197 protein-coding genes, 2 tRNA genes and 5 pseudogenes are annotated in these 230,686 nt (G+C 42.1%); 87 read left to right on the top strand and 117 right to left on the bottom strand.

Annotated elements, in window-relative coordinates; all coding sequences use genetic code 11:
- Positions 1–303: 303 nt before the first annotated feature.
- Complete coding sequence (locus tag V7K97_RS19990; protein WP_334802742.1) at positions 304–657, bottom strand: hypothetical protein; 354 nt, start codon at positions 655–657, stop codon at positions 304–306.
- A 953-nt stretch (positions 658–1,610) separates the two neighbouring features.
- On the opposite strand from V7K97_RS19990, the gene V7K97_RS19995 reads away from it, so the two are divergent.
- The gene (locus V7K97_RS19995) at positions 1,611–2,516 is read left to right on the top strand and encodes a cation diffusion facilitator family transporter (RefSeq protein ID WP_334802743.1); all 906 of its coding nucleotides are present in this window, start codon (positions 1,611–1,613) and stop codon (positions 2,514–2,516) included.
- A 356-nt stretch (positions 2,517–2,872) separates the two neighbouring features.
- On the opposite strand, the gene V7K97_RS20000 is transcribed toward V7K97_RS19995, so the two are convergent.
- The 4 genes from V7K97_RS20000 to cbiD form a co-directional block, all read right to left on the bottom strand.
- On the bottom strand, positions 2,873–3,703 hold the full coding sequence (locus V7K97_RS20000; protein ID WP_334802744.1) for a class I SAM-dependent methyltransferase: 831 nt from the start codon (positions 3,701–3,703) through the stop codon (positions 2,873–2,875).
- Positions 3,704–3,873: 170 nt separating this feature from the next.
- Positions 3,874–4,278, bottom strand: a complete 405-nt coding sequence (locus tag V7K97_RS20005; RefSeq protein WP_334802745.1) for a response regulator — start codon at positions 4,276–4,278, stop codon at positions 3,874–3,876.
- Positions 4,279–4,829: 551 nt separating this feature from the next.
- Positions 4,830–6,452: a glutamine-hydrolyzing GMP synthase gene (gene guaA, locus V7K97_RS20010; protein ID WP_334802746.1), complete on the bottom strand. Its 1,623-nt coding sequence runs from the start codon at positions 6,450–6,452 to the stop codon at positions 4,830–4,832.
- A gap of 228 nt (positions 6,453–6,680) precedes the next feature.
- The gene (cbiD, locus tag V7K97_RS20015) at positions 6,681–7,793 is read right to left on the bottom strand and encodes a cobalt-precorrin-5B (C(1))-methyltransferase CbiD (protein ID WP_334802747.1); all 1,113 of its coding nucleotides are present in this window, start codon (positions 7,791–7,793) and stop codon (positions 6,681–6,683) included.
- A gap of 278 nt (positions 7,794–8,071) precedes the next feature.
- Here cbiD and V7K97_RS32130 point away from each other — a divergent pair, with 278 nt between their 5' ends.
- Both V7K97_RS32130 and V7K97_RS20020 read left to right on the top strand, forming a co-directional pair.
- Positions 8,072–8,209 carry a DUF6888 family protein gene (locus V7K97_RS32130; protein ID WP_442936879.1) on the top strand — a complete coding sequence of 46 codons (138 nt, stop codon included), beginning with the start codon at positions 8,072–8,074 and terminating at the stop codon, positions 8,207–8,209.
- On the top strand, positions 8,206–8,379 hold the full coding sequence (locus tag V7K97_RS20020; RefSeq protein ID WP_334780900.1) for a DUF6887 family protein: 174 nt from the start codon (positions 8,206–8,208) through the stop codon (positions 8,377–8,379). Before V7K97_RS32130 ends, V7K97_RS20020 begins: the two co-directional genes overlap by 4 nt.
- A gap of 471 nt (positions 8,380–8,850) precedes the next feature.
- Here the strand turns inward: V7K97_RS20020 and V7K97_RS20025 are convergent, their stop codons facing one another.
- The 9 genes from V7K97_RS20025 to V7K97_RS20065 form a co-directional block, all read right to left on the bottom strand.
- Positions 8,851–9,096 carry a hypothetical protein gene (locus tag V7K97_RS20025; protein ID WP_334802748.1) on the bottom strand — a complete coding sequence of 82 codons (246 nt, stop codon included), beginning with the start codon at positions 9,094–9,096 and terminating at the stop codon, positions 8,851–8,853.
- On the bottom strand, positions 9,077–9,355 hold the full coding sequence (locus tag V7K97_RS20030; RefSeq protein WP_334802749.1) for a BrnT family toxin: 279 nt from the start codon (positions 9,353–9,355) through the stop codon (positions 9,077–9,079). Before V7K97_RS20030 ends, V7K97_RS20025 begins: the two co-directional genes overlap by 20 nt.
- 193 nt (positions 9,356–9,548) lie before the next feature.
- Positions 9,549–9,848, bottom strand: a complete 300-nt coding sequence (locus V7K97_RS20035) for a DUF705 domain-containing protein (protein WP_334802750.1) — start codon at positions 9,846–9,848, stop codon at positions 9,549–9,551.
- Positions 9,849–10,001: 153 nt separating this feature from the next.
- Complete coding sequence (locus V7K97_RS20040) at positions 10,002–10,223, bottom strand: DUF433 domain-containing protein (protein ID WP_334802751.1); 222 nt, start codon at positions 10,221–10,223, stop codon at positions 10,002–10,004.
- Between the two features lie 2 nt (positions 10,224–10,225).
- Entirely contained in the window at positions 10,226–10,669 is a 444-nt protein-coding gene (locus V7K97_RS20045) for a GNAT family N-acetyltransferase (RefSeq protein WP_334802752.1), read from the bottom strand.
- Between the two features lie 29 nt (positions 10,670–10,698).
- A complete protein-coding gene (locus tag V7K97_RS20050; protein WP_334802753.1) occupies positions 10,699–10,995 on the bottom strand; it encodes a DUF7734 family protein in 297 nt (98 codons plus the stop codon).
- Between the two features lie 37 nt (positions 10,996–11,032).
- On the bottom strand, positions 11,033–11,629 hold the full coding sequence (locus V7K97_RS20055) for a DUF3177 family protein (protein ID WP_334802754.1): 597 nt from the start codon (positions 11,627–11,629) through the stop codon (positions 11,033–11,035).
- Positions 11,630–11,857: 228 nt separating this feature from the next.
- A complete protein-coding gene (locus tag V7K97_RS20060; RefSeq protein ID WP_334802755.1) occupies positions 11,858–13,156 on the bottom strand; it encodes an RNA-guided endonuclease InsQ/TnpB family protein in 1,299 nt (432 codons plus the stop codon).
- A gap of 210 nt (positions 13,157–13,366) precedes the next feature.
- A complete protein-coding gene (locus V7K97_RS20065; protein ID WP_334802756.1) occupies positions 13,367–13,612 on the bottom strand; it encodes a Calvin cycle protein CP12 in 246 nt (81 codons plus the stop codon).
- A gap of 532 nt (positions 13,613–14,144) precedes the next feature.
- On the opposite strand from V7K97_RS20065, the gene V7K97_RS20070 reads away from it, so the two are divergent.
- Positions 14,145–15,380, top strand: coding sequence for an FIST signal transduction protein (locus V7K97_RS20070; RefSeq protein ID WP_334802757.1), 1,236 nt, complete (start codon positions 14,145–14,147; stop codon positions 15,378–15,380).
- 43 nt (positions 15,381–15,423) lie between these two features.
- Here V7K97_RS20070 and V7K97_RS20075 read toward each other — a convergent pair whose 3' ends face one another.
- The 3 genes from V7K97_RS20075 to V7K97_RS20085 all read right to left on the bottom strand — a co-directional run bounded on the left by V7K97_RS20075 (position 15,424) and on the right by V7K97_RS20085 (position 17,543).
- The gene (locus V7K97_RS20075; protein ID WP_334802759.1) at positions 15,424–16,551 is read right to left on the bottom strand and encodes a metallophosphoesterase family protein; all 1,128 of its coding nucleotides are present in this window, start codon (positions 16,549–16,551) and stop codon (positions 15,424–15,426) included.
- A gap of 288 nt (positions 16,552–16,839) precedes the next feature.
- Positions 16,840–17,214, bottom strand: coding sequence for a hypothetical protein (locus tag V7K97_RS20080; protein ID WP_334802761.1), 375 nt, complete (start codon positions 17,212–17,214; stop codon positions 16,840–16,842).
- On the bottom strand, positions 17,211–17,543 hold the full coding sequence (locus V7K97_RS20085; RefSeq protein WP_334802762.1) for a DUF5674 family protein: 333 nt from the start codon (positions 17,541–17,543) through the stop codon (positions 17,211–17,213). The genes V7K97_RS20080 and V7K97_RS20085 overlap by 4 nt, the downstream gene beginning before the upstream one ends.
- 92 nt (positions 17,544–17,635) lie before the next feature.
- On the opposite strand from V7K97_RS20085, the gene V7K97_RS20090 reads away from it, so the two are divergent.
- Positions 17,636–18,508, top strand: coding sequence for an S-methyl-5'-thioadenosine phosphorylase (locus tag V7K97_RS20090; protein WP_334802763.1), 873 nt, complete (start codon positions 17,636–17,638; stop codon positions 18,506–18,508).
- Between the two features lie 164 nt (positions 18,509–18,672).
- Here V7K97_RS20090 and V7K97_RS20095 read toward each other — a convergent pair whose 3' ends face one another.
- The 9 genes from V7K97_RS20095 to typA all read right to left on the bottom strand — a co-directional run bounded on the left by V7K97_RS20095 (position 18,673) and on the right by typA (position 24,984).
- Positions 18,673–19,101 (bottom strand): Uma2 family endonuclease, encoded by a 429-nt coding sequence (locus tag V7K97_RS20095; RefSeq protein WP_334802764.1) that lies wholly within the window; start codon positions 19,099–19,101, stop codon positions 18,673–18,675.
- Between the two features lie 148 nt (positions 19,102–19,249).
- Positions 19,250–19,516, bottom strand: a complete 267-nt coding sequence (locus tag V7K97_RS20100) for a ribbon-helix-helix domain-containing protein (RefSeq protein ID WP_334802765.1) — start codon at positions 19,514–19,516, stop codon at positions 19,250–19,252.
- A 249-nt stretch (positions 19,517–19,765) separates the two neighbouring features.
- Complete coding sequence (locus V7K97_RS20105) at positions 19,766–20,008, bottom strand: YgiT-type zinc finger protein (protein WP_334802766.1); 243 nt, start codon at positions 20,006–20,008, stop codon at positions 19,766–19,768.
- A 373-nt stretch (positions 20,009–20,381) separates the two neighbouring features.
- Positions 20,382–20,645 (bottom strand): type II toxin-antitoxin system Phd/YefM family antitoxin, encoded by a 264-nt coding sequence (locus V7K97_RS20110; RefSeq protein ID WP_196521428.1) that lies wholly within the window; start codon positions 20,643–20,645, stop codon positions 20,382–20,384.
- 90 nt (positions 20,646–20,735) lie between these two features.
- Positions 20,736–20,960, bottom strand: coding sequence for a YgiT-type zinc finger protein (locus V7K97_RS20115; protein ID WP_334802768.1), 225 nt, complete (start codon positions 20,958–20,960; stop codon positions 20,736–20,738).
- A 2-nt stretch (positions 20,961–20,962) separates the two neighbouring features.
- A complete protein-coding gene (locus V7K97_RS20120; protein ID WP_334802769.1) occupies positions 20,963–21,364 on the bottom strand; it encodes a hypothetical protein in 402 nt (133 codons plus the stop codon).
- Complete coding sequence (locus V7K97_RS20125; RefSeq protein WP_334802770.1) at positions 21,361–22,326, bottom strand: DNA-methyltransferase; 966 nt, start codon at positions 22,324–22,326, stop codon at positions 21,361–21,363. The genes V7K97_RS20120 and V7K97_RS20125 overlap by 4 nt, the downstream gene beginning before the upstream one ends.
- A gap of 78 nt (positions 22,327–22,404) precedes the next feature.
- Positions 22,405–22,839 carry a YfbM family protein gene (locus V7K97_RS20130; RefSeq protein WP_334802771.1) on the bottom strand — a complete coding sequence of 145 codons (435 nt, stop codon included), beginning with the start codon at positions 22,837–22,839 and terminating at the stop codon, positions 22,405–22,407.
- A gap of 354 nt (positions 22,840–23,193) precedes the next feature.
- Entirely contained in the window at positions 23,194–24,984 is a 1,791-nt protein-coding gene (gene typA, locus V7K97_RS20135) for a translational GTPase TypA (protein WP_334802772.1), read from the bottom strand.
- A 418-nt stretch (positions 24,985–25,402) separates the two neighbouring features.
- Between typA and V7K97_RS20140 the strand changes: the two genes are divergently transcribed.
- The 3 genes from V7K97_RS20140 (at position 25,403) to V7K97_RS20150 (ending at position 27,905) form a co-directional block, all read left to right on the top strand.
- Positions 25,403–25,927 (top strand): Panacea domain-containing protein, encoded by a 525-nt coding sequence (locus tag V7K97_RS20140; RefSeq protein WP_334802773.1) that lies wholly within the window; start codon positions 25,403–25,405, stop codon positions 25,925–25,927.
- A 34-nt stretch (positions 25,928–25,961) separates the two neighbouring features.
- Positions 25,962–26,339: a hypothetical protein gene (locus tag V7K97_RS20145; RefSeq protein ID WP_334802774.1), complete on the top strand. Its 378-nt coding sequence runs from the start codon at positions 25,962–25,964 to the stop codon at positions 26,337–26,339.
- Between the two features lie 513 nt (positions 26,340–26,852).
- Positions 26,853–27,905 carry a hemerythrin domain-containing protein gene (locus V7K97_RS20150; protein WP_334802775.1) on the top strand — a complete coding sequence of 351 codons (1,053 nt, stop codon included), beginning with the start codon at positions 26,853–26,855 and terminating at the stop codon, positions 27,903–27,905.
- 81 nt (positions 27,906–27,986) lie between these two features.
- On the opposite strand, the gene V7K97_RS20155 is transcribed toward V7K97_RS20150, so the two are convergent.
- The 6 genes from V7K97_RS20155 to V7K97_RS20180 all read right to left on the bottom strand — a co-directional run bounded on the left by V7K97_RS20155 (position 27,987) and on the right by V7K97_RS20180 (position 33,634).
- Positions 27,987–29,171 carry a M20 family metallopeptidase gene (locus tag V7K97_RS20155; protein ID WP_334802776.1) on the bottom strand — a complete coding sequence of 395 codons (1,185 nt, stop codon included), beginning with the start codon at positions 29,169–29,171 and terminating at the stop codon, positions 27,987–27,989.
- A 275-nt stretch (positions 29,172–29,446) separates the two neighbouring features.
- Positions 29,447–30,010, bottom strand: coding sequence for a pentapeptide repeat-containing protein (locus V7K97_RS20160; RefSeq protein ID WP_334802778.1), 564 nt, complete (start codon positions 30,008–30,010; stop codon positions 29,447–29,449).
- A gap of 418 nt (positions 30,011–30,428) precedes the next feature.
- A complete protein-coding gene (locus tag V7K97_RS20165) occupies positions 30,429–32,189 on the bottom strand; it encodes a serine/threonine protein kinase (protein WP_334802779.1) in 1,761 nt (586 codons plus the stop codon).
- 124 nt (positions 32,190–32,313) lie between these two features.
- A complete protein-coding gene (gene rpsU, locus V7K97_RS20170; protein WP_012407716.1) occupies positions 32,314–32,502 on the bottom strand; it encodes a 30S ribosomal protein S21 in 189 nt (62 codons plus the stop codon).
- Positions 32,503–32,691: 189 nt separating this feature from the next.
- Positions 32,692–33,015, bottom strand: a complete 324-nt coding sequence (locus V7K97_RS20175; RefSeq protein WP_334802780.1) for an RNA recognition motif domain-containing protein — start codon at positions 33,013–33,015, stop codon at positions 32,692–32,694.
- A 457-nt stretch (positions 33,016–33,472) separates the two neighbouring features.
- Complete coding sequence (locus tag V7K97_RS20180; protein ID WP_334802781.1) at positions 33,473–33,634, bottom strand: hypothetical protein; 162 nt, start codon at positions 33,632–33,634, stop codon at positions 33,473–33,475.
- 70 nt (positions 33,635–33,704) lie between these two features.
- Between V7K97_RS20180 and V7K97_RS20185 the strand changes: the two genes are divergently transcribed.
- From V7K97_RS20185 to V7K97_RS20205, 5 genes are read left to right on the top strand one after another with little or no spacing between them, the layout of a single operon-like run.
- Positions 33,705–34,331, top strand: a complete 627-nt coding sequence (locus tag V7K97_RS20185) for a class I SAM-dependent methyltransferase (protein ID WP_334802782.1) — start codon at positions 33,705–33,707, stop codon at positions 34,329–34,331.
- Positions 34,292–35,176, top strand: a complete 885-nt coding sequence (gene phnC, locus V7K97_RS20190) for a phosphonate ABC transporter ATP-binding protein (protein WP_334802783.1) — start codon at positions 34,292–34,294, stop codon at positions 35,174–35,176. The genes V7K97_RS20185 and phnC overlap by 40 nt, the downstream gene beginning before the upstream one ends.
- Positions 35,177–35,211: 35 nt before the next feature.
- Positions 35,212–36,147: a phosphate/phosphite/phosphonate ABC transporter substrate-binding protein gene (gene phnD / locus V7K97_RS20195; protein WP_334802784.1), complete on the top strand. Its 936-nt coding sequence runs from the start codon at positions 35,212–35,214 to the stop codon at positions 36,145–36,147.
- Positions 36,148–36,177: 30 nt separating this feature from the next.
- Positions 36,178–36,990 (top strand): phosphonate ABC transporter, permease protein PhnE, encoded by an 813-nt coding sequence (phnE, locus tag V7K97_RS20200; protein ID WP_334802785.1) that lies wholly within the window; start codon positions 36,178–36,180, stop codon positions 36,988–36,990.
- Between the two features lie 10 nt (positions 36,991–37,000).
- Positions 37,001–37,993 carry a phosphonate dehydrogenase gene (locus V7K97_RS20205; protein WP_334802786.1) on the top strand — a complete coding sequence of 331 codons (993 nt, stop codon included), beginning with the start codon at positions 37,001–37,003 and terminating at the stop codon, positions 37,991–37,993.
- Positions 37,994–38,000: 7 nt separating this feature from the next.
- Here V7K97_RS20205 and V7K97_RS20210 read toward each other — a convergent pair whose 3' ends face one another.
- Positions 38,001–40,082, bottom strand: a complete 2,082-nt coding sequence (locus V7K97_RS20210; protein WP_334802787.1) for a HEAT repeat domain-containing protein — start codon at positions 40,080–40,082, stop codon at positions 38,001–38,003.
- Positions 40,083–40,453: 371 nt separating this feature from the next.
- Here V7K97_RS20210 and V7K97_RS20215 point away from each other — a divergent pair, with 371 nt between their 5' ends.
- The gene (locus V7K97_RS20215) at positions 40,454–41,248 is read left to right on the top strand and encodes a Uma2 family endonuclease (protein WP_334802788.1); all 795 of its coding nucleotides are present in this window, start codon (positions 40,454–40,456) and stop codon (positions 41,246–41,248) included.
- Between the two features lie 139 nt (positions 41,249–41,387).
- Positions 41,388–42,242 carry an HIT family protein gene (locus tag V7K97_RS20220; RefSeq protein ID WP_334802789.1) on the top strand — a complete coding sequence of 285 codons (855 nt, stop codon included), beginning with the start codon at positions 41,388–41,390 and terminating at the stop codon, positions 42,240–42,242.
- A 108-nt stretch (positions 42,243–42,350) separates the two neighbouring features.
- Here V7K97_RS20220 and V7K97_RS20225 read toward each other — a convergent pair whose 3' ends face one another.
- Both V7K97_RS20225 and V7K97_RS20230 read right to left on the bottom strand, forming a co-directional pair.
- Positions 42,351–43,175: a Uma2 family endonuclease gene (locus V7K97_RS20225; RefSeq protein ID WP_334802790.1), complete on the bottom strand. Its 825-nt coding sequence runs from the start codon at positions 43,173–43,175 to the stop codon at positions 42,351–42,353.
- Between the two features lie 88 nt (positions 43,176–43,263).
- Positions 43,264–43,833, bottom strand: a complete 570-nt coding sequence (locus tag V7K97_RS20230; protein ID WP_334802791.1) for a ferric reductase-like transmembrane domain-containing protein — start codon at positions 43,831–43,833, stop codon at positions 43,264–43,266.
- Positions 43,834–44,306: 473 nt separating this feature from the next.
- Between V7K97_RS20230 and serA the strand changes: the two genes are divergently transcribed.
- A complete protein-coding gene (gene serA / locus V7K97_RS20235) occupies positions 44,307–45,887 on the top strand; it encodes a phosphoglycerate dehydrogenase (protein ID WP_334802792.1) in 1,581 nt (526 codons plus the stop codon).
- Between the two features lie 76 nt (positions 45,888–45,963).
- A complete protein-coding gene (prmA, locus tag V7K97_RS20240) occupies positions 45,964–46,884 on the top strand; it encodes a 50S ribosomal protein L11 methyltransferase (protein WP_334802793.1) in 921 nt (306 codons plus the stop codon).
- 888 nt (positions 46,885–47,772) lie between these two features.
- On the opposite strand, the gene V7K97_RS20245 is transcribed toward prmA, so the two are convergent.
- The 11 genes from V7K97_RS20245 to V7K97_RS20295 form a co-directional block, all read right to left on the bottom strand.
- Complete coding sequence (locus tag V7K97_RS20245) at positions 47,773–48,972, bottom strand: DUF4159 domain-containing protein (protein ID WP_334802794.1); 1,200 nt, start codon at positions 48,970–48,972, stop codon at positions 47,773–47,775.
- A 145-nt stretch (positions 48,973–49,117) separates the two neighbouring features.
- Positions 49,118–50,146 carry a phage tail protein gene (locus V7K97_RS20250; protein WP_334802795.1) on the bottom strand — a complete coding sequence of 343 codons (1,029 nt, stop codon included), beginning with the start codon at positions 50,144–50,146 and terminating at the stop codon, positions 49,118–49,120.
- 174 nt (positions 50,147–50,320) lie between these two features.
- Entirely contained in the window at positions 50,321–52,522 is a 2,202-nt protein-coding gene (locus tag V7K97_RS20255; protein WP_334802796.1) for a putative baseplate assembly protein, read from the bottom strand.
- A complete protein-coding gene (locus V7K97_RS20260) occupies positions 52,519–52,932 on the bottom strand; it encodes a GPW/gp25 family protein (protein ID WP_334802797.1) in 414 nt (137 codons plus the stop codon). Before V7K97_RS20260 ends, V7K97_RS20255 begins: the two co-directional genes overlap by 4 nt.
- Before the next feature lie 404 nt (positions 52,933–53,336).
- Positions 53,337–53,834: a PAAR domain-containing protein gene (locus tag V7K97_RS20265; protein ID WP_334802798.1), complete on the bottom strand. Its 498-nt coding sequence runs from the start codon at positions 53,832–53,834 to the stop codon at positions 53,337–53,339.
- 44 nt (positions 53,835–53,878) lie between these two features.
- Positions 53,879–55,609, bottom strand: a complete 1,731-nt coding sequence (locus tag V7K97_RS20270) for a VgrG-related protein (protein ID WP_334802799.1) — start codon at positions 55,607–55,609, stop codon at positions 53,879–53,881.
- A 104-nt stretch (positions 55,610–55,713) separates the two neighbouring features.
- Positions 55,714–56,256, bottom strand: a complete 543-nt coding sequence (locus V7K97_RS20275) for a CIS tube protein (RefSeq protein ID WP_334802800.1) — start codon at positions 56,254–56,256, stop codon at positions 55,714–55,716.
- A gap of 39 nt (positions 56,257–56,295) precedes the next feature.
- Positions 56,296–59,751 carry a hypothetical protein gene (locus tag V7K97_RS20280; protein WP_334802801.1) on the bottom strand — a complete coding sequence of 1,152 codons (3,456 nt, stop codon included), beginning with the start codon at positions 59,749–59,751 and terminating at the stop codon, positions 56,296–56,298.
- 23 nt (positions 59,752–59,774) lie between these two features.
- Positions 59,775–60,290: a phage tail protein gene (locus V7K97_RS20285; protein ID WP_334802802.1), complete on the bottom strand. Its 516-nt coding sequence runs from the start codon at positions 60,288–60,290 to the stop codon at positions 59,775–59,777.
- On the bottom strand, positions 60,290–60,529 hold the full coding sequence (locus V7K97_RS20290; RefSeq protein ID WP_334802803.1) for a hypothetical protein: 240 nt from the start codon (positions 60,527–60,529) through the stop codon (positions 60,290–60,292). The genes V7K97_RS20285 and V7K97_RS20290 overlap by 1 nt, the downstream gene beginning before the upstream one ends.
- A gap of 48 nt (positions 60,530–60,577) precedes the next feature.
- Positions 60,578–60,748 (bottom strand): hypothetical protein, encoded by a 171-nt coding sequence (locus V7K97_RS20295; protein ID WP_334802804.1) that lies wholly within the window; start codon positions 60,746–60,748, stop codon positions 60,578–60,580.
- Between the two features lie 7 nt (positions 60,749–60,755).
- Between V7K97_RS20295 and V7K97_RS20300 the strand changes: the two genes are divergently transcribed.
- The 3 genes from V7K97_RS20300 to V7K97_RS20310 all read left to right on the top strand — a co-directional run bounded on the left by V7K97_RS20300 (position 60,756) and on the right by V7K97_RS20310 (position 62,908).
- A complete protein-coding gene (locus V7K97_RS20300; protein WP_334802806.1) occupies positions 60,756–60,974 on the top strand; it encodes a hypothetical protein in 219 nt (72 codons plus the stop codon).
- Positions 60,962–61,363 carry a type II toxin-antitoxin system VapC family toxin gene (locus tag V7K97_RS20305; RefSeq protein WP_334802807.1) on the top strand — a complete coding sequence of 134 codons (402 nt, stop codon included), beginning with the start codon at positions 60,962–60,964 and terminating at the stop codon, positions 61,361–61,363. The genes V7K97_RS20300 and V7K97_RS20305 overlap by 13 nt, the downstream gene beginning before the upstream one ends.
- Positions 61,364–61,705: 342 nt before the next feature.
- Positions 61,706–62,908, top strand: a complete 1,203-nt coding sequence (locus tag V7K97_RS20310) for an eCIS core domain-containing protein (RefSeq protein WP_334802808.1) — start codon at positions 61,706–61,708, stop codon at positions 62,906–62,908.
- A gap of 546 nt (positions 62,909–63,454) precedes the next feature.
- Here V7K97_RS20310 and V7K97_RS20315 read toward each other — a convergent pair.
- Both V7K97_RS20315 and V7K97_RS20320 read right to left on the bottom strand, forming a co-directional pair.
- On the bottom strand, positions 63,455–63,790 hold the full coding sequence (locus tag V7K97_RS20315; RefSeq protein WP_334802809.1) for a XisI protein: 336 nt from the start codon (positions 63,788–63,790) through the stop codon (positions 63,455–63,457).
- Positions 63,778–64,194, bottom strand: coding sequence for a XisH family protein (locus V7K97_RS20320; RefSeq protein ID WP_334802810.1), 417 nt, complete (start codon positions 64,192–64,194; stop codon positions 63,778–63,780). Before V7K97_RS20320 ends, V7K97_RS20315 begins: the two co-directional genes overlap by 13 nt.
- Before the next feature lie 306 nt (positions 64,195–64,500).
- Between V7K97_RS20320 and V7K97_RS20325 the strand changes: the two genes are divergently transcribed.
- The 7 genes from V7K97_RS20325 to V7K97_RS20355 all read left to right on the top strand — a co-directional run bounded on the left by V7K97_RS20325 (position 64,501) and on the right by V7K97_RS20355 (position 73,808).
- Positions 64,501–64,740: a BrnT family toxin gene (locus V7K97_RS20325; protein ID WP_334802979.1), complete on the top strand. Its 240-nt coding sequence runs from the start codon at positions 64,501–64,503 to the stop codon at positions 64,738–64,740.
- Positions 64,727–65,023, top strand: a complete 297-nt coding sequence (locus V7K97_RS20330) for a hypothetical protein (RefSeq protein ID WP_334802811.1) — start codon at positions 64,727–64,729, stop codon at positions 65,021–65,023. The genes V7K97_RS20325 and V7K97_RS20330 overlap by 14 nt, the downstream gene beginning before the upstream one ends.
- A gap of 263 nt (positions 65,024–65,286) precedes the next feature.
- The gene (locus V7K97_RS20335) at positions 65,287–70,917 is read left to right on the top strand and encodes an eCIS core domain-containing protein (RefSeq protein ID WP_334802812.1); all 5,631 of its coding nucleotides are present in this window, start codon (positions 65,287–65,289) and stop codon (positions 70,915–70,917) included.
- A gap of 41 nt (positions 70,918–70,958) precedes the next feature.
- Positions 70,959–71,561 carry an SMI1/KNR4 family protein gene (locus tag V7K97_RS20340; RefSeq protein WP_334802813.1) on the top strand — a complete coding sequence of 201 codons (603 nt, stop codon included), beginning with the start codon at positions 70,959–70,961 and terminating at the stop codon, positions 71,559–71,561.
- A 33-nt stretch (positions 71,562–71,594) separates the two neighbouring features.
- A complete protein-coding gene (locus V7K97_RS20345; protein WP_334802814.1) occupies positions 71,595–71,993 on the top strand; it encodes a hypothetical protein in 399 nt (132 codons plus the stop codon).
- A 16-nt stretch (positions 71,994–72,009) separates the two neighbouring features.
- Positions 72,010–72,606: a HEAT repeat domain-containing protein gene (locus V7K97_RS20350; RefSeq protein ID WP_334802815.1), complete on the top strand. Its 597-nt coding sequence runs from the start codon at positions 72,010–72,012 to the stop codon at positions 72,604–72,606.
- Between the two features lie 62 nt (positions 72,607–72,668).
- The gene (locus V7K97_RS20355) at positions 72,669–73,808 is read left to right on the top strand and encodes a YbjN domain-containing protein (protein WP_334802816.1); all 1,140 of its coding nucleotides are present in this window, start codon (positions 72,669–72,671) and stop codon (positions 73,806–73,808) included.
- A gap of 77 nt (positions 73,809–73,885) precedes the next feature.
- Here V7K97_RS20355 and V7K97_RS20360 read toward each other — a convergent pair whose 3' ends face one another.
- The 8 genes from V7K97_RS20360 to V7K97_RS20395 form a co-directional block, all read right to left on the bottom strand.
- On the bottom strand, positions 73,886–74,062 hold the full coding sequence (locus tag V7K97_RS20360) for a hypothetical protein (protein ID WP_334802817.1): 177 nt from the start codon (positions 74,060–74,062) through the stop codon (positions 73,886–73,888).
- A 54-nt stretch (positions 74,063–74,116) separates the two neighbouring features.
- Positions 74,117–74,272, bottom strand: a complete 156-nt coding sequence (locus tag V7K97_RS20365) for a hypothetical protein (RefSeq protein ID WP_334802818.1) — start codon at positions 74,270–74,272, stop codon at positions 74,117–74,119.
- 240 nt (positions 74,273–74,512) lie between these two features.
- Positions 74,513–75,775 (bottom strand): glycoside hydrolase family 10 protein, encoded by a 1,263-nt coding sequence (locus V7K97_RS20370; RefSeq protein ID WP_334802819.1) that lies wholly within the window; start codon positions 75,773–75,775, stop codon positions 74,513–74,515.
- Between the two features lie 606 nt (positions 75,776–76,381).
- A complete protein-coding gene (acsF, locus tag V7K97_RS20375) occupies positions 76,382–77,437 on the bottom strand; it encodes a magnesium-protoporphyrin IX monomethyl ester (oxidative) cyclase (RefSeq protein WP_334802820.1) in 1,056 nt (351 codons plus the stop codon).
- Positions 77,438–77,727: 290 nt separating this feature from the next.
- Positions 77,728–77,801: transfer RNA gene (locus tag V7K97_RS20380), tRNA-Pro, on the bottom strand.
- Between the two features lie 51 nt (positions 77,802–77,852).
- The gene (locus tag V7K97_RS20385; RefSeq protein ID WP_334802821.1) at positions 77,853–78,218 is read right to left on the bottom strand and encodes a DUF1818 family protein; all 366 of its coding nucleotides are present in this window, start codon (positions 78,216–78,218) and stop codon (positions 77,853–77,855) included.
- Positions 78,219–78,299: 81 nt separating this feature from the next.
- Positions 78,300–78,845, bottom strand: coding sequence for a hypothetical protein (locus V7K97_RS20390; protein ID WP_334802980.1), 546 nt, complete (start codon positions 78,843–78,845; stop codon positions 78,300–78,302).
- 329 nt (positions 78,846–79,174) lie between these two features.
- Positions 79,175–79,411 (bottom strand): DNA-directed RNA polymerase subunit omega, encoded by a 237-nt coding sequence (locus tag V7K97_RS20395; RefSeq protein ID WP_179064685.1) that lies wholly within the window; start codon positions 79,409–79,411, stop codon positions 79,175–79,177.
- Positions 79,412–79,561: 150 nt separating this feature from the next.
- Between V7K97_RS20395 and V7K97_RS20400 the strand changes: the two genes are divergently transcribed.
- Positions 79,562–79,981 carry a fasciclin domain-containing protein gene (locus V7K97_RS20400; RefSeq protein ID WP_334802823.1) on the top strand — a complete coding sequence of 140 codons (420 nt, stop codon included), beginning with the start codon at positions 79,562–79,564 and terminating at the stop codon, positions 79,979–79,981.
- Positions 79,982–80,089: 108 nt separating this feature from the next.
- Here the strand turns inward: V7K97_RS20400 and V7K97_RS20405 are convergent, their stop codons facing one another.
- The gene (locus tag V7K97_RS20405) at positions 80,090–81,556 is read right to left on the bottom strand and encodes a glycoside hydrolase family 13 protein (RefSeq protein ID WP_334802824.1); all 1,467 of its coding nucleotides are present in this window, start codon (positions 81,554–81,556) and stop codon (positions 80,090–80,092) included.
- A 517-nt stretch (positions 81,557–82,073) separates the two neighbouring features.
- Here V7K97_RS20405 and V7K97_RS20410 point away from each other — a divergent pair.
- From V7K97_RS20410 to V7K97_RS20425, 4 genes are all read left to right on the top strand, one after another.
- Positions 82,074–83,801 (top strand): S8 family serine peptidase, encoded by a 1,728-nt coding sequence (locus tag V7K97_RS20410; RefSeq protein WP_334802825.1) that lies wholly within the window; start codon positions 82,074–82,076, stop codon positions 83,799–83,801.
- 219 nt (positions 83,802–84,020) lie between these two features.
- Positions 84,021–84,422, top strand: a complete 402-nt coding sequence (locus V7K97_RS20415; protein WP_334802826.1) for a fasciclin domain-containing protein — start codon at positions 84,021–84,023, stop codon at positions 84,420–84,422.
- A 205-nt stretch (positions 84,423–84,627) separates the two neighbouring features.
- The gene (locus tag V7K97_RS20420) at positions 84,628–84,957 is read left to right on the top strand and encodes a hypothetical protein (protein WP_334802827.1); all 330 of its coding nucleotides are present in this window, start codon (positions 84,628–84,630) and stop codon (positions 84,955–84,957) included.
- Between the two features lie 112 nt (positions 84,958–85,069).
- The gene (locus V7K97_RS20425; protein WP_334802828.1) at positions 85,070–85,315 is read left to right on the top strand and encodes a zinc ribbon domain-containing protein; all 246 of its coding nucleotides are present in this window, start codon (positions 85,070–85,072) and stop codon (positions 85,313–85,315) included.
- Between the two features lie 84 nt (positions 85,316–85,399).
- Here V7K97_RS20425 and V7K97_RS20430 read toward each other — a convergent pair whose 3' ends face one another.
- On the bottom strand, positions 85,400–86,755 hold the full coding sequence (locus tag V7K97_RS20430; RefSeq protein WP_334802829.1) for a UDP-N-acetylmuramoyl-tripeptide--D-alanyl-D-alanine ligase: 1,356 nt from the start codon (positions 86,753–86,755) through the stop codon (positions 85,400–85,402).
- 432 nt (positions 86,756–87,187) lie between these two features.
- Between V7K97_RS20430 and V7K97_RS20435 the strand changes: the two genes are divergently transcribed.
- On the top strand, positions 87,188–87,499 hold the full coding sequence (locus tag V7K97_RS20435; protein WP_334802830.1) for a zinc ribbon domain-containing protein: 312 nt from the start codon (positions 87,188–87,190) through the stop codon (positions 87,497–87,499).
- Positions 87,500–87,652: 153 nt separating this feature from the next.
- Here V7K97_RS20435 and V7K97_RS20440 read toward each other — a convergent pair whose 3' ends face one another.
- The 5 genes from V7K97_RS20440 to V7K97_RS20460 form a co-directional block, all read right to left on the bottom strand.
- Entirely contained in the window at positions 87,653–88,099 is a 447-nt protein-coding gene (locus V7K97_RS20440; protein WP_334802831.1) for a tellurite resistance TerB family protein, read from the bottom strand.
- A 177-nt stretch (positions 88,100–88,276) separates the two neighbouring features.
- Entirely contained in the window at positions 88,277–88,414 is a 138-nt protein-coding gene (locus V7K97_RS20445; RefSeq protein WP_334802832.1) for a hypothetical protein, read from the bottom strand.
- Positions 88,415–88,926: 512 nt separating this feature from the next.
- Complete coding sequence (locus tag V7K97_RS20450; RefSeq protein WP_334802981.1) at positions 88,927–89,847, bottom strand: histone deacetylase family protein; 921 nt, start codon at positions 89,845–89,847, stop codon at positions 88,927–88,929.
- A gap of 826 nt (positions 89,848–90,673) precedes the next feature.
- Positions 90,674–91,432, bottom strand: coding sequence for an isoprenyl transferase (locus V7K97_RS20455; protein ID WP_334802834.1), 759 nt, complete (start codon positions 91,430–91,432; stop codon positions 90,674–90,676).
- 179 nt (positions 91,433–91,611) lie between these two features.
- A complete protein-coding gene (locus tag V7K97_RS20460; protein ID WP_334802835.1) occupies positions 91,612–92,550 on the bottom strand; it encodes a ferritin-like domain-containing protein in 939 nt (312 codons plus the stop codon).
- Positions 92,551–93,455: 905 nt separating this feature from the next.
- On the opposite strand from V7K97_RS20460, the gene V7K97_RS20465 reads away from it, so the two are divergent.
- Positions 93,456–95,897: a tetratricopeptide repeat protein gene (locus tag V7K97_RS20465; RefSeq protein ID WP_334802836.1), complete on the top strand. Its 2,442-nt coding sequence runs from the start codon at positions 93,456–93,458 to the stop codon at positions 95,895–95,897.
- Here the strand turns inward: V7K97_RS20465 and V7K97_RS20470 are convergent.
- Complete coding sequence (locus V7K97_RS20470; protein WP_334802837.1) at positions 95,853–97,844, bottom strand: ATP-binding protein; 1,992 nt, start codon at positions 97,842–97,844, stop codon at positions 95,853–95,855. The genes V7K97_RS20465 and V7K97_RS20470 overlap by 45 nt on opposite strands.
- On the bottom strand, positions 97,841–99,115 hold the full coding sequence (locus V7K97_RS20475) for a DUF4255 domain-containing protein (RefSeq protein ID WP_334802838.1): 1,275 nt from the start codon (positions 99,113–99,115) through the stop codon (positions 97,841–97,843). The genes V7K97_RS20470 and V7K97_RS20475 overlap by 4 nt, the downstream gene beginning before the upstream one ends.
- Before the next feature lie 572 nt (positions 99,116–99,687).
- On the opposite strand from V7K97_RS20475, the gene V7K97_RS20480 reads away from it, so the two are divergent.
- Positions 99,688–101,589 (top strand): protein kinase domain-containing protein, encoded by a 1,902-nt coding sequence (locus V7K97_RS20480; protein WP_334802839.1) that lies wholly within the window; start codon positions 99,688–99,690, stop codon positions 101,587–101,589.
- A 32-nt stretch (positions 101,590–101,621) separates the two neighbouring features.
- On the opposite strand, the gene V7K97_RS20485 is transcribed toward V7K97_RS20480, so the two are convergent.
- Complete coding sequence (locus V7K97_RS20485) at positions 101,622–103,223, bottom strand: peptide ligase PGM1-related protein (protein ID WP_334802840.1); 1,602 nt, start codon at positions 103,221–103,223, stop codon at positions 101,622–101,624.
- Positions 103,224–103,456: 233 nt separating this feature from the next.
- Here V7K97_RS20485 and V7K97_RS20490 point away from each other — a divergent pair.
- The 3 genes and pseudogenes from V7K97_RS20490 to V7K97_RS20500 form a co-directional block, all read left to right on the top strand.
- Positions 103,457–103,574 (top strand): annotated as a pseudogene (locus tag V7K97_RS20490) (NAD(P)-dependent oxidoreductase); the annotation flags it as partial.
- 103 nt (positions 103,575–103,677) lie between these two features.
- Positions 103,678–103,770, top strand: a pseudogene (locus V7K97_RS20495) (NAD(P)-dependent oxidoreductase); the annotation flags it as partial.
- Positions 103,771–103,974: 204 nt separating this feature from the next.
- Positions 103,975–104,232, top strand: a complete 258-nt coding sequence (locus V7K97_RS20500) for a hypothetical protein (RefSeq protein WP_334802841.1) — start codon at positions 103,975–103,977, stop codon at positions 104,230–104,232.
- An 18-nt stretch (positions 104,233–104,250) separates the two neighbouring features.
- Here the strand turns inward: V7K97_RS20500 and V7K97_RS20505 are convergent, their stop codons facing one another.
- Positions 104,251–104,448: a hypothetical protein gene (locus V7K97_RS20505; protein WP_334802842.1), complete on the bottom strand. Its 198-nt coding sequence runs from the start codon at positions 104,446–104,448 to the stop codon at positions 104,251–104,253.
- Positions 104,449–105,449: 1,001 nt separating this feature from the next.
- Here V7K97_RS20505 and V7K97_RS20510 point away from each other — a divergent pair.
- Entirely contained in the window at positions 105,450–108,494 is a 3,045-nt protein-coding gene (locus tag V7K97_RS20510; RefSeq protein ID WP_334802843.1) for a PA14 domain-containing protein, read from the top strand.
- 573 nt (positions 108,495–109,067) lie between these two features.
- Here the strand turns inward: V7K97_RS20510 and V7K97_RS20515 are convergent.
- The 4 genes from V7K97_RS20515 to V7K97_RS20530 form a co-directional block, all read right to left on the bottom strand.
- Entirely contained in the window at positions 109,068–109,259 is a 192-nt protein-coding gene (locus V7K97_RS20515; RefSeq protein WP_334802844.1) for a hypothetical protein, read from the bottom strand.
- Between the two features lie 69 nt (positions 109,260–109,328).
- Positions 109,329–110,879, bottom strand: coding sequence for a mercuric reductase (locus tag V7K97_RS20520; RefSeq protein WP_334802845.1), 1,551 nt, complete (start codon positions 110,877–110,879; stop codon positions 109,329–109,331).
- A 420-nt stretch (positions 110,880–111,299) separates the two neighbouring features.
- A complete protein-coding gene (locus tag V7K97_RS20525) occupies positions 111,300–111,614 on the bottom strand; it encodes a YkvA family protein (RefSeq protein WP_334802846.1) in 315 nt (104 codons plus the stop codon).
- Between the two features lie 418 nt (positions 111,615–112,032).
- Positions 112,033–112,215, bottom strand: a complete 183-nt coding sequence (locus V7K97_RS20530) for an STAS-like domain-containing protein (protein ID WP_334802847.1) — start codon at positions 112,213–112,215, stop codon at positions 112,033–112,035.
- Between the two features lie 312 nt (positions 112,216–112,527).
- Between V7K97_RS20530 and V7K97_RS20535 the strand changes: the two genes are divergently transcribed.
- Genes V7K97_RS20535 through V7K97_RS20545 form a run of 3 tightly spaced genes read left to right on the top strand, consistent with a single transcriptional unit; the run spans position 112,528 to position 114,202 of the window.
- Positions 112,528–113,202, top strand: coding sequence for a hypothetical protein (locus V7K97_RS20535; protein ID WP_334802848.1), 675 nt, complete (start codon positions 112,528–112,530; stop codon positions 113,200–113,202).
- A gap of 16 nt (positions 113,203–113,218) precedes the next feature.
- On the top strand, positions 113,219–113,842 hold the full coding sequence (locus V7K97_RS20540) for a hypothetical protein (protein WP_334802849.1): 624 nt from the start codon (positions 113,219–113,221) through the stop codon (positions 113,840–113,842).
- Positions 113,843–113,845: 3 nt separating this feature from the next.
- Positions 113,846–114,202, top strand: coding sequence for a hypothetical protein (locus V7K97_RS20545; protein ID WP_334802850.1), 357 nt, complete (start codon positions 113,846–113,848; stop codon positions 114,200–114,202).
- Between the two features lie 264 nt (positions 114,203–114,466).
- Here the strand turns inward: V7K97_RS20545 and V7K97_RS20550 are convergent, their stop codons facing one another.
- Both V7K97_RS20550 and V7K97_RS20555 read right to left on the bottom strand, forming a co-directional pair.
- Complete coding sequence (locus V7K97_RS20550) at positions 114,467–114,709, bottom strand: hypothetical protein (RefSeq protein WP_334802851.1); 243 nt, start codon at positions 114,707–114,709, stop codon at positions 114,467–114,469.
- 207 nt (positions 114,710–114,916) lie between these two features.
- Positions 114,917–114,990 (bottom strand) — tRNA-Pro (locus V7K97_RS20555).
- Between the two features lie 137 nt (positions 114,991–115,127).
- Between V7K97_RS20555 and lipA the strand changes: the two genes are divergently transcribed.
- The 4 genes from lipA to V7K97_RS20575 all read left to right on the top strand — a co-directional run bounded on the left by lipA (position 115,128) and on the right by V7K97_RS20575 (position 119,797).
- Positions 115,128–116,006 carry a lipoyl synthase gene (gene lipA, locus V7K97_RS20560; protein WP_334802852.1) on the top strand — a complete coding sequence of 293 codons (879 nt, stop codon included), beginning with the start codon at positions 115,128–115,130 and terminating at the stop codon, positions 116,004–116,006.
- 58 nt (positions 116,007–116,064) lie between these two features.
- The gene (locus tag V7K97_RS20565; protein WP_334802853.1) at positions 116,065–116,994 is read left to right on the top strand and encodes an NAD(P)H-dependent glycerol-3-phosphate dehydrogenase; all 930 of its coding nucleotides are present in this window, start codon (positions 116,065–116,067) and stop codon (positions 116,992–116,994) included.
- A 689-nt stretch (positions 116,995–117,683) separates the two neighbouring features.
- Entirely contained in the window at positions 117,684–118,934 is a 1,251-nt protein-coding gene (sigC, locus tag V7K97_RS20570) for an RNA polymerase sigma factor SigC (protein WP_334802854.1), read from the top strand.
- A gap of 407 nt (positions 118,935–119,341) precedes the next feature.
- Positions 119,342–119,797 (top strand): Fur family transcriptional regulator, encoded by a 456-nt coding sequence (locus V7K97_RS20575; protein ID WP_334802855.1) that lies wholly within the window; start codon positions 119,342–119,344, stop codon positions 119,795–119,797.
- 130 nt (positions 119,798–119,927) lie between these two features.
- On the opposite strand, the gene V7K97_RS20580 is transcribed toward V7K97_RS20575, so the two are convergent.
- Entirely contained in the window at positions 119,928–121,067 is a 1,140-nt protein-coding gene (locus V7K97_RS20580) for a peptidoglycan-binding domain-containing protein (RefSeq protein ID WP_334802856.1), read from the bottom strand.
- A gap of 9 nt (positions 121,068–121,076) precedes the next feature.
- On the bottom strand, positions 121,077–124,994 hold the full coding sequence (gene cobN, locus V7K97_RS20585) for a cobaltochelatase subunit CobN (RefSeq protein WP_334802857.1): 3,918 nt from the start codon (positions 124,992–124,994) through the stop codon (positions 121,077–121,079).
- Positions 124,995–125,088: 94 nt separating this feature from the next.
- Between cobN and V7K97_RS20590 the strand changes: the two genes are divergently transcribed.
- Complete coding sequence (locus tag V7K97_RS20590; RefSeq protein WP_334802858.1) at positions 125,089–127,122, top strand: GAF domain-containing sensor histidine kinase; 2,034 nt, start codon at positions 125,089–125,091, stop codon at positions 127,120–127,122.
- Between the two features lie 380 nt (positions 127,123–127,502).
- Here V7K97_RS20590 and V7K97_RS20595 read toward each other — a convergent pair whose 3' ends face one another.
- Both V7K97_RS20595 and V7K97_RS20600 read right to left on the bottom strand, forming a co-directional pair.
- Complete coding sequence (locus V7K97_RS20595) at positions 127,503–128,336, bottom strand: ATP-grasp domain-containing protein (RefSeq protein WP_334802859.1); 834 nt, start codon at positions 128,334–128,336, stop codon at positions 127,503–127,505.
- Between the two features lie 37 nt (positions 128,337–128,373).
- Positions 128,374–129,234: a hypothetical protein gene (locus tag V7K97_RS20600; protein WP_334802860.1), complete on the bottom strand. Its 861-nt coding sequence runs from the start codon at positions 129,232–129,234 to the stop codon at positions 128,374–128,376.
- Positions 129,235–129,368: 134 nt separating this feature from the next.
- Between V7K97_RS20600 and V7K97_RS20605 the strand changes: the two genes are divergently transcribed.
- From V7K97_RS20605 to V7K97_RS20630, 6 genes are all read left to right on the top strand, one after another.
- Entirely contained in the window at positions 129,369–130,286 is a 918-nt protein-coding gene (locus tag V7K97_RS20605) for a metallophosphoesterase family protein (protein WP_334802861.1), read from the top strand.
- Between the two features lie 106 nt (positions 130,287–130,392).
- Complete coding sequence (locus V7K97_RS20610) at positions 130,393–131,013, top strand: Uma2 family endonuclease (RefSeq protein ID WP_334802862.1); 621 nt, start codon at positions 130,393–130,395, stop codon at positions 131,011–131,013.
- A gap of 84 nt (positions 131,014–131,097) precedes the next feature.
- Positions 131,098–131,277 (top strand): hypothetical protein, encoded by a 180-nt coding sequence (locus V7K97_RS20615; RefSeq protein WP_334802863.1) that lies wholly within the window; start codon positions 131,098–131,100, stop codon positions 131,275–131,277.
- A 5-nt stretch (positions 131,278–131,282) separates the two neighbouring features.
- Positions 131,283–132,536: an AAA family ATPase gene (locus V7K97_RS20620; protein WP_334802864.1), complete on the top strand. Its 1,254-nt coding sequence runs from the start codon at positions 131,283–131,285 to the stop codon at positions 132,534–132,536.
- Entirely contained in the window at positions 132,533–133,168 is a 636-nt protein-coding gene (locus tag V7K97_RS20625; protein WP_334802865.1) for a retron system putative HNH endonuclease, read from the top strand. Before V7K97_RS20620 ends, V7K97_RS20625 begins: the two co-directional genes overlap by 4 nt.
- A gap of 74 nt (positions 133,169–133,242) precedes the next feature.
- On the top strand, positions 133,243–133,536 hold the full coding sequence (locus tag V7K97_RS20630) for an antibiotic biosynthesis monooxygenase family protein (protein ID WP_292842315.1): 294 nt from the start codon (positions 133,243–133,245) through the stop codon (positions 133,534–133,536).
- Between the two features lie 49 nt (positions 133,537–133,585).
- Here the strand turns inward: V7K97_RS20630 and pcrA are convergent, their stop codons facing one another.
- Both pcrA and V7K97_RS20640 read right to left on the bottom strand, forming a co-directional pair.
- Complete coding sequence (gene pcrA, locus V7K97_RS20635; RefSeq protein WP_334802866.1) at positions 133,586–135,910, bottom strand: DNA helicase PcrA; 2,325 nt, start codon at positions 135,908–135,910, stop codon at positions 133,586–133,588.
- A gap of 177 nt (positions 135,911–136,087) precedes the next feature.
- Positions 136,088–136,414 (bottom strand): acyl carrier protein, encoded by a 327-nt coding sequence (locus V7K97_RS20640; RefSeq protein ID WP_334802867.1) that lies wholly within the window; start codon positions 136,412–136,414, stop codon positions 136,088–136,090.
- Positions 136,415–137,015: 601 nt separating this feature from the next.
- Here V7K97_RS20640 and V7K97_RS20645 point away from each other — a divergent pair.
- The 3 genes from V7K97_RS20645 to V7K97_RS20655 are packed head-to-tail and all read left to right on the top strand — an operon-like array spanning position 137,016 to position 139,030.
- The gene (locus V7K97_RS20645; protein WP_334802868.1) at positions 137,016–137,984 is read left to right on the top strand and encodes a sodium-dependent bicarbonate transport family permease; all 969 of its coding nucleotides are present in this window, start codon (positions 137,016–137,018) and stop codon (positions 137,982–137,984) included.
- Between the two features lie 4 nt (positions 137,985–137,988).
- Positions 137,989–138,300 (top strand): P-II family nitrogen regulator, encoded by a 312-nt coding sequence (locus V7K97_RS20650; RefSeq protein WP_334705285.1) that lies wholly within the window; start codon positions 137,989–137,991, stop codon positions 138,298–138,300.
- A 16-nt stretch (positions 138,301–138,316) separates the two neighbouring features.
- Positions 138,317–139,030: a carbonic anhydrase gene (locus tag V7K97_RS20655; protein ID WP_334802869.1), complete on the top strand. Its 714-nt coding sequence runs from the start codon at positions 138,317–138,319 to the stop codon at positions 139,028–139,030.
- Positions 139,031–139,192: 162 nt separating this feature from the next.
- On the opposite strand, the gene V7K97_RS20660 is transcribed toward V7K97_RS20655, so the two are convergent.
- Positions 139,193–140,917 carry a sensor histidine kinase gene (locus tag V7K97_RS20660; protein WP_334802870.1) on the bottom strand — a complete coding sequence of 575 codons (1,725 nt, stop codon included), beginning with the start codon at positions 140,915–140,917 and terminating at the stop codon, positions 139,193–139,195.
- A 952-nt stretch (positions 140,918–141,869) separates the two neighbouring features.
- Here V7K97_RS20660 and V7K97_RS20665 point away from each other — a divergent pair.
- Entirely contained in the window at positions 141,870–142,307 is a 438-nt protein-coding gene (locus V7K97_RS20665; RefSeq protein WP_334802871.1) for a CAAD domain-containing protein, read from the top strand.
- A 339-nt stretch (positions 142,308–142,646) separates the two neighbouring features.
- On the opposite strand, the gene V7K97_RS20670 is transcribed toward V7K97_RS20665, so the two are convergent.
- Positions 142,647–143,753 (bottom strand): S-layer homology domain-containing protein, encoded by a 1,107-nt coding sequence (locus V7K97_RS20670; RefSeq protein WP_334802872.1) that lies wholly within the window; start codon positions 143,751–143,753, stop codon positions 142,647–142,649.
- A gap of 713 nt (positions 143,754–144,466) precedes the next feature.
- On the opposite strand from V7K97_RS20670, the gene V7K97_RS20675 reads away from it, so the two are divergent.
- Entirely contained in the window at positions 144,467–145,825 is a 1,359-nt protein-coding gene (locus tag V7K97_RS20675; protein WP_334802873.1) for a sensor histidine kinase, read from the top strand.
- 25 nt (positions 145,826–145,850) lie between these two features.
- Here the strand turns inward: V7K97_RS20675 and V7K97_RS20680 are convergent, their stop codons facing one another.
- From V7K97_RS20680 to V7K97_RS20690, 3 genes are all read right to left on the bottom strand, one after another.
- The gene (locus V7K97_RS20680) at positions 145,851–146,930 is read right to left on the bottom strand and encodes a sensor histidine kinase (RefSeq protein ID WP_334802874.1); all 1,080 of its coding nucleotides are present in this window, start codon (positions 146,928–146,930) and stop codon (positions 145,851–145,853) included.
- 7 nt (positions 146,931–146,937) lie between these two features.
- Positions 146,938–148,095: an FIST signal transduction protein gene (locus tag V7K97_RS20685; RefSeq protein WP_334802875.1), complete on the bottom strand. Its 1,158-nt coding sequence runs from the start codon at positions 148,093–148,095 to the stop codon at positions 146,938–146,940.
- A gap of 280 nt (positions 148,096–148,375) precedes the next feature.
- The gene (locus V7K97_RS20690) at positions 148,376–149,893 is read right to left on the bottom strand and encodes a glycosyl hydrolase family 57 (RefSeq protein WP_334802982.1); all 1,518 of its coding nucleotides are present in this window, start codon (positions 149,891–149,893) and stop codon (positions 148,376–148,378) included.
- Positions 149,894–150,263: 370 nt separating this feature from the next.
- Here V7K97_RS20690 and V7K97_RS20695 point away from each other — a divergent pair, with 370 nt between their 5' ends.
- Positions 150,264–151,859, top strand: coding sequence for a S8 family serine peptidase (locus tag V7K97_RS20695; RefSeq protein WP_334802876.1), 1,596 nt, complete (start codon positions 150,264–150,266; stop codon positions 151,857–151,859).
- 328 nt (positions 151,860–152,187) lie between these two features.
- Here the strand turns inward: V7K97_RS20695 and V7K97_RS20700 are convergent, their stop codons facing one another.
- Both V7K97_RS20700 and V7K97_RS20705 read right to left on the bottom strand, forming a co-directional pair.
- Positions 152,188–153,060 carry an SDR family NAD(P)-dependent oxidoreductase gene (locus tag V7K97_RS20700; protein ID WP_334802877.1) on the bottom strand — a complete coding sequence of 291 codons (873 nt, stop codon included), beginning with the start codon at positions 153,058–153,060 and terminating at the stop codon, positions 152,188–152,190.
- A gap of 1,055 nt (positions 153,061–154,115) precedes the next feature.
- A complete protein-coding gene (locus V7K97_RS20705) occupies positions 154,116–155,798 on the bottom strand; it encodes an alpha/beta hydrolase (protein WP_334802878.1) in 1,683 nt (560 codons plus the stop codon).
- A 345-nt stretch (positions 155,799–156,143) separates the two neighbouring features.
- On the opposite strand from V7K97_RS20705, the gene V7K97_RS20710 reads away from it, so the two are divergent.
- Positions 156,144–156,338, top strand: coding sequence for a hypothetical protein (locus V7K97_RS20710; protein WP_334802879.1), 195 nt, complete (start codon positions 156,144–156,146; stop codon positions 156,336–156,338).
- A 20-nt stretch (positions 156,339–156,358) separates the two neighbouring features.
- Here V7K97_RS20710 and V7K97_RS20715 read toward each other — a convergent pair whose 3' ends face one another.
- The 4 genes from V7K97_RS20715 to V7K97_RS20730 form a co-directional block, all read right to left on the bottom strand.
- Positions 156,359–157,273 carry an ion channel gene (locus V7K97_RS20715; RefSeq protein ID WP_334802880.1) on the bottom strand — a complete coding sequence of 305 codons (915 nt, stop codon included), beginning with the start codon at positions 157,271–157,273 and terminating at the stop codon, positions 156,359–156,361.
- Positions 157,274–157,442: 169 nt separating this feature from the next.
- Positions 157,443–158,297 (bottom strand): YsnF/AvaK domain-containing protein, encoded by an 855-nt coding sequence (locus V7K97_RS20720; protein WP_334802881.1) that lies wholly within the window; start codon positions 158,295–158,297, stop codon positions 157,443–157,445.
- Between the two features lie 411 nt (positions 158,298–158,708).
- Positions 158,709–159,614: a DUF2382 domain-containing protein gene (locus tag V7K97_RS20725; RefSeq protein WP_334802882.1), complete on the bottom strand. Its 906-nt coding sequence runs from the start codon at positions 159,612–159,614 to the stop codon at positions 158,709–158,711.
- A 301-nt stretch (positions 159,615–159,915) separates the two neighbouring features.
- Positions 159,916–160,758, bottom strand: a complete 843-nt coding sequence (locus V7K97_RS20730) for a DUF2382 domain-containing protein (RefSeq protein WP_334802883.1) — start codon at positions 160,756–160,758, stop codon at positions 159,916–159,918.
- A gap of 616 nt (positions 160,759–161,374) precedes the next feature.
- Here V7K97_RS20730 and V7K97_RS20735 point away from each other — a divergent pair.
- Positions 161,375–162,109, top strand: coding sequence for a DUF1995 family protein (locus V7K97_RS20735; RefSeq protein ID WP_334802884.1), 735 nt, complete (start codon positions 161,375–161,377; stop codon positions 162,107–162,109).
- Here V7K97_RS20735 and V7K97_RS20740 read toward each other — a convergent pair.
- The gene (locus V7K97_RS20740; RefSeq protein WP_334802885.1) at positions 162,106–162,351 is read right to left on the bottom strand and encodes an element excision factor XisI family protein; all 246 of its coding nucleotides are present in this window, start codon (positions 162,349–162,351) and stop codon (positions 162,106–162,108) included. The genes V7K97_RS20735 and V7K97_RS20740 overlap by 4 nt on opposite strands.
- Positions 162,352–162,445: 94 nt before the next feature.
- Positions 162,446–165,463 (bottom strand): zinc-dependent metalloprotease, encoded by a 3,018-nt coding sequence (locus tag V7K97_RS20745; protein ID WP_334802886.1) that lies wholly within the window; start codon positions 165,461–165,463, stop codon positions 162,446–162,448.
- A gap of 634 nt (positions 165,464–166,097) precedes the next feature.
- Here V7K97_RS20745 and V7K97_RS20750 point away from each other — a divergent pair.
- From V7K97_RS20750 to V7K97_RS20760, 3 genes are all read left to right on the top strand, one after another.
- Complete coding sequence (locus tag V7K97_RS20750) at positions 166,098–167,867, top strand: pentapeptide repeat-containing protein (protein ID WP_334802887.1); 1,770 nt, start codon at positions 166,098–166,100, stop codon at positions 167,865–167,867.
- 383 nt (positions 167,868–168,250) lie between these two features.
- The gene (locus V7K97_RS20755) at positions 168,251–169,321 is read left to right on the top strand and encodes an LOG family protein (protein ID WP_334802888.1); all 1,071 of its coding nucleotides are present in this window, start codon (positions 168,251–168,253) and stop codon (positions 169,319–169,321) included.
- A gap of 676 nt (positions 169,322–169,997) precedes the next feature.
- Entirely contained in the window at positions 169,998–170,510 is a 513-nt protein-coding gene (locus tag V7K97_RS20760; protein WP_334802889.1) for a hypothetical protein, read from the top strand.
- Between the two features lie 175 nt (positions 170,511–170,685).
- Here the strand turns inward: V7K97_RS20760 and V7K97_RS20765 are convergent, their stop codons facing one another.
- Positions 170,686–171,267 carry a thioredoxin family protein gene (locus V7K97_RS20765; protein ID WP_334802890.1) on the bottom strand — a complete coding sequence of 194 codons (582 nt, stop codon included), beginning with the start codon at positions 171,265–171,267 and terminating at the stop codon, positions 170,686–170,688.
- Positions 171,268–171,403: 136 nt separating this feature from the next.
- The gene (locus V7K97_RS20770) at positions 171,404–171,619 is read right to left on the bottom strand and encodes a chlorophyll a/b-binding protein (protein ID WP_334802891.1); all 216 of its coding nucleotides are present in this window, start codon (positions 171,617–171,619) and stop codon (positions 171,404–171,406) included.
- A 435-nt stretch (positions 171,620–172,054) separates the two neighbouring features.
- Here V7K97_RS20770 and V7K97_RS20775 point away from each other — a divergent pair, with 435 nt between their 5' ends.
- The 4 genes from V7K97_RS20775 (at position 172,055) to V7K97_RS20790 (ending at position 175,625) form a co-directional block, all read left to right on the top strand.
- On the top strand, positions 172,055–173,548 hold the full coding sequence (locus V7K97_RS20775; protein WP_334802892.1) for a thymidylate synthase: 1,494 nt from the start codon (positions 172,055–172,057) through the stop codon (positions 173,546–173,548).
- A gap of 133 nt (positions 173,549–173,681) precedes the next feature.
- Positions 173,682–174,116 (top strand): XRE family transcriptional regulator, encoded by a 435-nt coding sequence (locus tag V7K97_RS20780; RefSeq protein WP_334802983.1) that lies wholly within the window; start codon positions 173,682–173,684, stop codon positions 174,114–174,116.
- A 48-nt stretch (positions 174,117–174,164) separates the two neighbouring features.
- Complete coding sequence (locus V7K97_RS20785; protein WP_334802893.1) at positions 174,165–174,734, top strand: deoxycytidylate deaminase; 570 nt, start codon at positions 174,165–174,167, stop codon at positions 174,732–174,734.
- 474 nt (positions 174,735–175,208) lie between these two features.
- On the top strand, positions 175,209–175,625 hold the full coding sequence (locus V7K97_RS20790) for a hypothetical protein (protein WP_334802894.1): 417 nt from the start codon (positions 175,209–175,211) through the stop codon (positions 175,623–175,625).
- Here the strand turns inward: V7K97_RS20790 and V7K97_RS20795 are convergent.
- Positions 175,620–176,315 carry a restriction endonuclease subunit S gene (locus V7K97_RS20795; protein ID WP_334802895.1) on the bottom strand — a complete coding sequence of 232 codons (696 nt, stop codon included), beginning with the start codon at positions 176,313–176,315 and terminating at the stop codon, positions 175,620–175,622. The two genes, V7K97_RS20790 and V7K97_RS20795, sit on opposite strands and share 6 nt — an antisense overlap.
- The gene (locus V7K97_RS20800) at positions 176,315–178,069 is read right to left on the bottom strand and encodes an HsdM family class I SAM-dependent methyltransferase (protein WP_334802896.1); all 1,755 of its coding nucleotides are present in this window, start codon (positions 178,067–178,069) and stop codon (positions 176,315–176,317) included. Before V7K97_RS20800 ends, V7K97_RS20795 begins: the two co-directional genes overlap by 1 nt.
- Positions 178,070–178,451: 382 nt before the next feature.
- On the opposite strand from V7K97_RS20800, the gene V7K97_RS20805 reads away from it, so the two are divergent.
- The 4 genes from V7K97_RS20805 (at position 178,452) to V7K97_RS20820 (ending at position 185,345) form a co-directional block, all read left to right on the top strand.
- Positions 178,452–181,307 carry a DUF3131 domain-containing protein gene (locus V7K97_RS20805; RefSeq protein ID WP_334802897.1) on the top strand — a complete coding sequence of 952 codons (2,856 nt, stop codon included), beginning with the start codon at positions 178,452–178,454 and terminating at the stop codon, positions 181,305–181,307.
- 243 nt (positions 181,308–181,550) lie between these two features.
- On the top strand, positions 181,551–183,521 hold the full coding sequence (locus tag V7K97_RS20810) for a glycosyltransferase family 2 protein (RefSeq protein ID WP_334802898.1): 1,971 nt from the start codon (positions 181,551–181,553) through the stop codon (positions 183,519–183,521).
- A gap of 409 nt (positions 183,522–183,930) precedes the next feature.
- Positions 183,931–184,644 (top strand): PIG-L deacetylase family protein, encoded by a 714-nt coding sequence (locus V7K97_RS20815; protein WP_334802899.1) that lies wholly within the window; start codon positions 183,931–183,933, stop codon positions 184,642–184,644.
- Positions 184,645–185,018: 374 nt separating this feature from the next.
- Positions 185,019–185,345: an STAS domain-containing protein gene (locus V7K97_RS20820; protein WP_334802900.1), complete on the top strand. Its 327-nt coding sequence runs from the start codon at positions 185,019–185,021 to the stop codon at positions 185,343–185,345.
- 775 nt (positions 185,346–186,120) lie between these two features.
- Here the strand turns inward: V7K97_RS20820 and V7K97_RS20825 are convergent.
- Positions 186,121–187,311 carry a SpoIIE family protein phosphatase gene (locus V7K97_RS20825; protein ID WP_334802901.1) on the bottom strand — a complete coding sequence of 397 codons (1,191 nt, stop codon included), beginning with the start codon at positions 187,309–187,311 and terminating at the stop codon, positions 186,121–186,123.
- A 151-nt stretch (positions 187,312–187,462) separates the two neighbouring features.
- Between V7K97_RS20825 and V7K97_RS20830 the strand changes: the two genes are divergently transcribed.
- On the top strand, positions 187,463–187,879 hold the full coding sequence (locus tag V7K97_RS20830) for an ATP-binding protein (protein ID WP_334802902.1): 417 nt from the start codon (positions 187,463–187,465) through the stop codon (positions 187,877–187,879).
- A 46-nt stretch (positions 187,880–187,925) separates the two neighbouring features.
- Here V7K97_RS20830 and V7K97_RS32135 read toward each other — a convergent pair.
- The 8 genes and pseudogenes from V7K97_RS32135 to V7K97_RS20865 form a co-directional block, all read right to left on the bottom strand.
- Positions 187,926–189,197, bottom strand: a pseudogene (locus tag V7K97_RS32135) (ATP-binding protein); the annotation flags it as partial.
- 153 nt (positions 189,198–189,350) lie between these two features.
- Positions 189,351–190,484: pseudogene (locus tag V7K97_RS32140) on the bottom strand (histidine kinase dimerization/phospho-acceptor domain-containing protein); the annotation flags it as partial.
- A gap of 4 nt (positions 190,485–190,488) precedes the next feature.
- Entirely contained in the window at positions 190,489–191,013 is a 525-nt protein-coding gene (locus V7K97_RS20840) for a Rab family GTPase (RefSeq protein ID WP_334802904.1), read from the bottom strand.
- A gap of 56 nt (positions 191,014–191,069) precedes the next feature.
- Positions 191,070–193,259: an OmpA family protein gene (locus tag V7K97_RS20845; protein ID WP_334802905.1), complete on the bottom strand. Its 2,190-nt coding sequence runs from the start codon at positions 193,257–193,259 to the stop codon at positions 191,070–191,072.
- Positions 193,260–193,458: 199 nt separating this feature from the next.
- Complete coding sequence (locus V7K97_RS20850; RefSeq protein WP_334802906.1) at positions 193,459–194,100, bottom strand: hypothetical protein; 642 nt, start codon at positions 194,098–194,100, stop codon at positions 193,459–193,461.
- Between the two features lie 553 nt (positions 194,101–194,653).
- Positions 194,654–199,342: a response regulator gene (locus tag V7K97_RS20855; protein WP_334802907.1), complete on the bottom strand. Its 4,689-nt coding sequence runs from the start codon at positions 199,340–199,342 to the stop codon at positions 194,654–194,656.
- 96 nt (positions 199,343–199,438) lie between these two features.
- Entirely contained in the window at positions 199,439–200,830 is a 1,392-nt protein-coding gene (locus V7K97_RS20860; protein ID WP_334802908.1) for a hypothetical protein, read from the bottom strand.
- A 3-nt stretch (positions 200,831–200,833) separates the two neighbouring features.
- Positions 200,834–200,980 carry a hypothetical protein gene (locus V7K97_RS20865; protein WP_334802909.1) on the bottom strand — a complete coding sequence of 49 codons (147 nt, stop codon included), beginning with the start codon at positions 200,978–200,980 and terminating at the stop codon, positions 200,834–200,836.
- Positions 200,981–201,074: 94 nt separating this feature from the next.
- Between V7K97_RS20865 and V7K97_RS20870 the strand changes: the two genes are divergently transcribed.
- On the top strand, positions 201,075–201,266 hold the full coding sequence (locus V7K97_RS20870) for a hypothetical protein (protein ID WP_334802910.1): 192 nt from the start codon (positions 201,075–201,077) through the stop codon (positions 201,264–201,266).
- Positions 201,267–201,280: 14 nt separating this feature from the next.
- Here the strand turns inward: V7K97_RS20870 and V7K97_RS20875 are convergent, their stop codons facing one another.
- The 4 genes from V7K97_RS20875 to V7K97_RS20890 all read right to left on the bottom strand — a co-directional run bounded on the left by V7K97_RS20875 (position 201,281) and on the right by V7K97_RS20890 (position 203,519).
- A complete protein-coding gene (locus V7K97_RS20875; RefSeq protein WP_334802911.1) occupies positions 201,281–201,838 on the bottom strand; it encodes a peroxiredoxin in 558 nt (185 codons plus the stop codon).
- A gap of 57 nt (positions 201,839–201,895) precedes the next feature.
- Positions 201,896–202,138, bottom strand: coding sequence for a regulatory protein SipA (gene sipA, locus V7K97_RS20880; RefSeq protein WP_334802912.1), 243 nt, complete (start codon positions 202,136–202,138; stop codon positions 201,896–201,898).
- Positions 202,139–202,415: 277 nt separating this feature from the next.
- The gene (locus V7K97_RS20885) at positions 202,416–202,937 is read right to left on the bottom strand and encodes a Coq4 family protein (RefSeq protein ID WP_334802913.1); all 522 of its coding nucleotides are present in this window, start codon (positions 202,935–202,937) and stop codon (positions 202,416–202,418) included.
- Positions 202,938–203,009: 72 nt separating this feature from the next.
- Complete coding sequence (locus V7K97_RS20890; protein WP_334802914.1) at positions 203,010–203,519, bottom strand: P pilus assembly/Cpx signaling pathway, periplasmic inhibitor/zinc-resistance associated protein; 510 nt, start codon at positions 203,517–203,519, stop codon at positions 203,010–203,012.
- 421 nt (positions 203,520–203,940) lie between these two features.
- On the opposite strand from V7K97_RS20890, the gene V7K97_RS20895 reads away from it, so the two are divergent.
- From V7K97_RS20895 to V7K97_RS20905, 3 genes and pseudogenes are all read left to right on the top strand, one after another.
- Positions 203,941–205,206 (top strand): sensor histidine kinase, encoded by a 1,266-nt coding sequence (locus tag V7K97_RS20895; RefSeq protein ID WP_334802915.1) that lies wholly within the window; start codon positions 203,941–203,943, stop codon positions 205,204–205,206.
- Entirely contained in the window at positions 205,206–205,868 is a 663-nt protein-coding gene (locus V7K97_RS20900; protein ID WP_334802984.1) for a response regulator transcription factor, read from the top strand. The genes V7K97_RS20895 and V7K97_RS20900 overlap by 1 nt, the downstream gene beginning before the upstream one ends.
- A 114-nt stretch (positions 205,869–205,982) precedes the next feature.
- A pseudogene (locus tag V7K97_RS20905) lies at positions 205,983–206,252 on the top strand (potassium channel family protein); the annotation flags it as partial.
- A 251-nt stretch (positions 206,253–206,503) separates the two neighbouring features.
- Here V7K97_RS20905 and V7K97_RS20910 read toward each other — a convergent pair.
- Positions 206,504–206,935 (bottom strand): nucleoside deaminase, encoded by a 432-nt coding sequence (locus V7K97_RS20910; protein WP_334802916.1) that lies wholly within the window; start codon positions 206,933–206,935, stop codon positions 206,504–206,506.
- Between the two features lie 88 nt (positions 206,936–207,023).
- On the opposite strand from V7K97_RS20910, the gene V7K97_RS20915 reads away from it, so the two are divergent.
- From V7K97_RS20915 to V7K97_RS20945, 7 genes are all read left to right on the top strand, one after another.
- A complete protein-coding gene (locus V7K97_RS20915) occupies positions 207,024–207,815 on the top strand; it encodes an ion transporter (protein ID WP_334802917.1) in 792 nt (263 codons plus the stop codon).
- A 229-nt stretch (positions 207,816–208,044) separates the two neighbouring features.
- Entirely contained in the window at positions 208,045–208,899 is an 855-nt protein-coding gene (gene fghA, locus V7K97_RS20920; RefSeq protein ID WP_334802918.1) for an S-formylglutathione hydrolase, read from the top strand.
- Positions 208,900–209,291: 392 nt separating this feature from the next.
- Positions 209,292–209,723: a pyridoxamine 5'-phosphate oxidase family protein gene (locus V7K97_RS20925; protein ID WP_334802985.1), complete on the top strand. Its 432-nt coding sequence runs from the start codon at positions 209,292–209,294 to the stop codon at positions 209,721–209,723.
- 663 nt (positions 209,724–210,386) lie between these two features.
- Complete coding sequence (locus V7K97_RS20930; protein WP_334802919.1) at positions 210,387–210,812, top strand: hypothetical protein; 426 nt, start codon at positions 210,387–210,389, stop codon at positions 210,810–210,812.
- A 129-nt stretch (positions 210,813–210,941) separates the two neighbouring features.
- Positions 210,942–211,295, top strand: a complete 354-nt coding sequence (locus V7K97_RS20935) for a DUF5335 family protein (protein ID WP_334802920.1) — start codon at positions 210,942–210,944, stop codon at positions 211,293–211,295.
- A 193-nt stretch (positions 211,296–211,488) separates the two neighbouring features.
- Entirely contained in the window at positions 211,489–212,226 is a 738-nt protein-coding gene (locus V7K97_RS20940) for an SDR family oxidoreductase (protein ID WP_334802921.1), read from the top strand.
- Positions 212,227–212,244: 18 nt separating this feature from the next.
- Positions 212,245–212,448, top strand: a complete 204-nt coding sequence (locus tag V7K97_RS20945; protein WP_334802922.1) for an oleate hydratase — start codon at positions 212,245–212,247, stop codon at positions 212,446–212,448.
- Here V7K97_RS20945 and V7K97_RS20950 read toward each other — a convergent pair.
- Positions 212,363–213,640, bottom strand: a complete 1,278-nt coding sequence (locus V7K97_RS20950; RefSeq protein WP_334802923.1) for an aliphatic sulfonate ABC transporter substrate-binding protein — start codon at positions 213,638–213,640, stop codon at positions 212,363–212,365. The two genes, V7K97_RS20945 and V7K97_RS20950, sit on opposite strands and share 86 nt — an antisense overlap.
- 222 nt (positions 213,641–213,862) lie before the next feature.
- On the opposite strand from V7K97_RS20950, the gene V7K97_RS20955 reads away from it, so the two are divergent.
- On the top strand, positions 213,863–214,531 hold the full coding sequence (locus tag V7K97_RS20955; protein WP_334802924.1) for a cadmium resistance transporter: 669 nt from the start codon (positions 213,863–213,865) through the stop codon (positions 214,529–214,531).
- A 93-nt stretch (positions 214,532–214,624) separates the two neighbouring features.
- On the opposite strand, the gene V7K97_RS20965 is transcribed toward V7K97_RS20955, so the two are convergent.
- Entirely contained in the window at positions 214,625–215,437 is an 813-nt protein-coding gene (locus V7K97_RS20965) for a TetR family transcriptional regulator (protein ID WP_442936920.1), read from the bottom strand.
- 61 nt (positions 215,438–215,498) lie between these two features.
- Here V7K97_RS20965 and V7K97_RS20970 point away from each other — a divergent pair, with 61 nt between their 5' ends.
- Both V7K97_RS20970 and argC read left to right on the top strand, forming a co-directional pair.
- Positions 215,499–216,503: a Rieske 2Fe-2S domain-containing protein gene (locus V7K97_RS20970; protein ID WP_334802986.1), complete on the top strand. Its 1,005-nt coding sequence runs from the start codon at positions 215,499–215,501 to the stop codon at positions 216,501–216,503.
- Between the two features lie 315 nt (positions 216,504–216,818).
- Positions 216,819–217,814, top strand: a complete 996-nt coding sequence (argC, locus tag V7K97_RS20975) for an N-acetyl-gamma-glutamyl-phosphate reductase (RefSeq protein WP_334802925.1) — start codon at positions 216,819–216,821, stop codon at positions 217,812–217,814.
- Between the two features lie 398 nt (positions 217,815–218,212).
- On the opposite strand, the gene V7K97_RS20980 is transcribed toward argC, so the two are convergent.
- From V7K97_RS20980 to V7K97_RS21000, 5 genes are all read right to left on the bottom strand, one after another.
- Positions 218,213–220,639, bottom strand: a complete 2,427-nt coding sequence (locus tag V7K97_RS20980) for a hypothetical protein (protein ID WP_334802926.1) — start codon at positions 220,637–220,639, stop codon at positions 218,213–218,215.
- 381 nt (positions 220,640–221,020) lie between these two features.
- Positions 221,021–224,932 (bottom strand): Ig-like domain-containing protein, encoded by a 3,912-nt coding sequence (locus tag V7K97_RS20985; RefSeq protein WP_334802927.1) that lies wholly within the window; start codon positions 224,930–224,932, stop codon positions 221,021–221,023.
- The gene (locus V7K97_RS20990; protein ID WP_334802987.1) at positions 224,929–226,356 is read right to left on the bottom strand and encodes a hypothetical protein; all 1,428 of its coding nucleotides are present in this window, start codon (positions 226,354–226,356) and stop codon (positions 224,929–224,931) included. The genes V7K97_RS20985 and V7K97_RS20990 overlap by 4 nt, the downstream gene beginning before the upstream one ends.
- Before the next feature lie 317 nt (positions 226,357–226,673).
- Positions 226,674–227,237: a hypothetical protein gene (locus V7K97_RS20995; protein ID WP_334802928.1), complete on the bottom strand. Its 564-nt coding sequence runs from the start codon at positions 227,235–227,237 to the stop codon at positions 226,674–226,676.
- Positions 227,238–227,466: 229 nt separating this feature from the next.
- Positions 227,467–229,956 (bottom strand): beta strand repeat-containing protein, encoded by a 2,490-nt coding sequence (locus V7K97_RS21000; protein ID WP_334802929.1) that lies wholly within the window; start codon positions 229,954–229,956, stop codon positions 227,467–227,469.
- Positions 229,957–230,686: the final 730 nt, after the last annotated feature.

Raw genomic sequence — 230,686 nt, forward strand, 5'->3', positions numbered from 1 at the left:
GTAACGCTGTAGGAGTTGGAATCTCTACGCTAGCTGGCGCAAGCCTGTTAGAGCAAATTCTGACGGAGATTACAGAATCCCCGTGCGTTCACGCCGGGTAGTGTCAACCGAATAGATAAGTGTAGGAACTTCACTTTTGACTCGCAATTCTCAAGCAAAAAGTCTGTTTGCTGTTCAAATTCAAAATCCGTCTTGAAAAGGTTGCTAAGTCGCGCTACCAAGCGTCGAGAACCTCGGCAAAATCTAAAATTTGTATAGTATTTTTTCTGAAAAAATCTCGAAAACCATCGAAAAATTATATTATTATCCTACTTGCTCTAAATACTGATTAATGTCTTCAATGATGCGAGTAAGTTCAGCTTCTGTAGTCAAGCGGATGTTGAGGTTGCGGACAGTCAGCAAAACTTTGGCTGCGAAGGGCGTTGGCCAGATATTAGGATTACAGAAAATTTCTAAAAATACTTCACCCGTATAACGATATTCCAGGGGAGGCTGGGGAGTGACTTTACCGCCGCCAGGAGTGGGTTTAGCGGCGACAGCTTTCAGGCGCTCCATTAATTGATCCGTCGCTGTTTTTAATTCTCGTGCTGCTTGGGGTGAAAAGCTGAAGGAGACAGAACCTTCTAGAAGGTTCAATGTTAGAGGAGTTGAAGACATTAGGTTTTTTATTAAAGCTTCTTGATAAGTACTAATATTACCGGAAGAAGGGGTCTTAATTGCACTCTGATAGTTCCCCGTGTCTTCTCTGACTTTTCACTGCATCTGGAAAATCTCTCTCCTAAAAGGAGAAAGACTTTGAATTTTCCCCCTTCCCGACGCGGGAAGGGGTTAGGTTTTTGATGGACTTTTCTACATAATTAGGACTTACGCAAAAACCCTCTTAAACTCTCATTCCTCCGTGACCTCTGTGTCCTCTGTGGTTCGTTTTCCGTTACCTGTGCGTAAGTCCTAATAATGTGAAAACTCAGGTAAGTAAGTCGGTGCTAAGATTTCCAGCTATGTTAAGGAATTTTCATGTAGGGTGTGTTGTCGCCAAGCGCCGCACCGTCAACAATCTCAGGTGCGTTGCTATAAGGCATAACACACCCTACAGCTAATTTATATTTCTTCATATACATTGAATTTTTCTCACCGACTTACTTATCTTCTGAGTGTAAATAAAACTCATTAAGCTGCTCAGTTATTCGGAGTAAGTACATTAAGACCTACGCAAAACTACACGCGGTAGGGGCAATTCATGAATTGCCCCTACCTGAAAATCATTCTTTTTGGCTATTGTTTGCGTAAGTCCTGTACATATCACTGATGGTCGTCATCATATCTTTGAAACAATTCGGTATGACCTAAGTGGATATATAAATAACAAAATTAATTAAAATATTCCTGTAATTAATGCTAAAAATATGCTGTTATCTGTAAAGCTATTACTAATACCTGTCCAGTTTGTAGCTGCTGTTAGTTAAAAAGAATCTCAATAAATCGGTATAAAATCTAGAGACTATAGAGATACTTAATTCTTACTGTGTAAGACTTTGATACACTTTATTTGTATTTATTTGTGTTTAGAGTTATACATTAGAAGTCATAGAACTTGATGTGATAAATTATCTATGACTTACGATAACCGCGCCGAAGTCCGAAAGGTTTTAATTATTACGCTACTGCTTAACCTGTTTGTACTAGGATTGAAAGCACTTGTAGGCCACTGGACAGGTTCCTTGAGTTTGCTAGCTGATGCCTTGCATAGTGTGACAGATAGCGCCAACAACGTTTTAGGATTAATTGCGAGTAAATTTTCTTCTCCACAACCCGATCGTGAGCATCCCTACGGACACCACAAATTTGAAGCAGTAGGCGCTCTAGGAATTGCCTCATTTTTAGGAATAGCCTGTTTTGAAATTTTGCAAGGAGCAATTGAGCGAATTCTCAAAGGTGGTGGTGAACCTGTGAGAATATCGCCACCTGAGTTGTGGTTATTACTAATTGTGCTGGGCGTGAATATTTTTGTGGCGTTTTATGAACGTGCTGTGGGTAAGCGGGTAGGTAGCTCAATTCTCATAGCCGATGCTACACATACCATGAGCGATATTTGGGTGACAATCTCTGTAATTGCGGGATTGATCGGAGTTTGGCTAGGTTATCAATGGATGGATTTGGTGTTAGCTTTTCCCGTGGCCTTGTTGGTATTTTGGAGTGGCTGGTCAGTTTTAAAAGAGAATTTGCCTTGGCTTGTAGATCAAATGGCGATCGCACCAGAAGTAATTCATGCGATCGCTACTTCTGTTCCAGGTGTAATTAACTGTCATGATATTGCTTCTCGCGGTGTTCTTGGTCGTCAAGTGTTCATTGAAATGCATTTAATAGTAGATGCACCAGACGTAGAAACCGCTCACCACATCACCGAAGAAGTAGAAAGCCGATTAGAAGAACGGTTCCGTCCGGTGAGAATTTTAATTCACGTCGAGCCACCAGGATATAAGTCTGAGCAAATTAGCTTTGAAACTGGAGCAAAGTAGTCTGATCAATTCCAAATCACGCCCTGTTCTGAAGCTCGAAAACCTTATACCTGTAGCGGATTACGAATTACCAATTTTTTAACAATAAAGAGTAAACTACCCACCACTGACCTGAGTACAGGTACAGTGGGGGCGCCTCAGTTGCCCTAGAAATATCAAACAAGCTTAGTTGCACGTACTCATTGAAGAAGAATTCAGAATCAAGACGCTCTCTACGAGACGCTAAAAGCGTAGCTTGCTTCCCTGTAAGGGTACGCGGACTCGCTCGCTTGCCGCCGGCGCTATCAGTGGGGGATTCTGACTCGCCACTGATTGTTCGCGCTTGCGTCTCGTATTTAATATCCTTGGACGAGCTACTACATTTTACGGGCTATAACGTACATATTGACAGTTGTGTAGTCTTCAAGTCCAGGAACTTTATTCAGAAGGCGAAGCAATGGCATCAATTTGGAAGCTCCTTGAAGAGCATTTACGGTCTCGCTAACAATCGCAAATCCGGCTTGATCAAAGGCTTGCAGAAACTCGCGGCGCTTGAGTTTATTGAGTCCAAGCTCATAGACCGAATGGCATTCGACTCCGGGATGGTGTTTATTGTAGGCTGTGACAACACGCGCATCGCCAATAATCAGATGCGCCCACGGTAGCTTGATGGGCTGTCCGATTGCGTGAAGTCCATGATCCCCAAAAGGGCTGTAGTAGAGTGGACTAAAACCAGTTATCAGCAAGCCCCCTTCCTTTAGAAGCCTTCTGATTGAGAGAAGAACTCTATCTATACCCATGATGTGTTCAAAAGTGTCTTTGGAAATTATGACATCAACCTTGCCGTCAAGCGTCGTCATCTTGTCAATGTCCAACTGATGAAACTCTATTTTGTTGGCGATATTTGGGAAGCGTTCCGCTACGATCCGGCGGGCAAATCTGATGCGATCGCTAATGAGATCAATACCAATCACCTGCTGCGCTCCCGAAATGGCTGCATCAATGGATAAAGCGCCATGTCCACAGCCGATCTCAAGGACGACTTTACCGGAGAAGTCGGGACGGCCACCGAAGCGCCGCCAGTACTTTTGCGAATCGATGATTTGTTGCTCGAAGTATTTAAGGGAGAGGGACTCATCTTCTACAGCAAAATTCTCTTCATCAAATTTGTAGTTTACAGAGGGATGTGCAAAAGTTTCCTTATTCATGTAAATTAAATCCTTAGAAGCGTGATGGGGTAGTAGAACTGTGGAGATAATAACTCTCTTTTGATGCTTGAACAATAACAAATTATTAAACATCTCCGAGAAACAATCTAAAACCCTTATGTAGCTTGGGCTGGTATCTAATTTATGGAGATGCCTGTTTTATACTGATATTAACTATTACAAGAAGCAACCAAGTTAGCAACGATCGCAACTAGTTCTCCTGGATCAACTGGTTTAGCGACATGAGTTTGAAAGCCCGCTTCCAGGGCACGGCTACGATATTCGCTATCGCCATAAGCAGTTAAGGCGATCGCGGGGAGTTTTCCCCAAATATCAGGCTTCAACGCTCGGATTTTGCGGATGAGGGTGTAGCCATCTTCACCAGGCATAGCAATATCACAAATTAAGACATCTGGTTGCAACTCAGGTAGTACTTTCAATGCTACCGCCGCCGATGCAACTGCCATGATGGTGGCTCCATCAGCTTCTAACACCGTAGTAATGTAAAAGCGGCTATCGTCATCATCATCAACTACGAGGATGTTTAAGCCAGCAAGGGGAAGAGCAGGTTCCATAACATCTCCATTAATGTTGATCAAATAAAAGTTATTTCTAACGAGCTGCTTGTTTTTTATCAGTAACCATACCATTGGTAATTTTACTGCGATCGCGCCTACTTTCCTAGACAATAACTCAATTTGTGCAGCCATCATCCAATTTGCGGCTAATTGTTCGCTGGCATTTATAATTGACTTGATAAAATTATGTTAGTGTTTAGATCTATTTACGTTTAAAAAATTAACTGTAACGAATAGTTGGAATTACAGAATAATCTTGCTAATTACTGACTGCTTTATTACTAACAGGTTTGGATTTTGGTGAAGGCTTTAAAAATTAAAAGTAGTAATAAGCTGTTCCACTTTGAACTTGCATAATTATGGCGGGCAAGACTTCGGCGTAAGCGCTCAGTCGAATCCTGCTTGCGCCACAAGACTTTGATTAAATTTAGATATCCACGAAAGTCAAAAAAAATAGACAATACCGAAGCTTAAAACAAATTAGGTCGGCATTGCCATTTTTAAATACATCAGAAATCAGGAATCAAGAGTAAATACTCAAAACTTGATTATTCCCACTCAATGGTTCCAGGCGGCTTAGAGGTGATGTCATAAACCACCCGGTTCACCCCTTTCACCTCATTCACAATCCGAGTGGAAATCACTTCCAGGACATCGTAAGGCACTCTTGCCCAATCAGCAGTCATACCATCTTCACTGGTAACAATCCGCAAAACAATCGGGTAAGCGTAAGTACGTTGATCCCCCATAACGCCAACACTACGAATTGGTAGCAATACAGCAAATGCTTGCCAGAAATCATGATACATACCGCGTTGATTAATTTCTTGCCGGACAATCAAATCGGCATCGCGTAAGATGTTTAACCGCTCAGATGTGACTTCCCCTAGAATGCGAATTGCCAAACCAGGACCAGGAAAAGGTTGCCGTTGAACAATTTCTTCTGGTAAACCAATGGAACGCCCAACCTTGCGGACTTCATCTTTAAATAGCTTCCGCAGTGGTTCTACCAATTTAAATCTGAGGTCTTTGGGCAAACCGCCAACATTATGATGACTCTTAATTTTCACCGCTACCCGCTCACCAGTTTGGGGATCAACGTTGGTGTCAGCAGATTCGATGACATCTGGATAAAGAGTTCCTTGAGCTAGATAGTCAAACTGACCGAGGCGCTTGGATGTTTCCTCAAATACACTGATAAATTCGTGTCCGATGCGGCGGCGTTTTTCTTCAGGATCTGTGACATCAGCAACTCTAGCTAAAAAGCGATCGCGAGCATTCACATACTCTACAGGAATGTGAAACTGCTCTTGAAACAGCTTTACCAATCGCTCTGGCTCATACTTTCGCATAAAACCTTGATCGATAAATACACAAGTCAGTTGATCGCCAATCGCTTTATACAGCAAGAAGGCCAGGGTAGAAGAATCCACTCCCCCAGACAGCGCCAATAGCACCCGCTTTTCACCAACTCTGGCGCGAATTTCCCGAATTGCATCTTCGACAAAAGCGGCTGTTGTCCAAGTGGGTTCGCAATCGCAGATGTGATAGACAAAATTACGAATTAGTGCTATACCGCCAACAGAATGCACCACCTCTGGATGGAATTGAACGCCGTAAAGTTTCCTTTCGTGGTCGGCAATGGCAGCACAGGGAGTATTTTCTGTATGTGCCAGCAATTCAAACCCTGATGGCATTTGGGTAACTGAGTCTCCATGACTCATCCACATGGTGGTGCCATCTTCGACATTAGTGAGCAAATCTGTGGGATCATCAATATATAATGAGGCTTTGCCATACTCAGCTCGATCGGCCTTTGCCACTTCCCCACCGAGTTGGTTCACCATCAGCTGCATCCCATAACAAACACCCAAGATGGGTATTCCCAAATTCCAGATTTCTGGGTCACAATGGGGAGCGTTATCACCATAAACCGAACTCGGACCACCAGAGAGGATGATTCCCTTAGGATTGAGTTGGCGCAAATGTGCAGAAGTAGTGCGATAGGATAAAACTTCCGAGTATACTTGAGTCTCGCGGATGCGACGGGCAATCAGCTCGGAATATTGAGAGCCAAAATCCAGAATTACAATCAATTGGCGATCAAGTCTCCCAAAATTTTCCAATATTTGGGGCGCTTGTTCTGTTGGTAGAGTCACCGCTGTATTCATGACGGGAGAGTTATCTCTGTTAAGGATAAATAGATGCTTTGTGGTCTATGGTGATGCTATTATTCAGCCTGGATAGGCTGATAATGGTGTAGAAAGCGTTGACAAACGCGAGTTTATGTGCGTTTGTCAAGTATCGGAGTGGGAGATGGTATTAAAAGGATAAATCTACCCTAGAGTGGTTACTGAAGGGATTATTTATTTGGATTGTTTACGATTATTCATAATAAATTAACATAATTTTTCGATCAACAGAGCAGCAGTTTTACTCTTCACGATAATTTTGCGATCGCGATCAAAAAGAATCGAGCCACACACTGTAACTGCTGTGCCTCTTTCAGTATGACTTTGAATGTATTCTTGGGAACGGACATCAATAGTTTCTGCGATCGCATTGTAAACTTGGTTTACCCAATCACTACCAGTTTCAGCATCTAGGGATTTTAGGTATATTAGTGCTGCTTCGGCGGTTGCACTATTAAATACAGCTTGGATATCTCGTAATTTTAAACCTGCGATCGCACACTGCGCTGCCAAAATTTCCCGGCGTCCATCAGCTAAGTAGTGATGGGTGTGAAAAATCCCTCCAGCCAGTTTCATCAGCTTACCGTGATAGCCAAATAATAAGATTTCTTTCACGCCTAGCACATCAGCTTCTACTAACATTGGGCCAAGCCAGTTAGCAGTTTTGACCAATTGCTCAGGATTAATCCCTAGTTTACGCGCCAAATCTAGGCCATTTTCCCCGATACAGAATACTAAACTCTCAAAACGACTGGCTTTATTTTGTAATTGGGCCCGAAAAACTGCAAGCTGATCTGGTGTACTTAAGGGTTGAGAAATGCCGGTTGTCCCTAAAAGGGAAAGTCCTTCAACCACACCAAAGGCAGAATTGGAAGTCCTAACAGCTAGCGATCGCCCTTCAGGTAGAATAATCGTCACCGTGATTTTTTGCCCAGGTGCTAGCATTCGTTGCAAATTCTCTTGCAACAGCTTTTGAGCATAAGCATAAATAGCTGGCTTGTCATCAGCATTTAATTGCCTACCAATCCCTTCGCCACCTTTAATAATTATTGCTTCCCCAACTTCCCTCCATTCCACCAATACCCAAATTGGTGTATTTTTAGTCAGGTCAAGATTATCACCAGGATCGCTGCGAGCGATCGCCAAAGCTGTGTTCTCAGATAGTCCTGCTACCTGTTCAATGGGGATTTCTGCGATTTGAGCGGGTTCAATTAAATCTATAGATGCTAAAGTTAGAGGTTGGCGATCGCGTAACCAATGTAAAGCTGCAACAGCAGCAGCACAGGCAAATACTGGTAGTGTGTATCCAGAACGGGACATTTTTTAAATTTAAAAGTCAAAAGAATTCTTCAAAATTGTACCCTTGCAGGGAAGCAAGCTACGCGCACCGTCTCGTAGAGAAGACAGTTTCAGACGGTAATTTAGACCCTAACTGTAGCTTGCTTCCTTCAGGGTAACGACTGAGCTAACTGGATGGAGATTACCTTTGCATCTGAGCAGACCAGATTGGTACATTCCGTTGCAACGCCTTATTCTACTGTTGTTACTTGGTGTCCTCCAGATAACCAAGCTCAGAACAGTTAAAACAGTGCTAGAGGATCAGCTGTGAGTTAACTAAAATGCTAGTATCTATAGACTTGATTACTTTCGATATCCGAACTAAAGAAGTTTACATTATAGCTGGCGATGAATTCGAGATTTTAATAGACCGCAACGGCAAAGTGAGGTATTTATGAGCAAAGAAAACTTTCAAGAAATGACGCATAAAAAACTTAAAGAATATATTCTAAATCATCGTACTGATGAAGATGCAATACACGAAGCGGTATTAAGACTTCAACGAAATGGGACAAAAAGTAGTGCCAAAGAGTTTATCGAAATAGCAAAGCAAAGATTGGGTTACTAACAAATATCGCTATCCCATGTTGAGTCCCGACTAAGCAGACTTGCCGAACTACACACCGCATTTCTTGGTTGTCATAGGGTGAACGACTTATGAACTTCTCCAACTATGCCAAGCATCTTATCAAACTGGGCGATCGCACTATCACAGTCGTCCAGAATCCTACTCACTGAGCAAACTGTCAGCCTGCAATGGATACACATGGCGTAAGCTAATAGATATACCAATGCTATGCTTAAAGGCTTGCGGTTATACTGTGTCGCCGTCTGTGACTTGTGGCATTGACTCAATTAGCAAAAAAATTGTAGGTTGGGTGGAGGCTTTGCCAAAGCCAACATCCTGATATATATTGGGTTGCGCTCCGCTTCACCCAACCTACATCTAATGCACTATTTTGCGTAGACAGTCCACTACGTGCATTTCAAAAATCAAATACTAGTCCTATATACCAACGCTATGGTTAAAGGCTTGCGGTTAGACTGTGTCGCCGTCTGTAACTTGTGGCATTGACTCAATTAGTGCCCTTAGCACCTTATTGACCGATTCTGGTGTTGTAAAAACTTGAGCTACATCTTCATCTAGAACCACAACTTTTAGCAGTTGCTTTCTTCTACTTTGAGCGGCAAAGCGGTTGGGCTTCGCCTTTTTATAATCAAAGTGGTACTCAGCTAGAAACTCGTCATTTGAATTGTATGACTCCTCAAAAGGCGTTTTGTTCATAATCTTCACACTCCCTTCGAGTGGCTAAACGGGCACTGATAATGCGAATGGCATTAGAACGTTCGGTGAAAGAAATTAATAGCAAGCGATTGTTTCGGGAGTGCCCAATAATAATCTCTCGCTTCTCACCCACTGAGTGAGCTTCATCATCAAAAATAACTGCCAGTACATTATCAAAAACGGTCTTAGCTTCTTCAAAGCTGACACCGTGTTTTGTTAGGTTAGCTGTTGCTTTTGATTTATCCCACTCAAACTCCATGTCTAAATCATATCTGAGGTTCAAAATCCCCGTTGACGATTCCGGCGATCGTGCGGCTCTTTTCGTGCGTCCACCGAATCGACGAACATAGCGAGAACCAATTGCAGCGCAGTTGTTCGGCTGCGTTCAAGCTCCAACTATGCCAACCATCTTATCAAACTGGGCGATCGCTCTATCACAGTCGTCAAGAGTCCTACTCACTGAGCAAACTGTTAGCTTGCAATGGATACACATGGCGTAAACTTCGCCAAGCCGGAAATGGTTGATCGTCAATCATTGCTTCTGGCTTTGGGAGATAACCGACGAAGCAATCCTCTAATCCAAACTCCTTTGCTGAAGCACGAGCGTAATTACTGCCTCCACTGCTCCAGCAGTACAGTACTGCTCCTTGCGCCTTTAACTGTCGAACTACTTCAATGACACTGGGTATTGGAATTCGTTTGGTTCCAACCGATCGAACAAGAGTGTCATCGACATCAACAAAAATGACCACAGTTGAGTTTTCCCTGCTAATGCTTGCGCTTAATTCTACTTAAGTTTAATTGCCCAATTTGGCATGATATCCACTAATTTGCATATTCAAATTTTCTCAATATCTTGTGGGGTGGGCAACATGAGCGCCTTGATTATGCAACTTAAATGCCGATTAGCTTACCACAAACAACTTCTTCTCACGATCGGCAGCAAAAGCTAGACACGCTTTGATGTCTTCAGAAGTTAATTCAGAAAAATCCTCTAGGATTTCTGCTTCAGTCATTCCACCAGCAAGATACTCCAAAATATCATAAACAGTGATTCGCATTCCCCGGATACAGGGTTTACCACTGCGTTTTCCAGGTTCAATCGTAATAATGTCGTGGTAATTCATTTTCAACTTCCCTCTTCATAGAATCTCTTCTGGTGTCGTACCATTAGAACGACGTTCATTCCTTTGGAAATATAGTTATCAAATCGTTCACGCAAGAGGTCTGGAACTCCGACGGGTGCAACTTCTTGAAACCCTACTTCTTGATAGAAGGATCGCAGATGCTGCCACGGAATACAGTAACAGACTTGATCAACAAGTTGCTCAGTACATGCCTGAAGTAGCTGTCTACCAATCCCTTGCTGCTGAAACTGAGCTAGAACCTGCATCCCTCGAAGCACAAAGAACCCAGCATCTGGACACAAACGTACTGCACCAACAATTTTTTCCTCTAATTGAGCAATCAGTATCAAATCTTCCTTGCTCAGACCACCTCCATAACCACAAAGACTATAAAAAACTTTAATGTCTTCAGTATCATCCAGTTTTGCTTGACTAATTATCGTCATACTGATGTATGTTACAAATTACGAATTACTTAGACTCCCACTTCTGATAATAGAGCTTCCATAGCTGACCAAGAGAGTCCTTGTTGAATATAACGAGGTGCTTCAGGATTGTAAGGACTCGCTACTCGGTCAATATTGAGAATGTTTGCCCCATCTGGCATAACTGGTACATCTGCATCAAATGCTGTAGGACGCATCAAAGAACTGGAAAAGCCTTTGAAAATAGCAATTGTATCTTGCTCATCAGCAATTTCCACCGTTACAATTAGGACTTCTTTGGTGCATTTAGCAGTGTATTGTTCCAGTCGCTTGCCTATGGAATTCATTTTTTTAAGAGTATGGGGTACGGTAACGCAGCAACGGTTACTGTGGTGTAGCTGAACGTCCCTGTTTGCCGAGCTTAATCAAAATAAAGTAGCTTAAGTAAAGCACATAAATTACTAAAGCAGTTATGCCAAGAAAACCTAAGAACTCAGCCTTGCTATTAGCATGGAAATATTCTTTGAATAGCAACGGAACCTCGAACCAGACCTGACAGTAGGAAGTTTTCAGCACATTGCCAGAAAAAGCACAACCCAAAAAAGGGATAAAGGCGAGTGTGCCCAAAAAACAATAAACAGTTGTTGCCCAGCGCCAAGAGGCAAAAATAAATTTCAAAGATCCACTGGTTTGATACTCAATTTCATCGTTGAGATCCACCCAGAACCACAGCGAAAGCGGGATCAAAATCCGAGCCATCAACCCAGAGATAAAGCTAACCGGATACTGGGCAATCATTAAGTAAATCGTAATTACCACCAGGATTGATATTCGCCAATATATAGTCAACAAGCGTTGTATGGCTTCCGTTTTTTGCACAAATGCCCAAATTAGAAGAATTAGCGGCATAACTACCAGGAATAATACTGTCAGTCGGTAATCAATCCAGACGAAAGGGCGAAACCAAATGTTATAGTCCATAATTTTCTCAAACAATAGATCAAAAAGAAGTCAGAAGTCGTAATTAATCAAGTAGCTTTTTATACTACTACCTAATTTTTATTCAGGAGTCAGTCGGACTCCAATTCATCCTGAATTCTTCTTGATAATAGTTTAATCAAAGCCCAGTGGCTACCTCAAAGCAGTACTTTGACTTCTTTGTACAAGCAAGTGGTTTGCCAACTCATACTATTTGACTAAACTGTGGGGTTAAGCTTCCCCGACCTGAAGGTACGAGGATTTCTGAAGAGTCCACAAAAGAACTTTCTTAGGCGCACTTAAAGCACCTCTACTTACTCCGCTTAAGTCAAACTTAAACATTGCAGCTACTTTTCTAAGTATATTTGCCGCCCCATTGCAATCAGCGTTTATTTTGATCCCACTCAAGGATTGATAAATACCGCGAGTTAATCTTCTGCCGCTAGCCTTCCACCCCACGGGTTTTTCACCATATTTAGGTAGAACATCATGATCTAGAAATGATGTCTTAGAGGTATAGCTTTCTTCTGTCTCAATAAAATCAATGCTGTGTTGTTCACACAATTGGGCAATGCGGTCTTTGAGTTTTGCAGTAGGTATTTGAACAAACTTTTGATTATTCTTTTTACCCATATTAGGACTGTCTTTTTGTCCGTTATTCCAACCAAAGACAACAGTACCGATTTGATTATCTATACAATGGTCGATTACAATTCTTGCTGCTTTATTTATGGCGCTACGCATCTGACGATTGCGCTTTTCTATAATGAAGCTAAGTTTTTTTGACCAAAAGCCTTGGGGCTTACCCTCCTTGATTTTAGCGATTGACTTGTTATACCACTGATTAATGCTTTTCAGGTGTAATCCATCAACGATAAAGGATGTACCAAGGTTAGAGACACAAGTCAACCAGTTATCTAAGCCGTGGTCAATTCCTAGTACTTTACTTTGATCAACATCAACACTAACTGCTGATAGTTGATAAACAAATTCTGCATAAAATTGGCGGTTTCTTGGTAGTATTCTAATCTCTCTGATAGCTGGAAAATCAAGGTTTGACGGTATTGGGAGATGAAACGCATCTATTCCAAACCAAGCTTTTACCCTGGTTCCTAAAGGAAAACGAAGCATCCCATCTTTTAATTTAATGGAACGTGCGGTAAAAGTAGCTAGTGCTAGACCTCCAGGTTGACGGTAGTTAGGTAATCTAGGTTTTGGCGATGTTGTCCCCTTTGCGATACCTTTCAATAGTCCAACATAAGACTTAAAAGACTCAGCCACAGTAGTTAATATTTGCTGTGCGGTATCTGAGTATAAAGCTTGGTAATGTTTATTTTGCTCTCTTGTACCTAACTGTTTGTGCAAGTCTGCTGATGATGGAAACTTCCCAGTTTTAAAATCTAGTTGATGGCTATAGTAAATCCCGCAATTTGTTAGATTATTAGCAACAGAACACACATATTCCAAAACAGCCTTTAATTCACTGTTTGGACTAATTAAAACTTGTTGGCAGCCATAATTAATTGTCATTAAAAGATATATTGAATACCCGGATCACGGATAAATATTGAAGGCGAATAAATTCGCCGTTGGCACTTCCTCCACTGTCTCAAGCCAAGTGGCTTCCGTGCCGTTCGGCGATTTTCTTTTGAGTCTCCGCGTCCCCCACTCTCGGCGTCTTTTTTGGTCAATCCTGGTTGCTTGCTGACCAAACAACAGAAAATTCAGTTACCTCAATTCCTAGTCGTCGTAAACCCGGCATTCAATTGCATCTGGGTTGTCATCACAATACTGTTCTAGAGAATTTTTTGGCTTGCTTTGACGCTTGTGGGAAGCTTCGGCTTGCAACTCTTCTACTGCATCCCAAGCAGCTGCACACTCTGGTGAGTTGCCACCGTTAATATCACAGACAGCACGCGCTTGTTCTACTTCTTCTTGGATTTTCTCTTGGATGTCGCTTTTTGCTGTTTCTTGGATGTTGGTCATTGCTTTAATCTCGTTGTGTGTTGTTAATACTAGTATAGAAAAAGTTCAGAAATAGCATTTTTTGGGTTGATTACTAACCATTCTAACCATTTAGCTGATCATTAAGTTAGTATTTTAGGCTATTGATTTATAACCAATACAGCAAACTGGCGCACTTACAATGCATTTACTTATATCTTGCACCAGGCGACTGGAAGTCGCGGCTACACAGGCAAAACCCGCCTGCGCGGGTTGAAAACATTGATTTTGCGTTAGTCCGCGCAGGCGGACTTCGTTTGTATAGCCGCGATTTCTAATCGCCAGGGCTAGGTGCAAGATGTGAGTTTACCTTTATTTTTTAAGATTTTATGGAATCTGTAGGATAGATAAATAATCATACAATATATTTAGATGCCTATATTAGGGAATGACAACCCCAACTTCTTGGGATGGAGGAGACAAAGGGCTGGCGTCAATTCTTATAAGATGCAATTCTTCCCAAAATAAAAAATCAAAACCTATTAGCCCAAAAAGAGAAAGAAGCTCAAAACTCATGGCAGACCAAATGCAGTGGGCCAACGCCCTATCAACCCGTCATTCTTTGGAAGCGGCTGTTACAGATGTGGTGGAACGGGCTGTTTCATCGTTAACAGCACCTGCGGATCTAGGACTGGTATTCATTTCGTCTGCTTTTACGAGTGAGTATTCCCGACTGTTACCTTTGTTAGCTGAGAAACTTTCTGTGCCTGTGCTAATTGGCTGTAGTGGTGGAGGTGTGATTGGGACGACAGTTAGCGGAGATACCCAAGAGTTAGAATCCGAACCAGCTATTAGCTTGACTTTAGCACACCTTCCAGGAGTTAAGGTTCAAGTTTTTCATGTTGTTGCTGAAGAATTACCTGACTTAGACAGTTCACCAGATGCTTGGCTTGATTTGATCGGTGTGCCAGCATCACCAACACCCCAGTTTATTTTGCTGTCTAGTTCTTTCGCCTCTGGAATCAACGATTTGTTGCAGGGACTAGATTTTGCTTATCCAGGATCGGTGATTGTGGGGGGACAGGCTAGTGGTGGGGGTATGGGTGGTCGTGTTGCCCTATTTTGTAACGATGCTAGCGGTGAGGAACACCAAAATCTGTATCGAGAGGGCACTGTTGGTATAGCTTTGACTGGCAATATTGTTTTGGAAACGATTGTAGCCCAAGGATGCCGACCGATTGGTAAACCATTGCAAGTCACAAAAGCCGATCGCAATATTATTCTAGAGTTAGATGAGAAAGTGCCTCTGGTGGTATTGCGAGATTTGATTGCCAGTCTCAGCGAACAAGAACGGATGTTAGCACAGCATTCTCTGTTTGTTGGTGTGGCAATGGATGAATTTAAGCTAGCTTTGCAACAAGGGGACTTTTTAATTCGTGCTATTCTTGGGGTCGATCCAACTGCTGGGGCGATCGCAATTGGCGATCGCGTCCGTCCTGGTCAAAGGCTGCAATTCCACCTCCGCGATGCCCAAGCCTCTGCTGACGACCTAGAATTACTCCTCCAAAGTTATCAACACCAACGAGAATCTGAACCCTCTGCCGTAGCTGCTTTAATGTTTGCCTGTTTGGGACGAGGTGAAGGACTTTATGGTAAACCCAACTTCGATTCTGAACTATTTCAGCGCTACCTTAACGATATTCCCGTAGGTGGCTTTTTCTGTGGCGGTGAAATTGGTCCTGTTGGTGGCAGAACCTTCTTACACGCCTACACTTCAGCATTTGGAATTTGTCGCCAAAATGAGTACTGAGTGATGAGTGCTGAGTAATGAATCAGGTTCTAACTCCAAACTCCTAACTCCTATCAAGCAAAAGTGTGGTGTTATTATCAATCAGAGTCGAATTTCCACTAGTGGCAATGCCAGGGTTAGACTGTGATGCACCATAAGTCTCAATGTAGCGCTGCACTTCTAGGGGAAAATCAGGGTAATCTAATACTGCATCTCCATCGGCAATAGTTGCCCAGAAGTCGCGCAAACCAGGAGCTAATTTTTTTGCCTGTGATAATGGTAAGTTTAATGGAGAGTGAGTTAGTAACTTGATTAGGAAGGGGAAAGAGCGATCGCCCATCCACTGCCTTGACGACTGTTGCAAGTCGGGGAACTCAGGGACTGACTCAACGCGATGGGATAAAATTTGCAACCATTCTTTACCTTGATTATCCCGATGAAACTCTAGCACGCGGTAAGGGTGAGGATAGCTAACTAAAGAGCCAGTGGTAATATCATATATTCCATCTGAGTAAGCAATATCCTGAACGTGCAAATGCCCCGTAAACACTAGCTTGACTCCGTAGCGCCTCAGCAACTCTAACAGTTCTGCTGAATTGGACAACATATAGCGATTTGCTAGTGGATGGTTCGATTGATTGGGCAAATGCTCGACCACATTATGATGCACCATCACCAGAACTAATTCATCACCAGATGCCGCTAGCACTTCTTCTAACCACCGTAGCTGTTTGGCATCCAAATACCCCACTTGCTCCCCCTGGTCATTAAAGGAGTTAGAATTCAGTCCAATCAGCTTAACTCCAGGTAGCAACTGACGAATGTAGTAAATCTGCCGTGGATCTTCATAGCCAAACTTCGTGTAATAGTAGGGAAAATCCGCAAAAGCAATTGATTGCTGATCAGCCAACAGCACAGGAACGTCATGATTCCCAGGAACAACATACACCGGAAAAGGTAGCTGGGCTAAACATTGTTGTAACCAGGCGTGGTTTTCTGGTTCGCCGTGCTGGGTTAAATCTCCTGGTAACAACAGGAAATCTAAATCGAGTTGTATTAAATGTTCTAGTACACTTTTAAATGCTGAGATACTGACTTCCACCAAATGAAACCGGCTGGGATGATCCCAAATTGTATGGGGAAGTGCCAGGTGTAAGTCGCTGACTACCGCGAAACGAAAATTGAGAGTCATTGATTTATGAAAATGTTAAAAGCAGGGGTTAAAATAAGCCTTTTCCCAAAAGTATAACCCTTACTTTCTCTCGCTGCTGAGGAGTGCATTTACTTAATATTTGTATACATGAAGCTGCGATCGCACGCTATGGTGACGATTAATTTAAGGGCTAATCGTAACCATTCATGTCCAAAAATTATCGGAAATTTGATTGCGAAAAATTAATATAGCAGTTTTCGTTTGGATGCAAGATCCGGTGGGAGGTTCAGGAGATTCGAGAGTTTGCCCAAAACTAAAATTCGGAAGTCAAGCGCTCAGTGATTCCGGTTGTCTACCCGATATTTCTACAACGCGCTTCAACCAATTTTCTGTTTGTTGAGCAGCAGATAGCTTTTCTGTAGCATCCGACCAGATTGTATCCCACTTAAACAGCCAGCGCGTCAAAACCCGAACTAAGTCAACTAACTCTGCTGCTCGGTCGATGTCGTCTGCTTTTACCATATCTGGGACAATCCACTCAATAAAATACCTACTCTCTTTAACAAGTTGTATAATCGAGTCCTGATGCGACCCTTCAAGCCACAAGGTTTTAATTTGAGATAAATTTGCTGCTAAGTGACCCAAACGAGTGGGGATATCATTCTGCACAAAGCTTTGTTGCTTCAAGGTAAAGTCTGTCATAAGTTACCGAAAAACTCCTTGATGATTTGAGCCATCCTTTCTTTAATATTAGAGTCAAGTATCTCCATTGATCGGTTTTGGCGAGGGCGAAGATTTACCATTGACTCATAAATAACTTTCCCAGTTACAGGCATAAAACTGGCAGCCCAAATATTTTGTTGCCTACTGCCCTCATTCAACAAAACTTCTTTACAGTCAGCGTGCATATCACCACCTCCAACTATTACCCGACGCTCGATATCAACTGCAAGTTTGATGTAGAACTTGTGTTCTTGGAGCATCTGCTCTATTTGTTCAGGAGTAGCACGAGCGCGAATTAACAGAATCAATATGTTTTCCTCACTTCTAAGCGTTGAGTCAAGAATACAAGACATCCACGATAAAATAACTTAGCAGATCAGCAAGAAACAGGTTCAGAATCATGGCTCAAGCTAGTATTGGAATTATTGGTGGTAGCGGTCTTTATAAAATGGACGCGCTCAAAGATGTCGAAGAGGTGCAAGTTGAGACTCCTTTTGGTTCACCATCTGATGCTTTGATTCTGGGGACTTTAGATGGTACAAAGGTAGCTTTTTTGGCGCGTCATGGACGCAATCACACGCTTTTACCCTCTGAGTTACCATTTCGCGCTAATATCTATGCGATGAAGCAATTGGGTGTGAAGTATTTAATCTCAGCTAGTGCTGTGGGTTCCTTGAAAGCAGAGGCCAAACCACTGGACATGGTGGTGCCAGATCAGTTTATTGACAGGACAAAAAATCGGATTTCAACGTTTTTCGGTGAGGGAATTGTTGCTCACATTGCCTTTGGCGATCCGATTTGTCAGAATTTGGCTACTGTGTTGGCAGATGCGATCGCATCTCTCAATTTACCAGAAGTCACTCTCCATCGCGGCGGTACTTATGTGTGCATGGAAGGCCCGGCTTTTTCCACTAAGGCAGAATCGCATCTTTACCGCAGTTGGGGTGCAACAATCATTGGGATGACGAATTTACCAGAGGCGAAGTTGGCCAGGGAAGCAGAAATTGCTTATGCAACCTTAGCGCTGGTGACAGATTACGATTGCTGGCATCCAGATCATGATAGTGTGACAGTAGAGTTAGTAATTGGCAATTTGCTGCGAAATGCTGTGAATGCTCAAAAGGTGATTCAAGAAACTGTACGCCGGTTGAGTGAAAATCCGCCAACCAGTGAGGCGCATTCGGCGTTGCAGTATGCGATTTTGACTCAGTTGGATAAAGCACCCGCAGCGACCAAGGAAAAGTTACGGTTATTGTTGCAGAAGTATTTGTAGTATTTGTAGTGAATGAGCGATCGCACCATTAGCCAACTGAAATCATCCGAGCGATCGCTTTATCTGAACAATCCCAACAGGCTTTTGTTGATTTACAGTGGAATAAACTAAAATTATTTACATAAATCATCCCACAAATTTTACAGTACACTTAGGTAATGATGTCAAATTTTTCGCTGTAACCAAGCAAAAACTTCATCGACAGAGAGGGTAAAATTCAAATCTTCTAACACTGGTAATATATCTTTTCCTGCTAGCAAATCTGGTAAAGAATTAGGCTGATAAACTAAAATAGAGCGTTCACTTGGATCAATCAACCATCCTAGCTGACTGCCATTTCTCAAACAGTGCAAAATATTGCCAGTTACTTTAGTTTGGCTTTGAGTAGGGCAAAGAATTTCTATTACCCAAGGGGGTGCAAAATCAACATCACTGCTAATAATTTCACCGCTTTCATCCAGTGGTACTTGATTGGTGGAGATAACAACCACATCAGGAACTACTGAACGATTACCGCAGGTACAGCGTAATTCAGGAAAAGCTTCGTAGTCACTTTCCAATGTATCAATCACTGCAACTAAACGTTTTTGCAATAAACTGTGTTTACCCCCTCCCAACCGATTTAACTATTTTTCTAGAAAAGTGTCCTTACACTCTTGTACAATTATTAGATGAAAATTATTTACCTTAAATAATTTTCATTGATATCTCGACTAGCAAGAATGTTGATGATGTAGCGACTCATGCTTGCACCTGATGTCCTTGTCGAAACCGCTTTAGAATTTGGTTTACGAATGTCTCCCCATCAATAGATGGTGTTTGGTCTGAAGCGAAAATCGCCGCATCAATTTTTTCTCGCACATCTTCCACCCATTCAGCATCAGCGCGATCGTATTCATCCAGTAATCTTAAAGCAATTTCAAGGGCTTCTTCTGCGGAGCGATATTTCCCAGCCTGGAGCTTGGTTTGAATAAATCGTTCTTGGTCGGGTGTGAGGCTGATGCTCATAGAAAACCTCTATTTAGATTATTCACCATTTTAAGTGAAAAAACTCATCAGAATACCGACGGCGAGGAGCTATGTCTAAGACGGGCTGTTCGGTGACGCACTATATATTATTATGATGGAATTAATGAGCGATCGCGATCGCACCGTAAATATATGCTGTGCTTTAGCGATCGCTTTCTGCAATAATCCCTGCTGACTAGCGATCTGTCTTTACCAACAACTTGAGGATCTAACGTTACACAGCGTTGATTATGCTGATTCTAGATGAGTGACCGGAATTTGTTCGGTTCTTTCAGGGGGTTTCGCTCCAGTTGCAACAGCATGAACCGCATGAATAATATCGGCAGAATAGTACCGATTGCCACAGGTATCACAAACACTAATCGTCACATCTTCGAGGATGACAAATCCATCTCTATGTTTAAATGCCTCGCGCTTGACAATTCGAGGTTGAACAGCTCCTTCGCAATACTCGCATCTATATCCATACATACGGCTAGCCTTAAGCTTCAGTGACTTCACAAACAGTGACAATTAGATAAATTTTTATATTAATTTCTGCAATAGATTATAAATATCCCCTTTATCACCTTCTTTTCGTAAGCCTACACCAACAACCAATACTACCACTTTATCAATTTCTACTTTGTAAAGTATACGATAGCGCTGACCAACAGCCCTAACACTACGATAATTGATAAGCTTTCCAGTTAAAGGTTTTCCCTATTTTTCTGGATCTGTTTTTAACTTATCAATACGTGAACTTAAAACTTTCTGGTGACGTTTATCTTTAATATTTTCTAACATCTCTAATGCTAGAGGTGTTAACTGAATTTCAAATTCAATATTATCAGACTGTGGTATATCAGAGTCCGAGTTTGAGTTTGGCATCATTCCAACTAATAGTTTCTCCTCTCTCACCTTGAGCTATACTTTCTTGTAATTCTTGGGTAAATTCTTTATCAGATAAAATTTCCAGAGTTTCTAGTAAAGATTCATATTTCTCAAAACTAATTGCAGCTATTACTGGTTTACCATGTTTGGTAATAATTATTGGATCTTCTTTTAAATCGTCTGGTAAATCTAGAAGTTGCTCTTGTGCTTCTGTAATTGTTAGGTATTTTAGCATATTCTAGTTGATAAATAATAATTAACTACCATTATATCACTTGCTTGAAAAACCAGCCTAAACCTAGTCCGATTTTCTAGAAAAATGTTCTTACACTCTTTCAAAATTACTTAGATGATAATAATTTACCTTAAATATATCAGTCTTATCTGTGCCACAGGTATCACAAACACCAATTGTCACATCTTCAAGGATGACAAATCCATCTCTATGTTTAAATGCCTCGCGCTTGACAGTTCGGGGTTGAACAGTTCCTTGGCAATACTCGCATCTATATCCATACATACGGCTAGCCTTGAGCTTCAGTGACTTCATTATTATTCGCTTTCCTCGTTCTCACCTTCCTCAATTTCAACTTCTTCCAGAGACTGCCCATTACTACTGAGTAACTGCCAAATATCACGATAAAATAGATTGTCAATGGTCTGGATGTGTTGTGAAAGCAATCCATCCGTAATCATATTCGGACGAATATCGCAGTAATATATACCATCAAGTGGATTTAGTTTGATAGTGTAAGCTTTGAAGTGTCCTGGCAAAAACGTTGCATTAATGCCATATTGATAAAACTGGTAATGATTTTCATTTTGTGAAACAATTCTGGCTTGTAAGCCCGTCGCTATAAATTGTAGATAATTTCTACAAAAGGTAATATAGTTTGGAATAGTCTGAAAACGTTGTTTATCTACTGCGTGATTTACCAAATATTCTAGACTCATCGGATAGACTCTCTTCGTTCTGCATTTTTACGATCAAAGGCTATCCATTCTTCCTTTGTCATACGACGGACATTTTCTAATCGTTTAGTTGCCCAACAGTTGTACTCAATATTTAGATCGCATCCCATCCAGCGACGCTTAAGCTGTTCTGCAACCACAAGAGTTGTTCCTGAACCTGAAAATGGGTCAACGACCAAATCTCCTTCTTTGGATGATGCAAGAACAAATTTTCTCAATAATTCTTCTGGTTTTTGAGTTGGATGGGGTGTTGTCTCACCCATCCCATTACAAGTAGTAGGAATCTCTATGACATCTTTAGGCTTGGCACCTTTTGGATTAGGTGTCCAGTTATTGTGTTTATTGATTGCTCCCTTTCCGTAGGCGCTTGTCTCTGCTTGCGGGTGAGATGGATATTTTAATGTATGTGCGCCATAAGGAATTCGCACATCGTCAATACTTAGTTTAACGGCATCAGATTTACGAAAATGAATGATGCTTTCATGAGAACGTCCCCAATCACTACCTAAGTTAGCCTTGTTTTTATAGTGCCAAATTAACCAACGACAATTTTTGAAATATTTTGATGCTGGATGCTTTAAATCAGCCAAGATTTCGGAAAAACCACAAATATAAAAAGAGCCAGTTGACTTTAGAATACGTGAAGCTTGACTAATCCATTGAATTGACCACTCAATATATTTCTCTTGGTTCTCAAAGTTGTCCCAATCAGCTTTCTTAATGTTATAAGGTGGGTCAGCAAAAACTAGATCAACGCTTTCAGTATCAAGCGATGTAAGCCAATCAATTGAATTACCTTGATAAAGTTGTCCATGAGGATGTGTGTATTGCAGTTGAAATCCTTGTGTTAAAGGTTGCAACTCTTGTTTACTGACTTCTTGCTCTGAAACTCTAACATCTAAGGAAGTTTGTGGCATATTCAATGCACTATTAGAACTGACCATTTTCGTTCATCCTCCGTTGCTTGCGAAACGCCCAATAATCCCAACAGGCGAATGTTTATCTATTGTTAAGGAAGGCAGCTAGGACGTGATATACATTAACATCGCCTTGTTTTGAAATGCAGCCTTTTGGTAAAAACTAACAACTGCTGGGTAACACCACAAAATGTAATCAAGCCCACTATCGCCATCCCGTTCCCAGATACCGATTGGGTAAACTTCTTGTTGATCCATGTCACGCGGTGAGTAACGAGATGCTAGAACTTCATGCGAAGTTTCAGATAGTGCTTGGGTAACTTGACGAACCTCATTAGGTAAAAGATACCGAATTCCAATCCAACCAAAGAAGATTGGTTTTTCATCGCCACCGATGGAGTGATTTCCAAACACACACCAGGATAAAGGAGGTGTTCCGCCATCAGCACTACCTGTTAATAAAAAGTGTAATCCTTGCCACTTCTTCTCAATTTCTAAGTAATCACCTGATGTATCAAGTTCTTGATCAATATATAACAATGCTGAAATTTATTCTGTGGTAGAGCAGGAGAGAAACTTATCCAATTCTTCAGGGGTAACAGCTTTGAAATTACCGTACATTCCCATAACTTTACTCCTTTGGATGCCAGCAATTAAGCCTGATATCATGTCCGCTTGATTACTTATTAAACCCGAAGAACCCCACCCCGCCAAAGCTATGCTTCGTCTCCCCTCCCCGCAAGCGGGGAGGGGATTAAGGGGTGGGGTGCAATGACTGTGGGAATCATAACTAATTATGCGGACATGATATGACTAGTTAATTTAAAAAAGCTATAACTAACAAATTAAAAAGCCCGCATCTGCGGGCTTTTTAAATGAATCAACTAACTAAACTTACCGTTTTGCCAACTTCTTCGACATCTTCCGCAGACGAATTGATTGGGGTGTAACTTCCACCAATTCATCGGCGGCGATGTATTCCAAAGCACGCTCTAGGCTCATGTCTATCGGTGCTTGCAGTTGCACCAATTCATCACCACCAGCAGCGCGGTGGTTGGTTAACTGCTTGGTCTTACAGATATTCAATTCCAAATCTTGGGAACGAGTGTGTTCTCCCACAATCATGCCTCTGTAAACCTTTGTGCCGGGAGTAATAAAGAATGCTCCTCTATCTTCGGCATTTCTCATGGCGTAGAAGGTAGAAACGCCTTCTTCAAAGGAGATTAAAACGCCTTTGTTACGGGCTTCAATATCGCCACTCAGTTGACGGTAATCTAAGAAGCTGTGGTTCATGATGCCTTCACCACGAGTCATCCGCATGAATTCACCCCGGAAACCAATCAATCCACGGGCGGGAATGACAAACTCTAGCTGGGTGCGATCGCCACTACCTGGTTGCATATCTTGCATTTCGCCTTTGCGTTGTCCCAGGCGTTCGATACAGCTACCCACACCATCAGCAGGAATATCTAACACCAAAAGTTCGTAAGGTTCGCAAGGTTGACCGTTGACTTCGCGGTAAATTACCTGTGGCTGAGATACCTGAAACTCGAAACCTTCCCGCCGCATGGTTTCAATTAAGATACCTAAGTGGAGTTCTCCACGACCGGAAACGAGGAATTTATCGGGAGAATCGGTTTCTTCGACACGCAAAGCAACGTTGGTTTCGAGTTCGCGGAATAGGCGATCGCGTATTTGTCTTGATGTCACCAACTTACCTTCTTGACCAGCAAAGGGCGAATCGTTCACCCAGAACGCCATTTGCAAGGTTGGTTCATCCACTTTAATTAGTGGTAAAGCTTGCGGTTCGTTGGGATCAGTAATGGTTTCCCCAATATAAGCATCAGCGAAACCAGCCACCGCCACAATATAACCTGCGGTTGCTTCTTCCATGTCTATGCGCTTTAGTCCTTCAAAGCCCATTAACTTGGTAATTTTACCCTTGACAATGGTACCATCTTCTGTAATTAAAGCTGCTTGTTGTCCTGAGCGGATTGTACCGTTGTGAATTCTGCCAATCACAATCCGTCCCAGATATTCAGAATAATCTAGGGTTGTGACTTGTAATTGCAGAGGCTTAGTGCTGTCGCCCACTGGTGATGGAACGTGTTTCAGAATCGCGTTAAACAGGGGTTGCATATCTATTGATTCTGCTTCCAAGCTGTCCTTGGCGAAACCTGCCATACCGGAGGCAAACAGATAGGTAAAATCACACTGGTCTTCATCTGCCCCTAATTCCAAGAACAGATCCAAAACTTTATCAACAGCAACGTGGGGGTCAGTTTGTCCACGATCAATTTTGTTGATAATAACGATGGGGCGCAGCCCTTTTTCCAAAGCTTTTTTCAGGACAAAGCGCGTTTGGGGCATGGGGCCTTCATTGGCATCGACAATCAGAAGACATCCGTCAACCATGCCGAGTACGCGTTCAACTTCGCCACCAAAGTCAGCGTGTCCAGGAGTATCAACAATATTAATTAGCGTATCTTTGTAGCGAACGGCTGTATTTTTAGACAGGATAGTAATACCCCGTTCCCGTTCTAGGGCGTTGGAGTCCATAACGCAATCCGGAACGTCTTCGCCTTCGCGGAAAATGCCGGATTGTTTGAGGAGTGCGTCAACCAGGGTGGTTTTGCCGTGGTCAACGTGGGCGATAATTGCGACGTTGCGAATTGGGAGCGTCATAGAAGCTTTTGGTGAACTCTAGAGGGGGTTTTAAGATTTACATTTGAATACTAGGCTTTTTTAACAGAATTGGGTATGATTAGCAGAACTCTGTAAAGAACCTTTAATAATTCTAGCGTAATCGTCACAATTGCGGTGAGGTTTGTCAAGGCTGCGTTGCGATCGCCTGAGTACACTTCACCGTAAAAGAAGTTCGGAATATTGAGACTTGATGGGGAAGTTTGCCTACCTTTAACCAGTTGATCTGAGGAACTTATGTAGTTAATTTAGATGGTAGCTGGATTTACGCCATGCTATATTAGTAGATTTTTAATAGTAAAAGTGTACTAATTTAATAGATTTCAACTAAAATAGTAATTGTAAGTGACCATTAAAAATAGCTAAGATAGTTAACCAGTCTTAATTTGCGAGTCTGATTATGATTGATTGTCTAAATGTGGCTCGCTACTTCACCGTCAGAGCTTACGAAGACAGTATAGAAGCAGAAATGACCAATATGAAGGTTCAAAAGCTTCTGTATTACTCGCAAAGCTTACATTTGGCGATGTATGATGAGCCATTGTTTGAAGAACAAATACAAGCATGGCGCTATGGTCCTGTTTGTCCTCCGGCTTACAGATTTTACAGTGAATTTGAAGCTAAACAATTACCTATTCCTAGTCAAGAATTCCTGTTAGAGATCCCTGAGGATAAGAGACGGCTTCTAGAAGAAGTATGGGAATATTTTGGTGGCTACCATGCTTATCAACTTAGTGGTATGACACACTTGGAGTTTCCTTGGAAAAAGGCGCGTAAAGGTTTGCTACCTGAGGCTAGCTCAACTAATCCAATTCTTCTTGAAGACTTGAAAGCATTGGGACATCTGAAACTAGACCAAATAGAGCGCGATCATCCTGCGTATCAATTTGTAATGCAGGAAATTTTGAAGGACGCTTCTACTTAGGAATCATCAACTCGTATTCGTAAAGGAGAAGTGCGTGACTGGCTCAACTCCCTTCTCGATTGAAAAATCTGATAATTTCAACCGTTCTTTCAAAAAACTCGCAAAAGCTTACAGATCAGATTTTGTTGAGTGTGTCGCAGAAGTTTTGGAAGATTTAATTGAAGATCAATATCCTCTCAATTCTCGTAATGAGCCTTTACCTAGAAAGATTGAATTACCTCAAGGATGGTCATTTCACAAACTAGAGTTGAAGGTATCCAAAGGCGCTTCTGGACAAATTAGATTAATGTATTTAGTCAATACAAATGATTGTTTAATCAAGCTTGTGTGGATTTATAGCCACGAGCAATTTGAAAAACGCCCGACTGAGGTGGATTTAAAGAGCTTTGTTAAGGAAATCTTAGATTATTGATATTTTAATTTTTAGATTTAAGTAGCTAGGCGTAAATAAATTAAAGTTTGTAGTCAGGGCTAAAGTCCTGATAATTGTTGTTTTGAGCGATGAATCGCTCACTACGAACTAGGATTTTATTTTATGTTTAATTATCCCTACCTATAGCGGTTCTCGAATGGATGCAATATACTTTGACCTCTCTCCTAAAAGGAGAGAGGTCAAAGTATATTGCTCCCCAACGCTAGTAGGGAAGGGGCTGGGGGTTAGGTCTGTATTGCACTCAACAGAGAAGCGCCATATCAAAATATATGACTTTATAAAACTAGCATTAAAATTTTATCCGCCTGGGGATAGAATGCAGATTTAAATATTATCTATCTAAAAGTATACAAACATAAAATGTAACGAAAAGTTTTGTTTCTCTACCCAGAGTTGTGAGAGCGATCGCTCAAAAGAAAGAGGCAATATACCTAACTTCTATGTCAAGGTTATATAAGTTAAGAATTATGAACACTGCCGAGGAGAACACGGATGGTAACTACTTTAGATGATACGAAACGCAATGCTATTGCCGTAAAATTGGCAAGCATAAAAGCACTTCAACAGTTAGTCATCGAAAATGAAAAATCGCTTTTGAAAGAAGGACTTGATGCCGAAATTGCCGATCGCATTCGGAATTTCCTCAATGATGACGAAAAAAACCTTGGCATTCTCGAAACTGTAATTGGTCAGTATGGCATTCAGGCTGAACCCAAAAAAACTGTTACACAATTCATTGAAAAAGCCCGTGAATTGTTCAAAGGTTCTGAATTGAGCCTGTATGAAAAAGTATCTCAGCATGAATTACTGAAACATCAACTAGTAATGAGTGGCTTGATAGTTCATAAGGCTGCTCAAAAAGTTGGTGCTGACGTTTTGCTTGCGATCGCACCTTTGAATACCATTAACTTTGAGAACCGCGCTCATCAAGAGCAACTCAAAGGTATTCTGGAAATTCTCGGTGTCCGCGAACTCACTGGACAAGATGCAGATCAAGGAATTTGGGCGCGTGTTCAAGACGCTATGGCCGCAGTCAGTGGTGTGGTAGGTAGTGCTGTCACTCAAAACACCGACAAAAAGGATCTAAATATCCAAGATGCTATCCGTCTCGATCATGGCAAGGTAAATACCCTGTTTACTCAACTGCTACAAAGCAATGATCCCCAGAAGATCCAAGAGTACTTCGGTCAAATTTACAAGGATTTAACTGCCCATTCTGAAGCTGAAGAAGAAGTAGTCTACCCAAGAGTACGTCCTTTCTACGGTCAAGCTAACACTCAAGAACTGTTTGATGAACAAGCTCATGCAAAGCTGGCCTTAGAAGAAATTAAGGCTCTCAGCCCATCTTCACCCCTATTCAAAGAGAAAGTGAAACAGCTATTGGAAGCTCTCGGCGATCATATTCGTCAAGAAGAAACCACAATGTTTGCTGCCATTCGCAACAACTTGACTACTGAGCAAAGTGAACAACTTGCTACTGAATTCAAAGCTGCTAAGACTCGAATTCAACGAAAACTAGGTGTTGTTACTGAATCGAATGTGTAGGATGCTTTCGGGCTTTTTATATCCCCTAAAAAAGATTAGTTAAACAAAAACTCCCAGCACATCAGTGCTGGGAGTTTTTGTTTATAAATTTTGCTGACAGTATTTATAAGCCGCATAAGCCATAGTTACAACCCCAGTGATAATTGCAGATTCATCAACTTCAAATTGGGGATGGTGTAATGGGTGATTAATGATTCTTTCTTTGTAGCCTACACCCAAGCGAAACATCGAACCGGGGGCGTGTTCCAAATACATCGAAAAATCTTCAGCACCAAGGGAGGGTTCGGGTAAGACTTGAACGCGATCGCTACTCCAAGCTTCTTCGGCGGCTGATTGTAACAATTGCGTCAAGGCGTAATCATTTTGGACGCTGGGTACACCCTGGCGATAATTGACTTGACAGTTTGCTCCGTAGGTATGGCAAACATTAGATACAATGTTTTCAATCCAGTTCGGGAGATGAGCGCGGGTTTCGGGATGGAGCGATCGCACGGTTCCCAACAACTGCACTTTATCTGCAATTATATTCGGCGCTCTCCCACCATTAATCTTTCCTATGCTCAATACTACCGGGCGCAAGGGATTTTGCGTCCGGCTGATGGCTTGTTGCAATGTCGTAATGACTTGGCAAGCAATCCAAATTGCATCAATAGCCTCATGGGGACGCGCCCCGTGCCCAGATTCTCCCATAATCAGAATTTCTAAATCATCAGCTGCGGCTGTCAATGCCCCGTAACGCACGCCAATAGAGCCTGCGGGTATAGAAGGGAAAACATGAACCCCTAATAAAGCTGAGACATTTTTCATCGCCCCATCTTTCACCATCCAGCTTGCCCCTTGAGCAATTTCTTCGGCTGGCTGAAATAAAAACCGCACTTTCCCCCCCAATTCCTCTGCCAGTTGGGACAGCAGCATTGCCGTTCCTAACCCCACTGTGGTGTGTACGTCATGACCGCAAGCGTGCATAACACCATCTGCGCGAGAGGCATATTCCAAATTAGTGCCTTCTTGAATTGGCAAGGCATCCATATCGGTACGAATTGCTAATAAACGGTCATTTTGGCTAGTGCCTTGGAGTTCTCCAATAACGCCCGTTTTGCCAACTCCTTCTTGTACGTGCAGACCACTGGAAGACAAAACACCAGCTACAAAGGCTGCTGTTTGGTACTCTTGACCGCTCAGTTCTGGGTGAGAGTGGATGTGGCGGCGAATTTCAATTAAGCGGGGCGCTAGTTTTGCTGCTAAGTCTTTAATACGGGTAAGCATCAATTCAATTAATCTATAGGCTTTTTTCCCATGATAAAGAACTGTTAACAAACAAAATGCTTTTGCTATACAAGGATAGTTAAGAACAAGCAGGGGGCAGGGGGAGATGAGGGAGATGAGGGAGATGGGGGGAGCAGGGAGATGAGTTTTCCCCTCTGCAAGAGCAGCACCCCGCCCCTCTGCCTCTTTTCAATGCCCAATACTTCGGCTTCTCTACGAGACGCTACGCGTAGCTTGCTTCCCCGGAGGGGTACGCTCAGTACAAGTGCCCCAGTTTATTTTGAATAACAGGTTGTGCCTGGAGTATTTTCGGGTTTGAAGTGGTTACATTCTCTGGTCTTTTGACGCTCTGACGACCAGTTATAAAGCATATCAGAAGTGACAACACCATTAGCCAGAGTTGTTAGTCGGAAATTAGCCCCCCGAAAATTAGTAAACTGTAATTTGGCATCTTTGAAGTTTGCTGCTTCTAAATTGGCGCTGATGAAACCGGCATAAGACAGATCGGCATTTTCCAGGGATGCTGATTTCAAATTTGTTCCTGTAAAGGAGGCATCAGTGAGATTCGCCGAATTTAAAACCGCACCTTCTAAATTTGCACCTGTGAAATCGGCGTTCGTGAGATTAGCTTGAGATAATGTAGCACCACTCAAATCAGCCCCTCGCAAATTTGCTCCAGTTAGATTCAGTTTACTTAGGTCAGCACCACTTAAATTACACCGGGGACAGGCACTTGTTGTCTTCAACTGATCGAAGTCTAGCTGATTTAATGCAAAGGCTTGGTCTGCAAACCCGAAACAAGCTAAAAGGGCTATGGTAGCAGCAATCTGAAGTTTCATATTTTTTACTGATATTTACAAAAATGACAATTTACGCACATCGCATACTGTCATACTTACATATACTGCTTCTCTCAGGAACAACAGGGATGAAGCATTGATTAAGAAGCTGTAAAAATACTATAAATTCTAATGGTAAGACTACTCAAACTAAAATATAGGCTATAGAATCGAGTTGTTAGGAACTATACCGAACCAATTATAGACTACCATATATGTGATCCCCCTAGCTCGATGAAAAATACGACTAGGGGGATCTTGTTTTTAGGTATTGGCATTGGGCATCCCTTCTCTACGAGACGCTACGCGTAGCTTGCTTCCACGAAGTGGTACGGCTCCGCTCAGGGCAAGTGGGCATTGGTTATTAATTCGTCTCCCACATCTCCCCCTGCTCGCTGCTCCCCGCTCCCTACCTTCTTCACCGCCATCCTAAAAGGCGCAATCCAGGGACAATTAAGTAATAACTCACTCCTAACCAGAAGCTAATAAAGAAGCCCACAGAACCAAAAAAAATCAGAGGCTTGTATAACTCTGACCAACCTGGCTGACTAGTAAATTGGAAGATCGGAGGTGCTAACTTCAAAAGAATCAAAACTGCATAGGCGATCGCACTACCAAAGGCAGCGAACACAGCGTACACTATATGATGGCTGCGAAGTCCTAAGCTCAAGGTGAGTAGGCAAGCTGCCACTAAAATCACTGCCACTAAGCCCTCGCCGCTATCTTTTGGTGTGATTAATTGCAAAATCAACCAGCCGAAACCATAGCTAATCACGCCCATGAGGGATGCTACTAAAAACCGCCGTCGTTGACCAAAACACCCGGATACTGTCAGTCCCCATGCGGTTCCCCAGCCTGCTGCAATGAATATCAAAATATCTGCCCCGAAGACGGGTTGAGTATTTGGCACTAATTGGTTTAGCTGACTGAAAATAAATTCCACAACCCGCCGCCCGAAACTGGTGTGATAGGCCAAAATAAAACCAGCGATCGCACCAAAACAAGCGCCGATACTACTCAGGATCATCGCCCAAATCGTCGCCAAACAAGCGCTGAAAATTTTGATGATTGTCTGAGCGATGAAAATAACCGTTTTAATGACAGCTTGGCTAAAGTTAGCGAAAGCTTGTTCAATCGCTTGTGTTAGCAGTGTAAATCTCTGGGAAGCTTGCGTTGAGACTTGCTTAATCTTGTCTCGCAGTTGGGCAAATAATCCTGGTGGCGGTAATGGTTGAGAAATCTTCGCCAAACGTTTTTGAATGATCGCTGCATTTGCTGGACGCGATCGCACATCCTCCTGCACCATCTCATCCAGCAAATCTGCTAGTTGCGGGTTGACCTTCACCGCAGTTCGCCAGCGCAATTTCCCAGTTTGCTGATCTTCCAACTCTAGCGGGTATTTGCCTGTTAGTAGTTCAATCACCGTTCGACCAAGGGCGTAAAAATCGGCACTTGGCCTGACAATACTTCCAATCACTTGTTCTGGTGGACTGTAGCCAGAAGAAAATAAGCGGGTGGAACTAGACTGAGAACGCAACTTAGAGGGGCTAAATTGTTTTGCCCCGCCAAAATCAATTAGTACCAGGCGATCGCCCTCTGTCTGCCCTTGAGGTGGCGTTACAGATGGCAAAGATGTACCCAGCATTAAATTAGAAGGTTTGATATCCCGGTGAATAATCTGACGTTTATGTAATTCCTGTAAAATCTGTACAGCTTGGGCAAACCAGTTTAAAACTAAATTCTCTGGACAACCTTGGGGAAACTTTTTTAATATCTCCTCCAAAGTCCGCCCATTGATTTTTTCCATTACCAGACAAGGCAGTTGGTGCGCTTTGGGATTAAACAGGTTGACGTGAAAATATCCATCGCCATCGACTGTAGGGACACCCGGATGCTGCAAGCTAGATAAAACCGCCGCCTCTTGGGTAAATAATTCCAGTGCCTTTGGCGAATCTTCTACCAACACTTTCAGTACTTTCTCGGTTTGAGTTTTTTCATCCCAAACCGTGTAAATTTGAGCAAATCCTCCCGATCCCAATGGCTGAAGTGGAACATAGCGGTCTAACAGCTCTAGCGGTGCGCCACAGCTGTTGCAAAATTTGTTTCCCCAAGGCTGAGGATAAGGACGTTGACAATCAGGATTGATGCAGTGAACCGCCCTCTGAGTGATGTGGGACACAACCGCTACAATACAAAGGCTGACTTGATTTTAGCGTTTCTTTAGGTTTCCTGATTTTAAAATAGGCAAAAGGAAAACCCTCATAGCTTTTATGAGGGTTTTCCTTTATATCTCAAATCAGTCCTTAATTACGAAAACTTCTCTTACTCTGCCTATGCTTGGCAACTTCTTTGCGCTTGCGTTTTTCTAAGGGCGTTTCAAAATGACGATGCTTTCTCATGTCTGGAAAAATTCCAGCCTTGGAAACTTCTCGCTTAAATCGTCGTAAGGCTGACTCAATATGTTCATTGTCACCTACAATTACTTGGGTCATTATCTCTCCTACTAAGTTGACTTCATCAATGGCTATGGAGGCATTCAGGAGTGCTGAGTAGCCCAATAGATAAATCTAGGGGATTGAAATAAGGACGGGCACTCAGCACTGCTTCGGTAACATTACAAAAAAAAGACAGACTCCTTGTCTGACCTTAAGACTCTAGGTAAATTTTTTTTGTTTCCAAGGTTAGTAGCGGTTGCGTCCGCCGCCGCCACCGCCACCGTATCCTCCTCTGTTACCACCAAAGGAACCTCTATCACCTCTATCTTCCTTGGGTTTAGCCTTATTCACTTTCAGGTCACGACCCATCCACTCAGCACCGTCGAGAGCTTCAATGGCAGCTGCTTCTTCAGCTTCAGTTCCCATTTCCACAAAAGCAAAGCCTCGCGGACGACCTGTTTCACGGTCGGTAGGTACTTGAACTCGCTTTACAGTACCGTATTCTGCAAAAATACCGCTTAAATCCTCTTGTGTAACATCATAAGAGAGGTTACCTACATAAATTGACATCGATTCTCTCCAAAATCATCACTGTGTAGAGATTTTAATTTCTCTGAGAAGTCTGTAAATACTAAAAGGAAAAAGCCTTTCAATACTAAAATCAAAGACATCACTGAATTAACTCTCCTAATCATAGGATGACATACGAGCCAACTCTCTGCATCCAGTAGATAGTTAACAGATAGTTAACCAGTGATGCGATCGCACCTAAGCGATCGCCCGCCCCAACCTACCCTAAGTACAGCCCAGCGCAAAAAAGGGTTGGAAATAGAAGAAGATAAATTTTGTAGGGTGATAAAAAATCAGACATACAGGGGCGAATCTTTAAATATCCGAATTGAACGTTTGACTGCATTAACCATGAAGCATTACTCCAAAATTTTAATATGAAAGGCAAAGTCAGGCAACAAATATAAAGCGCTGACTTGTACTTCTTTGGAGAACCCGCTCTTTAAGTAACTGCGAGCTACTGTGGCAAGGGCAAGCTACGCGAGTCTTCAATCTCTCTCAGATGATAACTGAATAACCATAAGGGTGATTCCAAGGAAAAGTCCCTCTCCGTAGGTGCAACGGCAACAGCATCATCCCTACGGTAGCGACGCAGCGCCAAAGGAATTACTTGTGTCAAGCAAATATAATGTATACTATAATACCTGAAAAGTATCAGCTAACTTAAAACCCTTATTAGACAAACCAGCATGAGCGAAACCACAGTTCGCAAACAGTACAACCAATTAGCTGCCGTTTACGATCTACGCTGGAGAGATTATATAGGTAACACACTGTCTTTCCTTAAAACCTGGGTAGAGATATCACCAACAGATAGTGTACTTGATATTGCGTGTGGTACTGGTGAGTTTGAACGTTTACTACTAACTGAATACCCAGGGCAACAAATTGTCGGTATAGATATTTCAGAGAAAATGCTGGCTATCGCTAAACTCAAATGTAGTGCTTATCCTCTAGTATCATTTCAAACGGCAAGTGCATTAAGGTTGCCATTTGACAGTAATAGTTTTGATGTGATTGTTTCTGCTAATTCGTTTCATTACTTTGATGAGCCACTTGCTGCATTAAAAGAGATGAGACGTGTCTTGAAACCTGATGGTAAAGTCATTATTCTAGATTGGTGTAAAGATTATTTAGTTTGTAAAATCTGTGATTTAGTACTTCAGGTTTTTGATCCGGCTCATAAGCAGTGTTATACCCAAAATGAGTTTCACAGCTTCCTTGAGGATGAAAATTTTGCGGTTTGTCGTGCGACCAAAATTCGCTTTGGTGTTGTGTGGGGATTGATGGTGGCTACAGCCAAACTCAAAACTTAAACCAATTTTCTCTGACAATAGTTGACTATGAAGTTTGGGTTTTGTCCCTAAAATGGCTAATAAATATGATTCAACTTGACCACTTAAGTTTGACTTATAAAGGGGGAGTAGTAGGGCTTCAACCTATTTCTCTTAGTTTTATCAAAGGGCAATTCACTGTTATTTTGGGGGCATCGGGTTCTGGTAAATCAACCTTACTGCGCTGTCTTAACTATCTTAATCGCCCCACAACTGGGACTGTGGTAGTTGAAGGATTGGGAAATTTACATAACCGGAATGTGTTGTATGAACATCGCAAGCGCACAGGAATGATTTTTCAGCAACATCAACTTATTAGTCGGGAAACGGCTTTTGCGAATGTATTGGTGGGTCGTTTAGCCTACCATTCAACACTGCGAAGTTTCTTTCCTTTACCCAAAGCAGATCAGTATATTGCCTTAGAATGTTTAGATCGGGTTGGGCTTTTGCACAAGGCTCTAACACGAGTGGATGCCCTGAGCGGAGGTCAACAGCAACGGGTTGGTATTGCACGCGCCTTAGCACAAAAGCCACAATTGATTTTGGCAGATGAGCCTGTTGCTAGTCTTGATCCCGCTAGCGCTCACAAAGTTCTCTCATTTCTGCGTCAAACTTGTCAAGAAGATGGAATTTCCGCAATTCTCAGTCTACACCAGATTGATCTCGCTAGAACTTACGCAGATCGAATTATTGGGCTATCTCAGGGAAAGGTTATTCTAGATGGCAAGCCAGAAGATATCAGTGGTTACGAATTGAACCAACTCTATAGTGACAAAGAAAGTACTAACAATGAAAGCTTTCGGGAAACCTTAATTCCTAACGGCTAACTTTACTGTTTTGACATTAATTTAGGATAACCTCAATGACTATTTTACTAAACAAGCGATCGCTTGTCTCAATGACGCTAATCATGGCTACCTTAATCGGTTGTCAAACTCCCAACAACCAATCCGCAAATCAGCAACCAACTTCTGGGAATAATCCAGTAGTTGCATCAGAGTCGGCTGACCCTCAAACTCTGAAAGTAGCTTTATTACCTGATGAATCCCCTTCGACTGTAATTAAAAAAAATGACGGATTTAAAAAGTATCTTGAGACAAAGCTCCAAAAAAATATTGAACTCGTCGTGACAACTGACTATTCCTCGATGATTGAAGCCGCAAGCAACAAGCGGGTTGATTTAGCCTATTTTGGGCCACTATCTTACGTTTTGGCGAAAACAAAGAGTGATATTGAGCCATTTGCAGCTTTGAAGAAAAACGGCAAAACTACTTATCAATCTGTGATCATCGCTAACACAGCTAGCGGTATCAAGTCACTGGCAGAAGTCAAGGGTAAAACCGTAGCCTTTGGAGATCAAGCGTCCACGTCCAGTCATTTGATTCCGAAATCAATGCTGGCAAATAGCGGATTGCAACCCGGCGGAAAAGACTACCAAGAGGCGTTCACAGGTTCACATGATGCTGTAGCACTGGCAGTTCAAAATGGTAATGCTCAAGTTGGTGGCTTGAGTAAACCCATCTTTGAATCCTTAATTGAACGCAAAGTAATTGATTCTAGTAAAGTCAGGGTGATTGCAGAGTCCAAAGAATATCCTGAATATCCGTGGACAATGCGTTCTGATTTAGCACCGGCATTAAAAGAAAAAATTCGTGCAGCCTTTTTGGAATTGAAGGATAAAGAGATTCTTAAACCCTTCAAAGCTGATGGTTTTGGAGCAGCACAAGATAAAGATTATGATAGTATCAGAGATTTAGCAAAAATTCTGAATATTGATATCGCCAAGTTGCAAAAGTAATTTATTCTAAAATCTAAAATCCAAAATTGTGTGACACTTCCTAATTCTCAACCAGCCTTCGAGCAGCTACTAAAGCAACAACGGCAGCAATGGTATCGAACGATAATAACCTGGGCGATCGCACTTTTGGCCATCAGTGTGTGTTGCTTCCTGGTTGGACTTTGGGACAAGAAACGCCTTTGGGATGGGATTCCCAGTATCTTCAACTTGCTGCATCAAATGCTGCCTCCAGATTTCAGCGATGCCCGAAACTGGATCAAACCTTTGTTTGATACCCTGGCTATGAGTATTGCAGGTACCGCGATCGCTATTGTCTTCTCCATACCTCTATCTTTATTAGCGGCTCGCAATACAACTCCCCATCCGTTGTTATTTCAAGTTTCACGGCTGATTCTCAACGGTTTACGTTCGGTGCCAGAGCTAATTATGGGCATTATCTTTGTAGCAGCCGTTGGCTTTGGCGCACTACCAGGAACATTGGCGGTGGGATTTCACTCCATCGGCATGGTTGGCAAATTCTTTGCAGAATACATCGAACTGGTCAACGAAGCTCCACTAGAAGCAGCACGAGCGGCGGGAGCCAACAAGGTACAAGTGATCTACCACGGAATTTTGCCGCAGGTGTTACCGCAAATGATGGATCTGACCCTTTATCGATGGGAATATAATTTTCGTGCCTCTACGGTGATGGGAGCGGTAGGGGCTGGTGGCATTGGGTTTGAGCTAATTGGCGCACTTCGCCTAATCAATTATCGGGAAGTTTCAGCAGTGCTGCTAGTAATTTTGCTGATGGTAATTTTGGTTGATGGTTTTAGTAGTTATCTCAGGAAACGTTTAGTGTAGGAGGTTGCTGATGAAGCCCAAAGTTGTAATTACGCACTGGGTTCACCCGGAAATTATTGCAAACTTAAGTGAGTATTGTGAAGTAGTTGCAAATCCAACTAGAGAGACTTTACCGCGTGAAGAAATTCTCAAGTTGGCACAGAATGCTGAAGCTTTGATGGTTTTTATGCCAGATAAAATCGATGGGGCGTTTCTGAAAGCTTGTCCAAAATTGAAGATTATCGCCGGAGCATTGAAGGGTTACGATAATTTTGATGTTGATGCTTGCACCCGTCAAGGTGTTTGGTTCACTATCGTCCCTAGCTTATTAGCTGTACCAACGGCTGAGTTAACCATTGGACTGATCATCGGGTTAGCCCGCCAAATGCTACCAGGCGATCGCTTGATTCGTCAAGGCACCTTTGCAGGTTGGCGATCGCATCTATACGGTATGGGATTAGCAAACCGGACACTAGGAATTGTTGGTATGGGCAGTTTGGGGCAAGCCCTGGCTCAAAGGCTTTCCAGTTTTGAAATGAACTTGATTTACACCGATGCGATGCCTTTATCCAAGGAAAAAGCAGCAGCTTGGTGTTTGTTACAGGTTTCTCTAGATACGCTATTGGCAACCAGTGATTTTGTCGTGCTAATGGTTCCTCTGCAACCGGAAACCTTTCATTTGATCAATCAGACATCTTTAGCACGGATGAAACCAGGGAGTTTCTTAATCAATCCGTGTCGCGGCTCAGTAGTTGATGAAATTGCGGTTAGTGATGCTTTAGCCTCTGGACATTTAGCAGGTTATGCAGCCGATGTCTTTGAACTAGAAGATTGGGCCCGTAGCGATCGCCCCTCACAAATTCCTCCATCTCTGTTAGAGAAACAAGACCAAACCTTTTTTACTCCCCATTTAGGATCGGCGGTGGATGATTTACGACGTGACATTGCTCTAGAGGCATCTCAAAATATTTTACAAGCTTTACAAGGTCATTTCCCTCAAGGAGCAATCAATTGTCCTAATTGAAACTCTTTTAGTTGTTTAATTCTGCCAACTTCTGTTGAGCAAATTTTCGCACTTCTTCATGTGGGTCATTCTCTGCTTTGTCGCGCAAAAGTGGTAAAGTCTGGGGATATTGAGGAAATTGCTTGATAATTATCTCCAGTGCAACGCGCCGAGGGTTGGGATGAAATGGGGGATCATATCTACCCTCAAAGGAGTCATTTACGGCGCAGTTGTAGTAAATTTCAAACAACTCAGGCTGATTTCTGAAGTGTTTGGATAATACTTGAATGGCTGCACATCGCACATACCCAGAATTATCAGCCGTGGCGCGGTCTTTGAAAATCGAGTGGGTGTCCGGGTCATCTTTGAAATTGCTAGCTAATGCTTGGATGGCTGCATATCGCACATCCTCATCATCATCAGCAGTGGCGCGGTCTTGGAGAATCGAGCGGGTGTCCGGGTCATCTTTGAAATTGCTGGCTAATGCTTGGATAGCTGCACGTCGCACATACCCTTTATCATCAGCAGTGGCGCGGTCTTTGAGAATCGAGTGGGTGTCCGGGTCATCTGGGAAATTGCTGACTAATGCTTCGATGGCTGCACGTCTCACATCCCCATAATCATCAGCAGTGGCATGGTCTTGGAGAATCGAGCGGGTGTCCGGGTCATCTGAGAAATTGCTGGCTAATGCTTCGATGGCTGCACGTCGCACATACCATTCATCACCAGTGGCGCGTTGTTTGAGAATCGAGTGAGTGTCTGGGTCTTCTTTGAAATTGCTGGCTAATGCTTGGATGGCTGCAACTCGCACATCCCCTTCATCATCAGCAGTGGCGCGTTGTTTGAGAATCGAGCGGGTGTCTGGGTCATCTTTGAAATTGCTGGCTAATACTTTGATGGCTGCAACTCGCACATCCTCATGATTATCAGCAGTGGTGCGTTCTTTGAGAATCAAGCAGGTGTCCGGGTCATCTTTGAAATTGCTGGCTAATACTTTGATGGCTGCACGTTGCACATCCCACCGATTATCAGCAGTGGCACGGTCTTTGAGAAACAGGCGGGTGTCCGAGTCCTCTTTGAAATTGCTGGCTAATGCTTCGATGGCTGCACGTGGCACATCCCTATGATTATCAGCAGTGACGCGTTCTTTGAGAAACAAGCGGGTGTCCGGGTCATCTGGGAAATTGCTGGCTAATGCTTGGATGGCTCGAACTCGCACGACCCATGTATCATCAGCAGTGGCACGTTCTTTGAGAATCGAGCGGGTGTCTGGGTCATCTGGGAAATTGCTGGCTAATGCTTGGATGGCTGCACCTCGCACATCCCATGTATCATCAGCAGTGGCACGTTCTTTGAGAAACGAGTGGGTGTCCGGGTCATCTTTGAAATTGCTGGCTAATGCTTTGATGGCTACATCTCGCACATACCCAGAATTATCAGCAGTGGCGCGGTCTTTGAGAAACAAGCTGGTGTCCGGGTCATCTGGGAAATTACTGGCTAATGCTTGGATGGCTGCACGTTGCACAAACTCATGATCATCAGCAGTGGCGCGATCTTTGAGGCAGTGTAAGGTATCACGGTTATCTTTCCAAATTGCGGCAATTGTTGCAACTGCTTGAATGCGAACTTTCAGAACTAGTTTCATTTCTTCTCCATTTAGGTTATGGGGTCTGTAATAGTACCAGGGGTCATATTTAGTTAAATCTTTTAGCTTGCCAAATAATTTATTAGCCACTGGCGCAATTACCGAGCGATTTCTCACTTCTGCAAGACACTTAGCCGCTAAAAACAAATTAATAAATTTTTCCTCTTCACCATCTTGCACCATTAAGTAATCAAGAATTTCACCAACAAATTTCGCATCAATCATTCCCGCAATTAGCCGCAATACCTCATGCCAAGTTTCATCATGCCAGTGTTTGCCAAAAACTTCAGTTTTGAGATCCTCAATTGAAATACTGCCTTCCTTCTCAAACTGCCAGACAAACTCCCAAGCACAGAAATATTCTAAAAATTTCCGATGCAGAAAGGCATTGCTTGCTATCCAGCCAATTAACCATTCCAGCATAATACTCACGAGTGCTAAGTGCTTGACTACGAGTATATACACCTGTCAGAGAAATCTTTCCAGATTACTGGGTTTTTAGTGAGTGCGAGTCTATAGCGCTTCTGTGTTGAGTGCAACACAGACCTAACCCCCAGCCCCTTCCCTACTAGCGTTGGGGAGTAAGATCAAAGCCTCTCTCCTCTTAGGAGAGAGGTTTGGAGAGAGGTCAAAATGTATTATTACATCCAAGCGAGAACCGCTATATTCATCCAAAACTTAAGATTATTTGGATTTCTGACAAGCGATCGCACAAAAATATGGTTAACACCAACAACAAAATTCCCAGTCTCCATCTGAGTCTTCTAAGTTACAAGCAATCACGACTGAAGATTTGTTTAGAATAACTAATATACTGTGCATTTGGGAATAGTTTTATGGTTCTACAAGTTAACCCGATCCAAAAAGAACCAACTGTTACTTGGGAAGCACTTCCAGCCGACTTCATTTTACCTGACGATCCAGTAGAAAATATTCAACAACCTGCGATCGCGGCTGCGCTTACCGATGCTTTGGGAAGCACAGAACGCATCCAACCCCAGATGCTCATTGGCTCTAATTTTGGACTTGTAGCCACAGTCAACAAAAAAATCGTTGTCAAAGCCCCTGATTGGTTTTACGTACCTCAAGTACAATCTGTAGGAACAAATGTAGTTCGTCGCAGCTATACCCCGAATTTAGAAGGCGCTGCTGTGGCTGTGGTGATGGAATTTCTCTCAGACACAGAAGGGGGAGAACTATCAGTCCGCTCAACTCCACCCTACGGTAAACTCTATTATTACGAAAAGATTCTCCAAGTTCCAACCTACGTAACCTACGATCCCTATGAGCCTAGTTTAGAACTAAGGTGTTTGCAAAATGGAGAATATATTTTGCCGCAAGCAGATACCAATGGACGCTTTTGGATTCCTGAGTTAGAGTTATTTCTGGGAATTTGGCAAGGTGAAAGATTATGTCAAACAATGAATTGGCTGCGCTGGTGGGATAGAGAAGGAAATTTGCTGTTGTGGAGCAGCGAACAAGCCCAACAAGAACGCCAACGTGCTGAACAAGAACGCCAACGTGCTGAACAGGAACGCCAACGTGCTGAACAGGAACGCCAACGTGCTGATATATTAGCAGCTAAGTTACGTGAGCTAGGTATTGACCCTGATGTAACGCCGATAGCGTAGCGGTAGCGAGTCCGCGTTACAGGGAAGCAAGCTACGCGCAGCGTCTCGTAGAGAGCGTCATAGCCCGTCGTAGACATCGCATAACCTCAAGGAATGCTGGGAATAATAAATTTGGGACATCAGCACCAAAATTCATTCCATGAAACAGCAAAAAAATCAGTTCAGCCATCTTACTGCGATCGACAGAAGTTATCTATCATTTCCGGCACAGTTTTTATTAAATCAAAACCTTCTCCAAGGCAAAATACTAGACTTTGGTTGTGGCTTTGGTAATGATGTTAAAATACTGCGCCAAAAAGGTTGTGATATTACAGGCTATGATCCTTATTATTTTCCAGAATATCCTGATAATAAATTCGATACAATAATTTGCTTTTATGTTTTAAACGTTTTATTTAAGGAAGAACAAACTAATGTTTTGATGGAAGTATCACACTTGTTGAAACCAGGAGGCAAAGCTTATTATGCTGTAAGAAGGGATATCAAAAAAGAAGGTTTTAGAGAACATTATGTCCACAAAAAACCTACCTATCAGTGTATTGCCAAACTTCCCTTTACTTCGGTTTTTTTAGATGAAAATCGGGAGTTGTATGAGTATGTTCATTATAATCATCAGCGAAATTCATCTAATTATTGTATATTCTGTAATCCCCATAAGAATCTCAATCTATTAACTGAATCAGCAACTGCTTACGCTATTTTTGATGGCTATCCTATAAGTAAAGGACATGTTTTGATTATTCCCAAACGTCATGTTAGCAATTATTTTGAACTACCACTTAAAGAGCAATCTGCTTGCTGGTTTATGGTGAACAAAGTACAAGAAATTCTCAAAGCAGAATTTGAACCTGATGGTTTTAATATAGGAATGAATATCAATCGAGCCGCCGGTCAAAATATTATGCATGCCAGTATTCATATCATCCCTCGTTACAAAGGTGATGCTTTTGGCGCAAAAAGTGGAATCAGGAACGTTATTCCTAAAAAGCAATAGTTTTTCTTTACTGACAGCTTTTGGTAGAAAAACTGGACTTATGACAAATACATAAATCTGAAAAACCAGTTTTTTTGGTCTTGTTAAAAATATTACACAATATTTCAGTTAACCCTGATTATCTGGATCTATTCCTAGCGCTCTTAATTGTTCTGTCAATTGTTGCACCCGTTGTTCTGCAACTTCAGCGCGTTGTGCTTCTTGTTGGGCGCGTAGTGTCTCTTGTTGGGCGCGTTGTGCTTCTTCTTGGGCGCGTAGTGTCTCTTGTTGGGCGCGTAGTGTCTCTTGTTGGGCGCGTAGTGTCTCTTGTTGAGCGCGTAATGTCTCTTGTTTTATTTGTTCTGCGGGCGTGAGATAGCGTTGTCCTTGCTCATCATACCAATACATCCATTCCCGCGTTACACCGCAATAATTTCCCCTTTCGCAACCAATTCCTAAGCCAATTTCTGGTAGCCAAAGGGGGTTTCCCTCTTGCAATTCATACTTACCATTAACTAACTTATGAACTTCCAAATGCGGTTTGCGGCGGCGACGAGAGGAATAAATCACGTAATAAAGTACACCCAAAGCCTCATATTCAGCCAATTTAGTAGTGTATTCCTTGCGATAATTTTGGGAAACTACTTCTAGTACGAAAATCGGTACAACATTTTCATCCCACAGCACATAACTGGGACGCAGTTCCTCATCATAAAACCGCTCTACCCCTAAGCTCAAAAAGCCATCTGGAACAATGGCTGGTTTATCTGGGTGATAATAAATACCCATATCTATGGCAAAGAGCCAGTCCATACGTTCTGCCCAAAGTATCAGCAGGATCGCCTTCAGCAAGCCTGGTATTAATTCTTGCAGTTCATTATCCACAGGCATTTCATCAGAGTCTGGTAATTCCTCGGCTGAGGGCAAGTACCTTGGCAAGTTGTACTCTAACATGGCTGGTTTCCCCAAAACTCAAAGGATATTTGGCTCATCAGAATTATAGCGATTTATCTGCTAGCGATGTCATTAGTGCTTTGCTTTATCACATTGACTTTCGCTGATTTCGATACAGCATAACGCGCCACATCAGAAGCAGAAGTAAAATTATAATTTCTACTTCTAAAAGTATTTTCTTCGGGTCTAACAAATTTACTTCGGCATTTGGCTCAAAATTATCAGAAATTGACAACCCGTGCCAAATTCCTAATCCAAAAAACAAATAGCTGCCGTAATGCAGCACACGCCATACTTTCTGCTTCAGATATTTCATGCACAGCGATGAAATCAGAATAACTAACAAGACATATAAAGCTATTACACCGACTGCGATAATAGTGATTTTTTTCTCTGCCAGAAATGGCACAAAGATAGATGCGACGCTCACACCAGTTGTTGATTGGGCAAAAACTAAGGGAATTGGATGAATCAGAATAAGAACAACTCCCAAGATTGAGATCAGACGGTGATATGTGAATGTCTGCCGCCGCGCCAGCTGAAACTTCTGATTTTTATGTGAAGTGAGAAGATTGCCGAAAACTGCCGTGAGCGTCAACATTGCCGTACCCAGTAATGCGATCGCACTTGAAAGCCAGATTAACTGAAGATGTGACATCGCACGAATCTTTTAACATCTGTGGCTAATGCTTGTTCAACATTAGCTGCCCCACCAATAACTTGCAACTACGCCCTAACTGACCAAATAAAGCAAGCTAACTAGGGTCATCTCATTTCTTGGATCTCCCTAAAGTTGCAGCCCAGTCAAGAATACAGAGGTTTCTACCTCATTAAGGAAGTTACTTCAGCCGATAAAATTTTGGTAACTCTTAACTATTAATAAATATAATAGGTGCTTAGTGCTATTCATGCTCTATATTTAGCGACAGGGTGGTACAAACAGCCACTCATGTTCAAATACTTAGGAGGCAGTACCCACCGGAAGCAAATCATGCTTTGATACTACCACCAGATAGTGTAAGTTAAGGTTAAGTCGATATTCAAACGAATAATTTTTGCTGAATTGCGACAGATAAAGACTAAACTAAAAAGTCTTGTGCAGCAAAGCCTGTAGCTTTAAATGAAATAATCATGTCTAAGGTTCTTGTCTCCGATTCTATTGACCAAGCTGGAATTGATATTCTTTCGCAAGTTGCGACCGTTGATATCAAACTAGGTCTAAAACCAGCAGAACTGATCGAAATTATTGGTGAGTATGACGCGCTGATGATTCGCTCTGGTACGCGCGTCACTCAAGAAATTATTGAAGCCGGCACCCAGCTAAAAATCATCGGTCGTGCTGGTGTGGGTGTGGATAATGTGGATGTTCCCGCAGCCACACGCCGGGGAATTGTGGTAGTCAATTCTCCAGAGGGAAATACAATTGCCGCCGCAGAACACGCCCTAGCGATGATTTTGGCTTTATCTCGCCACATCCCCGATGCTAACGCTTCGGTGAAACGCGGTGCGTGGGATCGCAATAGCTTTGTCGGCGCGGAAGTCTACAAAAAAACTCTCGGCGTTGTCGGTTTGGGTAAAATTGGCTCCCATGTTGCCTCTGTAGCGAGAACAATGGGGATGAAACTCCTAGCTTATGACCCTTTTATTTCTACAGACCGAGCCGAACAACTTGGCTGTCAGTTAGTTGAGCTAGATTTACTCTTCCAGCAAGCAGACTATATTACCCTACACATCCCCAAAACCCCAGAAACTACCCACTTAATCAATGCCACAACTCTGGCAAAGATGAAACCCACAGCCCGGATTATCAACTGCGCTCGTGGTGGGATCATTGATGAAGTGGCTTTAGCAGCAGCTCTGAAAGCGGGTACAATCGGGGGTGCAGCCTTAGATGTGTTCGAGTCTGAACCACTGGGTGAATCGGAATTGCGATCGCTAGGCAAAGAAGTCATCCTCACTCCCCACTTGGGAGCCTCTACCGCCGAAGCTCAAGTGAATGTGGCCATTGATGTTGCTGAACAAATTCGGGACGTACTTTTAGGACTACCGGCCCGTTCAGCCGTCAACATTCCCGGACTCGGCCCCGATGTGTTGGAAGAACTCAAACCCTATATGCAACTAGCAGAAACTCTCGGTAATCTGGTGGGACAGCTAGCTGGCGGACGGGTGGAAGTACTGAATATTCGACTGCAAGGGGAACTCGCAACCAACAAAAGTCAGCCTTTGATCGTTGCGGCCTTGAAAGGACTACTTTATCAAGCTTTGCGGGAACGAGTAAATTACGTAAATGCCAGCATCGAAGCCAAAGAACGGGGAATCCGGGTAATTGAAACCCGCGATGCTTCCATTCGAGACTATGCCGGCACATTGCATCTCGAAGCCACCGGTACTTTAGGTACTCATTCGGTAACAGGTGCTTTGTTGGGTGAGCGGGAAATCCACCTCACCGACGTTGATGGTTTCCCGATTAACGTCCCACCCAGCAAATATATGTTGTTTACCCTACACCGGGATATGCCAGGGATTATCGGCAAACTTGGTTCTCTACTCGGCAGTTTTAATGTGAATATTGCCAGTATGCAAGTAGGTCGTAAAATCGTCCGTGGTGATGCGGTAATGGCTCTGAGTATAGATGACCCTTTACCAGAGGGCATTTTGGATGAAATTATCAAAGTCCCTGGGATTCGGGACGCGTATACAGTAACACTATAAAGGCAAAAGTAAAAAGGCAAAAGTAAAAAGAAATACTTTTTCTTTTGCCTTTTACCTTTTTACTTTTTACTTTTTTATGGCAAACACCTGGTGGGAACTACAAATTTTATGTGAGCCAGACCTAGAAGAATCGATCTTTTGGCGACTGGAAGATTTTGGCTGTCGTGGTACAGCTAGTGAAAACAAAGGAAATTCATCTTTAATCAGAGCTTATTTGCCGACAATTGAAATACAGCTACTAGATTTGGCAGCGCTGTCGCTGTGGCTGCGTCAAGATGCCCTCTGTATAGGTGTTTCATCTCCCTCCCTGCAATGGCAGTTAATTGATGAGGAAGATTGGGCGACTAGCTGGAAACAATATTGGCATCCGCAAGAAATAGGCGATCGCTTCCTAATTAACCCCGCGTGGCTACCATTACCAGAAAAAACAGAACGGTTAGTGATTCGTCTTGATCCTGGTGTAGCATTTGGCACGGGCAACCATGCCACCACTCAGCTATGTTTGGAATCCCTGGAAATGCGGCTAAGTGGAGTTCCTCAGTCTTTTGTCGGTAGTAGTGGCAAACATGAGCATCTGATAATTGCCGATATTGGCTGTGGTTCTGGTATCCTTTCTATTGGGGCGCTGCTACTGGGAGCCGAGAAAGTCTATGCAGTGGATACTGACCCTTTGGCGATTCAATCAACCATTAGTAATGCTGCCCTAAACGACATTAGCCCAGAACGTTTACTATCTGCACGGGGAAGTGTAGACGTTTTGACGAAACTAGTTGAGAATCCAGTAGATGGTATCGTCTGCAATATTTTGGCGAATGTAATTATTGAATTGGTTCCAGAAATGAGTGCGATCGCTAAACCTGAAACTTGGGCAATCTTCAGTGGTATTTTACTAGAACAATCTAAAGCTGTTGCTGACGCTTTAGAAGAAAATGGTTGGGTCGTCGCTACCCTGTGGAAACGCAAAGAATGGTGTTGCTTGAATGTGCGGCGTTCTTAACCCAGTGGATACTAGTAGTATATCAAGTGTAAATTGATGTGTAATTAAGTTCGTAGTAAGGACTTTAGTCCTTATTTTCTAAGGATTAAAGTCCTGACTATAGGACTAGTATTTGATTTTTGAAATGCACGTAGTGGACTGTCTACGCAAAATAGTGCATTAGACGTAGGTTGGGTGGAGCGGAGCGCAACCCAACATATAAGCTAAAACACATCTAATTTGCATATTAAAATTTTCTCAATATCTTGTGGGGTGGGCATCTTGCCCGCCCTGATTATGCAACTTGAATGCCGATTAGCTTATCAGGATGTTGGCTTTGGCAAAGCCTCCAACGCCACTTGCTACAACGCGGGAAACCCGCGCAACGCAGTGGCTCCCCAACAAAGCAATTTTTTTGCAATCATTAAAGCCTAGACAGTCCATTACAAGACTACTGAGATTTTTTCAGAAATCAAATATGATTCCTATATAAACCCTTCATTACTGCCTAACTAGACAAAGTAGATGAGGGGTTTTAACAGTATTAGACTTAAGTATAAATAATCAAGCAATCTTTAAGTGACATAATATATGAATTACCCACTATTGACTTTTGAAACTAGCGATGAAAAAACGGCTACAAATCCACAAAAAAGCTGACTCATCCGCAGCAGAAGCGATCGCACAAATTGAGAGCTAATATCATGTCCGGTTAATTAGTTATGCTAACCACAGTCAATACACCCCACCCCCAGCCCCTAAGAGCTTGCGGGGAGGAGAGACAAAGCATAGCTTTGGCGGGGGTGGGGTTCTTCGGGTTTAATAAGCAATCAAACGGACATCATATAATTTAATTATAGTGCTGATGGTGCGATCGCCTCCCGATACTTTGTGTCTAAAATAGCACATTCACCACTGCCCGGAATTATCCTCTTGTTGCAAACCTATCAACTGTCGCCGCTTCCAAGCATAGTGAAGAATATTAATTCCTAATTCTTGAGCTGTACGAATAGTCAATCTGGGTAAATTCAAATCTCTATCCAGTCCCCAAGCAGTTGCTAAATCTCCAATTGCTAAAATAACTCCTCCACCAATTAACACTTTAATCTGCTGTTGATTAACCATTGGCAAGGCAGCAAATAAGAAAGGTTTTGTCCTTAAAGGATGACTTCGTTGCAATTCTTCTAAAGGTCTTAAAGGACTCTCTAACTGTTGTGCCAATGCTTGAGTGCTCTCAATTAAAGCATTAGCATTTGTTGGCGCATCAACTAGAAGCACACCACCTAAATTTAAGTAATTTTTTAGGGATTCAAATTCGAGACTATTTAAAGAAATTGCTTGTCCACCTGTTAGATAAAGTATGTCATAGTCTTGGATATTTTCTCCTAAAGAAACCTGACCTGGTTCGTCAGCCCCTCGCAAACTGGGATATAGGGGTTCCACTGCTTGTAACAAATAGGAAAGGCTGAAAAAATTCCGCGCACATTCAGGATCGCTATGATTGGCCTGCGCCATACATACAAGTGCTTGAGGACGCATTTGTGCTTGACGGCGATAACGCAAATCAATATTGTTATATCCAGGAAAGAAAGCATCCGCAGGTTGGGTAATTTCAGTATGTCCCGGTTGCAGAAGTATCCGGCATATTTCTATTTCTGAACTACCTGGTGTAGAGTTTATTTGGTCAATTCGATAAGTTTCTTGAACAATATCTCTTTGCTGTCCGCGCCGCAATTCATCAGGGTCTACATAGCTAACTACTAAGTAGATGATCAGAGGTTCAGAACTTGCTACTTCTAGATCAATGGGAAAATCATAAGCAGTCGGTATAACAATTAGATTACCTGCTAAATCAATTGCAATACCTGGTTGAATTTGTACCCAACGTCCATCTCGATATCTAGCTTCAACTTGGCTTGGCGCAGTCACATCTCTAACGCCTAAACCGCAGACTATCCCTGGTTGGTTTAAACTTTGATATTGAGTATTTTGCCGATTACGGTGGTAATCATGGGCTGTGCGCCAGCGTTCCGCATTAATTAGTAACCCGTCTGCGGCTTGTAGGCGTTCAAGAGATTTGATTGGTGGGGGTGGGAAAGGATGGGACATAGGAATTTTTGATTTGGAATTTTAGATTTTGGATTAGATGTAGGGTGTGTTATGCCAAAGGCTAACGCACCTTTAATTATTGATGGTGCGTTACGCTAAAGCGATAACACACCCTACAATTTAATTTTACTTAATTACGAATTATTTAATTAGTGGGATTCTCGATAGATAATTCATAAGTGCAAAAAGCAGGTTTTTCTTGTTCGATGATTCTTTGGATAAGTTGTTCGTTGATGATGCCACTAGAAATGTTTGAACGCAAACGCACGATAAAATGATATGGTTGTCCACCTGCTAAAACGGCATTTCCAATTTGTGCGTCTCCGATAATGAAACTTGGGCCAAAAGGCTCTGTGATACTAATATGTTTATCAGCTTCATTAGTTAAATCCTCATCTAGCGGTAAACCAGTATAAAGATGTAAGTAGAGACGCAATCCTTTACGAGTTCCCCGCCAGCGATAAAGTTCTACGGCTCGACGAATTAAACGCCGTTGTTGCTGGAGATCCCAAACGGAATCTACTTGCCAAGCAACCCAATGAGCCATAAAGGGTAGTAGTGCTTGGGGTGCTGTCAAGGGATCGAGGTTTGCCCACATGACGTTATAACTATCAACTATTGGTTGAAATGCTTGCTCAAATATCTTCATGAAGCGACCAATAAAGTCTACTTCCCGATATAAAATTGGCAAGAATTGCATATAGGCAGTGTAGGGACGGATATATAAATCGAAATACTCGCTTCTGTGGATTTGCTCGTTGTCTGTGCCTGTGTCTATATGTAGAGTAACTAAGCTACGAAAATTGAGCGTTAATCTATCTTTCTTTTCAGGGGAAATTTCTTCTTGGTCTTCAAAAAATGTGTCGGGAATTGAGAAGTAGAGAACAGCATCCATTTGTCCGCGAGGCGGTATCTCACTGCCTTCTGTGCCAATCTGACACCACTGGGGCGGGAAGTTTCCTTCAACGCTTAAGCTTACCCGCAAAGGATGTTGTTCTAAGTTTTGCACTTGCACAATCATCTCGCTTGGGTGTCCAGGATGCAAGAGTAAAGTACGTCCTGCTACATCCATACCCGCGTTTGCAAATGCTAAACCTGCCACAGGTAAAGCTTCGGGAATTTGCATTGGCGTTAATTGAATGCTTACAGCCGGACTAGAGCGACTTTGAACCATAGGATTGAGGATTGGGGATTGGGGACTGGGGGGAGAATAACTAAGGGATTTCCAAGAAATAAATTATCCAAATAAACGAACCACGGAGACGCAGAGAACACAGAGAGAGGATAAATAGAGAGGGTTTTGTGTCGGTTTTGGGATATTTTTTATTTGGAAGTCCCTAATGACTAATCAGCGATTAATGATCTGGATGTCGTGACTTGAACGCAGATTTGTATCAGCCCAAGAACATATTAAACCTTCCGATCCTGGGTCAATCAATTGTTCTGGTGATGGTTGTCGTCGCCAATTTTCTCCTTGCTTGCGGATGGGAAATAGCAGGACGGGGCCTAAATGACGCACGCCTGGGGTTTGTTGCAGTAAGGCTACAATATCGGATGTATAAACGGGTCGCCCAAATGGCCAACCTTTGCCCTCGATTCCTCCAGTTAAGGGATTCAAGTATTTATACAGTAATACCCTTAAATTCCGGCGGATTTCTTCTCTGGCAAAAGGGTTGTTGTATGCTGGCTCTAAAGCAACTTCTGTCTGCACAGATACACCGACATAATTCGGTTCTTGTAAGTCTACTTGTACTCCTAATAAGCGTCTTTCATCTAAATAACTCAATATTTGCTCTTGCAGTGCATTACTGAGGGCAAATTGTTCTGGTGCCATGCCATCGCCTTGAGCGATGGCATCTGTGTTTGCGAAGGGTACTACCACTAAACTAACTATACCAGCTTGTCTACGAGAATTTGCTGGTAAACATCGGACGCGAGCGATCGCACCAGCACCAGCCTGTTGAGCTAAAACTTCAAAATCTTCAGCAGTGACGGCGCGATCGCGCGTGCGGAGGATGCGGGGAGCCTTCATCACAGCCTGTTCCAGCGATTCGGCATCGGCACCATTGATTGCTGATACCCGATTGATCACACTCGCAATGTATGGATATGCAGACTTCAAAAACTGGATTGCCCCAGTTTGAACATTCCCTTGTCTACCACCGCCTGTACGATAAGCAACCATTTTTATCTCGGAACCACGGGGAGGAATTGCCCCATACTGGTGTTCAGACTGGTTATTTTCTAGGGTATTAAATTGTACAGATGTGTCATCTAATGATGGTTGCTGAATTCGCGATCGCATTTGGGTATGCTGTTTAAGTTGGCTAGGTTCCCGAATCAGCGGCCCAAATTGGATCGTACCAGTGATGGAATCGATGGTGTAATGAAAGTTATGCGGCCCAGAATCAGCAAAATCTCTCACCTCAATCCACTTTTGAGGCAATCCACCACTGGGAGTAACTAAAATATACTCATTTTCTCGGCGTTCTAAAATTGGGGAAGTTTGTAATTGGAAACTCTGACCGGGTGTACCATCACTAATTCCCAATCGCTCATCTTGAATCAGGGTACTATGACTAGCCCTAACAGTACCGCCAATTGAACGCACTGCTAAACCAATAATTCGTGGCGGACGATTGTAACCAGATTCATTGGCTTGTGTAGAAATAAAACTACAGCGCAACCAGCGACCCCGGTATGAGGTAAAGTTAGCCACAGGCCAAACTTGAGGCAGATGCAAACGTACCTCTGCACCTTGAGATGGGTTTCCACCCTGTTGGGCGATTTCATAAAAACTGAAGCCACGAGTCTTATCATCTGACTCTTGTAATAAAACTCGTTGCCAATTTTCTCCATCCCAGGCTTCCCACTTCCGCGGCGGTTGATTGGGGTTAATCCCAGCAGGGGTAGCCGTAGCCCCTTGGAAAATAATTTCTAAAACATTACCATCTAAAGGATCATCAGAATTAATTGCTAAATAAAAGCAGTTACCGGGCTGGGGTTCCTCTTCAAATATCGGTTGTTCATTACCTGTCCAGTAACCGTTAGATTGACGAGTCCATGAAGTTGTGACTCTTTCGCGCAGAGATTGGGGAATATCTTCGGTAGTTTGGGCAGTTAATAAGTGTTGGATGCGGGGTTTGCCGATAATTAGCGGAGAATCTGTACTAAAGGTAATCGCTTCTGTAGTTTCAGTGCGGATAGTTGAGGCTTCTAATCCGGCTGGAATCGTATAGGCTTCAGGTAGTGCGGCGCTTAAATAAAAAGTTAATTCCGTCCGGGCTGGGGCGGGAGGCTGGAGACGAATACCCAGTAATTCTAGGAAAGCGACATAATTTTTTCGAGGTACTTGGTTAAATCTGAGCAACATCTGGTCAGTTAACCAAGCAAATAACTCAATTAGCGTAATTCCTGGGTCGCTGAGGTTGTGGTCTGTCCATTCTGGACAGTAGCGAGGAATACGCATAATACATTCTTCCACTAAATCATCGAAGGCGCGATCGTCTAAGTTGGAAGAAGGTAATTTCGGTAAAAAATCAAAGTTCACGATTCCTCCCCAGCTGAAACCAAATAATAAGGATAAACAAAACTATAAATATTGGGACTATCTTTGAGTCGATAATTGATGATGATGTCTACTCTGCCACGCACAGGGTCAGCATCAGTAATAATTTCATCGATTGTAATGCGTGGTTCCCAAACTTCTAAAGCTTCCAAGACATAAAGACGGATTCGCAGTAGGGTATCGCTATTCAAAGGTGCAAACGCCAGTTCCGACAAGCGTGAACCAAAGGTAGGTCGATAAACCCGCTCACCTACTCCTGTGCGGAGGATAATCCAAATAGATTCTTTAACTTTTTGATCTTCATGGCTAAGTTGTATCCCACCTTGCACACTTAAATGCAGTGGATAAGCCCAACCTTTTCCCAAATAGGCTCGTTCACGACCATAAACCATATCTGGCACTTAGACAGTTTTTACATGGATATCTTCAAAGATATCGGCACAGAGGGTTTAAGCCTATTCGCCAAAGGTCGAGGTTGAAAAGGCGGGGGGCGGGGTGCAGGGGGAGAGAAAAAATACCTAGCCTCACTCTCCTTTATAAGGCAATACGGTTCACTTAAGGCTAAAACTTTTTGTCAAAGTCAATTTTTTTAACGAACCGCCAAGGACGCCAAGGACGCAAAGAGAAGAAAGAAAGAAATGCTTAACTGAAGTGTATTGCTTTATAAGGAGAGGGATTGAGGGTGAGGTAAGCCAGGGACATAAATTGTATGTTATTTAATTCTTATTCATAAGGCTTAGTGAATGAGTCTTTGATACTCGCGGACAAGTATTTGCTCTGCCTCCCGCCTCTCCAATCAGCCGCCAATCAAAACGGTAAAATCACCTTTGATAATTTTATTCGGTGGTCCCAATGCTTCTAAAATGGTGTCGCCCATCCGAGAAGCAGGTAGGTTGTTAATCAGCACAGTCTGACTACCGTCAATCACAACCCCAGGGCCGTGGGGAGGTATGGGTAAAGGTGTGGCGCAATTATGAATATCAGCACCGAGAGCAGCAGCAGCGATCGCACTACCCATAGTAGCTGCTGATGTGGCCTTTGTAGTTTGTTCGGCGGCTAAGGCAGCAGGTGCCCCTGGTGTACCCGCCGCCGCTAGGGTAGCAGCCTCAGCTGCTTGGATAGCTATATCAGAAACTTGTTTGGCTGACTGCAAAGCTGGTACTGCGGCTGCAAGCACACCTCGCCACGCAGGTAAAGACCCAATCAACACATTGGGACTACCCGGGCCTCCTGTTAAAACTGGGGGTAAGGGATGCGCTACATTGTCGGTAATTCTTGCTGCTGCTTTACCCATGACAACCTCCGATAGTGTTTTTAATTACCAAACTTGAAAAAAGCCTAATTAAGGCGAATCATTGCACCTTTAACTGTAATCACGCCGTTGGCTGTAATATCTATATTGCCGGCAGCATCTAATGACATATTACCTGTTGATTTGACTGAAACAGATTGACCCATATCGTCCATTTTGATTTTATGACCGCCTGTGGTTTCAATTTCTATACAGCGATCGCTATCATTAAGATATATTTTGTGGCCGCCTGTAGTTTCTACGCGAATACCTGTTTTACTACTTCCTTTATCCTCTTCGACAAACTGGAGAGTATGACCAACACGAGTCTTAATGGTGCGTAATCTGACACCACTTGTAACTGAGTCCTCCACGCTTTCCGGTGGTGCATCTTTACCGTTCCATACCCCGCCAATGATGTAGGGACGGTGGATATCGCCATGCTCAAAACCTACCAAAACTTCATCGTTTACCTCTGGTAAACAGTCAAAACCTCTGTTTGACCCTGCTCCCAAAGCGACAACTCTCGCCCAATCACTTTCATGATCTTCTGTCATTGTGGGAAACTTGACCTTCACTCTGCCCATTTTCTCAGGGTCTTTGTTATTAGTCACAATTCCCACTAATAAAGTCTCAGATGGCTGTAGGCGCTTTTCTGGAGATAGAGTTGTGAATAAGTTACCAGAACGTAGTCCCCGGACGCTGAAATCAGTTTCATAAACACGCCCACTGAAGAAATGGCGTGTTTCTGTAACATAATACTTACCATTATAGCGATCGCCCATACCCTTAAGAGTCACAACTTTTCCTGGACGAATCTCAGGATTCCCTACTGCTTTGGCATCTGCATAAACAAATTCTCCTCCCAATTCATCGCACAAAGCCTGAGCCATCGCCTTTGCTTGATTTTCACTGGCAACAGGTTTATCTACAACAATCATTTTGGGAGACTTAAGATTAGAAAATGCAGTACTGCTACTACTTCCTAGTCGATTACCTGTCTCGGTTACTTGCTTCTCTTGATTAGCTGTTTGGCTAATCAATCTTTTCTGGGTATAGTCCCAAGCACGTACTTCTACAGAACTCACCTGTTCAGCACTGGTGACACGGCTACTAAATTTACTAATATCATCTAGCCATTCTAATGCTAGAGATTTCTGAATTTTGGGTTTGCAAAAATTGATTTTATCCTCTGTAATAAATAGTTCAAAACCATTACGGGCTGCCCTTTCCCGCAAAAACTCCATATTAGTTTGGTTTTCTTGGAAGACATACTTATTAACTTCGCCTGTTGAGTCGATATCACCAGTTCGTATGCCTACTTCTTGAACTATTTTTTTAACTATATCGCTATCAGTTTCATTCAAAAAAGAGCGATTATAACGACCTCTGTGAAGACGATGGGAAATATCATAACCGCGAACAATGATATCAGCTTCCGATTTTTCATTAAAGTGAACTTCCATCGCTGTAATTTCGCCTTCAATCAGGAAATCTCCTACCTCATCTTGAAAATTATTATCTAGAGTAGTACTGGAAGTAAAACCCAACTTAACTTTTTTACCAATCTTAAACAACGGCTCATGTCGCCAAGGCTGGTTTTCTGATCGAGCAGATGTGGGAATATAGCTATTATGTATTACTAGCGTAAACATTGCTGGCAAATGAAGGCTTTCTTCGATTGTGATTTGCAACAAATCTTTGATTAATTCAGGAGAAGCCGGTTTTCCTTCTATCTGGATTTTAGGTTCGCTTAAATAAAGGCTTTTTTTAGTCATAAGTTACTAATCTAGGAATTTAAATTAAAGTTTGTAGTCAGGACTTTAGTCCTAATAATCCTTCCTTGCAGGGATGAATAGCTCACTAAAAATTTAAGTTTTTTTTACAGCCTTTTATCTTCCTGACGAGCATCGCCTGTAGATGCAGATTCACTTCCTCCAGGAAGGTTATTTTTATCTACTTCTTGCAAGGCTATATCTACCAGTGCCCTGACTGGTGTACCATCACTCATAAACATATTTAAAGTATAAGTTAAACTCGTAATTACACAAAAAAAATACTCACTTCCCCATGTAAATATATAAACTGGTGGACGTTTATCAGTTGTTGTATTGATAGTTTCTACACCTTTTTTAATGTTGTCTATATACTTTTTTATCACCGATTCTTTAGTTTCATAAGTATCATATAGTAACTGTTTAAGTGTAAACTTGTAAGGCTCAACACCAGAAAAATTGACCTTAGGAAGTAGAGTCGTTCCTCTATTACCTTCCTGACTTTTCCAATTAACAGTTCGAGCGAAACTAATATCTGTAGGATTAAACATTAATTCAATATCTGGCGCTTCACCGTTATAAGCTACAAGTTTGGCTTTTTCAAGTTGTGGTTGACGCTTTTCGATAACAATAATTGCTGGAGTTGCCATTTGAGTATTTCTCCTAAAAATTAATTATTTAATGGAAGTTTACCAAGGTAATCGACCTGAGTGACCGCCATGACGTTCTCGCTCAATTTCTATCCGTTGTCGTAATCTATGATAAATTTCACGAGCTAGAGCTTCCAGGTCAGCCGGATCATCTTTGTCATTTCCTTGAGAAGATAAAGAAGTATTTTCTATTGTCTCAGTTATCGGTTGTATTGCTCTAGATATATCCGGTGGGGTAACTTCTCCTCCATCAGCAAAGCCTCTAAATGAAGGAAGGTGTTTAGCAAAAAATTGTGGCGATTCGGAAGCGTGATAAAACTCAGAATTTTGGCTGTTAGATTCCCCACCACTAAAGTTAAAGTTAGTGAATTCATCATTATTTCCATTTAGTAAATCTTCCACACTTGACCATTGGGAAGGTGTATTTGACCATTGTGAAGATGTATTAGTGGTGGGATTTGCTTTTCGGAAAATCATCGGAGGCGATGAGTATTGAGGTGAGGGTTCATCCACACCAATCGTTTCATTTTGAAGAGGATTAAGCTGTGGAGAATTGAGTATCGAAAGCTTTTGTCTACTAATATTCAACCCCAAGGAAGAAGGAATTAAAGAATTAGATATAGATATCTGAGGTGAGCCAGTCTCAGCGCTTTTTAGCTGCAATGAAGTGTCTGGAAAAGAATCGACTTTAGTCGGAGTTTCTGGAGAAGTTGTTTCTTCTGGTTCTGTGGGATTGGGTGTCTGTAAACTTGGAAGGATAATATCCTGGGGTATACCACCAGTGTTGATGTGATGTAATAGAGGTAAATGCTTCTGTGCATCCCTAGTATTAATCACAAACTCTCCAGGCGTAAGCATTGCTGGTACTGTATCCGAGGGTGCTATCTGCTGGCTATTTTCAACGCGGGAGTCTGTTACTTGACCACCAGTAGCATAACCTTTAAGTGCTGGCAAATTTTCTGCGATCGCATTTTGCTCAACTTCAGGCGGTGTGCTTACCTCATTTTGTGGGGAAGTTGGATTTTCTGAAGTATCAACAAAGGTTGACATTTCAGGATTTGTTAGCGCGGTGGAAAATTCTGATGCTACTGTTGGTTCATTGTCAATAATTTTCCTGAAAATACTTGCAGTTTCACCAATCTCAGGTGATGGGCTGGGAAGTGGGGCTTCATTAATCTCAGGCGATGTGGTAGGAAGTGGTTCTTCAATAATCTCAGATGATGTGGCTCTAACTACTGGTAATTCATCAATCTCAGGTGATATCGCTCTAACTATTGGTAATTCATCAATCTCAGGTGATGTGGTGGGAAGTGGTTCTTCAATAATCTCAGATGATGTGGCTCTAACTACTGGTAATTCATCAATCTCAGATGATGTGGCTCTAACTATTGGTAATTCATCAATCTCAGATGATGTGGTAGGAAGTGGTTCTTCAATAATCTCAGATGATATCGCTCTAACTATTGGTAATTCATCAATCTCAGGTGATATCGCCCTAACTATTGGTAATTCATCAATCTCAGGTGATGTAGTGGGAACTGGCGCTTCAACAATCTCAGATGATGTGGCTCTAACTACTGGTAATTCATCAATCTCAGGTGACGTGGCTCTAATTATTGGTAATTCATCAATCTCAGGCGATGTGCTGGGAAGTGGTTCTTCAATAATCTCAGGTGACGTGGCTCTAACTACTGGTAATTCATCAATCTCAGGTGATGTCGTGGGAAGTGGTTCTTCAATAATCTCAGGTGACGTGGCTCTAACTACTGGTAATTCATCAATCTCAGGTGATGTCGTGGGAAGTGGTTCTTCAATAATCTCAGATGATGTGGCTCTAACTACTGGTAATTCATCAATCTCAGGTGATATCGCTCTAACTACTGGTAATTCATCAATCTCAGGCGATGTCGTGGGAAATGGTAATTCATCAATTTCAGGTGATATCGCTCTAACTATTGGTAATTCATCAATCTCAGGTGATGTGGTAGGAACTGGCGCTTCATCAATCTCAGATGATGTGGCGGTAACATCAACTGAGGTAGGTGTTAACTGAACAGGCGCAATGGCTGGAGGCTCACTCGTGACACTGGAGGCAATTTCTTGTTGTATTGTAATAGCGCTTTTTGCAACTGAAGACTCAGAATTACGTACAGTAACGTCCGCCTCTACGGTATTTTCATCATCTGCTAAAGGATGGAATATTGTAGGTGCTTCATCAACATCGGGTAAGGTAAATACTGAGGGAAAACCTGCATTTTCTAGAGAATTATCAGCGACAGCATTATCTGTGACGAAATTATTTGTGGTGCTTTCTAATATTAAGTTTGCATCAACATTTTTAATTGCCTCAAAACTACTATTTGTCTGTGATAACTTTTCTGTCGGCGATGGAGAGTTAAAGCTTGGCGATGCCTCTTTAGCTTGGATGAAATTTGTTGGCGAAGCAGTAGTTTGATTATCAACTATGGAAGGAGCAAGAGAAGTTTCGATATTCTGTTTTGATGGTGTTGGGCTGACTGGGATATCTGATATATTAAATGATTCTAATATTTCAGCAACTAATTGTTGTTCATTATTGGGAATAATTGACTGGGTAAATATTTCCTCATTATTAGGCTCAGTAAATTCTACAAGTGAGGTTTCTGGCAATTCACTTGTGTTTTCATCTAATTTATTTTCTTCTTTTAATTGCGAAATACTTTCTCTTCCAGACGACTCTACACTAGGCAAACTAGATGGTAATTCAGGTTCTGCTAGTTCATCGTTAGCAATATTCCTGAACAAAGTCGATTCATCTTCAACAATAGGCAACGTTGATGTTGTCATCCTAGGTGTTCTAATACTAATAGAATCATCAGTAATTAGAGGATTATCTGAAGCAATATCAAGTTGTAAATCGGGATTTTCTAAACTAGCTTCAACAGACATAGGCTCATCTGATGCTAATAAGCTATCTCCATTTAAATTAATATTAACATTGCTTTCATCAACAAATTTATCAACATTCTTAACTGCTGATGATTTGACTGCTTTTTTAGTCTTAGATTTCGGCTTTGACTTTTTTTCTGTTGGCTGTTGAGATTTATTTGTTTTTTTTGATTTAGATTTACCTTTAATATTTAGTTCTGATGATGTATCGTTACTCCTATTGTTCTCAATGGGAGTTGGCATTATCTCTGGAGTACTGTCTTTTACTGATTTATTAATATTACTATTTTCTCCTGGAACTTCAAAAGAATCAAACTCAAATAATGGAAACTCACTGTTTATATTTATATCCTGAGTATCCCAACCTATTAAGGGTTGAATTGATGCTTCATATTTACGAGACAAGAAAAATTTTGAGGATGTGGCTAATGGTATTTTATTTGGGATAAAAGGTGAATTCAGAAATTTAGATTCTTTTCTCAATACCATATTGTGAGAATTAGATAAAGATGATCTAATTCCCAAGGGATGAATATTGTTTCCTAATAAAGGTTGAATAATTTGCATAATTATAGTTGAATAATCACCAATTAGCTAGAAACAAAATACCCTGTTTTTTGATTTCGTTGTACAGAAATGCCTCCTCCTGTAGCTCTTGCAACTTGTAAACCTTCATAAGCTAAAGTTAATTCTTCAATGGCAACGGCCTTTCCATCTGCTTGGAGTGCAGGTGTTTTCCAGGTTATAGGAATAGCACCAATCAAAGTCCAACTCATCATGGTTTCGCCAGCTTGATTGAAAATCAAAATATTTACATTGCGTCGAGATGTTTTCTTTTGTTCATCAAAAACTGCATTGATCCAGTTCCAAAAACCAGGATGATCGGTAACTCCACGTTTAAGAGTTACGTCTGCAAATTCTGTATGGCCTAAATAAATTCTTTGCTGATCGTTGACACCACCTTCCTGAAAAACATTTTTCTTAATTTGAACACTTAATCCTGAACATTCCGCGAAAGATGCAGCAATAGAACTGTCTATCTCTACGTAGAAACGATTAGTAGTGACATAATTTAATTCGTGAGTAATGTTGCCATTTTCACTCATTACAACCACCTCTGAGAACTATAATTACCTGTCCTTTCTCGCTGCGATCGCAAATCTTCAAGCAAAAGTTTATACACGCGTTCTGTAAGCTGGTTCATCAGCATTGAGTTGTTGAGGTATTTACTTGCCGTTTTAGCCGTCTTGTTAGCGTCAGACATCGCCGAAACCCCAGCGTAGCCAGCAGTCCCGCCAACATCTCCATCAAAAGTGAAAAAAGTTTTTTGCTGATTTGAGTCCATAAATAAAAAAACTCTCCCTAAATCCAGGCTAAAGGTAGTGCATCAGAATCAAAAGTAGCCAAAAGTCGAACTTAGTTTTTGCCTGGATTTAGACTTTGGAGTAATTGTGTTATGAGTGCGATGCCTGCGGCGGGAGTAGCCATAGCGTTCTTGTCGCTTGGTTTGAGGAACGAAACCTAACAAATCACCGTTATAATATTGCAAAGATTGATCAATCACTCAACCCATGCAATACGAAGCCCTCTATGAAAATGGTCAAATAACGTGGTTAACCGAAAAACCCCCTCTTAAGTCTGCTCGAATTATGATCTCAATTCTAGAAGAGATCCCACCCCCAACCCAAAAACGCCGTCAACCTTCACCCTTGATTGCTGGTAAGGGAAAAACATTAGGAGACTTGGTAAATCCCCTTGTTAATGACCAAGATTGGGAATGTCTGAAATAATTATCCTAGATACTCATATCTGGATTTGGTATATTAATCGAGAATTAGATCAATTTCCAACTTCATGGTTAGAAATAATAGAAACAGCCAATCAGGTGGGAATTTCGCCAGTATCCTGTTATGAAGTAGCTTTAGCCCAACAAAGAGGACGTTTATTATTACCTTGTCCTTTAGAGCAATGGTTTCAAGAAGCCTTATCACCTTCAGGAATATCGCTTTTACCCTTGACTCCGGCGATTGCGTCTTGTGCTGTTAATTTATCACCCATTCATCGAGATCCTTTTGACAGAATTATTATCGCCACAGCCATTGAATATCAAGCCAGATTAGCCAGCATTGATGGGTTTTTCCGTCAATATCCAGAACTGGCAACTTTGTTAATGATTTAGAATGCGTAGTGCGATCTGTAAGAGATCCGCAAAGTGTGATGCCTGCGGCGGGCGTAGCCATCGCTGATCTTGTAGCAACTGTCTTAGAAGTCTTGCGAATCGCGCATGTAAGATGATTGATAAAGTGCGTAGGCGCAGCCCGCCGCAGGCATCGCCTGATTTTGTAGAGTGCGAAAAGGTGCGTGTAACGCGCCATTTCTCAGCTTACTTTGTATTATTGTCAGGGGTCTCACGAAAATTTTAGACTTTTGAGGAATTGTGTTATGAGTGCGATCGCAGTAACCTAGATGTAAGTAACAGCAAAATATTCATCTAGCTACTGCTTGGCATCTGGAGAAGAAAATGAGAGAACACGTCAGCCGAGAGAAAAAAACTACTACAGGCTTCTCAATTCCATCCCTGAAACACCCAATACACGGCTTTGGTTCGGGGTCATCGGCAATTTCACGCCAAGCGGTTCCTGAAATACAACCACTCCATAAACCAGTTACTCACGATATCAGTCGCATACCACTGCATACCCAAGCAAAACTCTCAATTAGCCAGCCTGGAGACATTTACGAACAAGAAGCCGATAGCGTCGCACAGCAGGTAATGCAAAGAATGGCGCAACCTGTAAATCGCCAGTCTATCCAACGGGAAGCATTGCCAGAGGAAGAAGAAGAATTACAAATGAAACCTCTGGACATTAGCACATTGCAACGAGAAGCATTGCCAGAGGAAGAGGAAGAATTACAAATGAAATCTCTGGACAGTAGCACATTGCAACGGGAGGCATTGCCAGAGGAAGAGGAAGAATTACAGATGAAGCCTCTGGACATTAGCACATTGCAACGAGAAGCATTGCCAGAGGAAGAGGAAGAATTGCAAATGAAATCTCTGGTGCAGCGTCAGTCTAAGACTGGGATGGATGCTACACCAGATATGGAAACCTCCATTAACCAAGCGCGGGGTGGTGGACAGACGATCGCAGACAACATCCGCGAACCGATGGAGGTGGCGTTTGGTGCAGATTTCAGTGGGGTTAAGGTTCACACAGATGGTCAATCTGACCAGTTAAATCGGTCAATTCAGGCGCGTGCTTTTACAACGGGACAGGATGTGTTTTTTCGGCAGGGGGAATATAATCCTGGGAGTCGGGGGGGACAGGAGTTATTGGCGCATGAGTTGACCCATGTTGTGCAGCAAAATGGCGGGGCGGTGCAGCGATCGCAGGTTACAGATGCCTCATCGTCGCCAACGATGGAAATTAGTAAGGAAGTCAAACCGACTATACATCGTGTCACAGAGGAAGACGCTCATCAAGCACAATTCACGTTTGGTCCAAGAGCGACAGCCCATAATTATACGTCCCAACAGCTTCAAACAATTATGCAAAACAGATACCAGGAGATCCAAGTAGGTGATCAGCAATTTATGCTACTGGGCAATGGATTTGAAAACAACAACAGATTATATGGACAAATAATTTACAATTGCCGCCTCGAAAATGGAATCTACTTAATTCGTATAACCCACGCACACGGGGAAGGGAGGATGGGATAAAGTGCGATCGCCTCCTATTGTAGTGCGATCGCGGATCTTGTAGGGTGCGTTAATGAAGTAACGCACCGAACCAATCATCAGGTGCGTTACGGCGTAAACCACCACATCTGTTGTCAAATATCCAAACACGAACGCCTAATGCACCCTACGAGACATATTGATTCAGCGATACAATATAACTAAGTGCGATCGCTGATCTTGTAGGGTGCGTTAATGAAATGTAACGCACCACGCCAAATTGGGGAATGAATGAAATTACAGAAATGCCTAATACCATTTGGGATACGTAGTGCGTTATACATTGGGTGTGGTGTCGTACTCTCCCCGCATACGCACCCTACGGGAAATAGGGAAACTATCCTAGTGCGATGCCTGCTCTGGGCTACGCCATCGCCGATCTTGTAGGGTGCGTTAACGAAGTGTAACGCACCGTATTGTTGGTAATATTCGGTGTGTTACGCGATCGCTAACACACCCTACGTTTATCATGGTGCGATCGCCAATCTTGTAGAGTGTGAAGTGCGAAGTGCGATCGCGATGTTGTCGTTAAAAAACTCCATAGCCCGTATATTCCTGCATTTCAGGAGATTGAAATCCGAGAACGATATCATCTTTTGTCACCCCTCGCTCTACAAGTTCTTGAGCCACTCTCATTTCCGTCATATTCTGCTCAATCGAAATTTTTCCCTGTTTAATATCCAAATGTAAAACACAACCATAGACTCGCCGATGACCATCCCATCCCACATTCATAACCATGTAATGGTCTTGCTCTGTATCAAAAACAGTGTAACAATCAATCTGACCATTGGCTATTGGGATAGCAGCATAAGTCGTCAACAACGACTGAATGATATGGCGATTAGACTCTAGGGTATCCATTGTAAAATTACCTCTTGAATTGGGTCATAAATAATTTGTTTAATCTGATATCTCTCTACAGATATTTGGGCAAATTCCCGCTTGAAAAAAGCTCCATAAACACCTATAGGCACTGCCAAATAGAGAATGCGGTTTGGATCGCTGATTTCTAAGGCAAGCCGATAATTCAAAAACTGTCCTAACGCAGCATGATAATCTATTAGTGGTGAATCACTCAGGAACGTTTTAATCTCAACTGCAATTTTTTCTTCACCCCGCTCTGCTGCTAACAGTTGCTCTGCACCTAAATCTATTTCAAACTTAGTTCCGCCAACTTCTAGTCGCAGAGGATCATCGGTTATCTTCCACTGCTCCTTTTCTAAAGCAATTCTAACCACAGCATGAAATTTATCTTTAGCTGCCATTGTTAACTTTTTCTGATTTACTTAACATTTTAGTGCGTAGGCGCAGCCCGCCGCAGCGTGATCGCCGATCTTGTAGGGTGCGTTAACGTTCGCGTAGCGTGCCGTAGGCAAGTAACGCACCGTATTGTTGCTAATATTCGGTGTGTTACGCGATCGCTAACACACCCTACGTTTATCATGGTGCGATCGCCTGTCGTGTTTTTGTGAACAAGGCGATCGCTCTGACGATAAAATAAACGCATAGATATTGTTTACCGCCTACAAGGTGTTGAATTTGAGTGGGATAGCAATAAAGCCCGAAGCAACATCGAAAAACATGGTGTTACCTTTGAAGAAGCTACAGAGGTTTTCTTTGACCCCTTCTACCAAACTGGCATTGCATTCCCTATCAATACTTCTAGCCGCGAACAACGCACTTTTATTATTGGGTATTGCCTTGAACAACGCCTGTTGCTTGTAGTCTATATAGAACGTGGATTACGAACCCGCATTATTTCTGCTCGTCCTGCAACTCGTACAGAGAAAAAACTTTATGAACAATCCTGAAGAGGAATTTATATTACAACTGCACCCACGTCCACATGAAACAGTATCTTTGGAAATCCCCAAAGATACTTTAGAATCGCTCAGAAAAATAGCCGACAGTCGAGATATGTCAAGGGATGCATTACTTAAATTTTATATTGGGCAAGGTTTACGCCAAGATGTAGCTAAGTTATTTTCTAACCGCGTGCTAGAGGCTACTGCTCAAGTTCTGGCAAAACATATTCAATCAGAAGCAGAAATTTCAGATATTCTCCAAGAAATTCGCTCTCAAACTAATTTTTAGTGCAATGCTACAATCAAACCAACTTTTTGTTCAGTGCGATCGCTAATATTGTAAGTAAGTCGGCGCAAGAAAACCAAACTGTGTGAAGAAAAATCGCTCTCGTAAGGTGCGTTAACAGGTGCGGAATCAATATAACCGACGACAGTTACCTTTGTTTGGCAATAGACTTTGGGTGAATTGTGTTATGAGTGCGATCGCAGTACCCTAGATATATTAACCAGCAAATACTCATTCACCGACTGATCGGGCATCAGGAGAAGTAAATGACAGAACGCGTAACTCAGCCCAAAAAAGCTTCCACAGGTTCCTTCTCAATACCTGCATTCAAACAACCTAGACGCGGTTTTGGTTTAGATTCTCCTGGTACTTCGTCCCAAACAGTTTCACTGGTGCAACCCCTCAACAAACCTCTAGGCCACGACATTAGTCGAATATCACTTCGTTCACAAACCAAACTCACAGTTAACCAGCCAGGAGATGTTTACGAGCAGTCAGCTGATAGAGTACCAGGGCAGGTGGTGCAGAGGATGAGCGAACCTGTAAATCAACAATTCCTGCAACGGGAGGCATTGCCAGAGGAAGAGGAAGAATTACAAATGAAATCCCTGGCAGATTCCAATATTTCCCTGCAACGAGAAGCATTGCCAGAGGAAGAGGAAGAATTACAAATGAAATCCCTTACTGCTTCGCCTCAAGCAGTTAATGGGATGCAACCCTTAAACAAACCTCTCACCCACGACATTAGTCGAATGTCACTGCGGCGTCCACAAACCAAACTCACAGTTAACCAGCCAGGAGACATTTACGAGCAGTCAGCTGATAGAGTCGCAGGGCAGGTAATGCAGAGAATGAGCGAGCCGGGAAATCGCCACTCTATCCAACGAGAAGCATTGCCAGAGTCAGAAGATCAATTACAAATGAAATCCCTGGCAGATTCCATTACTCCTATAGTACAGCGTAAAGGTAGAGGGGGGATAGCAGCAACATCAGAGCTAGAAAGTTCTATCCAACAAGCTCGTGGAAATGGGCAGCCCCTTGGAGATGATATTAAGCAACCAATGGAGCAAGCATTTGGGGCTGATTTCGGCAGCGTTCGGGTTCATACGGATGCTCAGTCTAACAGTCTCAATCAATCTATACAAGCTCGTGCTTTCACCACAGGGCAGGATGTATTCTTCCGTCAGGGCGAATACTCACCGGAAAGTAATGCAGGCAAGGAATTATTAGCCCATGAGTTGACGCACGTTGTCCAACAGAATGGCAGTGCGGTACAGCCTAAATCCCTTCATGCAGCACCAAAAGGAAACAAACTCCAGACAAAACTGATACCGACAACCTCTGCGGGGAATCGGCTACCCATCCAACTGCGGGAGAACTCCCAAAAACCAGCTGAGGAAGATAACCAAAAAAATTCAGAAGCCGTAGAATCCAAAACTGATATAGAAAACGGCGAACAACAAAATCAGGCGACGACACAAAAATCTCAAGCTACTCCCACACCACCAGATGATAAAGGTAATGGGGCAACAGATCCACCCCCAACAAAAAAGGTTGATGCAGCAGTAGAATCTTCTGGAAATCCATCAGCAACTCAGAAACAGATTGAGGGAAATCAACCAAAACAGCCGGAGTCAAAAGATACCAAAGCTAATACAGAAAAAGTCGATTCCCAACAGCAAACCAAAAACTCAACAGGATTACCAGGAGCAGATCCAGTATTACCTGGAGGAAATGCGGGGAAAGCGATCGCAGTATTACCGGGAGCAAATACAACTAAGACAGCAGTAAAATTACTTGATGCAGCAGTTGGTGGAAAAGCTCCAACTTCCCCTAACGATGACCCAGCATTTCAAGCGGTAGTCGGCACAGCAAAAGAGGTTGCTGGACAACAAAAAAAACACGCACCTGCCAATAGCAAAGCCCAAGAAGCCCAAGCAGCAGCCCAACCCCCAGGGAATGAAGTAGACAGCAAAGCACAAGCCAATCAAGTTGGTGAAATGCAACAAGCCCCAACACCAGGATTTGACGCTGCCGCCTTCAAAGCGAAATTGATGGAGCGCATCGCTGATATGGCTCCCAAAAACTTGCAAGAGGCGGACGACTTTAAAAATAACAACAAACTTGATTCTATTAAGGGCGATTTGAGTGGCAAAGTCAAAGAAGAGCAGAAAAGCTCTCAGAGTCAGGTAGAAGAGAAAACTAAAGAAAAACCTGATACCAGTGGCATTGAGGCCAAACAAGTAACACCACTGCCATCAAAAGACCCAGGGGCACCGCCGGCAGCGATTGGGGCAGATCAAGCCGCACCCAAATCTAAGGGACAAGGTGAAGTTGAGGCACCACTGCAAGATGACAGTAAAAAACTTGACCAGCAGATGAATGAGGCGGATATTACCGACGATCAATTAGCCAACTCCAATGAACCGGAGTTTCAAGGGGCACTCACAGCCAAGAAAGACGCCCAAACCAATGCTCAAGAAGCGCCGCCACAATATCGCCAGCAAGAGCAAGGCATACTCGCAACCGCTCAAGCTACGGCGGAAGCTACAGCCCAGCAACATCTGCAAGCAATGCATGGTATCCGTACCCAAAACCTTGGTCAGGTAGGGGAGCAGCAGGTGGGTGCCAAGAGCAAAGATGAGCAAGCACGGGCAAAAGTTGCAGGTGATATTAATAAGATTTATGACAGTACCAAAGGCAAAGTTGAGAAAACCCTCAGTGAACTAGACGGACAAGTTATACAAGCCTTTGATACTGGTGCTGCTGATGCCAAGAAAGCCTTCGAGGATTACGTTGGCAAGCGAATGGACGAATATAAAGACGATCGCTACAGTGGCTTTTGGGGACCAGCAAAATGGCTCAAAGACAAATTGTTTGGTATGCCTTCAGAGGTGAACGCCTTCTATGAAGATGGTCGTCAGCTTTACATCAATCAGATGGATGGTGTAATTAACAATGTCGTCGCCATTATCAGTAAAGGACTGACCCAAGCCAAAGGAGAAATTGCCAGTGGGAAGTTGGAGATTCAGAATTATGTTAACCAACTGCCGCAAGACTTGAAAGGAGTTGGTCAACAAGCCGCCGCAGACATTGACAGCAAATTTGAAGAATTGCAACAGAGTGTTGACGATAAGCAGAATGAGCTAATTGACACCCTGGCGCAGAAGTATAAAGAAAACCTGGATGCAGTAGATGCCCGCATTGAAGAGATGAAGGCAGCAAATAAAGGTTTTATTCAAAAAGCTTTCGACTTCATTGTGGGAGTCATCAAGACGATCATTGAACTGACCAAAATGCTCTTGGAAGTGCTAGCGCGAGTTGCTGGCGTAGTTGGGCAAATCCTCAAAAACCCGATTGGTTTCTTGACTAATTTAATTCAGGCGGTGAAGCAAGGCTTCCTGAACTTCATGAATAATATCGGGAAGCACCTCCAGCAAGGATTAATTGGTTGGCTGACTGGTACTATGGCAGAAACTGGTATTCAAATGCCAGAAAACTTAGACCTCAAAGGGATCTTTAGCCTAGCAATGCAGCTTTTGGGCTTCACCTATGAAGCAATTCGCGCCCAAGCTGTGAAACGATTGGGTGAAGAAAAGGTCTGCCGATTGGAACAAACTGTTGAGATATTTCAAGTCCTAGCCAGTAAGGGAGTGGCTGGGATGTGGGAGTTTGTCCAAGAAAAAATGGGCGACCTCAACGCCTTGGTAATCGAACCCATCAAGAACTTTATCATTGAAAAGGTGATTACAGCCGGGATTGAGTGGGTTCTCAGCCTGTTGACTCCGGCTTCAGCCTTTATCAAAGCTGCTCAGGGGATTTATGAGATTGTCAAATTCTTTATGGAACGCGCCCAGCAGATTGCCGATTTAATTAATGCGATACTGGATGCCATTGGTGCGATCGCTAGTGGTGCGATCGATCAAGCAATCAAGGGTGTTGAAAATGCCCTTGCTAAATCTTTACCAGTTGTCATCAGTTTCCTAGCAAGTCTTTTGGGCTTAGATGGAATTGCCGGCAAGATTCAGGCAATCTTCCAGAAACTGCGGAAACCGATGGAAAAAGCAGTTGATTGGGTAATTGATAAAGGATCGAAGGCGTTTAAGGCTGTTGGCAACAAGGTTAAGAATAGCAAGTTGGGTAAGAAGGCTGGAAAACTGAAAGATTCGGCGAAGGAAAAATATCAAGCCGGTAAGCAGTGGGTTGAGGATAAGAAGGAAGCTGGTCAGAATTGGGTTAATGATAAGAAAGCAACTGCCGAACAGTGGGTTGAAGGCAAGAAAGAGGGTGTCAAGAATAAGTTTAAAAATAGCAAGTTTGGTAAGAAGATAGGAGCCGTTACAGAATCAGCGAAGGAGAAATATCAAGCTGGTAAGCAGTGGGTTGAGGATAAGAAAGAAGCTGGTCAGAATTGGGTTAATGATAAAAAAGAAGCTGCTCAGAATTGGGTTGAAGGCAAGAAAAAATCTGTCAAGGATAAGTTTGACAAGTTTGGGAATAAAGTCAAGGATAAGCTTGGATTTGGCAAGGATAAGGAGAAAGGAAAGGAAGAGCAGAACAGTAAGGAGAATACATCACAAGATAAACGCTCTGATGAGGTCAAAAAGAAGGATTTAGTATCGGCGGAGAAAACATTACAGGGAATTATTTCTAAATCTGAAAGTACAAAAGAAGTCGAACGACATTTTCCTGCTATTAAGAAAGAATTTGGACTCAAGAAGCTTGAGTGGGACAAGTTGGGTACGCCCTCAGCTGCTGTGATTATGGAAATCAATCCTAGAGCAAAAATTGATCTTTCTGGCTCTGACTTACTACTGAACGAAGGAGACATAACACATAGTAACCAATTCAAGCAGGATGTTACTTTTAAAGAGGGCATAATAGACGGTAAATATAAGGTTGGAAAACAGATGGAGGCGAAAAAATTGGGAGCTAATCACCCACAAGGATCTGGTCCTGATAGTTCCCTCGATAAGCTTATGAGGTTTTTACCAACTGATACTAGTAATAAAAATGAGGATAAATTTATAAGAGGTCATCTTCTAAACGATCACCTCGGAGGTTCGGGACAATACCAAAATCTTTATCCTATTACTGCTGATGCCAATGAAAAACATGAGTCACAAATAGAAAGTGTGGTTAAGAATTGGGTCAACAATGAGGGTTTTTGGGTATATTACAAAGTTGAAGTTATTGAAAAAAAGGTTGACATTACCAAGGGAGAAGTTAATGCTGACCTTATTTGTGAAGCAGCTAGACTAGATACTGATGGGAATAAAGCTTTTAAAGGCGCTTTGAAAGTAACCATACATTCACAAGCAGGGCAAGTAAGAAGTCATACATCAAATCCAATTGATAAGAATAAATACAGCGATAAAGATCCAACACCACAAGACTCTACTTTTGATAAGAGCAAAGTAGAACTATCGGCACGTGGTGGAGCCGTTCCGATGGAAGTGGATTCAACAATCAAAAATGATGTTGAAGAAATTAATAATCTCTTAACTGACGTTGTAGGGAATCAATATTTTAATGAACTTAATCAAGCAATGGAGGTTGTTGTTGGAAATCAGAAAGATGAGAATCCACATAACGAAATCACGTTTAATATATTAACAAATCCTGAATACAGATTTGATGATTTTAACTATGAAAGAGGAGATAAAAAACTAGGAATATGGAATGCAGCCATTAAACGTATAAACGATAATTCAGAGATCAGAGGCAATTTAAAGAAATATAAAAAAGAATTACAGACATACGAGAGTGGAAATTGGTATGAGAATAAGGATAATTCCACGGTTAAAAAAGATATTGTATCACTGGCTAGAATTTCTAGAAAATTAAATATCAGTGAGCGATACCACCCATATAAAAAATCTTCTAAGACAAAATAAAATTTATGAACAAGAGAATGATTGTACAGGAATTCAATTTAATGGCAGACGCTCTTAAAGATAACCCAGCTATTAATATTGTTACATGTGAGTTTAATCCTCCAGCTACAGAAGTAGAAATAAATGAAACTAAAATAAAATTTAAACTTACACCAGCAATGCTTGATTTCTATAATCAGGTAAATGGTATTAATATCGTGTGGAACAGAATAGGAGAAAAAGAAATTCCGGGGGGTGGATTAGCTGCTGGATACATTAATATATTGCCTATTCAAGAAGTATTTAAGGATTGGGAAAATATTATTTATTTTGATGAAGAAGATCCTTGTAAGCCTTTACATCCCATAGATTTTTTCATTGGTAACGCTTGTGCAGCACTTTATTTAAATGGCTCAGATAACCCAGAAGTCTATTATTATTATCGAGGCGAAAAAATGAGGCCGCTAGGTGTAGATTTTGAGGGATATTTGGAACTGTTGCTGAAATCACGTGGTTTTTGGTATTGGCATCTAGCTATTGCTGGGCCTGAAGATTTTAACCCTGATGCCCCGATTCCAAGTGAAGAAAGAAACTTTAGAAAAATTATGCCTCAGCTTTTTGCAGACTTTGATGGATCGGATTTTCAAAGGTTCAATAAGGAATAAAATTATCTTTTCCGTGCTGATGATAACTACAAAATGGGCGATCCAGTAGGATTAAAGCTAGACAGTGAAGAAGCTACAATAGCAGATATTCAAAATCCTTTGGATCATGTTCTTAATAAAGAATTAGGCCAAACAAGTAGATATGTATCTTTTTCAAACGCCATAACAATTTCTGGAGGTGGTGGATCGAGAAGATTTACCAAAAAGAATAAAATTCTCAAAGTTGCTTGGTCAGCGCTTCAGCAATTAGCATCTGACGGTAAAATCAGGATATACACTCCAGAACAAGTTGCAGAAATGATTCGAGAAAATCCTAAGAAAAAAATCAGTAAGCAAGGTAACAATGTCAAAGCAGCAATGGATAAAAATGGAGAGATTCTTATTGAAGGACAAATACCAGGAGATTTTATAGCTTTGGCAAAGTCAAACTGATGAAATAGGTGTTTTTATGGATGAACTACAGACAATAAGAATAGAATTGCAAAACTCAAACCCTGATATTCGAGAGTTAGCACTAGATAAAATAGGAACTCTTAAACCTGATAATGCCCTGGAAATTATACTCCCATTTCTGTCTGATCCCGATCCAAAAGTACGTAGCACCGCAGCTTGTAATTTAGGAGATATTGTCAATAGTGATAGTGTGCCACATCTGATTGAGTTAGCAAGAATTGATTCTGTAGAGCAAGTGCGGAGTGAAGCTTTATCTGCTTTAGAAAATTATAGAGATCCAGAAATACTAAAATGTCTAATTGATGAGGTATACCAAGAAAAAAAATCAAGAAGGCCCAGACAAATAGTTGCACAGCAATTACAGCACTATAATAACGAGCGGTCAATTGATGCATTGATTATTTTGTTGCTCCAAGATGATGATGTTTATGTGCGTATTTTTGCGGCTGACTCGCTATTAGTACTAAATCGTCCTCGGCTGCGTGAAGTTTGGAAACAAGCTTTGTCAGATGAAAGCAGTTACATAATTGAAATAGCAAATAAAGCACTTCAGGATTTGCAAAACTCTCAGAAATTAAGAGAGGTTGGCTGATGAATACTACTAATTAAGTGCTGAATTATCAAGCAAAATTATCAATTGTTAAATAACCATATATGTACGCGATCGCAAAGACTGAAACTCATCAACTTAACACCGAACTAACCCTACACGATTCCTCCCAATCTCCCTTAACCGTTCGCGCGATCGCCCTAACCCTAACCAAACAAGACAACGAACTCATCGCGTGTCGCCTCTCCTTTGAGGTAACACCACAACTCTACCAACGCATCGACACCGCCGCCTTATTCAATCTCAAATCAGATGCGCGTAACCCCCTATCATCTGGCAAATTCCTCAGCGAGCCAGATATTACAATCGTTACCAGCCTGAAACCCGATTTATTACCATTACTAGTAGAACACGCCGTTAACATTGATGAAACTGCAAAATATATCCTGAATTTAAGCCAAAAACAACCCGATAACCAAATCCTCTTTACCGAAAGTTGGTTGGGTTTATCTGTTAAACAACAACAGGAGTCAGGCGAAATCGGGTATCGAACTCTTTGGTCTTATATTAGTCCAGAAAATCTGGCTCAAACAAGCGCTTCTGGTGAAGGAATTGCTGAAGGGATTGTCAACTTTTTTAAAGATTGGACTGAGGCGAATTTATCTGCCAAGACTCAAAAATCTGCTGTCAAAATGCTAGAAGGAATCGATAAATTTTTGACAGAATTAGCTGATATTAACCCAGATGAGATAACACAAAAAATAGAGGCGAATTTTTGCCCATCTCCTACAGATGATAGTATTTTTGAAGCAATAATCAATTTCTTCACAACCGATGATTGGCCTTTCGTACAACTTCCAGGAAAGCCAGCTTTACAAATATCGTTTCAAGGCGAAAATGGCAAATGGAATTGTTACGCTCGGGCGAGAAGTGAACAAAGTCAATTCGTTTTTTACTCAATTTGTCCAGTCAACGCACCAGAAAACAAGCGGCTGGCGATCGCAGAGCTTTTAACTAGAGCTAATTATGGTATGATGATTGGCAACTTTGAGCTAGATTTTACCGACGGCGAAATTAGCTACAAAACCAGCATTGATGTAGAAGGTGACAGACTTAGTTTTGCACTTATTCAACGGGTGGTTTACGCCAACGTCACGATGATGGATGAATACCTGCCAGGGATTTTGTCTGTAATCTATGGTAATCTCTCACCAGAGGAAGCGATCGCCAAAATTGAAAGGTAGTTGATAAGCTGTTGCGCCTTTAATTTGCACTAATATTTTTTCAATATGATTGTGGGGTGGGCATCTTGCCATTGGTGTCAAGTTAAGGCATCAGCCCAAATGTCAAGTGACCAAGCAGCAGTTCGTCGGTGACGTTGACGGACGGCTTTAACCAAGCCCATCGAACGATAATGTTCGACAAGCCAAGGAATAAGTTTTAACTCAGGGTTAAGTAAAAGTGCGCGGTGAAAAAAATATAAACTGCGAAACACCATTTCTACGGAAATACATTCAATAGGCTGTCGGAGAGCGATGCCTACGGCGGTAAACTAGGCTACATCAGCACACAAGTCATTCAGAACAGTGTAGAAAATCCAAGCTGACAGACGCTCTATCACTTGCTCAAAAACCAGTGCAAATAGATGAGATGGCAAACTATTGAGTCTTTGAGACAACGTTTGTTTACTGACTTTCGTTGCTTCCACCCACATTAAGTAGGTGGGCGCTAAAAAACACAACTAGATTAAGAAATATAAATCGCTTAAAAGCTTATTTTTAAAGCATTTAGGGCAGTTTATATCAGTTTACATAGTTCGGTTTAATTGTGCCTACCTACTTAATCCTTCTATTTCTAGCGATCGCAATACATCCGTGAGATGTTGTACTTGTCGATACACCCACAAAAAATTTGAGATGTTTTTTTATTTGTCAGTCCCTTAGGAAAATTAACTGAACGGTTTCCACCCTGCTAATAAATTTGGGTAAGCTACGCGTGTGGGGAAAATTTTCTGGAAGCCTGTTTGCCGTTCTTGAGGCTTTTCTTTGCTCATATTCCAGAGGCTTTCATAGAAAAAGAAAGATACTCCGGCAAAATTGCGATCGCGGATTTTTTGCACTTGTGTCTGAATCTGCTGCATCGATACGGTTTTGTTTTTCAACCCAGCCAAAATACCCACACTTACTGGAATATGGCTCTTGGCTGTTTTCACTTCTGGATATTCTAATTCACTAACAAAAATATTCAAATCATCTCGATATATCTGCAAAACTAAGTCTTCAATTATTCCCAGCCGTTCCCACTTCTGCCAGTCTGCTAAAAAGAAGTTGTAGGCAAAACGTTGAGGATTAGGAGCAATGGAAACCAGACAATCTTTTTTAGTAGCTTTGATGGTTTTGAATACCCGTTTCATAAACTCGGTAATTTTATTAGCTCTCCAACTTACCCATTCTGGATCTTTAAAGTTTTTGGAGGGAGCTTTACCACGGTGTTCTTTTTTGTAAAGCCCCACTGTATAGGCATCATATCCTAATTCTGATGGTAAGCCAAAATGATCGTCAAATTGAATGCCGTCAATATTGTAGTTTCTCACAATTTCAACGATTAAATCTTGAATGAACTGTTGTACTTCTGGGCGAAAGGGATTTAGCCAAACGCGATTATCATTCCCATCTTTGACAATCCGAGTCCCATCTCGGCGACTGGTGAGCCATTGGGGACGATTTTTCGCTAGTAGAGAATCTGCTGGTGCCATGAAGCCAAATTCAAACCAGGGAATCACTGTTAGCCCTTTTTGGTGTCCCACATCAACAATTTCTCTGAGGATATCTCGCCCTTGTAATCCGGGTGTGGGATCGAGCGATCGCCCGATAACTTTGGCGGCAACTTTGCTAGGATACAATGTATATCCCCAATTCCACACCGCCGGATATATGGTGTTAAAATTGAGTTCGTCAAGGCGCTGCAAAGATCCCTTGAGGCGATCGCGCTCAAATAACACATCACTATCAATATTTGTTAACCACACTCCCCTTAACTCCGATGCTGGCATTGGCGGCAGATTAATTTGAGCGTTCAAGGGTAACGATAGCATCACCGTAGCTGCCACACTCAAGGTAAGCATAACGACAAACAAAAGAGGCTTTCTGCTTTGGCGAATATTCCACCAAGAAGGAAACTCAACACACCACTTGACAAACCTTTTGATCATTTGGTTACAGACATCATCAAATTATGAACAATCAATATAAATAGCGATCGCTTTGATTGTAAGTTGAGAAGCCATAAATCGCATTAGTGAGCGCGTGCAACAGCAGCCTAAAAGCTCTTGGGAGCAAAACAGCAGTTTTTTAAATATGCGTTACCCGAAATTCCTGGTAGACAAAATTCATAAATTGTGCATACGTCATTTTCACTTCTATAGTCTAATAACTAAGAGGATGTTTGAAAAGTCCTTTTGTGAGTAGCAAAACGTTCTAGATCCCCCTAAATCCCCCTTTTTATCGGGGGATTTTGATTCCAGTTCCCCCCTTTTTTAAGGCAGGGCTGTTTCATTCCCTAAAAGGCTCTGATTTACAAGCGCTTCAAGCAGAAAATTCAGGTGAATAAAAAACCTGATTGGGCAAGAAAATCGCGTTTGCACTGAAATTTACTCGTTGAAGTGGTATCTTTTCAATGACCAAATCAAGCAAATTTCTGACTTATACTATTGACAAAATCTCTAAGAGATCGAATGAAACAGCCCTGCTTTTTTAAGGGGGGTTAGGGGGGATCATTAAGTGCCTCAAATCACAGCTAACCACTTTTGAAACATCCTCTAACAAACCGTTCCCCGCAAAGCTTCAGTATCAATAGGTTTGATCAGGTAAACTAACAGCAGATTCCAAACAATTGCTGCAATTAAAGGTAGTTTACGAATCAGCTTCACCAATTTCAGCCCAGAACTGCCTTCAATCTCGGCAATTTTCAAGTTGTAACCTGCACAGCGTTGCAGACGTGGGAAAAACTGGGGATGTTCGGTATTCAACATCACAGGAAAAGCCCGTCCCGCAGTCTCATTAGTGTTGCGGACAACTTGGACATCAAATTCTGTGGCATCAAGTCCCAGGGATTTGTAGAACCCGGAACGTTCATGAACTGTCAGCGTGTGGGTAGCAAATACCGATAGCAAGAAAAAACGACTCCACAGCCTAGCTTTCCAGTTGTTCCATAGTTGCGGTTGAGAACGTAAAAGCGCCTTGAATATATCTCCGTGGCGGTTTTCGTCCTGACACCAACTTTCAAAGTAGTGGAAGATGGGATAAAACTGGTTTTCTGGGTGCTTTTCTAGATGTCTGAAAATAATAATGTAGCGCCAGTAGCCGATTTTTTCTGAGAGGTAAACTGTGTAAAGTACCCACTCAATGGGGAAAAACGTATAAGTACGGGTTTTAGTAACAGTGCCTAAATCAAGGGAGACTTTAAAATCGCCCATTGCTTTGTTGAGAAATCCGGCGTGGCGGGCTTCATCACGCGCCATCAGTTGAAATATTTCCCCTAGCAGTGGACTACGATTTTTCAGCTTACGGGATAATTCCTTGAATAGCAAGAAGCCGGAAAACTCAGAAATACAAGAGCGTTCTAAATACTCAATAAACGCCTGTCTTGCTTCACCGCCAATGTGTTCCCAAGACTGCTCAAAGGCTTCATCACGAACAAAATGGTGGCGGTTGTAGTCTGTCCGCATTTCTGTCAACATCGCCTGCAACTCCGTTTCCTGGGCAGACAAATCCAGCTTGGCTGCGGTTTCAAAATCTGTAGTATAAAACCGGGGGGTGAGTACAGTTTCTTTGCTGGGGGTTTTAATTTCTGGCTTGGGTAGAGTGTTAACCATGAGTAATGGGGCGATCTGATTAATAGTTCTATAACTATCAAGCTATAATAAATGTGATTATTTGGCTAGACCTCTTTACAATCTTTTAGGAAATAACCGAGATACTAGTACCGCAAGGCGGAAGTCAAAAGTCAAAAGTCAAAAGTCAAAAGTCAAAAGTATTATGGAATAAGCTCTTTAGGAATTTTAATATAGGTCGTTGCAAGAATCTAGAAATCATAAAATATTCCAAACCATGAAAAAACCTGCCAGTCATTTTGAAAAGACTAGCAGGTATGGCTTATCATCAATCGGAGCGGCGGGATTCGAACCCACGACCTCCACTACCCCAAAGTGGCACGCTACCAAGCTGCGCTACGCCCCGGTTCAGAATTTATATTCTATATCAAAACTTTAGGATAATCAAGAGGCAAATTTAAAAAACCTTAAGTATCCCAGTAGCTTGCAGTAAATGTGGAACAGCAGAAGCATCCCATTTACCTTCTACACATCGCCCTGTATTCAAGATGAAGCGTAGACTGTAATCATGAGGATAGCCTTCCACTTCCATCCATAATAAATCGCTTTCGGCTTCACAAGCAATTTTTTCTTCTTCCATTAATTCAGTTGCGAGTTGCTTCATGGTGTCTGCTAGCTGTGCTAGTAGACGGCAAAAATCATTCAACTCGGCTTCGGTTAACTCAATTGCCCAATCATCTGTACCGACTAAACCTTTAAACTGAGGTGTATCAGGGTTCCAGCCAATGCGCCAACCCGATCCGGTTTTGACAACGCGTTCCATAAAAAGTTTGGATTAGAGACGCGATTAATCGCTTCTGTACAGGAGTTTGGAGTCATTGATTTACAACTCATCACTCTCTCATTACCTCAGTAGTTCAGCACCTCCCCGTTGGGGTGGCTGTGGGGTAGTTGATGTAGTCGGACTGGGTGTGGTGTTGGGGTTAGGGGCTGGTGTATTTTGGGAAGTAGGATTAAATATATTGACTAAGACTTGGACTAGGGCATCTCGCTGGCTGCGGGTGAGACTCTTGATGGCTTTGCGATCGCCTTCTATCGGATTTTCCCGTAGTGAATCATTTCCTGGATAGCTAGTATCATACATAATTTCATTCACACCCAGGTAATCAGCTAAAGTCAGCTTCCAATCCAAGCGATAAATTGCGGACCGCCCTTTGGTATAAATGTTATATCTAATTAGGCGATTTGCTAAGGTGTTGTTTTCGGCAACCTTCCCATTTTCTTTGCTGATATACTTATTTTCCCGTGGGAAATCTGGCAGTTGCTGATACACTAGCTGCCAAACATCGCTAGGAGTGATTCTCTGAGCGTATACAGGTTGGATACCAAGTAAATTTGGATGTATTGATTTGCTCGCCCCTGAACCGAAAATAATTACACCCACTACCATTAAGGCAAGCAGTAGTTTTGTTAGCGGATAGCTAAGGTTGAGCCAGTGCTGAGTTCCGAGTTGTGAGAGGATTGATCTAGGTAGAAGTTTTTTCTTTTTCATAGAATGATATTTGGAAATGAGAGTGCGATCGCACTGCGTTTTCATTCAGCAACGCCAGTTGCTATAGCGTTTCCTAATCACATGAGGTACATCTTAGCCCCCTCTCGAAGAGCGGGGAGGGGGTTGGGGGTGGGGTTCTTGTACCTCACTAAACCGAGAACCGCTATATAACGGAGGGAACCTCCGCAACGCACTGGCTCCTCAGCACTCTCGACTCAGCACTGTTTTTATAGTTCGCCGATAATTTCTGGCTGAGTCAATTCATCGGACATTTCGATAATTGCTCTTAGCACTGGCTTCATGATCGCATCTTCGTTACTTTCAAAGTCTTCGTAACGCCGACGTTTAGCACGATTTGCCACCTGAACCGTAATGCGGTAACGATTTGAGGCTGCACTAATCAGATCCTCAGCACGGTGCATAATCTGAGACTGAGTTGTCTCGAACTTAGAACGCTTTAGCATAATTCAGTGGTTTTTGGGGTCATTCTCCAGTGTAACAGCACTAAATCAGTCTGCTGCTGTCTGTTTAATCGCGGCAACCTCTCTATTGATAGAAGCTAAAAGTATTTTAGTCATTTATAAGTAACTTGTAGTGTTAGGTAACGCACCCTCATGGCTGACCTTGTGGAAACTGCGATCGCAGCAGGTAATTTCAATACCCTTATAAAGGCTGCTAAAGCTGTAGATTTCATAGAAACTTTGAAAAGTCCTGGTTCTTTCACGCTCTTTGCACCGACTGACGAAGCTTTTGCTAATCTGCCAGAGGGAACTTTAGATTTGTTATTACAAGACATTCCCAAGCTCAGAAAAATTGTGGCGTATCATATCGTTAGTGGGGATGTTCGCTCTGATGATTTGATACAGATTAACGAGGCAGAGACGCTTGAGGGGTCAATTGTAGCCATTGAATCTGCCAACGGTAAATTCAAGGTGAATAACGCCAATGTCCTCAAAACAGATATTCTAACAGACAATGGTGTGATCCATATTATTGATGCAGTGTTGATGCCTGCAATGGTGGCGGGGAAGTAATGTATGGGGCATGGGGCATTGGGAAAGAGGAGGCAGGAATAAATTCTTTAATTTTGAATTTTGAATTTTGAATTGATTTCTCCCTCATCTCCCTCATCTCCCTACTCCCTACTCCCTACTCCCCAGAATGCAGCCACTGCGTGCGGGAATAGTCAATGACAGCTGCTGAGTTTCTTCTTTACTGTTCCACTCAACTTCAGCAGTGCCATATAACTGCTTGTTGGGTTGAGTACCCAAACTGACCACATCTGCATTGACTGCTGCGGAACTTGTGCCAGCGTTGACGGCAATTATCAATTCCTCTGTCCCCAGAGTTCGGGCAAAGATATAAAGTTGTCCTTGAGCATAGAGAACTTGGTAATCACCTGTACGCAAGGCTGGGTAATTTTGGCGCAGGGCAATTAATTGACGGTGAGTATTGAAAATTTCTTGATTCCAGTTACTCTCTAAAGGAAAGCCACGACGTGAGTCGGGATCTATACCACCAGGTAAACCAACTTCATCACCATAGTAGATGCTGGGGGCACCGGGAAAGGTAAGTAACAATAGAGTTGACAATTCTACACTGGCGATATCGCCGGCTGCAATGGTCATCAATCGGGCTGTATCGTGACTTGCTAACAAATTGAGTTGAGTTAGCTGAATTTCCCAAGGGTAAAGTTGCAGTACTTCTTGGATTTTGGTGGCGTAATCGGTGGCAAATAAGGGTGGATAGGGTTGATAGTCGCGGCTTTGGACTTGTTCTAAGACTACGCGATCGCCAGCTGCAAAAGCAATTGTTGGCCCAGCAAATAGATAGTTCATCACGCCGTCAAATTGCGTTCCATCTAGCCACTGGCGGGAATCTCCCCAGACTTCGCCCACAATATAAGCTTCGGGATTTATTGCTTTGACCCGATCGCGGAATTCCTGCCAAAAACCAGGAGTTTTTATTTCAAATGGTACATCCAATCGCCAACCATCGATGCCAAGTTTAATCCAATATTCGGCAATCTCCATAATGTATTCCCGCACTTCTGGATTGTCGTGGTTAAATTCTGGCAAGGCGCGATTTCCCACCCAACCCCCGTAGTTAGCAGGTAAATCACCATTGTAGGGCGCCAGAGGCCAGCCTTCAATTTTGAACCAATTTACCCAAGGTGAATGGGGACCATTTTCTAAAACGTCGTGGAAAAAGAAAAAGCCCCGGCTGGAATGGTTAAACACTCCATCCAGAACGACTTTGATATTCCGTTGATGGGCTGCATCGAGCAATTCCTTAAAAGCCTCGTTACCCCCTAACATCGGGTCAACTTGGTAATAATCGTGGGTATGATAGCGATGATTGCTGGCGGATTGAAAAATGGGTGTGAAATAAATCGCGTTAATCCCCAAATCTTTTATGTAGTCTAATTGCTCCATGATGCCCCACAAATCGCCACCTTTATAACCTTGAAGTGTTGGCATAGCTTCCCAATCTTCCCAACGGGCTTCGTGCAACAGCCGTTTGCGCGGCTGTTTGCTTCTGGCAAAGCGATCTGGGAAGATTTGGTAGAAAACCGCGTGTTTTACCCAGTCTGGTGTTTGAATTTGCATGAATAACTCTTTGTACCTTCAGAAGCGATCGTTGCAAATCTTAGCTTCTTTATGGCTCTTACTTATGATAGAGAATCTGTAATCTGTCAGTATTCATTAGCGATTTAACCTTTCTGCTGCTGTTTGATACGCAAATGTTATCAGTCTTAACTATTTTGACTACAATTTATTTTAGTTTTTAACAGTTCAACAAGACAGACTCGCCACTGATTGCATTCTGACTCCTAAATTATTCTTCGATAAATTTATCTTTTTTATTTATTACTTAATTATTCTTAATTTTCTTTTATTCACTTTGTTCGTGATTATTTAGGCAGACAATGGATTAGTTTGATATAGGATTGCTATATTTGATTTTTGAAATATAGGTAGGGTCTGTTATGCCGTAGGCTAACGCACTAAAACCTTCGGGTAGTGCCATCAAATAATCAAGGCTAAAAAACTACGATAGTAGAGCGACTTATCCTGTTAAAATTCCTACTTTGCTTTCAGCAAATAAATTTAATTTGAGGTAAAAATGAGGCACGAAAAACTTTCTCCCGGACTACTTTTGGCATTTCAAGACTATCAAAATGAAGGAGATCAAGCTTTAGTTACACACAAGCGATCGCTTGGGATTATTGCCCACAAAAGCCCAGTCAAGCCCACTAAGAGCGTCGTTTTTATCTACTGCGACCATGATGCAGACTTAAGTTACCTATCACAATATAATATTGAAGTCAATCAAAATTCTGGGACTGTGCGGACGGCTTTCTTACCCATAGATAGCTTAGATGTCTTATCTCAAGAAGATGTAATCCAGCACATTAAGCCATCACGCAAACTTCATTTGAGGATGGACAGTGCAATGGGAACAGTCAAACTGCCGGAGTTCAAGAACCAAACCGGATTGACTGGTAAAGGAGTAATCATCGGCATTATAGACAGTGGCATTGATCCGAAACACCCCGCCTTTGCTGGACGAATTTTACATATTTGGGATCAAACACTACCGGGTCCAGGAGTCACAGAGGGCGGCTACGGGGCTGAATTGACGGGAGCGCAACTAACAATTTCTCAGGATACTGGCGGTCATGGTACTCACGTTGCGGGAATTGCCGCCGGTGCTGATGCTATCTACGGCGGTGTCGCACCAGAAGCGGAATTAGTTATCGTCAGATCAGATTTACAAGATGCCCATATTGCTGATGCCGTGCGTTATATTTTCCGAGTTGCGAGAGAGTTGGGACGCCCAGCAGTGGTAAATCTCAGCTTGGGTGGACACGCTGATGCCCATGATGGTAGCGACTCCTTATCCAAAGTCATTGATGCCGAAACTGGCCCTGGAAGAATTGTTTGCTGTGCTGCGGGTAACGAAGGAAACGATAACATTCATGGACAAGCGACGATACCCAGTGGACGCATTCGTGGTATGCGCTTTAATGTTCCTTTGAATCAAATAGGCATAGTTTGGTTAAACGCTTGGTATTCCAAAGACAGCGAATTGGAAGTGTCTGTGCGGAGTCCTAACGGTTTTGTCACCCCCTTCCAAAAAATAATTACTGCCGGTAATGCCGCCCAAGATTACCAGTTACCAGATGCACGAGTGCAATTAGCGACACCAGGACCAGATAAAGCCAACAGCGATCATAATTTCTTTGTGCAAATACGTGGTATCGATCCCTCGCCAGTAATGGGAGGTATTTGGCAGTTGCGAGTCCGCAACACTTCTTCAACTGAAACACGTTTAGATGTGTGGACACTAGATGACAGTTCCTCAGTGTTTTTTACAGGTAAAAGTGTGAAAGATGCGGTAAAAATTGGCTCACCGGGAGCCGCCAGCAGTGCGATTACAGTTGCCGCCTATACTACTAAAGCCACCTACACAGATATTGATAACCAAGTACGAGAAATGGGCTTAGAATTGCATACTATTTCGGAATTCAGTAGTGAAGGTCCTCTACGCAATGATGGACATAAGCCCGATGTCGCAGCACCAGGAGCCATGATTGTTTCCACCCTTTCCGCCGATGCCAGTTTTGACCGTTCATCGATGATTAATTCCAAGTTTGTGGTTCAGGCTGGTACAAGTATGGCGACACCCTTCGTCAGTGGTTTAGTAGCACTGCTGTTGCAACGCGATCCTCAACTTGATCCGGCTGCTGTGAAAAACTTGCTACATAAAAATAGTGCAATTCCCGGAAAACCCGCAGGCACATTTGATGAGAAATGGGGTTATGGAGTGATTAACGCTTTAAATCTGTAATTAGACTGGGAGATACGATATATTTTAATACTCACTATCGCGTCTATAAGTTAAGAATTGTTATTTACCCTAGGATACAATTTTCTACTAAGTAGAGCGGCGTGAATAATTCAAGGTTTGTAGCCTAACCCAGCTATCGCTCTTTGAGAAAAACTTTTTGGATTAATGAAAAAGGTTTATTATCCTTTAAAATCTTTTGCAGAGATTTAGGTAAAATATATGGCTGATATTGTTGATATTGCAGTTACGGCTGAGTCTTTCAAAACCCTGGTGGCGGCTGTACAAGCTGCTGGTTTAGTAGAAACATTAAAAAGTCCTGGCCCGTTCACTGTCTTTGCACCAAATGACGATGCTTTTGCCAAGTTACCAGAGGGAACTATCCAAACTCTGTTACAGAATATTCCCCAGCTAACGCGGATTTTAAAGTATCATGTCGTTCCAGGAAAGCTGCTAAAAGCTGATTTGGCCCAACTCGGTACGGTTAATTCTGTGGAAGGTTCACCCATTAAAATTGATTCTTTTGATGGTTTTGAAGTTAAAAATGCCACAGTTTTAGCAGCAGATATCGAAGCTGATAATGGTGTGGTACACGTTATCGATACGGTGATTTTACCAGGTTAATTCAGCTAGGGTGGGTATTTTCCACCCTAATGAGCCAAAATTTTTATAATTAAATAACTATTGGTACTATCAAAACGCAACTAAATAGTTTAACTTATGTTATATTTTCAATGTGATTACTCACTGTTATGTTAATGTATATTTCGTTATAATAAAACAAATTAAATTAAATTCTTAAAAAGCTAACATCTATCCCAATAAATTAATGCTCGATTTTAACACCTTAGCTGAGTTTTCTTGTGGCAACTGCATAAGTATTTGTGCATTCCTGGTACCAGCGAACTTGCTTGTCACAATTTTAACGATGAGCCTGGTAGCGTTACGTCGCCCATCACATCAAGTATGGCAATCTGCTGGAATTGCCAGCTTTTTTGCTTCTGTAATGATACTGCACGTATATACTTGGTTCATGCTTGGCGTGGTAATGGCTCCTACTTATATATTGCTGTTGCTAGCAATCACCTGTTTAGTGACTAATTTCGCAGCAATTCTTTTTCAAAGACGCTACAGTCACAATCCTAGTCTTTCCAACTGAAGTCTATCGGGTGTCTATGGATGATATTTTCAGAAAATTATCCATAGACGCCTCTCCATTCATGCTCAAGGATGGCATATAGCCAAGAGTCTCGCCATTCTCCCTTAATCCAATGGTGTTCTCGCAAATCACCAGCCAGGAATGTAGTAATTGTGGTGCCAGAGTCCAGAAATCTCTCAGCACTCGGACTCATTCTTGTCCACATTGCGGACATATAGAACAGCGTGATGTGAATGCTGCCAAAGTAATTTTAAGCATTGCTTGCGCTACCGGAGGGCATCTGGGAAGTAACGCCAGTAGAGATGTTTCCTCTACTTCTATTGGTCGCAAGACCTGTAAAAGCAAGGAACGTCAGTGACGCTGGAATCCCCCGCCTTTAGGCGTGGGGAGTGTCAATCTACAAAGTCTCGCAGTCTGAGACGTTGGGTTTCTAATGGTAGATTCATTTGGGAAATTCTGCACATAATTGATTGACTACCCGATCTAGTCCCACGGAATGGGCGGCTTTGAATAATAAACGATCGCCTGCTTGCACAAATGTCTTTAACCTAGCCACCAACTCAGCATGAGTTACAAAACATTCCGATGGAATACCCTCGGCACTTTTAACTATCGCTTCGGCATCTTGTCCATCTACCAAAACCAACAAGCCGTCTAAATTCAAATTTCGCACTGTTTCTCCCACTCGCTGATGCAACTGGTGCGATCGCTCTCCCAATTCTTTCATTGCACCCAATACGGCAATCTTCCGCTTTCCGGGTGTGTCTGCCAATAATTGTAATGCTGCTATCATCGCTTCTGGTGCAGCATTGTAAGTCTCATCTAAGATTACCACATCATTGGGTAAAGTAAATCGCTGCGATCTACCTGTGGGCATATCCACCATCACACCTGCTTTTAAGGATGCCCAATCAATTCCCAACACCTTTGCCACCGCTAAAGCTGCCAAGAAATTAGTCGCATTGTGACGACCTGGTAGAGGTAGAGGTAGTTGGATTCCTGCGACTTCCACAGTCTGGTGATCAATTAATTGCCCTTGAATATCCCCACCAGAAAAACCAAAAGTTACAACTTCTCCGTGCCAAACTTTTGCTGCTGTGGACATTAATAGGGAATTATCGTAGTTGAGAATTGCTACGCTATCAGTAGACATTTCGGTTAATAACTCACATTTTGCCTGAGCAATCGCTTCTTCCGAACCCAGTAACTCAATATGCGCCGTTCCCACATTGGTAATTACTCCAATTGTTGGACGCGCTATTTGCGTCAGTTCGGCAATTTGTCCCTTACCCCGCATCGCCATTTCAATCACGGCGTAGTCATTTTCTGCGCCAAGTTCTAGGAGAGTTTTCGGGACACCGATTTCATTGTTGTAATTTTCATAAGTTTTGTGAACTCGTCCCTTTGTGGCTAAAACTGCGGCGATCAATTCTTTGGTTGTAGTTTTACCCACAGAACCTGTTACACCAATTACCGGAATGTTAAAGCGATCGCGCCACCATCTGGCGATCTTTTGATATGCTTTGAGGGTGTCTTTTACCTGTAATACAGGGAATCCAGGATTTTCGTATTCAAAATCTACGATTGCAGCTAAAGCACCCTTTGCGATCGCAGTGGCGACAAATTCATGTCCATCAAACTTATCGCCTCGTAAAGCGACAAATACTTCACCCAGGTCCAGGGTACGGCTATCTGTTTGGATACCGTTACTTAGTTGTGTTAAAGCAGTTTCAGATAAGTTTACAGGATGGGCCAAAATAACTTCAACCAGTTGGGTTAGGGTGGCAGAACAACGCATAAGCAATTTACAATTTAGAGTTCAAAATTATAAAATCGAATTATGACACAATATTGTTTAGATCAGATAACTTGACCTAAGTGTTGGACATCAATTCAAACGTCTTAGATACAAGTTAAGGCAAAGCATGGAAGAGCTACGAACCAGAATTAAGAATCTGCGTTCTGAGTGCCATAAACAAGTGGGGTCATATCTGGCTAAAAACTATGATGTGATTGTTCTCCCCACTTTTGAAACTTCCCAGATGGTGAGGCGGCGCGGTCTTCTCCCTTGGCGCTAGCCTCTCCCTTTGGGAGAAGGGGAGACGCTAAGAGCGATAGCGCAGCGTTAGCGAGTCCGCGAGCGTCTGGGGGTTTCCCCCATGAGCGACCGCCGAACCCCTTTGGGGTTGTCAGAAAGAAGCGGAAGTTAAAAAACAAGACAGCGAGAGCGATGATGACTTGGGCATTCTATCAGTTCTCTCAAACGTTATCGCATTTGTGTAACCGCTATGGTTCCAAATTGGTGAGAATAACTGAAGAATATACATCAAAGACCTGTACTAAATGTGGTCACGTTCATAGAAAACTTGGTAGTTCTAAGAACTTTTCTTGCCCTAATTGTGGTTATGAGATACCACGAGATTTTAATGGAGCCGTGGGGATTTTCCTCAAGGCAATGTGGGATACCACCTTCACTGACTCAGTTGGTGATGTTGTACTAGATGTTCACGATATCTCAAATGTCGGAGAATGTCTCGGTTAAAAGTATCAGCAATAATAAATCTACACACAGTTAGAATAACACCAAAAAAGAGGGGCAAAGAAGCTTAACTCCCGTGCCACCCTTGATTTATAAGCTACTTATATAGTTTAATGGGGTAGGGATAATGGGCATAAAAAGTTATGTTCTATCGTACTATCCCCGGTTTTTAATCAAGATTACTTGCACAATTTGTATTGCGATCTCACTAGAAACTCCTAAAGCTTGATATAAATCATTTAAGAAGTTTTTCTCTTCTTCACCTACAATACCTTCAGCTAAGACTAAATCGGTAGCTACTGCAAAAGCTGCTTCTCGCAAGTCTTGAGATAGAGAATCTCTTGCTGCATCAAACAAAGCATTAAAACCATCCCCCTGGAGAATGCCCAATATTTTCTCAAATAGCCTGTTCATCATCTCATGGGGATAACTTTTAAAAAGTTTCATCCGGGACAGCACAGAAGTGATAGAATTTGCTTGCTCAACAGAAAGATAACCGTCTGAGGCTGTTGCCGTCAAGATGATGACAGCAAAAGCTTCTGCTGGATTGAGTGCTGCTTGGGTTTGGCTTTCTGTGCCCAACACAGCGTCGAATAGACCCATTGTAGTAGCTCCTTGGTTAGAGTCCCAATAGCGCTATACTTACCCGTATGTTTGGTAGATTTACAGGTAAGAGTATAACGCTATGAGACTTTTATACTTTAGTGTTCCCAAGATTTATTCACGGCGAACACTTGCACCCAATGGTTTTTGGCAGGAACTACATTGTCATCTGTAAACTTAGCCTTCTCCTGTCTTTTCTATTGTTTCAATTACCGCCAAACCTATGCCAGAAACTGCTATTAACAGTACTGCTGATATCAAATAGGCGTTGGTCAGCATCCGTAAGGCTTCATCAAAAAAAATATAGGTGGTCATTGCTTCACCTGTTGAATTTTGTGCTGCTAGTACTTTTTATTTCTCCACACCCCGATAGGTGAATTTCGTTGAGAAACTGCTAGCAATTGCATCTTAACAAAACTTTAGCTCTTTCAGAACCCTAATCAAACTTTTTCTTTCTGAAGATTCGATAAAGTTTACAAAATAGGGATTGGGCATCCCTTCTCTACGAGACGCTACGCGAACGGCTTCTGTACGAGACGCTACGCGTAGCAAGATCCCCGAAGGGGTACGCTCAGGGCAAGTGGGCATTGGGGAAAAAGTTACTCCAAGTTACCCCTACTCCCCATTCTTTCCCTAGCCCCCAGTCCCCAGCGATGCACTGAGCTTGTCGAAGTGTCCCCAGTCCCTAAGGGACTTCCAGTTAAAAAAATAATCAATCGCTGTGTAGGCAGGGGAGCAGGGAGCAGGGAGCAGGGAGCAGGGAGCAGGGAGAAAAGAAAAATATCATCTCAATAAATTGGGTAATTTATTCTCTGGAAGTCCCTAACCTAGACCAAACAAGCTTGAATCGTCGCTACAACTGATTGAGAAAGAGTATCAAAATCGTAACCACCTTCTAAGCCAAACAGAATTTTCCGAGTTAGCCCTAGACAATAATCAGTAAATAAAGCATAGTCTTCTGGCTGCAAGTTGATACTTGCCAAAGGATCTGCGGCATTGCCATCATAACCAGCACTCACAATCAGTAAATCCGCCTGAAAGTTTGCTAAAAACGGTACTACCTCTGTTTCAAATAGTGGCTGATATGTTGCAATATCACTACCAGGGCGTACTGGTAAATTTAATACATTATTATGAAAGCCGCGTTCTGTCGATCTTCCAGTACCGGGATAGCATGGGTACTGATGTAACGAACAATAAGCAATCTGTGGATAAGTTTCTACAATCGACTGAGTACCATTACCGTGATGCACATCCCAATCGAGGATGGCGACACGTTTAACTCCGGGTTGTTCCAGGGCAAATAAAGCAGCGATCGCAGCATTAGAGAATAGGCAAAAGCCCATCCCTGCATCACTTTCTGCATGATGTCCGGGTGGACGCGCTAGTACAAAAGCTGGATTAGCTGACTTTAACACCGCCTCAACTCCATCGAACCACGCACTAACTGCCAACAATGCCACATCATAACTACGTGGGGAAACTGGTGTATCTCCATCCAAAGGTCCGCCACCACTAGAAGCAATTTGCCAAAGTTTTTTGATATAGGCTGGGCTATGGGCTTTCACCAACGAAGACATGAGTGATGGTTGTTCTGATACTGGTGTAGGCGATCGCCAGACAATTTTATCTGCGAATGTAGCTGCTTTGAGGGCAGTAGCGATCGCTATCAAGCGTTCTGGTCTTTCGGGATGGTATTTTCCAGTCTTGTGATCTAAAAATTCGTCGGAATAGATGACTGGCAGCATAGAACAAAAAACTTTGGCAGCAGGGACACTCATAATATTGAATCAAATTTTGCAGCTTTCAAACAGAAATAAAGGAACTAAAATCTGAGCTTCAGACTATGCAGGAGCGATTGGCAAATACTGAAGAAACGGCAATAGAACCTCAGATGACTTTAGCTGAGACTCAAAAAGCCTTTGGCAAGCGAAGAAAGATTATCAGCGCTTTGCTTAGGGACTGACAAATAAAAAATGTCCCAAAACTGACCCAAAACCCTCTATATTTCTCCTTTCTCTGTGTCGCGCCAGTTGCTTCAAGTCGGGGAACCCGCCCAACGCACTGGCTTCTCTGTGCGGCAGTCGCTCATGGGGGAAACCCCCAGACGCTCTCTACGAGACGCTAAAAGCGTAGCTTGCTTCCCTGTAAGGGTACGCGGACTCGCTTGCCGCCGGCGCTATCGCTCTTAGCGTCTCCCCTTCTCACATTGGGAGAGGCTAGCGCCAAGGGAGAAGACCGCGCTGCCTTGTCTCTGTGGTAGCCTGCGGCAAGCCGATGCAGCGTCTACGTTTATTTGGATAATTTATTTCTTGTCAGTCCCTAAGTCAAGCATCAAATTTCCGGTAAGTAATATTTTTAACAAAACATTTGTAACTACCCTTGCAGTTTATTTACCCAGTGCCTGCTATTCTTATAGTTACTTCGGTCTGTCATAGCAGATAGATTATCCTCAATAATGTTTTTATTTATGAGCGCTCATATACCATCCTGGTAATGTGGGTGCTTTTACTTTATCGCTCATGGGAAAAACTGTCTGGTTTAATTTTGAGGCGATGTCTGGTGAATGGTTGACTAAGCTGACACTGAAATTTTAACTTGACCAAAACGGCGATCGCGTCTTTGGTAGCTCAACAAAGCCTGATAAAATGCTTCTCTATTAAAATCTGGCCAAAGAATATCGGTGAAATACATCTCTGTATAGGCCATTTGCCACAAGAGAAAATTACTCAACCGCATCTCACCACTGGTACGAATCAGCAAATCGGGTTCTGGAGTATCTGCTGTGTAGAGATGTTGTTCTACAAGACTTTCATTCACTTGTTCCGCATTAAGTTTGCCCTGTTGCACGAGTTGAGCTACTTGACGGCAAACTTTGGTAATTTCGTTGCGACTACCATAGTTGACTGCAACAGTAAAGTGGATTGCTTGATTGTTCAACGTCTCTGTCATTGAACGTTCCATTTCCGTCTGTAGAGACTTGGGTAAAGCCGATAAATCTCCAATAAACGAGATTCGTACACCTTCTCGATGCATCTGAGCCAACTCGCGGTGTAGTAATCGCTCAAACAAATGCATTAGAAAATCTACTTCTTCAACAGGACGCTGCCAATTTTCTGTGGAGAAAGCGTAGGCTGTCAACGCTTTGACTCCCCAATCTTTGCAGCAACGCAATAGTTCTTTGAGTGTCTTTGCTCCTTGGCGATGTCCAGCAATGCGCGGTAATCCTCGACTGGTTGCCCATCGTCCGTTACCATCCATGATGACGGCGATATGTTGGGGGATTTTTTGAGGGTTTAAATCGGTGGGTAATGTTGATTTGTCATTTGTCATTTATCATCTGTCCTTTGTCATTTGTCATTTGTTTTTACTAATGAGCGCTGTGTGCAATCTTTCTTTCAAACCTAACCCCCAGCCCCTTCCCTGCAAGGGAAGGGGAGCAAGAATCAAAGCCTCTCGACCTTTCGGGGAGAGGTTTGGAGAGGGGTTCTAAGAATAAGTTGCACATCGCGTTAATGAGTAATTTCAAATAAATTTTGCAAATACTCTGGTGTGAGGGTCTTGTTCCAACTCCACAGACGATGCATTGTGTAGGTGAAGGTGAAGAGGAGAGTTGTTTTGTTGGTTAATGACCAAGCATTGCAGTTGAGGGTAGCCATCATGCGGCGGAGGGTACGCATGAGGTTGTTACGCTGATAGTTTGGCGATCGCGTTTTGATCAGCGTGCGTCCAATTCGCATCAACCCTGTATCAGGAAAAGTCCAGACTCCAAACCCCCAGAATTTGGTTGTATGGTTGATTTCATCCTGTGCTAGTTCCTCTAAAACATCCTGGAGTGCGCCAGTGGTGTGAGCCATCAACCAAATATAAAGACAGGTTGCACCGTATTCTGTGGCAATGCGGTGTAAGCCGTGGCGATATAAGTCTTCCTTGGCGTCATCTGTGGGGAGATAGCTTCTAACAGTCCGAAGTTTTGGGGTAATTTTCTCGCCTGTTAATTGGGTGTAGATTTTGATTAATGCAGGTGTGTGCTGACGTTCTTCCTTTTCCCACAAACCAAGTTCTAGGAGTTCGCCATCTTTACCGACAGTTCCACCAACAAACCGAGCCATTTGAGGATGCAATTTTTCCAAATACTGGCGACTGGTTTGGGTATAGCCGCGAATTGGGGCTTCTGTATCCATCGCACCGATCAAGATAGATAAAAATACCTCTGCGTCTAAACCGATAATTTGATTGCGCTTAATTGTTTGCCAATCAATAGATTTCCAGGGACGTGGTTGGGGATTGGCAAACTGTATCGGTAAATCTTGCAGACGCTCATGTAGTTTTTCGACTGCAATATATTTGTCTATGAGTGAACGAATACGGCGCTGTGTTTGTAAGTAATCAGGACTGGAATAGCTTTGACCTGCTAAGTCTTCTGTCAGTGGGCTGAGAGTATTAAGCATATTTTTATACTTGACTTTTATCTCTATGCTCAATAGCCTAAGCGATCGCACTTTCTTTTGTCAGTCGGCTGAAGTCGGCAATTTTATGTGATAGGGTTGCAAAAGTCGGGGGAAAAGTTGGTTAGAGAAAATTTCGGTTTCAAACCTCGCCCTTCTAAGACGACTTTAGAAAGTTAGAAGAGAGAATTGCAGAGAATGTAGCGAAATTGTTAGAGGTTGTTTGAAAAGTCCTCTTCTTGGTAGTAAAACGTTCTAGATCCCCCTAAATTCCCCGATAAATTGGGGGACTTTGATTCCGGTTCCCCCCTTTTTAAGCTATCCATTATAAACATCTTTCTTAACAAAAAGTTTGACAAGAACCAGAAATTGTGTATTCTCTAAACCGAGAAGGAAAATCTACCAAAGTCAACAAATGGAACAATGGATGACAAAAGAACTAGAAACAACAGAATTAGGGGACAATCGTCTGAACAAGGAAGTTCAGCACTACTAGGCAATTGACGGGAGTCTGATTTCACCATAAGTAATGATGGTGCTGATGTTACCTCATGATTTTTATTCTAGACGATTCGACGCGGACGATATACTTACCGTTGGAATAACAGCAATCCTTTCAAGAACTTGCTGCTGAATTTTGTAGGACTTACGCAAAATATCTCTCAAACTCTGATTTCTCTGTGTCGCGCTAGTCGCTACAACGGGGGGAACCCCCGCAACGCGCTGGCTTCTCTGCGCCTCTGCGGTTCGTTATTCCGTAACTGGTGCGTAAGTCCTATTTTGAATAAAGTTTGCAAAAGTCTGGAAAAAAGTCGGGTTTACAGAATCTTATCCAAAAACTCCAGCAATATAACTGTAGAGTAATTTATAGTTGTCCCTAAAATCTGAACTCCCCTTGTCGTTACACAATGGACGCTGAAGCAGCATTAGCATGGTTAGACGCCATAATTCCCCCTCAGACTGGGGAACGGTTGAGCGATTTGCAAAAAGTGATTCTTGTGCAAGTTTGGTTGGGTAGAAAATACTTAGATATTGCTCATTCTTACGGTTGTACGGAAGGACACGCCAAGGATGCTGGTTCTCAGTTATGGAAGTTGCTTTCTAAAGTATTGCGAGAAAAGATAACCAAAAGTAATTGTCGCGCTACTTTGGAACGAGTTTTGAGAAAAACGACTGCGATATCCAGTCTGATTGATTACTCGCGATCGCCACATCCCACCCCAAAATTAGAGGATACCAATTTTATTGGACGAACAGCAGCGATCGCTCACCTGAATACTTTGGTAAATCAAGGCTCGAAAGTGATTGTTATCCAAGGTGAAGGCGGTTTAGGTAAAACTACTCTAGCGCAGCAATATCTCCAAACTCAGGGGTTTGACTTGGTTTTAGAACTGCTGATGGCCAAGGAAACACAAAATATTACCCCTGCGGAACGAGTAGTAGAAGAATGGCTCAAACAAGATTTTGATCAAGAACCTGGGGTAGAATTTGGCGTAACTTTAGGACGACTCAAGCGCGAACTCCACAATCGGCGGATTGGGGTGTTAATTGACAATCTCGAACCTGCATTAGATCAACAAGGTGGCTTGATTGCTTCCCACCGCAACTATGTGGAACTATTGCGGGTGTTGGCTGATGCTAGGGTGCAATCTGTTACTCTGATTACTAGCCGCGATCGCCTTTGTGAACCTGGGCTAAATGTGAATCACTATCGGCTTCCCGGTTTGGATCAAAGTGCATGGCAACAGTTTTTTAGCAACCGTGGGTTAGCCATCGACTCGCCAACTTTGCAAATCATGCATCGCACATACACCGGTAATGCTAAAGCAATGGGAATTCTCTGTGGTTCAATTCAGGAGGATTTTGATGGTGATATGGTTCTTTATTGGCAAGAAAATCATGCCGATCCGTTAGCAGCAACGGACTTAAAAAATTTAGCGGTGAGTCAAATAAATCGTCTGCAAGCCCTCGACCCCCAAGCCTATCGCTTACTTTGTCGTTTGGGATGTTATCGTTACCAAGATATACCAACTATCCCATCACAAGGGTTATTTTGTTTACTTTGGGATGTCCCACCCGACGAACATCGCCAAATCATCGCCTCTTTGAGAAATCGGTCTTTGGTGGAGTGCGATAAAGGCGAATATTGGCTGCATCCGGTGATTCGGAAAGAAGCGATCGCACGTTTACACCCCAGCAATGAATGGGAAATTGCCAACCACAAAGCCGCAGAATTTTGGACAACTACTGTTAAACAAATTGAAAGCTTTAAAGATGCTTTGCAAGCTCTAGAAGCATATTATCACTACATAGAAATTTATGAATTTGAGTTGGCAGGTAAGGTCATTTTAAAAAGCCGAAATAATCAATGGCAGCAGTTTTTGCCTCTTGGTAGTACGTTGTATCGGATGGGTTTAATTCAACCGATACTTACGGCAATTAATCGGGTTGTGAACAATCTAAGAAACAACCAAAATCTCAGCGAACTTTATAATATATTGGGTGATTTATATTGGATAACAGGTAATATTAGTCAGGCGATCGCCTGTCAAGAAAAAACTATTGCTCTGGCAACGCAAGCACTGAAATCACTTGTACCTCAGCCAGAAAATAAACATACAGTTTACTATCTGAGGATGCTAGAGGTAGATTCTTTATTAAGTATTGGTCTTTACAAGATAGATTTATGGGAACTAGAGGTAGCCGCAAAGTTATTTCAGCAAGTAATTTATCTGGCTCAAAATACCGAGCATCATCGCTGGGCAGAGAAAGCTTCAGTGTGTTTAGCTTTGGTATATTCTTATTTGGGTTTGCATGATGCCTCATTTGCATTAGCAAATGTAGCTTATCAAAATATTACGAACGAAAAACTGGTGGAACAAACTGGGAGATTTGTCTATTTCATGCAAATTTTAGGTCAAACCTACGTCAATTTAGGAGAATTATCTCAGGCAAATCAGATATTTCACCAAACTTTGACTTTTGCAGAAGAAAGTCACTATATGCAGGTTAAAGCAAAAACTCTCAATGGTTTAGCAGAAATCCATCGACAACAAACAGATTTTGCATTAGCTCTTGTTAATCATGCAGAAGCAATCGAACTTTTGGATAAAATAGGTGCAAAGTGCGATCTAGCTGAAGCTTATTTTCAATTAGGTTTAACTAATCAAAAGATGGCAAAACCTGATGAAAGTAAAATGAATTTTCATCGAGCGATTCAGCTATTTACTGAAATCAAAGCACCGAAACAAGTTGAAAAAATTTTAACCTGCGCTACTCAAAGGCGATCGCTAGTTGATTTAAAATCAAATCCATCCTCCAATTTCCGCATCAGTCAAGGGTTTCTCTAACTTACTATATTCTGTCTGAGCCGCCCGCAATATGTGTTTCATCTGCACTGGTTCCCCGGCATCGGCAGCTAAAAAAGCTGCATTTAAGGCAATATTACGAATATTACCCCCAGCCACATTCAGCCGTGCCAGTTGTAGAGCATCTAAGTCTGCCGTTGGTGTATCATCTGGAAAAACGCGTCGCCAAATCTCCGCTCGTTGCGTTGTATCGGGGAAGGGGAACTGCACCACAAAGCGAATCCGCCGCAGGAAGGCTGTATCAATTGCACTCTTGAGATTCGTAGTCAGAACTGCTAAACCTGGGTAGCTTTCCATCCGTTGCAATAGGTAGCTAACTTCTATATTGGCATAGCGATCGCGGGCATCTTTGACTTCACTTCGTTTCCCAAATAAAGCATCAGCTTCATCAAATAACAAAATCACCCCGCCTTGTTCTGCGGCATCAAACACCCGGCGCAAATTCTTCTCTGTCTCCCCAATATATTTGCTGACTACCGATGATAGATCAATGCGATAGAGATCGAGACGCAATTTCTGTGCCAACACTTCCGCCCCCAAGGTTTTACCAGTGCCGCTAGCACCAGCAAATAGAGCGCTGATTCCTAATCCCCTAGCACTCTTGGCACCAAAACCCCAATTATTATATACAGTACTACGCTGACGTACATGAGCCGCAATTTCCCTAAGAATTTGTTTCTGTGCCTCTGGTAATACCAAATCTTCCCAATCACCAGATGGCTCAATTCGTTGGGCGAGTTCATCCAAGCGGGGACGTGCTTGCACCCGGCAGGCATCCCAGACAATATCGCTGATATCGGTTTCCGGTGTTTGGGCTAACTGTCCTGCGGCTTCTGCACAAGCAGCGCGAATGGTTGCAGCACTTAGGTTAAACTGATCCACTAGGGTTTTAACTTGCCCGTTCATTTGCTCCCCCATTGCACCTAGTGCATCTTGCCAAACTGCACCTTGTTCTTTGGTAGTTGGTTGATGTACGTCAAAATTAACTACCAGGCGTTGTGATAAGCCGATCCGTTCCCGACTCGTAATTATTAAAAAGCCCTTTGTGCGTTCGATGAAACGAGCGATCGCATTCAGCCGTGCCGTATCATTAGTATCCAGTTCGTTGCAGTCTATGAGTAAGGCACATTTACTTAAAATCGTCTCACGAGTCCATAGGCGGATGAGATTATCCAACTCGCTAGGTGCTAAGGGAATTACTTGTGCAGGCATTACCCACAGCCTTAAACCTTGGAGTTGGCAAATTGTGGCGGCAATGGCGCGTTGGCTAGCAGTTTCTTTACTACATAACTGGATAATTGGCAAGCTATTAACCTTGTAAGCTTGTAACCACACTGCTGCTACTCGCTCTGCTAAATCTTGGTGCGAGGGTACTAAATCACTAACCTCTTGTAATGGTTCAATGATGCCAGCTAGACGCTCGTCAAGGTATTGAATGCCTGTGAGATAATGTAAAATCCGCTCGTCAATTTTCAACGGACTGAGGGTAAGAGCATGACCATCACCAATTTGAATTAACCGCCAATGACGTAAGGGAGCATTTGGAGCGATCGCATCCCAGTGGACGTTAGGTAAAGCTGCCAGAGCTAAACTGATGGTTGGGTAAGCTCGTTGTGAATCTCCGTGAACTATAGCACATAATTTCCCAAAATCTCCATTCAATTCCATACCTGCACACAACAGCAACAAATCATGTTCAAAGGATGAGAGGCTAAACATTTTGCATACTCTCTCCAATGCTGATGGTGTAGGCATAGCAACAGAGGCTGACTGTAACGCCTGCTGTAAAATCTCTTGGTTTTTGTCCTCTGGTTGATTTTGCTCTTTTGCCGTGTGATTTTCTAAAATCCCACGCACCACGGCTAGGGCTGCTGATAGATAGCGATAGTTTGCCTCATCCCAATTGCGATTAATTGTTGTCGGATTCATAACATAGTCACCTGTGGCGAATCATCAGCTCCAGACTGATTCTTGTGCAGTGGACTTTCCGCTCCATCTACCTGCACCCTGACAAGATAATTTCCTGGCTTCACATTTTTGACAGGAATAGCGATCGCATCAGTATCTTCAGTGCGTGGTGCAACAAAGAAAGAGTAAACTATTGGACTATCACCTGACACTTCATTAAGTAGCAAAACTACTCGCTGTGCTTTACCAACTTTAGGCTGGAATTTAACGGTAATTTCGGCTGTGCGTAAGTTTTCGCCGCTATTTTTCACTTCAGCGACGAATGCTGTAATTGTTGGATGTAGGACAAAAGCCGCAACATTTGATTCAACTAGATGATTGGTTTGCCCTCCATTGCCCATTGTCAGGTGTACAACTTGGATACCCTGCACACTTGCGTATAAATCTGGCGGAACTAACAGGCTGATTTGGGTTTCTTTAACATCTTGAGGTACTACTAATGTTTCCGTATTACCCAAACGAACTCGTGTGATTTCACCCCGTAACCGCTTACCACGAATTACTAATGTTGTACCTGCAACAATCATTTGATCGGTCTTTGCCGAAGCTATAACTTGCTCTATACTCGGTTGAGACAAGGGCAGCATGTAGAAACCTTCAGGTTTGTCACATTGGCTACTCTCAATCAATACCATTGATGCCAGATAGCTCGCTGAAGGTCGATAGTGCGTTTGTAAAACAGACCATAACTTAGAAGTTTCTTCCATATTAAAAAACTCTGGAGTTAATTTTATCTGCCCAATTTGTTCAGCTAAATCGGATACAGACACACTTGCTACAGCTTGCGAAAAAGCACTTGAGGTATTGGTGGTAGATGCATTTATCAGAGTATTTTCAATAATATCAGATGTAATAGTTGGTGTTCTGTGTAATAAATGCATTGCATAACCCAGTAAAAGCTCCGCCTGAAAATCTTTGGCTCCATAAGCTGTTAGCAAGTAATGGAGATCAAGAGCTAGTGGTGGAGTCACAGAGCGTGGGTTTCCATTAATACGTGAGTGCCTGCCGCGAAATTCCTGAGATAGCCAATCGACATTGCGATTTTGCGTCACTTGATAGAGAAAGAGGTTGATTTGAGCGCGCTCGTCAGCTTCAACTGAAATTCGATCAGGTGGTAAGGCAGTTACAATCACATCACCAACACTAGCAGCGATCGGATCGCTGACTAAACCATTTTCCAGCAAGACTTTTAGTACTGCTGTCACGGCGGCTATAGAGAGCACATTACTCATCCTCGTTCCTCATGGCAATAGCACATATTAATCATGTACGCCAGAGTACATTGACAGAATATATTTTGCAAAACTTTAAATATTCTGTAATGAAGATTATCTGCACGGCATACAAAAGTTAATGGGCATTGGGCATGGGGCACTTGTACTGAGCGACTCGCCTTCGTCTGAAATGTCTTTAATTTTGAATGCGTGAATTTTGAATTCGGAGCGAAGCGACGTGACGACCCTTGTCGAATTTGCGTGAATTTAACGTCAGGAACAACTTTCAAGTGTCATAAGTCTTAAATTTTAAAGATTTTATCAAATTTCTAGCATTACTTTTATGTTAAGCTGAGTATAATTAGATAACCACTAGTAGTATATATTACTAATAGTCATCGAAGTTACGAAGTAAGCAAAAAATTTGTCATACTAGTACATCACGGCGGAAATAGACCTACCATCCTAAATGGGTAAAAAGCTTGCGGTATAAGTATTCTTTCTTTTTACTTTTTACTTTTGCCTTGTTGTACTAGTATTATCTCTGAATAAAGTTAACACTGTGAAGTAACTAGGATGGGTTGCCCCAAATGAAATCCCCGCCTTCTTCAAATTCTTGGAATGGTCGCTTTGTAGGTGATAACCAGCGATACCGTTTAGACAGACGGTTAGGCGGGGGTGGCATGGGAGAAGTCTTCCTAGCAACGGATACCCGTGTCGGTCAGCAGGTAGCGTTGAAGTTGCTCAAAGATACGCTAGTGGCATCACAAGAAATGAGAAAGCGTTTTGAGCGTGAGGTGGCAGTTTGTGCCGCTTTGCAAAGTGACAATATTGTTAAAATTAGTGACTGTGGTGTAACCCCGGAAGGTTTTCCATTTTACGTAATGGAATATTTACGGGGGCAAACCCTCAGGCAATTACTGCTGCGCGAAAAGCGCCTGTCTGTTGAGCGGGCGGTGAAGATTATGGCGCAAGTTTGCAAGGGTCTAGAGCTTGCCCATAAAGGAGTGACTCTGCAACGAGATGGCGGGAAAACCACTGAACATATTCAGGTAGTTCATCGTGACCTGAAACCAGATAATATATTTTTAGTACCTACCGATTTGGGCGAGTGGGTAAAGGTTTTGGATTTTGGTGTTGCCAAAATTCGGAGTGAATCTTCAGAAAATTCCAATATTACAAATATTACTAGTACATTTATTGGTACATTTCGTTACGCACCTCCTGAACAAATCCAAAGCGATAAAAACCTGGATGCCAGGGGTGATATTTACAGCTTAGGGATTATCCTTTATGAAATGCTGAGTGCCGCCGATCCATTTGGAATCAGCATTAAGGGTAGTCATATCAGTGAAGCTTCTTGGGTGTTAGCTCATGCTTATGAGCCACCAAAACCACTGCGATCGCAACCAGAGTGTGAGCATTTATCCGTAGAATTGGAAGCAGTGGTGATGAAATGCCTCCACAAGAACCCAGCTAACCGATTTGCCACAGTAGAAGAACTAAATCAGGCTTTACAAGCTGCTGCCAAATTGGTCGCCGAGACTACTAGTGGACCTCAACAGATTACTGGGCAACCCCAACCTTCTGACAATCAAGGTTCAAATCACGAAACTGTTCCCAGACAATCAAACGACGACACCATTCTTCGTCCTCCATCTCCATACAATCAGGGTTCAAATCACGAAACTGTTCCCAGACAATCAAACGACGACACCATTCTTCGTCCTCCATCTCCATACAATCAAGGCTCAAATCACGAAACTGTTCCCAGACAGTTTAACCCGATTGACCAAAACCAATTACAGGAAAGTGTTCCTCCCCTCGATGCTGGGTACAATCAAGGTTCAAATCACGAAACTGTTCCCAGACCATTTAACCCAATTGAGCAAAGTCAACAGAATCCTGTGAATAATCCGAACGCCAGTAAACCAGACAATACATTGTATCAACCTCGACCTGGCTCGAATCAAGGCGGGCAACAAGCGCCACCAGATAAGACATTGTATCAACCTCGACCTGGCTCGAATCAAGGCGGACAACAACCGCCATCAGATAAGACGTTGTATCAACCTCGACCTGGCTCGAATCAAGGCGGACAACAACCGCCATCAGATAAGACGTTGTATCAACCTCGACCTGGCTCGAATCAAGGCGGACAACAACCGCCATCAGATAAGACGTTGTATCAACCTCGACAGGCATCGAATCAAGGTGTGCAACAAGCGCCATCAGATCATACGTTCTATCAACCGCGACAGGCGTCGAATCAAGGTGGACAACAAGCCCCAACGGATGACACTATTTACCAACCAAAGGGAAATGGACTGATAGCAACGGGAATCTCTCCCAATTTATTGCGAATCGTGGGAATAGTCTTGGCTGTTGGGTTGACTTTAGCATTAGTAACCTATATATATACTCAATTGCAATCTCGCAAAGAGCCAAGCAACCAGCAAGGTTTACCTAATAGTGGGCGGACTCAGAACTAATCAGCTAAAAAGCTAGCTTGATACGACATTTCTTAACTATGTTCATCCCAAACCACGGGAAAGGAATAATCTGAAAACGGGGAGAAATCATGATTTTCACTGCGGGTTTCTTCATCGAGAACTTTGACCACTTTGTTATAAGTGTCTTGTGCTTGTTGCGGGGAATCACCGATGCTGGTTAATCCCAACTTACCAAACTGCGAAAGGCAACCCATAAGATGAAATACTGTACCCGTTTCTGTACCACTGTCGAAGTGCAGTCTGTGTTCAGCGACAATATCCATCAAATCATTAGGCAATAATCCCTGATAGCGCTCTTTTTGCAGATTATCAGTGGCAATATAGTATTTTGGACGACCTTGTTGACTATAAAATAAACCCGTGGAAAGGTCATAGCGACCGTTGGTTAATAATTTTAGGGTCATGAATGGATGAGTTGTACCGCCTTTACGGAGGTTAATTTCGATCGCCTGAATATCCCACTCTTTATTACCCCGAGCAACGGCGATAAAATCTACACCAAATCGCTCTAAAGTGCCTTTTTCTGCTAATTTTCTGCCAACCTGTAGTCCCAATTGCTGTAATTGCAACCGATAGCTTTCATCAGCAGGAAAGCTACAACCAAGATAAATCTGACCGTCTGGACCTCCGAGAATTTGGTCGTGGGTTGAAAGGATTTCGACTTCGCCAGTGGGTGTGATCCGTCCTTGGACGCTGGGCGATCGCTTAATTTCCCCTTCCACAAATGCTTCGGAAATTGCCCCTAATTCCGGGATTCTTCCCGAAAAATTATCCCAAGTTTCTTGTTTTGCTTGAAAGCGCATTGTTGAGAAGCGATCGCTAATTGCCGCTACCCTTTGAGTATGAGTACCTTTGCTTGGTGCTAAATTCTGAATCGGTCTTAGATCGAGCAATGCATTCCCCTCTCCAGAAATGCCTTCATTGAGTTTTACTACTACCCGTTGTAATGCCGGTTGTCTTTCCCACAAATCAGCCGTAGCTTCTGCCAAATCTCTGTGGTTCCAAATTTTGGCGCTGCCATCTGGATGCGGTACTCCACTTTGGGCGAAGATTTGCCGACTGCCACTTTTTGTCCCCCAAATCTGTAAATCTGGTGCAGCAGCATACAGTGGTACACCCAATTTTAAAGACAATTCGCCTTCCCAGTGCGAAGAGTTGTAGCAGATCATAAATGATTTATCTAGCCTCAAAGATTGATGAATGCGTTCTAGCAGGCGGGGGCGTTCTAAAATCTTTTGGCTGAGGGGCTTAAGGGAGGAATCGTAAGTAGAAAGTAACAGTAAGCGATTGCGAGCATGAGAAAAGGGAATTCCTGGCAACAGTTGCAGATAATAATCAATGATACTAGGATGCAACGGTACTGATGTTACATAAACCAGCCGAGTCCGGGGATTCCGCAACCGAATTAAGGAAAACAGTAATCTTTCTTCATAATGTTCGCAGCCTTCAATCTTTCGGAGTTCGTGCTGATCCAGACTTAGGGAGGGAATAATTAAAATATCCGCTTCACTATTGTCAAATAATTCGCTCGTTTTCCAGCGATCGCGCAGGGTTAATTGTAAGTGGCGAAATTTTTCAACCTGTTCTAACTCAGAAATATTTAGTCTTGCCATAACCCCTGCCCTCTAATGATCTCAATGTAGCGCACCATGAAGGCTTTTGGAAAATGTCTAGCCGCCGTGTCAGAATTCAGATAGTTTTGCAAAAAAAATTAAGTAAGTCCCCAAGGATAAATTAAACTCTAGTAACCCGCAGATTGGCGACTTATTTAATTTCTTTTCCGTCTTAAGGTTGAGCTAATTGCAGCTTACTTTACCTCTAGGGAGCGATAAACTACAGCAATATAGCTGTGGCACCTGGACCAATTTGGACACCTTTAATTCCCTCAACTTTTCCCGAAGATCAAGTTGAAAATTTTGGTAAACAAGTACCAATGCAACGTGCCGGACAACCGGAATAAGTTGCACCTAGCTATAGCGTTTCCTAATCACATGAGGTACATCTTAGCCCCCTCTCGAAGAGCGGGGAGGGGGTTGGGGGTGGGGTTCTTGTACCTCACTAAACCGAGAACCGCTATACGTATTTTTAGCCTCTGATGATGGTTCTTATATCTCTGGGCAAGTGTTACATGTCAATGGTGGAGAAGTTATCAATGGGTAAGTTAAATAGTTAGGAGCCATTCAATTTTGGATTTTTCTTTCAATCCAAAATTCAAAATCTAAAATGGCTACAATTTGGAGTCATAAATTTTTACTTATTCATTCTTAACTCTACCCTGATTGTCTTCCATTGGAGGGATGAGTCAACGTTTAAATATTGATAATCTATCTAACAGCGTACATTTAAGAAATAATAACTACCTCTATGGCATCTCCTACACCACTTCATGGCACAGAACTAGTAGATTGTGCTAGAGCAAATGCCAAGCAAGGAATTGAAACTGCTGCTTATCAGTGTGGCTATGGTGAAGATATCAACAAATTTGCCCGAGAACTCAGAAAAGCTTGTGAAGAAATGAATTTACAAGTAAAAGAACTCAGTGGATTAATTACTGAACAAGACTTGATACTGGAATTGGGTACTGGCGAAATTATTGCTCCAGAGACGGAATCACAATTGTAAAAGTGTGTAAAAGTGAGCCTAGTCTAGGGTAAACTGGGGATGTGCAACGTCAAACTTGTAATTTTTCCGACTTGGAGTAAATTGAAAACTTTCGTAGATGAAGGAAAGAGCAGGGGTTTTAGGCACTGATAATTCCTTGCATTCGGCGATCGCACAGCGTCTCGTAGAGAAGAGAAACTGTCGCCTAGCGATCGCTGGATAGTCTACCGACAACAAAGTTACTCGAAAAGTATGAGCGATCGGGAATTTTACTCCACTGACTTGAGGTTAGTACTATATAGCGGTTCCCATTCAGATGCGGTACAACATTATATCGCTAGGTATAGGGGCACGGCAGTGCCGTGCCCTTACGGGTGTACCTAACTAGGTCGAGAAACGCTATATCTCTGCTGGTTCTTGTAACAAAGATATGAATTTACAGTCAAGATACAGTATAGATAATTAATACTTTTTCAAATCTTTAAATATTTAAGACTTTCTTTATAGAATTTTCATCTAATTAAATAACTATGTGGATAAAAGTATGAGATTATCCACTATGTTGGTAATTTTACGTTGCGAACTTTTATTTAAAAATCATCAAAACTTTAATATTCCTTTAAAAAAGGATATATAAATATGAATTTTTAATTAAACAAAGCTCCACAAAAAAGATAGACATAACACTGTGATATATTTTCAAATGTGTAATTCATTGATCCCAGTAAAATACTTAATAGAAATGTTCAATATCTTACCTAAGATACTTAAATATCTACTCTGATTGGGTATTGCTTCACCTCAACTTCATGCATCTGTATATCAGTGAGATTAGAAGCTGCCAGAAATTTGTAGAAATCAAACAAAGATTAATAAGGACTAATGCGCCCTTAAATTAATCTCTGGTATTTTTTCTCATACGCACTTTTCTATATATCTGCTTTCAGAGAAGATGTAGGAATGCGTATCATTTCATCATGCTATTTTATCTTAATGTTGATACAAGGGGACAGCAAATGTAGTGGAGTAAATGAGCATGATAACAGATAATTTCTATCAACAATTGAGTAGTGAAATAGTATCAATAGTAATGAATATATTAATAGGGAAATAATTTTTTTATTAATATATCTTGTCTATGTAATTACGAATTTTTGTTGAAAGTATTAAATATAAAACTAATCCTAAATCATTGATTACGGCATTAGTTTTAGAACTATTGTGAGGGATCTATCTGAATGAGTGAATCACAGAATCAACCGTTATCAACATCTCCAAGTCCAATAATTGCTGCTCAACCATCTGCTCTAGATAATCAGGTACAACTCAGCAGTACTTCTGCTCGGGCTAGCAATGTGCTTTCTCAGGGAAATGGACTCAAAGCAGAGTACTACGACAACATCAACTTCACCAATCTGAAACAAACTCGCATAGATCCAACGGTGAACTTTAATTGGGGCACTGGTTCTCCAACACCGTCCGTCGGTGCAGATACCTTCTCGGTACGTTGGACAGGTCAGGTAGAAGCTGAGTACAGCGAAAATTACAAGTTCTACACCACTAGTGATGATGGTATACGCCTGTGGGTCAACGATCAACTAGTCATCGATAAGTTTATCAATCAACCTGCCACAGAATACAGTGGCTCCATCGCACTGGTTGCAGGTCAGAAGTACAATATCAAACTCGAATACTACGATAATCTATCCGTAGCCGTTTCCAAACTGTCTTGGTCAAGCTCCTCTCAGGCCAAGGAAATCATTCCTCAGTCTCAACTGTATAGTAATGTCAACATCGCTGCTAATGGCAACGGACTCAAAGCAGAGTACTACGACAACATCAACTTCACCAATCTGAAGCAAACTCGCATAGATCCGACGGTGAACTTTAATTGGGGCACTGGTTCTCCAACACCGTCCGTCGGTGCAGATACCTTCTCGGTACGTTGGACAGGTCAGGTAGAAGCTGAGTACAGCGAAAATTACAAGTTCTACACCACTAGTGATGATGGTATACGCCTGTGGGTCAACGATCAACTAGTCATCGATAAGTTTATCAATCAACCTGCCACAGAATACAGTGGCTCCATCGCACTGGTTGCAGGTCAGAAGTACAATATCAAACTCGAATACTACGATAATCTATCCGTAGCCGTTTCCAAACTGTCTTGGTCAAGCTCCTCTCAGACCAAGGAAATCATTCCTCAGTCTCAACTATATTCACCACAGATTCAGACCACCATCACATTAGGATCATCTTCGACGACTGTGAGCGAAGGCGCTGGTAGTGTTGCAGTAAATATATTTAGAAGTGGCGATTTAAGCGTCACATCTTCAATCAAGTATGCCACCCTATCTAATACTGCCACAGCAGGAGTTGACTACGGAAGTGAAGGTGTCGAAAGCGCTGGAACAGTTATCTTTGCGCCGGGACAAAGCAGCATACAGGTATCCATTCCGATCAATGACGATTCCTTAGCAGAACCCGATGAAACCTTTAATTTTGTCATTGATCAGCCACAGGGGGCAACATTAGGACTCCAAAGAACTCTCGGACTTACGATTCAAGATAACGATCGCTCTGCCCTCGACTTCAGTAAGCCAATAGTTAATGAGGGTGACGGTTCTGCAACGGTGACAGTTACACGGGGTAACGCTTTGGGATCTGCTCGTCTAGACTACATAACCGTGGATGGGACGGCTAAAGCGGGATCTGACTACCAAGCTGTATCTGGAACCTTGAACTTTGCAGCCGGACAAACCAGCAAGACCATTGCTATCCCCATTATTAATGACAACATTGGGGAATCAAATGAAACATTTACTTTGAAGTTCAGTAACGCAGTTGGAGTGCAGCTAACTACTCAACAGACAACTATCAGTATTATTGATAATGACCCTGGTAACTTTGCTTTAGATAAAGTCACTTCTGGTTTGACTCAACCCACAGCTTTTGACTGGACACCTGATGGTACGACCATGTTCATTGCCCAGAAAAATGGGGTAGTGCGAGTCTTGAAAAACGGCACATTATTATCAACACCATTTATCAATATTTCTGGAGAGGTAAATGATACGCGCGATCGCGGTCTGTTAGACATTGCCGTACATCCAGATTTTGGCAAAAATCCAAACGGTAACAACTATGTTTACCTGTTATATACATACGATCCACCAGAAACTAATCCAAACAATGCTAAGAACAATCCCAATAGCATATTGGACAATCCCGATCAGAGTGGGAATCGTACTGGACGGCTAACTCGCGTGACCGCTGACCCCAACACTAATTACACTACTGCTATTGCTGGCAGCGAAGTTGTGCTGCTGGGTACTAATGGCACTTGGGATAATATCAGCCACCCAGATGGAAATAGCACAGATGTCTCACTTGGCTATGCACCATCAGGAATTCTCAACAAAGATACTGGTAAGCCGTTTAATAGCTTACAGGATTATCTGAATAATCTCGATAAAGTCCAAAATATCCAGAATTTTATCGCCAACGATAGTGAATCTCACTCAGTTGGTTCTGTGCGCTTTGGTACTGATGGTTCTCTGTTTGTTAGCTTAGGAGATGGCACTTCCTACAATGGCATAGACCCCCGAGCAATTCGCGTCCAGGATAACAATAGTCTGTCCGGTAAGATTCTGCGGATTAACGCCATTACTGGTCAAGGCTTATCAAGTAATCCTTTCTACAACGGTGACGCCAATAGCAATATTTCCAAAGTTTATGACTCAGGTCTGCGTAACCCCTTCCGCTTCACAATTGATCAAAAGACCAATACCCCCTACATTGGTGATGTTGGCTTCACTACTTGGGAAGAGGTCAATGTCGGAAAACCAGGAGCTAACTTTGGCTGGCCATTCTATGAAGGTGGCCTTGATGCAAATGGTAATGTCGTCAGCCTGAAACAACCAAAATATGCTGTCTTAGATGCAGCGCAAGACTTTTATAATAGTGGCACAACTGTTACAGCAGCAATTTACACATACAACCATTTTGGTGCTTCTAATTCGATTATCATGGGTGACTTTTATACAGGCGATACTTTCCCCTCAATCTATCAAGGTGCCTTATTTGTTGCTGATTCCACTCAACAAACCATTGATGCTTTGACATTGGATAGTCAGGGCAAAGTTGTTTCAGTTAAGCGGTTTGCTTCCCAAAAAGACACGCCTAATCTCGGAGTGCCCGTAAAAATCATGACTGGTCCCGATGGCAATCTGTACTACGCAAACTTGACCGGAGGCGAGATTGATCGCTTCCGACCTGTTTAGGGATTTCCAAGAAAGAAATTATCCAATTGAAGAAGGAGTCAGAAGTCAGAATCCAGGAGTCAGAATCAATTGGATGGGGATTCAGACCCGAATGGCACTAAGAAAAGCCCAAAAGCCTGTGTAGCCTCGTTCCCAGCCTGGAGGCTGGGAATGTATTCCGAGAGGCTCCGCCTCTGGTCAAAAAAGAGGAGGCGGCAGCCCCCCCAGAATGCAGGGCTGTTTCATTCGTTCAGATCAGAATTTTGTCAAGAGTATCAACCAGAAAATTTAGTGAGTTGGTAATCGAAAAATTACTGTTTCAATCGGTAAATTTAAGTGCGATCGCCTGGTTTTTGACCCAATTAGAGTGTTTAAAAACCTGATTTTTTTGACTGATACGCTTGTAAATTAAGGTCTTTTAGGGAATGAATCAGCCCTGCCCCAGAATGGGTTCCCAGCCTGGAGGCTTGTTCCAGTCAGCGCAAGGGCTGTATCTTAACTTAGTGCCATTCGATTCAGACCCCAACCAATTGTAGACACCGTGCAGACGATGGGGTTTTAAACCCGTTTATTCATCCGCCACTCGCACAGAATTCAATTCTGAATTCTGGCTCCTGACTCCTGAATTCTGTTTGATAAACGTAGACGCTGCATCGGCTTGCCGCAGGCTACCACTCCAGACGCAGAGAACACAGAGAGAGGATAAATAGAGAGGGTTTTGTGTCCGTTTTGGGATATTTTTTGTGGGATGGGTGTCCCCACCCGTCCCAGATTTAGAGCGCTCATGTTGCCCACCCCACAAAATGGATAATTTATTTCTTGTCAGTCCCTTGCCTGACTGTTCACTAATTTTGGTCAAGATAATTTGGTCAGAAATCCCAAGAATTTTTTGGTATTTGATGTCAGGAGTGTACGACGATAAGTATCAGCTGCTTTTTTAATAGCTTCGGCTTGAGTGGGATAAGGATGAATCACATTGCTTAACTTACTCAAACCGATCTGATTCACCATTGCCGTAGTCACAACTGATATCATCTCACCCGCATGACTGGCGACGATAGTTGCACCGATGATTTCATCAGACCCTTTTTTATGGTGGATTTTGAGAAATCCTGACTCTTCACCATCTGCGATCGCTCGGTCTACACTACTAAAAGGTATGTTAATTGTCGTCACCTCAATACCCAATTTCTGCGCCTCGTGTTCATACATCCCTACGTGGGCAATTTCTGGGTCAGTATAAGTTACCCAAGGCATCACCAGATTACTGAGTTTAGAGCGTCCCAAGCCAAAGGGAGAAAACAGGGTATTCTTAATTACAATCCGCGCCGCCGCATCAGCAGCATGAGTAAACTTCCAGTTCATGCAGATATCGCCAGCTGCATAAATTTTGGGATTGGTTGTCTGGAGGTAATCATTTACCTTCACACCTTGGCGCTTGTCGTATTCTACCCCTACTGATTCTAAATTCAAACCTTCCACATTTGGCGATCGCCCCGCACCGACTAAAATTTCATCCACTGTCACCGAATCTCGATGACCATTGGCAGAAAAGTAAAGTCGTTTCCCCTCAGTAACTGTTACCACTTCTTCCAACTTGGAATTTAGTACCACGCGAATTCCTTCGCTAATCAAAACCTTTTGGAGAATTTCAGCCGCCTTAGCATCTTCTTTATTCAGAAGATGAGAACCGCTATGAAAAAGTACCACCTCAGAACCCAAACGCCGGAAAGCTTGCGCCAATTCGCAACCAATAGGACCGCCACCAATCACTGCCAAATGTTCCGGTCGTTGAATCAGGGAAAAAACCCTCTCATTGGTTAGATAACCCGCCTGTTCAATTCCTGGAATCGACAATTGTGCAGCTCTTGTGCCAGTGGCAATTACAGCTTTTTTAAACTTGAGGGTTTTGTCGCCAACTTCCACAGTATTTTTACTTGCAAATCGACCGCTACCCAAAAAGACATCGACACCCAACGATGAGAACCGCTCCACCGAGTCATTATGGCTGATATCAGCCCTTATCCGCCGCATCCTTGCCATAACTTTCGGAAAATCAACATCAATATTATGTTGGGGGATATTAACTCCCAAGTCTTGAGCATCCAAGATTTCGCCAACGACGCGGGCAGAGCGAATAATAGTTTTAGATGGTACGCAACCAACATTTAAGCAATCTCCACCCATAAGATGCTTTTCAATCAACGCCACTTTTAAACCCAAATCCAGACCCGCCGCACCCGCCGCAACTACTAATCCTGCCGTACCAGCACCAATTACTACCAAATCGTAAACATCGGCGGGTTGAGGATTAACCCAATTTGGTGGATGGACATAAGACACCAATTTTTGGTTATACTCATCCATTGGGCGAACTGTGACTCTTTCTAAGTCTGAATTGTTCATTGGCAAAACCTCTTTTAAAATTAATAATCCCGATAAGTTTAGGCGGTTCAGTCTTTTATTTTTTATAGTTGTTTAATAAGGAATACAACCTTTGAATTGTTTTGTCTGTTTGGGAATTGACAAATAAGATTGGAACTGGGAGCATCCTGTTTTGGGGGATTGCCCTGCGCTAAGGCGCACGCTAGGCGAACAGACTAGAAGTATTGGGCTATACAAACTAAACCCGCCTGCGCGGGTTTCAGAATGACTATCGTCTTCGTAAAGGGAATTGAAAGCAGCTATCGGATGAAAAATCAGTGCCGAATTAATCCTTCAGTTTTTGCAAATTGACAAAACTTTTCTTCATCACCTTGACTAATATAAAAAATAGGTAGTAGGGTGCAATTTATCGTCACCAGCCTACCCACTGTTTTATTAAATCTACTTAACAGAAACAGCATCAACATCAATAGTGCTTGCAGTGGAGGTAGACCCCTCAGTAGTATTGGGTACTTCGGTATCCACATCACCCTTACGAGCTTTCCAGCCTTCAATCACTAACCCAGACACCTCACTAACTAGCAAGGTCAAAAGAAAAACATCATCAATCTGTCCCACAACGGGTATAAAATCTGGGGCAATATCAATTGGGCTAACCAAATAGACTAGTGTTCCTAAAATTACCCACCAACGGTACTTGGGATTACGAAGCAAATTGCGATACCAGGTGTAAAGTGATTGGATTGAAAATTTCATATTTTGAACCTCCAGTTATCTTTAATTTTGACAAATTATGCTAAAAATTCCCGGTGTGAATAACCGCCCTAGTTAGTCTGGAAGACGCTACTGGTCATATGTCAACAAAGATAAATAGATGCGATCGCTATTTGTGGAGTAGGCGAACTGCGTCTGCAATTTTTCGACGTATTTTTGGCTTGTCCCTGTTTGCGTTAAAGCACTTTTTTACTTATTCCGTAAGGGTTTCAGGCTTTGATGGTTACTGATCTCGGTTTGCGTTAAAACACTTTTATGCCCAAAACGGGAGATAGCGAGCATAGCGGGTAGAGGTTGATTCTGATTCGTCAACCATTGGGTGTGACGATGAAACCAAGACCGATTCGATTGTGTGGTGCTTGTTATCAGGAGTCACCTTGTCACCGCGTCGAGTGGCAGTTTAAGGATTTGATGGTCCAATAGCAAAGTTAAAGAACGGGGAAGCAAAAATTTCTACTCCTGCAAAGTCTAGCTCAACTTCATTAAGAGCTAATAATTCTGGATGAACCAAATCATACACTTTCTGACCATCGCCAGGTGTAATACAGTTTTTGCCTATTAGGGTTAGGATTTCGTGTTTCATAGCCGTATTTCATCTTAATAGGAGCGATATCTAAAATCTTTGTTCTGTGGCTGAAAACCTTTAATAGATGTGTTTCTGCCCCTTCGATGGATGGCATAGCATAAAAAGTCTGTTTAAGATGTATTTAAAATTCTTTACTTTTTCTGATAAAAAGGTACATTTTTAGGATGATTTAGGATGATTATAGATATATAGCATTGCAAAGTGGCCGGAAAGCAACTCGCTAGTCGTGTAGTTGTATTACAGTCGTATGAGGAGGTTGTTTTACTCAGTCCTGTGTAATCTTAGCCGTTGGTGAGGGTTAATTGTCTAATGCTCAGTAAAAATGTGGAAGTTAGAGATTTTTCGATTGTGGTGGTGGCGGATAACCAAAATCCATCAATCTTGAATCCTGACTTTTTGAAGTACAACCAAATTGTACCGCCTGACTGGGAGTTGGCAATGCCGCCGATTTGTACCCCTGCTCTATCTCAAGTTGTGTTCAAAAATGGAGTTAATGTAGTAGCTCAGTCCGATAGAGTCACTTTCTGGGAAGCATTAGATAATGATAATCTAGTGTTCCAAATCCCAGAAATTTCATGTAAGTATATTGATATCGTTCCTGCTTCCGATTATAGAGCTGTGGGAATTAATATAAATGCTCATCTTCTTATAGCAAATAAAGAAGATAATCAAGATACTGTTTTAACTAAATTAATTAGTCAAGGAAAATGGAAAAATTTTCAAGGTAAGTCACCAAATGCTGTTGTTCAATTCACATATCAATTAGATAGTGCTAACTTAATGATTGCTATACAAGAAGCAATTATTCAACAAAATCATAATAACGAATTAGTAAATGTACTTAACTTTTCAGCCAATTTTCATAGAGAATTAATTAACGGTAGTTACCCGGAAAAAATATCTTATGTAAAAAATGTTATACAATATTGTAAGAGTGATTTTGAGATTTTTATTTCTTTTGTAGAAGAAGCTTTTTTAGAGTGATAGCAAGGGTAACAACATGAAGAAAATCGCTTGGGGAGATACCAGTCTCAATGGTATTAAAGGGAAGGATACCACTTCAATTTATAAAACAGCAGATCAAATTTACCCTGTTTCTACAACCTACACGAAATGTGTTGTTCCTGTGTCATCTGCTTCAAAAGCTGCTATTTTAAGGTATTTAACTTTTAATCGTGTTTACGATATAAGAGATTCTTCCTTATTTATCGATACGCGTAAGCAACAGGTTTTTGACTGGCAGAAAAATACTAATGCTTATCAAAGAATTATTCACTTGTCAGATTTGGAAGATAAGTGGGATGGTTATGATGCTCCTAAGTTTTCTAAAGAACAGATTGATTTAGCTCTCAACCTCTACTCTAATTTCCGTACTTACTGTATTAATAGAGGACTTTATTTTTCAAAGGTTGAACCGTTTATCGCCCCATGCTCTGATGGTATGATTTTATTTGAATGGGCTGGTAAACGTTTCCATTTCAGACAGTTAGAAATTTATATTCCCGTGTCAGCAGAGGATAAACTTGAATATTTGAAGACTGAAGGCAATTTAGACATCGAAGGAGAATTCCATCTAGAGGAGTTATATCCTATACTAGATTGGCTATTTAAATTCGACTGTTAATAAATGGCTGAACCCTATCAAGTAAAGCCCTCTGATAAGCTGCTGAGGTGGCTGCATCCAGGTCAAATTCACCCAGAGGAAAATAGACCAACTTCAGCAGCTTTTAGATATTTTGAGATGTCTGTAGATATACTTTCTCTCACAACAATAGAAGAAAGCTATATCAGAGCTAAAAAAATAGGTAAAAATGCTGTTGTATCTATAAAAGCTCAATTGGTTATGGAAAAAGGTTTAGAAATTTGCCATAAGCCAGTTGAGGGTAATGATGCTCATGCTGTTATTTTAGGTAAAAAAACTAACTCAATTGCTAAGTTTTTGGCTAATAACTGCGAAATAGAAATTTATCCACCTAATCAGTAGTGAGTTAATTGCAGGTTCTCTCCTCAAAGTTCTCCTTTAAAAGCTTTATCTAAGATAGAAGGTAGTAGCCCATCAAGTTCTGTCATCGCCTGTTCTCTTAGGCGTTTCATTGTGTCTATTTTGGTTTAAGGAACTCAACAAGTTATTGAAGAAAAAACAGCAGATATTAAGAATAAGTTAGTAAAAGCCTTATTTGCTTATCAATGCAGAATTACTTCATCAATCTCAACAACCATCCCGGCTAGGGGTGGATTGAAAGTTACCTTATCCTTGCGATACTTTGAAAACAGCTACAGTTTCAACAACCATCCCGGCTAGGGGTGGGTTGAAAAAATTTTTCATCATTACAATTTTATTAAGAGGGTTGAAAGGCGCACTTCGTTCGGGATTATCCTGAATATTTGCAGTTAAACCATGTCCATCTTGAAAACTTAAGGTTTTTAAACTGCCTGTTGATACATGTAGCTTTTGGTATATAAGCTTTTCAAGCAATATTGGAAACACCACAGGTTTAAACCTGGATGAAGTTTATATTAGACTTTAGGGAAGCTTTATTTTGAACCAGCCCCAAAAAAGACAGTCGGCGACATTAATTTGTTAACGGTTACAAAAGCAACTTTGATGACATTAATTTGTTAACAGCGATATTAATTCGTTAATCACGACATTAATTTGTTAACGACGACAAATAATTAGTTATTCGACAACAAAAAATCGGGATGACTGGATTCGAACCAGCGGCCCCTTCGTCCCGAACGAAGTGCGCTACCAAGCTGCGCCACATCCCGCCATAAAAATGGCATTGTAAATACAAGAATATCACAATCTGTGCCAAATATCAGAATTACATCTATATATGATCACTTCATCAAAGGCTTTGCTTGCTACGATTAAATTTGTATAACTCTAGTGGTAAAAGCGGATTGTGACTGTAAAACCAGACTGGTTGCGGGTGAAAGCACCTGGGCGTGAGCGCATCGGTAATGTTAAAGAAATTTTGCGGGATTTAGCCCTCAATACAGTTTGCGAGGAAGCGTCCTGTCCGAATATTGGTGAATGCTTCAACGCTGGGACTGCTACGTTTTTAATTATGGGTCCTGCTTGTACACGCGCTTGTCCCTACTGCGATATTGATTTTGAGAAAAAACCCAAACCATTAGACTCCACCGAACCTGAACGATTAGCCCAAGCTGTTCGCCGCCTGAAACTCAATCATGTAGTAATCACTTCTGTAAACCGAGATGATTTGCTTGATGGTGGTGCATCTCAGTTTGTGGCCTGTATTGATGCGGTTCGCACTGTTTCACCAAACACCACAATTGAGGTGCTAATCCCTGACTTATGCGGTAATTGGAATGCTCTAGAGTTGATTCTACAAGCTGCGCCAGAGGTATTAAACCACAATACCGAAACTGTCCCACGCCTATATCGTCGGGTGCGTCCCCAAGGAAATTACGATCGCACTTTAGAATTATTGCAGCGCACTCGCCAAGTTTCTCCTAGCACATACACTAAATCCGGCATCATGGTTGGACTCGGTGAAACTGATGCCGAAATCCGCCAAGTCATGCAAGACTTACGAACCGTGGATTGTGACATTTTGACCATTGGGCAATATCTCCAACCCAGTCAAAAACACTTGCAAGTAAACGAATTTGTCAACCCAGAACAATTTGCGGATTGGAAGGCATTCGGCGAAGAAATCGGATTTTTACAAGTTGTTTCTTCACCATTGACAAGAAGTTCATATCATGCAGAACAAGTCAGAGAATTAATGGAACGTTACCCACGCAGCCAATTTTAGATTTTAGATTTTAGATTGGTGAGCTAAGAGGATAGGGTGATGGGGAGACTCTCGGTTAATGACTAATCCAAAAACTGTAGCAATTCTTGGTGCGGGTGCTTGGGGTGCATCTCTGGCAAATATCGCTGCCGCCAATGGTCATCAGGTGCGTGTGTGGTCGCGTCAAGGTTCCCAAACTCTCCAAGTAGTTTTAAAAGATGTTCAAATAGTCCTGTCTGCTATCTCGATGATTGGTGTGAGAGATGTTGCTTGCCAAGTCCAGTCTTTCCCCCTTTCTCCAGAGACAATTTTTGTGACGGCGACGAAAGGCTTAGACCCCCAAACCACCTGTACGCCTTCACAAATTTGGCAAACAATATTCCCTCACCATCCAGTGGTTGTTTTGTCTGGGCCTAATTTATCGAAAGAAATTCAAATGGGATTACCAGCAGCCACAGTGGTAGCCAGTAACATCCCCACGGCTGCGGAAGTAGTACAGTTAGTATTTTCTTCTCATCGTTTCCGGGTATATACCAATCCCGATCCCTTGGGGGTGGAATTGGGGGGAACATTGAAAAATGTGATTGCGATCGCAGCTGGTGTGTGCGATGGTTTACAACTGGGAACCAATGCCAAAGCTGCTTTAGTCACCCGTGGACTGACAGAAATGGTTCGCATCGGCAACAACTGGGGTGCAAAGACCGAAACATTTTATGGTTTATCGGGTCTAGGAGATTTGTTAGCAACGTGCAATAGTCCCTTAAGTCGCAATTACCAAGTCGGCTATCAGCTAGCTGGTGGTAAGTCACTTACAGAAACTCTGGCAAATTTACAAGGAACTGCTGAAGGAGTGAACACTTGCCGGGTTTTGATGCAACGAGCCAAGCAACAAAACATCGCAGTCCCAATTACCGAGCAAGTTTATCGGTTACTTCAAGGCGAAATCACACCCCGACAAGCACTTGATGAACTGATGCTGCGAGATATCAAGCCAGAATACAACTACTAGTTAGTAGTCTGTCAAGCTAGTTTTGAGGGGTTCGTAGTTGCGCTTTAGCGCTAAAGCGCAACTACGAACTAAATTGATACCCCTCAATTTAAACTTGACGGACTACTAGTTAGTAGTCCATTAAGTTGAAGTTGGCAGGTTAAGGCTGACATGCAAGAGAAAGCGAAACACGGAGAGAGTATTTGATAATATATCTACCTATTTTATCTCCGTGTCAAGAGAATTTTTGCCGTGAACACTAATCACTTCCCCGATATTCATTAGTTCTACTTATACCTGAATAATCCTGAGAAAAAATTAGTAAATCGTCAGGATATGACTTTTGTAGCCATGTAAATGTGACTATGCCAATTATAAAGATGACATTCACTGAAGGATGTTTATACTGTGTTACAAAAGTTACTATCAAAAACCATCAAGGTTGAAATGTTAACTAAGTAGTTGAAATATTGAAAGCCTAGCTGTGGATTTGAATAGCTATTGGTTTAATCAAAAATTTAGCAGCCGATTAAGTTCAGTAATCCTGTATCCAATCAAACCCTCACAGTTAATTTCTAAAAAAACTGTGATGGAACCTTCAACCATGTTAGTTCGCCGTAAATTGCGGGAACAATAGCAACAGTTGAATAGCTGACCGTAATCTAAGCTGACCGTAATCTATTGTTACCTGGAGCCATTGAGACGATCTTATGCCAGCAACATCTTTTTATGCAGATGCCCCCCACAATACCAGAAAGTCCCGCCAGGCTTTGGACTCGGATCTCACGGTTGATGACAGTGAGTTATCTGTAGATGACTTACAGGAGCTAGAGATGGCTTCTGTTGACAATGCTAACTTTGCTGCAAATACTAACCGTCGAAGTACAGACCTAGTACGTCTATATCTTCAAGAAATTGGTCGAGTTCGCTTGTTAGGGCGTGATGAAGAGGTTTCAGAAGCTCAAAAAGTCCAGCGTTACTTGCGGATGCGGATAGTACTTGCTAACGCTGCCAAGCTTGGGGATGAAGTAATTACGCCCTATCTTCGGTTAGTTGAAGTTCAAGAACGTCTTACTTCCGAATTGGGACATCGCCCGTCTTTGGAAAGATGGGCTGCTACTGCTGATATAGTTTTATCCGATCTTAGGCCAACTTTGGCAGATGGCAAACGTCGCTGGGCTGAAATCGCCAAGTTGACTGTAGAAGAGTTGGAGCAAGTTCAAATCCAAGGACTCCAAGCAAAGGAACACATGATTAAGGCGAATCTTCGCTTAGTTGTGTCTGTTGCTAAGAAGTATCAAAATCGTGGTTTGGAATTGTTGGATTTAGTCCAAGAAGGCACACTAGGTTTGGAGCGGGCTGTAGAAAAATTTGACCCAACTAAGGGTTATCGCTTCAGTACTTATGCTTACTGGTGGATTCGTCAGGGAATTACCCGAGCGATCGCTACTTCTAGTCGCACGATCCGCCTACCCGTTCATATTACCGAAAAGTTAAACAAAATCAAAAAGGCTCAACGCAAAATTGCTCAAGAAAAAGGTCGCACTCCAACTCTAGAAGATTTAGCAACTGAGTTAGAGATGACACCGACCCAAGTCCGAGAAGTTTTGCTGCGGGTACCTCGCTCCGTTTCTTTGGAAACCAAAGTAGGTAAAGATAAAGACACTGAGTTAGGCGAATTACTCGAAACTGACTGTGTTACCCCAGAAGAGATGTTAATGCGAGAATCTTTACAAAGAGATTTGCATCATCTTCTATCAGATTTGACTAGCCGGGAACGCGATGTAATTTTGATGCGGTTTGGTTTGGCTGATGGTCATCCTTACTCTTTAGCAGAAATTGGCCGCGCTCTTGACTTATCGCGCGAACGAGTGCGACAAATTGAATCCAAGGCTTTGCAAAAGCTCCGTCAACCCAAGCGCCGCAACCTCATCCGCGACTATTTGGAATCTCTAAGTTAGTCATTTGTCATTAGTCATTTGTCATTAGAAAACTACACTTGACAAATGACTAGGGACAAAAGGCTGATTTGATCCCAGGTAGAAAGTGTCTTAAAGGCTTATAGCAAATAATTTGCATTTAATCCTACAAGAGTTTGCCCTAGATATCTTGAATATGGCAAGCAACTAAGAAATTCAAAATTAACTCATTCAAAATTCAAAGTCAAGGGATGCAATCTTTACAAGTATCCTAACTATTAGCTGTATGCAAATTAAATGCACTACAGCTTATTACTTGAATTTTGATCAAGATTTGATGAATTGTTCTTAAATATTTAGTAGAAATTCTCAATAGGCAATGATTGTTGCAAATTGCTCCCAAGATTTGTTATATTCTCAACTAACAAGCTTTGTTGAGAACTATTAGTATGACTGTCTACACAACTACTTCACTCAAGGCAGAACTGAACGAAAGAGGCTGGCGTTTAACTCCCCAGCGCGAAACAATTTTACACATTTTTCAAGAACTTCCGCAAGGTGAACATTTGAGTGCGGAGGATCTTTATCATCGGTTAGAAATTGATGGCAAAGGGATCAGCCTATCAACTATTTATCGCAGCTTGAAGTTGATGGCAAGGATGGGAATTTTACGGGAACTAGAACTGGGGGAGGGACATAAACATTATGAAATCAACCAGCCCTATCCACATCATCACCATCACTTAATTTGTGTTAGATGCAACTCAACTATTGAGTTTAAAAATGACTCTATCTTAAAAATTGGGTCGAAAACCGCTCAAAAAGAAGGCTTTCACCTGCTTGACTGTCAAATGACTATCCATGCAGTGTGTCCCAAGTGCCAACGGGCGCTGATGCCGCTTTAGCACTTGGGGAAATAATCAGACGAAACTACTCAAATTAACCAAATAAGTGGAATTTTGAGCAGTTGGTAATTTGCTGTTACTAGAGGCTAGCAACGAGTTGAGGACTGATACTAACAATATAAAGCGGATGCTAAAAGCGTCCGCCCTTAAGATCCTTGAGACTGATGCCGTAGAATTCCTGGGCTTGTTTAATCGCTTTTTTGGTGTCATCTGCCATCACACCATTCAGCTTGCCTTTATAAAAACCCCGCTCCCTTAGTCGGGTTTGGATTTCTAGGGTATTAAATTCGCTTTTGCTAGCAGTATTAACTGAGCTATATAACTTAGCTCGCGTAGTTGGGCCAGCAACACCACTTGCTGTTAAGAAGTTAGCTGCCTGAAATCTCTTGACAGCATCGGCAGTATAGGGGCCATAGTAGCCATTTGGCTCTCCCTCTAAATATCCTGCCTGGATCAACTGTTCTTGAACGATTCTAACTGGCTCACCGCGATCGCCTACACGGAGTTTATCTCGATTGACTACCTTTTTGGGAGCCTCTTCTCCATCACCGATGCCAATTCCTGGCAATTTATGCAATGTTGCTGGGCCAACAACACCGTCAACACTTAATTTGTAAGAATCTTGGAACCGCTTGACAGATTCTTCGGTAATTGGGCCAAATATTCCTGTGGCGTTTCCGTAATAAAAGCCTGCGATTCTTAACCGTTCTTGTAAAACCCTCACATCTTCACCTTCATCCCCCTTTGTCAGGTAGTTGGGATTTTGGCGCTTACTGGTGGCTGAACTAGCTGAACTAGTAGTGCTGGGCTTTTTGGCTTGTGTACTTACAGCAGTGGGCTTTTTAGCTTGTGTAGTCGTAGTACTGGGATTTTTGCCTTGCCAGCTTTCTAATTTTTGCAGGGTGCTTGCTCCAACAATGCCGTCCACTGGTAAACCAGCGGCCTTTTGGAAGCGCCGCACAGCTTGTTGTGTGGATGCGTCATATACTTGGGTAACAGAAGCTTGGTAAAAACCTGCTGTTTTCAAGTTTTGTTGTAAATTTCTCACAGAAGGTCCTTGATCGCCTTTTTCCAATGCCATAACGCTGCTGACAGCGCTAAGAATGGACAGAGACAGAGCAAGGGGCATCATATACTTCCAAGCCCTACCAGATAGCCGTTTCCAGTCTGGGGCAGCTGCTTTGTTAAACAAAGAACTGAGGGAGACCAATTCACTGGGTGTGCTGTCTTCGTAGGCGAAAGCTAGGTGCAAATACGCAAGATTTTCCATATTTGTTTCCTACACCATTGATTTTTCTTCGATAACTGCTTCGGCTTGATGTACTAGGTTCCTCAAAGCTTCTAATGTTCCTATGCTGACATCTTCCCACAAATTGCGCTTATGTGCTTCTAATAATCTTTCAGCAATATCACGCAGAGCATAAGGGTTCTTTTCCTGAATAAATTCCGAGACAACTGGATCGAGCAAGTAAGCTTCTACTATGCCTTGATACATATAATCTTCGACACATTTAGCTGTTGCATCGTAGGCGAATAAAAAATCTACTGTCGCCGCCATTTCAAAGGCTCCTTTATAACCGTGGCGCATGACTCCTGCAATCCACTTGGGATTAACTACGCGAGAACGATACACCCGGGCAATTTCTTCTTTCAGTTGACGAACGCGTGGTTGGGCGGGTATGGAATTATCACCAAAATAAGTTTGAGGATTTTTCCCCTGTAGAGAACGCACCGCAGCTGTTAAGCCACCCTGAAATTGGTAATAATCATCAGAATCGAGTAGGTCATGTTCACGGTTATCTTGATTGTGCAGGACTACTTGCATTTGGGACAAGCGTTGTTTGAAGGCTTCGGTATTGGGGAGTGGGGAGTGGGGAGTGGGGAGTGGGGATTGGGAATTAGGAATAATTTCTGCCCCTCTGCTCCCTGCTCCCTGCTCCCCTGCTTCTGTTCCCGAAGAGTAGGCGTAAGAACTCCAGTTGATGTAGGCGCGGGCTAAATCTTCGTCGTCTGTCCAGTTTTGGGATTCAATTAAACCTTGGAGTCCGGCGCCGTAAGCACCTGGGCGAGAACCAAAGATGCGATAGCGCGATCGCACCACTGCTTCTTGTAAACTTAATCCTTGGCTTGTCCATAAATCAGTCTCTTGGCGAACTGCATTTGCAAGGGGGTTTTGTTCTGGCGGTTCATCTAAGTCTGCTACTGCTGACACTGCTTGATCGAATAAGTCAATTAAGTTGCCAAAAGCATCCCGGAAGAATCCCGAAATTCGTAAGGTGACATCGACACGGGGACGCCCCAAAATCGCTAGGGGCAAAATTTCAAAATCTACTACTCGCCGCGCTGCACCATCCCATACCGGTTGGACTCCGAGTAAAGCTAAGGCTTCGGCGATATCATCACCGCCTGTTCTCATGGTGGCTGTTCCCCACAATGATAAACCTAGTGTTTTGGGATATTCACCATGCTCTTGAGTGTAATATTCTACGAGGGTTTCAGCCGCTTTTCTACCGATATCCCAAGCTGTCTCTGTGGGAATGGCGCGAATATCGACAGAATAAAAGTTTCTCCCTGTTGGTAGAACTTCGGGGCGGCCACGCGTGGGTGCGCCAGATGGAGCGCTGGGGACATATCCGCCATCGAGTCCGTGTAATAAGTGGGTGATTTCTTGATCGGTTTGTTGTAAAGCGGGAAGGAGGCGATCGCGTATCCATGTAGAGACGCGATTCATCGCGTCTCCACCCCCAGCACAGACGCGATGAATCGCGTCTCTACAAGAATTCTGATTTCTGAATTCTGAGTCCTGATTTATTAGTTGTTCTACTAAGAGGGCGGCGTGTTCTTCTAGGACTTCGACGATATCACCGAGGGTACGGCATTCTGTGCCATTGACTATTGAGTATTCACCACTAGGCATTGACAAATCTGCTGTGAGGGGGTCGAAATCTAGTCCCCAATCTTGAGCGATCGCACGGGTAATACCTGAAGAATGGCGATTGGGTATGCGAGCGATCGCTACTATTAAATCTCGCAGCTGGCGTCCTTGGGGACATTGCCCAAAAATGTGCAAGCCATCGCGGATTTGAGCTTCTTTCAATTCACAAAGGTAGCCACCGATAGAATTCAAAATTAAAGATGACGCTCGCGGACTCGCTAACGCTGCGCTAACCGAATTAAAAATTTCTGTTTCGTTTTGGATTCCTAAATCTAGATGGAGATTTTCTTTAATTACCAGTTCGTGGATGCGATCGCGAATCACTGGTAAACGCGAAGGATCTAAACTATCCGCTTCATAATACTCATCAATTAAATTTTCTAACTGTTGCAAAGAACCGTAGAGTTCCGCGCGAGTCATGGGCGGCGTTAAATGATCTATAATCACCGCTTGAGCGCGACGTTTGGCTTGGGAACCTTCACCAGGATCATTCACAATAAACGGGTACAGGTGGGGAAGTGCGCCAAAAGCTACTTCTGGATAACAGTTACTCGATAAAGCCAGACTTTTACCCGGTAGCCATTCTAGATTTCCATGTTTCCCTACATGAACTACAGCATCAGCACCAAAACATTCTCTTACCCAATAATAGAAAGCTAAATAAGCGTGAGTTGGTTCTAAATCCGGCGCATGATAATTCAAACTGGGGTCATTATCATAACCCCTTGCTGGCTGAATTCCCACAAAAATGTTGCCGAGTTGAATTCCGGGAACGGGGATTGGGCATTGATTACTCCTCTGCTCTCCCACTCCCCACTCCCCACTCCCCACTCCCCACCGTTCACTAATACCTTGCTGCACTGCTGGCGGTAATGAAGCAAAATATTCTTGATACTCTTCCCAAGAAACACTTTGATGTACCGGAAGTGATTCTCGGCCTTCTGGATCATTGGTTACGCCAGATGTTAACCGTTGAATCAACTCATCTCCTTCAGCAGGGGGGTTTTCTACTTCATACCCAGCCAGATATAACGCTTGGAGGATTTCTACACAACTAGCTGGGGTATCGAGTCCTACACCATTGGCGAGGCGGCCATTGCGGTTGGGATAGTTCGCCAAAATTAGGGCAATTCGCCGTTCTTGGGGTGGTTTGGAACGTAGACGCGCCCAATTTGCTGCTAGTTTAGCAACGAACTCGATGCGATCGCTAACTGGTTCATAAATTACCACATCTGTCTCTAAATGGGGATTACGAGTTTGCAATGCTTTAAAAGACACAGCACGAGTAATAATTCGCCCATCTACTTCTGGTAGCGCCACATTCATCCCAATGTCGCGGGGAGAAAGCCCTTGAAACTGTGACTCCCACTGCTCAATTGAGCCGCCACTGAGGATCACCTGCAACACAGGCACATCTAATTTTTGCCACAGTTCGGTTTGGGGTGTTTCGCTTTCCAAGCGTGCTAGAGAAAAACTAGTGGTATTCAGCAGCACAGCTATTGATTCACCTTCTTTGGGTTGGAAAAATTCACTCAACTCAACTTGCACATCGGGTTCACGCAATGAGGAAACAAACACTGGCACTGGTTGTAAATTTTTTTGTACCAAAGCTTCGCATAAAGCATCAATTACCTTAGTATTACCCGCTAAATAATGGGCACGGTAGAAAAGGATGCCGATTTTGGGGATTGGGGACTGGGGATTGTCGAAGTGTCCCCATTCATACAATCCCACACGCGGAATCGGCTGAGGTAGTGGGGGATTATATGCAGTTAACAAGCAACTATCGGAGATAAATTGCAGAGCATTAACGAAATTTTCCACACCGCCTTCGCTAAAATACTGCCATATCTGGTTAACAATACCCAAGGGTACGGTAGACTGAGAAATTAAATCGGGATCAAAAGCGTCATCCCCTGGCATGACAATGAGATTTCTACCATTACGTTGCACAATTTCCTGCACCACTTCTAAGCCATAACCCCAGTAGGAGCGTCCTCCTAATAGGCGCAAAATAACTACTTGGGCAAATTCTAAAACTTGCTCACCGTAAGTATCTATACTTAATTGTTGCTGTAACTGCAACAGGTTAGCGACTCTTAATGCCGGAAAGCTTGCAGGTAATTTTGTCACCGCAGCTGCCAAGGTTTGAATGTCGGTATCAGCAGCCGTAATCAAGACAAAAGGCGCTGGAGTTTGTTCTAAAAAAATTAAGCTCTCTGACTGATTCCATCCGCCTGGTGTGCTACTTATACGATGCATAATTCTGTCTTACCGTTTTAAAGTGTTGGTTAGTACATAATCAAAACAAACTTTTTTCCCTGGATTCAGCCCCCTCTCACCAAAATGATTGAAAATGCTTAGTTCTCCTGATTTGAGCTTTTCTCGAACCTTGCCGATTGTTGTATTTAATCAGCTTGGGGAGTTGTTGGAACAGATGGCTCAAACCGTGGAAAGTGCCCCTCTGGTACTGACAGAAGCTTTGTTGGTGCGAATTTGCATACCTGTGGAGTGGCAAAGGCAAAGGTTTACATTAGTGGTTTCTGAACAGTTTAGTGCCCTTTTGGTAGGAAACTTTGAGCAGGGGAGCAGGGAAGCAGAAGAGGAAGGAATTTACTCAGGAATCAATGCTCAGTTGACCTTTAATTTAGAGGCGATCGCAACATTTATCTCCGAATTGAGAGACTTGTTTGAGTGCGATTCTTATACTCACCAAAATCTCGAACATTATCGCCAAATTATTAGACCTAATGATGCTACGCTCCAAAGTCAATTCACGCTGTTGTTATTAGAATATCTTTTAACTCAGCCGAACCAAGAAATAATAGCACCTCCAAGCTCAACTGCGCCGGCAGTTTATATCTGTCAGCCGGTGGAAGATGCTTTAAAAAAACAGATTTCTCAAGAGCGGCTATTAAATCAGGTAACAACGCAGATCCGTAAAAGCCTGGATTTGCCAGTGATTATGGCAACGGCGATTACACAGGTGCGTGAGTTTTTGGAATTAGACAGATTAGTAGTTTATAAATTTGCAGGTTCCCAAGTTAACACTCAACAATACGAGTCTGACACTATTCCCCTCAATGAAAGGGCACTGGCAACAGGTATGGAACTATCAGTTAGGGAACCTGCCAAAATCTATTTTTCTATACACGATAACAACGGTAAACACTCGCCTTTGGGAGCAGCTAATAATCAATCTCTACTAGAAGACTATCAGCAATCTGGAGGTTATATTGTCTATGAAGTCCGGGCTACAGATGCTATTACATCCGTATTGAATTACACGGAAAAAAATTGCTTTATCCGAACCTCTCAGTGTTGGGAGAAGTATCGCCAAGGCTTTACTTTAGCTGTGGATGATGTCGAAAAAACTTATGCCTTAGAAGAGTGTTTATTAAATTTTTTAAGGGAATGCCAAATTAGGGCTAAGTTGGCGGCACCAATTATGTTTGAGGACAAACTGTGGGGATTGCTGATTGCTCATCAGTGCGATCGCCCCCATCAGTGGAGTGATAGCGAAAAAAACTTGCTAATGGCGATCGCCGAACAATTAGCGATCGCCATTCACCAAGCTGAGTTAATGCAAACCCTCACTCAAGAAAAACAAACTCTCGAACAACGAGTTATTGAGCGCACAATGGCCTTACGTGATGCTCTCCTCGCCGCCGAAGCTGCTAGCCGGATCAGAAGTGAGTTTCTCGCTACTATCAGTCACGAATTACTCACGCCTTTAACTTATGTGATTGGGATGTCGTCTACATTGTTACGCTGGCCTTTGGGTGAATTGAGTCAACGACAACGCGGTTATCTGCAAACAATCCATGACAGTGGAGAACATTTATTAGAAATGATTAATGACATCCTCGATTTATCACAAATCGAGGCTGGTAAGACAGCTTTAAATATTTCGGAATTTTCTTTGGTGAATATTGCGGAAAATGCTGTAGAATCACTGCGAAAAAAAGCAACAAGCGAACAAATCACTCTCAACCTTGATTTGCAAATCAATCCCAGGCGCGATCGCTTTACCGCCGATGCCGAACGAGTAGCACAAATTCTCTCGAATCTGTTAACTAATGCGATTAAATTCACCCCTGAAAGCGGGAGCGTTACCTTACGTCTTTGGGTGGAAGATGATACCGCTATTTTTCAAGTAGAAGATACCGGGATTGGCATACACGAAGAACAATTACCATTACTGTTTGAGAAATTTCAGCAACTCGATACACCCTATCGCCGCCGCTACGAAGGTACTGGAATTGGATTAGCTTTAACTAAACAACTTGTAGAACTTCATCGGGGTCGAATTGAAGTAGAATCAACTATAAGTATTGGCTCAATTTTTACTGTATGGATACCAACTCAAGCTATGAGAGTGGTGAGTTAGGAGTTAGGAGTTATATCATGTCCGCTTGATTGCTTATTAAATCCGAAGAACCCCACCCCCGCCAAAGCTACGCTTTGTCTCCCCTCCCCGCAAGCGAGGAGGGGTGTAATGAGTGTGGTTTGCAAGCCCTAATTATGCGGAGATGATATTAGGAGTTAGGAGTCTTACTCCCCTTCCCTTGCAGGGAAGGGGTTGGGGGTTAGGTGTGTATTGAACTCAACTGCAAACCACTATATAGGACTAATATTTGATTTCTGAAAAAGCTCAGTACAACTCGGAAAGCCTAATTCCCTATTCCCTACTCCCCACTCCCCGCCTACGTAGATAATTTCAAAAATCAAATACGATTCCTATATTAGCTAATCAAAATACTGAAGTTTTTATTTTGAGGCTAGGCTAATGAGCATTTTTTCAAAAATTCTCAACACAGGCTCCTCTCCATTATCTCTAGTGAAAATACTATAATTTGGGTGAGAATTGATTTCAATCAACCAATATTGATTATCTCGATCTAATACAATATCTAAACCACCATAGTCAAGGTCTAATTCTTCAAAAACAGGTTTAGCAAAATTAGCAATTTCTGAAAATATTTGTGGATCGTTGATATACTTTGCTTTTGCACCATCCCAGTGCAGAGGACTGAGATTACCCGCAAACTTTGCATCACTTATATCTTTTTCATAGAGCAAAACTAACTCTTTATTTAAGAAAACCGCTCTATATTCAGATTTAATGTGAATAAGTTCTTGAGCAAGAGCGACATAATCATACTTTTTAAAATTGATATTAAAAATTTGTTTTAAAGCAGTTTCAATCTCATCTAGATTGTGACATAAAAATACGTTATGTCCCCTTGCACCAGAATTCCTTTTAACTATCACTGGAATTTCAAAATTTTCTTTGATTTCTAAGACGATATCTTGAATAGTTGGAAATTTTAAGTAAACTTTATACTCTATGTCACAAAAAGGAGAAAGAAAACCTAATGTCCGAGGAAGTTTAACTTTTTGATTTAACACATGATAAGTGTATTCCTTGTCTTTTATAAGGTGTGATACTGATTGATTAATCAACGGAGTACTATAGTTACAAAAATAATGTTGTTTATTATTGAGTTTTATTTTTACTAAGTTTTCAGCCGGATAAATAATTTCATAGTTGATGTTTAAGTTTTCACAAGCTTTGAGCAATAGCGAAACGTTATCTAACATAAGTACTTAAAGTTAAATGTCTGAATTACGAATTATTTTAACTTGCTGTTTGCCGTTTAAAAATCACTATCTCAGTACCAACAACTGGGTTACGCGCTATCAGCCTATTTTGAGAGTCGATGATTTCTAAATGGGTAAAATCAAGTTCTTGAGAGCGTTGTAATATCTCCGCAGCTAGTTTGTCTTGCTGAGATTCTTTGAGAGTGTACCAATCATCAGTAATTTTGACTGTAAGATTACTTGTACGGAAGTTGGCTTGAATTGACTTTATCAGACCAGAGGCAATGCGATCGCTAATTTCAGCTACCTGATTTTCAATAGCCGCAATCAAAGCTTGTTCTGGTGTCAATTCTATACTTGGTGTCGGGGTTGGCGTTGGCGTAGGAATTGGTTCTGGTTCGATTTCGGGTTCTGGCGGCGGCGTAATTTCTTCTGGTGGCTGTGGCGGCTGTGGTTCTGGTACAACTGACTCCGGTGGAGTAGTTATCGTTGGTGTCGGTGTAGGAACCTCTTCAATCGGGGGAACAGTCGCTACTTCAGTAGGTTTACCAGTAAATACAGTCACAGTCGTCCAAAGGATAATTACAGCAATTCCAGTTACAATGCCCGTCAAAGCTGTATCTGATAACTTTGTTGACAAATTTGATGGCAAGAACAAGCGGATTGTCCTTAACAATCCACCCCATCGCAACTGAAGCTGCTGGAAAAAACTTGGTTTTTCCTCAGTACCAGGTGGGGGTGCTGTCTCCAGTTTCTCCACCGTTGTTTCTAAAACCCCAATCGTCCCTTGGAGAAGTTGGATAATTTTAGCCTTCCAAAACGGCTGAACTCTCTGGTAAGGTTTTTGGGGAGGTTGATTTATCGGCTTATCTGTGGGTTTTGGATTGTCTTGTGACATGGAACTTTCACCAAAAGCAGCGAATCAAGGACAAACAACGTACATTATTACTGGTGCTGCCTCTTTTGCCTTAATGTATCACTTCATTGCTCATTGTTTCCGCTAAACTGACTATTTATTAAATTTGGTGAATTATGAACCTGAAACGCCGTCAATTTTTATTTTTAAGTAGCCTGGGCACCATTGGTGCAGGATTTTTAGGCTGGATGTTAGCTCATCAAAATCATCAAAGTGCTGATATTAGCGATTCAACAACAGCTATAGCCGCCAACCCAGCCAAAAAAGACTTGTTATTACGTTTTGTGTCTGTAGCAGATACGGGAACTGGGGCTAAAGGACAGTATGCTGTGGCTAGGGCGATGAATGGGTATCACAAACAAAATCCTTATGATTTAGTCGTTTTAGCTGGAGACAACATTTACAACAACGGCGAAATTGAAAAAATCGGCGAAGTTTTTGAGCGTCCCTATCAAGCTTTGCTAAAGCTTGGTGTGAAATTTCAGGCTTGTTTAGGTAATCACGATATTCGTACTGCCAATGGTGAGCCACAAGTCAAGTATGTCGGCTTTAATATGAAGGGGCGTTACTATACATTTAGCCGTGGGACTGTGCAATTTTTTGCTTTAGATACTAATAGTAATGCTGATTGGAAAAACCAGCTATCTTGGTTAGAAAAAGAATTAAGTATTAGTAAAGCTCCTTGGAAGGTGGTGTTCGGGCATCATCCGATTTATTCATCAGGTGAGTATGGGACTAATCCAGATTTTATTAAAACCTTCACTCCTCTATTTCAAAAATACGGCGTTCAACTTTACATCAATGGCCACGAACATAATTATGAACGGACTCGTGCTATTGATGGTACAACTTATTTAATTTGTGGCGCGGGTGCAGGTCATCGTCCTGTAGGGCGTTCTGAGTGGACAGAGTATTCTACTAGTGACTTAAGTTTTGCTTCTTATGAGGTATATAAAGATAGAATAGAAATAAGTGCGATCGCTACTGATAATCGCATTTTTGATCAAGGTATTATTCAGTTGAAATCAGCGTAATTATTATGAAATTCAATTGAAAATGCAATCATTCCGTGAAATCGGCGATTTGACCCTGGAGTTCGGGGATCATTAATTTTGAATTTTGAATTCGGAGCGAAGCGACGTGACTCAAGCTATACCTAAACTAGTAACTTTTGAAGATTTTGCAGCGTGGCGACCCGATGGCGGAAGATACGAATTACATGATGGCGTGATTGTTGAAATGGCACAACCAGTCGGAGATCATGAAGATATTGTGGGTTTTTTGGCACTAGAAATATCTTTTGATATCAAGCGTCTAAATCTACCTTATTACATTCCAAAAACTGTATTGGTAAAACCACTTGAAGGTGAATCAGCTTATTCACCAGACATATTAATAATCAATCGACCAAATTTATTGAATGAGCCTTTATGGAAAAAGAAATCGACTGTATCTCAAGCTGCATCTATTCCATTGGTTATTGAAGTTGTTAGTACTAATTGGCGGGATGATTACTACAAAAAATTAGCTGATTATGAAGCTATAGGCATTCCTGAATATTGGATTATAGATTACGCGGCTTGTGGCGCTAGAAAGTTTATTGGCAATCCCAAACTGCCGACTATATCCATCTATCAATTAATCGATGGTGAGTACCAAGTTACTCAATTTAGAGGCAGCGAACACATCGTATCGCCTACTTTCCCAGAGTTAAATTTAACCGCCGAACAAATTTTTCAAGCTGAAGGTCTACCAACGTAGTCTTTACTCTCACCGGACTGATTTTGAAGATAGGCGATCGCATTTCTTAACAACAAAAATTTGTGTATAGCGGTTCCCATTCAGATGCAGTACAACGTTACATCACGAGGTGTAGGGGCACGGCATTGCCGTGCCCCTACGGGTGTACCTCACGTAAACGATAACTGCTATATGAAGGTGTATAAAGATAGAAAAGAAACAAGTGCGATCGCTACTGATAATCGCGTTTTTGATAAAGGTATTATTCAGTTAAAATCAGCGTAATTATTATGAAAGTCAAGCGCTTGAAAATGCAATCCTTCCGTGGAATCGGCGATTTGACCCTGGAATTTGATCTAACGGAACCTATTGTGCTTATTGGTATCAACGGTGTAGGTAAGTCCAGTATTCTTGATGCTCTTTCCCTCTTACTTTCGCGTTTTATGGAGTGGATTGGAGGTGTTTCTCTGAAAGATGAAGTAAGAGCATTTAGTGAACTAGATATTTCTAATAAAGACATATTAACAAAACTGAATATTACGATTTTATTAGGTGGAGGAGAAGATAATTGGGAAATATCTAGAAGTCGTAATGGAGTATCTCAAGATTCAATGCATGAAATGATAAGGTCTGCTGCTAATGCAATTTGGCGTCATTGGCAAAATGAGCCTCAATACAATTTACCTCTAGCAGTGTACTATCCCGTCAATCGTGCAGTTCTTGATATTAGTCTAGATATTCCAAATAAAACTCAGTTTAAGCAAATAGATGCTTATGAAAAAGCGCTTACAGGCAGCAGAAATGACTTTGGGGTTTTCTTTCAATGGTTTAGAAACCGAGAAGATTTAGAGAGTGAGTTACTACGAGACAATCGTACTTACCAAGATTCACAGTTAGAAGCAGTTAGACAAGCTATATCTTCATTGATACCTAGTTTCTCAAAGTTACGGGTTCGTCGTTCTCCTTTAAGAATGACTGTAATCAAAAAAGGTGAGGAACTGATAGTAAATCAGCTATCTGATGGGGAAAAATGCTTGCTGGCTATGGTTGGAGATTTAGCAAGACGATTAGCGATCGCTAACCCAGGTTTAACAGAACCACTCGAAGGTGAGGGTGTTGTTTTAATTGATGAAATTGAACTACATCTACACCCTAAATGGCAACGAGAAATTATTCCGGCGTTGACAAGAACATTCCCCAATTGCCAATTTATTGTCACCACCCATTCGCCTCAAGTAATTAGCCAAGTCAAGCCGGAAGGAATTTACATTCTAGAAAAAACAGACGAAGGTGTTGTTGCTAAAAGACCAGAAAGTTCCTTTGGGAGAGATAGTAATCGTATTTTAGAAGACCTCATGGGTGTTCCAGCACGTCCACAAGAAATTAAAGATCGTTTACATGAGTTATTTAGACTCATTGATGAAGGGAATCTTGATGGTGCTAGGCAATTATCTCAGGAAATTGCTGATATTATTGGACAAGATGAACCAGAATTAGTAAAAGCAAGTGTATCTATTCGACGCAAAGAGATTTTGAAACGGTGAAATATATCAAAAAAAGTGAGGAGCCAGAAAGTTTTACCGTTTGGAAAAATCTAGCAAATGAGGATTGGCAACCAAGTTGGGAGAACTTCAGCAAACCACAAAAAACCGATGTACATGATTCCTTATTGCAAGAGCAAGGTTTTATCTGTTGCTATTGTGCAAGGCGCATTACCAAAGAAATTAGTCATATTGAACATCTAAAACCTAGATATCCTAATACTGAGCTAGCGCTGGAATACACAAATATGCTGGCTTCATGTCAAAGAGAAAGAGAGCGTAAAGAACCTCTGCACTGTGGAAGCAAGAAAGCTCATTGGTACGATGAGAATTTGATGGTTTCACCCATAAATGCAAATTGTGAGGAGTTCTTTAAGTACACTGACGACGGTCAGATTTTGGCGACAAATAATTCAGAAAAGCAATTAGCTGCTGAAACAACAATTGATAAACTCGCACTCAATATTGACAAGCTGAAAAATTTACGTGCAAAATCTATTGAGCCAATATTGGAAATTATTAATACGATTACAGAGGAAGAGAGACAAGACTTAATTCTAGGCTTCAGTGAAACTGATTCTAAAGGATATTACGAAGAGTTTTGCGCTGCGATTATCTATTTATTAAAAAATTAGTTTTAATGGCGTAGTCCGTTGTAGACATCACATTATACTAAATAACATTAGCTTAATACCCACTGTAAAATTATATGATTCTTGAGGCAGTTATTCTTCATGTCAAACCCGGTTTAGAATCTGATTTTGAAGCTACTTTCAAAAAAGCTTCTAAAATTATTTCTTCAATGGACGGATATTTATCACATGAATTGCATAAATGTATAGAAGTCAAAGGTAAATATTTATTACTTGTCAGATGGGAAACTTTAGAATCTCATACTGTCGGATTTAGAAGTTCTGCCGAGTTTCAAGAGTGGAAAAAACTTCTACATCATTTTTATGATCCATCTCCCATTGTTGAACACTTTGAAGAAATTGAAATATGAAAAACAAGATCCCCGACTTCGTAAAAGTTGTCGGGGATCTGCGACCATATCACTCTACTCTTTGTAACTGCGCTACTCTTGGGTCAACAATTTTTTGTCCTAAGCTAGCAAATTTAATTGCTACAGACATCTTATTACCTGTTCCGAAAACATGGGTAATTTCACCAATACCAAAGGTTTTATGTAATACTGTATCGCCTACTTGCCAATTCTGGGTTGTGTCTTGTTTTCCATTGGGAGTAGAAGCAGTTTTGGTATAACTTTGACGACTCGCGCGTTTTGTAGATATTAATTCTTCTGGTAATTCATCGAGAAATTGCGATCGCATCGCAGGTTCACGAGAACCATACAAACGACGTTCCCGCGCGTGTGATAAAAATAACCGCTCTTGGGCGCGAGTAATCCCCACATAACACAAGCGGCGTTCTTCTTCCAAAGATGCGGGATCACTCAGCGAACGGTAGCCGGGAAATAGCCCCTGTTCTAATCCCACCAAAAATACTACGGGAAATTCCAAACCTTTGGAAGCGTGCAAAGTCATCAATGAAACGGCTGTTTGCCCTTCTTTTAAGTTATCCAAATCGGAACTGAGGGCGGCGCTACTCAGAAAGTCTCGCAGGGAAACTTCTTCGTTTTCTTCTTGAAATTGCAGTGCAGCATTGTAAAGTTCCTGGACGTTTTGTACCCGATCTGTGGCTTCATCTGTGCCTTGACTCATCAAGTCTTGAACGTAACCAGAATCTTCTAATATTCCTTGCAAAACCTCAGTTACGGGAAGTGTGCCAATTTGTGCTTGCCAACGGCTAATCATTGCGGCAAAGTTATTTACAGCTTTTGTCGCCCGTCCAGCTAATGTATTAACTGATGTTTCATCACTGAGTATTTCCCACAGGGTTGTCCCTAATTGCTGGGAGGCGTTCATCAAAGCATCAATAGTGGTTTTGCCAACTCCCCGGCGGGGAGTATTGATAACTCGTAATAAACTGACTGTATCAGCTGGATTAGCGATCGCTCTTAAATACGCAATAACATCTTTAATTTCTTTGCGATCGTAAAATCTCATTCCCCCTACAACTGTGTAAGGAACTTGATACTTCACCAACAATTCTTCAAAGGGACGAGATTGGGCATTTGTCCGATAAAGTATAGCAAAACTACCCCAGTTTAACTCGGGATTTTGGCTTTCTAAAGTGGTTATTTGATTAATTACAAATGCCGCTTCTGCAAGTTCTTCATCGGCTTTGTGACAAGTAATCTGTTCACCCGGACCCCGCGTCGCTTTCAGGATTTTATCAATCCGTTGGGTGTTATTTTCAATCAGTTCATTAGCCGCTTGCAGAATATTTTCACAAGAACGATAGTTTTCTTCTAGCTTAACCATCGTTCGGGTGTCATCATCTACCAAACCATCACCAAAGTCTTCCTGAAATCCTAGCAAGATGGTGAAATCTGCCATCCGAAAGCTGTAAATTGATTGGTCTGCATCACCGACAACAAAAACTGAGCGATTTTCCCATTCCCATTCGCTCTTTTTGGTTTCGCCATTAGTAACTAATAAATTAATAAGTTGATACTGAGTGCGGTTAGTATCCTGATATTCATCTACGAGGACATGACGAAACTTGCGATGCCAATAACCCAATACCTGCTCATTTTGTTGAAATAATCTAGTTGGTACAAGAATTAGATCATCAAAGTCAAGAGCGTTGTTTTCTGCTAACTTATCTTGATATAAATTGTAAACTTGGGCAATTACCCGTCCGCGATAATTGGGTTGTTCTTGCTCAAATTCTTGGGGTGATAAACCTTGGTTTTTAGCGTTACTAATAGCGTAGCGGACAGAGCGGGCGTCAAACTTCTTATCGTCTAAATTTAGCTGTTTATTAACGATTTCTTTGATCAGAGTCATCACATCTGACTCATCAAAGATAGAGAAGTTGCGATTCCACTTGCGTCCTTTTTCGTCTACATATTTTTCAATATCAAAACGGAGAATGCGAGAGAATAAACTGTGAAAAGTGCCACACCATAAGTCTTTGATCGTGTTTTTGTAAACTTGCGATCGCAGTAGCGTTTGTTGGTATTCTGTCAATAAATCCAATCGCTGTCCGTGTTGCTTCATCGCCAGTTGTTCGGCAAACAGCCGTTGAATCCGTTCTTTCATCTCCCGCGCGGCTTTGTTGGTAAAAGTAACCGCCAGGATATTTTCTGGATCTACACGGTGTTTCAGAATCAGATTGGCAATGCGATAAGTCAGCGCTCGTGTTTTACCGGAACCTGCACCAGCAACAACTAGCAACGGGCCGCAGTAATGTTCGACAGCTTGACGTTGGCTGGGGTTAAGGTGACTGAGAAAGTCGAGGGTTGTTGTCATAGATGTGAAAAAGCGATGTCTCCGACGGGCTACGCCTACGCCTGGGGTCACATCAATAGAAAGTCGCTATTGCCCAGATTACAACATCCTAACGAAACTTGGTCAATAAAGATTGTGTGGCAATATTCTTAACCAGAATGGTACTGCTACGTTTCTACAATCATCACCAGATGTCTTCTATACAACAGCAGGTATTTTGGCGCTACTAATGCCACGAGGTGATGTAATAGCATCGGCAGGTTTAATTACCTCAGCTAAGGCATCTAGTTGTTCTCCAAGATAATCAGAATTTTGCAAGATTTCTGGATTGACAAAATCATGTCTGAGCAGAGCATAAACACAAACCGTACCATCTGGGGATTGCCGATATCGCAAAGATGGGTTGTAGCCCATATCTTCCAATAACTTCAGGGTTTGTGCAAGAGTCATATTTTGCACAGCAGTCAGTTCTACTGCTAAAAATACTTCTCCAGGTTTCGGAATGACTGGAAGCTCAAGTGTCATAAATCTCTCCCTCAAATTGGCATTCGTAACGTTTTCCTTTACCTACTTTCTTGGGTTGACCAATTAACTTCACGAGTGCTTTCCCTTCCACAGTCGCTTCTTGTGCTTTTATTTGACCAAAAGAATGGGATACAAGCCCCGCCCAATAGCTGCGCTACGGGCGGCTTTGATTCTTATCTAGCTCCGTTTTGCACTCGGCTGCTCCGGCTCATGTCCCGACAATACGTTAACTTTTCTACGTACATAAGTTAGCCACTAGTTATTCCGGCGCGTTGTGTCGTAAAATCAGCCACGGGGAATCAAACATCAAAAGATGGTGGGCAAGCTCTAACTTGTTCTGTTGTCAACAGTAGGGGCAATTCATGAATTGCCCCTACAGGTTTTGTAGGGATACGGCAATGTTCCCTAGCCTGTGGTTTATTTGCTTGAAAAACACTGTAATACCTAACTGAGAGTATAGTCACCAATCGGACTATTCACTCCTTGAGTACCCAATTGACATTAGGTAGCAATACACGATACATCATCATTGAACCGTTAAATTTTTAAAGATGAAAAATTTCTTTAATTGCAGGTTTTACCAGTATAAAGAGGGGTGGATATGGATTTTAGCTTAATTGTATCCAACATTTTGAATCCGCCAATTCTGTTTTTCTTTTTAGGCATGACTGCTGTTTTTGTCAAGTCTGATTTGGAAATTCCCCCACCAGTACCCAAACTCCTTTCGTTGTATTTGCTGTTTGCAATTGGTTTTAAAGGAGGGGTAGAACTAATCAAAAGCGGGCTGAATCAGGAGGTAATTCTAACACTCCTGGCAGCAATGTTGATGGCTTGTTTTGTGCCAATTTACACCTTTTTTATTCTGAAGTGGAAACTGGATACTTACGATGCTGCGGCGATCGCAGCAACCTACGGTTCTATCAGTGCCGTCACTTTCATCACTGCCGGCGCTTTTCTCACTGAGCTTGGTATTCAGTATGATGGTTACATGGTAGCAGCTCTTGCCCTGATGGAATCTCCAGCGATCATTGTTGGTCTGATCTTGGTAAGTATATTCACCGCCGATGAAAAGCGAGAGTTTGCTTGGTCGGAAGTTTTGCAAGAAGCATTTCTTAATAGTTCAGTTTTTCTACTAGTTGGTAGCCTCTTAATCGGTGTCTTGACAGGAGAACGTGGTTGGCACGTATTAGAACCCTTTGCTCAAGGGTTGTTTTATGGCATTCTCACCTTCTTTTTATTGGACATGGGACTGGTAGCTGCCAGAAGAATTAAAGACTTGCAAAAAACCGGAGTTTTCCTGATTTTATTTGCCATACTAATTCCAATACTCAATGCAGGCATTGGGTTGGTGATTGCCAAATTCATCGGTATGCCTCCGGGAAATTCGCTGTTATTCGCTGTATTGTGTGCCAGCGCTTCTTACATTGCTGTGCCAGCAGCGATGCGGATGACTGTTCCTGAAGCAAATCCCAGCCTATATGTTTCTACCGCTCTAGCAGTCACATTCCCGTTCAATATTATTGTGGGAATTCCGTTATATCTCTACGGAATTAACCTATTCTGGAGGTAATAATATGCACGTAGTTAAAAAGATAGAAATTATCGCCAACTCCTTTGAGCTTGCCAAAATTTTAGAGAGTTTAGACAAGTCGGGTGTACATAGCCATGCCGTCATTAGGAATGTTGTTGGTAAAGGATTACGAGGAACGACAGAAGATTTAGACATGACCATGCTTGATAATGTTTACATCCTCGCGTTTTGTATGCCAGAACAACTCAAGCGTGTTGTCGAAAATATCAGACCACTCCTGAATAAATTCGGAGGTACTTGTTACGTTTCCGATGTGATGGAAATTCGCTCTGTCAGATGTATCGCGTCTCTGTAAGAGAGTTATAAATTCAATGAAACATTTCATAGAACGTCGTGACTTTTTGAAGTTAGGAATGACCGGGGCATTTGGAATGATGTTAACTGCCAGCGATTTACTCTGGCAGGTTAAACAGGCGAAAGCTGCCGAAATCCCTTCAACTTCCCCTGAATCCCTCAGTCCCGATGCAGCCTTACAAAAGCTGATAGAGGGAAATCAGCGATTTATTGATCATCATCCCCAATACCCCGATCAATCTGCACTGCGATTGCAGGAGGTTGCTCAAGCTCAACATCCATTTGCAACTATTCTTAGTTGTGCGGATTCACGAGTGCCGGCAGAAATTGTTTTTGATCAGGGCATTGGTGACATCTTTGATGTTCGGATTGCCGGAAATATTGCCACCCCGGAAGCCATCGGCAGTATTGAATATGCGGTTGTCTTGTTAGGTTCTCCCCTGCTGATGGTGATGGGACATGAGCGTTGTGGAGCTGTAACCGCAGCTGTACAAAACGAGTCGTTACTCGGTGATATTAGTACTTTTGTTAAGGCAATTAAGCCAGCCGTGGAAAAAGTCAAGAGTCAGCCTGGTGATGCGGTTGAAAATGCTGTGGTGGCAAATGTGCAATATCAAATTGAACGGTTGAAGCACTCAAAGCTTTTAACCGAGCAGGTGCAGTTAGGCAAATTAAAAATTGTCGGGGGTCGTTATGACTTGGATACAGGGAGAGTAAGTATTATTACTTGATTTGGCAGAGGATTTCCAGATGAGGGCAAAGGAGCAGGGGAGCAGGGTAATAATTACTAATGCCCCATACCCCATGCCCACTTGCCCTGAGCGGAGCCGTACCACTTCGTGGAAGCAAGCTACGCGTAGCGTCTCGTAGAGAAGGGATGCCCCATGCCCCATTCAATCTTGAACAGTCATTGGCAGACGAATGGTGAAAGTAGAGCCAATTCCCGGCTCACTTTTGACAATAATCTCACCACCCATCATCTGGCAAAAGTGGCGGCTAATTGCCAACCCCAGTCCTGTACCTCCATACTTTTTCGTAGTGGAGGTATCACCTTGTGTAAAAGGTTGAAATAACTGCTGCTGTTGACGGTTAGACATACCTATACCTGTGTCGGTAACGGTGAAAGTAATGCTCCCCAAAGGAGCCTCCGGTCGAAATTCATCCTTTTCTCTGTTGACTGTCAGCGTCACCTTACCGTTTGTAGTGAATTTACTGGCGTTGCTGAGTAAGTTTAACAACACCTGCCGCATCCTCGTCTGATCGGCGTACATTGTCCCGAGTTGCTCATCAAAATCCACTTCTAAAACATTGGCATTTTTTTCTATAGCTGGTTTGACTGTGAGGACGACGTTATGAATCAGCATCCCAATCTCGAATGTCTCTGGATAGAGGGTCATTTTCCCCGCTTCAATTTTTGACAAGTCGAGGATTTCGTTAATCAAGTGGAGTAGATGTTTACCAGCAGCGTTAATTGTTTCTAAGTCTGTGATAAAGTCTCCCGGTAAACCCAGATCGGTAGCGTCGTCTTCTAAAAGTTGGCTCAAGCCAATGACAGCATTTAACGGTGTGCGTAATTCGTGGCTGACATTGGCCAAAAATATGCTTTTTGCCTTGCTAGCAGCTTCGGCTAATTCTTTAGCTTGTTGTAGTTCTTTTGTTCGCTGAGATACTCGCTCAATCAGATGATTTAGAGATTTGGCGAGTAGGCCAATTTCATCTTCGGTGGTGACGGGCGCTCGCAAATCAAAATTATGTTTCCTCGCCACTTGTTCAGCTACTTGGGTAACAATGATCACTGGTTCAGCGATGGCGCGACTGGTTCGCCAAGCTACAATAGCTGCGATCGCAACCGAAAGCAGCATACTCGCGATCGCAATAAATCGCTCAACTATTTTTGCCTGCTCAACGGCTCTTTGCTTTTCTTGCTCTTGCTCTTGGGCAGTTTGCAGAATATTAGTCAAGTTTTGCGAAAGCTGATCTAGCCGCACGGCTGTTTCACCACGCATAATTGACAATAGCTGCGATCGGGCAGAGGAAATCTTCTGAGGCTGGACTTTTTGAGACTCAATTTTCTGTAAGACAACCTCGATTTGGTCAACGTAGGTTTTTAAATTATTCTTGTAATCCAGCAATAACGTCTGTAAAGTCGAACTTGTTGCTGCTAGTCTTTTAGGTTTACTGTCAATAAATCCGCCAATTTTTGACTCTATCTCCTTGGCTTTTTCAACATTCTTCAGAAAATCAGCTTTTTTGCTTTGCAGTTGTTGGGAATCTTCCAATACAGCAACTAGGTTAAAGCTATGCAATTGCGCCCCAACTACTGCATCTTTATAATTACTCAGTAGTTGTCCTTGCTCATAAGCTTGATTGAATTGTCTGACTTCCCTTCCCCGGTAGTAGTTGGCGATTACTAACCCAGTCAGTGAGCCAAAAAAGCCAATTCCGATCGCTACAAAGTACCCATAGCCAATTTTTTGGTGGATGCGCCAAGAACTAGCTTTGAGTTTCCCTCGTGAGGGAAATTCTATGGTTGGGAGTTCGTCTGTCGATGGCTCTTCGGCTGACACTTTTTTGCTTTCTGAACTGCTGTAAATCGGAGTTGGCTTTGGAGTTGGCATCCTTGCCTTCCCGCAAAAATTACCAAATTAGTCTAGCTTATTCAAACACTTTAATTGGTGATCAACATCTACATTATCTTCTTTTATCGCAAGAGAAAATTATTGCTTACTACATGATTAACATAAACTTATACTACATGAGTTCTTTTTATAGCAATGCTGATAAGTATAATTACAAGGGATAACAGAATTCGCTTTTTTTAGCAGGAACGATATGGTTTCCTGCACTAAAGACCCGTCTGAGAGTGTCCACAGTACTTTTCTCAATATGCAGTTCATAGTAATGAGTTCTTGCCATGAGGTACGCCATTACTCTACCTTACTGCTTCCTGATAAAATCAATACAATCAGGAAAAAAACAAAAGGTTAAACACTTGTTGGGCATTGGGATCAGACAAGGTAGAGACTTTTTCGATAATTCCTTCTTCCCAGTCCTCAATCCCTAGGCACCCATATCATAAAATAAGTTAAAAGTCTAGTATATGTGAACACACAAAAACTTTTATTACGTATTAATATCAATACGAATGGGTTAATTGACGAAGGCGGCTTAAGATAGCTTTAATATCAGATAAAATCGGCTTCTAGGCTTATATAAATGAGAGGTAGACTGATTTTTGCATGATTTGTACTTAGATTTAGTACGATTATGAGCAAATGACACGGAATGGGATAATCACAACCTGAGGATTCCAGTTGATTCCAAAAAATAGAACTCAGGAAGTTGATTATAATACATCCTGCTGCTTTCTGAGTTCTATCCTCATACAGACTGTCTACCTTGTAGTTGATGCAGTAGATAGTACGGGTCAATTATGGTTATAGGACACTAAAACCCTTTTGTGCCCTTGATCCAATTGAACTGATGCACAAGTGCATTGCCTAATAACAGCCTTTTGGTTGTAATTATCCAGATTAGAAAAACTCAACTGTCAAATTAATGGGAGTGAAAATGCCAGAACAAGAATTTACCGAAACCGCATCCAAAGAGACTACAGTGGCAGAAATCAATAACCAAACCGGAACCATCACCAAACTTCAGCCTCCCGCGCAGTCTCAAGACGAATGGCTAAAATACGGGGAGCAAATTTCTACCTTTTTAGCAACATTACCAGAATATCTGGGAAGCTTCTTTAATCAATATAAGCAACCCCTGGTAACAGTTGGTTTAATTGTGGGATCAATTGTTGGGGTTAAAGTACTCTTGGCAATATTAGATGCTTTGAATGATATCCCGTTGGTAGCACCTACTTTTGAGTTGATCGGTATTGGTTACTCTGCTTGGTTTGTTTACCGCTATTTGCTCAAAGCCTCAACCAGGAAAGAGTTGACTAGTGAAATCACCACTCTTAAATCACAAGTTGTCGGTAAACAAATTCCAGAAGCTTAATATCTAATTATCGCTTCTCTACAAGACGCTACGCGTACCTTACTCCTACGCAGGAGTAAGCTTTAATTCCAATTCAGCGAAGTCTGAACGCTGAATTCTGGCGTTCAGACTTATCTTAAAATTCCTTACGAAGTTCATTAACAATTCGTAATTCGTGATTAAGTTATGGATGGGAAACATACCTACCCATAACACTACGATCTCTAGAGGTCGCTTCCTCTGACCAGATAATTACGAATTATTTTGACCCTTGGTTTAATTACGAATTACGAATTATTGTTGAGACACAGATCAGGCGGAAAATTTACCCTTTGGGTTCGGTTTTAGAGCCTGCGAAAGTTATGGAGATGTTTTGGGCGATGCCTGAGTTGGGCTAGGTCTACGCACTATATTTGGAGATATAATTGCCTCCAATTTGCCACGTTTTACTAAAGCTTGATGAATCATCGCCGCTACTTCTGCCCGACTAGCTACTTTGTTGGGATCAAGGACTTGGGGATTTGGATAGTTAACTACCAGACCATTGGTTGTAGCAGCAGCTATTTTGCCGATAGCGTAGGTTGGAATATCTTTAGCATCTTTATAGACACTGATAATCGGATTTGGGGAAGTGGGTGCTTTCAAATTCAATCCACTGACAAGGGCAACTAAAACTTGCACTCGTGAAATATTTTGTTGTGGTTTGAAGGTTTTTTTCGGGTAGCCTTTGAGAAATCCGGCACTGATGGCTTGGTTAATTGCTGGAGTTGCCCAGAATTTTGTTGGTACATCTTGAAATGCGATCGCAGTCTTAGACGGTTCTTGGTCAAAGGCTTTTTGTATTATGGCAGCAAATTCGGCGCGGTTTACAGGCTGATTTGGTCTAAAAGAATAATCAGGAAACCCTTTGAGAATCCCACGGGCAGAAAGAACGTCTATAAAACGCCGCCCCCAAAAGTTATCTGGCACATCGTTAAATGCAATTGGCGGCGGAATGATTGATTTTTGTTTTGCCGGAGTTACTAAAGGCAACGCTGATGATTTAATTGATGACTCAAGTCCTGTTGAAGAAGATACAGGTGTCTGTGGTTGTGGAGATTGAGTTGGGATTACCAGAACAGATGGCAATATTGCGCGGTAAGGAGTTGCGTTGTTAGTGGGAAATGAAGGTGTCTTGGGTTCAACAACAGCCTCAGGTGGAGAATAGGGCAAAACGCTGTTGGGTACTGCATAAGGTTCTACCTTGGCAGTAGGGGAGGGCAATACTTGATTTGGTCGAACACTTCTAGACGGAGTGGAGGAAGGCGACAGTAGCCCGTTTAAGTTCCAGTTAGAATCTTTGCGGGACAATGACCAAAAAAGAATCGCTCCGATAGTGGTGAAGGCAACCAGAATGGCTATAAATTCATCAAAGCCAAGGGCCGTTTTTTGGGATGACTCCGGTTCGTAAGGAGGTCTATTTGTCATCGTGATTCCCCTGGTAGCAGGTCATAACGTTACCTTTGCACTCTTTGTAGAGGTTGTTTTTAGTTTAGCTTGCGATCGCTCTCTAAATATTCTCCACCCAGATGATAAATTGCCCGCCAATTGCTTCCAGTGGTCTAAGAACGATTTTCACGTAGAAGGGGCTACTTCCACTAGATACCTAAACCAAAACCGAATTTCGAGGGTGGCAGAATTTGACACTCCCAGCGATAAATCGACGGGGATTCTTGGTTCAACGAAACCACTTAACCTAGTGTCCTTGCGTCATCTAGACCAGAGGTGGGATTCTCCACGCCAGGTGCTTCAAGTCCTGTTTTACTTGAAACAATTTGTTCCAAAATTCTGAGTCGCGTTTCGACTTCGCTCAACACAAGTCTAGCCCATAATGAATCTTTTACCTACTGCTAGGAGGAAACTAGAACAATGCAGTAGAACCGCATAGATGAGCCACTGCGTTGCGGGGGTTCCCCCCGTTGTAGCAACTGGCGTTCAATTATCAAGGTGAGCGTGCTTTATCTTTCGATAGCTAGGTTTTTTAAGTGGTTGATTACCTTTCCACTATTATTAATATAGTGTACTGGTACACTAATTAATTCAAAGCAAAGCCGTCGTAGAACGACGTAGCTCTAAACCCAATTTTTCGGTAAAATGTTAACTTATTGTTTGATCTGTGTTTGTAAAAATTAGGGTGTCTAGTGCCAGAAGAATTCAGTTCCCAAATCTCACCGCCATTTTTGTCTCTTGGTAGCGATCGCGATCTTGGTTTAGATTCAACTCTCCAAGAACTACCAATGTACAACTTCTCGGTGGAAATCAACTATACCGGTAGGGAAGTGGCTAGTTTTTTGGAAAAAGATCCCCTGCTACCGGGAGTAATTTTGGTAGAACAGGGAGAGTTCATTGGGATGATTTCGCGGCGGCGACTGCTAGAATTTTTGATTCGCCCATTCGGACAAGAGTTATTTGGAGAGCATCCATTAGCCGTTCTCTACAGCTATGCGCGGGCACCGATGTTGCTGATTGCTGATACAACATCGATTTTAACTGCGATGCAACTTAGCTTGAAGCGATCGCCAGAATTATTAGCAGAACCAATTGTAGTCCAAACAGAATCTGGTGCTTATAGATTGTTAGATGTCCAAGAGTTAAATATTATTTCTTGGCAAATTCGGGGAATCGAGAATCTGGTGCGGTATGAACGCAGCCAAGCTCAAATGATTCAAAATGATAAAATGGCAAATCTGGGACGTTTGGTAGATGGCGTAGCACACGAAATTTTAGACCCAGTGGGTTTTATTTGGGGTAACATAATTTATGTTTCAAACTACAGCCAAGACTTACTCAAGCTGATAGCGGCTTATGACAAAGAGTTACCATCAGTTCCCCAGGCAATTAATCAGATTAAAGAAGATATCGAGTTTGATTTTTTAGAACAAGATTTGTCGCGATCACTTGCGAGTATCCGCACAGGAGCAGAAAGATTAAAAAAACTTGTTACGAGCTTGCAAAACTTCTGTCATATCGATGAACTTTATCCTAAACCAGTAGATTTGCACGCCTGTATAGATAGTATTATTTTATTAATTAATAGCCGTCTTCAAGGAGAAATTGAAATCGTCAGATACTATGGTCAATTGCCTCCCGTATATTGCTTTATGGGGCAGCTAAACCAGGTTTTGATGAATATTTTAAGCGAAGTTGTGGATACTTTACTCAATGAAGCAGTGCGGCAACAGTTACATCTAGAAGAGACAAAGACTGTTCAAAAATCTCGAATTGAGATTACCACAGAGGTTATATCACAAGAAGCCAGCAACCCAGATTCACCAGATTCTCGCTGGATTTTAATTCGCATTGCTGACAATGGATCGGGAATGTCTGAAGAATTACAACAGCAAATTATGGAGTCTTTTTCTCTGGAAACAAAGACTGGTAAAAATACTGGTTTAGCCGTAAGCTATCGAATTATCACCGTGAGACATGGTGGTAAATTTAATTTTCATTCACAGACTGGTATAGGTACAAAATTTGAAATTTTATTGCCTTTAGTTTGATTTAATTAGGAATTATGGCGTAACGTTAGATTACTTCACCAAGTTGTTGCTGGATAGGAATTTGAACCATAAACTCCGTTCCTTTGCCAGGTGTTGAGAAAAATTCTAACTTACCGCTATGTTTTTCGGTGATGATTTGATAGCTGATAGCCATTCCCATTCCTGTTCCCTTACCAACAGGTTTTGTTGTAAAAAAGGGATTGAAAATCCGTTTTTGAATTGATTCGGGAATCCCAGAGCCATTGTCTGCGATCGCAATTTTTACCCACAGCGAATCAACGACAGAGGTACGAATCGTGATGCGACTGGGATTATCCCGGATTTCTTGATAAGTCCGTTTGGCATTAAATTCTTCCAGGGCATCAAGGGCATTTACTAGAATGTTCATAAATACCTGATTGAGTTGTCCGGCGCAGCATTCTATATTGGATAAATTGCCGTAGTCTTTGATAATCTGAATCTCTGGACTTTTATCAGTGGCTTTGAGGCGGTGTTGCAAAATCATCAAAGTATTGTCAATGCCTTCATGAATATCCACGGCTTTGAAATCACTTTCATCCAGGCGGGAGAAGTTACGCAGTGACAGCACAATATCTCGAATCCGCTCCGCCCCGATATTCATTGAGCGCAATACCATTATCGCGTCTTTTTCTAGAAACTCTAAATCGATGGTTTGGCGTTCAGTTTGAATTTCAGCAGGTGGGTTGGGGAAGTAACGGTGATAAAGGTGGACTAGTCGCAATAAGTCATGGGTGTATTGGCTGATATAGCTGAGATTTCCGTAAATAAAGCTAACGGGATTGTTGATTTCGTGAGCAATTCCAGCCACCATTTGACCGAGGGCAGACATTTTTTCGCTTTGAATCATTTGAGCTTGCATTTTATGCAAACTATCTAAGGTATTTTCTAACTCTTGGCCTCTGTGCTGCAAGTCTGTCTGAGAGTCTTCTAACTCACAAATGACTTTCTTCAGTAAAAATTCCTTTGTAGCAATGTCAGTTTCTAGCTGGCGGCGTTCATTTTCGCAGCGTTCCAGCTTTTTGTGCAAGATGCGGTTTGTCTTTTCCAACTCTTGCATCTGTATGGAATTGTCTTGGTTATCCATACACTACTCATTTTGTCCCCATTAACAGTGTTACAAAGGTTTTATTATGAAATCGTGTTTGACCTCCACCCACTAAAGGAGCAATTTCACCATAAGCATAGAAACCACAACAAGGTAATGCCTTTGGTAAATGAGTTTTGACAAGCTGATATTCAAGTCTTGCCAGAGTTCCCAGAATTCGCCGACGGGCTGCACAGGAAATAAGTAATGCTGCTGTTGGCTCCACACCAGGATAATCGGCAAGAGCATTCTTCAAAGATGTCTCAGAAGCTGACAGAATATTCTCACGAGTCGTATCGGTAATTTGCACAACTGCCTGTTCAGGAATATCCAAGAAGAACTTCACGCTACCAGACTGTTGATCGTAGCCATTGGGTACCCGCAAATAGAAATGATCTTGATCCTCAAAAACTGCCAGAGCATGGATGGCATAGTTGGACGCAAATTTTTCTTCACCGAGATAATGCTGATAGAAATCTAAGGCACGCTGTCCATCAATTTCATAGACTATGTTGCCATCTACTTTAGTTACACGCCGACGTTGACTGATGGGAGTCCAACCACTAGCAACTCCGTGGGAAAATAGCAGTTGTCCAGAAAACAGCAGCACTGGAACTGAATCACTCAATACTTCACCCTGGAAGAATTGGTAGGTTTTTTCAAAGGTATAGTCATCGGCAGTCATTCCCCCAATGATGGGAATATGCTCTCCCAGGCTTTGTTTTAAACCTTGTAAAATTAAAACCCCGTTGCTTGTTAGACTATCGGGAAAGGTGAGGCACAATTTTGGTAAAGATGCACCCTTTGCCTTAGCTTGGGCGATCGCTTCTTGGGCTGCAAGGGCTGGATTTTTGGATACTCCTCGGCCAATACCTGAGTGAATTTCCATTTCATCGGTAGCAAACAGCATTAAGGTCACAGAATCTTGCTGAAACTCCAGAATTGAAGAGATTTCTCCATTTGTAGTTCCGCCAATTAACTCAATTCTGGGAAAAGCATCTTGGATGCGTTGCAAAATTAACAGATGGTCAAAGTCTATAGCAGTGAATAAAATTCCAGCTTGAGGAAGTGAGCCGGCAAGAGAACGACTACATTCTTGAAGAACTTCTGCGATCGCATTTTGAGAATCAGGATCGTCACTATGACCAACAACAACTCGAAACACAACTACCTCATCGTAAGTTTAAATTACCAGGCAGCTAATCCAATTCGGATATCAGCACCCAGCAACCTATACTTAGATTTCCCACTTACTTGAACGAAATCTCAATTCACCCGACTTTTTATTTTCCGTCTCCAGGACGGTACACAAGACTCAGATCCCCGACTTCTTAGAGAAGTCGGGGATCTCGTTGTTCACGAATGATTAAGTAGGGCTATAGTACTTTGTCAAGCTAGAGCAAGCCCCCAACCCTAAAAGGGTTCCCCTCTGAGCTTCGGAGAGTTTAATTTATCTGCAATAAATTTTCGCCACGTTGGTAAATTTCCCGCGCGTAATCAGTCCAAGCGCCTTGTCCCCAATAACGAAAACAACTGGTTTGTAGCAAAAGGTTATGTAGAAGAACGTTACGGTATTGAGATTGTCTAGTGAGCGGTTCTGCTGAGTCATTTTGCAGTAATGGATCAAATTTTTGATGAAATAAACTGCTTAATTGATACATGGGAGACAACACATTTTCATATCCTTTTACCCAACTGATATGATTTGTCCACGAGGCTCCATCCAGATGAAAATTAGAGTTGATTTGCTTTAATTCTTGAATGGCATTCTCTACAGCTTCCGGTTGATTATTTTCTGGTGAAACTCGCTCCCAAATCTGATGTTGTCCCACTGGCTGACAAGTTGGATAGTCTTCTGATTTGCATCCAGCAGCTTCGATTAATTCTAAATATTCTGTACCACACACCCCAACAACACCTGATTTTCCTCCCCCATTATTTACCATATCCCCCCAAGCTTGTTTAAAAGCGCTAGGAAATTCATTCATCATCACACCGCCATTTTCACCATCACCAATTTGGCTAACTATTGGTGGCACAAAAACACTGCCAATTTGTTGTTTGGATAATGTTTTAGCTTCATAATAAGGCTGCATTTGGGCAACTAATTTCGTATCCGAACCTTGGGTTTTAATTAAGGCTGTGATGCTAATTGTTTCACCTTGAGAATTGCGGGCAATCAGACGATGTGGTAAATGTTTATGAGTGAGAGATTGACCAGTAAGAGTTTCTACAGAATGTTCTTGAACCAGTAGCCAGCGATATCCACATTCTTTCAGCGCTTTCACAAATTCAAAGAGAGCATCAGGGTGATTTGGTAGGTGCATTTCTGGGGGCGAAAATCCTTTGACTCGCGCTAGTGCCTCCCAGCCAAAAATTGCCGCAAAGTTATGTTGCCATGCGATGATATGCAATTTAATATCTGCTATGGGTGTAGAAGGAATAACCGCATGGCTCCACATACTACCCAGCCATTCTACATAAGGTTGGTAGGTGCGTAGGCGTAGCCCGTCGTAGACATCGCAAGTAATGCGTTTCAGATTATCGAGAACATCACCGCGTCCCATTTGCCGCAGTCCCCACAGAAGATTACCAGAGTAATCCAACATCACACGCGGATTGCAACCTTGATTTACAAGTTCGGGGATCAAGTCTCCCATGCGGCTGTAACAATGGGCAAAAGCATTTGCATTGTGGTTATCCCCTTCATGGGGATGTTCAAACATATATTGCAGATTGCTGATGAGTGTACCATCATGTCCAGCAGGTATAGTTGGCTGGTGCATGTGTAAGGCGATCGCAAACACAGCATTTACGTCTTCTAAGCGGATATTCGTTGTTGGTAAAAATACTGGTTCATCGTGGTTAACTACAGAGAGAACCTCTGTTTCCCAACCAGAAATATTCGGCAAGCCATCAATGATTTCGGGCAAAGTAGTTAGGGTTGTGGGGAATGAAAGCATTTCTGGTTGCTCCAAAATAAGTTGTATGACGATATATGCACGAGTATCTAATAGCACGGGACTCAGTACATATCCAATAAAGACCCTGAGCCATAACATTTTTAATTTGGTGATTTTCAGTAACTGCGAACTCAGGCAAGTCTAGTAATCATCGGTGCAGTCTACCCAGATACTCGCATCTTTGGGTTCTATTTATTGATAAAGTTTGTTTACCATCTGCTAACATCCCAGATTTAGCAAAGGCAAAGATATAATTTTACCATTTGTGTATAAAGATGCGCTAAATTATTGATCGCCCTCTCTCCTTGTTGATAGTAGTTATCGCTTGCTCTTTATACAGTTCCACACACAAAACCTTTGAGGAGTACAAATGGGCAAAAAACTGATCTGTTGGGTGACTTTGGGAATAAGTGCTTCCTGTTTGATGCCAGTACTTGCCTCAGCATTAGAAGAAGGTTCTTTAGGAAAAAACGGGATTGATGCTCTTGTATTACATCGAGCGCCGTACAATTTAATCGGTCGCAAGATTGCTATAGGTCAGGTGGAAATTGGGCGTCCAGGAATGTTTGGTTGGGATAAAGTCGTATCTAAAAATCGTGCTATATCACCAGCTGGAGTATTTTTACGCGATGGACGGGCTAAATCGAATAAAGATGTAGATCCCCACGCCTACAATGTGGCAGCAATAATGGTGAGTACAGATAAAGCCTTGCCGGGAGTAGCCCCAGGAGCGCGACTATATTCAGACGCCGTAGGTAATACCAAAAGAATGGGGCAGCCAGAAGAGTGCTTATCGGCACAATACATCGCCTTGCAAAACGGTGGTGATGTTCGCGCCATCAATTTCAGCTTTGGTGAACCCCTGGAGCATGACCCACGACCGGGGGCTGTTTTAGATGGTAATGCCTTACTAACATTATGTGTTGATTGGTCTAGTCGCGTTCACGATCCTTTATATGTAATTGCGGGGAATCAAGGCAAAGGAGGCATTTCAATCCCCACCGACAACTACAACGGAGTGAACGTAGCTTTTTCATCCCAAAGGGAAGAGATTTATAACAAAGTAGCTGTTGACAATTTGGCAGGTGATGGCAAAGGAGTGAGTAGTCGCTTAATTGGCAAAGAGTTTGATATTGCAGGGCGACACTCTATCAGTTTAGTAGCGCCAGGTAGTAATATTACTTTAATAAATCCAGATGGCAAGGTAAATGTGTCTTCGGGGACAAGTTTTGCTGCACCTCATGTTACAGCTACCGTTGCCTTGTTACAAGAATTTGGCGATCGACAACTGCGGAAAAAACAACCCCATTGGAGCGTTGCTTCTCGGCATCACCAAGTCATGAAAGCTGTATTGCTTAACTCAGCAGACAAAATCAAAGATCAGGGTGATGGCTTACGTTTGGGAATGACGAAAACGCTAATTGACAAGCAGAATCAAGACTGGTTGGCAACTGATGCATATAAAGATCCAAAAATTTCTTTAGATGCTCAAATGGGCGCGGGTAATTTAAATGCATTTCGAGCATATCAACAATTTAGTCCCGGTCAATGGCAGCCGTCTGGTGCTGTACCTGCGATTGGCTGGGATTATCGCACAGTTAACGCTGGAGCATCTGTAGAATATACATTAGCAAAACCATTAAAGGCGAATAGTTTTATTGCCATTACTCTAGCTTGGGATCGCCTAGTAGAATTAAACGATCTCAATCACAATCAGCAGTATGATGTTGGAGAGAATTTTCGCGATCGCGGCTTGAATAATCTCGACCTATACTTGGTAAAAGCTAATGCTAAGAGTTCCGAGGTGGGTGTAGTTTGTTCCTCAATTAGCCAAGTTGACAACGTACAACATATCTTCTGCCCTGTCCCGGCTCAAGGGAATTATAAAATTCGGGTTCACTTTCGCCATCAGGTAAATGAAGCAACTCAACCTTATGCTTTAGCTTGGTGGAGTGTACCTAATTAATTGAAGAAGTTACGACTAGGGCGTGTTTTGAAACCCTCTAAAAATTTAGGACTTATATACTAGTGGTCTGTCAAGCTAAAAATTGTGTGTGACCAACTTTTGAAATCGTTTGCTAGCAAGATATTCTGGGACTGCTTACGCACAAAATCAAAATTGACAGACCACTAGACATCTCCGAAAAAGATTTAGATACCACAAATTTGCACCCAGAACTAACACCCCTTCCCTACGAGGGAAGGGGGGTTTTAAAGCCTCTCGTCCTTTCGGGGAGAGGTTTGGAGAGGGGTCTTTTTTCTTTTCTGGAGATGTCTACTGAATACTCAAAAAATCATGTTCTTGACAAGAACAAATCACCGAAACGATGGATTCTCGTCAAAAAATTCAGTTTCGGGATCAGCTTGTTCAGTCTTTCACCAGGCTGTTGTTTTCTTGTCGCTGGCGGAGTTGCGATTCGTAAAATTAGATCTAGCAACCAAGGGGAGAGGCGTTGACACAACACGGCTAAATGACTTTGCCATCCGACTAAAATTTCTGCTGAATCATTTTGCATTCCGGTGACGAGTGCTTTAGCCACTTCCTGGGGAGTCATAGGGATCACCCAGCGAAATAATTTGAAGTCGCGCACCATGTCTGTATCTGTGAGGGAAGGCAGTAATGCAATGACTCGGATATTGTGTTCAGCTAGTTCCTGGCGCAAGGCTTGGGTAAATCCTAAGATGGCAAATTTGGTCGCTGAGTAAGTCGCCATCGTCGGTGCTGCAACTTTCCCCATCAAGCTCGATACATTGACAATTGTCCCTTGTCTTTGGCTGGCCATGCGTCGAGCAATCAGACTAGTGAGGTTGTACATTCCTAACAAGTTCACAGAGAGTTCTTCTTGAACTTGAGGCATTTTAGATTGCAAAAACGAACTTTGGTATGCGACTCCCGCACAATTAACTAGCAGGTGAATCTGTCCGTAATTGCGCCACAGTTGGGCAACAGCGATATTTACTTCAATTGTCTGAGTCAAATCTAATGGCACGATCGCAGCTTGTGTGCCCAGCGCCTCAATTTCGTTGGCTACGTCCACTAACTTTTGGCGATCGCGTGCTACCAATATCAGCCGCTTAATGCCTTGTTGCGCTAGTTCGAGGGCGATCGCTCGTCCAATCCCACGAGAAGCCCCTGTAATTAGGGCAACTTTACCTTGAATCTCCATTGGTTTTATCCTCTAAAATTTAAGTCTTACTAAACTCTTCGTTATTGCCGATACACACAATCAAGAGCTACTCGCTTGTCGGCACAAGGTAAGACAAATAATCAATCGCAATTGAAATCAAACTGAAACTAAGCCTTTAGCAACGAGATATTTCTTGGTTAATCTGCAATCCCTCATAATTGTCTATACGAGGCAGAACTTTCTCGTTTTTAATTCGTCAAAGCCTAACACACTTGGCTGAATGGGTGTAGCTCATTGATTTTATTTCTCCTAGATCCGAGCGTCATCAGCATCGTTGTCATACACACGTTAGCAATTAAATCAAGGTATTGCAATATTCTTTAATAAGGATTTCTTAATAGTTCTTAACGACAAGCATATATATATCAAAGATTTTATTAAATAAGTTTTTATAAATCCCTCAGTACAAATATCTCACTTTCCTGACAAATAGCCTGATTTTGGGAAATTGTTATATCTAATTCATGCCTGAGAAACAAAAAAGACATATAGCGTTTTTGCTTATGGTTGCAATAGTTAGAAGCTCCTAACTAACTCATAGAATTGCAACAGTATATTTACTGTTTTATTGAAAATCAAGGCTGATGATTTTTCTTGATTAAAAATAATCAAAGACGGCTAAATCATTGTCTTTAATTATCTGCCAAAACTTTAGTAAAAACAGTAATTTGTTTAGGTTTAGCTTTGAGTTCATCAAAGAAATGTTTGAGACTTGCCTCATTTATAGCAAAATTAATCATTTGTGAACAATAAGATCCCCGACTTCTTAGAGAAGTCGGGGATCTTAACTGTCAGTTAATATGATTCCTAATTGAGGATTCTGCCTAAAGCCGTACTGCGTGTATTTACGTAATTAGTAATTATTAACCCACGGTTTTGCTTGCTCAGAGCAAGGATAGATATTGGCGCAAATGATTTAGATATAGGAGTGAAAATAACGTAGGCACAATTCAGGAATTGTGCCTACCAAGGATTTCGGGCAACACATAATTAATTTTTGGCGATGTCTATTGGATTTTCCTAACTTCGTAGAACTAACGAGGAGTAGGTTGAGGATTTGATGGTTTCCTTACCTGGGGAGTTGGCCCACTCCAAATTTGATTGAACTCATTTACCGACAACGACTGTAAAATACTGAGATTAAGCGGCTCTTTACTGATAAATATGGCGTAGGATGGCTGCAAATAGGAACGGTATTCAGGGCGGTTGAGAAGATGGGTTTCTAAAAAAGCGACACTGAGGGCGTTGAGATAGGAATAAACAGGAGCGCTATTGGGGCCTAGCAAAGCAGGTGGCACAGGTAAGGCACCGTTTCCAGAAGTAGGTTCGGCGATCGCTGAGAAGTGGGTGGCGTTTTCAATCAAAGCCAGGTACTTGTTGGGATCAGAAAGCCAGGTAAAGGGGCGAATTTGCTCAAATACAGGTGGGGCGAAAATATCTTGACTACCTGCTACCAGCATTACAGGCATTTTAATTTCACCCATTCCGCTCTGACCCAAAACTAAGCTGTCAATGGGATTAATCGCAATGATTGCCTTGATGCGATCGTCATTGAGTTCGTAATTTTTTGCGGGTAACTTGCTTGCTTCACACTGCAACAAGAGCGACAAATTAAAGGATGAATAATTGGGATTACAGTCTTGGCTCAGTTGGTTAAAGTTAATCTTTGCTCCTGCTAGAGTCAAAACAGTATAACCACCAAAAGACTGACCAATCGCCCCAACTTGCTGAAAATTGAGTTTTCCCTGGAGGGTGGGATCAGATTTTTCTAGACGCTGGAGTTCATCGAGTAAATATTTGATATCCAAAGGTCGGTTGATAAATTCTGCTGGTTGTGGTGGCCCTGCCAAACCTGCAAAGTATTGCTGAAAGCGTTTGGCATTACTACCAGGGTGTTCTAGTACAGCAACAGCAAAACCATAAGATGCTAAATGTTCTGCCAGATAGACAAAGCTAAAGCGGTCTGAAGCCAGACCGTGAGAAATAACAACGAGGGGAAAGGGTGCTTTCTCTTGGCTTTGTGAACCTGCTTCCGGTAAATAGACATCTACCGGGAGACGGCGATCGCGAGAAGTGTCATTTAACTCGAAGCTTTTTTTGTGCCATTGAAATTTTCCTGGCGATCGCAAATCTGGTTGTTTGGAGAAGTCAATTTTGGAAGTAGCTGCTTCTGCGATCGCTTCTTTTTGAAGAGAGGCAAAAACTTCATCCTTTTTTTTGATCAACTGCGACAAGTCATCAACACTCTTTAACACCTGTGTAAAATTCACCCGTATAGTATTGCTAGGAAATTTCCGCAGCAAATTCACAACTGTTAAGCCGTCTTTATCAGCAGCAGCCAAAATCAAAGAGGCACGTATAGCATAGAAGCCGTTCTTTCGAGACTCAGTAAGGAGTAATTCTCCCAGTTGTTGCACTATCTCCTCTCCAACCGGTGAGTATGTCACCTGAGACACCAAAGTAGGAGTCACATTAAACCTTTGCTGGAGCAGATCCCGCAGTTGAGCGAGTTGGAGAGGAGTAGCACGGCTAGCATAAAATGAAAAGTCTTCATCGATTTTGCCAACTTTGGCAAAAGTTTCTAGCGAGTCCACCGACAAGGAGAATTCGCCGAAGGGAGGGTAATAAAAGCTAATACGTTCAGCTCCTAATCCGGGAGTAGCAGTCAAAAACGTAGATAGCAAACCTAAACCCAGGTATCTCAAAAATTTTTTCATTAGAAAAACCCACTGTCTAACCCTGCCAAAAAAGTTTGGACATAGAGGAAAGCGGGGCGGGATTTATAACCGCTTTCCTGTTTACACAGATTACAAGTACAAGAAAGCAAGTACTTGCATTCATAGTTTCGCACATACGCAATAACTGGCACTGAATTCAACTGAGCGCTCACGCCTAAGTGTACCAGTCTCACAGAATTCAATTCTGTTAGCGGATAGCTAGGGTTTAGCCCATTCTGGCTCCTGACTTCTGACTCCTGAATTATCAAAACAGATGGGGAGCAAATTTTTCAGCCAAACAGCATCAGTAGGGGGATAATAGATATAGAGATCAAAATATGTTATATGTCCTTCGCCTCCTCCACCTGTTGTGTTGTCGTCCTCAACCAACAACAAGAGCAAAATCTCTGCCACCAAAAGCAATGCCAAGATGTCCCAGTTAACGGCAGCAAGAGCATCGTTAAAAGTTGTACTGTAGTTGAAAATGGTCGAGTTGTAGTTAAACCATTAGAACCACCAATTAATAAGACTTCCGAGTAACTTTCAGGAATTTAACTCCTTTAATCCAAAGGGAAAACATCGTGGAAGCGGTTGTAATCGATGTAGCGATTTCCATCGGGTGTATGGTGAAAGATATCGACAAATTGATTGTTCCACAAAATCTCATTAGCAGCGTAACTATGGCGAGCATTGACAACCTGTGCAACCGTTTCATCAATGCCACTCAAAGAGATGATCAGCATCGTATTTGTCTGGGTTAACGATTCTGGTGTCATCCCATACAGAGGACTAAACTCATCAATCACATGCATCACTGACCAGCTTAAGGTGAAGCTAGGTGTTTGGTTTCTCAGCAGTTTGAGATCGTGGAACCGACGCATGAACTGCCCTTCTACGGTTACTTCGTCGCGCATCAAATAAACTCGCATCTGCGCCTCCAGAATCATATTCCGACGCTTATTAGCGGTGCGAAATATGAGAGTTGGCATTGCCTCATGAGATGTAATTACTGCTACACGACTAAATAGCACACGGGCTGTGGGTCGAGAGAATCGCGCAAAGGCTAGTCCTGTCATCACAGCAATTCCCATCAAACCGATCATTGCTTCAATGGTGACAATAATGTTGGCGTAAGTTGTTTTAGGATACATTGCCCCATAGCCGATGGATGCTAGGGTTTGCACGCTAAAGAAAAAGACATCTAAAAAAGAGCCGGGTTGGGCGTTGGCAATACAATCTCCTCCAATCAAGTAAGCTAGGGCAAATAGAGCATTAATAGTTATGTAGAAAGTACAAATCAGGATTAGAAAACCAATCCAGGGAATCGTTAGCAGCAAATGATAGGGATCGCGCCAGTAGGAATGCCATACACCCATACCCATAATCTCAAATTTTCCATCCCGAACTTGAATCTGAATCGGTGGGATCAGACGCTGTCGTTTCTTCAGTGAAAGTCTCTTTAGTCGAAATTTCATTGCAAGTAGCCAAAAGAACGGCAACTGCTTAGTATTGTAAATTAAGTTGCTTTGGAGACATTCTACTTACCCGCAAGAGAAGGGAAACTTCACGTTTCTTTTCTTAAATCAGCAAAAAAATAGGGTGTGCAATGCCCACCCTACTAATTTATCTGCTAGAAACTTATTTTTATGGCTTTAGTGATTCGCCTTTAGAACAACGGTCAAACCACTCCTGGTATTTTTTTTGGTGTGACTCAGCTTCAACCGCAATGGTAACACGCACCTGTTTACAGCCGTGATTTTGCTCTAGTGCGATCGCATTCAACAATAAACTAGCAATTTTCGGTGAGCTAAATTCGCCGCTTACGGTTAAACCGTTGTCAAAGCGTGTAAATTCAAGTTTTTCTACTTCCGTCAAGTCAACGCCAGCAATTTCCTCTTGTCCTAAATCAATTTCTGCGAGTTGTTTGTGTTCTGGGCTAATTTGTTCCACAATCAGCTTTTCACGCCGGACAGGAACTTGTATCATCCTGGTTTCGATGACTTTGCGAACAATTACCTCGCCAACTTTACGCTTACTGTTTTCAATAACTAGTCGTTCTTCTAGTAGACTAATAATCTGCTCTTCAGTAACTTTTTCTAAATTTACTGCCTCAACTGGGCTATTTGTAATTTGATTATTGGCTAGTTGCTCAGTTGGGTTGCCCTCGCCTGGTGTTTCTGTTTCTAAATATTCAGGCATATATTCGATTTCTGATTTGTTTAAGTCTATGAAAACAGATTTAGTCGGCTTGTGAATTTGTTTGATTTTCTGGCTCTGCAATCGAAATAAATAAGGATGTTTATCGGCTATTTGTTGATTTGCCTGGTTATATATAACTAAGTTTAGCCGGCGATTAGTATCCACAATTAAATCATGAACTACTCCTACCAACTGACCTTGTTTATCGAATACGGCAAAATTGTTAACCTTCTTCCTTAAATCTGCTAATGAGGTGCTAGTGCGAGAGTTACCGGTTGCATATTCAATGTTTGTTGCCATCCGTTGGCTATTCATATTCCAAAGTTTATGAACTGCTTTCTACTTAGCTAAATTAAATGTATTAATGGTCTAGATAGCATTTATAAAAATGCTTGCGATCGCTGCATTTATACAATCCATATCCAGAGCAATATTCGCAATCCTAAATCTAAAGTTGTATCAGCGATCGCACTCCTAAATCATTGGTGAGATTTGTGAATTCTGTTTTTGTTCTCTTTCCCTTGGCTTACTTGGTTCACCCACGCTGTAGGCGACTGGTGAACCCGGAGGGAAATTCGTCATCATCCAGATTTATCACAACTCAGATAGGATTGCTATATTGCAAGCACAGGTAAAGCTAATTCAACAGCCTCACCTGCACTGTGTAGAATTAATTATTAGTCATTAGCAGTAACTAATGACTATATTTCCTTAGCGTTCTTCGATGGGAAGATTACCAGAATTCACATCTAACTCTTCACGACGCACAGTTTCTTGAGTTTCAACTGTGTCTTGATCTACCACTTTTCTAACTCTGACTTCTTCACGCAAAAATGCTTCTTTACGAACATCAGCAGTTTCTTCGTGGATTTCTATGCGAGCAACTTCGCCTTCACGGAAGTCTGCTTCGCGTCCAGAAACGGCAGTACCGGCATCTGCTGGAGTTACACGTTCAATCACAACTCGTTCTCTTTCCACCGGCACTACAACCCGTGCAGTATCAGTTTCAACACGCTTGCCAATAGTTACTTCCCCGGTTTTTTGGCGTTTTTTACCAGCAATCAGCCGTTCTTCATATAATTTTAGAGTTTGATGATCTTGATCATTTAACCCATATAAAGAAGGCTCATTCTCGTAAGTGTAGCTATCACGCGCGTAAGTTGGCTTTGTATCCAATGGTACTACAGGTGTTGGTAAAGGGTCTATAGGTGCTAAAGGGTCTGTAGCTGCTAAAGCTTCTAGAGGAAGAGCGTAGTCTGTGGGTTGGCGATATACCCCACGCACCCGTTCTTCATAGTCGTAATCAAGGGTTTGGCGTTCATTGAACTCAGGTAAATCTTCTGCTTGTTCTCTAGTCAAGCCAATTGTATAGACGCGATCAACGTTATAGTCGATACGGGCACGACCAAGTGGTAGTAATACTTTTTTACCAAAAATCCAGAAGCCTAAGTCAACGACTAGATAGCGAAAATGACCTTCTTCATCAACTAAAACATCGCTGACAGTGCCGATCTTTTCATCAGTTCCTTGTGTATATACACCCAGTCCCTTAATGTCATGACCATCAAAATTATCCTGATAGCTAGGCTCAAAATCTTCTATTTTGTAAAGAACCATTATCTTTAACCTCAAATATTTTTTTCATCTCATAACAACTAAGTTAGACATTTTTTTATTTGTGTACTTCCTTCTGGCGAATGAATTATTTCCATAGTTAAATATCGAAAGTTATAGATATTTTTATCAATATGCCTAAAGTAGGCACAATTCATGAATTGTGCCTACGTCATTTTAACGAGATATTCCATAAGTCGGGAATATTATTGTTGAATAAAGAAACACAGGCAGAGAGAAAAATTAACTTTGCCTGTATGATTATTTCCGATAAATCTACCAAACAAATTGATTAATCAGCTACTTAAATAACTTCATGTGTAGTGGTAGCATTTCCTTGGACATTTAAGTTACCCGCAGTATCAACATCTAACTCTTCTCGACGAATGGTGTCTTCTGCTTCCACAGTGTCCCGTTCTACTACTTTCTTAATCCGCACTTCTTCACGCACAAAGGCTTCTTTATGTATCTCAGGGGTTTCTTCGTACACTTCTATGCGTGCTACTTCCCCTTCTTGGAACTTAAGTTCATTGGGATCTACAACCTTTCCTGCTTCTGTTGGCGTAACGCGCTCAATCACAACTCGTTCTTTTTGAATAGGTACTGCAAGGCGTACAGTTTCTGTTTCAATGTGCTTACCAACCGTTACTTCTCCGGTTTTAATGCGGTGTTTGTTGGCAATTAATCGTTCTTCATAGAGTTTAAAAGTTTGATCGGATTGGTCTTTCAATCCGTATAAATCTGGATCTTCCTGGTAATTGTATGTATCACGATTATAAGTCACAGCGTTGCTTGGAGAACGAAATACACGACGGACATTTTCTTCATAATCCTGATCAACGATCGCGTCTTCTTTATACTCAGGTAAACTCTCTACTTCCTGTTTGCTTAACCCATCAATATATGCGCGTCTTGCCGGATAATTGATTCGAGAAAGACCAATTGGTAGTAATATTTTCTTGCTGGCAAAATCTAAGCTTGTCTCAATAATTAAATACCGAAAATGACTATCATCATCAACTAAAACATCAGCCACTGAGCCAACTCTCTCTTCTCCCTTAGTATAAACATCCAGGGCTTTAATATCGTCTCCGCCAAAAGTTTCTCGATAATTTGGGTCAAAATGTTCGAGTTTGTGAAGAGGCATAAGCTGTTCCTACACTTGTTTATTAGAGGATGTTTTAAAACTGGTTGGCTGTACTTTTAGGCACTTGTTGATCCCCCCTAACCCCCTTTTTAAGGGGGAAGAATCAAAGTCCCCCTTTTTAAGGGGAGCCACTGCCGTCTTGGGGTCTCCCCAAGTAGAGCAAGTGGCGTGGATTTAGGGGGATCTAAAACTTTTTACTACCGACCAGAGGACTTTTAAAACATCTTTTAAGGTTTATTTACAAGTATAAAAAATATTTGGCTAAGTCTCGTCCTGCTGGGGACTGAGTTTAATCGAGTTATTTGATGATTTATATTAGGGAAATACTCAAGTAAAACCCTATTCATAATCAATAGATATATAACTTTAGTTATAAAAAACCAGATATTGTACTGGTATAAAATATTTTTTCAACGGGTCGTGGCGATGTCTACGACGGGCTACGCCAACGCACAATGGCGATCAGCAAATTTCTCACCCATGCTATTGACAAAATCCCTAAGAGATGTAATGAAATAGCCCTGCTTTTGAAAGCGTTGGGGGATCTGCTCTGCGTAACTGCTAATTGAGAGCTAATACTGAAACAATGGGAGTAGACACTACAGCACCCTACATTATGAGTGAACTTCCAAATAGTCTTGAAGATGCGATCGCCCAATCTCGTATAGCCGTCCAAGCTGCACTTGCAGGTGGCTGTACTCGCATACAAGTTGAGTTCCTGTTCCCAGAACTCAAGTTCATGCCGGTGGCGGAACAATTTCTGCCCGTGTTTACAGATTATGATTCGCGTTTGAAGATTTTCTTTGCTGATGCTGGGGCTGCGGCCTTAGCCCGCCGCAATTGGGCTGATGCACCATTTCAAATTTTGGATATTGGTACTGGTAGGGCTGCTTCCTTGCAGACAAAAATTCAGCCAGAGGATGAAATTTTCTTATTCATCGCCCCGACTTCCGTAGAAGTACCGCAGTTGGAAAAGTTGTGTGAAGTAATAGGCGATCGCCCCTTAGTCTTGTTAAATCCCCGTTTAGAAGATTCTGGGGTTGTGGGTATTGGTTATACAGCTAGAAAAATCCGCGATCGCTTTCTCAATACCATTGAACCCGCCTATTACCTGCGCCCTATAGATGATGAAAGTGCCCTATATCGCTGCTACCCAGGACAGTGGGAAGTTTGGCTGGAAACCAACGGTGAATATCAAAGAATTGCCGAATTACCGACAAAACCATCGGGTGATGAGTTGGATCTCATCCTGATGAAGGGACAACCGCAAACAACAACAGACGGGACACCTGCGAGAAAGCCCAGTGTGTTTAAGAGTTTGCAACGGTTTTTAAAGGCGTTGAGTAGTTAGGAAAAAGCAGAGGTAGCAGAGATAGATTTTATTATCTGCTGCCTCATTTGGAATTTTTTATACATAAACTTAATGCGAAAAACCCTATGTCTATTTTGCCAACCAATATATATCAGTTGGTAATGGTCTTGTTCTACGTCAAAAATTGTTTGAGCTTCAATTTCATTATTAGAAGAGGCGCGTTGAGCATATTCTGTAATTAATTGACGAATACACTTTCGATATTTATCTAAATCTGCCATCGGCTAATTTCCTCCGTTTGGTCAAATAAGACTTGTCGAACTCACATTAACGTACAGACGCGATTAATCGCGTCTCTCCTAACTCCTAACTTTTTTAATTCCCCTGCAACGGGGCATTCAAGACTTTCTCAATGCGATCGCGCGTTTCTAATAAATGCGCTTTGGTATATTCATCCTCGGAATTAACCCCCTTGAGTTTCTCATCAAGCTGTTTGAGTTTATACCACGCCAGAGTGCGAGCATCTTCTGGGACAGATTCTTTCCGCAATACCATAGCCGTCAAAATGTCCAGATATTGACGCTGCAAGCCTCGCCGCAAACTGGCAATCTTTATTGGTTTGCCTTTTGGTTTGATTATTTCTGTCCAAATATCTGATTGTAAAGTGTCAAATAGTTCGGGAAGGGTCAGTGCTTGTCCTTCGTGAGTTTTGAGTTCAATATCCTTGAGGCGAGAGAGGCGATCGCCTGAGAGTAAATCCCGCAACACGGAACCCTGCATGAGTAACACCAAGTCATGAATTGGAAAATCCAAACGGCCAACTTTTGGAGAACTACCCCAATGTCGCCAACGGGAAGGTGCTAATTTATTCAATAGTTCTGGTGAAAAGCTCAAAGCATCTTCTGCAAATACATACTTTTGCAACGTTTCTAAAGCTTGCCGTTGTTCTTCAACGGGTACTGGTTCAAATGGTAATCGGTGTTGGCTGACTCCAGAAGGGATCTCGCTAGGGTGAATGCGATAGAAAGATTGTCCCCCGATGTATTTTGTGGTGTAAAATATTTGCTGGAAATAGTTCCCCAATATTGTGCTAAAACGTTCGCTCACATCAGTATAACTATCACCAGCTATTGGGAAACGTTTATCGATACGTTCCCACATCACCCGGGCATTATTCAACTGCCACTGAGAATAAAGCAGCACATTACTGCTGTTATCCCAAGCATCAGCAGTTGGATCAAGGTCATACACATCTTCATCTGTGGAATAACTCAACTCTGGCTTGTAGGATTGGGCAGCAATTTCTTCTAAAATTGGCTTTTCTGCTATGGGAGTTGATGTCTGAATTGGCATATAGCCGTACTTAATCGCCCATTCATCATAAGGCCCCACCATACTGGGAAAATAATCTCCCTGTTTTGTACCTTGAGGAGCAATATTTGGGGGAATGTAGTCCATTACGGAACTTGTCAAACCTTTCGTTTTGGTAATTTCCGTATTATTCATATCCTGTGGTGCTAACAGTGTACTACCACGGAAGTTATGACGTAAACCAAGGGTATGTCCAACTTCGTGAGCGATGATTAAACGTAAATATTGATTGATATATTCTTTCACCTGGTCTGGAGTGGCCATAGTATCAGGCAGCAGTGACATTGCCAGGGAACCAAAGGCAAACTGATTAGCAGCTTCCATCCCGTAACATAAATCGTACTCGCCCGCCATTTTCGATAAACGATTTAACAACCCCTGTTGCCCTTGCATTTGCTGGGGAACACCATTGTCTTTCGCATCTAAACCATTAGCGCAAAGTAGACGATTTTGCATCAAAGCTGATAAAGTAATGCGGTTATTTTCTGTTTGGCTGGGTTGGACAATTTTGTGATATTCACTTTTGAGTGCCCTGACAAAACTGGCATCTACGAGAATGTCTGCATCCAAAATTTCCCCTGTCAATGGGTTAACACGGGATGGCCCCATTGCAAAATAACCATCGACTGTGTTAATCCAACGAATCGTGTTGTAACGAATATCTGCCGGGTCCCAGGTGGCATCATCTGGCATTTGGCGGACTTCAATTGCATCCTTGAATCCCGCTTTCAGAAAGGCTTTGTTCCACATGAGAACGCCTTCTTTCATAGGATCGCGGTACTCTAAAGGCACAGCATTATCAATCCAGAAGACAATTGGTTTTTTGGGACGAGAAATTACTGCTTTCGGGTCTTCTTTTTCTAAATGCCAGCGATTGATGTAGCGGACAAAAGAATCGCCGCGATCGTCTTTGGATAAATCTTGGTAGGCGGTGATGAAATAGCCAACGCGATCGTCTGCAAGGCGCGGTCGATAATCTTGATCGGGTAGTTGGGAGAGACTGTAGTGGACGCGCAGGGTAAAGCCCCGCTTGTCAGGTAGCGACCCAAAACCTGGTACTTCACTGTTGGGTTCAGTGCCACCAGTGAAATTCAAAACTGACTCAACTTCTAAGTTTTGAGGAAAAGTTTTAGCAGTACCAAAATAGGACTGATCTGTGCTTGTTGCTACTCCTAAACTTACAGATAATCCAGCTAAGTCTGTGAGTAACAAATCGCCCAAGTCGATCAGAATAGTTTTGCGTTGTGGATGAATGCTTTTAATGGAAATGCTGTAGAGAACAGAGTCACTAAAAGATCGGGCTAGCGATCGCACCTGGGGATCTCCCTCACGAGTGCGAAAATTCACATTGCGGATCACAAAGTGTAGTTTATCATCCACCCGTTGGAAATAAAACAAAAAATCTTGCAGGGGCATACCACTGTAAATACCCCGTTCGCCAATGCCTGATTCCAGGGTTGTGGTGGCTAGGTAATTTTTATTAAGTTGCTCTGGCTTAATTTCTAGATAAATTTTATTCTTTTCTTTATTCCGATAAAGAGTAAATAATCCCCCTAACTTTTGGGTGTCTTTGACTACTTCATCAAATGGCTGTAACTCATCCTTTGCTGTTGGTGTTTTGCTAGTATTAGGCTTGATCGTCGGTTTTTCTGTGGGTTTTGCAACTTCTAAAAATGGCTGCTGTCCTGCTTTTTTTAGGTCTTTTACTACCCAAATAAACGGTTGAGGCTGTGCGTGTTTATTTTGATTAACTACCCAAACTTGCCCTGAAGGTAGCCTCTCTTTCTGAGAAATATTGATATTATTTGGTGATAAAGCTGAGATTTTAGTTGAAGAAGTTTCTATCGTTAACTGACTATTGGATTTCTCTCCACTTCTGGCTGTAAGCAAACCTTCTACAACTCTCTGGTTGGCTGAAAACCCTGGCTCAACTATGTTAACAGATGGTGAATTGGCCCTAGCTGTTGCTACTCCTAAAAACAAACCATGTAACAAAATAATATAAAAGGTTAATCTGTTCATCCCATTCATCCCCGATAACTATCCCGTCGCTAATTTTTAACTTTTGCAAAGCCACCCAGCATAAATTCTGCGGATTCTCTAAGTTGCTTTATATTAAACAGCAAACTTGGGAATTCAATTTTAGTTGATATTTTTCAGCTTTGGTGTGCTGTTTTAGTGTAGGATTTTTCCTAACAATTGCTGTCCGACAAACAGGAAGTGTTATTTTTACATCAGACCAGTAAATCTCTTGGCAAAAAAGTATCACAAATTAGCCAAAGCATGAAAATTACTTGATTTTTGAAAGAATTTAGAACTTACGCAAAGCGGCTTACCGTAGGGTATTGCCTCTAAGAAGGAAATTAGGGTTTCGGCTATTCTTTGCATAAGTCCGAAAATTTTTAAGCTAACACTTGATTGACATCACCAGAAGAAGCTTAAGGCGACTACAGATGAGTGAGAAACTGCCCTCCAGGAACGCCGTTGGCAAATTCACAAGAAGTAGCCTGCTGTAGACATCGCCAACTCATGATTTTTTGACTATAGTATTTATTTATACTATTTATTTTTGGAAATGAAAAGCAAACTAGCATAGTAAATTTTTCAATTCAGGATTATCAAAAACAGTCATTTAAATGTAACAACGGACACAGAAATGTCAACATATTTATCTCAAGTCTGGCAGCTGCTGAGAAATTATGTGAGAGGTACAAGGTTGCAAGAAATGCCAAAGACCACATTTTTAGAAACAGAAGCAGTTTTACCTCTAGGAAAAAGTATTAAAGAACCAGACAAAAGCGTTAAATTTGGTCAAGATAATTTACAGGAATATTTATCCTCTCCAATACTGCAAAAAAGCTTAGAAAAATGGGCAATACCAAGTAGCAGCTTGACTTCTCAGATAGACGATTGCACATTGGGCACTTTACCCTCTGGGTTTTGCTTTAGAGTGTGCGATCGCCAGATGCATGAAGAGATTTATGATTTACTGGGCAATGGCGCATTGAAACCAGAAATAGTCAACCAAGTAATGGAATTGGTTGTAACTAGTAAAAAAATTCGCCCAGAACTGCTTTTCTGGCGGCTAGAAGATTTTTATCATCGTTGGTGTCAGGGAGAATTTATCGACGGGACACCAGATGATAACCTACCTCAGAAAACAAAGTTAAAGTTAGCGACACAAAATATTGCCATCGGGTTGAGACAGGTAGATATATATACAGGACTGAATGTACTGATTTTACTGTTAGAGTTACACCGTTACGCCCAAGAGCGAGATGAACTCAAACAAAAAATCACCTTTTATCCATCTGCTCAACCAGACACAGACAATTTTTTCACATCCCAACTGCTACGGATCATCAATTATAGCGATGCCCTGGAAATTGGCAACTTTAGCAGTATAGTCGGGCAATTCCTCAAAGGTGGCAACTTCACGGGTGCTTATCTGGGCGATGCCAACCTTACCGGGGTAGACTTTAGCGGTGCCGACCTCAGCCTTGCTTATCTCGGCGATACCAACTTAACTGGCGTAAACTTCAGTAATGCCAACCTGAGCGGTGCCAACCTCGGCGATGCCAACCTGAGTGGTGCTAACCTGAGTGGTGCTAACCTGAGTGGTGCCGACCTCAGCAGCACTAACCTTATGGGTGCAAACCTTAGCTGTGCAAACCTGAGCCGGGCCGACCTCAACCGCGCCGACCTTAGCAGTACCAACCTCAACCGCGCCGACCTCAACCACGCTGACCTCAACCGCGCTGATCTCAGCAGTACCAACCTGAGCCATGCAGACCTCAGCAACGCCATTCTTTTCGGTGCGAATCTAAGTGAAGCTAACCTTAGCAGCGTTAGCCTCAGCCATGCCGACCTTTGCCGCGCCGACCTCAGTGGTGCTGATTTGAGTCACGCCATCCTCAATGGTACTAACCTTAGTGACACAATTCTTTTCAGTACCAATCTGAGTGATGCCATCCTTGTTGCCGCAGACCTCAGCTACGCCAAACTTAACGGTGCCAAACTTAACAATGCCAGACTTAACGGTGCAATGTTCTTAGGTGCCGACCTCAGTGGCGTAGACCTGAGTCGGGTGATTCTGAACGAAGCCGACCTCAGTGGGGTGATTCTCAGTGATGCTGACCTCAGTGGTGCCGACCTCACCGACGCGATCCTTTTCGGCACAGACCTCAGCTATGCCAACCTGAACAGTGCTAACCTCAGTGGCAGTAACCTCAGTGGTGCTATCCTCAATGGTGCCGATCTCAGTCATAGTAATCTCAGTTACGCCATTCTGGGTGGTGCTGATCTTAGCGATGCGAATCTCCAAGAAATGACTTGGGGTAAAAAGCAGCAGTGGGAAGGTGTGCGGGGATTAGAGACAGCAGTTAATGTGCCGGAGGCGTTGAAAGAAGAACTGGGGCTGAATTGAGAAGACAGGGGGATAGGGACAGAAACAGCTGCGATCGCCTTTTCTCTTCCTCCGTGTCCTCTGCGCCTCTGCGGTTCGTTATTCTTAATACATCCCATCAACCCCAAATTTTACACTAGACTCTAAATAAGCAGTAATTACAAGAGTCCCAGCGAATGAACAAGCGTTTATCGCAAACCTGGCAGAAGTTTCGGCAATCCTTCTCAGTCGAAGAGACTTTAAACAGTTCCAATATCAAAAGATGGGAATCTCAGCTTGAATAATGACTAATACTACTCAAAGCCAGTTCTGAGTTTGCTAACTCTACATCAGAGGGCGATCGCCCGCTTGCTAGAGTGTGAGTAGTTCACGTAGAATATAGTGCCATTGTTGCAGCAGTTCTCATGACCTCATCTGCGTCGTTTGACACATTAGAGTCTTTACAGGCGGATATCGCTGAATTGATCGTTCGTTTACCGACATTAAAAAATCGGCAATTTATTCAGCAAGCACTTGCGACTATTGTTCGTCTAGCTGATACCGAAATTGAGCGTCTCGATTGGAAAATCTTGTCGGCGGCGTTAGCAGATATGGAGCGCGGTTTCCAGCTTTTTTATGATTACCGACACGTTCGCAAAGTCACCATCTTCGGTTCTGCTCGTCTAGCTCCAGATACACCAGAATACCAAATGGCCGTTGAGTTTGCTCGCGCTGTTTCTCAATTAGGATTTATGGTGATGACCGGTGGTGGCGGTGGAATCATGCAGGCGGGTCACGAAGGCGCTGGGCGAGAAAATTCCTTTGGATTAAACATTCAGCTACCCTTTGAACAGGAAGCAAACCCGTTTATAGAAGGTGATCCCAAGCTAATTCACTTCAAATATTTCTTTACCCGCAAGCTGTTTCTGCTCAAAGAAAGTGATGCTGTAGCCTTGTTTCCGGGAGGCTTTGGCACTCAAGATGAAGCATTTGAATGCATGACATTAAGCCAAACTGGTAAATTTGGCCCAGTACCTCTAGTTTTAATTGACCATCCTGGTGGTGATTACTGGCGCTCTTGGAGCGAATACATTGATAAGCAATTAGTGCAAAATGGTCTTGTCAGTCCTGAAGACCCCAGCCTTTACACGGTGACAGATAACCTAGATGTGGCTTGCGATGCCATTACTCGTTTTTACCAGGTTTATCACTCCTGTCGATATGTAGCCAATCAGTTAGTAATCCGCCTGAAGACAGATATATCAGACGCTCTTGTAGAGCAACTCAATGCTGATTTTAGCGACATTATTATTCAAGGACGGATTGAAAAAAGTCAGGTATTACCTCAAGAAGCACAAGATGAAACTGTTGGACTACCTCGCCTGATTTTGTACTTCAATCAACGCGATTTGGGGCGCTTGTATCAGATGATTGCCACAATTAATCAGATGGGTACTCCTTCACCAGAGGATGCAGCGCATCCAGAAAGAAAGTAGCTAATGAATTACCTCTAGTTCAGGCGAAGCCAACTAGAGGTTTCTACATCCTCTAAGTGGCAGCAAACTGTATTTAGTAAAGATTAAATCTAGTGCTTGAGTGAGATCGCCCCTGTATGAGCGATGTCTTGATGCTGGATTACAATAAATATTGTGCCAGAGTTATTCGATTTAACCTTGAGCTAAAGTAGTCCACTGAATAATAAACTTGTCACCAAGGTCTTCGTGAGTTTCTACGGTTATAACAGAAGCCGACATTAGGATACACTGGCTTTTGAGTACACCAGAAGTTCATCAATGACTTACTTTGTCGATCGCTGATGGTGACTTCGTTCCTAGCATCCTATGGCCTTTGGCTGTAGGAAAGTTACTCAACTCTACGACAAGTCTCCGTCAAGAAGGTTTCTTAGCATCTAAAACTACTCCCACTGTTTTGAGGCTATAGCCTTAGAATATTTACAAGCTTTACTTACAAATTAGCTCTTTCTACAAAAAGTACCGTTTTTGCTGTGCAAGCTGAAATTATACCTGTTTCTATCCAGATTTGTGCAGCTTAACAAATCAGTGCATTCATTAATATTAAGCCTGTTTTACTATTTAGTTTCTTATCCTGACCTATTAGACTCCCTAGTGTTCATTTCATTTTGTTCAATAGCTATTAGCCCTTATCGCTCCCATGCTGACCCATCACCGCAAGCCCGTGTGCTTATCACTTATTTCCACTGACTTACCAATTTGGTCTGTTGTTGAAACTGCCGGAACATTGTATCAAAAAGATACTGATAGATTCCATTTGCTGCTGACCGCACCGCCTGTAATTAGCTGCGAAGTAGAAAGTGTGGTAAGTCCAGAGGACACACTTCCCCAAAGTCAGAGCAAAGCTTACGCCCCTAACAGTCCCAGAATTTTGTGGCTAGAGATTTCCCCTTACCGGGTAATTATGACTATGCAAGGTAACGGTCAAGTGAGTTACCGCCACTTTTGGGAACAGGGCGTTTATGGCATTAGTCGCTATTGGTTGCCAACTGAGTCATTGCAACCTCACAATCCTATTCGTTTACGAAATTTTACTAGTAGCCTAACTCTCAACGGACATCCTTTACCAGAACATTTGCGTCTGGAATATGAATTGTGGGCAGAAAAAGTCCAGCTAGGATGCTACATTCTTAATTTGGAAATTAAACACTGAGCGGTGGGGGGAGTTGGGAGTTGGGAGTTGGGAGTTGGGAGTGGGGAGTGGAGAGTGGGGGAGATGAGGGAGACAAAGAGAATAACCAATGCCCACTTGCCCTAAGCGGAGCCGTACCACTTCGTGGAAGCAAGCTACGCGTAGCGTCTCGTAGAGAAGGGATGCCCAATTCCTTTCAACCAAAATAACTAGGTTGGTTCCCAGGTTTCCATTTAATGTTGCAACCAACACTCGGCTTTTGCTCACTCGTGACAGGTTTACCCGCTAGCACTGCTTCAATGGCTGCGCGTAAATCTGCGCCAGTTACAGGTTTACCATTACTGGGGCGACTATCATCTAATTGTCCCCGATAAACAAGTTGGCGTTCGCTATCAAATACAAAAAAATCTGGTGTACAAGCTGCTGTGTAAGCTTTTGCCGTTTCCTGGCTCTCGTCGTAACATAAGGTAAAATTAAACCCTAGTTCTGTGGAAAATGCTTGTAACGACTCTGGCGCATCATCTGGATAATTCTTGGCATCATTCGCACTGATGGCAACGATCGCTAAATCACTTGTAAAATAATCTTTTCCTAACTGCACTAATTCTTTTTGGACGTGTTTTACAAATGGGCAATGCCGACAAATAAACATTACCAACAGCGCTTTTTTATCTGCAAAGGTCGCAAGCGAAGTTGCCTTTCCAGATACCACTTCCGGTAGATGAAAATCTGGCGCTTTAGTGCCTAGAGGCAACATAGTTGAAGCTGTTAAAGCCATAATTTACCTGATAACTTGACGCTGATAACTAACGGCTTTTGCTATCAGTATATTTTTACTCTACCACTAAGTTTTCCATAAATTAAGAGGCGGTAAATTTACCGCCTCTTCTGTTGAGAATTATATAAATTAGCTTTTACAGACTTGCCAAAACACCGATGATCCCGTGTCCTGTGAATACTTCTAATGCTATCAGAGAGACAAAACCAATCATTGCTAAACGACCATTGAGCAGTTCTGCGTAGGGAGTGAAGCCAGTGCGATCGCCTTGCTCATCTATATAAACTTTTGGTTCGATCGCAAAGTTGTTCAGTTTGCCTTGGTCGTCGATTATAGCAGTGTTTGTACGCATGGATTTTTCCCTGTCTTCTCTTTATGTAAACAACTGTAACAAAGACATTAATATTTGTAAAGCAAGAATAGCGATTTGGTTCTGGAGGAAGCACTAGAGAGAGGCATAACCCTATCTGTAGCGAGGAAAAAGTGTTCGTAACATTTATGAGAAATTCAACTCACTGGTAAAGACATCCCTTGCAGTATCTCCTGCATCTGAGGTTAACGTGAGTTCGATGAACCTCTCCCTCCCAGCCTCCCTCTCCGAAACGGAAAGGGAGGAGCAACGAAAAATTTAGCTTTTGGCTCCCCTCTCCGCGTCGGAGAGGGGCTGGGGGAGAGGTCACATAAGACTTGTCGAACTCACATCAGGTTAATTCCAAGAAACAAATTGCCAAACTAGTGTTAATTTCCATTGGATGGTAAACTAGTTAGGTTTTACTTTTAACCAACGATGACACGAACGGGTCAAGTAACCCAATTTCATTACCAGGCACAGCACAAGCCCAACCAGCTAATCTATGGACATGGGCAAACAGCAGTGATTACAGGGTGGACGGTGAAGCAAGCGATCGCTAAACATCTGCAACCTGAAGATTATGCTGTCATTGGGCAACTATACTCGCCCACAAGAGGCATAAACTTACTAATTCGCAATTTGCTGTTAAATCCCCACGTCCGCTATTTGGTTGTCCTCAACGCTACAAAAGAAGACAAGAACGCTGGTGCTGGAGAGTGCTTGCTAGACTTTTTCCGTAATGGTGTTGAAGAAAATTTAAGCGATACTGGGCGAAAATCCTGGGTAATTCGCTCTGCTATTCCTGGTTATATTGATATTGAAATTGATATTAATACGCTAGAAAAGCTGCGACATTCTATAGAGTACAAAGAAGTCAAATCAATTACTGAGGCAGTTACTCTAGTTCAATCTTATGCTCAATTAGAAGCACTTTCTCCTTGGGGAAGGCCTGTAGAATTTCCCATATCGATCATTGAACCAACTGTTTTACCAGGGCCACGCTATGGACATCGAATAGAAGGTAAAACTATAGCCGAAACTTGGGTAAAAATCATTCATCGGATTAAGACAACAGGAACAATTAGGCCAACTGGCTATGATGGGCAATGGCAAGAATTAATTGATTTAATAGCAATTGTTACTGATGAGCCGGCTGATTTTTATTTTCCTGAGCCGAATTATTTGCCAATTGACCGCCCTTTTCTGGAAGAATACGTTTCGCAGATTTTAGATGACGCACCTTATCGGGAAGGGTTGAAATATACTTATGGTCAACGTTTACGTTCCTGGTTTGGGCGTGACCAAATTGACCAAGTGATTCAGAAATTAATCGGAGAAATTGATGCTGCTAGTGCAGTGATGAATTTATGGGATGTCAAAGACCATGAAAAAGGTGGTAGCCCTTGTCTGAATCACATTTGGTTGAGAGTGGTTGATAATGAATTATCACTAACTGCAACTCTTAGAAGTAATGATATGTTTGCTGCATGGCCTGCAAATGCAATGGGATTAGTAGCTTTGCAACGACATATTAGGGATGAAATTGCTAAGGGTTCTGAGTATGATTTGAAAATGGGACCACTGATTACTATTAGTCAGTCTGCTCATATATATGATGATACCTGGGACAATGCAGAGAGGCTAATTGCAAATCAATACGCTGCAATTTTTAATCAGCGTAGCTATTATGACCCCTCCGGCAATTTCCTAATTGAGGTTGATGGCAAAGAGATATTCATTACCCACACAACCCCTGGTAGTGGTGAGGTGATTAAGTCTTATCGTGGGAAAAACCCCCTCAGCCTACTAAGAGAGATTTGTGCTACCTCTCCAGCAATTCAGCCTGAACATACTGGTTATTTAGGTATCGAACTGCAAAAGGCTAGTAACTGTATTAAAAATGGCAAGGCTTACATTCAGGATCAGTAAGCGAAAAAACTGTAATTCATATAAATAAACAGCAATACTAGGGTGGATATTGAGGGGCTAAATCTATAAGGTAATTTGCAAGTATTGAGTTTGAATAAAATAGCTATATCTTCGAGAGCAAACAGTGATAGAAATGTACAAAGTATATGTATCTGGTGCATTGACTAATGTAGAAAATCCAAAAGAATCCAAGGCACTTTATAAAAAAATTGGCTTGCTTTGCGAAGAAATTGGTCTTCAAGCCTATGTGCCGCACTTACAAACTGATCCCGTAAATAATCCGGATATTAGTCCTCGTGAAGTTTTCGACCAAGATAAGTATCAAGTAAGCAATTCAGACTTAGTTATTGCTTACCTTGGTTCACTATCCTTTGGTGTTGGAATGGAGTTAGCTTTTGCAGAGACAAACAAAATTCCTATCATTCTTCTATACGAAAGAGGAAAAACAATATCAAGATTTCCACGCGGCATTCCCACTGTGATTGCTGAAATACAGTTTCACAATCATGAAGATGCTTTGAATCAGCTTAAAAAAGTTTTGGCGAAGTGGAACCTAGAGCATCCATAGTTTCCGTTGTCAGCAAAGCAGTAGAATAAAGTTTGAAATTGACAGATTATGCAAGATATTTACCCAATCGACGAACGCCATCAAAGACCAACATGGGATGAATACTTTCTGATGTTGGCTAAACTTGCAGCAACTCGCTCAACGTGTTTAGCATTTCCAGTGGGTGCTGTGATTGTGAAAAACAAGCAGGTGGTAGCAACAGGTTACAATGGCTCACCATCGGGTTCGGCTCATTGTACGACTCAAGGGTACTGTTATCCAGGGTTAAGTAGCTGTGATGCTAGTAAAACTTTACCATCCAGAGCTGTACACGCCGAAGCAAATGCGATCGCCCAAGCCGCAAAACATGGTACCTCTACAGATGGTGCAAGTATTTACGTCACCCTAGAACCTTGTCTATCTTGTTTGAAATTAATTATCTCCGCAGGAATTAAGGAAATTTTTTATGAAACTTCTTTCAATAGCGGCGATAAAGCCTTGGTGAGAGATTCCTTTGTGAATGAAGGTCTAGTTACCCTCAAGCAAGTTAAGCTTTCTGAAGCCACAGCAAAAAGAGCCGCCTCGTTCCTGCTATCTTCTACATCTGTTGTCAGTTTTGACATTCTACAAAATTCCTAACCGAGTTTCACCGACGAGCATTAAATAATTAGGGACTTCAAAAAAATAAATTATCCAAATAAACGAACCACAGAGACACAGAGAACACAGAGGAATAAGGAGAAGAGAGTTTTTTCGCCAGTTTTTTGAGTATTTTTTATTTGGAAGTCCCTTATTGTCAATTTTTTCGATAGCTTGCTAATCAGCCAAAAGCTTTACGATAAAAGTATTTGAGGTGTATTTTTGCTGAGATTTTGCATAACTTAAGCATGAATTAGAGCCGCTATGCAATGTCCAAGGTGTGCATCAACTGATAACCGTAAGAATAGCAAAAAATATGGTAAACAAAATCATAGATTAAGCGAGAATTAAGTTATGCTGACACCCGAAAATGCTGCCACTGCCATCATAAATGCGACTCCCATAGCATGTAAACGAATTAATCGAATGTCCCGTGTCCTCCTGAAAACGCGAGGAGGTAGAAGAGGTAGCGGCATGGGTTCCCTTTTAGAAGCTCTTTGGGGATTCTCCACTAACCAAGTTTTATCAAAAGTTGATCCTGAAGCACACACCTATGAATTAGGATGGTTCTCCGATCATGGTTACAACGACTTTGCTTGCGTCTTAAAAGATGCTGAATGGAATTCAGATACGCGCTCCGGTGAGTTATTACGAATTGAGGCAAAATCAATGAATGCCCTAGCTGATGAATCTAAGGGGCACTTTGATGAATTGATTCAAAAACTTGATAATGAAGAAGTAAATCAATATTTAGCAGAGGAGTGGAAAATTCTTGCAGAGAATTTAGGAGTACAAACAGGAGGGCTTGCTAAAAAAGAAATCATCAATTTAATTAGAGAAAGATACCCTGATTACCGAGATAGACTTAGGTTAATCTCAGAAATTTTATAGCAAGATTACAGAAGGGTTTTCACCATATTCAAGAGCATGAACAACAGCATCTACGATTCTCTGAGGAAGTTCGGATAGCTCAATTGATAATTTTCGTCTATAAGAATTTTTATGAATTAAAAACTCTTCGTAATCTTGCTGTATTTCAATGGGAGGTAAAGGTATTTCTATTTCTAGTAAATCTTGAAGTTGAAGGCGAGGAAGTGCAGAGCCAGTTTGCCAATTTTGGACATACTGTTGTACATATTGTGATGCAAGAGTAGACCTTAAAAAATTTGGTAAAACCTTATCCAAATTAGGTGTTAGAACATAAAATTCGCCAGAGCAAATTCCATTGGAAGCTGGTTCTTCCGCCAAATAAACCTTGTTTAGATAAGGTCTAAGCCTACCATAAAGAATATCTCCCTTCTGAAAAATTTTTGACCTTGAGCGGATCTCTCTTCCGTATTTTGGATAAAAGTTAATTAAATCTCCAGTCAAAGATTGAATATTTTCAAGTCCTACATAATTCAAAATTTTGTCTGGATTGGCTTGAGGATTTAGTGTTTCCTTACGCTCAGTGACGATTTCTTGAAGTGATACTAACTGAAATACGGTATTGGAGGCATTAGTTCCTTCGTTACAAAAAAACTCGACTTTCCAACAAGTTTTTTGTTTAAAGTCAGCTATTGAAGCAGTTCCAATCCACATTATTTACTACCCTTCTTTTGAATAAAGCACTCATACTCTTTAGCTACTTCGTCAAAATCTGAAGTATCTTTTAGCCGCCCAGCAGCATCATAACCAACATTATCAATTCGAGCTAGGAAAATAGAATAATCTTGATCTCGCTTCTCATCTTTACGCCACTTGTGAGCAAAAATAATACTGGTTTTTATATTTGCTCCAAACGGTGAAAAAGTCTCAACAGGAAGGCTGATAACTGCAAGTATCTTGGTTTCTTCTTGAAGCCAATCTCGGACATATTTAGAACTCCGATTAGCGATAATTCCATCAGGTAAAATAATTCCAATTCGTCCACCTGGTCTTAAAAATTTAATACTTCGCTCAATCCCTAAAACTTCTAGGGGGCAACTTTTTCTCCCCTTAGCAAGAGAGGATTCACCTATTTGTGAAATAGCATCTGATCCGAGTAATGAACCAAATGGTGGGTTAGTCAATATTAGATCAAATGAACTTGATTGCAGATCAGGATAATTTGAAAATTCTAATAGAGCATCTGTGCATCTGATATTACTGTGTCCATCACCTTGAAGTCGCATATCAGTCATTGCAATGCGGACCATTCGATCGCTCTTCTCAATACCATGTAGCTTACCAAACGCAAATTCATGCAAGAGTTTTTCCGCGCCAAACTGATTTTGACTTCTGACAAACTGTAAACAAGCTGTCAAAAAATGTGCTGAACCACAAAACGGATCAAGAATTAGCTCAGAAAGCTGAGGACGGGCTATGTTGACCATGAACCTTACTACTTGATCAGGTGTGAAGTATTGCCCCATACCTGCACGGATGACAGGATTAATAACTTTTTGAAATGCACGCCCTTTAACATCTGTATCAGAATGGCCGATGTCGTAGTTTTGAAGAACTTCTACAACTTTGACTAATGCTGGACTAGAAAGACGTAATTTTGTATTAAATACTCCACGCGAACGTTGGTAAGCTGGAATTTTAAGACTAAAGACTCGTGTATCGTATTCAGTTGCTTCAAAATATAAAGCTCTTATAACTGCTGCAAATTCCTCTGTTGAGCCATATAAAAGCTTCTGTAAACGATATGCTTCACCAGCCTTTGTCATTTCCTCATCGTATAACTTTGCATACAGAATCTTGCATAACTCATCAAGTGCTTCATCTGCATGAAAGCCATCAATATCTCTTATATAACTATGAATTTCAAAGAAAACGTTCTCAACACGTTCTGATAACGTTGATAGTTTATTCTGAGTATCAACATCATCAATAGCTATACTTAGCTTTAAATTAGATGAGAACTCTGGTTGAGAGTAAGCTTCAATATCAATAATGTATTCACATTTTTCACTATCAAATCGACGGCGTAAAAATTTAGTGCCCTGATCTGTTCCATTCGTTACGATTCCTAGCCCGGCACAATTACTTCCTGTAAGAGTTGAAACTAGGATATTTTCAGCCTTTACTAATTCACTTTCCTCACTGATAGAAACCCATAAGAAAGTTTCTCTGCTCATTGTTGATAAGCAAATTCCAAAAAAGTCTTTTACAGTTGATTCCGAGCTTTCAGAATCAACTAGACTAATTCGATTTCCTAACCAGTTGGTTGGATAGTTATAGCTTTCAAGCAGTTCTCGGAGTATCCACTGGCGTATAGATTGTTTAGAGTGGCTTTGAACCCTTAGATTAGTTTTTTCAAGCAGCCAATCATCGGGGCGTACCAAGTAAAAGCTTCTCAGACGCGGCATGGTATAACCTTAGAGGGTAGTAGACAGCTACCTTTGCTTACATAACAAGGACAAGTATCATACAATATTGATGACGCATTGTCAACCAAATTATGACGCTCTGTCGAAATTATTTGCAATACAGAGTAGGGGTATGGCGGGCGTAGCGATCGCTATGCAATGTTCAAGATGTGCATCAATTCATAACCTAACCTCTACTCTTATGAGGAAATTTGACCTAATTATTTCCCTGATTACGCTATACACGATTTGATGTTGTTCGCTGACGCTACTCCAATGAATCGATCAAGCCATTACCAAAAGAATACACCTGATCAAAGCTCGATTTATGAATTATAACTGTACAGACGGGCTATGACGCTCCTAACTCTTTCTTGACATTATGATATACAAACCCCCTCAACAAAAGCTGTTGAGATGGATTGCATTGTTCCTAGTTGGAACATTTCTGCAATTTTTGTTTTACATCCCAACGCCAGTCTTATCCCAAAATTCCAATAGCTGTAGCAATATTACAGTCCCGCTCACACCTGAAGAGCTAACTTATGCTCGTGGTGCTTGGCAGTATTTTGTCAAAAATTATCAGCCAGCAACGGGATTTAGTAATTCCACTGGGGGTTATCCTTCGGGTACACTCTGGGATATGGGTAACTACCTGATGGCGTTGAATGCTGCACGCTGGTTGAATCTTACCGATCAAGCAGACTTTGATAACCGCCTCAACAAGTTTTTGACGACTCTCAACACCCTGAAGTTATTTGAAGATGCGTTGCCAAATAAAGTCTATAATGCAGCTACCGCACAGATGGTTGATTATGGTAATAATCCGGTGGAGCAGGGTCTTGGTTGGTCTGCTTTGGATGTTGGACGAATACTGGCTGCCTTTGATGTCATCCGTACCTGTCACCCCCAATATAATGATTGGCTCAAAGGGATTGTAACAAAGTGGCAGGTGGCGCGATCGCTCAAAGATGGAGAACTTTTTGGCGCTATTGTTCTTCCAGACAAAAAAACCTTACTGGTGCAAGAAGGACGACTCGGCTACGAAGAATACGCCGCTAGAGGTTATCAACTTTGGGGTTTCTCTGCAACCAAAGCTATTGCTTTAGAACCGTTTAAGTTAGTTGAAATTAATGGTGTCCAAATTCCCGTTGATACCCGTGACTTTCAAAGCACCAACGCTAATAATTATGTTGTGAGTGAGTCTTATATCCTTGATGGAATTGAATTTGGCTTGCAAGGCAAGTTAGCTGATTTTGCTGCCAGGGTTTTAGATGTGCAAAAACGGCGTTTTGATACCACAGGTCAGTTGACTGCGGTTACAGAAGATAATATCGACCAAGCACCTTATTTTCTCTACAACACCGTCTACGCAAACGGTGTAAACTGGGCAACAATCACCGACGGCAACCAGCCTTATCCACAGTTTCGCAGCATCAGCACCAAAGCTGCTTTTGGCTGGCACTATCTATTTCCAGATAATGCCTATGCCCAAAAAGTTTTTGATGCAGTCAAGGATCTCCGCAGTCCTGATGATGGTGGTTACTATGCTGGTATCTATGAAGAATCAAAACAACCCAACAAAGCTTTAACAGGTAATACTAATGGGTTAATTTTAGAGATTTTATACTACAAATCTAGGGGAAATCACCCTTTAATTGCTTCCAATTCTGCAAGTGTATCTACTGGTAAGCCTAGTGAAAATGCTTCTCCTGCAACACCCGCAAATCAAGCGAATTCTACTGTCAAGCCCAGTGAAAATGCCTCTTTGACAACACCCGCAAATCAGCCGAATTCTACTGTTAAACCTGCTACTGCAACCCCTGCGGATACTTCTAAAGTCATAGAAGTAACCGTTGCACCGATTCCACCAGTGGATAGTCCCCAGTCATCATCTAACCTGAAACTAAATCGACCACTGACGGTTATTGAACGGCGCTATGCAGAGGCGGCTTGGCGATACTTTCAAGCGAATTATCATTCTAAGAGTGGGCTGATAGACGATCGCAGTGATTTTCAAGGCGCAACCCTCTGGGGATTAGGAGATTATCTCGCAGCCCTCCATGCAGCGCGATCGCTCGATATAATTACCCCCAAAGAATTTGATGGGCGCACCCGCCATCTGTTAGCAGCCTTGACAAAGTTACCGTTATTTGGCGGTGAATTGCCGAGTCGAAGTTATGATACGCGATCGCTCCAACCAATAGATTATGGTGGAAATCCAGTTGCAGAAGGAACCGGTTGGTCAGCTTTAGATTTAGGTAGAATGCTGGCAGCCCTTTACAACTTAAAAACCTGTCATCCAGAATACACGGCTGCCGTAGATAAAATAGTGCTGGATTGGTCATACTTGCGTGTGGTACGCGAGGGTATTCTGTCTAGTGCCACCGTTACCAAAAATCAAGAAGGGCAATATCTCACCCGCGTTAACCCAGAAATCCGCTTGGGTTATGAGGAATATGCAGCTCGTGCTTTTCAATTATGGGGGTTTAATGTTGAGCGTTCTGCTGTTGGGGGTGAATATCAAACTGCCTCAGTGGAAGGATTGAAAATCCCAATTCAACGCCATCGCACAGATACTAATTCCAAAGTTAACCAATACACAGTTAGTAATCCTTTTGTACTCTATGCACTGGAGTTTGGACTAGATCCACAAATGCGATCGCTCTTTGAGCCAATTTTCCAAGCACAAGCTGAACGTTACCGTCGCACCGGCACCTTTACAGCCTCAGCCACCACCTTGATTGATCGTAAACCTTATACTGTCCACAGTACAATTACTGGACAAGGTGAGCCTTGGGTAGCTTTAGGAGATGATGGTCAACCCATACCAAAAGGGCGATTGGTAAGTACAGCGATCGCTTTTGCCTATAATGCCCTGCTTCCAGAAAATAAGTATAGTCAACAGTTACTCCAAGGGACGACTGACTTATATAATCCACTAGCAGGATTTTATGAGGGCTTCTACGAAACGACCGGCAAAACAGCAGTTGGTTTCACCAGTAGTACCAACAGTGTGATTTTGCAATCATTGCTATACAATGTGACAAATCGACAACCTTTAATTCGTCCGACTACCACCATGAAATCTCTTTGGTGGCAAGCAGTTACCGAGGGAAATTCTGGGCGAGGTCTACCAAACATCGCCGCACAAAAAACCAAGTTAATTTCTGATAGTTCTGGAAGTTATTGGGTTTCAGATAGTGAAAAGACTGACCTAGTAACTGGTGCAAAATAACATAACCGAAAACGTGGTTTTCACGTAGGGGCAATTCATGAATTGCCCCTACAGTGTGTAGTTTTACATAAGTCCTAGTAATACCAAAATTCTTGTAGAGACGTAGCATTGCTACGTCTCTACATCCAGGCTCAATTCAGCAACGCCAATTTTAGGTTGATCGAGAAGAGGTTGTTAATTACAAATTAAACTAGGGAATACTTATTTTTAGGGGATGTAGATACATTAACTATCGATACTAATATGACTTCACTTCCTATTACAAACTTTTCCGGTAACAGCCGCTCATTACTCAAAAAAAGAACGCTGCTATTTCGTTATCTAGCAGAAATCAATTTAATTTTTGGCATCTGGTATTTGCAATGGCGCATCACCCATTCCATCAATTTTGATGCCCTCTGGATTTCTATTCCTTTGCTGATAGCAGAGATTTATAGCTATTTGGGTGGCGTAATGTTTGTAATTGGCTTATGGCGGCCTTTAGATCGACAAATTAAGTCTCTCGACCAGATGACTCCACCTATACCTAGAGCCGACTGGCCAACAGTGGATGTGTTTATAACCTGCTATAACGAACCGCCAGAAATTGTCGAAGAAACCGCCAAAGCCGCCCTAGCAATGGATTATCCGGCAACCAAGTTACGGGTTTATGTGCTGGATGATGGTAACTCAGCTGATATGCGAGCAATGACAGAAAGATTGTATCTTGAGGATTTGCAGTCAGCACAATTACAACAAGAAGTAGAACGAATTGATGCAGAACGCTATTGTTTGTTGGAGCGCCGAAAGCAACTGGAAAATCTCACACCTAATATTCAAGCTGCTGAACAATGGCTGCAAGCATCATCACAACCGATAGTTAACGAGTCTGCTCGTGGATTTGTGCAAAGTCTGCGACAGTTAATTCTTTGGCTAGCTCCAGAAAATTATACTATTAGCGATCGCCTAACTACCGAACGCAAAGCCTTAGAAGAATCTATTCACAAGAAAGAACTAGAACTTTTTGAATTTACTCGCTTTTCTTACATTGCTCGTCCCAAAATTGCTGGTGTACCCCACCACGCTAAAGCCGGGAATCTCAATCATGCCATTTTTTCTGGAGAAACTTCTGGACAGTTTATTCTTACCCTAGATGCTGACCATATTCCCAAACCCCAATTTCTCAAACGCATTATACCTTATTTTTATACCTATAATCTTTTCACAGGCAAATACGAACAGAATCAAATTGCTTTTGTCCAAACTCGCCAGGATTTCTACAATATTCCTGCCGGCGATCCCTTTGGACATCGAGCAAATTTATTTTATGGGCCACTTCAACAAGGCAAAGATGGCATGAATGCTGCTTTTTATACAGGCACAAATGCAATCTTAAGGCGGGAAGCACTAATTAGTGTTGGACTACAACATTTTGCTGATGAGTTTGCCAAAGATGAAAAATGTTTAGATGAATTTCAATTAATTGGTGGCGTATCCAGCAACAGTATTACAGAAGATATGAATACAGCTATGCGTCTGCATGGTGCTGGATGGAAATCTATTTATCACCATGAACTTTTGGCAGAAGGTTTAGCGCCAGATGATTTGAGTTCTACTCTTAAACAGAGGCTACGTTGGGCACAAGGAACTATCCAAGTACTACTGAGAGAAAATCCTCTCACAAAATCAGGGTTAACATTTTGGCAAAAGTTGCACTACTTTAAGACCATGTATAGCTATTTTTCTGGTTTTGCAACCCTGGTTTTTATTTCTTGTCCAATTATCTATTTTTTTACAGATATTATTCCAGTTAAAACCTACGGATGTGACTTTGCTATACACTTTTTTCCCGCTTTTATAATCAACCGTCTCACTTTTCTCGCAGCCACCTGGGGCATTCCCGCTAGGGAACTTTGGCGATCTGAACAATATGCGATCTCTTTATTTCCCTTATTTATCCAAGCCGTATGGAGTGTATTCACAGGGCAAAAACTCAATTTTCAAGTCACACCTAAGCAACGGCAATCTGGGATTTATCTCAAGCTTGTTTGGCCTCAGTTGGTTGTTTTTACCCTCACTATCCTGGGAATATTATGGAGCCTTTACCGCTTTTTTACAGGCCATCTAAATTATCCTGAAGTTCACCTAATTAATGGTGCTTGGGCTATCTATAACTTATTACTATTGTCGGCTATTATCCGCGCGTCTGTTTGGCAACCTCCAAAAGAGGTCTAAGAGATTGTTTGAAAAGTCCTTTTCTTGGTAGTTTGATTCCGGTTCCCCCCTTTTTAAGGGGAGCCAGCACGGTCTTCTCCCTTGGCGCTAGCCTCTCCCTTTGGGAGAAGGGGAGACGCTAAAAGCGATAGCGAGTCCGCGTTCGCTTTTAGCGTCTCGTAGAGAGCGTCTGGGGTCTCCCCAAGTAGAGCGACTGGCGTGGGTTAGGGGGGATCTAGAAGTGCCTAAAATCATAGCTAAATACTTTTCAAACAACCTCTAAAAGGTAGGGGGGTTAAAAAGAAAAAAACTAGTGTTTACTGAATCCTAGTTTTGCCAAGTTTAGATTTTGAATTTTAGATTGAAGGAAAACATAAAACCTAAAATTGAATGGCTCCTTATTAATAAATGCAATCCAGTCAAAACAGCTATGAACACTTATTCAGAATCAAATAACTTTGGTCAGCGAACTGTCTTAACAATTTATGCTCATGCTGATGATGAAGTTCTACCTGCTGCTGGTACTCTCAGTCTGATGTCTAAGGCAGGATGGAATGTTCATTGCTTAATTTTGACTGATGGCAGTCTTTCTAGTTCGCCTGTTAAGGGGACACGTCATCAAGAAGCAGATGCGGCTGGTAAAATCATCGGTGCAGGTTACGAGTTTTATGCACTTGAGGAGTGTAATTTTTCAACACAAGCAGTGATTAAAGTTACAGAAGAAGCTCTTGGGCGTTGGCAACCGGATCTGATTATTACTCACGCACCACAACCTGAAAAATATGGACATAGAGATCATGAAGTGTGTGCAATCGCAGTTTCTAATGTTGCTACCCGTAAAAATATCCCTTTATGGTATTCAGCACCGCCTGTTTTTTTGCGCGGTTTTGAACCCAACTTTTTTGTGGACATCACCTCTGTAATTGAAGAAAAAGTTGCAGCTATCGGTTGTTATGAGTCAGAGGTAAATAAAGCATTTATGCAACTTGATGCAATCCTGATTTTATCTCGTTTCTGGGCGCGAGAATTAGGTCAGAAAGATGGCTATTTTGAAGCTTTTGAAATTTCTCGGCAATGGGTTGATGCTAGCTTCTTTGCTGCCATCGCAAATAGTAGTAATCACCAAGCAATCAAAAAAAACTAATTGCATAACAACACAAAAGTATTTCTATAGGAATCATATTTGATTTCTGAAAAAATCTCGGTAGTCTTGTAATGGACTGTCATGGCTAAAATGATTGCAAAAAAATTGTCGGTTGGGGAGCCACTGCGTTGCGCGGGTTTCCCGCGTTGTAGCAAGTGGCGTTGGAGGCTTTGCCAAAGCCAACATCCTGATAATCAGTTGGGTTGCGCTCCGCTCCACCCAACAAAAGTCTAATGCACTATTTTGCGTAGACAGTCCACTACGTGCATTTCAAAAATCAAATACTAGTCCTATATATCTATTGCAGTTTACCTGATGTCAATGCCAAAATATAAATATATCTTTTGCAAACAAAATAATCGGAAACTAAAGCCATGAAGTTGAATGTAACAGTACTAGAATTATCTGGAATTTTAGATGGGATTAGAGGTAATGAGCTACGTCGTGAAGTTAGCGATGTTGTGGCAAAGGGAGCCGATATTTTGTTACTCGATATGAAAAAAGTAACCTTTATTGATAGCTCTGGTTTAGGTGCTTTAGTATCAGCGATGCAAGCGGTACGAAACGCTAAAGGTAAACTTTTTATCTGTTCTATCAGCGATCAAGTGAAAATGTTGTTTGAATTGACAAAAATGGATAGAATTTTTCAAACCTTTGCTGACCAAGATGAATTCTATCGCCAAGTATTGGCAACACAATAAGCTGTTAGATAGCTTACCTCATATTAGTTTGAGCCTTAGCATAAAGAACCCCTGATTCGCACATTTACCCCTAAGTAAAAGAAGAAATAATATCAGTTTAGGTTAAACACTTATAATATCTGTAGGCTTGCGTTGAGGGGAGCATCCCAAATGTGCAAAAACCTTGATAGCCCTCATCCCCTAACCCCTTCTCCCATCTTTGGGAGAAGGAGAACTAGAATTATGTCTCCCCTCTCCCAAAGATGGGAGAGGGGCTGGGGGTTAGGTCTTTCATAGGCTTTTCCACATGACGTGAAAAGTCAGCCTAGGGAAGGGGGTTAGGGGGTTAGGTTTTTGGTGGACTTTTCCACATAACGTGAAAAGTCAGATTCAAATCCTAGTGCCGCAAGGCGGAATTAAAAATTAAAAATGAATACGGCGTGGAATGGATGGTTTATTTACGCTGTGCTGTAGTAGATAGGCATTAGGGACTTCCATATCCAAATAAACGAACCACTCCAGACAAGGCAGCGCGGTCTTCTCCCTTGGCGCTAGCCTCTCCCAATGTGAGAAGGGGAGACGCTAAGAGCGATAGCGCCGGCGGCAAGCGAGTCCGCGTACCCTTACAGGGAAGCAAGCTACGCTTTTAGCGTCTCGTAGAGAGCGTCTGGGGGTTTCCCCCATGAGCGACTGCCGCACGGAGAACACAGAGAAAGGAGAAATAGAGAGGGTTCTTGGGTCAGTTTTGGGACATTTTTTTATTTGTCAGTCCCTTACAGGGCAAAAAAAGATGATTTTAACCAAAGTTAACTTTTACTAAAGAAAAGTCATCGTCAAGATTATCTTGAGTATTTAAGGTGAGGATTTTCGCTAATATTTGATTGAGGTTGCAGGGATCTTTTTGACTATATTTAGTTAATAATTCAATGAAAGCATCGATGCCCCAAATTTTACCATCTGACTGATTAATTTCATAAGCACCATCACTAAAGATGTATAAAGTACTATTTTCTTCGATATCAAAAACAGCATCCTCAAATTGAACTTCAGGTAAAAAGCCAATTGGTAAATCTAAAGAACTTAGCTGTTTAACTTGAATACTTGTGGTAGAGGTATTAGAAAATAACAAAGCTGGTGGATGTCCGGCGTTGGCATAAATGAGTTGACGTTTAAGGCGGTGATAAACTCCATACCAGATTGTGAAGTACTTATCACCGTGCTTACTCATTTGGAAAGCGTGATTGAGGGCTTTCAGGACTTCACTTGGTTGACAAAAGTTAGTATTAGGTAGAGATTGCGATCGCAAAACATTCAGCACCGATACCGATAGGAGGGCTGAACCCACGCCATGACCTGATACATCTAACAAATAAATTGCCAAATTATCCTCGTCAATCCAATGATGGTCGAAGCAATCACCCCCTAGCTGGGCTGAGGGAATAAACAGATTTTCTGTAGTTACTGATCCTACAAGTGGTGAGGGTAGAAGCGATCGCACATAAGCAGCCGCCTCAGACAATTCTGCTTCCAAAATTTGCTTTTGGGCTTCCAAATCCTGATTTAGTGTCTCTAAAGCTTGTTTTCGACTTTGTAAATCCTGATTTAACTGGTGTAACCTTAGTCCTGCTCTTACCCGCGCTTTCAATTCATTCATCTCTATTGGTTTAGAGATAAACTCGTCTGCTCCCGCGTCAAGTCCCCTAACTCGATCTTCCTCCTCTCCTCGAGCTGCTCCCCTAGCCGTCAATAGAATAAAAAAAGTAGTCGCTAACTCTGGATCTGTTTTAATTCGACGACACACTTCTAGTCCATCTAGGTGGGACATCATCCAGTCACAGATAATCAGGGCAGGATGTAACAGTTTTGCTTGTATAATTCCTTCTTCCCCATTACTGGCTACAGTAGTCTCATAACCCTGCCTTTGGAGTGTACTTTTCAGTACTGCTCGCACTGTTGGGTCATCATCAATAACCAGAATTTTAAACATAGATTACACTTTATTAAGTAAAATGATGGATAAAAAGTTGCTTTAATTTAAGTTATATGCGATTTAATTTTTCAATGTATAGTAAAAATACCCAAATTAAATAAATTAATTAAGGAATATGATGGTTGCAAAATCTTTTATTGGTTAAAAAGTGAATAAAAAAATTTATCTAAAAGTTAACACAGACCTAACAGCATCACCTCAAGTATTGTCTTGGTTTGAGCAGATGAATCAACCACCTATTCCTGACAAGCAAATTTGGTGGCAATGTCAAACACTTTTGATGGAAGGCTTTACTAACATTGTTGAACACGCTCATATAAATTTACCTATTGAAACTCCTATTGAGATAGAAGCTGTGCGGTTTGATGAATACATAGAAATTCGCATCTGCTCTCAAGGTGAACCATTTGACTTAGAACAAAAATTACGGCAAACAACTGAATTTGAGGAGAATGATCAAGGCCGAGGTCGTGGTTTAAAAATCATGTCCACTATTGCCGACAAGTTGAGTTATGAGCCGACAGTAGATAATCGTTACTGTTTATTTATTATTAAATATTATTAAATATGTCGTTGAGAGGAATGGGAAATGAGGAAAATTTTTATAAATCCTAACTCCTAATTAAAAACTCTCGGATGCGTTTAACAAACTCTTCCAACTCTAAGATTAAGTTACTGCTACCTCGACGCTCTTGCTTATAAGCGAGTTGTTCTAGTTTTTCTGCTGCCAGAGACATGGTTGTAAATCCCATATTGGCACTAGAACCTTTAATTTGATGTCCTTGGAGCGCTATTTGCTCAAAGTCATCAGCTGCGATCGCTATTTTAACTACCTCTAGACGAGATTGAATATCTTCAACAAATATTTGCAGTAGTTCCAATTCAAATTCTGGGTTGTTTTCTGACAGTTGATGCAAGCGTTCCCAATCAATTGGGAGGTGAATTGAATCTACGTCTGTTGTAGAAACTATCTGCTCCCAAGCATCTGTTTCTTTTGCCCGATATATCACACTTGCCCAATACTCTAGGGTCGCCGCCAATTTTTCTTTCTTTACTGGCTTGCTCAAATAGTCATCCATTCCGGCATCTAGACACATTTGTTGGTCTTTTTTCATGGCATTAGCAGTCATTGCAATTACCACAGGACGATAACCACTAGCAAAGCGGCTTTCTTGCCAACGATGAATTTCTCTTGTGGTTTCCAAACCGTCAAGAACTGGCATTTGGTAATCCATCAGAATTAAATCGTAGGGAATTTTTTCTAATAGCTGTAATGCTTCTTTTCCATTACCAACAACATCAGCACGATAGCCCAGATTTTGGAGTTGCTTCAAGGCTATTTTCTGATTCACCAGATTATCTTCAGTTAAAAGAATTCTTAATTTATGAGAGTCAGTAAAATGATCATCACCATTGTTTTCATAATTTTTCACTCCTGAATTCTGACTCCCCTCGGCTGAGGCTCTGGGAAGCTTGAATTCTGACTCCTGACTCCCCGCTTCCTCTGAAATCACAGAAGCGGCAATCGTAAAGTGAAATTTACTACCTGCACTAGGTTCACTTTCAACCCAAATTCTGCCACCCATTAACTCGCACAGTTGCTTGCAGATAGCAAGACCTAACCCAGTACCACCATACTGTCGAGTAATGGAGGAGTTAACTTGACTGAAGGCTTTAAATAAACGTTCAAGGCGATCGCGTGGAATTCCGATGCCTGTATCTTTAATAGTAAACTGAATTTCGTCAGTATTTGCCGCAGAATAATGATTAATATCACTATTCTTGGGGATTATAACTGAAACTTCTATACTTCCAGTTTCGGTAAATTTAATCGCATTACTGATTAAATTAATCAAGACTTGGCGCAGTCGAGTTATATCCCCCACAATTGTAGTAGCAAGTTGAGAAGTATCTAAAAATGTGAGTTTTAAACCTTTTTCTTTAGCTTGAGGTGCAAGCATATAAAGAGCCTCCTTAATACAATTTTGTAAAATAAAAGGTTCCTCTTCTAGTTCCAAGTTAGCCGATTGTATTTTAGAGAAGTCAAGGAAATCGTTAATAATTTTGAGTAAGGAATTTCCACTGCTATAAATGATTTCAATAAAGTTTTGCTGTTCAGCAGTCAATTCAGTATCTAGCAACAAACTAGCCATACCCATTACCGATGCAATCGGAGTCCGAACCTCATGGCTAATCATCGCTAAGAATTCTTGTTTAGCAAGTTCTGCCTGCTTTCGTTCAGTCATGTCTCGCAAAATGTAAACATAACCTTGAAAATGTTCAATTTCTGTTTTAACTATTGAGGATGAAAAAGCTACGGGAATTTCTTTCCCACTTTTGGTATAGCAAACAGTTTCTACCTCTTTTACTAAAGGAATTATTTCTGGCTCATGAGATATATCAATACTTTCTATATCTCCAATCATCAGTGGATAGTTATTGAATTCTCTAATAATTTTTGTGATAGATTGACCAATTAGTTCTATCTCATTATATTGCAATAAAATTTGTGCAGCGTAATTGACTTTTTTTATCTCACCTGATAGTGTTGTCACTAACAATGCGTCTGCTATTGAAGTTACAATTTGGTCAATATATTGTTTAGAAGCCTTTAAATTACGTAGCAAAAGATTTGCTTCATTTGCACCTTGAAACAAAGATTGCTCAAGAACCATCCTTTCTGTCGAGTCTTCTACAACAATGATTAGCCGATTGCTAGAATGGTCTATTTGACTTTTCACGGGATCTGGAAAACCTCTCTCCTGCAAGGAGAGAGGCTTTGAATTCTCCCCCTTACCTTGTAGGGAAGGGGGCTGGGGGGTTAGGTTTTGCCTCTTCTTTTCCACATGACGTGAAAAGTCAGAATGGCCTTCTTGGATATTATTAGTAATACGAATATCAATATACAAAGGATAAGTCGTATCTTGTGAGCGCATAATTCCTTTTAATTCAAAATTATCTTGCTCGCCCTGTCGAATTGCATCAAAAATATCCTCAAGTCCCTCTAATTCTGGAAACGCAATCCGAACATCCTGACCTGGCTTCACTTCATCAGAAATATCGGCAAAATGATTTATTCCCAAAGACATCTCTAGAATCTTCAAGTTTTCATCAATTATCAAATATTCAATACCACATATAGATAATACGTTTGTCAACAATGAGTTCATCTTACTAAATTAACCGATTGGCTAAAGTGTGAAATATTTCATCAACATTATTACCTGTTTTAGCTGAAGTTATATATGTATCTAATATATTATTTTTAGTAGTGAAATTATACATTTTACGGATGTTTTCTAAATATTCGGCTGCAATCATGTCTGATTTATTAAGTGCAACGACAATATAGCTTTTAGGATTAACAGCTAAAAAAGTTTGAATATGTTCCTGGATATGATTGAGCGTTTCTGGTTGTGTCACATCACCAACTATCACAGCACCTTTAGAACCTTGAAAATAATTTTGAGCAACTGCCTTAAACTTATTACTGCCTTCAATATCCCAAATTATCAACTGCAAATCTTGTCTATCAAGTAGGTCTTTTTGAGAAACACAAATCAATTTACGAGATAATTTTACTCCGACAGTTGAAAGGTATTCGTCACTAAACTTAGACTCTACAAATTGCCTAATTAAACTAGTTTTACCTACACCAAAATCACCAAACAAACATATTTTTCTAGAGATTGTAGACATAATTGGGAAAAAATAGGGGATGTTTTATAGTAATCATTGTTGCTATCAGATTAGAATTACTTATTTATCACTTCTAGAATGGCACAGCGACTTAACCATGAGGGGTTAGTTGCATCAATTCCTGGTGGTAAATTTGTCCTACCAATGGTTTCTAGACGAGATGGCTCAATACCTAATTTAATCAGTGCTTGTTGTACAGCATTTGCTCGCATCAGTGCCAATTTTTCAGATGCGATCGCACTAGTACCGTCATAACTATAACCGATGATTTTTAAATGTTTGTTTGGGTGCTGATTTAGGAAAACCTTGGCTTGTTGAACCTTATGCCCCAAATCCGTTTTCATTAAACTCGCTGAGTCGGGTTGAAAGTAAAATCGAACTTCAATCTGTGTGGGTTGTACTCGCACCGCACTAGATACAAATTTTACACCGGGAATTTGTTCAAATGCATTAGCAATAATCTGAGCATCTGCAATCCGGTTGACGGTACCTTCGACAGCTACTTTACCAGTGATGTATTGAGCGGAAATTGCTATACCGTCAGTTTGATTTAAAACTGCTGTGACTCGTTTGACTTCAGCAGCAGCTAATACCGGATCTGCTGGTACTTCTACTAATAAAATTTGATTGTCAATCAACCAATTAGGAGAGGTTATTTTGACAATTTGCTCGGCTTTCTGGCGAAGAAGTTGATTAGGTAATCGTCCCGTTAATTTTAATTTATTGTGTTCTACTTGTACGGTGAGCCGATATACGGCTAGTTCTGGAGTAGAAGTTAGAGCCAATGAAGTTTGATTTTCAATGGAATGTATCACTCTACTATGGTATTGCCAAATGCCCCAAGGAATTAAAATGCTGCTGATAACTGTTAAGCCTAATATCAATAGTGGTGAGAATTTTGTTTGCTTTTGCTGCTGAATAGCTGTATCTTTTAGTTTTTCTAGAAGGGCATGAACTTCAATAGGAATTAAATCTGGATCGCCGTCAAATTTCTCAATTAAATTACCATATTTTCTAACAATTATGCTTAAACTTTGCCGCATTTTCCAAATAAAAGTTTTGCTTGGTTCTCCTTGGACAACGATGGCTAAGTAACAGTATCCTGCAACTTCTAAAATTATTTTTGATGCCCCATATTCAATTGCATCTAATTCTGTCATGGTTCCAGATTGATTGATGCAATCATTGGCAAAGCTGCGAATTGCTGTCAGCATTCCTGCTACCATTTCAGCCTCTAGCTGCTCTACATTAGAGTGCTGAATATCTGAGATAACTAAACCAGATGCTTTATGAATTAAAAAAATGGCTTGAATTGTAAATGGTAGAGCTTCTTTCAGAATTAATTCTGCTTCTGAAACTCCCTGTAGTTTGGCGCGAATTTTGCGTTTGATGCCTTCAACACTGAGGGTTTCTTCAACTTGTTGGTTAATGGCACGGATTGTCTCTGCCATGTATTTGGCTATGGTACTACCAATAATTGGGTAGAGTGCATCCACAACGATATTCTCTTCAATTTCAATTTGCTTTTTTATCGCTCGTCCCATTGCCGGTGCGATCGCATCTGAAACTTCTTCTGGCGCAATCATAATCTGCTGGGAAATAGCTAGAGGAATAACAGGTGCGATCGCAGCACCCATACTAGTTTTATCTTGTTCAGTGCGACTGCAAATAATCTGATCGATAATCGGAGCAATTATTTGTACAATTTCCTCTCTAGACTCTGCAATTGTCAGCTTTAAAAGCTCAGAAATCCACGGTAGTAGTAGATTGATTAGCTCTTTAGGGTCATAAATTTGATGTTCTAATATTGTTAATTTTTGTTCAAACTTAGCTGTAATATTGTTTATTTCTGCTAATTCATATCCGACTAATATCTCGCGTAATTTTTGCAATGCATCCTCTGAGTTGTCTAACTTTTCCTCAAATGTTGCAAATATTTCAATAGATTGTTCTAATTCTTCTTGAGTAATGTGTGAGTAATTAGATATATTTTGATGAAAATTAAAATCAGACTCTAAATAAGCTTCACAGACTTCTAATGTCACTGGAGAAAGTTGCAGGAATTCAATTTCTTCTGGAATATACTCAGGACTACGATCAGTTTCCGATGGTAATAAGGGAAAAGATGGCTCAGGTGATTCGATAATTTTTAGTTCGACTAGTAAATCCAGTAAATTGTTAAGTTGTATATCATTTTCTGTCTTCAACTTAACAGATTGAGAAATGGAATTTTCCACCTGAGTCATAGTTTTAAAATTGCTGAGTTGGGAGTTATGCCTTAATTACGAATGTAATTCTGCCGTACTATTGGAGTGATATCAAGTCCGGATAATTAGTTATGATTTCCACAGTCATTGCACCCCACCCCCAGCCCCTAAGAGCCGGCTCTTAGGGGAGACAAAGCACAGCTTTGGCGGGGTGGGGTTCTTCGGGTTTAGTAAGTATTCAAGTGGACGTGATATGAGTTAACACTTTTGACAACTTTGTAGTTTCTAGAAGCGGTACAGCAGTATAGTCGTCACTGCGTTCATCGGCTGCTTGTCGTAATTTAGGAATGAATTCAGTTTCTTTCAGACGCATTCCCAACGCAAACAAAGTTTCAGCCATATCGTCTTTAGAAACCTTAGTGTCTGTTAACTGTGAAAAGCGTCGATCTATTTCTTCTAAAATCAGATCCCGTAATGCCGTAACATCATCTTGTAAGTGGACTTTAGTCTGAAAGATTTCATCTCGAATCGAGGTAGTTTGGGTATCTAACGTCTCATCAAGGGACTGAACGCTGCTAGAGAACTTTTTATTGAGTCTATCAACCTGTTGCCGTAAGTCAAGAGTTTCTTCTTGAGTTGCCAGGTTGAGTGATTTCAGCTTTTTATCCAGCGCCTCAAATCCTGCCTTTAGTTCAGCCGAAAAGTTGGACTTGAGTTGATCGACATGCGATCGCATCTGCTGTTGCAGGAGAGATATATCTGACTCCAGCTTGCTAAATCGATTTTCGTACTCTCTTACCTGTGTCCCCAAAATAATATCGCGGATCTGATCGATATTGCCAAGGCGTTCTCGTACATCGTCTTTACTCATCTGACTCATCAGTAAAACCTCGCTTTTCGGGAATCAATTGGGGATAAGAGGTGATGCATTCAACTGATTTTTAGGCTAAAAGTTCTTAGCATAAGATGCAGCTAACTCACCGAACCTGCTTTTAGTACATTAAAGTTATTATTCCCATTTGTTCACAAGTTCTATCTGTGAATGAGATTTTTCATGCTTACTCATAAAAAATCGCCACTGTTGATTTATTAATAAATATAGCGCTTCTCGTTTGGGTGCAATACACTTTGACCTCTCTCCTAAAAGGAGAGAGGCTTTGAATCTTACCCCCCAACGCTAGTAGGGAAGCAGGGTGGTTTCATTCAAGTAGAGAAAAAGGTTTCAAAGCCTCTCCCCCCGTGGGGGAGAGGAATGGAAGTGGGGTCAAAATCTATGGTTTTAGATGAGAAATCAAGACTTACGTATTTTTATTTTTTCGTATGAAACCACGCTGCCCTTACCTTGTAGGGAAGGGGCTGGGGGTTAGGTCTGTATTCATGCAATTGAGAACCGCTATATTCTTAATTTCTCAGATTTTGGCGTTACTATCTTTTCAGTTCAAAAACTCTTGGATGCGTTTAACAAACTCTTCTAACTCTAAGATTAAGTTACCAGTACCTCGACGCTCTTGGTTGTAAGCTACTGCTTCTAGTTTTTCTGCTGCTAGATACATGGTTGTAACTCCCATATTGGCACTAGAACCTTTAATTTGATGGGCTTGGTGCGCTATTTGCTCCAAGTCATTAGCTGCGATCGCTATTTTAACGGCCTCTAGACGAGGTTGAATATCTTCAACAAATATTTGCAGTAGTTCCAATTCAAATTCTGGGTTATTTTCTGATAGTTCATGCAAGCGTTCCCAATCAACTGGGAGATCAACTGAATCTACATCTGTTGTTGAAACTGTCTGCTCCAAAGCTGTTTCTTTTGCCAGAAATATCACACTGGCCCAATGCTCTAGCGTCGCCGCCAATTTTTCTTTCTTTACTGGCTTGCTCAGATAGTCGTCCATTCCCGCATCTAGACACATTTGTTGGTCTTTTTTCATGGCATTAGCTGTCATTGCAATTACCACAGGACGATAACCACTGGCAAAGCGGCTTTCTGGCCAACGATGAATTTCTCTCGTGGTTTCTAAACCGTCGAGAACTGGCATTTGACAATCCATCAGAATTAAATCGTAGGGAATTTTTTCTAATAGCTGTAATACTTCTTTCCCATTAGCAACAACATTAGCATTGTAGCCCAGGCTTTGGAGTTGCTTCAAAGCTACTTTTTGATTCACCAGATTATCTTCAGCTAAGATAATTCTTAATTTATGGGAGTTAGGAGAATGATAGTTACTGTTGTTTTCATAATTTTTCAGTTTTAAATCCTGACTTCTGTTAGCGTAGCGGGGCGTAGCCCATTCTGACTTCTGACTTCTAACTCCTGTCTCTTCTTGCTTCTGCGTTCCTAAGACAGTCATGATGGTATCGAGGAGTCGGGATGGTTTAACAGGTTTGACTAAATGAGCTGCAAATCCTATTTTTAGCGCTTGTTGAATTTCATCCCGTTGATTAGTAGAGGTAAGCATAATCAAAGGTAGCCCAGCGATCGCTGAATTTGCCTTAATTTGTTCTCCTAAAGTCATGCCATCTATTTCTGGCATCTGCATATCAATCACCGCAACATCATAGAGATTTTTTTCCTTGGTAGCCTCCTCAATAGCTTTGAGAGCAGTAGTAGCCGAATCAGCCTGATCCACCAACATCCCCCAACGGGTAGCTTGATGATGGATAATTTTGCGATTAGTAGCATTATCATCCACTACTAACAAGCGCCGATTGAGCAAAAGTTGGTAATCGTCTTTTGAGGAAATCGGATCAATTTGCTTGGGGAGTGTTACTTCAAACCAAAACTTAGATCCTTTCCCCAACTGACTTTCTACACCCATTTCTCCTCCCATCAAGTTCACCAGTTGCTTGCAAATGGCTAATCCCAAACCTGTGCCGCCATATTTACGGGTGGTGGAAGCATCTACTTGGGTAAATGGCTTAAAGAGTTTGCATTGGTCTTCAGGGGTAATGCCAAGACCGGTATCGATGATGGCAAAATGGATGGTGGCTGTAGTCGAAGTTTGCGATGGCAATTCGACCCTTAATACTACCTCTCCATTGCTGGTGAACTTGATCGCATTGCTGATCAGGTTCATCAGAATTTGCCGCAGGCGGCCAGCATCGCCTTGGAGGTGGGTGGGAACGGTGGGATAGATTAATGCTCCAATTTCTAATCCCTTATAATGGGCTGGGGGAGCCAATAAATCCAACACCTCTTCTACACAAGTAGATAGGTCAAAATCTAGAGTTTCTAAGGCCATTTCCCCAGCTTCAAGTTTGGACAGATCCAAAATTTCGTTGATCAGGCTTAAGAGAGCGTCTCCACTAATGCGAATTGTTTCGATAAAATCTCGTTGCTCCGAGTTGAGGGGAGTTTCTAACATTAAGCCTGTCATCCCCAACACAGCATTCATCGGAGTCCGAATTTCATGGCTCATGTTGGCCAAAAAGGCACTTTTGGCAAGAGATGCTAATTCAGCTTGTTGACGGGCAATTTCGAGTTCTCGTCGCTGTTGAGTTTCTGCGTCTAACATTTGGGCTTGGGCTAAAGCAATACCTACTTGGTCAGCTATTTGCCGTAAAAGATGAGTTTCAAAGCTAGACCATTGGCGGCAAATTCCACACTGATGGACAATCAGTAAACCGGAGAGTTCTTCTTTAACAAGAATGGGTATGACTAAATTGCACTCAACTCCAAATTGTTGCAGTAATTCGATATGGTTTTTTTGGACTTCAACTATATCCAACTCAGCAAGCCCCAAATTCCGTCTTTGACGGTACTGCTGTAGATAGTACTGCTGGATGTATTCTGCTTGAAAGTAACCATCGGCAAGCTTTTTCTCTTTGATTGCCAGCCAGCCAGAAACTACTGCCTCAACGATGTTGGCTCCAGAACTATCTGCCAAAGGTTGATAAATCAAAACTCGATCGCTATGGAGGATTTTTTGTACCTCGGTGACAGTGATTTGGAGAATTTCTTTGATTTGCAAAGACTGACGAATCTTGAGGGTGATTTCAGTAAATAGTTGCGATCGCAAATTTTGGCGTTGGAGTTGTTCTTCTGCTTTCTTGCGCTCAATAAACTGCCCTACTTGCTCACCAATAGAATTCATCACTTTTGCCAAATCTGGGTCAGCTTGCTGAATCTCATGGCTAAAGCAGGTAATGACACCGATAATTTTTTTACCACTACGGATCGGAAAACCGAAAGCTCCGTGCAGTTCTGCTTGGGCAGCGATTTGAGAGCGGATAAAATTCTGATCTTTAACGACATCAGCAATCCAAACTGGTTCAACAGTAGCCCAGACACGACCAGGCAGCCCAATTCCTGGTGCAAAGGTGATCTGCCGACTGAGGATGTCAAATTCTTGCATCTCTAAGGAGATTTTATACCATATATTTAATAATCTCAGTACATTTTCTCGCTGATCTACTATCCAAAATTCACTTAAATCCCATCCCAAACTTTCGCAGATTCCTTGCAGAATTTGGGGCATGGCTTCGTTAATTGTAGTAGACTCTGCTAAGACGCGGGTTGTAGCATACTCTGCTTTGAGATGTTGTTGAGTTCGTTGGCGTAAGCGCAGCTCCTCGAAGGCATCGCTGATGTCGATACCTGTGGAAACAATGTATTCAACGTCGCCCTGATAGTCTTGCAAGGTAGTGTTAGACCAAGAAATGAGCCGCCGACCGCCATCCTTAGTTACCCAATAGTTTTCGTATTTTTTCGGGCTTTCACCAGTTTGCAACTGCTCAAAAACTGTTTTCACCGGTTCTATCTCTTCGGGAACTAGAAACAGGTTCCAGAAATGCCTTCCTTTCACCTCATCAAATGAGTAACCAGTGGTTTGTTCACAAGCTTGATTGAAGCGAAGGATTTGCCCTTTAGGGTCAAGAACTATTACCAAAGCGCTGGTTGTATCAAGGACTGCTGAGATAAAGTTGCGTTCTTGGTTCAGTGTTTCCTCTGTTAATTTCTGTTCTTTCCCCTCACGATAAATAAAGTAGTAGACTATAGCCAGAATCAGAAAACTTAGGCAAATAGCGATCGCCTGTATCAGCAAAGTATTGCGGGCACTGTTTTTTGTGGTTTTTAACTGCTGTTGAAGTTCTTCCGTCTCTTTGTTTTCCATCTGATGAATGATATTGGCGATATCACTCATTAAGTTATTTCCCTGATTTGTATTTATTACCTGTAATGCCGCATCTAAGCCGATATTCTGGCGCAAGTCGATAGTCTTTTTCAGTTCCTTGAGTTTTACTGTAATCAGGGGTTTAAGGGTATTGAGTTGACTCAGTTGCTTCGGATCATCTGCGGTTAATTTTCTTAGCTGCTTAATTTCGGGAGCAAGTTTGGTAATTGCTGTCTGATATGGTTTGAGATACGCATCCTGTTTAGTGAGTATATAACCGTGTTGTCCCGTTTCAGCATCCTTGATATTAGACAGCAGTTCTTGCAAGTTGTTGATTGTCAGTTGAGTGTTATTCACCCTTTTTCCAGTACTAATTAATACTTCTGCGTTCTGGTATGACATCGTACAAATCAGGACTAAAATTGCCAACGCCAACCCAAACCCGGCGGCAACCTTTTTTAAAAATTGTTTGCTTGCCTTCTGTGCCTGTTTGCGTGTATCACTCGCCAATACCAAACTTGCTAAACTGCGCCGGATTTCTAGCTGCTTGATTACCTGGCGACCGAGAATTTGTAATGCTTCAAGTTGTTCTGGAGAGAGTTTTCTTGGTACATTGTCAATTACACAAAGTGTTCCGAGTGCATATCCTTCAGGGTTAATCAGAGGTACACCAGCATAAAACCGAATATTCGGATCAGAGGTGACAAAGGGGTTTGTGGCAAACCTTTCGTCAACTGTTGCATTAGGCACAACAAAAATTTCAGGTTGCATAATAGCATGGGCGCAGAAAGCCACATTTCGGGGTGTTTCTAAGGCATGAACACCAACCTTTGACTTGAACCACTGGCGATCGCTATCAAGTAAACTAATTAAGGCAATGGGAGTTCCACATATATATGAGGCTAAACGGGTGAGGTCGTCAAAGGCCGCTTCCGAAGGAGTATCGAGGATCTTATACTGCAAAAGAGATTCGATTCGCTGTGTTTCGTTATCAGGTAATGGTGCTTTCATTCTTGAGCCTTATACCATTTGGGATTTTGGATTTTAGACTTCGGCTTCGCTCAGTCGAACGATTTTGGATTATTTATGGGGTTTGCCTTCTGCCTACTAAAATTTGACCCGCAACTGTCCTGTCAAGGAATTACTCCCGTTGGCACTTCCCCCTATATCTTGACTGCGGACATTACTAAAGCTATAACCCAAGTCTGCTTCTAAATTGGGCGAAAACTTTACCGTACAGCGCGTTTGATAGGTATTAGCGTTGTCAAATACTCCTTTAAGTCGCTGTCGTCCTAAGTTGGCAGCGAGGCGACAGCGTAAGAAATTAGCAATATCTCCCTCCCAAGCCACCTCACCGTTGTAAAGTAGGAAGTCTGGTGGAGAAAAATAACCACTTGTGCGTTCTAAATCGCGATCGTAACTTAAAGTGAATAAGTTACCTGCTAGAGAAAATTGTCCGAACTTGCGCTCTAACCGACTAAAAGACTGCACCTCGGAATTACCATCGTTGTAGTTACCCAAACGCAATGATGAAAACAAGCTGGTGTGACGGTCAATCTGCCAGTATAAATCAGGCCCAAATCGCCAAGCAGTAATTTGATTGTCTAAAGTTCGGGCATTGGATTTATAAGGCCCTTGTTCTAAATTACCTGATAGTAATACTAGCGATCGCAATTGACCTGATGACGAAACTTGCGGCGGCGAAATAGTAGCCTCCACCTTAGCATTGAGATTGATCGCTGTGGGTAAGCGATTGAACACATCGACTCCGGCTGCTGTTTGCAGAGTCACTTTCCCAATTTTTCCTTCCCATCCAACTTGCAAAGGAAAATTGCTAATTGATTCAACACCCGGTTGCTCAAAGAGGTTGAAACCTGTCTTGAAAAATATTTTATTGCCATTACTCAATCGAAACTTAACCGTTGAGTCGAGGAAGAAATTAGTTTGGCCAAAGCTGTCTGACTCATAGTGATAGTCTGTATCAATACTTTCTAAAACTGCATCCGGCGTTGCTGGTTTGGTGGAAGTTTTTGGTGGGCTACTTGACAAAACTGCATCTGGCGTTGCTGGTTCGCTGGAAGCTTTTGGTGGGCTGGGATTCTGCGGTGGTTCAGGTAACACTGGCCGTAATCGCAGATCAGGATTGAAGTTTTCGGGTGCCGCCATTAAAATAGGTTTTGGCTGAAATCGATAGGGGGGCGGCATCGAAAGTTCTAAATGATCGAAGTTAACTTCGTCCTTAGCTCTGATGCCCACTCTGACTTCTCTGTGAGTTCCAAGTTTTGAGTATTGCTCTGCTAACTCAGCATTTACTCTGGTGACTTGCTCAGTTAATTCTGAAGGTGATTTCCATTGGGCAGCTTGTAACTTAGCTTCTGATAATATGCAAATACCTATGCTACAGATTACTCCCAATTGAATCTGTAGGCATCCCAAAATCAACTCAGTATACAAACTAGATCGAGAAACAAAAAAATAACGTCTAAAACTATCTGCCATCGGTTAATACTGTAGATGCAAAATTTGCTGCCAAAAAGTTTCCTGGCTGCTAGCTGATGTATTCGGCTTGGGATTATGATGCCCAGAATAGATGCTTGTTAAGACATCGGAAAGAAAAAAGGTGTCCCAATCTTGTAGGGTGGGCAACATGAGCGCCCCTAAGCTAAGGCGCTCATGTTGCCCATCCCACAAGAAGTAGTTGAGTATTTACTCGTTCCTGGGCTGCCGCCTGGGAATGCATTCATTGAGTCTCTGGTTCAATGTCTTGACTGGAGGCGGCAAGCCCCTAATCAGCCATTCCCATGAAGAGCATGGGAACGAGAGAACAACGGTAAATCGAGCTTTTTTCGACTTGTGTGTACACCTTAGCCTGAAAGGAGATAAGAGTCAAAAGTTAGGATTATTGTTAGCCGAAGCCAGAGAGACAAATCCCTAACTTCGGCTAATTGTCTAAGAAGCGGCGGACTGTAATTTTTCTAATCGTGTCAGCACTTCTGAACTGTGAACCGTTGGATTGACTTTGACAAAAGTCTCGCGCAAAACGCCCTGAGGATCGATGATAAAACTGTGGCGCATAGATAAAAAGCCTAGCCACGAACCGTAAGCTTTACTCACTGAACCATCAGTGTCAGCCAACAGGGGAAATTTTAGTCCCTCTGAATCACAAAATTTGGCGTGGGAATCAATATCATCAGCACTTACGCCAATAATCTGAGCGTTTTTTTCCAGGTATTGGGGTAAGTCTTGCTGAAAACGACGAGCCTCTATAGTACAACCAGAGGTGAAGTCTTTAGGATAAAAGTACAGGACTAGCCATTTACCGCGCAAGTCAGAGAGGGAAATTTTGCCATCACCTGTGTTAGTTGGCAAAGTAAACTCTGGTGCGGGTTGATTAATTGCAGGAAGTTTACCACCAAGAGCATCAGCAGCAGGGGTAAAATTCAGCCAGCTGATGACAGAAATACAGCTGGCAAATAATATGCTTAAAAAAGTGCGGCGGGAAATCATGGTGCAAACCAGAATCACAACTTTACACAAGTTTACAATTCTTGGTTGCGAGAAATCTTACTCTAAGTGAGATTCGGGAGGGGTATCTGTGCTTTCGATGTATTGACTATCTAGGAGAAAGGCTCCCCTAGTAAAGCGAATACCCCAATATCCACCGGGTCTGCGGTCAATAACTATACCCTCTTCGCCAACCTGAATTACATTGGGGGGGCGTAGCATGGGCATAGGTTCAGCAGTTTTGACGTAGGCTGGTAGTGCCACAACGCGGACTTTACTACCAATTGCGAATTCTTTAGACATATTAATTAATCAAGCAAGCTAGGAATTTTGATCAACTGATAACTCATATAAAGTCCGGATAATTAGTTATGATTCCCACAGTCATTGCACCCCACCCCCAGCCCCTCCCCGCCGGCGGGGAGGGGTTCTTCGGGTTTAGTAAGTATTCAAGCGGACATGATATCATAACTATCTTGAAAGTCTACTAAATAGGGCATTGGGCATTGGGTATGGGATAAATAGGGAAAGGAAAGGGGATGAAGTTTTTCCCCTTTCCGCATCTTCTGCAAGAAGTCTATTAATTTTTAATAATGGAAAATAATCCCTGGACATCAGTCAAGGGTGAGTGCCAGAGCAATTCTGGTTGCCAAGTATCTGGATCAAGGTGGGAGTGACAACCACGTTGATATGCTTGCCATAGTCTGTCCCAGGTAAATTCTTGTCGAGAATTTAAGTCTCTATGGATGACTCGCAACAGTCCTAGCCCCAGCATCAAGTTAGTTATGCTAAATTTGGTTCCGAATAAAAATGCCTGGACTTCGGCTTCACCAATGAAGTCTGTGCCATAACCTGTGATGACGTGAACCCCGTCATGAAGTTGTTTACGGCGGCTACCTGTAGTGAAGGGTTTGAAATTGTGTTCATTGAGAAAGTCTGCCCAAGTTTTGCCAAAAGTGCCAGTAGGGAGAAAACATAATTTCTCTATTTCCACAATTTGGGGAACATCTCGCCCCTGTGCTTGGGCGAAGCGATCGAGTAAATCTAAAACCTGTTGCAGACGAGGAGCGGGATTTGGGTAAGCAGTAAGCGGTTGCATCATAATCTATTTTGGGATGAGATGGGCAGGACTGCCCACCTCAGACTGATTAAGTATTTTTTCCAAGATTGGGGATTATCCGGGATTGCTTTGTTGACGATTTTGATGCCATTGCTGTATTTGTTGCTGCTGTGCGGGGGTTAAGACTGCTTTAATCTGTTGTCTTTCTGACTGCCGAATTTCTTTTATTTGGTCTTTCTGTGCTTGAGTCAGATTTAATTTAGCAAAAATACCTCCTCCACGACGATGATGACGATGCTCACCTGTTTGTTGTTGACCTGTTTGCCCCTGAGCCTTACGCGCTTGCCACTCAGCCTTATGCGCTTGTTTCGCTTCCTCAAACTGTGCTTTTTGGGCTGGGGTGAAAACTTTATCTTCAATTTCCTGCCAGGTATTTTGGTGAATTGTCTTAATTTGGGATTTTTGTAAAGATGATAGATTCAAATCTTTCCAGTGGCCCTTCTGTGGAGCTTGTGCAAGTAGCACGGGTGAAGGAGAGGCTGTTTGGGCGTGAACAGCAAAGGAGGTTGCAGTTAAAGTTAAGGCGATCGCTCCAGCAACTAGCGATAATACTTTGAGTTTCATTATTTATCTCGTGGGTTTTTCCTGGTTGGATGCCACTATCATAAGAACTTATCTTCAATAGTTACATGAGGAGAAAGTCATGGTTCTACCCATGACTTTAGTCATGATTGACAATAAATAGTTAGGAGTGGGAAGTTAAGAGTTAGGAGTTTGGAGAGACGCGATTAATCGCGTCTGTACGTTAAGAGTTTGGAGAGACGCGATTAATCGCATCTGTACGTTAGGAGTTAGGAAGATTTTTATTATGATTAATTAATTTATATAGCAATACTATCTTAATTGTGAATTTTTTTGGTTTTGATATCCTGCATTTCCTCTTAATTTCTCACTCAGCGAAAAGTAAAAACGCCGGAATGTGACCCTCAAACTTTATTCCCAACTCTCAACTTCCAAATCATTCATAACTGGAGCGAAGCCATTGATGAGTCGTCCAATTCAAATTAAGAAACATCCTTTTCCGTCTCTCCTTTATCTGGAGTGGACACTACTAGCTATCACTGCATTGACAGCAGTTATACCACCTCCGTTACGGCGTTTTCATCCTAAGCCTCCAGAACTATCAATTTGTGGTGTATTTCCAGACTTATCAGCTTGTAGCATATTGCCAGAACTATCAATTTATAGTCTGATTATTTTTGCGGTAATGGGCTTAAAATTACCCAGAAATAACCAGTTAAATAAGGTAATATACACAGCTATTGAAATTTTGTTGATTTTAACAATTGGACTTTTTGGGGAAAGATTTGCTCGGCTTTTTCCCTTTCTCTACATAATTTTAGTGACTCGTAGTTGTCTGATTTTTCATTTAAATGGGCGTTTATTTGTTACAAGTTTGTCATTTGCCTTATTTTTAGTTACTACACAACTAAAATATCAGTTATTCAATTTTCAAGCATCGGTACAGGCACAAGAGCGATACCGATTTTTGATTTTGAATTCGTCGCTGGTATTTGGCTTAAGTTTGGTTTTTGTGTTGTTGATGATGAATGCAGTATTATCTGAACGGCACAGTCGAGAAAAGCTAGCGATCGCTAATGAAAAACTCCGCCAATATGCCCTGCAAATTGAAAATCAAGCTACTTTGGAAGAACGTAACCGCATTGCTCGTGAAATTCATGATTCATTAGGACACTCTCTGACTGCTTTAAATCTACAATTAGAAACTGCTTTAAAACTATGGCAATCTAACCCAGGCAAGGCTGAAACGTTTCTAGCAACAGCTAAGGAATTAGGCTCAAAAGCCCTAAAAGATGTCCGTCAATCTGTTTCTACTATGCGTTCTGATCCCTTACAAGAACAGTCTTTAGAACGGGCGATCGCTAGTCTTTCAGAAGATTTTCATCGCTCAAATGGTATTTTACCAATTTATCAAATTAACATTGAATATTCTTTACCACCTGAAATCAATACCGCTATTTACCGCATTACTCAAGAATCATTGACTAATATATCTAAATATGCGTATGCAACAGAGGTTAAACTAGAACTCACGACGACAAGAGGAAATTTAAGATTGATAATTCAAGATAATGGTAGAGGTTTTAATTTAGGACAAAATACTACTGGTTTTGGACTTCATAGTATGCGCGATCGCACCTTAGCACTGGGCGGTGAATTTAATATTGATAGCGCTCTTAGTTCTGGTTGCAAAGTTACAGTTAATATTCCCTTAACAAGGTTGAGATGATGATTAAAGTGTTGCTGGTAGATGACCAAGGTTTAATTCGTCAAGGATTAAGAGCCTTATTAGAACTAGAACCAGATATAGAGATAGTAGGAGAAGCAGAAAATGGGGAACAGGCGATTAATTTGGTTGCGGAATTTCAGCCAGATGTCGTATTATTAGATATTAGAATGCCCATTATGGATGGAGTTGCAGCCACACGGGAAATTCAAAAACATTTTCCCAAAACTAAGATTTTAGTCCTGACGACTTTTGATGATGATGAATATGTGTCAGCAGCATTGCAAAATGGAGCAATGGGTTATTTATTGAAGGATACACCATCAGAAGAATTAGCTGTTGCTATTCGTGCCGTTGATAAAGGATATACTCCACTAGGTCCAGGTATAGTTAAAAAATTGTTGACTAAGTTTTCTCATGTTGCAACAACTCAGTCACCGCCAGTACCATCGAGTTTAGCCGAGCTTACTCCTAGAGAAAAAGAGGTTTTGCGGTTAATTGCTACAGGCGCTAGTAACCGAGAAATTGCTCAGGGACTTTACATTTCTGAGGGGACGGTAAAAAATCATGTTACGAATATTTTAAACAGGTTAAATTTGCGCGATCGCACTCAAGCTGCGATTTGGGCAAATACATATTTATCCTATTTGAATGAGCCAAGTTAAATAATTGAAAATTAACAATAGCAGTTATAGCGGTTCTCGGCCCTTGTGAGGTACAACAACCCCACCCCCAACCCCCTCCCCGCTCTTCGAGAGGGGGCTTAAGATGTACTTGAGAATTTTTGGGATGCGCTTTATTTTACAGTTGTCACAATGACAACTGTAGGATTTGGCAATGTTACTCCCGAATCTATATGGGGGCAGATCCTAACAGTATTAATGATTTTGACAGGAATTCTATTAATTCATTGGCCAGTGGCGGATTTAATTAAGCGAGTGGTGAAAACTGCTAATCAGGTAGAAACAGATTGTTCAGCTTGTGGTTTGGCTTTCCACGATGTAAATGCTGGGTTTTGTAAAAAGTGTGGAGCTAAATTACCTACTTAAATAGTAAGATTATGTGATATGGCAATCCTAAATCAGTTACGAACAAAAAGATCCCCGACTTCTTGAAGAAGTCGGGGATCTGAGCCTCTCGGTGGAGAGCAAATCAACTCGGATTGCTATATGAGAATCAGATTATCATTTGTCAATATTTACTTATACAGTAGAGAGAATAGTTCAAATGCGCGATAATAAAGAATAGCCTAGCTAATTTTCCTTTAGAGGATTTCATAAATCATTTATGACTGCTATATCTAAGATAATTTAAATAACTCCAAACATTCCTTTGTTAAAATGCCTTTTGTGACTTTGATGTTCCTAAATGACTTAGCAATTACCTCTTCACAAGATATATTAATTTGTGATTGATTTATACTGATTAAATCTTGAATGGAAGCACCGTATACAATTTCTGATAAACCACTCCAAACACAAGCAGTTGCACACATCGGACAAGGTTCGCCAGTTGTATATATGCTATAACCTTCTAAAGAGGGGTTTTGAAGTTTAGCTGTTAAACTACGAATAACGTTGATTTCCGCATGGGCTGATGGATCGTTGTCCCTCCTCACAGTATTATGAGCTACGGCAACGATTTCGTTATCTTTAACAATCACTGCACCGTAAGGCGAATCGCCTTCTTTTGCTTGGGCCAACGCTAAACGCATAAAATGTTCTGGGTTCATATAAGCTGGGGTTAACATCAGGATAATGGTTAATAATATCGTATTTCTAATGCTATAACTTGGAATTAAGATGTATTAATGGTCGAATATGTTACTGAGCAGACAAGAAACAGAATTTTACTTAAAAGACCTGGAAACACCAATAGGTAAAGCGATCAATTTAACACTTGCCTTTTTGGTGCTAATATCATCAGGAATATTTGTAGCAGAAACATATAATATTCCTGATTATACGCGGTTTCAGTTGAATGTCGCGGATATTGCGATCGTTATCATCTTCGCGGTGGAATATTCACTCCGTCTGTGGAGTGCGGAAAACAAAATTAAGTATATTTTTAGCTTCTATTCAATTATTGATTTAATGGCGATTTTACCATTTTTTCTAGGAATGGTGGATATTAGTTTTATCCGCCTACTCCGATGGTTTCGGATTTTACGATTAATCAGATTTATAGATAGAAAATTCTTATTCGCCAGTGTCAGTACCGAAGATGGCATGATTTTTGCGCGAATCTTATTTACATTATTTGCAATTGTTTTTATTTACTCTGGCTTAATTTATCAAGTCGAGCATCCGGTTAATCCTCAAAATTACGGTACATTTTTGGATGCCTTTTATTTCTCTGTTGTCACAATGACAACTGTTGGATTTGGCGATGTTATTCCAATTTCTGAATTAGGGCGCTTGCTAACAGTATTGATGATTTTCACAGGAATTGCATTGATTCCTTGGCAGGTGGGAGATTTAATTAAGCGAGTTGTGAAAACTGCTAATCAGATAGAAATAGTTTGTTCAGGTTGTGGTTTGGCTTTCCATGATGTAGATGCTGGGTTTTGTAAAAGGTGCGGGACTAAGTTACCTAGTCGCAGGGTTGATTGATATCATGTCCGCATAATTAGTTGTGATTCTCACAGTCATTGCACCCCACCCCTCAATCCCCTCCCCGCAAGCGGGGAGGGGAGGCAAAGCGTAGGTTTGGGGTGGGGTTCTTCGGGTTTAATAAGTAATCAAGCGGACATGATATGAGATGCGATCGCAACCTGCATAATACACGTTCACGCTAAAATAATCTTTCTCCGGCGATCGCTCAGGCAAGACAATACAACCAATGGCTAACCTTAACCTCCTTTCAGAATATAAAAGCTTTGGTGGCAAACTCGGCTTTTACAGTCATCACTCTTCTACCTGTAACGCAAAAATGCGCTTTGCTGTCTATCAACCACCACAAGCAACTCAAAAACCTGTGCCGATTCTCTATTTTCTTTCTGGATTAACTTGCACGGAAGAGAATTTTATGGTAAAGGCGGGAGGAGTGCAGCGCTTGGCGGCCGAGTACGGTTTGATATTGGTTGCACCAGATACGAGTCCGCGCAATACTGGCATTGCAGGTGAGGATGATGACTGGGACTTTGGCACAGGTGCGGGCTTTTATGTTGATGCTACAGAGGAACCGTGGTGTCAACACTACCAAATGTATAGTTATGTCGTCCAGGAATTACCTGCTTTAATTACCGCAAACTTCCCCACCCAACCGGATAAACAAGGTATTTTCGGTCATTCGATGGGGGGACATGGGGCACTTGTCTGTGCAATGAGAAACCCAGAACTGTACAAATCAGTATCAGCTTTTGCACCTATCACTGCACCTATGGGTTGTCCTTGGGGTCAAAAGGCTTTCAGTGGTTATCTTGGCAGCAATCAAGATAGTTGGCGTGCTTATGATGCTAGTGAATTAGTTAAAAAGGTAGGATATCACAGTTCGATTCTCATTGACCAAGGGACTGCTGATAAGTTTTTAGCTGAACAATTACTGCCAGAGGTGTTTGAGCAAGCTTGTGCAGATGTTAAGCAGCCGCTAAACTTGCGTTACCAAGAAGGCTATGACCACAGTTATTATTTTATCGCTAGTTTTATTGAAGATCATATCCGCCACCATGCGATCGCTTTATTACAGCAGTTTTGATTTTAGCTTTCTATCGGACTCCTATTTGATATTTGAACAAGCGTTGTTTATATTTATACTTATACCTGCCTACGTCTGCCATTTTCTTAATTTTTATATTGTAATTAAACAAATAACCCCAGAAATCAAACAGTACCCTGTGATGCTGTAGGAAAATCAATAAGATAAAACTTCAAATGATACATACAAATACCTTGGTAGGGGCACAGCAATCTTCCCTAGGAGAAATCTATATGTATCAAGGTTTGTGTGAAATACTATGAGCGATCGCTCACCCGATTTTGGGTGATATCCCTAGATATGGTGATCTCAGTTTTGATCAACAATACATTTGCAACTCATTAATCAATTAAATCTTTACCAGGAGAATGACTATGTTAGATATCGATGAAATGGGCACAAAAGAGATACATGAAATCTTGCAGAAAGTAGGATATGGGCACTTAGGTTGTGCTATCGAAGGACATCCCTATGTTGTGCCTATGCGCTATTATTTCGACGAGCCAAACATCTACATCTTCACCACCGTTGGGATGAAGACCAAGTATATGGACGCGAATCCAGAAGTCTGTTTGCAAGTTGAAGAAGTCCACAATCTCAAGCATTGGCGCAGCGTTACTGTAACGGGTCTTGCCGAACACATCACTCTTCAACAAGACATCGATCGCGTGATGCAATTTGTCAAAACAGAAAATCCAACGCTTTCGCCCGCTATTAATCGCACCTGGATTGATTCTTGGGGTCGTGCGGAGGTGATGGCGCTCTACTGTATCCATCCCAGTGAGATGAGCGGACGAACCACTGATGGAATCAGTAGTCGTTAATGTTTGAAAAGTAGTTTGGTGTAATTTTAGGCACTTATTGATCCCCCCTAACTCACGCCAGTCGCTCTACTTGGGGAGACCCCAGACGCTCTCTACGAGACGCTAAAAGCGTAGCTTGCTTCCCTGTAAGGGTACGCGGACTCGCTTGCCGCCGGCGCTATTGCTTTTAGCGTCTCCCCTTCTCACATTGGGAGAGGCTAGCGCCAAGGGAGAAGACCGCGCTGGTTTCCCTACGGTGTACACACAAGTCGAAAAAAGCTCGATTTCCCATTGTTCTCTCGTTCTCTCGTTCCCATGAAGAGCATGGGAATGGCTGATTGGGGGCTGCTGCCGCCTCCAGTCAAGACATTGAGCCAGAGACTCAATGAATGCATTCCCAGGCACCGCCTGGGAACGAGTAAAGCCTTATCAAGTTAGGTTTTTAGGACTTGTGTGTACACCGTAGCCTTAAAAAGAGGGGAACTGGAATCAAAGTTTTAGCAAGGATTTAAATAGTGTGTGAGTTGTATAACTTCTACTAAAACATTCAAAAGGTAGAGGTTAGATTGGGCAAATTTTGTAAATATTAAATGTGCGGCGACACAAACTCAAGCTGAGATTCAATCTTAACTTGACGATAATAGAGCCAAATTTCAGAAATTCAACATAACTAGAGCAATTATCATGAGTACTGCAATTGATAACTTCACCAAAAATCTTCATGACAATTTAGAAGCGGTTGAAGATCGGGTAAAATCGCTGAGAGAAAGTATTCAATCTGCGCCGAAAAAAACTCAACTTGAGATTGAATCTCAAATTGATGAGGCGAAAGCAAAGCTAGAAGCTAAGAAACAAGAATTCGATGAGTATCGGGCAAAGCTGAAAACTCAATTCGAGGAAAAAGAATCTGAGGTGAAGTCCCATGTCGAGGAATGGAAAACTGGTCGCAAAGCCAAGAAACTCGAACATCGGGCAGATAAAGCTGAAAATCATGCAGCTACTGCAACCTTCTTAGCGATCGCCACGATTGAAGAGGCTGAAAAAGCCACCTTAGAAGCGATCGCCGCCAGACTAGATGCTGAAGCTGCTGCGGTAACTACAAAGAAGTAAGACACGATTAACCTGCCAACATTAGACATCCGGTGAAAAAGAGAATTGTTTTGACATAGCAGTGTTACGTCTCTACAAGGTTTCTGGATAAAGCATTTTTAACTTCTGGAAATATTTAAAGGAATCATCATGGTAAGTAAAATTGACATCAACAAATCTGTGCCGCGTCAGCGATGGGGTGAATTTTTTGATCAGTTTTCAAGTGGTAATCGTGGACGGCATATTTCAATCGAAATCATCGATTCAGAACTCGGTGACGAAGAACTGATTCAGGATGCACCTTTAATGGCAATGGTTTACGATCGCCCCGGTAAGGGGGATGATTTGGTGATTGAAGTCGGTCAACATGAAGTAACCTACGCTCACACCATCGATTCACCAACTGAAGTTTTAACGGGACAGAACTCAAACGGTGTGATGATAGCGATTTGGATTAGTGATGCTGCTGGGAGAAAAACGTTGATCAAGCTACAAGCTAGTTGATATGGTTGCATAATGCTGGGTTCAGCTTAAACAGCACCCAATGTTCCATAGGGACTTCCAAGAAATAAATTACTCAAATAAACGAACCACAGAGACACAGAGAACACAGAGAAATGAGGAGAAGAGAGTTTTTTGGGTATTTTTATTATTTGGAAGTCCCATAACCCACACACAATAACCCGCAGTAATCAATATGTCTCTTATTCAAAACAAAGTGGTAATCATCACCGGAGCCAGCAGTGGTTTAGGTGAGGCGACTGCGAAGCGACTTGCTGCTAGTGGAGCAAAACTGATGCTGGCCGCCCGCCGCGAAGATCGGCTCAAAGATTTGGTTGCAGCGATCGCCAAATCAGGAGGGACTGCAACCTACCAAGTGACGGATGTAGCAGATCGCACACAGATGGAAGCCTTGGCGAAGGAAACTTTGAGTACATACAGCCGGATCGACGTATTAATTAATAATGCCGGCTTGATGCCGCTCTCTCCCCTCGACCAAGTAAAGGTGGAGGAGTGGGATCGGATGATCGATGTCAACATTAAGGGCGTTCTCTATGGGATTGCTGCTGTGTTGCCGATTATGCGTCAGCAAAAGTCTGGTCATATCATTAACCTATCGTCAGTGGCCGGACATAAGGTATTTCCGGGGTCAGCAGTCTATTGTGCTACTAAGTACGCAGTGCGAGCGATCTCTGAAGGGCTGCGACTAGAGTCAAACGGTGAAATCCGTTCGACTAATATCTCACCAGGAGCGGTTGCTACTGAGTTGACTACCACCATTACCGATAAAGACACAGCAGCAGGAATTAATCAACTTTATGCGATCGCTATTGATGCAGATGCGATTGCCCGGGCGATCGCATACACCATTGAGCAACCTGATGATGTTGATGTGAATGAAATGATCATTCGTCCGACACGTCAAGAGCTTTAGATTTAGGTGTTAGTTGACATGCTTAAGAAATCTAATGCCTATCTGTTGGGTGGTGGTATCGGCTCTTTGTCCGCCCCCGCCTTGATGATTCGCGACGGTGGACTCCCTAGCCGAAATATTTTTATTTTAGATCGGATTAATAAGTCCAGTTTTGCTTGGTCTGCAAGCTATAGGTTCCATCTTTCACATTCACCCGTTCAGGAATCAGATTTAAATCTCTAAATATATTTGCTTGATGCTGTAGGGCGTTGAGCGATTGGTCGTCAATGGGGATAATGGCGCGTTCGCCACTATGTTTCTGTAAAGTTTCTACGATGGATGGATCGATTTCATGGTGTTTTGCCAATCGTTGAACAGCTTCTAATTCCTGTCTCTTAGCCCAAGTTCCAGCTTCATTCACCTCTTCTAAAATCACCTTTAGCAGGTCGGGATAGTCGCGTACCAGCTCTGGAATCGCGTAGTAATAGGTGGGAACTTCCACGGAGGTTTTGTCACCAAATATGCTCTCTAAGTCTGTAATCGATCGCCCTGGGTAAGCGCTTCGGGCAAGGGTTGCTGTGTAGGGAACCCAAATCACCCAAGCATCGATTTCACCCCGGCGAAATAGTGGTAGCGCCTCCGGTTGTGTCAGATAAACTGGCTCGATGTCGCTAAAATTGAGGCCGACTTTTGCTAGCGATCGCACAAGTATATAATGTGCGCTTGAGCCTTTGTCAAAAGCGATCTTTTTACCCTTCAAATCGGCAAGAGTCTGAATCGGCGAATCTTCCGATACCAGAATCGCTTGACCTTTGGGAGCGGTATATTTTTCCTTAGCCACCCGTACAAATACATGATCCGCCGCTTGAGAGAAAATGCTAGCCGTACCGCCGCCGCCGCAAAAGTCAATAGTCCCATTGCTGAGTGCTTCAATCAGAGAAGAGGCTGATAAAAAACTTGTCCAAGTGACACTCAGCCCATAAGGTCGCAAACGGTTTTCCAGCAAGCCTTGAGTACGGAGAACTTCTAGATTTGTCATCCCCTCTGGATATCCGATTTTGAGTTGCTTGAGCCGCCGCGCCTGTTCCGCTAAGGGCGTGTTGCTAGATCCGCTAGAACGGTTAGAAAACCAGCGATCCAAAACTATACAGAAAATTATCCCCCCCATAAAAAGTCCCACAGTTTCCAGTAACTGGATTATTGAGCTTTTGGGTAGTTTGAACTGATTCATTAGAGAGGATATCTCATTACCAGATTCAGAAGCCGCAACAGCATGACCGTCGAAAACTACAGTCCAGATCCAAATCGAGACAAGTCCGATGCAAAATCGAACTGCAAACCTATAGGTAGCCGATCTACGAGCGGCTGATCTGAACAACCGTAAGATGTTTTGACCTGTGTATCTAGATAGGAGGTCAATCAAACGGCTAATCATAATGACTCCTTTGATAAATATAGGTGATGGACATTGCCCGATGAATTGGAGATGGGGGATAAAGTCAAAGCACCGCTTGATATTTACAAACTACCAAATTTGCTCTGAGTTACACCCAATATGCGATACTCACATTATCATATCGATATTGTGGTAATTCTCTAGAAAAGTTGAGCGATCGCTAGTTTCGATCATCAGATAGGTGTTGAGTGAGGAATGGTGATGGATTGGTTAATTGCAACAATTAAGATCGGGCTAGCTGCGGCTGTGGCAACAACATTTGATGACAATATTTATCTTACGGCCTTCTTCAGTGAGGTGAATCGAACTTTCCGTCCTCAACATGTTGTGGTTGGTGAGCTTCTAGGATTCACGGCATTAGTGATCGTAAGTTTGCTTGGTTTCTTACTGGGTCTAGCAATTCCTGAGACTTGGATTGGTCTACTAGGGATTCTGCCGATACTCATTGGCTTGAATAATTTGCTCAACCTGAATAAGGATGACTCAGCCGAAGATAAGTCAACCAATCTGAAAAGAAACTCAAAATTTCACGGATTTGATTCCAGAAAGCGATCGCTCTGGGACGTAATCCGCGATCCCCAGACTTATCGCGTCTCTGCGGTCACGATTTCCAACGGCGGTAACAATCTTGGGATCTATATCCCCCTCTTTGCCACTAGCTCAATCCAAAATCTCACTGTGATCTTACCAGTTTGCTATTTCATTGTTTTTTGCTGGCTGTTTATGTCCTATCATCTGACTCGTCTACCTGGCATCGCTTTGGTACTCAGCCGTTATGCTAGCAAGATTTTCCCCTTCGTGTTGATGTGGTTGGGTTACAGAATTCTGATGGACAGCGAATCCTATCGTCTTTTTCTACCAAAGTCTTGACCGCATCCAAAAAATTTATCAGGATTCGCGGAAAACCCCACGCTTTTAGCTTGGGGATGGATAGCGGTCTTGTTATACTGCGATCGCTTTTACTCACTTCCGATCAGCCAGAGATGTCTTCAACATAACCGATCGCGGGGAATTCTCTACGAACTGTTTGCCACATTCCTTACAGCGATAGCACTGTTTACCCCTTCGATACCCATTTTTGGATAACTCCTTCGATTGACAATGGAGACATATCATTACTTTCATTACATTACTCAACCGAGTGTCACCCATATACGGCTCTAAATATGACACCATCAAGTCCTCAATCTGGTGAGTCAACTGTTTGCGGTACTCTTGATCTGGGCTGCGAAGTGCCGCCAGCATCACCGCATTGCTACTATGCACACACACTTCTGCTAATAAACTGTAATGTTCCTCCCTCAGTGCGGGATTTCGCTGCTTTAGCATATTCGTCATGAAGTTGATCGCCTCTTGGGTCATGCTTTCATCGATCGATTGGAAAATCTCACGTGCTAGAAAAAACTGCACAAACACCACCCGCGATACTGGCTGTTCAAATAGTTTTGCAACAGTTGTTACTAGCGCATGAATCATTTGACGGAGTGGCAATTGGATAATTGTTGGGATGTCTACCTGTGCCCACATAGCCTTCACTCGCTCAACATGACGTAACTCCATCGCCTTAAAAATAGCAGCTTTGTCAGGGAAAAATTGATAGAGAGAGCCGATGGCTGTCTCTGCCTTGGCTGCAATCTGATGAGTTGTTGCTGCTTCATAGCCGATTTCATCAAATACAGCCGCCGCAGCATCTAGGATTTTTTCAACTCGTTCCTTACCTCGCTGCTGTTTGGGTTGGTGGCGCAAGCTACTTGACGAATGTGAATGTTCTGTCATATTTTATAAATGCGACAAATCTTTCACAATTTTATCTTGAGCAGAAAATTGTATGCAATCTATGCTTCCTGGAGCGCCCTGGTTGTTAGCGCACAAGTCTATGCTGGCAGTGAATCAACCGCGAAAAATTTCTTTGTATGGCGCTGACTATGTGATGTGGAAGGATACAGTTGGAGAGATCCATGCCTTACCCAACGCCTGCCCCCATCTGGGAGCGATGCTATCAGAAGGATGGTGCGAAGCCGAAAGCGATGTCTACGACGGGCTACGCCTACGCACAAGTGCCATAGTTTGTCCGTTTCATGCCCTGAAGTTTGATGGATCGGGCTGCACTGTGTTACCCGGATCAAGTAAGAAAACATTACCCCAATTGAAACCCTTAGAGCTAACAATTCAAGGCGATTTTGTCTGGTCTTATGGAGAATACGAGCCAAAGATATCCATTCCTAGCGTGCTGAATGAAATTGCCAACACTTACTACTTTGTCGGGCATACCGCAGATCGAAGTGTTGAGACAGATTTACTAACCATGCTGCTGAATATGCACGACTACAATCATCAAAACGGCACTCACCGAGAATTATTTCGGATTACCGGGGTGGAATTTCATCAATTCATTGATGATGGGCATCACTCCCAGGCGTTTTATGATATGCCCACAGCCCCTTACAGTTTAGTAGAAAAGCTCAGAAAACCGGATTTGTTTCTGCTACCCAGTACTATTAAGGCGCACCTGGAAAATCATTTTCCATCCCTGGTGATTTTTCATGGAGAAATGCCATTGGGTAAAGCGGCGCAGTGTCACATCTTTGTGCCAGAAGCTGAGAATCGGACACGAACCTACATTTTGCTATTCGGTCAAGCCAAGCATCCTGCCTTTAAGGTTTTTGGCAACACTTATCTCAAGTTTGGCAAAGTCATAGTGGATCAAGATGCGGATATTCTCGGAAAAATTTATCCAGATACACCTCAGAAAATTAAACTTAACAATGAAGTGGGTATGGATTGGGTACGACGTAATTTTGAAAGCTTCCCTAATGTAGTTTCACCTAACCTTTCAAAGTAAATTTCGGACAAACCTTCATTACCACGATAGTCGCTCATTTTAGCTATAATCATTCCCTGTACACCTTTGCAACACTGCTTGGATATCAACCGTTGCCGTTGAGTTTTGTGCTGATTCTGGGGGCGATGTGGTGTTCTAGGTTACTGCCGCCGAAAATGTGAACCTAGTGGTTGAGAGCAGTGTAAAATTTTAGTCGTAAAGGCACAGCAGGTTGATTTATTATCAGCAATTCGACAAGCTTAATATGATAACTCGATCTACCACAGACTAAGTAAGTATTAATTAGTCAAAATAGCACACACATATAAAAAAACCATGACTACTAAACCGAAGATTTTCATTGATGGGGAATCGGGAACCACAGGCTTACAAATTTACTCACGCCTCAACCAACGGGATGACATCGAGTTAGTTAGCATTGATGCATCTAAACGCAGGGATGCAACTGAGCGAGCCAAACTAATCAATAGCGTCGATGTTGTCATTCTCTGCCTACCTGATGATGCAGCCCGCGAAGCTGTGAGCTTAGTCAGTAATACTAGGGTTAAGATCCTTGATGCTAGTACAGCCCATCGCACGGACAAAGACTGGGTATATGGCTTCCCTGAACTAAATCCAGGACAGCGAGAGAAAATCGCCAGCGCCCAATTTGTCAGCAATCCGGGCTGTTACCCTACAGGATTCTTGGCTTGTATCCGTCCATTGATTGCCAAGGGACTGCTGAAGAGTAATTTTCCCATCACCGTTAACGCAGTGTCAGGTTATTCTGGTGGTGGAAAGAATCTTATTCAAGAGTACCATACCTTCCACGAGCAACAAGCTGGGGCAGAATCGCTGTACCCTTATGGCATCTACGGTTTGCAGTTTGGGCATAAGCACGTTAAGGAAATGCATCATTACTCAGGATTAGCATCGCCGCCGCTATTCGTACCAGCAGTAGGGGATTTTGAGCAGGGGATGCTAGTACAGGTGCCTTTGCCGCTAGGGATTTTAGATAATCCACCATCAGGAGAAGTTATTCATCAAGCGATCGCAAACTACTACCAAAGTGAAAAGTTCGTGCAGGTTGCTCCATATCAAGATTCTACTCTGTTGCGAGACGGAATATTTCTGGATGCGATGTCTACGACGGGCTACGCCTACGCAATCAACGGCAGCAATATTGTTCAGGTTTTTGTATTCGCCAATGACACTACCAAAGAAGTGTTGCTAGTTGCTCGTCTTGACAACCTGGGCAAAGGCGCATCAGGAGCCGCCGTCCAAAACCTAAACATCATGCTGGGTTTTCCAGAAGAATTGGGATTGTCATGAAAGAGAGTTAGGGAATGGGGAATGGGGAATGGGGAATGGGGAAGAGTTTTCCAATGCTCAATCCCCAATGCCCAATCCCCATTATGTTGATTTTTTTTCAGTTCGTTGAGCAACTGAATTACATGATGCTCAAATCCTCCATTTCGTTCTTGAACTGATTCAATCAACGATTTATCAAAAAGATTAATGACATAGTTACCTAACTCGTCGTAGTAGTCTTGAACAAGCTGCGATTTTCTCCCAAAGGGAGAGGCTAGCATCAAGGGATCTTCCCAACAGGAGCAACTCCAGGGGATTTAAACCCCGACTGAAACTGATACTACGTGTAGACATAGGGGTATTAAACCCTTTAATTTACGATCAAGTAGTTTTGATTCGGCTCATCAGTGGCGGCTAATCTATTTTACCTTAGCGCGGAAGCGGATAAAACCATAAGAATTAGCTGGTGTGCCAGAACTAGTGGCTGGGGGTAGATTGGGTAAAATCGGACTGCGTGTAATATCTACAGTTACAGCCCCATTTGTGTTAGTACCACATTGCGATGGTGTGGCTGCGTCATTAGCTGGATAAAAACGCCCGCGATCGCTATCTGCTACATTACTAAAATAGACTGTCGGTGTAGTGGAACCAACAGCTAAGGCAATACCTTGATCTGCTCCTGGTAAGCCGCCATCATTAGGAGTCATACCATTAAAAGCACTAGGAATAAAAGTAACATTACTAGGAACTAAGTCACAAATGCGGACATTAGTTGCATTAGTCAGACCATTAGAAATAAAGTATATAGTGTATTCTAATTCGTCCCCTAGTTTGACCATCCCAGCATTAATCAATCCCCGCAAGTAACCACTGGGCCATGAGTTACTGCTATCATCATCCGTGTCATGAGGAGATGCTACATAATTGGCAGCACTAGTAGAAACGTCACTGCGACCATCCACAATGTCATTTAAATCCTGGTTATTGATGCGCGTGATACGTTTAACTAAAAGTAGCTTAGGTTGGCTAACTGTAAATGGCATAGTCACAGTAGCAGGTGTGGGATCTTCTTTGCCTGCTGCATCCACACTTGCCATAGTAAATGTAACCGTTATTGCACCATCATTTGGATCTAATGTCAGCTGAGTCGGATCATAATTATTAATGACTTGGTTCGCTGTCACAGCTACGTTGTTGTAATAAAGTGTCCCATTTGTTGGCAGACTGATAATCTTGAAACTTTTGCCAGAGCTAAGATTACCATCTTCCGGGTCAGTGCCTAATAGTGCTGGTACTTGTACAGTATTGGTTCCCCCTGGATTTGTTTGTGGAGATGCAGTGACGTTGTTAGTATCGGGTAACTGGTCAATCCCAAAGTCCTTACTAGAGATGTTTGTGCCAGTATTAAAAGTAGCCGTTGTTAGAGGGCTAGTATTGACCCAGTTAGAGGGAAGGGATGGCGCAGGGGCAGTATTACCTACTGTACCAGCAGTTGTACTTAAAATAATTGTGACGTTACTTTGATTTAGGGGAACATTGGCAAAGGTGTAAGTACCATCTGCTGCGACAGGCGTTGTCACCAAAACCTTATTATTTGCATCCACCAGAATGGCATTTAACAACCCACCTGCATTAGTGCCCGTTTCCGAGCCAGTATTAATATTAGTAAAAGTATTGTTAGCGCTATTATCGGCATCATCCCAAACCTTGCCGCTCAGGAAATCATCATCATAGATTGTGTAATTGGAGACGACTGTTGGGGAACCGCCACAAGTCGTTGTTGAACTGGCGAAAAAACTAGATGAAGGTTGTATGGTGAATATGATTGTCCTCAAACCTTGAGGAATATTGTTATTAATGACAGTAAAGGGAATGGTAAAGACACTAGTGGCATCACTACCGTCATAGTTGCCCGCAGGGATAGTGATATTAAAAGTGGATGTGCCTGATGTTGTATTGTAATCTGTGCCCAAAGTCGCCGTACCACTCACAGAAATAGGAACGGAGATTCCGCCAGTTGGCACCAAACCAACAATTCTGAGTTTAGGTGGGTTGGTGGTGGGGTTAGTTTCTGATTCTGCTGCACCACCTGAACTTGCTGTAAACTCGACCACCGGTTTACCGGCAAATTGCACTTCATCAAGGAAGTTACCTATAGTATTGTTCCCGCCAGCTGTGGAAACAGCCGCAAATCCGACAGGTTGATTCGCAGAAGCACCAGTGTAAGGCACTGTGCCAGTGTATCGTACCCAGCCATTTCCTGCATTATTGTTAGTTACAGTAGGAATAGTTGCACCATTCTGTGCTACGGGTTGTGCCGTAACTGTTCCATCACTAGTTGTTGAGAATGTGCCAAAAATAGTTGATGTTGAACTAGTATTTAGTCCAATTAAAAAATTGGCCACATCAGGAATAGTTGGACTTGACCGTCCACGATGTAAAAAAGAGAAGGTAATCGTCTCATCTTTTATTAGGCATATATTCTGATACAACTCAGAAGCTTGTTCGGCATTTAACTCCGCAAATTGATTCCCTGCATTGGTTGCTGTACTGACACCATTAAATCCTGTAGTCCAAATCTCAATGAGCGGTACTTTACCTGGAGATACATAACTAGTGCAGTTACCTGTTCCCGTTACTACTGATCCATGAGTTGTACTCCAACCAGGGATAAGGCTTTGATCCACTTGAACGTAACATGAAGTACCAAATACAGGTTCCTCAAAGCCGGGATTCAGGAACGATCGCTGGATGAATTGAGCTTGTACTAATGTAGGTTGAAGTACTAATGTCGCACTCATCAGCCCCCAGCCCAACGCCTGAAAATTTTGCCTTAAGTTTTTCATTAGTAAATCACCATAAAATAACCTTTAAAAGATGCTGATTACCATAACCCTAATCATTAATGAGAGCTGACTCACCTCAAATAAATCTCCAGTCTTTAGCTTGCCCAAAATCCTAGATAATCTCCCATCTGCATTCAGATTTTCTGTGGCGATCGCTTTTAAATAGTTCAGGACTTACGCAAACAATAGCCCAAACCCTGATTTTTAGGTAGGGGCAATTCATGAATTGCCCCTACCGCGTGTAGTTTTGCGTAAGTCCTATAGTTAAACAAAGATTTCATTTTAAAAACAATAATCTTAATAATCAAAATTAAGAAATCCTGGGTTAAAAATTGACGTTTTATAGAGATGCGAAATTTCGCGTCTTTACAAATAACCGTTTTATATTTCACGGCTTTGCCCCTTCATTGCAGCCTTGAGTTTACTCACCAAAGCTTTCATTGCAGATTCCTGTTGCTGACGGGGAGCAATCTTTTGCTGTCCAAAGCCATCAAATAATTCGTTGATCTTGACTGTTATACCCAGATATCCTCCGCCTGCGGAACGTGTTCCTGAAAAATCCCGATCATCAACTTTACCAAAAACATATCCAGCCGAAAGGCGCAGGTTAGGCGTGAGGTAGTAGCCTGTTTCAACAACAAAGCCTGTCTCACTGTAGCTAGACTGACTAATTAAACGAGCCTCACCCACTAAATCCCAGCTATATCCCAAACGATAGGTAGCACGTAATTGGGCAAGATTTACTGTGCTAGTACCAGCTAAATCGCTAGCTATGTAAGAGGTGCTGTTACGTAAGGCACACTTACCGTAGAATTCCCATTGCCAGTTAGGAGCGTAAATCGCTTCTAAAGCAAAGGTATGGTCTTCGGAACCCGTGCCACTTCCTAACAGGATGGTGTCAGGGATAGTTGAAGGATTTTGGCGATATTCATAACGCAATAAAGCATTAAATTTATCGTTATTGGGGTCACGGTAGGCTAAACCCAACTTTAAGGTAGCTGTATCCCCCAGTCCTAAAAGCTTTTGATTGGAAGAACCAGCTTGTTGATAACGTACCAAGGCTGTGAGAGATCGAGAAATTTTACCCGCAGCACCAGCGGTAATTACTGTATTGCTACCACCAGAAGAGGAACGATGTTCATAACGGGCGCTGGCTTGGAACTGGGGATGATCACTGTATTCCAGCCCAATGCTGTAACTATCGCCACCATCAAATCCGATCGCTGATGCTGCTTGACCATAGGCGTAGGGTTGGGCATATTGTTGACCCGCCGCAGTTTGTCCGAAGAAGTTGCCAAATACGTGTTCGTAAGCTAAGTTTAGCCGCAATCCATGAGCAATAGTCCAACGGTTATTTAGACCAATCGCCCCTTGGGTAGTCATTTCGTTAGCACCACCCAAAATTGAGTAACGACCGGTCAAGGTAGTATCCGATCCGAGTTTGCGTTCACCGTTGACACTCAAACTGGTGATGGAATTACCCGAATATTGACCACTACTATAAAACTGTTGAGCTAGACTGAGGCTGACACCAGGAATTACTGCCCAATTCAGACCTAAGATGGTGCGATCTGGGTAAATAGGATCTTTTTGGGAAGATAAACTTAGTTCATTTTGGGCTTGGAAAGTCAGGTTTTTAGCTAGAGGAATGGAAAAACGCGATCGCAATTGATCGGAATTACTACTTAAGGCGCTGTCGGGGATGCGGTCTTCCCGATGGCGATGAATCCAATCCACATCCAGAGTAGCTTTACCCAAACGTTGTTGAATCCCGGCAGAAATCGTCGTTAGCGAATTATCAACTTTGCTCCCAGGTGTGGCCTCAGAACTGGGTGTAAACAGTTCTTCAAAAGTGTCTAGCGGTTGGGGAGCAATCCCAAAATTGTCTTCGTGATCGTATTGCGCTCTGACATTGGTACTTGAGGTGAGTTTAGCTGTAACCTGCGCTCCATAGCGGGTTTGTCCGGGGACAAAGCTGATAGTGGCATTATTGGCAAAACCTGTATCAGCAAAGCGATAATAGGCATTACCTTGAATCCCATTGGCAATTTGTCCGTCAGCTTCCAAGCGATACGCATCACCCCTGACCTTTCCCACAACATCAGAATCATTACTGGAATGGGCATATTCTGCGATTAACTTCCTCTTGTCACCCAAAGCAATCAGCGCATCTGCACCGTAGAGTTGAAAGTCACGCACGCCGTGATTTTCTTGAACGTAAGTTGCTCCTATCCAACTTTCGGAGTTAAGTTTGCGGGAAAGGTTATATTGCAAACGACCAGCATAGATATTGCTATCAGAGTTTTGGTCGTCGTATTGGTAGGTAACAACAATCCGGCGTACCAACACTTGTCCAGTTTGATCGATATCGGTGCGAAGAATTGGTTCGCGGAATAATAATGTACCGCGATCGTAGTCGATTTCGTAGTCTGGGCCTCGGTTAAGCTGTTTGCTTTCTAGTACAGTTCCAGGACGATTGAGTTCTTCTAACTCGATAAAGACGTTTTCACTACCTGCTTGTAATAGTCTGCGAGATAGGAAGTAATAGCCACTAGTGCCATCGGGAGCAATGGTATCCCGTTGAAATCCTTCTAAGTTATTGCCATAGAAACCTGTAATTTGTAGCTTTCCTAAGTTGTAGTTAGCTTTAAAACCGTGGAGTTGACGGGTGATGGAAGTAAATTGCTGCGATCGCCGAGCAAATTCTTCTGTGTTATAGTCACCCCACATGGCATAATCAGGATCGGAGCCGGGGATACGAGCTGAACGCTCAAAACGCAGATATACGCTGTCAATGGAAGGAGCAAGAACATCGACTTTCGAGCTATCGCCGTAGACAGGATAGTTTTGCTCACTGAATTGGTAAGTTCTAAACAGGCGATTATTGCAGTCGCAATCTTCATTGAGGTTACGAGAACTGTTATATGCGCCTGTAAATAACCATTCTCCGATGGCACCAGTGGCAAATATTGCTGAATGGAAATCTAATTGCGTTCCGTTGTCTTTGTCAGGAGGGAGGAAATCACGGAAACTGCCGTAATAATCTGTACCTCTAGCGCCCAAACGTAAATCTATGACCCCTGTCACTAAACTCGGACGCAGTGCTGTTTCAAATTGCAGTTGAGTAAAAGCTTCTAAATCATTAGTTATGGCACGAATTGTGACAGTTTGGGCTTTGAGTTGCGATCGCAACTTAGCTGTAAATTGTCCCCCTTTCGCCTCCACTTGAAATCCAGGTTGATCGGGTTTAAAGTCTTTCCCCACAAATTCCCCAGCACTGGGTATCAAAGTGACAACAGCATCGCGGTTAGATCGATTACCACTAGCATCGATCAATTGACCCCGGATTGTCGCCGTAGAACGTCCATCTGCTGGAATACGTGACTCAACTGTTTCTATGGTTATTTTCTGCGGCGCTCCCCGGACTGCAACTTGCACCGTTACAGGCGGTTGTGTTCCACCAACGACTTGTGCAGAGATGGTGTTTGCACCTTCTTTTAACGAGACACCATACCATGTCTGCGTTACTAATTTGGTAGTGCTATCAGTTTCCGTTCGTCCAATCAAGGAAGAATCTACCAACGCCCCATTGACTCGCAATTCCATCTGACTACCAACGGGAAATTGCACAACCACCGTAGTAGCTTGTACATCTACAACACTTTCAGCCGTTGGAGTCAAGATTTTGATTGCTGTAGAGATGGGGAGAGTGGGGGACGCGGGAAGATTTTTATTCACCCCTTGTCCCCGCGTCCCCGCGTCCTCTACTCCGGCAATTTTGCGTAAGCCTCTAGGCAAACCTACCGAAGTTGCTGGTTGAAATGTTTGTATTTCCGTTGAAGAAGCTTGAAACTGTATCTTGGTGTCTTTGCGTCCCTCGTTGTTGTCCTCTATTTCAGCAATTTTGCGTAAGCCTCTGGGCAAACTTACCGAAGTTGCTGGTTGAAATAGTTGTATTTCCGTTTCGCTTGGCTGGACATCTGGAATTGAAGTATCAGTCGTTGGTGCCGGAGAAGTGGAAGGAAACTCAATAGGTACAGACTCCTGCTTGGAACTTCCCAAAAGATGGGGAGAATTTGAATCCATACTTTCTTCAGCAACTTGATTCTGATCCCCTTGATCTTCCACTTCAACACTTTTGTCTGCTTGCGAAGGAGAGTTGGGGAAAAAGAGGTTTTCATTAGTGATTTCTGCTTTGACTATGGCAGGATACAAAACAAGACTGAGAGCTACCGGCATCGCCCCCATCAATTTCAGGTTAAATATAGTTGTATGGTGTAGCCTGGGTTTCATTTCTTGACCGGCTCCTGAAATGTGGGGGTGACAGCGAAGTTCATGCGTACCAAACCACCAGGCTCTAAACGCACCAAGCGAGATTGGCTATTTCGTTCGCGGAATTTTTCGTTATGAGCTAGGGTGTAACCGGGTACGCTGCTAAGGTCTAATACCCCTGTGTGGTATCCAGGTAAGACATTACCTAAGGAGAACAAACCATTGGGATCTGTAGTGATGCGGTTTCCATCCTCCAGAAAAATCACTGCATTTGGTATTCCCGGCTCACCAGGCTGCTGTTCACCATCAAAGTTTTTATCAACAAACACACGACCGATAATCGTGCCACAATCAGAAACGATTCCTGGACTAATTTTCAACTGATAGGTTGCTGGGCCATCCTTGACGCTAAAACGGTTATCAGCTCGTTGGGCATTAACGATCGCACTATTACGGCCGTTACCACGCACCGCATCGGCTGTTAATTGAGCCGCGTAAGCAATATTCAGGACTTTCTCGCTGGCAATCGTTGCGTCTGTGCGGAATGTCACCGTGTTTCCATTGCGTTCTGAGGCGATCGTGACTGGTTGACCATCCAGTTCTCCCCGCACAGATTTCGGCAAGAATTGGAATCCTAAAGGTAGGTTGTCGGTGACAAATATATTATTCAAAGCAGCGTCAGCAAGGTTTTTTACCGACAGACGGTAGATTACCGTATCTCCAGGTTCAGCCGCAGCGCGATCGCCTGTTTTGATAATCTGCAACTGATTGGCTTGACACAAATTTGTGGTGAATTCAAAGGCTAATAAATTCAGTCCTACTGTTTCTGTATTGGGAACTAAAACAACTGTTTGCTCTACCCTGGTTTCGCCTGTAAGACTTATTGGTTGACCATCCAGAGAACTAGCCACGTATTGCACGATATTATTACCTGGTGTGCCAGTGCTAGCAATAATTTGAATCTTGATGCGCCGTTGTTTGTAGATAGAATTTGGTGGTGGATTAACTACAAAAATATAGGTTCTACCTATATTAGTTTGACCCTTATTCGGATCGAGTAGGAAATTGTAAGTACCCGCAGGGTTATTCGTCACGAAATAGGGGTTACTATTCTCAGTATTTGGCGATTTACCGCCAGGAACGTTGTTATTAGGAATATCTGGGAACTCTGTTCTGGTCAAAGCAAGCAAGCTGCCCAATTCTGTTCCTGTTGGATCGCTAGGGTTAGGTTCATATACCCCAACAGAAAAACCTGTATAGTCAGGTAAAATTGTCCCAGCACAACCTAAAATCCTTCCCAATGGGTCAACTAATGGCGTAGGACTAACATTCAGCTGACTAGAAGTTCCTTCATATTTATAATTACTAGTAGAATCTGTATAAGTATAAGTAGCTTGATTTGTTAATGGCACAGACGCTACCAGATTGTTAGTCTGTTGTGCCATCACTGGTATACTTATAGTACTATGCAAAAAACTTCCCAGGAGAAAAGTTGTTGTTAACCGTCGCCACCAGTTATTGCTAGAAGTAATTTGCTTTTGGTTTTGAGGATGGTTCACTGAACATACCTCCTCTGAGATCCCAAGATTGTTATTAATAAAAACACTGATTTATTAGTGAAAATCTAAATTATTAAATGGTATTTACTGCAAGTTAACTGCTACAGTAATTCGATTTAATTGGTGAAACCTTGCGTGAAAGTTGTTCTTGATCATTTACAATTACAAATAACCAATTGGACTTTGGACAACCCCAATTTCAATCAGCGCACTTGGGTTTGATAAGTCGCCTTGACTGTTGTCTTGGCTGCAACTGACGGAATCTGTAAACGGATGTTGGTATAAGCAATGGCTGGCGCTGGTTTAGTTTCCACTTTGCCGTCAGCAAGAGTAACTTTAACAGTGGGATTTTCGACAAAGCTGCCCCCACCATCAATGCTGTAAGTAACTCTTGCATTATTAGTTGCATTCACAGACTTAAGTACGTATACCATTCCTTTGGGAATAGGTTGATTAAGAGTCAAATTTTTCACTGGGCGATCGCTCTTATTTTCACCAGTTAAGGTATATCGCAACACATCTCCTGGTCGCACCACAACTTGACCTTTCAAAGGTTCCCATTTCTGACTTTGCTTACCTTGCTGATCCTGTGCCACCACTTGCTTTTCTGCTTCTAAGCGCAATTGAATTTGCCCTTTAGTTTGGACATTTTGAGCAACGGCACTTGTAGAATGCCATAGAGAAGCCACTCCCGGCACTTGACTGACAAATGGAACTGTAGCAATGAGTGCGATGGCTCCTAAACCTGCAATAGAAAGGCGCTTCATATCAATAACCTCAAAAAACTTCCAGAATGTTGATTGTTCACTTATCTTTCCCTGCTTTTGCTAAGAAAGAGTCACTCCCCTCTTTGCTTCCTGTTTAGCAGGGTGGTTTCATACAAGTAGAGAAAAACTCAAACTGGGTTTCCAAGCCTCTCCCGCACGGGGAAGAGGCTTGGAGAAGGATAAAAGCCTGTTCACAAAACGAGAAATTAAGACTCATGTCTTTTTCTTTTTAGTTCACCTTGCGTTGAAAGTTAAATGTTCTTTGAATACCCGGTGCAACCTGTCCAGTCACAGCATCTAAATACTTTGTGACATCAGTATTTACAGTAGTTCCAGTTTGGTCATTACCAGGGTTAGTAGCTGGATTACCACTGAAGAACTGGATAGTTGAAGCCCCAGAATCCTTCGCTGAACCGACAATGTTACTGGTATCAATTTGAGTGTTATTATCGTTGTCTAGCGCCCAGTTGTTGGGGCTTTGTGTACCATCTTCAGTAATCACAATCTTGTCAGCATTCAGAATTACATTTCCGGTTCCCACTTGAGGAGCAGAAATATTTTTGTAAGTAATTTGATACTCAATAATGTTGCCTGGGGCGGGTTTTTTCGGTGTAACACTAAATGTGCCATCAGCACTATTTGATAGTGCTGGCCCACTTCCTTGTAAAACCCGTGACTCTTTCACCAATTGCAAGAAGCCAGTGTATACACGGTCAATGCTGATGTTAGTAGCTGTGTCATCAGGCAAGCCATTATTGTTTGTATCAATAAAAGCCGTAACCGGTGTGGGGAAACCGCGTTGGATGGTTGTGATAGCTGCACCTTGAGCATTAGTATCAGTTGAGAGTGGCGTATTAGCAGGCAGGTCAACGCTTACACCATAGTTAGCTTTACCACCATTGGCTGCAACTGCATCAATTCGCACTGGATTAGTGGCACTAATTGGGTTGCCATTGACTAGACCACTTCCTGTCTGGAAAATAAAGTTTGCGCCATCGTACTTATAAGTAGCTGATAAACCTTGATAAGATACCGTCACCACTGTATCCTTAGGCAAATCACCTGGTGTTGCTGGTGGTGTAGGTATGAGAGAAATATTGGCAGGAGATGTACCAGTATTCTGAACCGTGTTAGTAAAGGATACCGCAGCTGGATCAACCTTTGAGCCAGGAGCAGCATTGGGTGAAATTAGTGCTGATTTATTAGTGAAGTCATCATTGTTGTCGGTGGGTCCAACGGCATCAGGCACTCCGTTTGGTCCATTCAAGACAGAGCTGGCACCAGGTACTGAAAGGGTAGTTACGTTTAAAGCCCCTGTGGTACTATTAGTACCAGTGTTATTATTTTGTGTGTCTGTCGTCGGACTAGTAATACCAGGATCTTGTGTAGTAGGAAAGACTTTATTAACAGAGTCGTAGTTATCTGGATTTTGGTCTCCTGAGTTGTCATAGATTTTAGTTGTGTCTCCAGCAGTTGTACCGGCCACCTGAGCAATGTTGTTAATGGTTACTGGACCATTTCCAGACGCACCAGTAGTCTGAACTTGGATACTAAAACCGGTAACGGTTGTCCCAGGAGCAACTGAAGGAACAAGGGTAGTATCGTTAATGAAACCGACCCTTGTAATTAAATTCAAGGCTGGTTGGGTAGTTGTCCATGTAGCTGCTTCAGCTTTTGTACCAGTAGAAGTGGTGGTGTAAACTACTTTCCAACCCGAAGGAGCAATTGGAATGCTCTTCAGCACTGTATTTACAGGAATCGCATCAGAAACTAAGATATGGGGGGATGAAGACTGAAAATCAACAGTGATATTTGTACCAGCCAAAGCTGCGGGGGTAATACCACTACTAGTGACATCGTTACTCTCAACCCGCAAGCTCAAACCATAAGTTAGCAAGTCATCAGTCAGGGGAGTAGAAGTGCCAGCATTATCATAGGCTGTCTTAGTTTTGAGGATAGTTGCTAAGGCGCGACTGTTAGCAGTATTTCCTACTTGAATCTGCTGAGTAGCACTGGCTTCTCTCACACCATTAACTGGCGATCCTGCTGAATTGTAATTATCTACAGTGAAAACGTCGCCACCATCAGCAATCCGGGGTTGGTTTTGAGCATCACCAGGAGTTTGTCCTAGTCTGACAGTGATAGTATCGCCTGATTGAGCGCCAGCTTGCACGGTGACTGGTACACGCACTAAGACATTACCATTAACTGGGACTGCGGCTGTAGTTAGTCCACCAGCAGGGATATTTGTCCAGGTTGCACCGCCATCAGTACTGTATTGTAAGTTACCAGATGTGCCACCAGGTAGTGTCCCAGAAACTGTAGCTGGGCCTGTTGTTGTCGCTAAGTTAGGAATCTGGAATTTGGTGAGGTCGTTACCGACGTTGGTTACAGTGTAAGTGTAAACCAGTGTATCACCAGCCTTAGTACTACCACCTGGGGTAGTTTGATTGGCAATCCCAGAACCTGTAACAGTAATACCAGCCACCTCTGCTACGCTCACGGTGACAGTGTTAGATGTGGAATTGATGGGACTCCCTGGCGCGTTGGGATCTTCGTAGGTTGCTGTCGCGGTGTTACTAATAGATGTACCGGCAGTAGTTCCGTCAGCTAATACAGGTGCAATAAATTGGAAAAGGCTACCAGTTAACAATGCTGTCGCTACTAGAGATTCGTAAAGCTGACGCTGCTTGTTGACAGATTTGTTTCCGTTTAACATAGAAGTAGTTTGTTTATTTGCTGAACTTGTATCTGGGATTTTGAGACAGGACAAAGTTTGGCAATTCCTTAAGAATTACCGATTATAATTACCGAAAAGGTTAGTGTTTCGGGGAGCGGATAGTATATTTGATCTGTTAAATTATCGAAACAGAATTCTTCTTCAAGAAATTGCTCTACGTTTAACCTTGAGACTCAAGATTGACATTGCAAATATCTGTAACTGCTGACTGATTGTGTTTTGCTAAATTTTCTATACAATTAGCAATGTAACTTTTACAGCCAAAAAAATCTTCCGTATAAATAAGTAACTTCCATAGCTGTGAATAAATGTATCAAAGCTTAAAAATTAACTTTATTTTGGCAACACACATAGCTTAAATCAGATGCAAAAAATACTAAAACCTATAGATGAAGATATTTCCAGGTATTTGCTCTCATCTATGCATACTATCTTGTGGAATCATTTAGATCAAAAAAGATCAGATTAACTAAGTGATCTAGATCACTCAAAAGTGACGATGATTTCAAAATATGCAATTTAATCATAGAATTAATGCAATTCACTCATCAAGCCTATCAGTATTAAAACTGAGTAAGAGGAGATGCTATCTTGCTATTTGTAACATGAGCATTTTGAGTGTAACTACTAGATATAGTGATTACTGACATCAAATTTTTACAATAATTATTACTTTAAATACTAAACATACCCGACTATTTTTGTCGGG

The organism is Nostoc sp., from assembly GCF_036917815.1.
Lineage (GTDB): Bacteria > Cyanobacteriota > Cyanobacteriia > Cyanobacteriales > Nostocaceae > Nostoc.

Excerpts from the sequence above, each read along its gene's own strand:
- V7K97_RS20275 (WP_334802800.1), bottom strand. The coding sequence starts at position 56,256 with ATGGCAACTCCAGCAATTATTGTTATCGAAAAGCGTCAACCACAACTT.
- V7K97_RS20140 (WP_334802773.1), top strand. The coding sequence starts at position 25,403 with ATGATTGATTGTCTAAATGTGGCTCGCTACTTCACCGTCAGAGCTTAC.
- V7K97_RS20470 (WP_334802837.1), bottom strand. The coding sequence starts at position 97,844 with ATGAATCCGACAACAATTAATCGCAATTGGGATGAGGCAAACTATCGC.
- V7K97_RS19995 (WP_334802743.1), top strand. The coding sequence starts at position 1,611 with ATGACTTACGATAACCGCGCCGAAGTCCGAAAGGTTTTAATTATTACG.
- V7K97_RS20245 (WP_334802794.1), bottom strand. The coding sequence starts at position 48,972 with ATGTCCCATCCTTTCCCACCCCCACCAATCAAATCTCTTGAACGCCTA.
- V7K97_RS20800 (WP_334802896.1), bottom strand. The coding sequence starts at position 178,069 with ATGCCGCGTCTGAGAAGCTTTTACTTGGTACGCCCCGATGATTGGCTG.
- V7K97_RS20175 (WP_334802780.1), bottom strand. The coding sequence starts at position 33,015 with ATGTCAATTTATGTAGGTAACCTCTCTTATGATGTTACACAAGAGGAT.
- V7K97_RS20455 (WP_334802834.1), bottom strand. The coding sequence starts at position 91,432 with ATGACAAATGACAAATCAACATTACCCACCGATTTAAACCCTCAAAAA.
- V7K97_RS20700 (WP_334802877.1), bottom strand. The coding sequence starts at position 153,060 with ATGGAGATTCAAGGTAAAGTTGCCCTAATTACAGGGGCTTCTCGTGGG.
- V7K97_RS20150 (WP_334802775.1), top strand. The coding sequence starts at position 26,853 with ATGGTAACTACTTTAGATGATACGAAACGCAATGCTATTGCCGTAAAA.
- V7K97_RS20280 (WP_334802801.1), bottom strand. The coding sequence starts at position 59,751 with ATGCAAATTATTCAACCTTTATTAGGAAACAATATTCATCCCTTGGGA.
- V7K97_RS20765 (WP_334802890.1), bottom strand. The coding sequence starts at position 171,267 with ATGGCTTTAACAGCTTCAACTATGTTGCCTCTAGGCACTAAAGCGCCA.
- V7K97_RS20910 (WP_334802916.1), bottom strand. The coding sequence starts at position 206,935 with ATGAACCCAGAACATTTTATGCGTTTAGCGTTGGCCCAAGCAAAAGAA.
- V7K97_RS20950 (WP_334802923.1), bottom strand. The coding sequence starts at position 213,640 with ATGATTAGCCGTTTGATTGACCTCCTATCTAGATACACAGGTCAAAAC.
- acsF (WP_334802820.1), bottom strand. The coding sequence starts at position 77,437 with ATGGTTAACACTCTACCCAAGCCAGAAATTAAAACCCCCAGCAAAGAA.
- V7K97_RS20360 (WP_334802817.1), bottom strand. The coding sequence starts at position 74,062 with ATGGTGTTTCGCAGTTTATATTTTTTTCACCGCGCACTTTTACTTAAC.
- rpsU (WP_012407716.1), bottom strand. The coding sequence starts at position 32,502 with ATGACCCAAGTAATTGTAGGTGACAATGAACATATTGAGTCAGCCTTA.
- V7K97_RS20840 (WP_334802904.1), bottom strand. The coding sequence starts at position 191,013 with ATGTCTACAATCTCTAGAAAAATATGTTTGTTTGGTGATTTTGGTGTA.
- V7K97_RS20770 (WP_334802891.1), bottom strand. The coding sequence starts at position 171,619 with ATGCGTACAAACACTGCTATAATCGACGACCAAGGCAAACTGAACAAC.
- V7K97_RS20090 (WP_334802763.1), top strand. The coding sequence starts at position 17,636 with ATGGCTCAAGCTAGTATTGGAATTATTGGTGGTAGCGGTCTTTATAAA.
- V7K97_RS20695 (WP_334802876.1), top strand. The coding sequence starts at position 150,264 with ATGGGCAAAAAACTGATCTGTTGGGTGACTTTGGGAATAAGTGCTTCC.
- V7K97_RS20300 (WP_334802806.1), top strand. The coding sequence starts at position 60,756 with ATGCAATACGAAGCCCTCTATGAAAATGGTCAAATAACGTGGTTAACC.
- V7K97_RS20575 (WP_334802855.1), top strand. The coding sequence starts at position 119,342 with ATGACTGTCTACACAACTACTTCACTCAAGGCAGAACTGAACGAAAGA.
- serA (WP_334802792.1), top strand. The coding sequence starts at position 44,307 with ATGTCTAAGGTTCTTGTCTCCGATTCTATTGACCAAGCTGGAATTGAT.
- V7K97_RS20030 (WP_334802749.1), bottom strand. The coding sequence starts at position 9,355 with ATGGAGTTTGAGTGGGATAAATCAAAAGCAACAGCTAACCTAACAAAA.
- V7K97_RS20760 (WP_334802889.1), top strand. The coding sequence starts at position 169,998 with ATGCTGACCCATCACCGCAAGCCCGTGTGCTTATCACTTATTTCCACT.
- V7K97_RS20805 (WP_334802897.1), top strand. The coding sequence starts at position 178,452 with ATGATATACAAACCCCCTCAACAAAAGCTGTTGAGATGGATTGCATTG.
- V7K97_RS20160 (WP_334802778.1), bottom strand. The coding sequence starts at position 30,010 with ATGAAACTTCAGATTGCTGCTACCATAGCCCTTTTAGCTTGTTTCGGG.
- V7K97_RS20425 (WP_334802828.1), top strand. The coding sequence starts at position 85,070 with ATGGTGTTCTCGCAAATCACCAGCCAGGAATGTAGTAATTGTGGTGCC.
- V7K97_RS20320 (WP_334802810.1), bottom strand. The coding sequence starts at position 64,194 with ATGGCAGCTAAAGATAAATTTCATGCTGTGGTTAGAATTGCTTTAGAA.
- V7K97_RS20045 (WP_334802752.1), bottom strand. The coding sequence starts at position 10,669 with ATGACGATAATTAGTCAAGCAAAACTGGATGATACTGAAGACATTAAA.
- V7K97_RS20730 (WP_334802883.1), bottom strand. The coding sequence starts at position 160,758 with ATGCCTCTTCACAAACTCGAACATTTTGACCCAAATTATCGAGAAACT.
- V7K97_RS20515 (WP_334802844.1), bottom strand. The coding sequence starts at position 109,259 with ATGAGCGCTCTAAATCTGGGACGGGTGGGGACACCCATCCCACAAAAA.
- V7K97_RS20915 (WP_334802917.1), top strand. The coding sequence starts at position 207,024 with ATGTTACTGAGCAGACAAGAAACAGAATTTTACTTAAAAGACCTGGAA.
- V7K97_RS20060 (WP_334802755.1), bottom strand. The coding sequence starts at position 13,156 with ATGACAATTAATTATGGCTGCCAACAAGTTTTAATTAGTCCAAACAGT.
- V7K97_RS20900 (WP_334802984.1), top strand. The coding sequence starts at position 205,206 with ATGATTAAAGTGTTGCTGGTAGATGACCAAGGTTTAATTCGTCAAGGA.
- V7K97_RS20735 (WP_334802884.1), top strand. The coding sequence starts at position 161,375 with ATGAGTGAACTTCCAAATAGTCTTGAAGATGCGATCGCCCAATCTCGT.
- V7K97_RS20100 (WP_334802765.1), bottom strand. The coding sequence starts at position 19,516 with ATGAGCATCAGCCTCACACCCGACCAAGAACGATTTATTCAAACCAAG.
- V7K97_RS20225 (WP_334802790.1), bottom strand. The coding sequence starts at position 43,175 with ATGTTAGAGTACAACTTGCCAAGGTACTTGCCCTCAGCCGAGGAATTA.
- V7K97_RS20850 (WP_334802906.1), bottom strand. The coding sequence starts at position 194,100 with ATGAGTCAGATGAGTAAAGACGATGTACGAGAACGCCTTGGCAATATC.
- V7K97_RS20980 (WP_334802926.1), bottom strand. The coding sequence starts at position 220,639 with ATGAAAAACTTAAGGCAAAATTTTCAGGCGTTGGGCTGGGGGCTGATG.
- V7K97_RS20185 (WP_334802782.1), top strand. The coding sequence starts at position 33,705 with ATGAGCGAAACCACAGTTCGCAAACAGTACAACCAATTAGCTGCCGTT.
- V7K97_RS20340 (WP_334802813.1), top strand. The coding sequence starts at position 70,959 with ATGGCAGACGCTCTTAAAGATAACCCAGCTATTAATATTGTTACATGT.
- V7K97_RS20740 (WP_334802885.1), bottom strand. The coding sequence starts at position 162,351 with ATGGCAGATTTAGATAAATATCGAAAGTGTATTCGTCAATTAATTACA.
- V7K97_RS20755 (WP_334802888.1), top strand. The coding sequence starts at position 168,251 with ATGACCTCATCTGCGTCGTTTGACACATTAGAGTCTTTACAGGCGGAT.
- phnD (WP_334802784.1), top strand. The coding sequence starts at position 35,212 with ATGACTATTTTACTAAACAAGCGATCGCTTGTCTCAATGACGCTAATC.
- V7K97_RS20785 (WP_334802893.1), top strand. The coding sequence starts at position 174,165 with ATGCAAGATATTTACCCAATCGACGAACGCCATCAAAGACCAACATGG.
- V7K97_RS20530 (WP_334802847.1), bottom strand. The coding sequence starts at position 112,215 with ATGAAACACGAAATCCTAACCCTAATAGGCAAAAACTGTATTACACCT.
- V7K97_RS20330 (WP_334802811.1), top strand. The coding sequence starts at position 64,727 with ATGAACAATCCTGAAGAGGAATTTATATTACAACTGCACCCACGTCCA.
- V7K97_RS20680 (WP_334802874.1), bottom strand. The coding sequence starts at position 146,930 with ATGGATAACCAAGACAATTCCATACAGATGCAAGAGTTGGAAAAGACA.
- cbiD (WP_334802747.1), bottom strand. The coding sequence starts at position 7,793 with ATGTCCCGTTCTGGATACACACTACCAGTATTTGCCTGTGCTGCTGCT.
- V7K97_RS20595 (WP_334802859.1), bottom strand. The coding sequence starts at position 128,336 with ATGTTAGATAACGTTTCGCTATTGCTCAAAGCTTGTGAAAACTTAAAC.
- V7K97_RS20545 (WP_334802850.1), top strand. The coding sequence starts at position 113,846 with ATGGCTGAACCCTATCAAGTAAAGCCCTCTGATAAGCTGCTGAGGTGG.
- V7K97_RS20385 (WP_334802821.1), bottom strand. The coding sequence starts at position 78,218 with ATGGAACGCGTTGTCAAAACCGGATCGGGTTGGCGCATTGGCTGGAAC.
- V7K97_RS20345 (WP_334802814.1), top strand. The coding sequence starts at position 71,595 with ATGGGCGATCCAGTAGGATTAAAGCTAGACAGTGAAGAAGCTACAATA.
- V7K97_RS20115 (WP_334802768.1), bottom strand. The coding sequence starts at position 20,960 with ATGAAGTCACTGAAGCTCAAGGCTAGCCGTATGTATGGATATAGATGC.
- V7K97_RS20935 (WP_334802920.1), top strand. The coding sequence starts at position 210,942 with ATGGTAAGTAAAATTGACATCAACAAATCTGTGCCGCGTCAGCGATGG.
- fghA (WP_334802918.1), top strand. The coding sequence starts at position 208,045 with ATGGCTAACCTTAACCTCCTTTCAGAATATAAAAGCTTTGGTGGCAAA.
- V7K97_RS20885 (WP_334802913.1), bottom strand. The coding sequence starts at position 202,937 with ATGATGCAACCGCTTACTGCTTACCCAAATCCCGCTCCTCGTCTGCAA.
- V7K97_RS20230 (WP_334802791.1), bottom strand. The coding sequence starts at position 43,833 with ATGTCACATCTTCAGTTAATCTGGCTTTCAAGTGCGATCGCATTACTG.
- V7K97_RS20930 (WP_334802919.1), top strand. The coding sequence starts at position 210,387 with ATGAGTACTGCAATTGATAACTTCACCAAAAATCTTCATGACAATTTA.
- V7K97_RS20215 (WP_334802788.1), top strand. The coding sequence starts at position 40,454 with ATGGTTCTACAAGTTAACCCGATCCAAAAAGAACCAACTGTTACTTGG.
- V7K97_RS20845 (WP_334802905.1), bottom strand. The coding sequence starts at position 193,259 with ATGACTCAGGTGGAAAATTCCATTTCTCAATCTGTTAAGTTGAAGACA.
- V7K97_RS20315 (WP_334802809.1), bottom strand. The coding sequence starts at position 63,790 with ATGGATACCCTAGAGTCTAATCGCCATATCATTCAGTCGTTGTTGACG.
- V7K97_RS20995 (WP_334802928.1), bottom strand. The coding sequence starts at position 227,237 with ATGAAGCGCCTTTCTATTGCAGGTTTAGGAGCCATCGCACTCATTGCT.
- V7K97_RS20265 (WP_334802798.1), bottom strand. The coding sequence starts at position 53,834 with ATGGGTAAAGCAGCAGCAAGAATTACCGACAATGTAGCGCATCCCTTA.
- V7K97_RS20065 (WP_334802756.1), bottom strand. The coding sequence starts at position 13,612 with ATGACCAACATCCAAGAAACAGCAAAAAGCGACATCCAAGAGAAAATC.
- V7K97_RS20825 (WP_334802901.1), bottom strand. The coding sequence starts at position 187,311 with ATGTTTAAAATTCTGGTTATTGATGATGACCCAACAGTGCGAGCAGTA.
- V7K97_RS20665 (WP_334802871.1), top strand. The coding sequence starts at position 141,870 with ATGCCAGAACAAGAATTTACCGAAACCGCATCCAAAGAGACTACAGTG.
- V7K97_RS20640 (WP_334802867.1), bottom strand. The coding sequence starts at position 136,414 with ATGACACTTGAGCTTCCAGTCATTCCGAAACCTGGAGAAGTATTTTTA.
- V7K97_RS20720 (WP_334802881.1), bottom strand. The coding sequence starts at position 158,297 with ATGGCAACAAACATTGAATATGCAACCGGTAACTCTCGCACTAGCACC.
- V7K97_RS20075 (WP_334802759.1), bottom strand. The coding sequence starts at position 16,551 with ATGACTCTCAATTTTCGTTTCGCGGTAGTCAGCGACTTACACCTGGCA.
- V7K97_RS20105 (WP_334802766.1), bottom strand. The coding sequence starts at position 20,008 with ATGTATGGATATAGATGCGAGTATTGCGAAGGAGCTGTTCAACCTCGA.
- V7K97_RS20335 (WP_334802812.1), top strand. The coding sequence starts at position 65,287 with ATGACAGAACGCGTAACTCAGCCCAAAAAAGCTTCCACAGGTTCCTTC.
- V7K97_RS20630 (WP_292842315.1), top strand. The coding sequence starts at position 133,243 with ATGATTCTTGAGGCAGTTATTCTTCATGTCAAACCCGGTTTAGAATCT.
- V7K97_RS20540 (WP_334802849.1), top strand. The coding sequence starts at position 113,219 with ATGAAGAAAATCGCTTGGGGAGATACCAGTCTCAATGGTATTAAAGGG.
- V7K97_RS20650 (WP_334705285.1), top strand. The coding sequence starts at position 137,989 with ATGCACGTAGTTAAAAAGATAGAAATTATCGCCAACTCCTTTGAGCTT.
- V7K97_RS20020 (WP_334780900.1), top strand. The coding sequence starts at position 8,206 with ATGAGCAAAGAAAACTTTCAAGAAATGACGCATAAAAAACTTAAAGAA.
- V7K97_RS20955 (WP_334802924.1), top strand. The coding sequence starts at position 213,863 with ATGGATTGGTTAATTGCAACAATTAAGATCGGGCTAGCTGCGGCTGTG.
- V7K97_RS20500 (WP_334802841.1), top strand. The coding sequence starts at position 103,975 with ATGGCATCTCCTACACCACTTCATGGCACAGAACTAGTAGATTGTGCT.
- V7K97_RS20795 (WP_334802895.1), bottom strand. The coding sequence starts at position 176,315 with ATGTGGATTGGAACTGCTTCAATAGCTGACTTTAAACAAAAAACTTGT.
- V7K97_RS20620 (WP_334802864.1), top strand. The coding sequence starts at position 131,283 with ATGAAAGTCAAGCGCTTGAAAATGCAATCCTTCCGTGGAATCGGCGAT.
- V7K97_RS20605 (WP_334802861.1), top strand. The coding sequence starts at position 129,369 with ATGAACCTGAAACGCCGTCAATTTTTATTTTTAAGTAGCCTGGGCACC.
- V7K97_RS20965 (WP_442936920.1), bottom strand. The coding sequence starts at position 215,437 with ATGACAGAACATTCACATTCGTCAAGTAGCTTGCGCCACCAACCCAAA.
- V7K97_RS20710 (WP_334802879.1), top strand. The coding sequence starts at position 156,144 with ATGTCCTTCGCCTCCTCCACCTGTTGTGTTGTCGTCCTCAACCAACAA.
- V7K97_RS20480 (WP_334802839.1), top strand. The coding sequence starts at position 99,688 with ATGAAATCCCCGCCTTCTTCAAATTCTTGGAATGGTCGCTTTGTAGGT.
- V7K97_RS20400 (WP_334802823.1), top strand. The coding sequence starts at position 79,562 with ATGGCTGACCTTGTGGAAACTGCGATCGCAGCAGGTAATTTCAATACC.
- V7K97_RS20815 (WP_334802899.1), top strand. The coding sequence starts at position 183,931 with ATGAACACTTATTCAGAATCAAATAACTTTGGTCAGCGAACTGTCTTA.
- V7K97_RS20025 (WP_334802748.1), bottom strand. The coding sequence starts at position 9,096 with ATGAACAAAACGCCTTTTGAGGAGTCATACAATTCAAATGACGAGTTT.
- V7K97_RS20970 (WP_334802986.1), top strand. The coding sequence starts at position 215,499 with ATGCTTCCTGGAGCGCCCTGGTTGTTAGCGCACAAGTCTATGCTGGCA.
- cobN (WP_334802857.1), bottom strand. The coding sequence starts at position 124,994 with ATGCATCGTATAAGTAGCACACCAGGCGGATGGAATCAGTCAGAGAGC.
- V7K97_RS20865 (WP_334802909.1), bottom strand. The coding sequence starts at position 200,980 with ATGTTGCCCACCCTACAAGATTGGGACACCTTTTTTCTTTCCGATGTC.
- V7K97_RS20410 (WP_334802825.1), top strand. The coding sequence starts at position 82,074 with ATGAGGCACGAAAAACTTTCTCCCGGACTACTTTTGGCATTTCAAGAC.
- V7K97_RS20155 (WP_334802776.1), bottom strand. The coding sequence starts at position 29,171 with ATGCTTACCCGTATTAAAGACTTAGCAGCAAAACTAGCGCCCCGCTTA.
- V7K97_RS20270 (WP_334802799.1), bottom strand. The coding sequence starts at position 55,609 with ATGACTAAAAAAAGCCTTTATTTAAGCGAACCTAAAATCCAGATAGAA.
- V7K97_RS20000 (WP_334802744.1), bottom strand. The coding sequence starts at position 3,703 with ATGAATAAGGAAACTTTTGCACATCCCTCTGTAAACTACAAATTTGAT.
- sipA (WP_334802912.1), bottom strand. The coding sequence starts at position 202,138 with ATGTCTAAAGAATTCGCAATTGGTAGTAAAGTCCGCGTTGTGGCACTA.
- V7K97_RS20875 (WP_334802911.1), bottom strand. The coding sequence starts at position 201,838 with ATGATTTCCCGCCGCACTTTTTTAAGCATATTATTTGCCAGCTGTATT.
- V7K97_RS20750 (WP_334802887.1), top strand. The coding sequence starts at position 166,098 with ATGTCAACATATTTATCTCAAGTCTGGCAGCTGCTGAGAAATTATGTG.
- V7K97_RS20565 (WP_334802853.1), top strand. The coding sequence starts at position 116,065 with ATGACTAATCCAAAAACTGTAGCAATTCTTGGTGCGGGTGCTTGGGGT.
- V7K97_RS20260 (WP_334802797.1), bottom strand. The coding sequence starts at position 52,932 with ATGGTTTATGGTCGTGAACGAGCCTATTTGGGAAAAGGTTGGGCTTAT.
- V7K97_RS20055 (WP_334802754.1), bottom strand. The coding sequence starts at position 11,629 with ATGGACTATAACATTTGGTTTCGCCCTTTCGTCTGGATTGATTACCGA.
- V7K97_RS20985 (WP_334802927.1), bottom strand. The coding sequence starts at position 224,932 with ATGAAACCCAGGCTACACCATACAACTATATTTAACCTGAAATTGATG.
- V7K97_RS20050 (WP_334802753.1), bottom strand. The coding sequence starts at position 10,995 with ATGAATTCCATAGGCAAGCGACTGGAACAATACACTGCTAAATGCACC.
- V7K97_RS20305 (WP_334802807.1), top strand. The coding sequence starts at position 60,962 with ATGTCTGAAATAATTATCCTAGATACTCATATCTGGATTTGGTATATT.
- V7K97_RS20520 (WP_334802845.1), bottom strand. The coding sequence starts at position 110,879 with ATGAACAATTCAGACTTAGAAAGAGTCACAGTTCGCCCAATGGATGAG.
- V7K97_RS20925 (WP_334802985.1), top strand. The coding sequence starts at position 209,292 with ATGGGCACAAAAGAGATACATGAAATCTTGCAGAAAGTAGGATATGGG.
- V7K97_RS20990 (WP_334802987.1), bottom strand. The coding sequence starts at position 226,356 with ATGGCACAACAGACTAACAATCTGGTAGCGTCTGTGCCATTAACAAAT.
- V7K97_RS20580 (WP_334802856.1), bottom strand. The coding sequence starts at position 121,067 with ATGGAAAATCTTGCGTATTTGCACCTAGCTTTCGCCTACGAAGACAGC.
- guaA (WP_334802746.1), bottom strand. The coding sequence starts at position 6,452 with ATGAATACAGCGGTGACTCTACCAACAGAACAAGCGCCCCAAATATTG.
- V7K97_RS20440 (WP_334802831.1), bottom strand. The coding sequence starts at position 88,099 with ATGGGTCTATTCGACGCTGTGTTGGGCACAGAAAGCCAAACCCAAGCA.
- V7K97_RS20775 (WP_334802892.1), top strand. The coding sequence starts at position 172,055 with ATGACACGAACGGGTCAAGTAACCCAATTTCATTACCAGGCACAGCAC.
- V7K97_RS20460 (WP_334802835.1), bottom strand. The coding sequence starts at position 92,550 with ATGCTTAATACTCTCAGCCCACTGACAGAAGACTTAGCAGGTCAAAGC.
- V7K97_RS20890 (WP_334802914.1), bottom strand. The coding sequence starts at position 203,519 with ATGAAACTCAAAGTATTATCGCTAGTTGCTGGAGCGATCGCCTTAACT.
- V7K97_RS20660 (WP_334802870.1), bottom strand. The coding sequence starts at position 140,917 with ATGCCAACTCCAAAGCCAACTCCGATTTACAGCAGTTCAGAAAGCAAA.
- V7K97_RS20435 (WP_334802830.1), top strand. The coding sequence starts at position 87,188 with ATGATGACTTGGGCATTCTATCAGTTCTCTCAAACGTTATCGCATTTG.
- V7K97_RS20445 (WP_334802832.1), bottom strand. The coding sequence starts at position 88,414 with ATGACCACCTATATTTTTTTTGATGAAGCCTTACGGATGCTGACCAAC.
- sigC (WP_334802854.1), top strand. The coding sequence starts at position 117,684 with ATGCCAGCAACATCTTTTTATGCAGATGCCCCCCACAATACCAGAAAG.
- V7K97_RS20285 (WP_334802802.1), bottom strand. The coding sequence starts at position 60,290 with ATGAGTGAAAATGGCAACATTACTCACGAATTAAATTATGTCACTACT.
- V7K97_RS20895 (WP_334802915.1), top strand. The coding sequence starts at position 203,941 with ATGAGTCGTCCAATTCAAATTAAGAAACATCCTTTTCCGTCTCTCCTT.
- V7K97_RS20940 (WP_334802921.1), top strand. The coding sequence starts at position 211,489 with ATGTCTCTTATTCAAAACAAAGTGGTAATCATCACCGGAGCCAGCAGT.
- V7K97_RS20405 (WP_334802824.1), bottom strand. The coding sequence starts at position 81,556 with ATGCAAATTCAAACACCAGACTGGGTAAAACACGCGGTTTTCTACCAA.
- V7K97_RS20615 (WP_334802863.1), top strand. The coding sequence starts at position 131,098 with ATGCAGTACAACGTTACATCACGAGGTGTAGGGGCACGGCATTGCCGT.
- V7K97_RS20120 (WP_334802769.1), bottom strand. The coding sequence starts at position 21,364 with ATGAGTCTAGAATATTTGGTAAATCACGCAGTAGATAAACAACGTTTT.
- V7K97_RS20725 (WP_334802882.1), bottom strand. The coding sequence starts at position 159,614 with ATGGTTCTTTACAAAATAGAAGATTTTGAGCCTAGCTATCAGGATAAT.
- V7K97_RS20355 (WP_334802816.1), top strand. The coding sequence starts at position 72,669 with ATGTACGCGATCGCAAAGACTGAAACTCATCAACTTAACACCGAACTA.
- V7K97_RS20370 (WP_334802819.1), bottom strand. The coding sequence starts at position 75,775 with ATGATCAAAAGGTTTGTCAAGTGGTGTGTTGAGTTTCCTTCTTGGTGG.
- V7K97_RS20310 (WP_334802808.1), top strand. The coding sequence starts at position 61,706 with ATGAGAGAACACGTCAGCCGAGAGAAAAAAACTACTACAGGCTTCTCA.
- V7K97_RS20005 (WP_334802745.1), bottom strand. The coding sequence starts at position 4,278 with ATGGAACCTGCTCTTCCCCTTGCTGGCTTAAACATCCTCGTAGTTGAT.
- V7K97_RS20690 (WP_334802982.1), bottom strand. The coding sequence starts at position 149,893 with ATGCTTTCATTCCCCACAACCCTAACTACTTTGCCCGAAATCATTGAT.
- V7K97_RS20205 (WP_334802786.1), top strand. The coding sequence starts at position 37,001 with ATGAAGCCCAAAGTTGTAATTACGCACTGGGTTCACCCGGAAATTATT.
- V7K97_RS20745 (WP_334802886.1), bottom strand. The coding sequence starts at position 165,463 with ATGAACAGATTAACCTTTTATATTATTTTGTTACATGGTTTGTTTTTA.
- typA (WP_334802772.1), bottom strand. The coding sequence starts at position 24,984 with ATGACGCTCCCAATTCGCAACGTCGCAATTATCGCCCACGTTGACCAC.
- V7K97_RS20655 (WP_334802869.1), top strand. The coding sequence starts at position 138,317 with ATGAAACATTTCATAGAACGTCGTGACTTTTTGAAGTTAGGAATGACC.
- pcrA (WP_334802866.1), bottom strand. The coding sequence starts at position 135,910 with ATGACAACAACCCTCGACTTTCTCAGTCACCTTAACCCCAGCCAACGT.
- V7K97_RS20525 (WP_334802846.1), bottom strand. The coding sequence starts at position 111,614 with ATGAAATTTTCAATCCAATCACTTTACACCTGGTATCGCAATTTGCTT.
- V7K97_RS20510 (WP_334802843.1), top strand. The coding sequence starts at position 105,450 with ATGAGTGAATCACAGAATCAACCGTTATCAACATCTCCAAGTCCAATA.
- V7K97_RS20395 (WP_179064685.1), bottom strand. The coding sequence starts at position 79,411 with ATGCTAAAGCGTTCTAAGTTCGAGACAACTCAGTCTCAGATTATGCAC.
- V7K97_RS20820 (WP_334802900.1), top strand. The coding sequence starts at position 185,019 with ATGAAGTTGAATGTAACAGTACTAGAATTATCTGGAATTTTAGATGGG.
- V7K97_RS20465 (WP_334802836.1), top strand. The coding sequence starts at position 93,456 with ATGGACGCTGAAGCAGCATTAGCATGGTTAGACGCCATAATTCCCCCT.
- V7K97_RS20125 (WP_334802770.1), bottom strand. The coding sequence starts at position 22,326 with ATGGTCAGTTCTAATAGTGCATTGAATATGCCACAAACTTCCTTAGAT.
- V7K97_RS20475 (WP_334802838.1), bottom strand. The coding sequence starts at position 99,115 with ATGAGTAATGTGCTCTCTATAGCCGCCGTGACAGCAGTACTAAAAGTC.
- V7K97_RS20415 (WP_334802826.1), top strand. The coding sequence starts at position 84,021 with ATGGCTGATATTGTTGATATTGCAGTTACGGCTGAGTCTTTCAAAACC.
- V7K97_RS20040 (WP_334802751.1), bottom strand. The coding sequence starts at position 10,223 with ATGAATTACCACGACATTATTACGATTGAACCTGGAAAACGCAGTGGT.
- V7K97_RS20420 (WP_334802827.1), top strand. The coding sequence starts at position 84,628 with ATGCTCGATTTTAACACCTTAGCTGAGTTTTCTTGTGGCAACTGCATA.
- V7K97_RS20855 (WP_334802907.1), bottom strand. The coding sequence starts at position 199,342 with ATGAAAGCACCATTACCTGATAACGAAACACAGCGAATCGAATCTCTT.
- V7K97_RS20430 (WP_334802829.1), bottom strand. The coding sequence starts at position 86,755 with ATGCGTTGTTCTGCCACCCTAACCCAACTGGTTGAAGTTATTTTGGCC.
- V7K97_RS20290 (WP_334802803.1), bottom strand. The coding sequence starts at position 60,529 with ATGGACTCAAATCAGCAAAAAACTTTTTTCACTTTTGATGGAGATGTT.
- V7K97_RS20485 (WP_334802840.1), bottom strand. The coding sequence starts at position 103,223 with ATGGCAAGACTAAATATTTCTGAGTTAGAACAGGTTGAAAAATTTCGC.
- V7K97_RS20590 (WP_334802858.1), top strand. The coding sequence starts at position 125,089 with ATGCTTAGTTCTCCTGATTTGAGCTTTTCTCGAACCTTGCCGATTGTT.
- V7K97_RS20670 (WP_334802872.1), bottom strand. The coding sequence starts at position 143,753 with ATGACAAATAGACCTCCTTACGAACCGGAGTCATCCCAAAAAACGGCC.
- V7K97_RS20390 (WP_334802980.1), bottom strand. The coding sequence starts at position 78,845 with ATGGTAGTGGGTGTAATTATTTTCGGTTCAGGGGCGAGCAAATCAATA.
- V7K97_RS20945 (WP_334802922.1), top strand. The coding sequence starts at position 212,245 with ATGCTTAAGAAATCTAATGCCTATCTGTTGGGTGGTGGTATCGGCTCT.
- V7K97_RS20600 (WP_334802860.1), bottom strand. The coding sequence starts at position 129,234 with ATGTCACAAGACAATCCAAAACCCACAGATAAGCCGATAAATCAACCT.
- V7K97_RS20350 (WP_334802815.1), top strand. The coding sequence starts at position 72,010 with ATGGATGAACTACAGACAATAAGAATAGAATTGCAAAACTCAAACCCT.
- V7K97_RS20535 (WP_334802848.1), top strand. The coding sequence starts at position 112,528 with ATGCTCAGTAAAAATGTGGAAGTTAGAGATTTTTCGATTGTGGTGGTG.
- V7K97_RS20220 (WP_334802789.1), top strand. The coding sequence starts at position 41,388 with ATGAAACAGCAAAAAAATCAGTTCAGCCATCTTACTGCGATCGACAGA.
- V7K97_RS20080 (WP_334802761.1), bottom strand. The coding sequence starts at position 17,214 with ATGACAGACTTTACCTTGAAGCAACAAAGCTTTGTGCAGAATGATATC.
- V7K97_RS20860 (WP_334802908.1), bottom strand. The coding sequence starts at position 200,830 with ATGGCAGATAGTTTTAGACGTTATTTTTTTGTTTCTCGATCTAGTTTG.
- V7K97_RS20790 (WP_334802894.1), top strand. The coding sequence starts at position 175,209 with ATGGGTTCCCTTTTAGAAGCTCTTTGGGGATTCTCCACTAACCAAGTT.
- V7K97_RS20450 (WP_334802981.1), bottom strand. The coding sequence starts at position 89,847 with ATGCTGCCAGTCATCTATTCCGACGAATTTTTAGATCACAAGACTGGA.
- V7K97_RS21000 (WP_334802929.1), bottom strand. The coding sequence starts at position 229,956 with ATGTTAAACGGAAACAAATCTGTCAACAAGCAGCGTCAGCTTTACGAA.
- V7K97_RS20780 (WP_334802983.1), top strand. The coding sequence starts at position 173,682 with ATGTACAAAGTATATGTATCTGGTGCATTGACTAATGTAGAAAATCCA.
- argC (WP_334802925.1), top strand. The coding sequence starts at position 216,819 with ATGACTACTAAACCGAAGATTTTCATTGATGGGGAATCGGGAACCACA.
- V7K97_RS20705 (WP_334802878.1), bottom strand. The coding sequence starts at position 155,798 with ATGAAAAAATTTTTGAGATACCTGGGTTTAGGTTTGCTATCTACGTTT.
- V7K97_RS20250 (WP_334802795.1), bottom strand. The coding sequence starts at position 50,146 with ATGGTTCAAAGTCGCTCTAGTCCGGCTGTAAGCATTCAATTAACGCCA.
- V7K97_RS20645 (WP_334802868.1), top strand. The coding sequence starts at position 137,016 with ATGGATTTTAGCTTAATTGTATCCAACATTTTGAATCCGCCAATTCTG.
- V7K97_RS20110 (WP_196521428.1), bottom strand. The coding sequence starts at position 20,645 with ATGCTAAAATACCTAACAATTACAGAAGCACAAGAGCAACTTCTAGAT.
- V7K97_RS19990 (WP_334802742.1), bottom strand. The coding sequence starts at position 657 with ATGTCTTCAACTCCTCTAACATTGAACCTTCTAGAAGGTTCTGTCTCC.
- V7K97_RS20715 (WP_334802880.1), bottom strand. The coding sequence starts at position 157,273 with ATGAAATTTCGACTAAAGAGACTTTCACTGAAGAAACGACAGCGTCTG.
- prmA (WP_334802793.1), top strand. The coding sequence starts at position 45,964 with ATGGCAAACACCTGGTGGGAACTACAAATTTTATGTGAGCCAGACCTA.
- V7K97_RS20810 (WP_334802898.1), top strand. The coding sequence starts at position 181,551 with ATGACTTCACTTCCTATTACAAACTTTTCCGGTAACAGCCGCTCATTA.
- V7K97_RS20070 (WP_334802757.1), top strand. The coding sequence starts at position 14,145 with ATGGCAGACCAAATGCAGTGGGCCAACGCCCTATCAACCCGTCATTCT.